The organism is Kosmotoga olearia TBF 19.5.1, from assembly GCF_000023325.1.
Classification (GTDB): domain Bacteria; phylum Thermotogota; class Thermotogae; order Petrotogales; family Kosmotogaceae; genus Kosmotoga; species Kosmotoga olearia.
On the sequence record NC_012785.1, the window covers coordinates 1,384,117 to 1,614,802 of the forward strand.

Consider the following 230,686-nt stretch of genomic DNA (forward strand, 5'->3'; position numbering starts at 1 on the left):
CGTTGTGCGTTGTACGTGACAATCGAGAAACCGAGATCCGAGAGTCCGAGAAAGCTGCTTCGCAACAGATCGAGTAGGAGAGGGGCAATGCCCCTCTCCTACTCGATAACCACTACGTGGTTGATAAAAAACGTTGTGGGTTGTAGGTTGTACGTAAAAAACGAGAATCCGAGAGGGACGCTGTGCGGCAGATACGAATCCCTTCGGGATTGTTACGACCGGCTGCGCCGGTGTTACGAACTCCTGCGGAGTTGACTCGAACTGCAAGCAGTTGTCTCGATCGACTTCGTCGATGATGTTCGCCTGCGGCGTTTTTTTTAGTTTAATACGCATTTTTTATCAATAATCCACCCCTTATCCCGATCTAATTTTACTAGCATTATGTTTTGCATTATTTCTAAATTGTTTTTGAACCCTGTTTTTGAGACTAATATGTAGCACGATGGTTTTACACCGAGTGCCTTTTCTTTTTTATAGAGTGTATTCAAATCGCTTTGGGTGATATTTCTATTTCTCCATTTACATTCACCAATAAACCACTGGTCTCTCTTTTTTCCTATGATATCGATCTCCAGATCGTTCTCCCAAAACCTTCCAATTCTGTCAAATCCCAGTGTGCTTGACAGAAAGATCCTGGCTTCTTTTTCGAATTGGAAGGAGACAAATTGTTCAAAATTCTTTTCAAGTTGTTCGATTACCGGCTCAATCTGCCCGAATTCAAGGTATTGAAGGTAAGGAAAAACAAAGCGATACCAGAACCTGAAAAGCGGATCAGAAATTACGTAAATTCCTTTTCTCGTTCTGATGGGGTTCTTTATGGTAACCGGTATTTCTTTTTGAACTATGTTTAACGTTATGAGGTTATGCAGGTATGGCTGAATCTTTCTTGAATCTGAAAAGCCTATTTTGCTGGCAATATCTCCAGGGCGATTGTAACCAAAGGCGAGCGCTTCAAGTATGCTTTGATATATCTTTGGCTCCCTTAGCTCTTGGGATAGTATGAAAAGGGGTTCTTCTTTGAGTGGTGCACCTGAGCTCAGAAATAGGTCAATGATATTTTTAGAAATGCTCTTTTTTGTGTCGAAAAGGTTCAAATATTGTGGGACCCCACCAGTGATTGCATATGCTTTCATCAGGTTGTGGAAGTCGTAATCAGGCAAGAAATCATTGGAATGCTCAAATTTCACCGGATTGAGTTTCATATATCCGGTTTTTCTGCCGAACACGGGGCTTTTATAAGCAAGCAATTTTTCCATAAAGCTTATGCTTGAACTACAAAGGATCAGCTTTATCTTTGATTCTTCATGATCAACAAGCATTTGAATAATTGAAGGTAATTCGGGGGAGGCTTCAACCAGGTACTGAAATTCGTCAAGAACGAGATAAATATTTTCATCCTTCGCTTTTTGGAAGACAAATCTCAAAGCATCTTCCCAGCTTTTGAATGTAGCACCGTGAAGATTGAACAACCGGGCCACTTCATTTGAAAAAGCATCCAGAAGAGTTGAGCCCGTAACCTGTCTTCCGACAAAGAAAATACCTTTTTTCCCATATACTGCTTTTTTCAAGAGAGCAGTTTTTCCTACTCTTCTTCTGCCATAAAGTATAAAGAATTCAAGATTATCCGAATTGAGGTACTTCTTTAATGTATTGAGTTCCTCTATCCTGTTGTAAAACAATGCCCTCACCTCATGCTAATTATGAATAGACTAATTTAGATTATACTATATAATTTGATTTTTTCAAAGGTTGGGAAAGCCGCTTCGCGGCGACACGAATCCCTTTGGGATTGGGGCGAACTCCTGATAAGAATACGAGAAGGCGAGAGGGCGAGAACCGGTAGCCGCTGCGCGGCGCTCCGAATCCCTTCGGGATTGTTACGACCGGCTGCGCCGGTGTTACGAACTCCTGCGGAGTTGCCTAGAACCACTACGTGGTTGATAAAAAACGTTGTGGGTTGTAGGTTGTACGTAAAAAACGAGAATCCGAGAGAGCCGCTACGCGGCGGAAAGCAGCTACGCTACTGAAGTGCTGAGGTGTGCTAAGGAGGCTGTACGCTGCGGGGCAGCGGATATGAGGAGCTTCGTCCAGGATAATTACGACGTTGGATAAATCTGAAAGCTGATTAGACATGGTTTTTGGTATAATATGGGTGCTAAGTTACTTAACCCCTACTAAGTAACTTAGTACCCATTAAATATAAGGGAGGTCTTGCCAATGCTGTTCTCAATTGAGCCGAAACACTCTTTAAGAGACATATTCAACAGGAAAGAAGAGGTTAGCACATTTCAGAAAGCTTTGCAGAGCGAAAGGTTAATTATTCTCGATGGGTTGAGACGGATTGGAAAAACTTCACTCCTCAAAGCTGTGCTCGAGGAATTTGATGGTTATCATGTTTTTATAGATTGCAGAGCTTATTTCCGTAACAACCTAATTGATGCAGAAGCATTTGATAAGGCACTAATTAAAGGGATCGAAAAGACCCTTAAATTAGGAAAATTGAAGAAGATTTTAAAATCAATATCAGGACTTTCTTTTGGAGGTTTTGGAATATCTATAGAAGATAAAGGGCAGGAAACTAGTTTAGCTGAAGTGTTGAAAAATATAGATGAAGCGCTCAAAGGAAAGAGGTTCATTCTTGCATTTGATGAAGCACAGAATTTGCGCTTTTATAGAAAGGGCGGGAAGGATTTGCTTAATCTTTTTGCCTATACATACGACAATTTGAGGAATTTCGTTATTGTTCTTACAGGTTCTGAAATAGGTTTACTACACGATTTTCTGGGAATAGATGATCCAGATGCACCCTTATTCGGAAGATATTTGAGTGAGATAAGGTTGCAGAGATTTTCTCAAGATAAATCCCTTGAGTTTCTAAGGAAAGGATTTGAAGAATTGGCCATTGATGTCTCTGAAAAAGTGCTGGAAAGAGTAGTTGATGAACTCGATGGCATTGTTGGATATTTATCCATGTACGGTTATATCTACTACAAAGGCAATCAAGTGGATGCCCTGGAAAGAACTAAAGAGCAGGCAAAAAAGCTGGTAGCAAAAGAATTGGGTGCGCTTATTAAAAGGTCAATGAATTATGGTTATGTTCTCAAGGCTGTTTCTTTGCATATAAACAGATTCAGTCAGATAAGAACCTATATTGAGAATAATTTTGGAAGCATTTCAGACCCAACGTTGAGCAAGATTCTGAATACACTCGTCAAACAGAGTTTTTTGGAGCAAGAGTATGTTGATGGAGTAAAACGTTATTCAATTCCAGATCCCGTGGTGGAATATGTTTGCAGAGAGATGAAGGTGAAATGATGATGGCTGGGATTCGTTGATGTGAATGGAATGCTGGACTGCGTCCTGGAGGCTGTACGCTGCTTCGCCAAAGCTGCTCCGCAGCGGGGACGAATCCCTTCGGGATTGATCCGAACTCCTGATAAGAATCCGAGAATCCGAGAGTCCGAGAACCGGTAGCTGCTGTGCAGCGATCCGAATCCCTTCGGGATTGTTACGACCGGCTGCGCCGGTGTTACGAACTCCTGCGGAGTTGCCTAGAACCACTACGTGGTTGATAAAAAACGTTGTGGGTTGTAGGTTGTACGTAAAAAACGAGAATCCGAGAGAGCCGCTGCGCGGCGGAAAGCAGCTACGCTACTGAAGTGCTGAGGTGTGCTAAGGAGGCTCACGACGTTGACGCTCACGAGGTTGAGGCAAGGAGCAAGTGCATCGCTGATGCTGGTGTTAGGAGCGGTCGTGCGTAAATTTTTTTAGCTATTATTTGATGATTTTTATTAGTTGGATCATGTCTTCCGAATCAGGAGTTGATTGGAGGACTTTGAAGTTATGGCGATGGTAAAATTCTAGTAGTTTCTTTTTGTTTTTGCACTCGACTAAGACAACTCTGCCGCCAATTTTCTTCATGCAGTCTTTTATCAACGGAATAGCGTAATCGATTATTTCTGAACCAGTTATTTTGTCTATATAAAGATCGTTTTTTGCTAATTGACCTATCAAGTAGACATTTAGACTTTTTGCATCTTTTGATATTCCATCAAGTTCTCTTCGTTTGCTTTTGGAAATTTCTTCAGCTAGATCTATTGATTTGAGTTCTAAAGAGAAATAGCCAAGGATTACTAGTCTTTGATTGCTTAGCTCTGCTTCATCAACAATCAAATAAGTGCGACTCTTATCTGCATCTTCAAATCTTATCGCATTTTTATGCAAAAAATTCTGAACATCTTGATCTTTCTTACAGAAAAATAGGGTGTCTCAAAAATCAGTAACAGCCAATAATATCAGCCACCTTTCTGTGAGGACGGCTGTTCAAGATATTGAACATAACACAAAGATTGTATGCCAATATGGCCAAACCCAATACCGCATCATAATTCCTGTTTCTCACATACCAAATGTATTCCAGATTGAAATATTCTTGTAGAATGTTAATCGTTCTCTCTATCTCCCAACGGTTTTTATACTTCTCCGCATATATTTGCCTCAATTGAATGCCCAGCCAACGAGCCTGACACTGTTTTTCCAGTGATACACCTTTCCTTTTGTTTGTGTCTATTACTGGTATCATGCTACTACAATCGAATATATAACGGTATATCTGTTGCGAATCATATGCGCTGTCTGCGAGGAAATACTTATATCCCTGGCCAGAATCTATTTGTGCCTTTGCCACCGTCGAATCGTGTACAGCTGCTGGCGTTGTCATCCAATCTTGAATCAATAGGTTCTGTGCATCCAAACTCATATGTACCTTTCTTCCGTATTCCCAGCCTTTTGTCGTCTTTGTCCAACTGGATTGGGGGTCTTTGTATTTCCCTGTCCTTCTTCGTCTTTGTGCTGTATGGGTTTTACAAGTCTTGGTCACGAAAGGAATCCACCACCAACTCAATCCTTTCAAGTCCTTCTATATCCAAAAAGAGGTTTACAACATCTTTGTTTATCCTGTGAAGAGGCAATTCTCTTACTCTCCTGGATATAGTCTGGAATGGTGGTATGTTTTTCAAGTCCAAGAGTTCCATGTATTTGGGATTCTTTTCTAAAAAGTTCTTTGCCCCACGATATGAGACATCGCATAGCTTCAATAAAATGGAAAGTTTCAAGATGCTCTTGTCAGAATAAGCCTTTCTTCTACCTCTGCCTTGTTTGTTAACGAAGTTAGAAGGCAAAAGCTTGTCTAACTGCTCAATAATCTTTACAATATCGCTTTTTGTGAGTTCTTGTGGTACCATTTATTTGGGCCTCCTTTCTTGTTTTGGGCTATTTCAATGGTACCACCATTGGAACTTGGGAGGCCCGCTTTTTTTCGTGACACCCTAACAGAAAAAATTAGACACAAAAAAAGAGGAAAGTTCTTTCCTCAAGTTTGTGGTTCCTTTATTGGCGTTTTCTAGTTTTAACAAATCACTCAGCGCAATGAGAGTTTTACTAATTTAGTTTTACTCCTTTCTAATTCGTCAAGAACCTTACGTACTTTGGAATCATCGACTACTGTAGGATTTTTAAAGCTATCGATAATTACATCAGCAGCTTTTTCGTTTATAACAATTTTTTTATCAAATGTGGAAGTAGCCATATTTATCATCACCTTTTACTTCACTCTTCATTATTTATTGCCTTTGTTATTATAGCACAATCGAGCATTTTCTTGGAGACCTGCAATTTAAGCCTCGAAATTAATACCTAATGCTGTGCCCCTTAATATGTTTTTGCAAAGGGCAGAACATGTTCTGCCCCTACGATAAAAAACAGCATCATTGCCAAAGGCGATTCCAGCATCAGCGCACGTTTTTTGCGCTTCAAACATTTACAACTGTCATTCTGGATGTGATCCGGAATCTGGGAATGTTTTAAGGATGAGATCCTGAATCAAGTTCAGGATGACGAGTTAGCATGGCTGGGGTGTGAATCCTGATTATGCCGGTGGTTGTGGAGTGCACTGAAATATATTGAAAATTTAGATAGTTATTTAGTGTATGCTTAAAGTGTATGCTTAATAGGTGTTGGGCCAAAAACTAGGACAACAAACAAAAAGCGACTGGTTTTCTATACCAGTCGCTGGGCCGCTAAGGGCAATTTCCAATCATTTTTTGACCGCTAAGGGCACAGTTTTCTCTTTCTTGCTTAGAGTATAACTCTTTTATATCTCATATGTCAAGCTTCCCTATTCTGCATCTGTGCTTCTTTGAAATATCTTGCTAAGCTGAATGTCAATTAGGTCTAGTTCCTCATCAGATAATCTTCCAATAATGATTTTATTGTGGCGTACTCGTTTTATTCGCATCTTGCTTATGGATTTAATGTGCTTCAAATCTACATAACTTTGAGCTGAAAGGACAGGATTTGTCCCCACATAAACCAACCCGTCTATTTTTTTCGTGGTTCCCGAAGAATTGTAACTCCTAACAGGTGCTATTATTACGTTTTTCTCTTTCTTTGAGTTATTTTTTTCTAACACAATAGCAGGTCTAAATCCTCCTAGTTCTGAACCAATATTGTATCCAAAATCAACCCACATTATGTGACCTTTCTTAAATCGAGGTAGTTTAGTTGGATCAAATACTGATTCTTGGATTAGGTATTTTATGTATGCTTTCAACCACTTAAAAAGCGAGATATTCTGCTTATCATTATAAACTCCGAATAATATCATTACTTGCTTCCAGAATTCCGCAATTATGGATTTTAGTTCATCGCTTATTTTAACTGGATTCTCCAAGACCAAATGCTCCTCCTTTCATAATGGAGAAATAGATGCCGTTTCATTGTTCTTTTCTTGTAAAACGGAGCCGGGTGAGAGCCTGCTATTTTTCTACATAATATTTCTCTGGTATTAGTTCACCAACTTTCTTTTTGAATCTGTTGAGGTTCTTTCTGGATAGTTTTCCGTAATGCTGCAATATTCCAACAACGAGTGCTGGATGTATTCTTAATTTTTTTGAACAGTGGTTTACCTTTACTTCTGATATGTACCCGTAGCTGCCTTTGAAGTAGTCAAGAATTTGATCTCGTTTTAACCATTCACCGGCAATGTTATTCGCTTCTACTTCAGCTTCGTTGTCGCTTAAATCTGCAAGGTTATCGATGAATGGTTTTTCATCGTCCAGATGATGGTAGAGGATATGTGCGATTTCGTGAGCTACGGTAAACCAGAAGTTGTCAATCCTGTCGTATCTTTTTGTGTAAACGATTACCGGACCATATTCATCTATATAAGAGGCACCGTCAATATAGGTTTTTTGTAAATGGGGAAGGACCATGAACCTAACACCGGTGTTTTCTAATTCTTCTAGAAATCGTTCTATACCTTCGGGATAAAGTGAGTATTCTGCGATCTGGCACGCCAACTCCTCTAGCTTTTCTTTATTATAGGCATAACCAGGATTTTTTTGCTTTGAAAGCTTTTTTGCCATTAAGAACCAGGTATATGCGTAAAAACCGTTGAAGTTTTGATGTGCTTCAGATCTTCTAAATGCGGGGGCAAGATCTTTCTTTTGGAGTTTCTCTTTTAGTTCTTCAAGGTTCTTCACTCCGAAAAATTCCAAGATTGATTTTTTTACTTTTTCGAAGGAACGGGAGTTATCTATCCAACCTCTTTTTTTCATTTCTCTTATTGGCAGGTATTGGTAAAGAATAGATCGGTCTTCGATCGCTTTGTTTTCTTCGGATTCCAGATTTTCGATCCTTGATCTATACATGTTGTATAAATTCAACCAGGTATTCGGAGTACCACCTATGGCTTTGCTTAATTTAACGGCAAGTTCAAAGGTTATGGGTGTTTTATCTTGTATCAATAGGTTTACGGTTTTTAAAGAAACGCCCATGACCTCAGCGAGATCCTGCTGAGTCCAGCCAAGGTATTCAATTTCATCTTTAATGTGTTTTCCAGGACCTATGATTTTTCCTGGTCTAATTTCACCCATGATTCTCACCTTTATTCATAGTGTTTTGAAATTTCGTCGATTCCAAATATTCCGATTGTATGTTTATTGTCTATCCACTCAATCTCAATTTCTAGCCGATATTTTTTGTTGAGCCTTATCGAATATCTGCTATTATAACCAGCGAGTTTCTCGAATTTATAGCTTCTTCTGCTGCGTATAGCTGCTATCGTGTCTGCCGCTTTGATAAAGTCAACTACCTCAATGTATTTGTCTATTAGATATTGAGGTAGAGGGTATTTTTTATTTTTCTTGGCTTCTTTATAGAGTTTTTCAAGGTGTTTTTTCAGGAAAATTGTTTCCAATTGACTGCCTCCTGAGTAATGCACTTATATTTTACACTTATAAGGTAAAAATGTCAAACCTATTGTTACTTACTACGTATAATTATGAAAACAGATAATGCTCATTCATAATCTACATCTATACATTATTATACCATGCTTTTGCTTCGTCTAAGCCGCTGCGCAGCGATTTAAAACGTTGTGGGTTGTGCGTGACAATCGAGAAACCGAGAAGGCGAGAGTCCGGAGGGCCGCTACGCGGCGGAAGAGCTGAGCTGCGCTCAGGAGGCTCACGACGTTGACGCTCACGAGGTTGAGGCTTGCAGAGGCTGATGAAATCCGAGAATCCGAGAGTCCGAGAGTCCGAGAAAAAACAAGACGCTTGCGAGGCTGTCAGCTGGTGGAGCGACGCTCACGAGGTTGAGGCTTGCGGACGCTGATTAAATCCGAGAATCCGAGAATCCGAGAGTCCGAGAAAAAACAAGACGCTCGCGAGGCTGTCAGCTGGTGGAGCGACGCTCGAAGACTGAGGCTTGCGGACGCTGAATAAAAGCCGAGAATCCGAGAATCCGAGATCCGGTAAGCACGCTAGCGCGTGGGTAAGGTGTGCCCGGCATGACATACAACTATAGGGTGAAAGTCCCGAATGTGGGGAGTGAAATAAGCATTAGCTGAGGGCAAGGGTGTCACTGGTAACGGTGAATCTGAAGGAAGCCTAAGGCAAAATCCGGAACTGAACGAAAGTGAACCAGTGTTGGCCGGTAGAGAGGGTAACCTTGCCTTACATGGGGAAGCCCAAGCTCCAACTCTACAGGTTGGGATGGCAGGATTCGGATGAAAGCTGTATGTCTTACCCGGGGAAGTCCTCACTCGTCCCAGAAATGGGTAAGCCGGAACAAGGGGAAACCCAAGGACCGGTAAAGCGGAGGAGGATGGCAGACGAACCCGTAGTAGTGTAGAACCTCTCTGAAAGGAGAAGGGACCATCGCCTTGAGCGATGGGGGTAACAGGAACCGAAAGGGCCTGTTACTTGCGAAGGGGGGAAGGGTTGAGAAAATGGCACAAAGGGAAGTGAGTATAACAGGAGCCCGTAACGGAGGCTGAAATGCTAACGACGGTTGAAAATAACCGGGGCAGGTAAGTAACCATTGCAAAGATAGGAAGATTCCCGGGAGGGTAAAGAATCCAATCTTTGGATGGAAGAAGAAACCGATTCTGTTATATGCGACTTATCTGGAAGGCCATACAGGAGGTAACATGAGGAAGTACTACAGTCTTATTGACAAAGTTTATCTGGAATCGAACCTGGCCAAAGCATATCACAAGGTGCGAAGAAACAACGGAGCACCCGGGATAGATGGAGTAACGGTTCAGGAGTATGGAGAAAACCTTCTGGAAAGGATCAAGAAACTCAGCGAAAAGTTGCGTAAAGGAGAATACCGGCCTTCACCGGTAAAAAGGGTGGAAATCCCGAAAGGAAATGGGAAGACACGTATGCTCGGGATACCAACGGTAGAGGATCGGATAGTACAACAATCGCTGAAAGAAATAATGGAACCAATCTTTGAGGAAGGATTTCATCCTTCAAGTTATGGATACAGGAAAGGAAGGAATCCACACCAAGCAGTAGAAAAAGCCTATGCTTTCGCGTGCAAATACAAAATGAAATACGTGGTCCAGTTAGACCTTAGCCAATGCTTTGACACCTTAGACCACGAAAAGATAATAGACGCAGTAGCGGAAAGAATAAGCGATGGCAAAATATTGAGATTAATAAGAAGTTTCCTCAAAAGTGGAGTCATAACGGACCAATACCAACCCAGTGAGATGGGAAGTCCACAGGGCGGAGTAATAAGCCCCTTGTTAGCCAACATCTATCTGAACAAATTTGACCAGAAAATGATGGCCAGAGGAATAAGGATAGTGAGATATGCAGACGACATACTAATCTTCGCAAAGAGCTACAAAAGCGCGGAAAAATACCTAAAAATAGCTATCCGGATACTGGAAAAAGAGCTGAAATTGAAGGTCAACAAAGAAAAGACGAGAATAACCACGATAGATGATGGAATCGAATTCCTTGGATTTACCATACAAAAAGGCAAAATACGAATCCAGGAAAAGAAAATAAAAAGGTTCAAAGCGAAAGTAAAAACACTCACCCGGAGAAACCAATGTACACCGATTGGAGAGATAATAAAACGGCTAAACCAATTGCTGAGAGGCTTCAGCAATTACTACAAAATAATCGATTGGGTGGGAGTATTCAAAGGCCTCATGGGTTGGATAAGAAGGAGATTGAGAGCCATAATCCTGCGACAATGGAAGACGACAAAGAAACTATGCAGGGTGATGAGACAAAAAGGATACAGAGGCGAAATATCTGGAATAAGGATGAACAAATGGAGAAGCTCTCAATCCCGGTTGGTCAGTAGGCTACTGCCGAACAAGTATTTCCAGAAGATAGGGCTGTATGATATGAAGCTTTCGCATGTACCACTGTCGGAGAATCCGATACTCAATCCATGAGCCGTGTACGTTGGCCCGTACGCACGGTTCTGTGAGAGGACGGGGGGCAATGCCCCTCTCCTACTCGATCTTGGCTGCGCCGGGGGTGAGCCTAGCTTCGCTAGGGGTAAGCCTGACGAAGTCAGGGGGGGACACATTTTCGTTGTCGGTCGTACGCGAGATTGGAAAAATTGAGATTCGGAGACTGAGACAGGGATAAGAGGATTAATACGTTAAAGGAAAACTCTGATGAGTTATGGTGGCGGTGGGCAGGATCAAGCTGTCGACTTTGCGGGTATGATTAGATGTTTTAGGAATATGGCATCGCCACTGCGAATCGAACCCTGACCTTTGGACTGAGAATCCGATTGGGTATAGGACAGATTCTCCTTTTTATGATACGGGTAATTTTTTTAGTCTGCATAGATGACTGAGAACCGAGAATTCGAGAGGACGAGAGGGAAGCCGGTACGCTGATTGAAATGTATGTTATAATGTATGTGAATATGTATGTTGTTATGTAGTAAAAGGTCTCGAGAATGGAGGTGAGTAATGTGAAATTTATTCCCTCGAGGGATTTGAGGAATAATCCTTCAAGGTTATGGAAGATTCTTGAGGATGATGAAATTGTAATAACTTCAAAGGGAAAGCCAAAGGCGATAATGATAAAGGCTGGTGATGATGTAGAAGAGTTGTTGAAATTAATAGACCAGGCTTTGGCTCAATTTGCTGTGGAGAAAATGAGACTCGGTTCCCTGGCATCGGGAAGGTCAAAGTTGAGCGATAAAGAGATTGAAGAAGAAATAAGAAAGGCAAGGCGAGAGCTTTGAAGGTCGTTATTGACACAAATGTACTCGTTTCTGCCTTACTTAAGCCTTACAGTAAGCCTGCCACGATCTTGAATATGATAATTGCCGGTCAAATTGTTCCTTGCTTTGATGCCAGGATATTTAACGAATATGAACATGTGCTTTTGAGAAAAAAGTTTGGTTTTGATCCATCGCTCGTAGAAATATTTCTTCGATATTTGAAACGGCATGGAATTTTCGTTACACCTAAACCCCTAGATCCAGTGCTTCCTGATCCTTACGATCTTCCTTTCTATGAAGTTGCGGCCTCCGCTGGTGCCGTAATCATTACCGGAAATAAAAAACATTTTCCTGTTGATGATGTTGAAGTTTTTTCGCCTGACGAATTTTTGCGCCGGGAGTAAGCACTCCTTCGGAGTGGGGGAATAATAGACGCTTGCGAGGCTGTCAGCTGGTGGAGCGACGCTCACGAGGTTGAGGCTTGCGGACGCTGATAAAAAGCTGAGAATCGAGATCCGAGAACCGAGAGGGCCGCTGTGCGGCAGATACGAATCCCTTCGGGATTGATCCGAACTCTTTCAGAGTTGTCACGAACTCCTGCGGAGTTGATTCGAACCACTTCGTGGTTGGTACGAACTGCTTTGCAGTTGAAAAAGCCGTCATTCTGGAGATGTTTAATCCAGAATCTGGTTTTCTAAAGTACGAGATCCTGAATCAAGTTCATGATGACGAAGCGGCTGGAGTGTAGAAAGTCCAAAAACTATCAACTAACAACTAATAATTGAATTAGATGGGGAAAGGCGAAGCTTCAGGAATTGTGACGATTGTGTAGTAATACGTTTTTTGCTTTCCATATTAATTGGGGTTGTAGGTTGATCCTTTGTATAAGTTTAGTATCTTGAGTTAAGAGTTCAGGTACAATTTTGCCTTCGTTGTTGAGCAGCGATAGAAATTTTTCTTCGTTATCTTTAAGTGGAAAAACGGTCCTGACGATTTCTTTTGATGCGCTTACAATTTCGTTGATTAGTTCATCGAAAGGTATTTTCAATTTGCTTTTGTTCAGTACTGGTAGCAGTTGCTTTTTGATCTCTTTCTTGTCAGGTACGAGATCTTTTTCGGAGATTTCCATTAAATTTTTTCTGTTCAATCCTATGTAAACAACAAACGCGATTTTTACTTTTTCCCAATCGATTTCACGAATATGGTTTTTGAGACTGTATAGGTCATAAAAATCACGAGCTGCTTTTCTTGCAAGCATAGCGACAATTTTAGAAGCTAAAAGTTCGTTTGGGTGGAGAATGGGGACTTTTTGTGCTCTGTATGAGCCGATATTTTTCGAATCCATTATTACCGGGTCAAATATTGGTATTCTGAATTGGTAGTTGATTTCGACCTTAAGATTTCCCCCGGTGCCCATAGCGCTTTCGTACCTTAAGGAATATGAAGTTGCAGCGTCTGTTTTTCGTGAGTTTCGAATTTTGAGTTCCAGGGTTTTGAATGTAGATTCAATGAAATGTTCAAAACCCGGCCGTTCGGCATTAAGTGATTTTCGATCGGGATCTCCTATGAAATTTAGATCAATGTCTACCGACAATCTTGGGATATCGAACAGAAAGAGGTTTAGAGCTGTTCCGCCCTTTAATACGAATTTTCCTTTTAACTCGGGCGTTTTGACAGCTTCATCAAGCCATGATAGAAGTATTAAGACCTTCTCAAGGATTTCAGGACGATATCCTGTATCTTCCGACAGTTTTTGCAGGGTTTCTCTGGAAAGCAAGATTTATTCCTCCCATTCGAGTTCTAACAATGATTCCGGGATTGCCAGGTTCCATTTTTTGGAAACTCGTGTCTTTTCCCTTCTTGAACGATCTAAGTAATGTATTGATTTTGGTTTCAATTTTTCGATTTCATGGAGAAGAGAGCTTTCAACGTTGAATGTTTTGCGATGGGTTTCAAGAAAGAATCCCACTTTTGCTGCTGTTGTGGAATTTTCTAAGAGCTTCAAGTATTCAAGTAGCACTCTCATATCGAGAAATTCGGTCATTTCCAGAGAACGCCATACTTCTTCGATGCCTCCACTAAGGTCCGGTCTATCAAGCATGTCAACGAATGTTCTTTCACGACAGGTAATACGTACCTTTAGTCCCTGGATATCTATCTCCTTTACACCGTAATTAACTTTCTTTTTTTTCAAAAGGGTGGTTGGTGGTTTGACCGGTTTGTAATATATATCCCTGAACTCAAAAGGCTTGATGTTTCTATTTGTAATGAAGGTTCTTACGTTATGTATTGAATAAGCACTCCCATAATATTCTTGGGCAGTGTGATAAGCCAGAATCGAGTCTGAAGTTCGTTTGCCTGCTACCAAAAAAGGGTTGGGAGAGAAGTTTTCTGGATTAGCATTAGCCGGGACACTGGCATAGAGACTTCTACATATTTTGATAATCCTTCCTTGCTTTAAGTGATAGTTTAGAAGAAGGTAATAGTTTTTTTCTGCCTTTGATTTCCAGCTTTTGAGATATTCTTTTAGTTCTGTTGTGGTAAAAACTGGATAGCTAGCGAAAAAGGAATCAAGTTTCATAGACATCACCTTTTTGACAATGTGGAGCGTAATATATAGTATTATTATATATTTTGGTGGTCATTGTCAAGTGGTGCTGGGAACCAGCGGAGCTGTGCGCTGCGAGGCAGTGGCTATGCTGAGCTTCGCTGATGAAGTGCTGGACTACGTCCAGGAGGCTCACGACGTTGACGCTCACGAGGTTGAGGCTTGCGGACGCTGATGAAAAGCCGAGAATCGAGATCCGAGAGTCCGAGAAAAAACAGGACGCTTGCGAGGCTGTCAGCTGATGGAGCGACGCTCGAAGACTGAGGCTTGCGGACGCTGATAAAAAGCTGAGAATCCGAGATCCGAGGAGGAGGCGAAAGAACTGCTGCGCAGTTGACATGCGCCTTTGGCGGATAGAAAATATAGGATTTAGGGTTTAGAAAAAGAGACGAACAACCTACAACCAACGACCTACAACGATGATGGGCACGTTATGCGTTGCGAGCTGGTGTTCGGGCTATACTTGACTTTGAATTGCAGAAAATAGTATACTGAACGGTAAGTTACGGGATAGTATACAAGGGGTGGGATTGTGAGATTTTACGACAGAGTCAAAGAAAGGGAGTTTTTTGAAAAAATAAAAACCACAAAGAAAAAGCAAATGATTGTAATTTTTGGGCGGAGAAGAATAGGGAAAACTACACTGTTGCGAAAGGTGCTTCCTGATGCTGCTTACTTTTTTGTCGATACGCGTTCTTCTGAAACCCTACTTGCAGATTTTTCAAGACAAGTTTTCAATGGTCTGTTTGAAAATTGGGAAAACTTTTTTAGTTACCTCTTCAAGAACTATGAAACCGTTATCTTTGATGAATTTCAAAATTTCTTACGAGTTGATCGTTCGGTTTTTTCAAGTCTTCAAAAAGTCTGGGACGAACTGGATTCGAAAACAATGTTAATACTATGCGGCTCATATGTAGGAATGATGAAGAGAATCTTTTTCGACAGCAAGGAACCCCTTTTTGGTAGAAGCGATTATAAACTTCAACTGAAACCATTCGATTTTATTAGTGCTGCTGAGATGCTCTTGAATTTTGGTTACCCAATTGATGAAGTAATTACCTGGTATTCAATATTGGGTGGTGTTCCTAAATATCTGTGGTATCTCGATAAAAGAAGGCCTTTCAAAGAACTTCTGTACGAACTTTTCTTTGCCGAATTCGCTCCTTTCAGGGAAGAGGGCAAAAACCTGCTTGTAGGGGAGTTTGGCTCTGAACATCCGGGATATTTCGCTGTACTTGAAGCAATAGGAGATCTCGACAGGGAAGCAAAGGAAATCACTGATAGAACCAACATGAATAGAACCAAAGTGATGAAGTACATGAACGAACTGGTGAATTATTATGACATTATCGAGAAAGTGGATAATCGGTTGTCGAAGGCTCAGCGTGGGGCAAGATACAGAATAAAAGATAATTTCCTGAGTTTCTGGTTTAGATATATATATGCTCAACAGGCTGTTGTTGAGTTCAATCCGCAGGCGGCTTTTGAATATACTCTGGAAAATCAGCCGGCATCTACTGGAAGGGCTTTTGAGAAGATTATCTCTTCACTTATTCCGTTGTTTTACAATGAAGGGATAATACCTGTTATGCCCCACAAAGTGGGAAAGCACTGGGGAAAAGTACCGGGAGCAAAGGATAAAAGTTATGAAATAGATCTGGTTGGAGAAGATAAAGCCTCAATATTAGTTTTCGAATGCAAATGGACAAATAAACCAGTTACAAGAAAAACTGCAAATGATTTTCTGAAAAAATGTGACTATATAAAGGATAGTCGAAAGAGGATTCCGGTCATGATAAGCAAATCGGGTTTTGTCGGAAACATAGATGAGAAGATAGTAAAAATAGATCTTGACACAATAGAGAGGTTAGTTAAAAAGCATATAGGGGTTCGGTAAAGCTGATGGAGTGACGGCTGATAAAACGATGCGAACCACTTCGTGGTTGTCTCGAACTCATTCTGAGTTGACTAGAACTGCTGCGCAGTTGTCCCGATCGACTTCGTCGATGACGCATTTTTTAAAAAAGAGAAGAAGTTAATTAATTCGCGTGCTTTAAATACTTTATGAGAGCTGATAATCTGTGTTCTAGAGTCTCACACATTTTGATTATCAAACGAAAGTCTTCTTGACTGAGATAACCGATTTTGTTTGATAGGATGCATTGGGTTTGGAGTTCGTATAATGAGCCTTTGGCTATGTTGAGGAATCTTACGAAATCTTTAGCTGAATCTCTGCCCTTTCCTTCTACTATGTTAGATGGTATTGATACTGCAGCTCTTCTTATTTGGTCTGTTATACCAAAGATTTCTGTTTTTGGGAATTTATCTGTGATTTTATATACTGTTTCAGCTAGATCCATTGCTGATTTCCAGACTTCGAGTTTTTCGATGTCCATGAGTTGTCCTCCTTTTTTGGGTTTCGAGATTAGTATAACATTTTGTTGATGCGACGCTTGCGAGGCTGTCGGCTAATGGAGCGATGTTTGCAGAGGTAGTAAGAGCAAAAAAGTGCGTATAGGGTCTGGGGTATGGATTCGGTTGCTTTTATTTTTTGAGCTTTATATTCTTTAGCACAGCAGAAACTGTGATATTTTCATTTAACCAAAACCCTTTTTGTTTCATTTTAGCAAGGTACAATTCTGCACAACTTTCGGTTATAAGATTTTTAATCACTCCAAGAGCTAGTATATATACACTTCCGTGGACCTCAATTCCAAAATCTTTACAGTATTTTCTGGCGAGTTTATCGTCGGTGAGGATTGTGGAATTTACATACTTTATTGCGGCCAGATAAATACAGGAAATCTCTCCGTCGTGGAGTCCTCTATATGAGCTGGCATAAAAAGATCTTTTGAAAAGCTCAAAATTACTACTTTCGATCTCTTGGAGAGGGAAAGGAAGGGAAACCTCTGAATGCCTTTTCGTCATATAAAATTCATCCCTGACAAAACTAGGCACAATCACGTTATTTTCCAGGATCTTAGAAAGCAAATCTATGTTTTGTATAGTAAAAAAGTTACTAAGAACTGTATTGTCTAGTATAAACATTAATCTCTTCCTTTAAGGTTATCAAGAACTTCATAACCGTCATGACCTATTTCCTCCATCATTTTCAGGAATTTTCCGGTACTGATTTTTCCTTTCTGTAAGGCTTCATATGCGAGTAGTATGTAGCTAGTGCTTGACCAGTATATTTCATTATTACTTTCATAAAGTTCCGGGCTGAGATCGAGAAGTCGCGCTGCTTTTACAGGGGAAGCATTAAGAAGATCTTCTGGAATCTTCTTAATATGTAAGATCTGAGCTAATCTTATAACAGCGGCTTGAAAACTTACCCTGAAAAAGGCAGAAACTTTCATCGCTGTTATAAGATCTAGTTTTTTTGAATTATTATCTTCTACAAATTTTATTACTTCATCGTGAGGCATAAGAAAGCATGAGGCAAAATAATCAGCCTCTTTCTCTTTTTCTTTGTTGATTGGGGTAATTCCATCGATATGATTTTTGATGTTATGAAGTTGAAAATGGGCAAGTTCATGGCAAAGTGTGAAGTTTTGTCTACCAAGTGTATGAGACGAATTGATCACAATGACTTTCACATTGTGATCTTGTAAGGCGGCCCCAGAAAATGAATCATTTCCAAAGGGATAATAAAAAAGGAAATAGCCCTTTCTTTCAAGAACCTTTCTCAATTCTTTTTCATTAACCGCTCCACCTTGAAATCCAAGTTCAGAACGGAGAGTATTTGCGGCTGCTTCTGTTTTAGACATCCTCATCGAGAATCTCCTTTAAAAAGATAATATCTTGCATTACTTTGCTTATTTTGTCTAATACTTGTTTAGCATTTTCATCCAGTTTCTCTGCATCACGAAAAACAAATGCTAATTCTCTCTTTCTTGGCTGAATGCCCATAAGATTTTCGGGTGAAGTGTGGTATAGTTTAGCCATTTTAAACAGTAATATTGGATCAATCTTTCGTTTTCCATTCTCAAGTCGTGAAAGAATGGTTCTATCAATATTTAATAACCTTGCAGCTTCTTGTTGGGAAAGTCCAGCACGTTTACGAAATTCTTTTAATTTCATCATGTTCCTCACCTCTTTTTCTTCTAATTGATATATTAACACATTTAATCCGAAAATATGGTTAATAGTTGTGACAATATAGCACATAAATTTTAAACATGGGTGACTGGAAAAGCAGCTACGCTACTGAAGTGCTGAGCTGCGCTCAGGAGGCTCACGACGTTGAGGCTTGCAACGCTGTAAAACGGAAGAGCGAGACTGGACGCTGGAGAATAGAGAAAACACGAGATTCTCGAATAAGAACCTGGTTGATCGTTTTGATGACTGGAGCAACTATGTTGCTGATGAAGGAATCATCTTGATTTTTTTAATGAAATAGCCTTTCTTGTGGCCTGGTTTTTTAGTTAACAGTGTCCTGAGAACATGAATTTTCAGAAAAATGTGTCTTGCCGTCCAGTGAATTTCAGGAATATATGTAAATGTTTTGTTGTTTTGAGAGTGACGATAGTATTGTACTTTAGTATTAGTCGTTTGTACTAAAGGTGCGATTGATTTATACATGTTCTGTGATTTTAACATTAAAGTGTGCATGAAATACGCTTTATAGTTCTCTTTTTCGCACTAAATTGGTATAATTTAATGAGAATAAAAAAGGAGGTGGAGATATGAAAAAGGTCGGTTTGTTGTTGGTAATCCTTAGCCTGGTTAGCTTTATTTTCGCTGGGGATCTCTTCTTAGGAGTAGGAGCAGATTTATATGGGGTTACTGTCTCTCTTGATGACTTCGAATTAGATGAACTTGAAGTTGATTTTGAGGACTTTTCAGGTGCTAGTGTATTTGCTCAAGTGGATTTGTCAATATTTACTGCGCAGTTTCTCCTTGGTCGTTACGATAACAGTACCGGGGAATTTTACCAGTACGCTAATCCCAAGGCAGCTCTCGGTATAAACCTTAAACTCCCAATCTGGATTTTCTATCTGAGAGGACAGGTTGTTTCTCCATTGTCAATGCTTGAAAATCTCGCTAAGGGTTTCATCAATTACACTGATTTGTACCTCATCACAAGGCTTGGTGTTGGTGCTAGGCTTTCTAACTTCTTTGCTGAAGTAGGAATGAGTGCGGGCTCTTATGTAGCTTATTTAAATACGTTCAATCCTTTCGATGTGCCCTATGTGCTTATTGGTGTTGCATTCTAAGATCGGTTTAAATAACGGGACGCCCCTGAGGGGGCGTTTTTTATTGATGTTGACGCTTGATAATACGACGCTTGCGAGGCTGTCAGCTGGTGGAGCGACGCTCGAAGACTGAGGCTTGCGGACGCTGATGAAATCCGAGAATCCGAGAATCCGAGAGTCCGAGAGTCCGAGAAAAAACAAGACGCTTGCGATAAAAAAACACGAGAATCCGAGAGGGCCGCTGTGCGGCAGATACGAATCCGTTCGGGATTGTTACGACCGGCTGCGCCGGTGTTACGAACTCCTGCGGAGTTGCCTCGAACCACTGCGTGGTTGACTCGCGCCTGCGGCGGGAAGAGCAAAAAGTGAAATTGGATGTTGGAGACTGGATTAGGGATTTGGCTGGCATGTTATTTTGTATAGTTATGTGGTATTTGTTTTTGCGAGAAGAGTTTCTTTGGAATTCTCTGGAATCATAGTTTATAATCCTTATAGTGTGATGGATTTATTGAAAGAGGGTGGATTTTTAATGGTTGAAAAGGAATTTGATATTCAGGGTGAGGTATTGGATCGTTATTCTAACTTTGTACATATATCTTCTTCGTTTTTTGATTTCACATTGAGATTTGGATTGGTTGAGGATTTGAAATCGGAACAGAATAAACTGACGGTTAGCAATGTCACACGAATTTTTTTAAGTCCACAACATGCTAAGGTGCTTTATAAGATACTTAAACAGCAGCTTGATGAATACGAGAAAAGATTCGGTGAAATAAAATTGCCTAAGGAGGAATAATTATGAGACCTGAGGCTTTGCATAAATGGCTTCATAAGAATGATATAACAACTTCCATGTATTATTTGTCTATTTCTACGAAGGGATATTCTAAGGCCATTTCTTCAAGTAATACACGACAAGTTGTTGGTATTCAATATGTGAAATCTTCAAGGCAAAAGCGCGGGTTACTTCAATTACGTGGGCTTGGAAAGCATGTATGGAAAGGTATCAATGCAGATGAGTATGTTCGAGAGCTAAGGGAAGAATGGAAAGAAAGTGAATGAGTCAGTTTGGAGAATGTGTTTGAAAAAGTAACAAGAATAGGTATTGATACTTCCCCTTTTATTTATTTCATAGAAGAGAATGAAAAATACCTCGAGTTTCTTACCTCCCTTTTCAAAAAGATTGACATAGGATCTATAAAGGCTTTTTCGTCAGTCTTAACTCTCGCTGAAGTGCTGGTGAGACCATTTGTTAAAGGAGAACAGTATCTTATCAATGAGTATATTAGTATTCTTACAGGCTGTGAAAACCTTTCTTTGATCCCTGTGGAAAAAGAAATAGCAGTTTTGGCCGCCAAAATTAGAGCTAAGAATGGTTTGAAACTTCCTGATGCTCTCCATTTTGCGACAGCCAAAGTATATAAGTGCGAGTTGTTTATCACAAATGACAAACATTTCAATGGGATCTCAGATTCAGAGATACAGATAGTTTTGCTTGATGATCTTCTTGATAAAAATGCTTGAAATGCTGGACTTCGTCCAGGAGATTTGCGAAACTGTGCGCTGATGGAGCGACGTTCGAAGACAGAGACTTGCAGACGCTGAATAAAAGCCGAGAATCCGAGAGTCCGAGAATCCGAGAACCGAGATAGCCGCTGCGCGGCGGAAGAGCTGAGCTGCGCTCAGGAGGCTCACGACGTTGACGCTCACGAGGTTGAGGCTTGCGGACGCTGATGAAATCCGAGAATCCGAGAGTCCGAGAGTCCGAGAAAAAACAAGACGCTTGCGATAAAAAAACACGAGAATCCGAGAGTCCGAGAACCGAGAGGGCCGCTGTGCGGCAGACACGAATCCCTTCGGGATTGATCCGAACTCTTTCAGAGTTGTCACGGTGTGCCCGGCATGACATACAACTATAGGGTGAAAGTCCCGAATGCGGGGAGCGGAATAAGCATTAGCTGAGGGCAAGGGTGTCACTGGTAACGGTGAATCTGAAGGAAGCCTAAGGCAAAATCCGGAACTGAACGAAAGTGAACCAGTGTTGGCCGGTAGAGTGGGTAACCTTGCCGTGAATGGGTAAGCCCGAGCTCCAACTCTACAGGTTTGGATGGCAGGCTTCGGATGAAAGCTGTATGTCTTACCCGGGGAAGTCCTCACTCGTCCCAAGATGGGTAAGCCGGAACAAGGGGAGACCCAAGGACCGGTGAAGCGGAGGAGGATGGCAGATGAACCCGTAGTAGTGTTGAACCTCTCTGAAAGGAGAAGGGACTATCGCCTTGAGCGATGGGGGTAACAGGAACCGAAAGGGTCTGTTACTTGCGAAGGGGGGAAGGGTTGAGGAAATGGCACAAAGGGAAGCGAATATAACAGGAGCCCGTAACGGAGGCTGAAATGCCGACGGTGGTCTGAAATGGCTGGGGCAGGCAAGTAATCCATTATAGGGTTGGGAATATTCCTCGAAAGGGGTAGAAAACCGATGCTTGTGTGGAAGAAGAAACCGATCCTGTTATATGCGACTTATTCTGAAGGCCATGCGGAGGTAGTATGATGGCACTTAACCACCGTCGGAGAATTCGATACTCAATCCATGAGCCGTGTACGTTGGCCCGTACGCACGGTTCTGTGAGAGGACGGGGGGATTCCCCCCTCCTACTCGATAATTCCTTCGGAGTTGACCCGAATTGCTGCGCAGTTGGAGCGACCGGCTACGTCGGTGATATGCGCCTGCGGCGGGAAGAGCAAAAGAGCGGGAGTGGGTGGAGGAGATTGGAATGAGAGTCTGAAGTGAAGATTTTGGGTTGGCGGTGATATAATTTTTTCATGAATGTGAAGAAGATTTTAATGGGATTTCTGGATGAATTTGGTGGGGTTTTTGTAGAAAGTTTTGAGCTGGAAGAGTTTTTGCGTTCCAGAGACAATTTTGATTATTTTTCTTTTTATGAAGCGATTTCTGAGTTGGTTTTTCTCGGAGTTCTTTCCCCTGTCAGGAATTCTGGTTTCAACGGCAGAAATCCTCCACTGTACAATAAGTATCGTAAGAGGAAACCTGGGCTATCTGCAGAAGATAGGGAGTTTCTTGATTCTCTGGATCCTGCCATAGATACTTCCAGGTATCGGAAGAGTCCCGATTTGCTGAATAGGGATAAAGGTTTTCTTGAGCTGCTGGATAGGTTTTTAAAGGCTTCTGATAGAGAGAGTTTAAGAGTTCCTTCTTCTATAAATGAACGTTCTTTCGAGATTTTCGGAGATGAGAAGTTTCTTTCCAGCGCAGATGGTCATGCGTTTTTGCAGAATGCTTCGATTTCTGAGGATTTTTTGAATGTTTACCGTACCCCTGAACCTTTTTTCTTCTCAAGTGATTCTGCTTATTCTGGAAGTTTGTTTAATGTACTTGTTATTGAGAACAAGGATACTTTTTATACGATAAAGCGCTGTTTTTTTAGCAACGGATGGAGGTTGCTAGGTAAGGTTTTTTCTCATCTTGTTTATGGTGAGGGGAAGAAGATTATCAAGAGTTTTGAATTTGCTCTTGAGATTGGTTTGACTCCTGATAGTTGCAGGGTGTTTTATTTTGGAGATCTTGACCCTGAAGGGATAGGTATCTTCGAGAGTTTCAGAGAGAGGTTTTCTGATTATGATATTTGTCCTTTCGTTGAGCTGTATGAGGAACTCCTCACTGTGAATTTTTCCAGAGCTCCAAAGTTGAGAAGGAAGCAGAGGGTAAGTGCTGAGAGGTTTTCGAGGTTTCTTGAGAATTTTCCCCGGGAGGTTTCTGAAAGGATAATGGAATTGTTTGATTCGGAAAGGTATTTACCCCAGGAGGGGTTGAACTTTCAATTTTTTGATAAGGTGACAGGAAATGGGTGAGTTATCCGGGTTTTCTGACAGAGTTAAGGGTGTTGCTATTTTTCAGCCTTTGCTGGAGCTGAAGAATCTTCGAAAGTATGAGGACTTTGATCTTTTTTCTCTTGGTTTTTCTATCCTCCTCTTTATTATGGAAAGTATGCTGTATAACCGGGAGCGTTGTGGTTATCCCGAGCTTTCGGCCTTTCTCCGGGAACAGGTTTCGATTAATTATCGCAAGATTTTATCTGAAGAAGAAAGCCTGGAACTGGCGAGGTTTCTTATGGATCATCTCAGGAATAGTGGTTCTCCATGGTGCTTTGAATATCTGGATCTGGAGGATGGGAAACCGAAGAAATACAGGTTCCATCTTATTGGTTTAGCTGATTACGACCACGGCCCCCATGGTGACAGGGATATTTATTTTAAGCTCACAGATGAGGGACTTGATCTCATCTTTAAAACGAAAGAGATTTATAAGGAGTTACGGATAAGTATTTCCCAATTGTATTTCAGGCAGCAGATTGAACGAGGTGTTTTTGATAAAGCTCTGGAGACTGTCAGGGAGCTGTTTACCCAGGTCAGAAGCCGTATGGACGAGATGGAGAAATTCAGGCGAAGGATGGTCATGAATATTGGTGGGGTTTTTACAGAGGAGTATCAGAAACAGGTGAAGGAGATATATAACCAGTTGGAAAGGGAACAGGAGGTATTCCAGTCTCTTTCTGAACTGGTCAAAGAAAAGAAGGAAGCTTATTTGTATGAGAGGTTGGAAGAGATTGAGGAGAAGAATCTTGACCAACTCATTGAGATTTCAAATATGCTGGATATTGTGATAAATGAGCATAGCAAGCTGTTTGGGATCAAGCTTCGGACAGATGAACAGTTCAGGAAAGCCCTGGCAGAGAGTATCCAGAATTTTATACAATCGAAGATTGATTTCAGAAAAGAGATACTTGAGAAGGTAATTGCTTCGGAAACCCGGGGTGATGATCTGAGAAGGCTTTTGCAGCCTTTACTGACTCCGGCCAGGTTCTTGGGCTTCAATCCTATGAGGATTTTTATCCCGCAGAGGCTTCAGCAGAAAAGGGAAGGTTTCAGCGAGGAAGAATTGCCCGTGGATCAGAGTTTTGCAATGGAGCTGGAAAGGGAGTTGAAAAGGAAAAGAGAGAGAGACAGGAGATTCAGAGAGTATATTGAGGTTGTTTTTGAGCCTTTGAAGTCCAGGAACAATTATACTCTTAAAGAGGTTTTGGAAGGTCTTTCTCAGCAGAAGAGGGAAGAGTTTAGTAACAGAGCTGAGTTTTACAGTTTTCTTGTTGGTTTGCACCAACTCTCGCCTGTGGAGCTGAGGGTTGATTCTGAAATCAGGGATAAGGTTTTCGATTCTGAAGATAATCTTCCTTTTCTGCTTCTGGAATATCTTGAGAATCAAAAATTGGACAGAGAGAAGAGGTTCCTTGAGGTTCAAGCAACCTGTGAAGAGTTGAGTTTTGAGAACGGTTGTGTGGTTACCAATTATCGTTTTCATGTTATTGAGGAGGATGAATTGAATGTACGATAGTTATACCAGGGAAGAGGTTGAAGCGGCCTTCAGGATTTATCTTTTGCTGCAGAAAAAGGGAGAGTTGAGAAGACGGGATTTTATGGACCTTTTTGAAAAGTACAGCAGTAATCCGAAGGTGAGAGATATTTTTGTTAGTGTATTTGAACCGATGGCAGAGGCGAAGGTGCTGGAATCCGAAGATGTGCTTTATCTTGTCCCGGAACCGGATAGTGATTATCTTAGTTACAATAACGAGCAGTTGAGGGAATTGATGCGGCTGGACAACAATACAGAGCTATACTGTGCCTATTTTGTGATTTTGTGTTTGCTTTCGGAATTTTTTGGTGCCGATTTTCTGGATGAAGTCCTCAGGGAATATATTCTGGTGAAGGATCTTGAAAGGGTTGTTTCGGCTTCTTTTGAAAGTATAGAACCTCATATGGATGAATTGGAAGTTGATTCGGGGTTCAATCTCAGGGCAGCTTATGAACACTGGAAATCTATGGAGGAATACAGGGAACTGGAACGGATGAAGGCGAGCAAGACGAATCGATATAGTTTTATTTTGAGGGTTTGTAGTTTTCTTCAGTCTCAGGGATTGGTGAATCTGGTTCAGGAAAGGGAGATATATATCACCCGGAAAACGGAGCTTATAGTCAGGAATTTTTACGCAGGTAAGGAAACGAAGGAAAAGCTTTTGAAGTTGATCAGCGGGAGGCTTTGAGATGCCGAGAATATGGAGAATGAGACTGGTTAATATACAGTATGATGCCGGGAAGAAGGTTTTCGCGGATGAGCTTTTTAATTTTGGGGGCAAGAACACTCTGTTTAATCTGGCGAATGGAGGAGGAAAGACTCTTCTCGTCCAGCTTATGCTTCAGACAGTCCTTCCCAATGAGAGGCTGAATAAGAGGCGCCTTTCGGATCTGCTTCAGAACAGGAATTTTACAGGGCATATAGCCGTTGAATGGCGTCTGGATTCGGCTGAGGCTGATTTTTTGCTTACGGGTTTTTGTTTCACCAGGGGGAATGATGAGTCGGGAAGGTTGAGATATTTTATGTACACGAGTCATTATAAGGAAGCTAATCCATATGATATAAAACACTTCCCCTATGTAAACGATAAACGTCCCCTCAGCTATGACGAACTGTTGAGGCTGTTGAAGAATTTGAAGGGAAGTTATTTCAAGGTGTTTTACAGTGATTCAAAGAGAAGCGATTATCTTCGGGAATTGAGTACTTATAATCTCTTCGAGAAAGAGTGGAGACGTATTAAGGAGACCAATAACAATGAAGGTGGAATAGATGATTTTTTCAATAGTCTTCAAAGTACGGATCAGCTTCTGGATAATCTTTTGATTCCGGTAGCCGAGGAGTTGTTTTACGATGATCCAAGGGAACAAAAAGAAAATCTGGTGGAGGCTTTCAACAATCTGAAGAATAAGCTTTTGAATATCCCGGAACTGGAGAGAAATCTAAAGGATTTGGCCCTTGTAAGGGAAAAGGGACAGGTACTTCTTGAAGCTTTCAGAGAGCGTGAAGATGCTAGCAGGGAGTTTGAGGAGCGGAAGGTTAATCTGGCAATGTATTCTAACTCTCTTGAACACTGGCATAACTGTGTTGTTGAAGAGCTCAAGGAGATTGATGAGGAATTGAGGAGTATAGAGAGGGAGGAAACGAAGAACAGATATCTCCTTGAGTCGGTGAAGTATTCCAGAGAGTATGCCGCTGTTGAGGAGAAACGACAGGAGCTTTTTGAGATCAGTTCTAAAAAAGAGGAACTCTATGAAGTGATTCAAAAAACCAAAGGGGAATTGGATCTTTCTAAAGCTGTGAATCTTTGGTTTGAAAAGAAGGATCTGGAATCGAAAAATAGAGCTTTGAATGAAAGTATCGGTAATATGTATCTCGGAAAGGAAGAGAAACTAGAAAAGCTGATGATTTACGCGGCAACTGTTTATCAAAGGTTGGGTGAAGAGATAGAGAAATTGGAGCGGAGGCTCAGAGAAGTCGAACAGGAAAGGATTGAGAAAGAGAAAAAAAAGGAAAGTCTTCAGGAAAGGAATCGGGAGCTTAACAGGCAAAAAAGTGGTATTGCGGTGGAAAAGACAAGGCAGCAATTGAAGATTGAGGAAAGGGATAAGTTTTCCACTTCTTTGTTTGAGATTCACAAAAATGAACGCTGGCAATTGTTGCCAGATGTTGGGCTGGAAGAGTCGCGTTCTGAGTTTAGCAGACTGGTTGAGGATCTAAAAAGTCTTGAGGTTCAAAGAGACAACCTTGAAAGGGAAAGAACAAAGATTCTCGAGGAGATGGATGAGTTAAAGATCAGAAAACCCGAGTTGTTAGCGAGGATTGGAGCTATCGACAAGGAGATACAGGGATACAGGAAAAAAAGGCAGCAGGTTAGAGATGTGCTAAGAAGGCATGAAATCAGCTATGTTGATCTTTTTAAGGAGAAGTCTCTGATAGAACTTAAACTTGAGAAGCTCCAGAAAGAGCTGGAAGAGGAGGGCTTCGTCAATAAGTCAAGTCTTCAAGACCTCAGGAATCAACTTCAATTGATTGAGAGATACGATTTTTATGTGCCATCTGAAGAGGTTATAAAACTCAAGAAGTATCTGGAGGATTCCGGGGTTTCCTGTCGAACGGGTCCTGAATGGTTGAAATTACAGGGGTTTTCGGATGAGAAAAGGGTTCAGTATCTGAAAAGATTTCCTCTTTTGCCTTTTTCTTTGGTCGTAATCAAGGAGGAATTGAGCAGGCTGGCGAAGCTTTCGATTGATGTTGAGGAGTTTGCCGGTTCTTATCCGGTTCCTATTATCCTTTTGCCGAAGGGTTCGCTAGACACAAATGATGACAAACAGTTTTTGGAGATATTTGAAGGGCAGTATATCTTCTGGCAAAAGGCTCATGAGTATGCTTCTTCCCGGGCATCTCTGGATTTTGTTGCTGCTGAACTTGAAAGCAAAATTGAAAGGGTCAAGGAAGTACTTAGCAGGATAGAGAATTCAATGGAGAATCTGAGAGGTACCAGGGAGATTGTGTACGCTTTTTTTGCTGATTATGCGGAGGATCTGGAGAGTTTAAGGTTGCCTGAATTGGAGGTTTTGAAGACTGAACTTGAGGCTCTTGAAGATAGGGAACATGAGTTGAAACGAGCTGCGATTTCAGCAGAAGAGCGTTTGTCCGAACTTGCTGACAGGTGGAAAAAATTGAATTCGAGGAAGGCAGATGTCGAGGAACTCATCATTAAGTTCGAAAGGTTAATTGAACTCAACAAACAGGCTTATGAAGCAGATAAGGAATTGCGAAGGCTCAAAGAAATTGAAAATGCGATAGGTAAAGAATTGAAGGACAACGATGACGCCATCTCAAGATGCGATGAAGAACTTAAGAAGATTCACGCGCTTAAGGCTATTCTGGATAAAGATTTGTCTGATCGTCGGAAAGAAAGGGAGTTTTACAGAGAAAAGGGAAAGGGACGTAATCCTGTTTCGCTGTCTTTAACGGAGGCTATAGACTCATACAGAAGGTTGGAATCGGAACTGGGAAGCCATAGTGCAACTATAAAGCACTATGAAGAACAAATAAGGGAGAATATCAAGAGGATAGAGTCTGTGGAAAGGAAACTGTCAAAATTCGGATTTTCGGAGACAGAGTTTGAAGAATTCACTATGAGGGTTTCGGATATTCAGATAGAAGCTCTAGAAAAGAAACTCGATGAATTGGAGAATGAGTATGTCGGATTAAGGGAAAAAGCTTCCGGGATTCGTGGGGAATTGAGGGAAAAAGAGAAGAATATTGAAAACATGAAAAAACGTATCGTTTCTGAGTATTCTAAGGAACCGACATTACTGGAAGAACCTGATGAACAGGAGAAAAGGTCGAATGAGGATTTAATAAGGCTTGATACGGATAAGAAACGGTGGATGGATATAAGAAGTGAATCGGAAGGTTTTGAAAAATTGCTGGGAGAGCTCATTTTGAAAGTAAGCAATAGTATGATGCATTATAAAGTTGACAGGGTGGATGGAGGAATTACAGATCGTAGTTTGAAAGAGGTCAAAGAAAAGATCAGCGACGAGGTTGATGCGGTGATTGATTCTGTTGGAAAGGCTTTTTTGCGTCTGGAAGAATCAAAGGAGAAGGTTCGGAAAGCTGTTGGGAATTATATGGCCGTGTCAGGAGAGGCAAACAGTGATATTGTTGCCGGGTTGCTGAGCAAGATGACGTATGAAGATTATTTTCAGCTTTCCTATTCTGAGGTAAAAGAAGCTTTTGAGTATTTATTCGGACAAATTTCGAAATATGAGAAGCAGATTCATGCTGAGCTTGTTCAAAAAGACAAAGATAAGAAGCTGTTTGTGGAAAGTTGTGTGAGGCAGACAAGGAGACTTGCAGAGGAGATAGAGGCTATTGATTCGTCGTCGTATATAGATTATGCCGGGAAACATTGGAAAGCTGTACAGATAAAGCTGGACAACTGGGATTTGCCGGATATGAGTGCGAAGATGGAAATTTATATAAATCGTTGTATAGAAGAATTGAAGACTATTCCCGATGAGAAAACCCAGCAACTTGATTATATAAAGAACAGACTCTCTTCGAAGAATCTTTTGAATGTTATTACGGATTTGCGTAGATGCAAGGTAAGGGTGTTGAAACCCGAAGCCAGAGCGGAGCATTCGACGTTGCAGCCCTGGGATTCGATACAGAAATGGTCTGGTGGAGAGAAATATGCTGCCTATGCTGCTATGTTCATCGCTGTGATAAGTCATATTAGAAAGAAAAAGAGTAATCTGAGTAAGCCATGGAAGGTGCTGATAGCTGATAATCTATTTGGAAAGGCATCGTCAGCCCACATACTTGAATATGTCTTTCAGATTCTGGAAAGAAATAGGGTTCAGCTCATCGCGCTTACTGATCACACTAAACAAACGATTTATAATTATTTTCCGGTGGTTTATAGCTTGAAACTAAGAAGTTATTTAAACAGAGATTATGTGTCTTCAAATCTGGAGAAGGGATATTATGATATAGCTCCTCTTGAAGAAGAGCTCCGTTCTGAAAGGCAGGAGAGTTTGTGGTGAGCACCTTTGGAGCGGAAGTGCTGGACTGCGTCCACGACGCTTGCGAGGCTGTCAGCTGGTGGAGCGGCGCTCACGAGGTTGAGGCTTGCAGACGCTGATGAAATCCGAGAATCCGAGAGGGCCGCTGTGCGGCAGATACGAATCCCTTCGGGATTGTTACGACCGGCTGCGCCGGTGTTACGAACTCCTGCGGAGTTGCCTCGAACCACTACGTGGTTGATAAAAAACGTTGTGGGTTGTAGGTTGTACGTAAAAAACGAGAATCCGAGAGTGCTGGACTGCGTCCAGGAGGCTTGCAAACGCTGTCAGTTGGTGGAGCGACGCTCGAAGACTGAGGCTTGCGGACGCTGATGAAAAGCTGAGATCCGAGATTCGAGAACCGAGAGTCCGAGAACCGAGAAAGCCGCTGCGCGGCTGGTGAGGTGTGCCCGGCATGACATACAACTATAGGGTGAAAGTCCCGAATGTGGGGAGTGAAATAAGCATTAGCTGAGGGCAAGGGTGTCACTGGTAACGGTGAATCTGAAGGAAGCCTAAGGCAAAATCCGGAACTGAACGAAAGTGAACCAGTGTTGGCCGGTAGAGAGGGTAACCTTGCCTTACATGGGGAAGCCCAAGCTCCAACTCTACAGGTTGGGATGGCAGGATTCGGATGAAAGCTGTATGTCTTACCCGGGGAAGTCCTCACTCGTCCCAGAAATGGGTAAGCCGGAACAAGGGGAAACCCAAGGACCGGTAAAGCGGAGGAGGATGGCAGACGAACCCGTAGTAGTGTAGAACCTCTCTGAAAGGAGAAGGGACCATCGCCTTGAGCGATGGGGGTAACAGGAACCGAAAGGGCCTGTTACTTGCGAAGGGGGGAAGGGTTGAGAAAATGGCACAAAGGGAAGTGAGTATAACAGGAGCCCGTAACGGAGGCTGAAATGCTAACGACGGTTGAAAATAACCGGGGCAGGTAAGTAACCATTGCAAAGATAGGAAGATTCCCGGGAGGGTAAAGAATCCAATCTTTGGATGGAAGAAGAAACCGATTCTGTTATATGCGACTTATCTGGAAGGCCATACAGGAGGTAACATGAGGAAGTACTACAGTCTTATTGACAAAGTTTATCTGGAATCGAACCTGGCCAAAGCATATCACAAGGTGCGAAGAAACAACGGAGCACCCGGGATAGATGGAGTAACGGTTCAGGAGTATGGAGAAAACCTTCTGGAAAGGATCAAGAAACTCAGCGAAAAGTTGCGTAAAGGAGAATACCGGCCTTCACCGGTAAAAAGGGTGGAAATCCCGAAAGGAAATGGGAAGACACGTATGCTCGGGATACCAACGGTAGAGGATCGGATAGTACAACAATCGCTGAAAGAAATAATGGAACCAATCTTTGAGGAAGGATTTCATCCTTCAAGTTATGGATACAGGAAAGGAAGGAATCCACACCAAGCAGTAGAAAAAGCCTATGCTTTCGCGTGCAAATACAAAATGAAATACGTGGTCCAGTTAGACCTTAGCCAATGCTTTGACACCTTAGACCACGAAAAGATAATAGACGCAGTAGCGGAAAGAATAAGCGATGGCAAAATATTGAGATTAATAAGAAGTTTCCTCAAAAGTGGAGTCATAACGGACCAATACCAACCCAGTGAGATGGGAAGTCCACAGGGCGGAGTAATAAGCCCCTTGTTAGCCAACATCTATCTGAACAAATTTGACCAGAAAATGATGGCCAGAGGAATAAGGATAGTGAGATATGCAGACGACATACTAATCTTCGCAAAGAGCTACAAAAGCGCGGAAAAATACCTAAAAATAGCTATCCGGATACTGGAAAAAGAGCTGAAATTGAAGGTCAACAAAGAAAAGACGAGAATAACCACGATAGATGATGGAATCGAATTCCTTGGATTTACCATACAAAAAGGCAAAATACGAATCCAGGAAAAGAAAATAAAAAGGTTCAAAGCGAAAGTAAAAACACTCACCCGGAGAAACCAATGTACACCGATTGGAGAGATAATAAAACGGCTAAACCAATTGCTGAGAGGCTTCAGCAATTACTACAAAATAATCGATTGGGTGGGAGTATTCAAAGGCCTCATGGGTTGGATAAGAAGGAGATTGAGAGCCATAATCCTGCGACAATGGAAGACGACAAAGAAACTATGCAGGGTGATGAGACAAAAAGGATACAGAGGCGAAATATCTGGAATAAGGATGAACAAATGGAGAAGCTCTCAATCCCGGTTGGTCAGTAGGCTACTGCCGAACAAGTATTTCCAGAAGATAGGGCTGTATGATATGAAGCTTTCGCATGTACCACTGTCGGAGAATCCGATACTCAATCCATGAGCCGTGTACGTTGGCCCGTACGCACGGTTCTGTGAGAGGACGGGGGGCAATGCCCCTCTCCTACTCGATCACTCCTTCGGAGTGGGGGAATAATAGACGCTTGCGATAAAAAAACACGAGAGTCCGAGAGGGCGAGAATCCGAAAAATTAAGAACGATAGTTCCTGAATCGACAAAATCAGAAGAAAATACTTGTAATACAAAGGGCAGAACATGTTCTGCCCCTACGATAAAAAACAGTATCATTGCCTTAGGCAATTGCTTTTGCCATATTTTTGCCGAGTAATTTACATTGTTCAAGTTCTTCCTTTTTTGGAGCGTGTTTAGCTTCTATTACAGGTTCTACGAGTTCCCACTTCATTTTTTGTGCGAAATCGTGTAGTTCTTTCAGAGCTCCACCGCTCCAGCTGTAAGAACCGAAGACACCTATGTGCCTGTTTTTCAGCATTCTATTTTCTAAAGCGGTCAGGAGGTTTTTCATTGGTGGGAATAGTTCCATGTTATAGGTACAGCTACCAAGGATAACCCCTTTGAACCGCCATATATCTCTTATTATGAAAGATAAGTGAGTGACGGATATGTTGTGTATTCTTATTTTTTCTACACCTTCTTCAACAAGACCCTGCGCAACCGCTTCCATCATCTTCTGGGTATTGCCGTACATCGAGCCGTAAACAAGAACTACCCCTTTTTCAGCTTCATAACGGCTCCATTTATCGTAAAGCTCAATAATCTGTTTTGGATTGTCCCTCCATACAGGGCCGTGTGTGGCGGCGATGATTTTGATATCCACGTTCTCTAACTTTTTGAACGCTCGTTGAACCATGGGGCTGTATCTTCCAACGATGTTGGAAAAATATCTGAGAACCTCGTCCTCGTAGAATTCTATATCGACTACATCATCAAAAATACCGCCGTTCAGAGCACCGAAACCACCAAAAGCGTCTCCAGAGAAGAGGATACCATCTGTTAAATCGTAAGTCATCATTGTTTCAGGCCAATGGACCATGGGTGTGAGATAGAACTTCAATTTGTGTTTTCCGAGGTCCAATACATCACCATCGTTGATCACCATAAAATTGTCGCTGATTCCATAAAACCCTTCAAGGAAATCCCTGGTCTTCTTGTTACCCACTATCTTGATTTCCGGGAAAGCCTCTACAAGTACTTTTATTGCTCCAGAATGATCAGGTTCCATGTGGTTTATTATGAGATAGTCCACAGGTTTACCATCGGGTAAAAGGGCTTTAACTTTGTCAAGGAAAGTGGCAAAGAAACTGCCTTTTACAGTATCAATGAGTGCTACCTTTTCATCTAATATCATGTAAGCATTGTATGATACCCCCATAGGAAGCGGCCATAAAGATTCAAAGAGATGTGTCTCAAAATCATTAACCCCTATCCAGAAAACATCTTTTGTTACCGGTATACCCTGATCCATACTTTTACACCTCGCCTTTTCATTTATAAGAACCAAAACTTATGTTGTGGGTACCTTTCAGAAATCCGAATCCCGAACTAACATTTTCTATGAATGCAATTCCTAGGTTTCCTCTTCAAAATCAAAATATTCTTTAAGAAGCTCCTTCGCTTCTTCAATACACTTATCCTCAATATACACAGATTTTGCTCTTCTTGAACCGGAAATATAACCCTTTTCTGTCAAATCATTCAGAACATCAAAATTATACCCTTTCCAGGCTCTAAGTGGAGACGGTCCCCGGGAAGTTAATTCCCGCCACGAGGTTAAGTACAGAAGCATTATCGTCAGTTTCTCGATAATCTCTTCCCTTTCCAATTTGCACACCTCCTTTATGTGCTCACATCAATTATAAAACAAAGTTGCGATTGGCTAACGTCGAAGCCGCTACGCGGTGGATAAGCCCGGCTGCGCCGGGGGTGAGCCTAGCTGCGCTGTGAAGCTGAGCTGCGCTCAGGAGGCTCACGACGTTGACGCTCACGAGGTTGAGGCTTGCGGACGCTGATGAAAAGCTGAGAATCCGAGATCCGAGAATCCGAGAGTCCGAGAGTCCGAGAAAAAACATGACGCTTGCGACAAAAAAACACGAGAATCCGAGAGGGCGAGAAAAAACAAGACGCTTGCGAGGCTATGCGCTGCTTCGTAGCGGCTATGCTGAGCTAAAGCTCAGGCTATGCGTGACTTCGTCACGGCTATGCGCAACTTCGTTGCGGCTAAGTATCTTTTAGAGAGCAATGACGAGATCCTGAATCGAGTTCAGGATGACAATCAAAATAAAGAGCACAGCATGCTGTGCCCTGTTTTTTATGTCAGCGACGCAGTCGCTTGATAAAAACACAAGAATCGGAGAAGCGAGAAGGTGAAAAACAGGACGCTTGTAAGACAGAGACTTGCGATGTCGAAGTGCTGGCTTACCCTATACCCTCTTTTTTCAAAAAGGTGTTAGAGGTTTCATATTTTTTGCAGTGTGATATGATATAACTTTAATATAGTGTATGAAACTTAATAAGAGGGGGATTATTTTGAGCCGGAGAATTGTTCTTTTTCTTTTGATTTTTCTCCTGGGGGTAACGGTCATTGGAAGAACCATAAAGGTGGGTATATATGAAAATAAGCCTCTTGTTTTTGTTGAAAATGGCGTTGCTAAAGGGGTATATATTGATATCCTTCAGGAGATTGCCCGTAAAGAAAACTGGGAGCTTAGTTTTGTTCGAGGAAACTGGATAGAGTGTCTGGATAAGCTAAGAAACGGCGATATAGATATACTTGTCGCAATAGCCCATACTCCCGAAAGGGAAGCGATCTATGATTTTAATAAAGAGGCCGTGTTTACTAATTGGGGACAGATATACTGTAGAAAGGGTTTTTCTCCAGAATCTGTTATTGATCTTGAAGGTAAGATGATCGCAGGGGTTAGTGGAGACATTTATTACCAGCATTTCTACGAGCTTCTTAAAAATTTCAACATTTCTGCTGATTTGGTGACTGTTGAGGAATATCATGAAGTCCTCTCGCTACTTGACCTTGGAGAAGTTGATGCTGGGGTTATTTCCAGGCTTTATGCTCAATTGAACGCTTCAAATTACAGGGTTAAAGAGACGGGCATTATTTTTTCACCTGTGGTGCTCAAGTTTGCTTTTACAAAGCATAAGCATAGAGACTTAATAATAACTATAGACAAATATCTGAAGGAGTTCAAAGAAGACCCTGAATCAGTTTACTATGAATCTTTAGACAGGTGGTTGAACATAGATGTTGTCGAAAGCACTTTTGTTATTCCACAGTGGTTAGTTGTTGCTCTTATTGTTTCTTCTATATTTATCACAATTTTTGCTGGAACTGCTTTTTTGCTCCAGAAGCGCGTGGATTTGAAAACGCGTGAATTGAGAGAGAGAAACATGGAATTGGAAGAGTTATCTAAGAAATTGAAGAAGAGTGAGGAAAAATTCAGACAATTAATTCAATCAATGGACGATGTTGTTTTTGTTCTTGATGTTAACAAGAGGTTTGTTGAATTCTACGGCGAATGGTTCGAGAAATATGGGTTGGACCCCGAAAAACTTGTAGGGAAAAAACCGTCAGCTGTGCTGGACAAGATCAATGGCGAGAGTATAGAAAAGGCCGCAGAGGTAGCTTTAGAGAGTGGAAGTGCAACGGTAGAATGGATCGTAAAACGTGACGATGACAATAAAGACAACAAAAAAGATGAAGGTTCCAAAATTTATTTGGGTGTTTCTCTTTCAGCTCTTCGTAATGGCAATGGTAAAGTGGTTGGAATAGTCGGTGTAGCGCGGGATATAACGGAGAAGGTGAAGAACAACGAGAAAATGCGGTACCTTAGTTTTCACGATGTTCTTACGGGTTTATACAATCGTGCCTTCTTTGAAGAGGAGTTGAAGAGACTTGATTCCCACAGGCAGTTGCCCATAAGCCTGATTATGATAGATATAAATTGTCTCAAGTTGACCAACGATATTTTTGGCCATCTTGAAGGAGATAGGGTAATAAAGGAAGTTGCCCAAGCTTTGAGAAGTTCGTGTAGAAAGGAAGACATAATTGCTCGTTGGGGAGGGGATGAGTTTGTTATCCTCTTACCAAAGACCCCCTTTGAAGAGGTGAAAGAGGTGGGCGAAAGAATAAGGCGAACGTGTAGGATTAAGATTGTCGATGATATTGAGTTAAATGTATCTCAGGGCATCGCAACAAAGGAAAAGTTTTCTCAAGATATGATGGATGTCTTGAGAGAAGCAGAGATGAGGATGTATGAGGAAAAGGTTGCTCTTGATGTTCAGATAAAGAAAGCATTGTTGAGATACTTTAGAGAAAAGATAGCCCAAGGGCAAGGGGCAGTTAGCAGTGTTGAATGCCTGGAGAAGATGAAAGAGATCGCAGAAAGGTTCGGTTACGCCGTTGGACTGGATAATGCAGAGATGAATAAATTACTTCTTCTGGTAGAGTACCATGATATAGGGATTGTTGCGCTGAAGAATCATTCTGAAAAAGGGTTGAATTACGAAAAGCATCCGGAGGTAGGGTACAAGATCGCTTTGAACTTCCCTGAGATTGCTCCGATAGCTGAGTACATACTTTATCATCATGAACGCTGGGATGGACAGGGTTATCCTAAGAAATTGCGTGGTAATGAAATCCCATTGCTTTCGAGGTTAGTATCTATACTCGACTTTTATGCGAAGGAAAAATGCAAAGATGGTGAACCCAAACAATCCGATGAGCGGATTATTTTAGAATTGGGAAAACGCGCAGGTTCCGAATTTGATCCTGATTTGGTGAAACTCTTCACGAAGTTACTTCTTTTGTAGTGGAATTCGAAAAAAAGGAGTGATATTGTGTCAGCTGAAGTAGTATTGGGAGTTAAAAACCTACGCAAGTATTATGGACAAGTGAAAGCAGTTAACGGGATTTCGTTCGAAGTAAAAAGAGGAGAATGTCTTGCCATCCTTGGTCCTAATGGCGCGGGGAAAACAACCACAGTTGAAATCCTCGAGGGGTTGAGAAAACCTGACGCTGGTGAGATATATTATTTTGGAAAGGTTGTTAAAAGAATAGATGATTCGATTAAGGAAAGAATAGGCGTTCAGCTGCAAAGTTCTGCTTTTCTGGAGCATTTAACGGTTAAGGAAACGCTGGATTTTTTTGGCGGCCTCTACAGCAAAAGGCTTCCTTCGAAAGAATTGATAAGACTGCTTTCTCTTGAGGAGAAGGTGAATGCCCGTGTTAAAGGTCTTTCTGGCGGTCAGCTTCAGCGTCTGGCTGTTGCTGTTGCGTTGATCAATGATCCTGAAATTGTCTATTTAGATGAGCCTACTACCGGCATGGATCCACAGGCTAGAAGAATGCTCTGGAGCACGGTTGAGGATTTGAAGAAACGCGGAAAAACAGTGATATTAACCACGCACTACATGGAAGAAGCGGAGTATCTTGCTGACAGGGTGTTGATTATAGACCACGGGAAAGTCATAGCGGAAGGTACCGTAGAGGAACTTATTCGTTCGATAGGTGAGCAGAGTATCATAGAGTTCAGTCTTGCTGGTATAGAAACGATATCTATTGAAAACCTGAAGAAATTGCTTCCAGATATTGAAGCCCTCGAAGAAGGGCGGTGCATGATTACTACCAATAAAGTCGAGGAAAGCCTTTCTCAATTGTTTGAGAAAACAAAGAACACTGGAATTATTATTGACGATGTTATTATAAGAAGACCAAATCTTGAGGATGTTTTCCTGAAACTTACAGGTCGTTCTTTGAGGGATTGAGTATGGAGAGAAGATTCTATACTCTGTTCAAAGGGCTTTTCCTCGATGAAATTCGCGAATTTCAGAGAGTTTTCTGGATGATGATTTTCCCTCTAATCCTTTATTTTATACTGGTTTCCGCCCTTGGGAACATGGGGAATGAGGGAGTGAGTTTTAAACTCGGGATTGTGAAAGAAGAGAATCTGTCCGGTTTTGGAAAGATAATCGATGAGGTTTTGAAAGGTATAACCTCCGAAGGAGGTCCTTTCATCGCCATTGAATTTGTGGACAGAGGGTCAGGATTAGAAGCGCTCAGGAAGAATAAAATAGACGCTTTGCTTGTTGTTCCCAAGGGTATTAATGCCGGGTTGGCGAGGGCTTTCATCGTTCGTGGTAAGGTGGAGCCTCCGAATTTGGAAGTTTATTACGCTGAGGGGAGACAGGCATCTGAAATTTCCGCCGATGTTTTATCGCAAATACTAGAGCAGGTTAACCTTGAAATTGCCAGACAGCAAAAAAAAGATTATAGAACGTTTGAAGTGAAAGAGAATATTGTTTCCTCTCCTGATAAAAAGACTTTCGATTATGCGGAGTATCTCTTCCCGGGAATTGTGTTGATGATGATCCTTTCTGTTTCTTTGTTCAGCGCTCCTATCAGATTGATGGTTTTTAGAAATTCCGGAGTGCACAAGAAGCTATACACTACTCCTATAAAGCCGCTGGAGTATTTCGCTGCTTATTTGCTAAAGTTGTTTGTTGTGATAATACTCTCTTTTATCTCTATTTTGTTTGTGGCGCTTTTTGTTTACAGAGTGGAGATTCCTGTTTTTAGTTGTGCGTTTCTCTTTTCGTTCCTGTATTCTATTTTGGTTTTGCTATCGATGGGTTTGATGTTCGCTTCATTTATTAAAAAGCTTTCAACGGCCAATGTTGTTGGGCAGATAGCTAATCAATTAATGATGTTCCTTGGTGGGCTTTATTTTCCTGTGTTTAATATCCCCTGGACAATGAGATGGCTGGTTTACGCGATCCCAACAACATATCTGGCTGAGTTAACAAGAAGGAGCCTTGGATATCGGATCGCTCCCATACCTGATCACTTTTTGATAATTGTGCCGGCGATATGGCTTGTAACCTCTGTGGTGATTTTCTCTTTGAATTTCAAGAAGGTGATGGGATATGAGTAATATGAAGCAGCTTCGTTCGCTTTTTGTCGCATTTACAAAGGAATCTTTGAGAAATCGTATGGAGGTTTTTTTCAATATTCTTTTTCCTCTTATTCTTCTTATCCTTTTTGGGACTTTTTTTGGTACTCCTGAGGTTAATCGCTTGAGAGTGGGAATTTATATAGAGCAGTCCGGAGGTTTATCTATTGATAATTTTGCGGAATTTGGGTTTGAGGCTGAGTTTTTTGATTCTCGAACAAATCTTTTGGAGTCAATGGATGCACGTAGATTGGACCTCGCTATAGAAGTTAAAAACGATGAGATTATTTTCAGCTATCTTGAGGGAAATATTTCAAAAACGAGTCAGATAAAGATGTTAGAGCATGCTATAAAGGCGGTGCTGGAGAAGAAGGTAAACGGTGTTGAAGATGTAATTTCTTTGAACAAGATACCTGTGAGTGTTGGAAGGGTAAAATCAGACCACTTAAATTATCTTATGGCAGGAATTATCGCCATCTCTTTGCTGTCTTCTGGGATGTTTTCGGTTATAAATCTTTTTGGTCGTTATCAGGAGCAGGGGGTATTGAAAAGGATTGTGGTGGCACCGATAAATCCCTTCAACTTTGTAATAGGCAGCACGCTGACGAGATTCTTGATAAGCTTTTTATCTGTTCTGATTATAATGTTTTCTAACAATCTTATATTCCATTCGCAGTTCGATGTGTACTGGCCAGCCTTCATTGTTACGGTAATCAGTTCTACCCTCGGGATGATGGCTCTCGGTGTTTTGTTGGTGATAATCTTCAAGTCCTCTGGAGCCGCTGAAAGTGCCGGAGTATTGATGGTTTTCATGGTCTTCCTTGCCGGGGTTTATTTCCCCGTGAGTTTCCTTCCAAAATATTTACAGTATATTTCCGCTGTTCTTCCTATCAAATATGTCGCTGACCTCATGAGGTTTGTTGTTGGTGTGGAAAGCATGAGCATGTCGTGGTTTATCGTTACGAATCTCGTGCTCGCCGGTGCCGGAATAGTCCTTTTGTATCTAGCTGGAAAGAAGTTTTTGGGGCAGGTGCGTTGAAGAAAATGGGGACTGTCCCGTAGTGGACTGTCCCCATTTTCTTCAGATTCAAGAACAATTATTGTAGGGGCACAGCAAGCAAATAAAAACCGAGAGCCGAGAGCGCCGCTGCGCGGCGGACACGAATCCCTTCGGGATTGACCCGAACTCCTGCGGAGTTGTTGCGAACCACTTCGTGGTTGTTACGAACTGCTTTGCAGTTGAAAAAGCTGTCATTCTGGAGATGTTTTATCCAGAATCTTATTTTCTTAAGTACGAGATCCTGAGTCAAGCTCGGGATGACGGCCTTGCAAGCGGCGCCTCATCAGCTGACAACGTCGTGAGCCTCCGGGGCGAAGCCCCGCACTTCATTACCGAAGGCAATCTAAGCGTCAATCGGTGATTATGCCGCTGCTAAGGTAGCGTTCAAGATGATCCGGCGCTATTGTTACCACTCTACGGAATCCTTCTTTAGACAAACGCAGCGCTGCAGCCACATTTGCACCGGAAGAGATACCAACCAGCAATCCTTCTTTTCTTTGAAGATATTTTGTCATCTCTATAGCTTCTTCATCGGTGACCGTTAAGACACCGTCCAGTAATTTGAGATCAAGGATATCGGGTATGAAACCAGCACCAATTCCCTGTATTTTGTGTTTTCCGCTCCTGTTTTCTGTTATAACCGGTGAACCTGCCGGTTCGACACCGTAGATTTTTACGTTTGGAAGCACTTTCTTCAGAGCACGGCCAACACCGGTAACAGTTCCACCTGTACCTATTCCACAAACAAATGCATCAATATCAAATTCAGCCTGCACAAGTATTTCAGGTCCGGTGGTTAACTCATGAATCAAAGGATTCGCCGGATTTGAGAACTGATTGAGCATCACTGCTGAAGGCTCGTTTTTAACTATTTCCAGAGCTTTCTGTCTGGAACCGTTCATACCCAAATCTGCGGGTGTCAATATAACCTCAGCACCAAAGGCCTTTAAAACCTTGATTCTTTCCTGACTCATGCTTTCCGGCATTACCATTACCGCTCTGTATCCTCGAACGGCCGACAACATTGCGATCGCTATCCCGGTGTTTCCACTTGTAGGTTCGACTATCGTAGCTCCTGGAGAAAGGATTCCCCTCTTTTCTGCATCGATAATCATCCCGAGCACTGTTCTATCCTTAATGCTCCCACCTGGGTTGTTCTTCTCAAGTTTTAAAAGAATCTCCCTATCATCGTTTCCAAGGGATTTCAGCAAAATCATAGGGGTATTTCCTATAAGTTCACGCAATCTCATCCTCTTGCACCTCACATTTACAAAATTTACTAACAGGACGTGCTGGAATACCAACCACAGTGGTATTGGGTTGGACATGTTCCAGAACAACGCTATTAGCACCGATTTTCGCATTGTCGCCAATAACAAGTGGCCCAAGAATCTTAGCTCCAGCACCTATAACAACATTTCTTCCTACGTCCGGATGCCTCTTGCCTTCCACCAATTTGCGAGTTCCCAGGGTTACTCCATGATATATCAGAGTTCCACTACCTATGGAAGTGGTAGACCCTATAACAGTTCCAATGCCGTGATCAATTACTACACCAGGTTCAATCTTTGCGGCCGGATGTATATCAACGGAAAAAAGTATCCTCGCCGCGTAATGAATAAACTCCGCAAGCCATTTCATTCTATGACACCAGAAGAAATGAGAGATTCTATAGAATAATAACGCATGGAACCCGATTGATGTAAATGCAACATGAGTTTCAGAACGTGCAGAAGGATCCTTTAGAAAATACTCTTTGAGATCAGCCCGCACAGCTCTGAGCATTTCAAGAAAATCATATAATAATTTCATGGTCTCACCTCCAAAGAGGTTTGTGATAATTTTACCAGCTAAGTACAAATTTAATTATAAACTTTTAATGCAATTCCGATTAAATTTCTCGGAATGATCCTGCTTCGCAGGGGGAATAACGTGAAACGAACCGCAAGCGGTTGTTGCGAACCACTTCGTGGTTGTTATGAACTGCTTTGCAGTTGAAAAAATTGATACTTAAAACGATTGAATAATTTTCAAAATGCCGTATCTGATTATTCACCAAAAAATGATGGTCTGATACGTTGCTTCAACATTCCGGCATTCGGTACCGGTGAAATACGCGTTAATTCACAATATGTGAGCGCTACCTTGAGAATAGATATGAAGCAAGATTTCTCAGCGTTCATGATGGGTAGAGGTTGGAGCAATTTACCAATGCAGCTCTATAATTTCACACCATTCACGGATGCCAATTTTCCTCAAATAGCTCTTGCACAGTACTACAAAGGACCTCTTTTGTTTTCTGTCAGCACAGGGTGAAGTGACGCTCAACACGCCTTATTTGAACATGGATGAACCAAGCGATGATCCGACGACTTTACCGATCTCGAAGACTGGAAAGGACCTGTTGGGGAGGTAAGAACCGTAAATATCCTGAAACTGGAGGCTAAATTATCCATACAAGAGCTGGATCTTTAGCGATTTATCCTTATTATTTCGGAGACTATTTTGGAAGGTTTATCTATGAAATACGCCTATATTTAATAAGATACTTTTAAATTACGCCGATTAAAAACAGCAAAAGAAGAGCTGTCGCAAATCCTGTTATAAAACCAAAGATAAAGGATCTAGAACTCCCTTTAGGAATTTTTCTGGGGAGTTCTAGCTTTTTTTGTTCTTCCTTATACCAGTCTCTATCGTAGATCCCCATGTTCTTACCTCCCGGGTTTTAATCGGTGTTCGAGAATAGAGATTCGAGATCCGCTGTGCGCTGCGAAGCAGCGGCAGTGCTGGGCTTTGCCCAGGCCATGCGTGACTTCGTTACGGCTTTGCGCAACTACGTTGCGGCTAAGTGCTCTAGAAACGTTGTCGGTTGTGGGTTGTACGTCTCTTTTTTTAAACTCTAGACACGATTTCTCTGTTGTCAGTTGATAGTTGTTAGTTTTTGAACTTTCTATATCCTAGATCCCAGACACTATACCCGATCTTTATCTAAACTCCAGTCTCCTACATCTATCCTCGCTTTTAATTTCTAATCCCAGATCTCGGTCACCGGTTCTCGGTTTTCTAGTCTTTCAAAACAAACATATTCCAGAATCTTCTTATGAAAACAATAGTGGGTACGGTAAGTATAATTCCAAAAGCTCCAAACAGTTCGCTGAATGCAAGAAGCGCTATGAGAACAACGAACCAGTTAAACTTTAATTGATTCGAGACGATCTTTGGCGATAGGAACCACATTTCCATCTGGTTTGCCGCTACAAGTATGATCAAAGCAATACCAACCCCCAGCAACCCTCTGCTGGTATAACCAAATACCATCATTGGAATAGCTGTTATTATGACTCCCAAAAAAGGTATAAGGTTGGTGATACCAGCAAGCAGACCGAGAAAATAAGAACCTTGAATTCCAAAAATCGCTGTAGAGATACCTATAAACACGCCGATACACAAAGCCACAATCAACTGTCCACCAATATATGTCTCAAGATCATCTAAGAATCCCTTCCAGAATTCCATTATTTTCTTGGTATTACACTTCGGAAACAGCTTTGGGATAATCCTATCAACATTCTTTCCTCTGGAAAGAATGTAAATGGCAGCGACTATAAGAAGCACGACAAAGGTTATCCAGTTTGCTATGTGAGTGCTTATATAGGTAACTATACTGACCAACACATTCGACATCAAACTCCCAAAATTCCCAAAGAAATCGTTTATAGATCCCTGTATAAAATCGGGTAAATCTGCCATGATAGATTCCAACGGGTTATCGATGATGAGTTTGTTGAAACTTTCCTTAAACTGATCAACACTCATAGAAATCATTGAAGGGAAGGTGTAAAACAGGTACGCAAACAATACAACTAATCCAAGGCTTACCATTACAACGGTTAGCCTTTTCAAAGTCTTCTTTTGGAAAAATCTTGAAGGATAATTTAGCAAAAGAGCTATTAAAAAAGCCATGCTTAGAACCCTTGATGTGTTCGGAAAAATAAAAAGACTCAAAAAATAGATTCCAGCATAGGAAAGTATCCATATCGCATTTCTGTCCATTGTCTTCTATCCTTTCTGATTTATATCAGGAGTTATATGATAATGCTTCTACCTGTGACCTTGTTAGACTTTTTCGCTTTCTTCAGTGCGCTTCATCAACCCTATAAACCGCTTTCTTAACATCGTGGGAGTACCAGAATCCGGGAAAGCTGTTTGAATAGGCTCGTTTTTCATTCCAAAATTATGACAAACGACCGGCTAATTCGTTCAATTCTTTTTGAGGAGGTCTCTCATTGGTAATCAGGGCATCCATTAACATCCCAATTAATATACTCAAAGTGCGCGAAATAACCTTCTTAGCCCTCTTTGTGGACATATTTTCCTCAAGGACATCTATACATTTTTCCATAAATTCCTGTTTTCCCGTTACCAGAATATCCTTTATCCTTCTGTTCTTTGTGCCGTGCAACCATAAATAAACGAGTGTTCTAACAACATCCGGGCGTTTTTCAAATAACTGAAACGCTTTCTCAAAGAGGTTCATCACAAATTCTTTGGGTTCTCTAGGATTTTTGTAGAGATCTTCGAATGTTGGAAATACGTATTTGATGATTATATATCTCGACAGATCGATTAACATTCCTTCCTTTGATCGATGGTGATAATGAATAGCGGCGAGGTTTACCTTCGCTTCTGATGAAACTTTCCTCGTGCTCAACCCCTCGATTGTTTCATTCGATATAACTTTTATAGCTGCTTCCATGATCTTTTCACGGGTTTTTTGGCCTCGCATAATATCACTCCTTTCAGTCGTTTGTATCATTTGCGATTATATCATAACCAATGATATATCAAAGAAGAAGGGAGAGTTACAACGTGCTGAGAGCTAAGAAAGCTGCTACGCGCTGCGGGGCAGCGGATTCGAATCCCTTCGGGATTGTCACGAACTGCTTCGCAGTTGAAAAAACATTGGGCGCTTGCGAGGCTGTCAGCTGATGAAGCAACGCTTGCGAGGTTGAGGCTTGCGGACGCTGATAAAAGCCGAGAATCCGAGAATCCGAGAATTCGAGAGTCCGAGAAAAAACATGACGCTTGCGATAAAAAACACGAGAGTCAGAGAGGGCCGCTACGCGGCGGAAGTACTGAGCAGCGCTCAGGAGGCTCACGACGTTGACGCTCACGAGGTTGAGGCTTGCGGACGCTGATGAAAGCCGAGAAACCGAGAGTCCAAGACGCTTGCGGGGCTATGCGCTGCTTCGCAGCGGCTATGCGCAACTTCGTTGCGGCTAAGTATCTTTTAGAGAGCAATGACGAGATCCTGAATCGAGTTCAGAATGATAATCAAAAAACAGGGCACAGCATGCTGTGCCCTGTTTTTTATGTCAGCGACGTTGAAAATGGGGACTGTCCCATTGTGGACTGTCCCCATTTTCACCTTTTCTTCTGTTGTTGAAAAGTATAGTTATTTGACTTTGATTACACCTCGATATTGGTATCTTAGTCCGTCGAACCAGTATGGTTGAATCCTTCCATCAAGGTATTTGAGTTTTTCAAGTGGGATATCATGTATTACTACGTCGTAAGTGCCGTCAATGTAAACATCATAGCCATCTGGCGGGAGTTCGTTGTCGAATTTCACGTTGACGATTTCAACAGGTGCCCATTCGGGTTTTTCTTTGTCCTCGAGTTGCTCGTATTGTTCCTGTAATGGTTGGGGTAGGTCTACGTTTTGAATGTATATTCCATCCTGCCTGCAATTTTTTATCTCAGAGTCTGCGATAAGAGCACCGCTGTTAGAAATCAAAATCCCTATGTAGGGTTCTCCGTTCTCTACGTCTCCGGAAACAACAATATTTTTTAAGAGGATGAAGACAGATTTTCCGATGACTATGGCAAAGTTCCTGGCATTTAGTTTTCCATTGTTGATTACCGCGCTGCTTACTTTTTCCAATTCTAATGCGATGTCACCTGTAGAGATTTCGATATTTTCTAAGCTACATGGTATGTCTAATGCGTTCTTAAGCTTTATGGCGGTACCCCTTATTCTGTCTGTGGCTTTAAAGTTAACGATTTCGAGACTTTCGGTGGGTTGGTTTATGATGACACCGTTTTCGGCGTTTATGATTTCTATATCGCGTAGTGCGACTTTACGAGGTTTTTCAAGATATATGGCGGTTCTCAGGTCTTTGAATTTGACGTTCTTCAACGTTAAATCGCTTCCAGCCGCCATGGAAATTGGTACGACGCCATGCTCAAAAGCGGCATTTTCAATGGTTACATTGCTGCCAAGTCCGTATAGCCTAACGGTTTCCCCATTGAAGTATATGTTACTGGCTTTGAACGTACTTCCGGGGAGAAGCAGCACTTCGCCTGTTGAAAGGTTTTCGAATTTAAGTCCGTCTGTTGTTCCTGCAATTTCCAGAGAACCCCTTACTTCAATCGAAGCTCCGTCTTGAATCAGGATTTCCCCGTTTCCTCGGATTTTAATTGAACCGGTTGGTAGGATCTGAACGAAGCCTGTGAAAAGAATTGGCATGGCATTGGAATCATAAACGAATTCTTTGTCGAATTTACCTGTAACAATCGTTGCACCCTTAAAGAGAGGGATATCCTTTTTGGTGAATTTAGTTTCGAAGTCTTTTCCGGTAACTATGACCTCAACGTTTATCAAGAGAGTGGAGTCGTCTGTATATTCGAATGGGGAATCAAAATCAACTTTCAATGTTGGTAAGGGTTCCCCTTCTTTAAGTGGTATGGGTTCCACAGTTCTTATATCTTGATAGTATCTTGTATTTGTAATCTTTCTCTTTATAACATAACGGATCTCAGGATCAGGGAGCTGGACAAATTCGACACGGAAGTTGCCATCTTCGGTTGTTTGGAAAGCTCTGAAATTCTTTAATTCCTTCAGCGTGACTTCTGTCTCGGTTGCAAGAATGGTTGGAGATTTGACGCCAGCAACGTTCAACTGGTAACTCAGTTGCATTTTTCCAAAGTAGACACCTTCGACCTTTTCCTCAACCCTCAGTTCTTCTGCAAGAGGATATTCAAAGATGAAAGATCCTTTTGGACTGTCGAGGTAAACGGTTAAGGTGGCATTGGGTGAAACAAAGTGAGTTTTGATCTGTACGTTAACAGGTTCGTAGTCTTTCTGATTTATGGAGAATTCAATCTTTTTAAACAGTTCTTCGAAATCGACGATACTCACTTTCTGTACGTTCACCTGAGAAACATTGCCAGCGAAGTCCTCGGCTAGCAGGGAAACTTCGAGAATTCCATCGAATCCTTCTATATTTTCGGGAACAGGTATCGTAATAACAGATGGTGTTTCAGTAAAAACCTCCAATTCAACCTCATGAATGAGTTCATCGGTTACTTTTACATAACCTGTGATTTTGGAAACGTCTGAGGAAAGGGGACCAAGAATAAGCGTGATCACACCTTTTCCCAGCTTAACATCCACTACTTCGGGTTCATTAGGTGGAATCGTATCAACGATAAAACTGGTTGTGGCTATGAGGCTTTCTCCATAAATACCAACAGCTTTTAATTCAACTTCATGTAGGCCTTCATCGAGACCAACAAATTTTACGAATCCACTGGTAGGTTCTAGTTGGGTTTTTTCACTGTTGTCCAGTTTCATACTCAGGGTCTCAACATTCTTAGCTATGTAAGGGATAGTTACTTCGGTGGCTGTGGAGTATTTTGAAATTGTTTTAATTTCCAACCTGGGCTTACCACGAACCGTGATTTCCTGTGTTTTTCCGAAGACAACTCCAAAGTAGCACGGTGAGATACTCAAAATAGAATCTTCTGCCGGTATTTCAATGACCATTTCCGTGGTGGTTGTTACTTCGGTGATATCAGCTATTTTAACTTTGTAAGAAATGTTGGCAGCATCAAAATCTTCGAAGGTGCTGCTCCACGATACTTTTAGTTTTTCCCCTTTAAGTTTTTCCACGATAGGTTTGGTTATTGAAATTACAGGCAAGGAATAGTTCATGAGATAAGGGAGTCCGTTATTCCAATCAAATACGGCTTCCTGTTTCAAAAGTTCGACTTTCCCGTAGCTCAAAGTGATGGAATGTTTTCCTTGAGAGACGCTCTTGAAAACAACTGTATTGTCTTCTCCAGGAGAGAGTTCCATATCATCCAGACTAACCTTTACCATATCCCTGGAGAGTCCCTGTGGAATTTTCAGCATAATTCTTACTTCAACCGGGTATTTTGGTACATCAATGGTGACAACTTTGGAAACGTCTATGCTGACTGGACCGTATTCAAACTCTGCGATCAGCTGGTATGAGACGTTCTTTCCTTGAAAATCGGCTACCTTATCTACAAATGGGCGATTTTCACGGGAAATCGTTATGCCATTTCTTTCAAGGGAAATCCCTCTGATGTTGTACGGTCCTTTATCAAGGCTCCAGTGCAGGGTTACCTCAGGAGCTTCTTCAGATAATTTGTATGTAAATTCGGATATCTTTGGTTCAGGGAAGGTGTATGTTAATTCTTTCATCCCTTTCTCAAAGTCTTTTCTTTGAAGAACTACTCCCTCAAGAGTGGAAAATTTTATTGTATCCTTTCCCTTTACACGTATGGATGCGCTGGGTGAGTTCTTGCTGAGTTGAATCTCTTCTATCGAAGAGCTAACTTTAATAGTTGGGTTTCCCTTAGCGGCATTGGGAAAAATGACGCTGACGTTTATAGTGATGGGTTTAATTGCTAAGAAGTAAATAAGGACTATAACTACCGCAATGAGTCCGATAAATAGCATGATCTTAGAACTTCGTTTCATTTTTTCACCTCCTTTAAGAAAAGTAGCCCGCCTTTGTGGGCGGGCCACTTTGGAGACGAATCACATTATTCGGCGTATATTCTTATAAAGTGGTCAGGTATGTTTTCGTCATCTTCGTGTTTTTCGAGGAGAACAATGTAATTCCCTGAAAGCTTGGAATAAGGAATTTCAATTCCATTGACTGTAACGCTGGTAAGGATAAGCTCTTTCAAACCTTTATTGATAACGGTACCTGTATCAGAACCAACTATTGTGGCGTAGATGTTGCCCTTCACCATTTCTTTTTCTGGAATGATCTCGGTCAGGAATTCGAAGAAGAATACTTTGTCTTTTTCATAGAATTTAGCTGATACGAGTCTTCCAAGCATTTTGTAGCTTATCTCAGCATTTTCAATGGAGATAACTGGAACGGGGACTTCAGGATTGTTCGTGAATTCGGCTTTTGCTGCGAAGACAGCATCTTCGGGAACACCCGCTTCGTCGAATACTTCGAGGAATCCTTTGAGCATGTTTATTACTTCAACTATTTTGACATCTGGTGACATGAGCTGTTCGCCAAAGGTTCCGACAAATTCTCTGAGTTTGCCAAGAGTCATTGGTTCCTGGGAGTAAAGAATTCTCGCAGCGACTGGATAGAAAACACTCTTAGCGCCTACAAAAGTGGCTTTGTCCATAGCTACCTTTGTAACCATCTTGATTTCTTCAACGTAAGTAAATCTGACGAGTTCTTTCGGGTATACCTTATTGACTTTGTTTTCTATTACATCGCCATTTACGGTGTAAATCTTCATGGTGAACTCTGGAATCTTGGATATGTCTATGTCTTTGTCAAGTTTGTCTGAGTAAACGGTGTAATCATCTTTGACACGGTTAACAACATCAGCTACAACTCTCTTTGTGATCTCTTCGCTTCTTGATTCATCCGGGAGTGCGAGATAGTGTTCGGCAAATTCATTTCCTTCGGCTACAAAAGCGGGTTTGGGGTCGTTTTTGAAATCATAACTGAAAATCGATTCATTGAGAAGGATGTAAACCTTTCCGCTTTCAGTCTTAACAAGAGTGAAGGATTTGAGTTCAGCGAGTTTCTTCTCGAACTCTTCTTTCATTGTTTCGAAGTTCTCGATGTTCTTGTGTTTTTCTTCCCACATTTTAAGGAGATCGTCAGCTGTATAGGCCTTTACTTCAACTACGACGTCTTTTGGAAGTTTAAGATCGCAGAATACCAGCTGACCATCGTATTTTGCTTTGTAATTGACAACGTTCTGGAATTCCCTGACAGGAACGAGAAGGCCAAGGTCCTCAGCTTTCTTCACATCGGCAAGAGCGATTCTGGCAAAGAGTGCGAAGGCTTCGTCTCTTGCAACATAGTCTTCGTAAGTTCTGCCGAAGAAATCAGCGGATTTGTAGAGTTCTTTATCTGCAAGTAAAGGAATAGCTTTACCCTTGTTGTTTTTATCTTCAACGAGGAAATAATTCTCAAATACGTAAATGTAAGCAGCATCCTCGGCGCTTGTTGTGAGGCTTCTGCTGTAAAGGGTCTTGAGTTTGTTGATTTTATCCTTGAGGTATTTGTATTCTGGATGCTTGATAACAAAAGCATCAACGAGATATTTAATGAGTTCTACTCTTTTAACATTTTTATCGAGATCTGTTATTGAAATACCTGCTTTCTTGAGCTCTTCCAGATAACCCCAGATTCTGGTTGTATCGAAAGTACCATTTTTGTAGCCAGCAGCTTCATATTTTGTCTTAATGCTGGGGTCATATGGAGCATTGATCGGGTAGTCGATAGCATCCAATTCAAGACCAAGATATTTAACAAGGATAGCAGCGATTTCGCCCTTGGTAACAGGATCAGTGAATTTGATAGTATTGAACGCTTGACTATTTGTCCAGATTTCATACTCTGTAAAATTGATTACAGGGTCCAGGTTGTGGTAAATGAGAAGTCTTATCAGATCAGCCCTACCAACTGGTTCTACGTTGGCTAATTGATCTTCAATGTTATACCAGAGCACGGGCTGAATGGGAACATTAACTGCAGCAACAATAACAGCTAACATAAGTAAGAGAGCTAACATAAGTTTCTTCATACATTTTCCCCCCTCTTTTGGATTTATGGATTATTTTGTGAGTAAACTTCTGATATTCACATTTCAGGCCAATTATACACCAAAAAACTATTCAAATGCAATGACGAAATACACAAAATCAAAAATTTATTACCACCAAGGAACCGTTGGTTGAATTGAATTTGAAATCTTCAAACAATAAAATCGCGACCTGTGAATCGTTGAAAATTAAGTCTATCGGGTATCCTTTTAAGTCTAAAGACTGAATCGTACTACCGTTAAGGTTTTTTAATTCTAATTCTCCGCTGATAGCGTTTAATACGAAAAGATTATCATTTATTCTGACACATTTTATTGGTCCCCGTCCTTCCACCGGATAGGATTCCATCGTGAGTTTTTTAATATTAAGCTGGTAAATTCGATCTTCGCCCGTTGAGGATATCCATACAATGTCACCTGAGATTACCGGGAAATTAGGGTATTTTCCAACGTTGAAGGTTTTAATCTTTCTGAATGTTTTTGTTGATATGATGTCTACGGTGGAGCTGAGATAATTCACCACACCAAGGTAATCATTTACGATGAACATATAAGACGGCCTTTTTCCGAGCTTCAATGTTTTTACGAGTTGTCCTTTTTTGTCGATGACGTAGAGACCGTGTTCGGTGTCATATTCGTTGGTGAGGAGGTTGTAATTGTAAAAGAGTGATACGAAGAAGTATTTGTCTTTAGCTACCATAGACAGAGCTGTTACGGGTAATTTCAGCGTTTTTACGGTTTTTCCTTTTTTTATGTCAACCATGAGAAATTTGTTATCGTAAGAAAGCACACCCAGTGTGTTTTCTAAAAATACACCTGTGATTAGCCGTTCGCCTGTAGATATGCGCTGCTTTATTTTCCATTCTCCGGGTTTTCCAGAGATGTCGATTATGATAATGCGGCCGCTATGAAAACCAAAGCAATACAGAGATTTGTTGTGATATATGATATCCTGGATTTTGTCTCTTTTTAGGTCGTCTATGTAGCGTATTGGTTCGAATTTTTCGTTCAGGACAAGAATTTCAGAGTCTCCCTTTACAAGAACAAGAAAATATTTTCCCGTTCTGTTTTCTACCTCCAATAATTTCATGGGAGCTGTTCCGATCGGGTAACGTTGAGTAACCTTTAATCCCAGAATAATGGGAGAGAGCATCAATAAAAAGGCAAAGAGAACAAAGATCGATTTTCTCATGGTTTTTTCACCAGGTATACCAGTAGTTTTTCTTTGAAAGTACCTGCCAATTTTAGGTCGGGTGTGTAAATGTCCAACCTTCTTCCGATCACCGAGCTTCCGGTGTCCTCAACAATGAAAAAGCCTTTGTTTGGTGCGTTGGCGAAGAACGGTATGTATATTATGGAACCGAGCGGAAGAATGTTTGGATCAGCGGCAACTGTACGATAAGCTTTTGCAAAGCTTCCGGTAGCTGTCATTTTGAAAGCCGGCGACGTTGGATTTCTGCCGTCATCCCATTCGGAATACATTGTGGCATCGAATTCACCAAGGTTTTTGAATATTAACTCAATGGGATTTATCGGGATGTCTTCTCTCCAGAATTCAAAGTGGAAGTTTCCGGGGCCTTCGGAGACAATTCCTATCTCCTGGCCTATCTTCACATGATCTCCCTTTGAAACATTTCTTTTTTTCAGGCGTGCGTAAACCGACTTTAATCCGTTGCCATGTTCTATAATCACCGTTTCACCGTAGAGTTCGTTAATTTTTCCAGCCATAAGGACTCGCCCCGGCAGAATAGCAGTAACCACGGTGTTTTCCGGAATGGTCAGATCTATTCCTGGATTGGCGTATCCCTTTTTATAACTGCCGAAAGGTGATTCAATTGCGTCCACAAGAATGGTGAAATCTCCCTCGAGGCCAAAGTGTGAGAGGAGTTTTTCACCTTCAAGAAGATTTTCCAGAGAAAGCGGAATCTTTATTTCATCTCCTACATGAATGATATTATTCTCTTTTATTTCCGGATTTGCGGCTTTGAGTTCCTCAACAGATAAATTATATGTCCTCGCAATATCCCAGAGCGTGTCCCCGGGCTTTACTATATAAACAATCTCCTTTGAAGGTTCACTATCTATATATTGCTGCTGGCCGATTCTGCTTCTTATGTCTGCCATTTCGGCCATGAAAAGTTCTAAGCTGACAACAGAGGTGGCTGTATTACTTTCTTGCTGTGAAAGCTGCTGAATTCTTTCCATGATATCTTTGTAAACAGTATTTTGTGTCTCTTCGAGGTTGGAAAGTCTATCTTTGATCTCCTTAATCTCTCTCTCATAAAACAAAGCTTGAATGGAACGATTTATAATCGAATCGAATTTTTTGTAGATATCTTTAATAACCATGGTTGTTTGCGTAGAATCACTTCCGGTGTTTTCTATCAGAAAACGTAGTTCTGCGAGTTCTTTTTGAATTTCTTGCAACTCGGTTGTACTGCCTATGCTTCCCAGACCTGACATGTACTGAAGCTGTTCGTTCAAGTTCTGAAGTTCTTTTTCAATGTTTGCGAGGCGTTTTTGCTCGTTTTCGATATTGTCCAGTTTCTTTTCAATGTAGGTCATTTCATCTACAAAATCACTTCTGGTGACCCACCAGAAGGAACAACCTGAAAGAAGGAAACTGATTATCAATAGAGCAAAGGGAAAAATAAGCATTCTTCGTATTTTCTTCATATCACACCCCCGGAATTTCAACTTCTTCGAGGGAGAGGATTTCAAAGATAATTCCTCTCTTTTCGAAATAATCCTGGAGTAAGGAAAGCCCTGAAGAGATATACTCATAATCACCGATTACTTCAATCACGAGTGGTGATATTCTGGTCGGTTTACCGTTGATAATCAACGAGGGCCCCACACATCGAATATAGCTAAAAGGAGTAATCCTCATCCCGTTGATAGCAATCTCGGTCAGGTTTAGAGCGTAAAGTTCATTGAGAACAGAAAGTATATCTTTATCGTGGAGTATTTCGCTTCCTCTTATTCCTGATTCGATTCTTATTCGTACACCCCTACCACTAGTTTTCTCGAAACGATTGTTTATACCAGGAGTATTTATTTTATTATAAATTTCTGTCATCTGATTATGCAGGAGCACCATCCCGATTAATATCAGAAGTTCTAAAATTACAAGAAGATAAAGAAAAATATTCCTCGGACTTTTCACAATTCAGCACCCAAATAGAAAAATAACGGCGGCAAAACGCCGCCGCGTTTCATTTAACCTTATCTTTCAGTTCTTTTCCAGGAATGAACTTTGGAACTTTGCCTCCGGGAATTTTAATCGGTTCCTTGGTTCTTGGATTTACTCCCTTCCTTGGTTTTCTTTTGACAACAGAGAACGTACCAAACCCGACGAGTCTCACAACTTCTCCACCTGCGAGTTTTTCCTCAATTATGTCTATGATTGCGTCGAGGATTTTGCCGGCGTCTTTCTTGGTCATATGGGTTCTCTCTGCAATGGCAGCAACAAGTTCCTTTTTGTTCATATAACCCCCCCTTAATCAGGATTCGCTCATATTCTATCACTTAGAGATTAAAATTCAAAATTAAATAGAGACACGGTTTTGATACGAGAGTCCGAGAATTCGAGAGGGCCGCTACGCGGTGGAAGTGCTGAGCTGCGCTCAGGAGGCTCACGACGTTGACGCTCACGAGGTTGAGGCTTGCAGACGCTGATAAAAGCCGAGAATCCGAGATCCGAGAATCCGAGAGTCCGATGTAGGAGTAAAATAAAGGAGGCAGTCAGGAGGAAGAGAGGAACAGAGAGTCCATTCGCCATGAGAGCGACTGCTTCTCACACTCCCTCTTCCATCCTGGGAGTACTAGAGGATCAATAGTAGGATATCCGGGGAAACCCAGGAACGCTACATCGATTAACCTGTACTCATTGACTGCACAATGTTTTTTGGAGGAATCAGTATGGATGTTGTGGGAATTGACTGGTCGTGGAATTTTCACACCTGCTATTCTATCGAACAGGATAAGGTTTTTAAGATCAAAGATGGTATAGCGGGGTATGAGAAGCTTCTGAAAACGGTATCAAAAGACGCTGTTTTCGTTATTGAGGAGAGTTTCAATCGTCTGGGAGATTTCTTGTTGTCCAGAGGGAAAGAGGTTTATCTCCTGCCACCGAAAAGGTCAAAGGAAGCCAGAGGCTATCATTCGAACGGCGTGAAGACAGATTCAACAGATGCCAGGTGTATCGCCCTTACCTACAAAGAACACCCGGAATATTGTATTAAGGCGACACATGACGAACTGGGTATGCTTTTCAGGGAATTGTTGAGGCATTACAGGTACTATACCGACATGGTTGCAAGACTTAAGAACAAACTTCAAAACGAACTTCATAATTATTTTCCTGAATATGCTAGGGTGATGGGTAGTTCTTGGACAGATTGTGACGGGAAGATATTCCTGCTCACCATATGCCCGGATATAACCATGCTCAGGAAGATATCTGACAAGGAGATAAATAGACATTTCCAAGCGAATCATCTACGCTACACATCCTCATTGAAAAGAAAGGTCAAAGAACTCAGGGAAAAAGCCGTTGATTGGGGCATGTCAAAATACACCAGGGACATGATCGCGAATGTTGCCACACAACTTCTGGAAGCAAAAAGAGAGAAAAAGAAAATAACAAAAGAGATGGAGAAAGAACTACGTAAATCGAAATACAACATAATACTGACGCTCCCGGGTGTTGGAGTAGCTACAGGAGTAGCATTAGTAACAGCATTTCTTACACACGAATTCAAAAATTACAGGGATTTCCAGAAGTATTGTGGAACTATGCCAATAGTATCCCAGAGTGGTAATTTTAGCGTGTGCAGGATGAGGAAAAACTGTGACAAGAAACTCAGAGGCATTCTCCATATGATGGCGATAAACGCGAAGAAATGCGGAGCATGGATGAAAGGCTACTATGACAAGAAGATAAATAAAGAGGGCAAGAAACCATCTCTTGCCCTCAGAGCATTGGCAAACATCCTCGTCAAGATAGCCTTCGCCATGCTAAGAAACCTAAAAGCCTACGATGAGGAACTCTTCCTTTCCTCGCGTGGGAATAGGAGTCCTCGGTTAAATTATACAACAAGAAATAGCATACCGGGGACTAAAAAAATGAAGAAAGAAAAGTTATCCCTGCCTGTCTCTGTTGCTCAAACCAACTGCCATTTGGGAGCAGTTTCAGGTAGTCTGTCTCCTTGACTTGACATAGTAGGTGAGAAAAAACATGACGCTTGCGACAAAAAAACACGAGAATCCGAGATCTGAGAACCGAGAGAGCTGCCTTTGCAGCGGGTAAGCACGCTTCGCGTGGCTACACTACGAAAGCAGGGATTCTCGAATTCTAGGGTCTCGGTTATTGATCGCGTCAGGAATAACGGTCTTTTGTCTGTGGGCTCTTATTTTAAGCAATGTCAACTGCGAAGCAGTTCGAAACAACTCCGAAGGAGTTCGTATCACCGGTGAAGCCGGTCGTAACAATCCCGAAGGGATTCGTATCCGCTGCAAAGCAGCCCTTTCGCTTTTTGATTTTTACGTACAACGCACAACGTACAACCAACAACGGGTTTTATCGCCGCGCAGCGGTTCGCGTCGCTCCATCAGCTGACAGCGTTGCAAGCCTCAGTTGTGCATTGGTTACCGGTTCTCGGATCTCGAACACCGGATCTCGGATTCTCGGTTTTTAAATCATCAATGAAAGAATTATCACCACTATACCGATGAGTTTGAAAGCGCCGATTTCTTCAGACAGGAATATGAAAGCGAGAAGAGTTGCAACCACCGGTTTGAGGTAAAACACTCTGCTTGCTGTTGAGGCTCCAATACGCTTGGCGGCGGCAAAAAATGTAAAGTATGCGATGCCGGTAACACCGATTCCAAGATACAGAAGAATCAGCCAGCTCGAAAGATTTAGGGATGTAATTTTGAACTGGCCGAATAACATAAGGGTCGCTGAATACACAACACCGGAAAAAAAGGAAGAATAGGCGGTTGCTGTCAGCGCCCCGTGTTTTAACACATGAGGTTTAAGCAATAGGGTGTAAAGTGCGAAAGATATGGCGGAACCTATTCCGAAGAGAAAACCAGTAATTGTGTCTCCTTCAAGCATGCCGCTGATAAAAATCAGTATTCCTACAAATCCAAGAAATGTCCCGATGAATTTCCTTTTTGAAGGTTTTTCAGAGCCAAAAAAGGGAGCAAAAATGGTTACAAACAAAGGGTTAGTGGCTATTAATGTAGCCGCGGTAGAGGCGTTTCCAAATTTAACAGATAACTGAAGAAAGGTCATAGATACAATTGTGTTCAATGAACCTATCATTGTGAGTAAAATGATTTCTCTTGGCGGGAGTTTTTTTTCAATGAGGGGCATTAAAAATAATCCTCCAATGAAGAAACGAAAAGCTGTCATAAAGAACGGATCGATTTGTCCCATAAGCGGTTTTGAGACGATTTCCATGCTGGAGAAGAAAAGGAGTGTTATAGCAAGATATAGGGTTGACAAAATAGACACCATCCTGTCTTTTGTAGTCTGCTCTTTAAGTCAAATTATACCTGAATTTTATTGGAGTGTTTTTTTACCTGGTGAACTATTTTTTCTCAAAAGGAAATAAAAATTAGCTAATTTTTGTATAAAAATAGAAGTGTACGAATTTAGTGATATCAAGAAGAATTGCCAGCTGATATTCTGCAGAAAATTGGTAATCTGTATTACTAATAGCCCATAAATACCGGTAGTTGTTATGAGATATTCTGTAATAAAACTATGCGATAGTGGTATACTTTTAATGCCACATTCATTAAAAGGGGGTTTGTTTATGCGAAGGTTTTTGCTTGTCTTTGTTCTTTTGCTTATAGTTTCATTGCTCGTTGCTTCTGGTGTTAAGAACGTTATCTACATGATTGGTGACGGTATGGGAATTAACCATGTCCTTTTGACAAGTTATCTTGAGGGTAGGGAACTTTACATGCTTCAGGCTCCCTACACAGGGTTTGTCCTGACTTTTTCAGCAAACAGCAATGTTCCAGATTCAGCGTCTGCTGGAACAGCGCTAGCATCTGGCTACAAAACCAACAACGGAATGATCGGCATGCTTCCAGACGGAACAGTAATCACCAACATCGCTGAGATCGCGGCTCAGTATGGTATCAAGACAGGAATTGTTGCCACCTGCCGTATAACTCACGCAACTCCAGCTGCTTTCTACGGTCACGTAAGTTCAAGAAGAGATGAAAATACGCTAGCTGAGCAGCTCGTAGACAGTTCTTTGACCGTTGCTTTTGGTGGCGGTTGGAGACATTTTGTCCCAACGGGTGGCAAAAGGAAAGACGGGAAAGATCTTATAGCAATAGCTAAAGCCAATGGTTTCGACTACATCACGACAAAAACAGAGTTGTTGAATTACGATGGTGACAGAGTCCTCGGACTCTTCAGCTACAGTCATCTCAAAGCCGCTTCCGAAAGAACTGGAGAAGAACCAATGCTTCCGGAAATGGTTGAGAAAGCTCTCGAGATACTTTCAAAAGACGATTCTCCATTCTTCCTGATGGTCGAAGGTTCTCAGATTGACTGGGAAGCCCACGGAAACGATGTTTACGGTCTATGGAAAGAAATCGTCGAATTCGACAATGCTGTGAAAGTCGCTCTTGATTTTGCAAAGGAACACCCGAATACACTCATCGTTATTACTGCAGACCATGAAACAGGCGGTCTCGGACTCTCCACAGGCGGATACACAATGAATCTCGAAAAGATAAGGAAGGATTACACAAAAACCGCTGATTGGATAGTTTCTAATTTCGGTGATTCCGATGAGGAACTCAAGGAAGCTGTCAAGACATACTTCAATGTTGAGCTCACCGATGAAGACCTTGCATATTACCATGAAGAAAAAGCCAAATCTTTCAACGGTGCAGGAAATGCTATCGGGAGAATCCTCAGCAACAAAGCCCAGATAGGCTGGACAACACATGACCACACAGGAGGAGCTGTCCCGATATTTGCCTTCGGTCCAGGTGCTGAACTCTTTAGTGGCGTTCATGACAACACCGAGATTCCAAATTTGATTGCTTATCTCCTTGGAATCGGTAAGGTCAGTGATGTTGAGTATGGTATTGAAGATGTCCCGTTGGTTGGTGGACATTGAAAATAATTGAAAGATTTTAGGGATTTAGCGCCCCGAGAAGGGGCGCTTTGTTTTGTATGTAATATATAATTGTTTTTAGGAATCATTCTCAGCTTTTCTAACAAAATGCAGAAAATTTTGGTGGTTTCCAAGGGGGATTTAAAATGAAAAAAACGCTTTCTCTATTTTTTTGTCTGTTTGTGTTTTCGCAGTTGTTCGGTGTTTTCTATGATATCGATGCTGTTTTTGAGCCCGAGGCACTTAGTATTTCGGGGACAGTAACGGTAGATACTGATGGAATAGAAACAAGGTTTTTGCTGCTTCCAAATCTTTCTTCAGAAGACAATCCTTTTATACACAGTTTGTTCGAGCAGGGAAAAAATAAGATGGAGATCCTTGGAGTTTATAACCCGGCTGGAGAACCTCTGAATTACAAACTGGAAACCTATCCGGCCACTCTTGTGGGAGCGGAGGAATTGAGGCGGAATTCGTTGCTAAAGGTTTTTACAAAGGAAAAAAGGATAATTATTTCGTTTAAAACGGTCTTTACTGAGAGTTTTCAGCCGGAAGAAGCAATGCTTGATGGTTTCTTTTTATGGCGGTTTGGCTGGTATCCGCTGCTTGTTGAAGATGTGACAGGATTTGCATTGCTGCCCCACTCATGGGATTTGAAGCTATCCCTCCCAAAAGGGTGGACGGCTGTTACCGGTGGAGAATACATAGAAGAGGGTCGTTGGAAGTCAAATGGGGATTATTTCTCCTGTCCTATTGCATTCGTTAATTCGGAAGATTACACTTCCATGACTGTTGATGGAAATGGTTTTACTGTGGAGGTTTATTATCGGAAAGGGCAGTTGGGAACGGCATCAACAATCGCGTTGAATGCCATAAGGGTTTTGCAACATCACATACCTCTTCTCGGGGATTTGAAGTACTCGACGATTCGTATTCTTCAGGATCCATACCCTGGGCTCTATGGAATCACCGCCGATGGGCTCGTTGTACTGGGGGATGGTTTTTTCACTACAGCTAATTTATGGGCCGATGGTTTGCTGGATCCAGTAGCTTTTTATGTTGTTGCACACGAGTTGACCCATCTCTGGTTTGGAATAGGTGCTGGCGTGGATTTTTTGAAGAGCAACTTTTTGAGCGAAGGTATGACGGATTACGTTGCCCATAGAACAATGTTTGATTTGTGTGAGAGGGACGATTATTTGAATTGGGATGCTCCAGATTTTATGTTGATTTTACTTTCTGAACTTGGAGTTCCCGATACTTTTTCGGAAGCTGACCAACTTTCGTTCCTGGATATGAAAAGAGCAGGGGTTAAGGCAAAAATAGCTGCAGCGGTTGACGAGATTCCGCTGAATTACCAGAGCTATGTTTATTATCAGAAGGCTAAAAGAGCCTTTTTTATGCTTGAGGATTATCTGGGAAAAGAAAAGCTTCTTGAGATTCTCAAAGATTATTACGAAAAATTCTCTGGAAAAACGGTTTATTCGGAACAATTTCTTAGTTATTTTTCTAACTATGTAGATCGGGAAATTCTTGAGGATCTCTTCTTAAATCCAGAAAATTTCGATCCGAAGGTTTATCCTGTCAGCGACGGGATACGGGTAGATCTTCAGGATAGGAAAGTTCCTGTAGAAATCCTTGTGGAAACTAATAATGGAAGCGAAAGTTTTATCACCACAGAATCAACTACTATAAAAGTTGGAAATCTGAAAGCCGTACACGTCGATCCCCATATGCACACTTTCGATATTGAAAGACACAACAATCACTGGCCACCTATTTTGAAGATGCCTGGTGAAAAAGAACCGAGTAACCTCGATGCTTATGAATTCAAAACAGATTCGAGTATAATGTTTCAATCAGATGGGCTCGAGGTGAGTTCAAACTTCATTTTTACCATGTTCCCTTATGTGAAAGTCGGACTGACTGCTGATTCAATTTACCTGTACGACGGTTCTATAGATAATCGTTACGGTGCTTTTCTGCAGTTCTCACCGAATAATTATGTTGCATTAGCTCTCTCCTATGACGAGTTAAATGGCTTTGGTGGCGAGTTGAGATTGGCTCTTCCTGAAAAACTCAATATAGGTGCTTCTGCACCCCTTTTGTCCCCGCGGCATAATCTGGTCGTTCAAGGGGGCTATGTTGATTCTGACAGTCATTATATAGATGTGTTGTATGATTTCAACAATGTTATAAAAAATGGCTTTGAAGTATCGTCTGAGTATTTTGCAGCTGTTCTATCAGGCGACTTCATCGATATACTGGGGATTTATGGTGGGTACGTTCCTGAGGTTGATTGGACTTTCACCCCGATCTTGTCTGTGATTTATCTTAAGGAACTTAACGAGAATGATTTCATAGATCCTTTTTATGATTTAGTTACGATGGAAGCAACATCAAACGAGGAGGATCCGTTATTTTCCCTGGTAGGTGGTACGGATGAGTTTTTAGAACTTTCGTTGGGGGTGTCGGTGGATCTTTTCAGTACGAGGAGAATGAATTTTTTAAACTTGTTCTCCATTGGTGGTGTGGGGATTTCGCTGGAAGCAGATTACAGGCGCTTTGAAGAGTATAGAACTATTGGTTTGCATGCGAGTTTTGTCCCGCTTTTGTACATTGTAGCTGATACACCTGTGAGGATACCGATAACTTTTTCGATACTTTATGAACCAAGTGAGGACATTTCTACTTTAGCTTTTAAAATAGGGATTTCTCCTGGAAACTCAATTTTCTATGGTCAGGTGATTGGCTGGTTGGCTTCTCCATTAATGATACAATATGACAAAATGATGAAATATTGAGCTCTAGGGGGGAACTCGGTTGAAAAAAATAGCGCTGGTTTTTGGTACGCGGCCTGAGGCGATAAAAATGGCACCGGTTTATCTTGCTTTGAATGGTTCTCCATTGCAACCTGTAGTTATCGCCACGGCCCAGCACAGAGAAATGCTCGATCAGGTGCTCGAATTGTTTGGTATAACACCGGATTACGATCTGAATATCATGAAAGAAAGGCAGAGCCTTTCAGATTTGACATCGAGACTTACTAAAGCTCTGGAAGATATATATAAGAATGAGAAATTTGCTGCCACGCTCGTTCAGGGAGACACAACCACTACCTTTGTGGGTGCTCTGGTATCCTTTTATCACAAAGTCCCTGTGGGGCATGTGGAAGCCGGATTAAGAACCAATGATATTTACAATCCTTTCCCTGAAGAGGTAAACAGAAGACTTGTTAGCGTTATAGCCACCTATCATTATCCTCCCACCGAACAAGCGAGGAAGAATCTTCTAGCAGCCGGGATTTCGGAGAAAAACATGCTGGTCACTGGTAACACAGTGATAGATGCCCTTTTATGGACTACAAAAAATAAGAGCCTTGAAGCCAGGAGAATTCGTGAATCTCTTGGTTTGGAAGATGAGAGTTATATACTCATGACCATGCACAGGCGTGAAAATTGGGGAGAACCTATGAGGGAGGTTATGAAAGCCATCAAAAAGATTCTTTCTGAGAAGAAGGACCTGAAGCTCGTTTTTCCAGTCCATTTGAACCCGGTTGTTAGAGAAGTAGTTTATGAAGAATTGGGAGAGTATCCCCGGGTTTTACTTACAGAACCACTTGATTATTTGCCTTTTGTTTCCTTGATGGAAAAAGCTAAGCTTATTCTTACCGATTCTGGAGGGATACAGGAAGAGGCTCCTGCTCTTGGAAAACCCACATTGGTTTTGAGAAGCGAAACGGAAAGACCGGAAGCTTTAGAAGCCGGAACAGCAAAACTTGTGGGTACATCAGCGGAGAAAATAGTCGAAGAAACGCTCAAGCTTCTGAATTCGACTGAAGAATACGAGAAAATGGCGAAATCTGTGAATCCTTTTGGCGATGGGAAGGCTTCCGAGAGAATAGTTACACACCTTATCGAGGCTTTCGGAGCGTGATATAGTGTCAGGTGAAATAATGGTGGAAACAATTGTTTTGATCATTCTTATTGTACAAGCAGTGCTGATGATTCCTATCAGTATCCTTTTTGTCGTGTTCAACAGACGCTCTAAAGATATAATACCAGCCTGGGATTTCTTCTGGATTTCTTACGCTGCGAATCGTATTATCGCCATCTATAAGTATTTGAAAGGCTACAATATAATAATAGCGCTGTCGGAGAGTATTTCGTATAGCCTTCAAATTTGGGCTTTACTCGTGGTTATAAAATTTTACTCAGATGATACGAAGAAATATAATACTTTCTTCTATCTACCGATTCCAGCAATGGTTATTCTGAAATTTCTTGGTGTTTACAATTGGTATTATCAGGCTTTGGGGTTTGTATTGCTGGGAATTGTTATGGCCTGGGTTGGATTGGTTCTAATAAAATCGAAAAAAATGCAAACAAAATTTGGTCGAATCTTAAGCTGGGTTGTTTTCTTTTCAGGGATTCAAACTGCTCTGTACATTTTCTCAAGAAATACAGTATTTGCCCTGATAAGATACCCAATAAACATTCTATTGGCGTTCTTGATCTTTATTTACTATCTTCTATACAGAATCGATGATGAAGTAAATAAACGTGTTAGTACCGAGCAGATGCTGAACAACATGGCTGAAAATATCTCAGACCACCTTGCATTGAGAATAAACGAACGCGGAGAAATTCTTTACTCTACCCCCTCTATGAATAACTTTGTGAGTTCAACGAAGGAACTTTCCAGGTTTCTAAGGGGCTTTGATGAGGATGACAGGAAAAAGTTTCTTACAACCTTTGAAGATTCCTTGTTTTTTGGAAGACAAGGTGAATTAGATCTTTCCATAAAACCGGAAGGGAGCTCTTTTGAGAAGAGATTCCTGGTTAAGTTTTATCCTACAAAGTATCTCGGAACAAAGGTTGTAGATGTATTTTTTCTGGATATAACAGAACAGTTAAGACGAGAGAATTTTTTGAAGAAGCAAAAGGAAGAAGCTGAATTACTCAATAAATCACAAGCGGCTTTCTTTTCCAATATATCTCACGAACTTCGAACGCCGCTTACGATTATTCTTGGTTATTCAGAAATGCTCTATGAGATAGTTGGACCTGCGGAAAGAAGAATGGTTTCTATGATCGCTGATTCGGCGAATTACCTTCTCAAACTGGTAAACGATATACTGGATATCTCAAAAATCACTTCCCGCGCTGTAAAGGTTGAACCTGAAAGTGTGAACATAAAGCTTCTCGTAAACAATATTCTCGAACAATTTAATAGTCTGGTGGAGAAAAAGGGTATCAAATTAGAATCTAAATTGATGATTTGCAGGGAAAACTTTGTAACAGACAAAACAAAGTTGCAGAGGATTCTCACAAATCTTATAGGTAACGCTATAAAATTCACTAATGAAGGAGTCGTCAGGGTCCTGGTCAAAGAAGAGGGAAGTAATGTGTTCCTTTTTGCCGTAGAGGATACTGGAATAGGTATAAAGAAAGAATATCAGGATAAGGTATTCGAACGCTTTGTCCAAATTAAAGATGATAGGTCCCGTGTAAAGTTCAAAAAAGGTACCGGGCTCGGATTACCTCTAACCAAGGAGTTAGTGCAGTTGCTCGGCGGGAGGATCTGGCTGCAATCTGAATATGGGAAAGGAACCACAGTATATTTTACTCTTAAAGAGTTGAACCACTCCGAAGAGAAGCAAAAAGGTGATAAAAATGGATGATGAATTTGAGGCGCTTTTTCAGGAACTGCAGAATGAGAGGGCATGTCCTGAATGTGTTAAGTGTGGATATTGCTGTAAAAACACTCCCTGTTATTGTGGAGAGTGGGATGGGAGTAACAGTCAATGTAAATACCTTACGGAAGATAATCTGTGTTCTAAATATCAAGAAATAGTGGAATACGAAGAAAGCTTGAATCTGAGGGTGAGATTGTTCGGGTCAGGATGTTGCCTGAATTTCCTGAATCCTGACAGGTTGAGAATACTGAATGGTTCGAAGCATTGAATTGGTCTTAGAATAATATCGAAAAACAATAGATACTCGCGAGGCGGAAGTGCTGGACTACGTCCAGGAGGCTCACGACGTTGACGCTCACGAGGTTGAGGCTTGCGGACGCTGATAAAAGCCGAGAATCCGAGATCCGAGAATCCGAGAATTCGAGAGTCCGAGAAAAAACATGACGCTTGCGATAAAAAACACGAGAATCCGAGAGGGCCGCTACGCGGCGGAAGTGCTGAGCTGCGCTCAGGAGGCTCACGACGTTGACGCTTGCAGACGCTGATAAAAAGCCGAGAACCGAGAACCGGGATTCGAGATCCGGGATTAGAAATTAAATGCGAGATTGGATGTTGGAGACTGGATTTTAGATAAAGATCTGGTCTAGGGTTTAGAAAAAGAGACGTACAACGTACAACCAAAACGAGAATAGGTGTTTGAGATCCAAGAAAGCTTCAAAGATGGAACGTATGCCAAATAAGCCGGAGAAGAGTACGAAAAAGGACTTGAAAAGTCCACTATAAAGGCAGAGTAGAACTAATTGTTGAAAAAGACAAGAAAGCAGGGGAAATCTTATGATAAAGTTTGGTACAGGCGGTTGGAGAGGGATTATAGCCGAAGATTTTACCTTCGATAATGTCAGAAAAGTGGCGAAAGCCCTGAGCATCTATTACAAAAAGAATTTTAAGAGTCTAAAACCTGTGATTGTTGGGCACGATTTGAGATTTTTATCCGGGAGGTTTTCCCGAGCTTTTTCAGAAATTCTTGCAGAAGAAGGTATAAAAGTATATTTTGTTGAGGATGCCTCTCCAACTCCGATGATAATGTATGGAGTTGAAAAATTATCTCTGGATTTTGGTGTGATGATCACCGCTTCGCACAATCCGCACGAATACAATGGAATCAAAATCATCGTGGAAAAGGGGAAGGATGCCCCAGTGACTGTTACTGATGAACTTGAAAGAATCGCCAATAGCATAGATGGTAAATTGGCGCGTAGAAACTTCTTCGAATATATAAATGAAGAAAAAATCGTTTACTATGAAAATAAAAATGAGTATATAGATTCTTTGTTAGCTTTTATCGATACGGGATGTATAAAAAACAGGTCTTTCAAAATACTTTTTAACCCGATGTACGGTGTTTCCAAAGATATAATGCTTATGTGCTTAGCTTCGTTAAGATGTTATGTTGATCTGATGAACGCTTATAGAGACACCATGTTTGGTCTCAAATTACCATCTCCTGAAAGAAAAAGCCTTCTGGATATGGAATACAAAATGAAGGAAAAAAAGTATGATATGGGTATAGCGACAGACGGTGATTCTGACAGGATAGGAATTTACGATGAGAACGGTAATTATATAGACGCGAACAAGATACTGGTATTGCTGTACTATTATCTGTTGAAGTACAAAGGAATGAAGGGAGGAGTTGTTAGAAATCTCACCACGACACACACTCTCGACAAGATTGCAGAAAAATTCGGTGAGAGAGCCTTTGAAGTACCCGTTGGGTTCAAGTATATATCCGAGAAGATGGAAGAATACGATCTCTTGCTTGGTGGGGAGAGCAGTGGTGGCTTAAAGATAAGAGGTCATGTGAACGGAAAAGATGGAATACTTGCAGCTCTTTTGATGGTAGAAATGGTGTGCAAAACCGGGAAAACAATAGGAGCGCTATTGAAAGAGATCGAGGATGAGTTCGGAAAGAAATACTTTAAGATGGAAAATATAAAGATAACTAACAAGGAACTACTGAAAAAGCGGTTTTTCGAAGATAAATATGTACCTGAAATAGGAAAGAAAGTAAAGAGGATCTCCTATATGGATGGGTTGAAGATATACTATGATGACGATACATGGCTCTCAATAAGATTTTCAGGAACTGAACCTGTGCTTAGAATAACCTGTGAAATGAATTCGGAAGATGAAGCAGCGAATGTGATAGAACGTATTATTTCTGTCATGAGGTGATTTGATGATCGAGTATCTCGTAATTCTCGCCGCCGGGAAAGGGACCCGCTTAAAGGCATCGACTTCAAAACCCCTTGTGAAAATCAACGATAAGAGTTTGATTGAATATGTTATTGGTAACGCAAAGGAGTTCGTGGACAGGATTTATATAGTTGCCGGTAACCACAATAAAGATGAATTAAGAGAGCACCTGGGAGATGGGTATGAATACTGTCTTCAGAAGGAACAGCTTGGAACTGCCCATGCCTTTAAGTGCGCGCTTAACAGCATAAAGAGCGATTCTGGAAATGTCATGCTTTTGTATGCTGATACGCCTTTAATAAATAAAGAAACGATAAAGAACATCGCCGATGTTCACCTGGTTCAAAAAAATGACATTACCTTTCTCACTGCTGAAACGAATACCTGGTTCCCGTACGCGAGTGTGTTGAGAGACGAGAGAGGGAACTTAATAAAAATAGACGAGACTTATGATTCGTCAAAATTGAAAACAAAAGAATATGCGATAGGCGCATACGTTTTCGGTTTGAGGTATGCGAAGAAGTATTCAGAAAATTTGCACCTTTATGGCAGGAAGGAATTTTATATAGATCAGGTAATAAATGAAGCCATAAAAAATGGTGACAAAGTGGGTGCCTATAAGATTAAAGACGATACCCAGATAAGAGGAATAAACACCCCTGAAGATCTTGAATTTGCTAGAAGGCTGTTGGGCAAAGCAGACTGATAGTCATTGATCCTTGAATAAAAAAGGGAGCTATCGTGAATGACAGATAACTCCCTTTCTTATTTTTGAGGGAAATTATTCGAGTACTACCATCACCTGTCCCGCTTCTACGTTGTCACCTTTGTTTACTTTTACCTCTTTAACGACGCCATCGAATTCAGACAGGATGTTATTCTCCATTTTCATAGCTTCCATTACGACCACAGTGTCTCCAGCTTTAACATGGGTTCCCGGTGATACGAGTATTTCGAGTATTACTCCGGACATTGGGGCGATTATGCTATGGCCTTCGGATTGAGCCGGTTGTGGTTTGGTTTCTTTTTGAGGTTTGGGCTTAGTTTCTTCTTTTCTGAGAGGCTGAGATACAACCTTAGATGGTGCTGGTGACGGCGCAGAAGTTTGAACCTTTGTGGCTTCTGAAGACAGTTCTTCGACTTCAACGATGTATTCTTTCCCGTTAACTTTTACCCTGAATTTTCTCAGCATTTCTTGCTCCTCCTTGGTTTCCATTGTGTCATTGGTTTTCTGCTTTTCCAGCTGGACCGGAGTTTCCTTGATGGTTTAATGGATCTAATAATGAATCTGTCGCTTTCGATGATAGTAGTGATTGCAGCTGTGATGGCAGCAACAAGCTCTTCTGGCTGTTCTGATTTCATGATTCTTTCTCTTTCATACTTCATTTCTTCTGGACTAACCTTGTAGCTTTCCCTGAGCATAGGCCTGGATTTTTTTGCCGGGGAAAGAATCTTGCCCATGCTAACAAAAAAGACGTACAGTATTACAAAGGTTAGGAAAACTACCGAGAGGCCTATCAGGGTAACCTGACCTACTGTCAAATCCACAAAATGTCACTCCTCACAGGGGAATGTTTCCATGCTTTTTCGTTGGCCTTCCTTCAACCTTGCTATCTAAAATCTCCAGTGCTCTGGCAATTTTTAGTCTTGTATCCGCTGGATCTATTACTTCTTCTATGTATCCCCTCGCAGCAGCCGTATAGGGATTTGCAAACATTTCTTTGTATTCTTCTATCCTTTCTTTACGTACTTTTTCGGAATCTTCGGCTGCCTGGATCTCTTTTCTGAATATGATGTTTGCCGCACCCTCCGGTCCCATGACCGCTATCTCAGCTCCGGGCCAGGCAAAGACCATATCGGCTCCAAGATGCTGACTTCCCATTGCTATATAAGCGCCGCCATAAGCCTTTCTGATGATGGTTGTAATTTTCGGGACGGTTGCTTCACTGTAAGCGTAAAGAAGCTTGGCACCGTGTCTGATGATGCCGCCGTGTTCCTGGGAAATGCCGGGAAGGAATCCTGGAGTGTCAACGAATGTGATTATTGGGATGTTGAAAGCATCGAGGAATCGTATAAATCTTGCTGCTTTATCGGAAGAGTCGATGTCCAGCACGCCAGCATAAACAGAAGGTTGATTGGCGATAATTCCGACAGAACGGCCAGCGATCCTGGCAAATCCTATCACTATATTTTTTGCGTAGTGTTTGTGGACTTCAAGGAATTCGCCGTTATCTACAACGAGTTCTATTACTTTTTTTACATCGTAAGCTTGTTTTGGATTCTCTGGCACGATTTCTCTTAGTTCCGGTACTTGCGAGACTGACATTGGTTCGGTAATTTCAGGTTCTTCTGAATTGTTCTGCGGAATGTAGGAAATAAGTTTCCTGACGAGCTGCATGGCGTCGCTATCGGTCTCAGTTATGAAGTGAGCAACACCGCTTTTGCTGTTGTGGATCATGGCACCACCGAGTCCATTTTTGTCTATATCTTCGCCGGTAACCGCTTTGATAACCTGTGGACCGGTGATAAACATCTGGGATATCTGATTAACCATTATTATGAAATCTGTGATTGCAGGAGAGTAAACCGCTCCACCGGCGCAGGGACCGGCAATTACGGTTATCTGTGGTATGACACCAGAAGCAAGGGTGTTTCGATAGAATATACCGCCGTAACCATACAGGGAATCGACGCCTTCCTGAATACGGGCACCACCAGAATCGTTTATCCCGATTATCGGGATTCCCAGCTTAATGGCGAGATCCTGGATCTTCATGATTTTTTTCGCATGCATTTCACCAAGAGAACCACCTTGAACTGTGAAATCCTGTGAAAAAACAGCGACTTTTCTGCCGTTTATTTCACCAATTCCGGTAACAACACCATCTGCCGGGAAATCTTTTTTATCAAGTCCAAAGAAGGTTGAACGGTGTTTGACGAATTTATCGATTTCTTCAAAGCTTCCAGGATCGCACAGCAATTCTATTCGTTCCCTGGCGGTAAGTTTTCCCTGAGCATGCTGTTTCTCTATTCTCTCTTTTCCACCGCCAAGGGTTATTTTTTCATCTAGCTTTTTGAACTTCTCGAGTTTTTCGTTCAACTCATCACCCCCCATTAGTGTTGACCTTCTACCATTTCTATGAGAACACCGCCGGTGGTTTTTGGGTGCAGGAAGATCACTTTTGTTCCACCGGCACCCGGCTGAGGTTCATCGCTGAGAGGTTTAAAACCACCGTTTTTAGCCTTTTCGAGTGCTTCATTGATGTTATCGACGTGATAAGCTATATGATGGATGCCTTCACCCTTTTTTTCAAGGAATTTCGATATTTGACTTTTCTCATTCAAAGGTTCTAGTAATTCTATTCTCGTGGTTCCAACTTTTAAGAATGCAACCTTTAGCCCCCTTTCCGGTAGTTCTTCTATTCCTCCAAATTCCAATCCGAGGAAGTCCCTGTAAAGCGGAAGTTTTTCGTCTATTGAGCGAACAACGATACCGATATGGTCGATACGATCGATTTTCAAGCTTCTTCCCCCCTATCGAAGTTTTTGATGAATTCCAACAAAGTGTCCAGTTTTTCATCTTCCAGGAATCTTTCCTGTATGATTTCACAGATACTGTTGAGTTTATGAAAAAGCTCTCTGTGTGCACGTTTTTTGTGTATCAAACCGGTTTCAATGAGTTTGGACAGTTCCTTTTCCACCAGTGCACACAATTTGTCAACATTCTTGCCGCTAACCGCGTTTGTGAGGATGACCTCTTTTTTTCTGTCGGAAAATGCTAGCATCGCCTTTATTTTGTTTACAAGACTCGCGGCGCCGTCAACGTCCATTTTGTTGACGACGTAGATGTCACCGATTTCCATTATACCTGCTTTTAGCATTTGTATCTCGTCGCCGATTCCGGGTGCGAGTATCAACAAAACTATATCGGCTAGGTTGACAATATCGGTTTCTGATTGGCCGGCTCCAACGGTCTCAACGATTATCTTTTCAAAGCCGCATTTTCCCAGCAATTTTACAGCATCGTATATGGCAGGGCTCAACCCTCCGACTTTTCCTCTACTCGCCATGGAGCGCACAAAGATTTTATCATTTTCCAGGGCATGCCTCATTCGTATCCGGTCGCCCAGAATGGCACCCCCGGTGAACGGGCTGGAAGGGTCGATGGCTATTATGGCCACCGAATGATCGCTGGAAAGTTCTGTGGCTAATCTATCTACCAGAGTGGATTTCCCTGCACCTGGACTGCCAGTAACCCCTATAACATGATATTCTCTTTCAGGAAGAGAATCTATCAGTTCCTTTCCAGCTATTGGATCCCTTTCGACGGTGGTAAGTGCTTTAGAGATCCAGAGTGGGTCTTTCGACAGCAATTTCTCTATCTTCATTTTTTCACCGCAGCCTTAATTCTTTCTATGATATTTGCTAATGGGGTACCGGGACCAAAGACCTCGTATATGCCCATTTTTTTGAGTTCTTTTGCATCATCTTCCGGTATTATTCCACCGACGAAGATTGGTTTGGATTCTATCCCGGCTTCTTTCATCAATTTCAGGACTTTTTCGCAAAGCCGCATATGGGCTCCTGAAAGTATAGATAATCCTATGATATCAACATCCTCCTGCAACGCGTCTTTGACGATTTTCTCTGGTGATTGCCTGAGGCCTGTATAAATAACCTCCATTCCGGCATCTCTCAAAGCCATAGCAACAACTTTCGCACCTCTATCATGTCCATCGAGTCCCGGTTTTGCTATTAACACTTTTATCTTCTTATCCATTTCTACCACCTCGCAATTTGAATAAGTTTCAGAGGATAACAGCTTCCGTGTATTCGCCGAAGACATCTCTCAAAACATTCGAAATTTCACCGATGGTCGCGTAGGCTTTTACGGCATTAAGAATATAAGGCATCAGGTTTTCGTTACCCATGGCCGCGTTTTTCAATTCTTTCAGGGTTTTCTCCACCTTTATGTTATCACGCTTTTCCCTGAGAGCACGTACTCTTGCTTTCTGTTTTTCTTCAAGTTCTTCATCGACTTTGAGAATCTTCTTTGGTGTGGTTTCTTCTCCGGTAAATTTGTTGACTCCAACGATCACTTTCGATCCTTCTTCAATTTCTAGCTGATATTTGTACGCTGTATTCAATATTTCTTTTTGGATGTAACCTTCTTCGATCGCTCTAACCATTCCACCGAGTTCATCTATCCTTTTTATGTATTCGGTAGCTCTCTTTTCAATTTCGCTCGTCAAATGCTCTATGTAATATGAACCGCCAAGCGGGTCGACAACATCAGCGACACCTGTTTCATGGGCTATTATCTGCTGTGTTCTAAGAGCTATCGTAACAGATTCTTCAGTTGGAAGCCCCAGAGCTTCGTCGTAAGAATTCGTATGGAGTGACTGGGTGCCTCCGAGAACCGCGGCAAGTGCCTGGAAAGCGACCCTGACAATATTGTTCATCGGCTGTTGAGCGGTTAACGTTGACCCTCCCGTTTGAGTATGGAACCTCAACATGAGGGCCTTTTTATCGGTTACACCAAAGCGTTCCCGCATGATCTTACTCCAGAGTTTTCGCGCGGCTCTGAACTTCGCTATTTCTTCCAGGAAGTTGTTGTGAGCGTTGAAGAAGAAGGACAATCTCTTACCGAAGACATTGGGATCAAGGCCGGCTTTCACGGCAGCTTCAACGTAGGCTATACCATCTGCTAGTGTGAAAGCAACCTCCTGGACGGCATCTGCGCCGGCTTCACGTATGTGGTAACCGCTGATACTGATTGTGTTGAATTTGGGTAGGTGTTTCGAACAGTATTCGAAGATGTTTGTGATTATTCTCATCGAAGGTTCTGGCGGGAAAATGTACGTCCCTCTGGCGATGTATTCTTTTAGGATGTCGTTTTGTATCGTTCCTCGCAGTTTATCGGAGGAGACGCCCTGTTTTTCGGCAACTGCTATGTACATTGCGAGTAAAATGGCAGCCGTTGAGTTTATCGTCATGGAGGTACTTACCTGATCCAGAGGAATTCCGTCAAAAAGGACCTCCATGTCTTCCAGTGAATCTATTGCAACTCCGACTTTTCCTATTTCGCCCTCTGCCATGGGATCATCTGAGTCGTATCCTATCTGAGTTGGGAGATCGAAGGCAACTGAAAGCCCCGTTTGTCCCTGTGATAGAAGGTATTTGTAACGTTTGTTGGATTCTTCGGCAGTTCCAAAACCGGCGTACTGTCTCATCGTCCAGAAACGACCGCGGTACATGGTTGGTTGTACTCCTCTTGTGAAGGGGTATTCGCCGGGGAATCCAAGATCATGTTCGTAATCCAGTTCAGCGATATCTAACGGCGTATAAAGCCTTTCAATCTCTTCACCAAAGGAGGTTTCGAATCGTTCTTTTCTCTCCGGGTATTTCTGAATAACTTTTTCAACGGTTGTCTTTTCCCAGTTTTCTTTCAAGGTTTCAAGGTGCTTTTTCTCTTCAGGATTCAAGGACATCATCATCCCCCCAATTTTTTTCGGAGTTTCTCACTTCAAAACTAAATCAAAAAAGCTATTTAGTCAACAGCTATTGGGAAAAGATAGGAACGGATAGATGATTTTAGAGTGTTTTTCTTTCGAGAACGGAGAATCCGAGAACTGAGAGGGCCGCTACGCGGCGGAAGTGCTGGACTACGTCCAGGAGGCTCACGACGTTGACGCTCACGAGGTTGAGGCTTGCAGACGCTGATTAGAAGCCGAGAATCGAGATAGCCGCTGCGCGGCGCTCCGAATCCCTTCGGGATTGTTACGACCGGCTGCGCCGGTGTTACGAACTCCTGTGGAGTTGCCTCCGTAATCACCCCCTAAAGAAATAGGACAAGAGATAACGAAGTGATAGTATGAAAGAAAAGGGGGCGAAGGGATGAGAGGCAGAGCACAATATTCAATGGAATTGAAGCTAAAAGTGGTAAAGGAATACGAAGAGGGTCACAAAAACACAAGAGAAATCAGGGAAGAATACGGGATACCGGATTCTACATTATGGGGTTGGATAAACAAATACAGAGCGGAGGGAGAAAGTGCTTTTGAACCGAAACTCAGAGCTGGAGATTTCATTGTTGATCCAACGAAGATACCACCTGTTCTGTACAAAGAGATAGGGCTCGGCAAGATAAAGAAAGACCCAAAAGAGCTAAAAGGGGTTCTCAACGAAATCGAGAAATACAAACTCATAATAGCAGAGAAAGAATTGGAAATAAGGTTGCTAAAAGAAGCTCTAAAAAAAACTGGAAAAGGCTAGCAGTTGAACTTTTCGCTGAAACATATATGGGTTATGGTTTTTCAACCTCTTATCTTTTGAGAATCTTTGGAATAACCAGAAGCAGTTACTATCGCAGGAAGAAACCCTTGTTCTTTCTCAAAAAGGCGAAGACAGGTAGAAGGCGCAATTACTGTCTAAAGACAAACGGTGAAAAGTTCGAAGATAAAGAGCTTGAAAAACTACTCAAAGGCATATACAGCAGAGTGAATCCATATGAACCTGAGTATTATCTGAAAGTGCTAGGAAGCAAGAAGCTCAGCAAGTATTTTCTGAATGAATTTGGGATAATAGTGAACCACAAGAAAGTACACAGAATGAGAAAGAAGCTGGGATATGTCAGGAAATACTGGCCGAAACAGCACCATCCTGTTAGGCGCTCAACCCAGCATGAGATAGACAGGACAGGAATACTGTGGGAAGCAGATATTAAGTACATAACCACAATACAGGAAGGGAATATAGCCTTATTGGACATAATAGATGTATATTCAAGGGAAATAGTGGGTTCATATCTTGGGAAGAGTTGCAAGTGCAAAGATTTTACTCGAACACTGGGAAGGGCAATGCTTTACCAGGAAACGGTACCTCAGTTGGTCCGTACGGATAATGGAAGCCTGTTTACAGGGGTCTGTTAGCAATTTTGTGTAAACTCCCTCCGAAATATGAGAAAATAACAAAAAGCTAAGGAGGGAGAACAGTGGGAAACTTTGACAAAGAAGCAATGAAGAGATTGGTACGAGAGAGGAAATTAAAGACAACAGAAGACGCGGAAAATCTTGTAAAAGAATTATTTGGAGACATCATTAAAGAGATGCTGGAAACGGAACTTGAAGAAGAACTGGGCTATTCCAAGCATGACTATAGGAACAAAGAAACGGATAACTCCCGAAACGGTTATTCGAAAAAAACAGTGAATACCTCATATGGCAAAATAGAGCTTTCAATTCCCAGGGATCGAAAAGGTGAATTCGAACCAATAGTGGTTAAAAAGCACCAGCGAAGCATAGCTTCCATAGAGGACCAGATATTGTCTATGTATGCCCGGGGAATGACATACAGGGACATACAGGCACATCTTAAGGACATATACGGCTCTGAATTGTCAACTGAAAGCATAAGCAGGATAACAGACAAGATAATACCCATCGTTTCCGAATGGAGAAACAGACCCCTTGAAGAGGTATATACCATAATCTACATGGATGCTATCTTTTTCAAAGTCTCTGAGAACAACCAGATAAGAAATAAGGCTTTGTATATAGCCTTTGGGATAAATCTGGAAGGAATGAAAGATGTCCTAGGAATGTGGATAGCTCAGAGTGAAGGTTCAAAATACTGGCTTGGTGTGCTAAATGAGCTGAAAAACCGAGGTGTCAAAGGAGTGATGTTCTTTTCAATAGACGGATTAAAGGGAATGGAAGAGGCAATAGAAGCGGTATATCCCCAGGCTAAAATCCAGAGATGCGTAGTACACCAGATAAGATATTCCATGAAATTTGTATCCTGGAAAGACAAAAAGAAATTCGCTGCTGACCTGAAATCGGTATACACAGCAGACACAAGAGAAGCAGCATGGAACGCCCTTATGGCTTTTGAAGAGAAATGGGGAGAAAAGTATCCTTTCAGCATTAAAAGCTGGAAAGACAACTGGGAATCCCTCACGACCTATTTCGAATATCCCAAAGAGATTAGAAAATTGATTTACACAACCAATCCAATAGAATCCCTGAACAGCCAACTCAGGAAGGTAACAAAGAACAGAGGTGTTTTTCCCAATGACATGGCTCTCATGAAACTGGCATATCTCGCCATTAACAATATAACTAGAAAATGGACCGTGAGAATAAATGAATGGGATAAAATCCTTGCCACTTTGATGATAGAATTTGATTGGGTGAAATCCTATGTCTGATCTTTTCCGGAGTTTGGGGTTTACACAAAATATGTGACACGCCCGTTTACAGCTAATTACACCCGGGAATATTTTGAAAAGAACGAGATAATCCAGGAATTTGGGATAAAGCACCACCCTGATTCCCAGGCCTTTATTGAATCACAGCATTCGAATGTGCAAAGGGAATTTGTGGCTATGAATGTGTTTGAGAGAGCGGAAGACGTTCACCGAAAATACCAGGTGTACATGGATTTCTATCATAATCTCAGACCACATGGTTCTTTGAAATACATGACACCACAAGCCTTTAAGAAACACTGTAGCATTTCCATGATTCAGTCTGTTAAAGCTTGATCTCGTTAACCCGTGTCTCATTATTGGGGGTCAGACCGCGTTGTAGGTTGTACGTAAAAATCGAGAACCGAGAGCCGATAGCTGCTGCGCAGCCGAGGCTTGCAACGCTGTCAGCTGGTAGAGCGACGCTTGCGAGGCTGAGGCTTGCTACGCTGTCAAATAAAGTAACGCGAACCGCTGCACGATTCAAAAAACCGTCATTATGGAAATGTTTTATCGAGAATCTGGTCTTCTTAAGTACGAGATCCTGAATCAAGTTCAGGATGACAGTCCCTGTTTTCAAGGTGTGCTTACCGGTTCTCGGACTCTTGGTTTGGACTCTCGACTTTTTTCGAGTAACTTACAACTCACAACCGACAACGTCCCTTACATCTGCCGCAGGCACGTATCACCAACGTAGTTGGTCGAGCAACTGCGCAGCAGTTCGCAGCAACCACGAAGTGGTTCGCAACAACTCCGCAGGAGTTCGCAACACTGGCGAATCCAGTCGTACCTGTTCTCGCCTTCTCGAATCTCGGATCTCGATTGGGGTTGTGCCATGCATAATTGAGAGATGTAAGATAAAATAGGAGAAGTAATCAGGAAAAAGAAAGGAATGGAGAGGTGAAATGGAGGTAAAAGATGGATATTTATAGATGGCTTGTTAGTTCTGGCGTTCTTTCAACTGTCAAAAAGCCTTCCAGATACATAGGAAAAGAATTGAATATAGTAAAAAAAGACCCAAGAAATAAGCTGCGATTTCTTTTAGCATTTCCGGATGCCTATGAGATCGGTATGTCGCATTTAGGTCTGAAATTGCTCTATAAATATCTTAATGAAGATCCGGAGATATACGCTGAGAGAACTTATCTTCCATGGAAAGATATGATGGCAAAGATGAAAGAGAATAACGTCCCTCTTTATTCTCTGGAAACCTATACTCCGGCCAAGGAGTTTCATATCTTTGGAATAACCTTGCAGTACGAATTGAGCTTCACCAACGTGATAGCACTTTTGGATCTGGCTGAGATCTCGATCTGGCAGAAAGACAGAACCACAGAGCCGCTCGTCATTGGCGGGGGACCGTGTACGGCAAATCCTGAACCAATAGCGGATTTCTTTGATGCTTTTGTAATCGGCGATGGAGAATCCATTACTCTCCAGCTGGCAAGGATTGTTAAAGAAAATCTAGACTTGCTGAAAAAAGGCAAGAGACGCGAGCTTTTGGAAATGCTTAAAGAACTACCAGGAATGTACGTTCCCTCTCTAAATGATGGTAAAGTCGTCAAAGCTGTAATTTCCGACATAAATGATTACAGAATAGATACCAAGCCTGTCGTTCCTTTCATGGGGGTCGTTCATGACAGAGCAGTAGTAGAGGTTATGCGAGGTTGCGATCGCGGTTGTAGATTTTGTCAGGCAGGAATGTTTTACAGACCTGTGAGGGAGAGAAACCATAAGGCCATTCTGGAAGATATAAAGGAGCTAATTGATAACACAGGATATGAAGAGCTTTCGTTCCTTTCTCTAAGCACCATGGACTATACGGCAATTCAGGAACTTACGAACAGCATATTACCGTACCTTGGTGAGAGAAAAGTTGCGTTATCTTTGCCTTCAACGAGAGTGGACAGCTTTGGAATTGAGATTGCTTCAAAGATTGCTTCTGTACGAAAAACAGGCCTTACTTTCGCTCCCGAAGCGGGTACACAGCGATTGAGGGACGTAATAAATAAAAACATATCAGAAGAGGATCTTATGAATTCCGTTAATTCCGCAATCAAGCATGGTTGGAGAAGATTGAAATTGTACTTCATGATAGGTCTTCCAACGGAAACTGAGGAAGATATAAATGGAATTGTTGAACTTGCACGTAAAGCCAAGAAAGCCGGTTTGAAAGATGTGACGGTTTCTGTGTCGATCTTTGTTCCAAAACCTCACACTCCTTTTCAATTTGCAAAGCAGATTGACCCGACTGAAGCAAGGAAGAAAATGAAAATACTCAGGGCGATAAAGAAGTTCGGAAAACTACAGGTTCACGATCCGGGAAAGAGTTATGTTGAGGGCGTGTTGAGTCGAGGAGATAGAAAGGTAGCTAAAGCGATATATAGAGCTTACACCCTTGGTGCCCTGTTTGATGAATGGGGTGAAGAGTTTTCTTTTTCAAGATGGTTGAAGGCTTTTGAAGAAAGCGGGATCAAACCCGAAGAATATACGAGAGAACGTTCAATATCAGAACCACTACCGTGGGACCATGTCTCCCTTGGAATAAGAAAAGAATTCCTGATTCAGGAATATAAAAAAGCACTTAGGGGGGAAACAACCCCTGATTGCAGATGGGATATTTGCAGTCTTTGTGGAGTATGCCCGGATTTGAAGGTCGCTAACAGACTTATCCGAATTTTAAAGCACTGAGTTTTGAAGCTTCTGTTATATCGCCGGCTCCAAGAAAGAGAACCACAGCGTCACGTTTGCTGTCCAGCCAGTTGAGGATGTCGTTGTAGTCGTCGGCGTGGTAGGATTCTACGCCGTAATTCTTCAGGCCTTCCAAAACTTCAACTTCGCTGACAGCGTATCTTCCTTTTTCGTAGGCGTCATAAAGCTTGTAAACGCACACAGCGTCGGCGCTTTTTAAGGATGCTGCAAACCGTCCATTTTCCCTGGCAAGCCTCGAGTATCTGTGGGGTTGAAATACAACAATGATCTTTCTATCTGGATAACTTTCTTTTGCTCCCCTTATTGTGTTTCTTATTTCGTCAGGTGTGTGGGCATAATCGTCTATGAAGTAAAGATTTTTCTCTTCACTAAAGCCTCTAAAAGTGAAGCGCCTGTCTACGCTCTTGAACGTTGCCAATGAGTTTTTTACAATGTCCATTGGAATTCCAAGTTCGGCAGCCATAGCGATTACGGCTGTTGCATTATAAACGTTGTGTATTCCGGGAAGGTTCAGCGTGAAACGCCCGAGGGAATGTTTACCATGATAAACTTCGAAACTCTGTTTTGTCCTATCACAGGTTCTTTTGGTAAATCTGTAATCACCATCATTTTCACCAAAGGTGATTCCCATCCCGCCAAAGAGCCTTTTTGAAGCCTCATCATCGGCGTTGTATATGAAGATGCCGGTTATTCTTTTGGCGAAGTAGTGAAAATGAGCTTGTAGGTTTTTTAGAGAATTGTTGTAGTGTTCTAAATGATCTCCGCGAACGTTAGTCACTATAGCGTGAAGTGAAGAAAATGAAGCAAAGAAACCATCGCTTTCATCAACCTCGGCGACAATAGGTCCTTCACCATTTCTGTAATTTCCATGTTCCAGATGTGGAGATTTTCCTCCAAGAAAGACAACAGGGTCTTTTCCTGCGTCTATCATTACTTTGGAAAGCATAGCGGTTGTCGTTGTTTTGCCATCCGTACCGGTAACGCTGAGTGAGTTTCGGGAAGCTATTACTTTTCTGAGAAGTTCCATACGATAAAGAAGGGGAACACCTTCGGAAATACTGCGTTCAAGCTCGGGATTTCCTCTACTGACAGCGGTTGTATGGACAACCACATCGGGGTTTTCCCAGTTCTCGCGGGCATGTCCAATATAAATGCGCATACCAACGCGCCTCAGGTATTCAACCCGCTCATTTTCTTCGAAATTTGAGCCATAAACCTCATTACCCTCAGCCGCTAAATGAAGAGCGAGACCACTCATTCCGATCCCGCCAATACCAATAAAATGATATTTCAACTTCTATTCCTCCCGAACTACATGTTCTACTATAACCCTTGCGGGATTTCTGAAAACCTCATTGTTTTTGAAGCTCATCCTTTTTAGGGTTGTAACGAGTGTGGAATAAATTTTTTCTGGAGTTGCTGCGCTTTCAAGTATAACACAACCCTGCCCCTGTTTTTCCAGTGAAACAGCGTTGTAATATTGATGATTTTCTGCGGCGCCTTCCCACGGTATTATTATACCAAAGCTCTTGTAATTAAGGATTTCGGCTATCGTTGTTGCGCCACCACGCGCTATAACTGCATCAGCTATATTTATGTATTCGTGAAGTTCTGGTTCATAAGCTTTCTCAATAACAAAGGGGAATTCATTCAGTTTAGCAGAGATATTTTCATTTCCAGTAATGTGAAGGAAATTTATGTTAGGGCCGTGTTCAAGTATCTTTGAGTAAAGCGAAAGTGCCAATTTATTCAGCAAATCCGATCCAAGGCTTCCCCCGGTTATGACCACAAAGGGAGTTTTTGGGTCGAACCCTAGTTGATTGAGAAGTTCTTCGCGATTTTTAACGGGTTTTCTGACAGGGTTTCCGCTTACGATTATTTTATCTTTTGGTACAGGGAAATAATCCGCACTTTCTGAAAAGGAAACGAATACTTTTCGTGCGAAGACAGAAAGTTTTTTGTTGGCAATCCCTGGAATGGAATTTTGTTCGTGAATGTAGATGGGGATTCCAAGCGTGTGTGCAGCTTTAACAACGGGATATGAAATGTACCCTCCCGTCGAAAAAACGAGATCAGGATTGAAATCTTTCAGGATTTTTTTTACTTTTGAAGAGGTGCGAAGATGTGACAAAACCCGGAAAAAATTCTCAGGATGGGCCAGGGGCCTTCGCAATCCCTTCACTTTGAGAGGAATTCTTTTTACTCGTGGTATGTCCTGTTCTACGTTTTTATCATCAAGCCTCCCGGCTATGGTGAAATACAACGCTTCGATGTCGAACCTTTTTGAGAGTTCCTGGTACACGGCGATGGCAGGATAGTAGTGGCCGCCCGTTCCGCCACCGCAGAATGCTACTTTAAGGTTTTTACGCATGATCTTCTTCCTTTTCTAAAATGATGCTGAAAACGAAAGCAAAGCCTATAAGCAGGGATATCAAAGATGAACCCCCGTAACTGACAAAAGGCAATGTTACACCCGTCGGTGGAAATAGGCCGAGATTAACCGCGATGTTTATCGTAGCCTGTATCATCACATAAAAGGCAAAACCAATGATGTACAATTTTCCTTCCTTTTTCTTTGGGACTTTCAAACCTATCAGCACCAGCTTTTGGACAAATCCTATATAAGAAATCATCAGCAGGAAAATCCCTACAAGTCCGAGTTCTTCGCCTATTGTGGCAAAGATAAAGTCAGAGTAACTTACCGGAAGGTAATACTTCACTGTTCCCATTCCGAGCCCTGTTCCAAATAAACCGCCAGCTGAAATAGCTTTGAGACTGTACGAAATCTGCTCATGTTCCTGTCCTCTGAAGGATGAGATAAAGGTTATGAACCTTTCTATCTGGTAAGATTTCAATAATTCTAATCGGTATGCGGCGAAGATCAGAACAATGGTGAGTGCTACTGCAAGGAGAATATGCCTTATTTTTATTCCACCGAGGAACATCATCACCAGGGTTATCAAAATGAGGAGACCGGTAGTGGACAGGTCTGGTTCAATGAACACCAGGAAAATGAATGGAGCGGCAATCAGCAATGGTATTATAAAGGTTCTCAAAAAATTCAGGTTTTTTTCTTCTATCCATCCGAAATATTTTGCTAAAGCCATTATCAAAACGACTTTTGCAAATTCTGAAACCTGAAGTGAGAAACCTCCGAGTTCTATCCACCTGTGAGAACCACCCCTGCTTGGAAAGAGGAGGACTGTGACAAGAAGAAAGATTATCGCTGGATAATATACGTAAAAGACGTTTTTGAAATGGGTGGAACTTTTTATGTGCACGGTTATCACTGCGGCGATCAGACCTATAACGAAAGCAATGAGCTGCTTGGTGAGAAAATCGCGAGCAGAAAGATAGGGAAGTCTTGCTTCCATGCTGATCCCTGCGCTGTATATAAACACAAAGCCAAGAACCAAAAGAACACTGGTAAAAAGGGTTAGGAGAAGATAAGACCGTTTCATCAGATCACTTCTTCCCTTTTTATCAGGTTGTTAAAGGCTTTGACGAAATCTTTTCCGCGTTCTTTGTAATTCTTATACAGATCGAAACTCGATCCACCGGGACTGAACAAGACAATGTCACCTGCTTTTGATAGCTCCACGGCTTTTTTGAGAGCCTCATCTATTGTGTGAACCACATCATAGGTGATTCCTTTCTTTTTCAATCTTTCTATAAGGCTTTTTAAGGAATCACCAAGAAAAATTATATGCTTTACTCTGGATATTTTTTTGATCAACGGGGTGTAATCTTCACGTTTTTCTTTTCCTGATAGGATGATTATAACTTTTTCAAGGTCGAAATTTTCCAAAGCATTGATAACGGCGTGGGCATTAGTCGCTTTTGAGTCGTTGATAAATGTTACGCCGTTTATTTGCCCGCATTTTTGCATTCTGTGGTCGAGAAATGCGTAATCCTGGAGTTTTTCCAGAGCGTCGTGGACATGGATCCCCAGAAATTGTGCGAGTCCGAGGGTTATCGCGGCGTTTTCTTGATTATGAATTCCTGGAAAGTTCAGACTATCCAGAGATATGGATAATTTGTGAAGTCTCATTATACCGTCTTTCAGGCAGAAGAAGCTATCTTTTCTGGTTGAAAAAGGAATAATTTGTTTTTTGGTTTTATCTACCAGTAGGTCTCCAAAATTTTCGAGTATTTCGGAGTTTATTATGGAAGACCCGGAGGTCAGCTCTATTATTTTGAGTTTGGCGAGAGCATACTCCCGCATGTCCCTATGGTAGTCGAGGTGGTCCTGGGCGATGTTCAGTATTGAAGATAGATGGAAGTATTTTTCTTTTTTGCCGAACCACGTGAGTTGGAAGGAACTCACTTCAACTACGTAAACATCAAAACGTTCATTGATAGAGCTTATTAGTGGAGTTCCCAGGTTTCCTCCGATAAAGGTTTTCAACCCACTTTTTTTTGCGATATGTCCAACCATGGTGGTAACTGTTGATTTTCCATTGGTACCGGTTATTCCAACGATTACACCGTGCTCGAGTTTTTTGAGTTTATCGAGGGCGAATTCCAGTTCTGTTGTAAAGGGTTTTCCCGAAGAGAGAATTCTCTCGCCGACTTCTGAGTGTGGAGAAATTCCCGGGCTCAGGATGAACCAATCACAATCGTAGAGTTTCTCAGTATGACCGCTTTCTTCAAACTCTATATTATTTGTCTTTAGAAATTCTTTTTTTTCGAGATCAAGTTTCCCTTTTTCTGAAACAAAGATTTCTGAGTGTGAATTTTGTAGAAGATACTCCACAAGTCGATAATTCGACTCGCCAAGGCCGATTATCCCTGCTTTTCCGGAGTACATTATAATTCCCTCCAGCCGATTATTCCGAGTAAAGAAACTAATAAAGCGAGTGTTGAGAAACGGAACGCAATTTTTTCTTCTTTCCAGCCAAGAAGTTCGAAATGATGATGAATAGGGGACATCCTGAAAACCCGTTTTCCCCTGAACTTGAATGAGGTAACCTGTATAATAACACTCAGGGTCTCCAGTAGAAAGATAAAACCAAAGAATATCAAGAAAAGCTCCAGACCGTTCAGAGCGAAAGAGGTTGCAAGAATCCCTCCGAGTGCCAGTGAACCGGCATCCCCCATGAAGATACTTGCTGGATGCCAGTTATGCCATAAAAATCCCATCAGCAGGCCAATCAGGGAAAGATATACAACGGATTGGTATCCTACAATGAGCAAAGGTACAATTGAACCGATAAAAACGAATCCCGCAAGGCCGTCAACACCGTCTGTAAGATTCACAGCGTTGCTGACCCCAACGATAACCACTGATGAAAGGAGATAATAGAACCATCCCAAATCCAGTTTATAACCGCTGAAAGGAACGATCAGATACGTATGGGGGTTTATTTGCTGAATGAAATAAACGATAATGAAAGCTGCCGTAAATTGCATGAACAATTTTTGAACGGCTGTTATCCCCGAGGCGTTTTTTCGCTTTATTTTCATGAAGTCATCGATGGCTCCGATTAACCCATAGGAAAGAGCAGAGAATGCGATAAGAAAACTTTCCGGGCCTCTGTTGAAATTCAGAAGTACCGCAATGAAAATCGGGATGAAAACGAGACCCGCTGCTGTAGGGGTTCCGGTTTTGTAGTTATGAAGATCGGGGCCTTCTTCGCGAATGTATTGTCCGATTCGAAGTTTTTTCTGGAAACGTTTGAATCCCTCAATAAATACGACACTACTTAAAAAGGAAAGAAAAAAAACAATTACGTTATTCTCCACTCTGCAACCTCCTACGAAAACTCAGGATAGCTTCTTCGAGTGCAACACCTCTTGATGCTTTGAAATAAACCAGATCGCCATAGCGGCAGTTTTTTTTCAGCCATTCGGCGACTTCTTCCGGATTCGAACTTTTGAAATCAATGTTTGCGGTATTTTGTACTGCCTCAACCTGGGTGTCCTTTGTGTAAAGAACTATGTGGTCAAAAAAGTTCAATAGTCTTCCGAGTTCTTCATGGGTTTTTTTTGAATATTTTCCCTGTTCAAGTATAGAGCCTACAACAGCAAAAGTTCTCTCTTTTTTTAGCTTGGCTATACTTTTTATGGCAGACTCTACAGATTCTAAACTGCTGTTGTAACAGTCATTTATCAGGATTATTCCCGCAATGTTCTCCACTGAGAAGCGATTGTTGAAAGGTAAGATAATTCTGTTGATATTGAGGAGCGGTTCTTCAATTTTTAAAGAAAGAGCTGTTAGATAAGCGGCACCAAAGTCCAGTAATTGACCGGAATTCCAGATCCCTTTGAGCTTTGCCATCTTCATTTCTCCGAAAGCTTTGAAAGCGACAAAGGTATTGTTTTTGGAATAGTCAAATTTCATTATCTTCAAATCTCCGTTGCGCTGTCCAAAAAACAACTTTTTGCAACTGAGCTCCGAAATCATTGACCTGATTCTTTTATCATCACCGTTTGTGATTGCTGTTGAATCTTTCTGAAGAGTTTCGAATATCGAGCACTTTTCCTGAAGTAATTCGGTTTCGTCATTGAAGTTCCCCCGGTGAGCCGTGCCCACGTTCAAGAGAACGGCAATATCTGGATTTACAAGGTCTGTCAAAAAAGAGATATCCCCTTTTTTGCTCGTTCCGAATTCAAAGATGGCATAATCGCATTCTGCCAGCTGTGAACGGTTTTCGAGAATAGCTATGGGAATACCTATTTCAGTGTTGAGGTTACCTGGTGTTTTGAACACCTTACCATAGTCAGAAAGTATGGAAGCAAGAATTTCTTTGGTCGTTGTTTTTCCGTTAGATCCGGTTATCGCGATTTTGTGCTTGATTTTTGAGTGCTTCAGAATAAAAGCAGCTGCTTCAATGAGCAGTTTCTTCGGGTCTGGATGAAAGAAAACAGCAGGATTGTCTGAACTTCGGTTTGAGACGCCAAAAATTGCTCCACGTTTGAGAGCGTCGTCTATGAAATCATTTCCGTCAACCCTCGTGCCCTTCAAGGCTATGAATACGTCCCCGATTTTAACCACTCGCGAGTCGATTCTGATTTTTCTTCCGTCAGTAAGTTTCAGAAAACGTTTCACGTCAAGTTGTTTAGATGAGCTCACCTTTTAGCATGCCTCCGAAATTTTGTATCCAGAATCTCTTTAACGACTCTTTTATCATTAAAAGCTACAACATAATCCGCAAAGGCCTGATAATCTTCATGTCCTCTTCCCGCTATTAAAACGGTGTCCTGTCGATTTGCCAGCGTAAGAGCTACAGATATAGCCTCTCTTCTATCCGGAATGACAAGGTACGGCTTTGTTTTGCTTATTCCTGCTTCTATGTCATTCAGGATTTCTTCGGGATCTTCTTTTTTGGGATCATCAGACGTTAAGATAACAACATCAGCGAATCTGGAGGCGATTTCTCCCATTAACGGTCTTTTACCTTTATCGGCGTCTCCACCGGCGCCAAAGACAATAATGATTCTTCCCTCTGAGAGTTTTTTTGCAGTTTTCAGAAGTTTTTCCAGAGCGTCTGGAGTATGAGCAAAATCTACAAGGACATCGAAGCCGTATTTTGTAGCTTCCTCAACGAATTCGAATCTTCCCGGGACACCACTGAAAGTGGAAATTGCTTCCAGGATGTGTTCGGTGTCGTAATTCAAAGATTCCATTGTAGCGATTGTGGCGGTTACGTTATAAGCATTGTGTTCGCCAACGAGGCGCGTGTAAACTTTATGTTTGGAACCAAACGGTGTCTCAACGGTGAAATACATACCTGTTCTGGAGATCTCCAGGTTTTCCATGCGAAAGTCAGATTCGTTTCCAAAGCCATAGGTTATTATTTTATCCCTCGGGAGCTTTATATCTCCAATATTTACGTTATCCGAATTCACCACAGCTTTTCCGACAGGTTTGAGTAAATTAAAGATCCGCAACTTAGTCCTGTAATAATCTTCAAAAGAAGCGTGAAAATCGAGGTGATCACGTGTTACGTTTGTAAGCACAGCAACATCAAAGCGCATTCCATCGACTCTGTGCATTGCAAGACCGTGAGAAGAAACTTCCATAACGAAGTATTCTAGATTTTTCTCTACAGCCATCTTCATGTATTTCGCCAGAGTAGCTGGTCCGGGAGTGGTGTTTTTGGGATTTGTCGAGACATAGTCACCGATCACGTTCTTTACGGTTCCCACGAGAGCAGATTTTCTTTGAAAGGTTTCGAGAATGTGGTTTATCAGAGTGGTTACCGTGGTCTTTCCGTTCGTTCCAGTAACTCCGATTGTCGTGAGTTTTTTGTAGGGATGGTCGTTGATTTCCATGTACAAATGTGCTTCTGCAAGCCTGCTGCTTTTAACGTATATAATAGGAATATCAAGATCAACATCGATTTTTTTCTCAGCAATTAAAGCAGCTGCACCTCTTTCTTGAAGTTCAGGAGCGAGCAAATGGGAGTCAAAAGAAGTACCTTGAAGACAGATAAAGAGGTTTCCGGGCTTGAGAAGGCGGGAGTTACTCACCACATCATTGACCTCGGGGTCTTTCCCGTTGAGGTTGGTAACCTCAACGAGGTTATTACCGAGAAGCTCGATGAGATGGGAAAGTTTCACATGCCTCCCCCCCTTTCGCTGAAACTATTGTATCATCGCAATTTCGACTTGACAACAGGTATACTACATGCTAATATTAAATTAGCAGTCTCCAGGGAGGAGTGCTAATATGCCGGCGAGAAGAAAAACTGATGGTCCAAAACTCAACGATAGACAGGTAAGGGTCTTATATTGTATAACAAGGGAATATATAACTCACGGGAAACCTGTAAGTTCAAAGCAGGTATTGGAACGTTCTGACCTGATGTATAGTTCGGCAACTATTAGAAATGATATGAGAAAGCTGGAGTTCCTCGGTTATATCTATCAACCTCATACATCAGCGGGGCGGATCCCCACTGACAAGGGGCTCCGTTTCTATCTCGAATCTATAAAGGAGTTGAATGATGAGCTCAAAGAAAGCTCCGCGGCGATATCGCTACGGCAGGTTTCGGTAATAGGTGATATAGAACATCTCTTGATGGGGATGGCCAGAATCATAGCAAAGGTTTCTTCGGCTTTTGTTATGGTAGAGCGTCCTGACATAGATAAGCTTGTAGTCAAGCATGTAGCTATATCACCGGTAACGGAAGGCTATTTGAATGTGACAGTCGTTACAGATCTTGGAGTTACAGTCAATTCAACGGTTTTTGCCGGTTATGAATATCACAATTATCTGGACCTTCAAAAACGCGTAAACAGCGTCGTAGCGGGAAAAACTATCGGTGAGATCAGAGAAGGGCTAAGGAATTTTAAGCTTGTTCAGGAACAGTGGTATAGCAAAGAAATCGAAGAGCTGTTCTATTTTCTCGGAGGTGTTTTTGAAAACGATGGTGGTGAAAGGTATTATAAATATGGTCTGGAATATCTCGTTACTAATAAGAATCTCGGCTGGCAGGATATCTCCGGGCTGGTAAAGTACATTGAAAATCCCAGAAAGCTTGAGATACTTATGAGCAAATTTTCGGAAGTATCGACAGAGAAGGTTCTTATTGGTAATGAGATAGAAATTCCAGAATTGAAGAACTTTGCTCTGTTTGTTGCACCTTATAAACGATTCAGTGAGAAACTGGGGATGATAGTGATTATGGCGTCGAAAATAAACCTTTATGAAACAACGTACGCGTATTTGCGATTCGCTTCGAATAGGCTTTCGGAAGCGTTTAGCAAGAGGTAGTGAGTCAGGAGGTGATAATATGTCAGAAGAAGCCAGAAAGAATTTGAAAAAGAGTGTTGAGAATAAAGGAGAGTTTGAAAAAAAGATAAAGAAGGAAGCCTCGGAAAAGGAAGTTGAAAGGCTTAGGAAAACGCTTGAGGAAAAAGAGAAAGAGATAAAAACATTGAAAGATGATATATCCCGTTTGCGTTCAGAGTTTCACAATTTTAAACTCGCTCTGGAGAGGGAAACCAATCGACTCGTTTTGAAGCAAAAGGAAAATATGATTTTCAAGTTGTTGGATCTGAAGGAAGATTTTGAGAGGGCTATGAATCATTTTAGTGAAGAAGCCAGCCCATTGATTAAGGGTGTTAGGATGATTTACAAGAAGTTGGAAAGTATCCTCAAAGAGGAGGGAGTAGAAGAAATCGTTCCAACGGTTGGCGAGCTTTTCGATCCGTTCAGGGATGAGGTTGCCGAAACCGTTGAATCTGATGTTGTTGAAGATATGTCTATTCTGGAAGTAGCTGAGAAAGGCTATAAATTTTCCGGTAAGATTATAAAACCCCCGCGTGTTATTGTTGCTATGAAGCCCAAAAAAGCTGATAGTAAAAAGGAAAACCCTGAAGACGAGGGAGGAAAAGAGTCGAAGAAACGGTAGGTGATGTAAATGGCTGCTGCGAAAAAGGATTATTATGAGGTTCTGGGTGTGTCCCGTGGGGCATCCCAGGAAGAAATAAAAAAGGCATACAGAAAATTGGTAAAACAATGGCATCCTGATACATACAAAGGTTCCGATAAGAAGTATGCTGAAGAAAAGTTCAAAGAAATTCAGGAGGCTTACGAGGTTCTCATTGATCCACAAAAAAGAGGTATGTACGATCGGTTTGGATATGTTGGAGAACCTTCATACACCGGTTCTGGCCAAACTGCTGGACCGGGTGGAGGCTTTTTTGATGATATTTTCAGTGATTTTCAGGATGTTTTTGATGTTTTCTTCGGAGGTAGCCGTACAAGAAGCAGGAAAGAAAGAACCGCAAGGCCCGTGAAAGGTGACGATATATACGCTAATGTTTCAGTTGATTTGAAGGATGCGATTACCGGTAAGTCTGTCTTTCTGGAGTACGATAGAAAGGTAACGTGTAATGCCTGTAATGGTACCGGAGCCGAAGGCGGAACGAGTTTCCGCACGTGTCCGCGCTGCGGTGGTAGCGGTATGATTACGGAAGAACATCGTTCACTCTTTGGAATATTCAGTAATACTCATACCTGTGAGGTATGTAATGGTACTGGAAGGATAGTAGACCAACGTTGTAGCACCTGTGGTGGTTCAGGATACACTCGAGAAAAGCACAGAGTGAAGATAAACATACCACCCGGGGTTGAAGATAGAGCCACAATAAGAATCAGCGGCCATGGTCATGCAGGAAAGAATGGAGGACCGAACGGTGACCTTTACGTGACCGTTCGTGTTAAGATGCCTCCGGAGTTCAAGCGAAGCGGGAATGATCTTTTGTACAGCGTTGAGATAGATTACACTCAGGCGGCACTCGGTACAACAGTTCAAATACCCCTTCCAGAGGGTGGAACAGAGAATCTAAGAATACCTGCCGGTACAAATCCCGGAACGATTTTCCGCCTCAAGGGTTTTGGAGCCCCCTCCGTTACAAGCGGAAAAAGAGGAGATATAATAGTGACCGTTAAGGTTTCTATTCCCAAACCATCTCGAAAAGAGAAAAAGCTGCTTGAAGAAATAGCAAAACTGAAAGGGCTCGGGTGAAAAGATGAACAGTAGAAAGGTAATTCTCGATTATACACTTGTAACGCTCGGTTCTCTTTTAACGGCGATTGCGCTGGTTTCTTTCATGATACCCAACAATATTATAGCGGGCGGGGTTAGCGGCCTCGCCATAATTTTTTACCGCCTTTTTGGTTGGTGGGTTGGGGTACAGATGTTTGTATACAACGCTGTGTTGTTTGTTCTCGCTTTTGCTTTGCTCGGTATAGGTTTTGGAATAAAATCCATATACTCGGCAATAATGCTTTCTTTTCTCGTAGACTTTCTGCAACAGCTCAATTTTCCGGTATTTCAGGCTTCTACCGTTCAGGATGGTGGTCTCCTTGTTGCGATATATGGTGGTGTCATTGCGGGTGTTGGAATGGGATTGGTTCTCTGGCGTGGTGCGTCAACTGGTGGTACGGATATAATCGCTATGATCTTGAACAAGTATTTTCATATAAGTACGGGTTCAGGATTGCTTATTGCCGATACGTTGATAACCATATTTGCCATAATTGTGTTTGGCCCTATTGTGGCTATGTACGGAATTATAACGATTTTCACCACCAGTAAAACCATTGACGGTTTGATAGAAGGTGTTGGGAACACGAGGACGGCTTTCATAATAAGCGAGCGTCATGAAGATATAAAGAAGAAAATCCTGAGGGACATGGAGCGTGGGGTAACGCTTATCCATGCCGAGGGTGGTTTTACAGGTGTTAAGAGACCGGTTATCATGGTATCCATCAGGCGTCGTGAAATCGGGCAGCTCAGAAGGATTATAAGAGAGATCGATCCGAAGTCCTTTACGATAATAGTGAATAACGCGGAGGTTTTTGGAGAAGGATTTAAGAACATCAATTAAAACATTGAGGTGAGGCGATGAAGTATCTTTCCATAGACAGTTCGTCGAGACGATTGTTGTTGCTTGGAGTTAATGAAGATAAAACCATGGGGGTTACGCTTCATAATGTTGGAAGACATGGCACTTATCTCGCTCCGGCCGTAAAGGATCTGCTTGAATATCTTCAGATGTCGGTAAAGGAGCTGGATTTTATCGGTTGCGGTATAGGACCGGGTTCTTTAACAGGCCTGAGAGTGGGGATTTCCACCGTTAAAGGTCTTGCGTATCCCTTCGATATTCCCGTGATTTCCTTCTGTTCTTTGGATCTTCTTGCATACAATAACTATTTGAGCAGTGCTGTGGTTATGAGGCGGGGAAGAGAAGGGTATTATTACTGGCGAAAATATAGGTTTGAAGGTTATAAACCTGTTCCGGTGGAAGAGCCCGGATTCGATAGTGTAGATAAGCTGAAAAGCGGGATTCTTACGAAAAACGAAGTGTTGATATTCGAAAACGAACAGGAGAAAGAACAGTTCGAGGGGTATGACTCATTGATTGCCCTTCCACCTTCTCCCGAGATAATGAAGCAAATCATTGTGAAAGCCTTCGAAGCAGGAGAAACCATTGATGTGAGAGAACTAAAACCATATTACCTTCAAAAATCTGTTGCTGAATTGAACTGGGAGAGAAAGCATGGGAAATCGACTTGAGGAGATTTACTGCCTCCTTTATGATGTTTATGGCCCGCAGGGTTGGTGGCCTGCGGATACTCAGTTTGAAGTGATAGTGGGAGCAGTGCTGACGCAGAATGTAGCGTGGAAGAATGTGGAACGTGCAATTGAAAATTTGAAGAACGCTGATGCTTTAGAGCCTGAGAAATTAATCGGGTTAGAAAAGGAGAAACTTGCCCTTTTGATAAAACCAACCGGTTTTTATAATGCCAAAAGCGAAACGCTTTTGAGAGTAACAAAGGCGTATCTTTCTGAGCGTTGGGAAGATCTATCCACGAAAGAACTGCGAAAGAGGCTTCTCAAGATAAAGGGAATCGGTAAGGAAACTGCCGACTCGATTATTCTTTATGCTTTCGATAGGGCGATATTCGTTGTGGACAAATACACCGTACGTTTCGTCACTCGACTGGGTATAACCACTCATGAGACGTATGATGAAGTTCAAAGAATCTTTCATGAACAGCTTAAACCCGATGTTGAGCTTTATAAGGAATATCACGCTCTTATAGTGGAACATGCAAAAAAATACTGTAAAAAACAGCCGGACTGTGCCGGCTGCTTTATAGGTGACTGTAAATTCAGAAAGGAATCTCAGATATGAATGGGATTTCCCTCAAGACCCTCCGCTGCATCACGAATAATTTCTGACAGGGTTGGATGGGGGTGAATGGATTTCAGTAATTCTTCTACCGTGAGCTGTTCGTTTATTACCACAACACCTTCCATAAGAAGTTCAACGGCATTAGGACCGACAATAGTTATTCCGACGATTTTGTGATCACTCTTGTTTGCTATCAATTTTACGAAACCGTCGCGTTCTGCCAGTATGTTAGCTCTGGGGTTGGCGCTCATGGGAAAGAGGAATTTGTCGTAGTCATCACTCAAACCATCTTCTGTTTCTTTGATACCAGTGGAACCAATTTCCGGTTCACAGAATATTACTGCAGGAACAGTTTCACTATAATAGTCGTAGTCTTTTCCTGAAAGTTTTTCTGCGAGAGCGATGCCTTCAGCACTGGCAACGTGGGCGAGCATGATGGCCCCTCTTACGTCTCCTATCGCGTAAACGTTTGGCCATTTTGTTTCAAAATCTTTATTTGTAGTGATTTTGCCGTTTTCCACCAGTTCAGTGTCTTCCAATCCCTCCGGATAGACTGGTGCCCTGCCTATGGCAACGAGAACCTTTTCGGTTTCGAGCTGTTCGCCGTCAGAAAGGGCTGTCAGGAATCCATTATCGAGCTTTTCTATTTTTTCTACCGCTACACCCGTTTTTACTTTCACACCGCGTTTTTTAAGGGATTTTTCAAGTACTATGGAAGCGTCAATGTCTTCGAAAGGGATTATGCGTGGCTGCAGTTCAACAAGAATGACCTTTGTTCCAAAAGCATTGAATATAGTGGCCATTTCTACTCCGATGTAACCAGCTCCTATTATGAGAATACTTTCCGGAAATTCGGACATGGAAAAGACCTCATTGGAGGTCCAGATGCCTTCAACGGCAAGGGTTTTGGGGATTTTTGGCTTCGATCCTGTTGCGAGGACGATCTTTTCTGTATCGAGTATTTCATTTGCGTTTTCAAGGTAAAAGCTGCCGTTTTTGTAGACCACGTTGTCTTTTATTATTTCCACGCCGTATTTTTTCAGGAGGGTTTCTGTTCCCTTCCTTGACATGAGGATAGAACGGTTCATATGTTTCATAACGGTCTTTAAGTCTATGTCAACCTGTGCTAACACACCGAGTCTTTTTCCTTTTTCCTTGATATCTGAATAGAGCTTTGCGACAGTAAGAAGGGCTTTCGTTGGAATGCAGCCAACATTCGTACACGTACCTCCGAATTCTTTTCTTTCAACTATCGCAACTTTCTTTCCTCTCTGTGACAGCCTTATCGCACAGTCACTGCCGCCAGGGCCTCCACCAACAACAATAACATCATACTTTGGCAACGTTTATCCCTCCCATCAATCACTTTCGCAAAAAAATCAAAGGAACGAACATCTCGTCATCCGTTAATCCACCATGTCTGCCCTTCATGGAATGTTCCTGACCGGTGTATTTAAAACAAAAGGCATAATCATCACGAGGAATTACGATAAGTTCCCCTACTCTTGATTTTAGGTCTTTTTTAAGATGGCCGCCGAATAGATTCAGTTCTTCGGCATCTTCGAGGTTCAACACCATGAGTTGTTCGTTCCAATTATTGAGTATAACCGATTTCAGCTCTTCAGGGTAGTGGGTGTATAGGTACATGGCTCTGTGTTCACCCCCTGGAAGGGCGTAAAGGTAGTCGTAGATCTTTTCTCTTTTCGTCCACCATATCTCTTTTTCCCATGGTGTTTCTATCTGTCCGTGATCTGCAACAATGAAAAAAGCGGTTTTTTTGCTGCGTAGTTTTCCGAAAAAATCATCCAGTGCACGTAAGAGCCAATAGGATTCTTCCATATAAGCTTCAGACTTTGGACCATAACGGTGTCCGTAGGAATCTATCAGTCCCCAATAAACGTATGTGAGGCTTTTCTTTGGCCCTGAGGAGATGATGTGATGTACTTCCTCGATCATATCCCCAAGACCGTAGACACCTTTTATGTGGGCATCAATGCTGTGCATTCTCGATAGTCCCGTGTTTACAAAGCTTTTGGATGTTATATGGTAACCGGTTATGCCTGCTTCATGGAGTTGTTGGAAAATTGTTGGCAACGGCAGGAATTTCATGGGGTCAAACCCCACCTTTGTCAGTCCATCGCGTTCCTGGGCCATTGGTGTGAGTTCTATCATGTTAGAAAGCCCACCGAATTCTTTGAGATATAGAGTGTATCCAAGCATTCCGTGCTGTGCAGGGGGAACGCCTGTGAAAAAGCTTGTGAGTGCCGCTGTTGTAGTGGAAGGGAAAACCGATGTCATTTTCTTCAAGGTATCCGGCTTTATATGTTCAAAGCCGCCTTTTCCAAGCAGTTTTAGGACAGCATTATAGCTGAGAGCGTCGATGATGAAGATGATGATTTTGTCTATGCCCTTGAGATTAATATCTTCAAGTGCGAGTGGAAAAGGCTCAAAAGGAGGTTCGACGCCGAAATGCTGCAGTATGGCTGAAGAAAAGTTTGGAATGGTTTTTTTGTTGCTGTAATCTGGCAGTACCAGTTTTTTCTCTAACAAGCTCATCACCTCAAGAAAAAGGAGCATGGATTTCCCATGCTCCATATTGCTTGCTTAACCTTTCACGGCACCTTTTGTTAGGCCACCAACGATGTAGTCCTGAAGGATAAGGAAAAAGGTTACCATCGGAATTGCACCTATGAGAGCAGCGGCAGTGAATGGACCCCAGCTTGTTTCAAAACGTCCAGAGAATTGTTGCAATCCGACAGCGTACGTCCATTTGTTTATATCCTGCAGGAGAATTCTGGCCATTATGAACTCGTTGAATATTCCCATGAACGTCAATATGGCTATAACAGCGAGTATGGGTCGTGCCAAAGGAATTACTATCTTCCAGAAGGTCTGGAGTCTTGTTGCGCCATCAATCATAGCTGACTCCTCAAGAGAGTCTGGAATGGTATCGAAGTAACCTTTGATCAACCACGTGTTGAAAGCGATCCCTCCAGAATATACGAATATCAAACCACCAAGGCTATCCAGGCCAAGCCATGATACATAATTGCCCATGAATTGCAACAGGGCATAGACGGCGACCATGAACATTATTGATGGGAACATCTGTATCAAGAGCAAAAACAGAAGCCCCTGGGATCTACCCGGGAACCGCATCCTGCTGAAAGGATAGGCGGCGAGGGCCGCAACCGTGACACTTATCAAGGATACCATGAGTGCTACAAGAACAGAATTCCCTATCCAGCGAACGAAATAGAAGTAGGTAGTCTCTTTTTGCGCCCATATCTGATTGACCCTGAAGAGAGCTTTGTCAAGAGCTTTCAGCTTGTGGCTGTACTGTGCTGCATAGTTTGCCGGATAATCCAGAAGATCCGAAACAAGGCGAGAAGCCCTCTGGTATCTGGCGTTGAATATCTGGAAGCTTTTATTGTAGGAATCGACCATGTTTGTGAAGGTTTCCAGGGTTATCTGGGTACCAAGGAAGCGTAGGTGGATATAATCGTAAATCTTGCTTTCAAGATTTTCTTTCATCTTCGAAAGTGTTGTTATGGCGGAAGATAGTACCCTGGACCCTTCAAGAGCTTCCTGATAAGCCCGCTGGAAATCTTCATACCAGGTATAAGCACGGTATCTCAGGTTCTTTTTCTTGTCAAAATAGGTTTCGATGATATCGGCAGCATTCTCAAAGTATGTGGCTGCGTCATCTATGCTGTTTATAGGTTTGTTTGCTAGTTTTTTGACAAAACCAAGCTCTATTCCTTGTTTGCAGTTTTCAAGTTTTTGAAGTGCAGTCAAGTAGCCTTCCTGAAGTTCTGAGATCTTCTGCTGCAATACGCCGCTTTCTTTGGAGAGAGTTATCAAATTATTCTTCATTGCCATTACTTTTTCGTTTATTTCTTTGGCTTCATTCAGTGTAAATATGAGATCTGGAAGAGCACGCTCAATATTTGCTCTGCTCACTTCGAATATATCGATAGCTCTCTTGACATCCGGATCGTCCGAAAATGCGGAGATTTTGGTTTCGTTGCTTAAGAACCAGTTCAATTCTGTGTACAGGTCAGCTACACCAGCGTAAAGAGTAGAATCTTTAAGGTTTAATTTTTCTATACTATCTTTCACTGTTTCGACCCGGGAGTAAAGCTCCCGGAGTTTCTCGAAAAAGTCGGAGAGAGTTGAACTGGGGGATTCCGGTGCGGTTTCTTTAAGTGACTTTTCAATGGTGGTTCTGAGTATTTTTAATCTTTCCGCTTCAGGGACGATTATGGGTGTAACGGTTTCTAATGCATCTTCGATTTCTTTTATTGCCAATTCGTCTTTTTCCAGTGTTTTTTCTATTGCACTTTTTTTTGCAGCAATTTCATCGAGTCTTTGAGTGGTTTCTTCATACTCGACAAATCTTGGCCCGAGTGCCTTTTCTTTTAAGTCAAGGAGTCCATTTACCAGAGCATTGTGGGCTTCAGCAAAGTCATCCCACAGAGAATTCGCAGCTTTGAAGCTGTTGTACATGGCTTTTCTTGTTGCGTTTATTATGTTTGCTCTTTCTTCAGGTATTTCTTTTTCCAGGGTTCGCAGATATTTGTTGATAACCTTGAACCATTCTGTTTTTCTCCAGCTCGAATATTCAACACCCTTTTCACTCAGATATTTTTCTGTTCTTTTCAAACTTTCGATGACAAGAGGCTTTTCATCAAAGTTTTCTGTCTCGAGAAGGGTTAAAAGTTCGTCTCTTTTGTTGAGAATTTCGCCGTAGGTTTTCTTTAGTTCTTCAGCGAGTGTTAGAACTTCCTTACCGTATTCGCCGGAATTGCTCACATAGAACAGGTATTTGTCTTTGATCGATGGTTTCGTTTTGTTTAGGATGTTTCCCAGGGCGTAGAGATAAAGTTCGGAATTCTTGTCGAGCTTCAACTCGAGTAATCTTTGCTCTACCAATTCGAGATCATCTTTTCTTATTGCGTTTATTGTGGAAATAGCTTCTGACAGGCCGGAGTTATTGAGTTCTTCGCTCAGAGAGGAGAAGCTATCATCTATTGTGGAGACCAATCCTTCTGATTCAGCCATCAATTTATCGAATTTGTTCATATATCTTTCGACGGTACTTATAATTTTTTCCTCGGATTTATCACGAAATCTTCCAAGGAGATATGTTGCTTCCTGGACATCCAGGATGAGTCTGGGAATGCTTCTTTCAGGAAAGAGCAGGTTTCTGTAATGTTGCAAAGTGATACGGGATGAAAATAGTTTTGGAGAAAACGCGGCCTGGTCTCTTCGAATGGAGGTGCTTATCAGCCATACCATGGGGAACAGCACGATTGCAACAATAATCACCAGAATTATATGTCTCAACCAGTAATTTTTCTTTTCTACGGCCATTATCTGCTCACCTCTTCGAATGCGCCTGAAAGTTTGAAATTCAACCAGCTGAAACTACCTACTATGATGAATATCAGGATAGAGATAGCGCTGGCGAAACCAAAGTCCTGGCCCCTACCTTCGAAAGCGAGTTTGTAGGTATAGGATATCAGGATGTCGGTAGCACCGGCTGGGGTAGAGCTTCCTGGAATCGCGGGACCGCCACCGGTCAATAGGTATATACCAACGAAGTTATTGAAGTTAAAGGAAAAACTTCCAACGAGCAAGGGGGCAACAGATACCATCAACAATGGAAAGGTTATTTTCCAGAAGCGTTGTCTTCCATTTGCTCCGTCGATAGCGGCAGCTTCGTAAAGCTCGCCGGGAATGCTCTGTAAGGCGCCGAGAGATACGGTCATCATGTAAGGGAATCCAAGCCATGTGTTGACGATTAGAACGGCGGCCTTCGCCCAGAGAGGATCACTAAGCCATTTGATAGGTTTTTCAGCGCCAAACAATCCCTGAACTATGAAACGGTTTATTATTCCGTAGGTTTCGTTAAACATGCCGTTTTTCCACACAAGAACGGATATAAAAGCTGGAATCGCCCACGGAATTATGAGAAGTGTTCTGTATATCTTTTTCCCTTTCATGCCTGGATCGTTCAGTACCAAAGCAAGTGCCAATCCTATTGTAAATGTGAACAGAACGCTCAAAGCAGCCCATGTGAATGTCCAGGTGAATACTTGAAGGAAGGGTTTGTTTATCCTTGGATCCTTTATCATCTTTATAAAGTTGGAGAACCCAACATTAGATACGTATCCATCGACGATGTATTGTTGCCCGTTTTCATCTATATCGTAAAAATAACCGTCCTTTTCTACGAGTGTCTTCCCTGTTTGTTTGTTGTAAACGACATCTTTCTGCACAGCTCTTCCATTCTCAAGGATGGTGATGGTTTTCAGCCCGTATTTTCTTTCAGTTGTTGCGAAGTTCCTGTAGAGCGTCATTGGATTTAGCCTGACCTGTAAACCTTCAGGGTTGGAAAACTCTGCGCCCTTCAGCCAGACACCACGGATATCCCTTAGATAGAAGGGGGCGTTTGGTTTGGTCGTTTCATCTTTAGGAGAGTAGAAATACAGATATTTCTTTCCGGAATCAGTTGTTATCGAAATGATCTGGTCTGTGGCAGAGCGTACAAGCCTATATAAAGTACCGTCAATGGAGGCCAGATTCCTTTCGACAATAAACATTTTCCCTCTTGCTTGAAGAATATTTCCTTCGCTGTCTTTCTGGATTGAAACGGGTCGAGGGGCAATGTATTGTTTACCGGTTTCGGTATCGGTAAAAAGAATCACAAAGTCGTCTGTAGGGCGGTAGTCTTTTAGGTTCACGAAGATGGAAAAATCATATTCTTTTGGATTTTCAGGAGTATAAAAATACTCGGTTAGAAGCTTTTGTACCACCTGTTGACGGGTAAACAAATGACCTGTTCCGAAATTTGTGAAGGCCGTTCTCAGCGTGTAGTACATTGGATAGATGGTTAGAATGAATAACAGTATCATCGCAGGGATCATGTATCGATAGGGATAAGCTTTGGGATTTAAGACAACAAAATCAATTGCCACCGTTAAAATGGCCATTATGATACCAAGACCGTAATTTCCACTCGATAGGAGAACCATTATGCTCCAGACCGCGAAAGAATTAAAAACAGCTAAGATCAACAGGATAAGAACAAACCCAACGAGTTTTTTTCCGCTCACCGCGATTACCTCCAGAGTTAAGTCAACTTTTTAGACAAACGCGGGGTGTATAGAACACCCCGCTAGTCAATAAGCAAATACAGAAGATAATTATTCCTCAATGGCAGTTTTTATCTTTTCAACCGCTGAATTAAGAGCGTTTTCTATGGTATACTGACCGTTGATGATTATGCTGAGGGCATCTCCCATGGCTCCCCAGACGGATGCCATCTCAGGAACGTTGGGCATCGGTGTTCCAACAGAAGCGCTCTTGGAGAACTGAAGAACGTCGTAGAGTTCAGGGCCAGCGTCTTTGGCTACATAGTCAAAAACATCGGATCTTGCCGTTCCTCTTCTTTCGCCGAGGAACATGCCAAGCTGTCCCTGGAAGCTGCCGATGTAGTTAACGGCAAATTCAATAGCCTCAAGTTTATTCCTGGACTTGGCGTTGATCATGAAACCCTGAACACCGACGAATGGTTTCGGAGTAACACCGGGTTCGAGTTCGATATCGCTGAACGGAATGATGCCATAATCGATACCGGCATCTCTGTACCACGGAGTTGCCCATGGACCATTGATAATGAAAGCGGCAAGGCCATCTTTAAAGAGGGAATCCATAAGGTTGTAGTTAGCACCCTGTGGAATGAGCCCTTCATCGAACCATTTCTTGATAAGAGATGCACCCTTTATGGCGCCTTCATTGTTGAGTCCGATGTCGTTAACATCGAGACCATTTTCTGTTTCCTTGAAGATGTACCCACCGTAACCAGCGATGAATGGGAAGGAGAAGTAGAAGTTTCCGGCGTCGTAAACAAAGCCAACGATTTCGTCGTCGGAAATTTCCTTGGCCATTTCTTCGAGTTCAGCGATGGTTGTTGGTACTTCTTCAACAAGGTCCTTGTTGTAAATTATACCGATGGATTCGATTGTGTAAGGAACGCCGTAGAGTTTTCCGCCGTAGCTGAAAGCGCTGAGAGCAACGGGATAGTATTTATCGGCATCTGGTAAATATGGAATGGGTTCGAGAAGCCCATTCTTTGCGAGTTCCCCTACCCAGTCATGAGCACCAACGATAATATCTGGACCTTCACCAGCAGGAGCAGCTGTGAGGAATTTGGATTTGATGTCACCAAAGTTAACCTGCTGGATCTCAACTTTAATACCATAGTCTTTTTCGAAATCTGCAGCTAATTTCTGAAGTGCAGGGATCTGATTTTCGGAGGACCAAATCACGATCTTAGCACTGAGCACTGTAACCAGAACAAGTACAATAAAAAGAACAAGAGAGAGCTTTCTCATTCTCTTTGACCCCCTTTACTCATAGTTTGGGCATATCGCCACAAACCAATTCTATCAGTTTTACTCAAAACAGATTAGGTTGAGAGTACATAGCTATTTCCAATTATCTGGCGTTAACGACGTTCAGAATTGATTAACGGTTGTTTTTTGTCATTTCCTATTTATAAGACTCTCTAACGTCTTCAGATAACTTAAATTGGGTAAACTGCAGTGGTATCTGAGTACTCATCGGCTGTACTGAAATCCACTGCGAGTTCTTTTTCATATTTTTTCAATAGGTATTTCTTTCCTACTTCTCCAAGGAGAATATACGTGAGCAGATCTTCATCAGTTTTAGCGAGAATTCCTATTTTTTCCCGGGCTTTATCCAGCTCTGGTTCCAGCAGATCAGCAGGACGGCAAGTTATCGCTTTTTCATCCTTTAGAATTCTTTCTTTGAGTTCGGGTGAGATTTCTGCTGGTGGTTTTCCATAATATCCTCTGACATACCTTTCCACTTCTTTGGTTATCAGCTTATACCTCTCTCCTGAGAGGACGTTCAGCACCGCCTGAACACCAACAATCTGGGATGTGGGTGTCACCAGCGGTGGATAACCAAGGTCTTTTCTGACTCTTGGAACTTCTTCGAGAACGTCGTTTAAGAGATGTAGCGCGTTTTGTCCTTTAAGCTGATTGATCAGGTTGGAATACATTCCACCCGGGATCTGGTTCACGAGAATCGCTGGTTTTGTTGTGGTGAGTTTCACATCCGTATCCGAATGCCGTTTTCTCACTTCTTCAAAATAGTTTGCTATTCTTTCAAGAAGCTTTAGATCAGGTTCGTACGCATTTCCCAGGTCGTGCAGAGCAATCCAGAGGCTTTCAACCGCTGGCTGTGAAGTGCCGTAAGCCAGGGGACTTATGGCTGTATCCAGGATATCCGCCCCGGCTTCGACCGCTTTGATATACGACATATCCGCAACCCCCGTGGTGAAGTGTGCATGAATTTCCAGTGGAAGGTCGAATCTTTCTTTGATTGCTTTAACAAGTTCATAGGCTTTGCCGGGTGTTAAAAGGCCTGCCATATCTTTTATGCAAAGGGAATCTGCGTTGAGATTAACAGCTTTTTCGGCTAAAGAAACAAAATATTCCACGTTATGAACGGGACTGATGGTGTAAGCTAACGCCACCTGCAGGTGCATTCCATTTTTCTTTACTTCTTTACAGGTCTTCTCGATATTTCTAAAGTCGTTTAATGCGTCGAAGATTCTGACTATGTCCATGCCGTGATCTGCCATCTTTTTTACGAACAACTCAACGACATCATCTGCATAATGTTTATATCCCAGAAGATTTTGACCTCTAAGAAGCATCTGTATTTTCGTTTTTTTGAAGCGTTTACGAAGTTCATCAAGTCTTTCCCAGGGATCTTCGAAAAGGTACCTAACGCACGCGTCATAGGTGGCACCGCCCCAGATTTCAACAGCGTGGTAACCTACCTCATCAACCAAGGGGGCAATTTCTTTTAGTTCGTTTGTTGAAACTCTTGTAGCAAGCAACGATTGATGGGCATCTCGAAAAGTTGTATCTGTGAAAGTAACTTTTTCCACGCTAACTCCTCCCCTCTGTTGTACAATTAATAAGAATAAAGGAGGGATGTTATGTCCAAAACAATTAATGATTACAACTTTGATATAGTGGTTATTGGTGCGGGGCATGCCGGCATTGAAGCTGGACTCGCCGCTGCAAAGATGGGGTTGAAAACACTTGTTTTAGCAATAAATCTCGATACTGTTGGCTGGGCTCCTTGCAACCCAGCTGTTGGTGGGCCAGCCAAAGGGATTGTAGCTAGAGAGGTGGACGCTCTCGGGGGACAGATCGCAAAAACCACTGACGCCACGATGATAAACGTTAGAATGCTGAATACAAGCAAAGGACCAGCTGTTAGAGCTCTGAGAGCTCAGATCGATAAACATGAATACAGCATGGAAATGAAGAGAATACTGGAATCTCAAGAAAATCTTTTCATAAGGAGTGGAATAGCTTCAGAAATTCTCGTGGAAAATGGGAAGGTTACAGGTGTTGTCACACATTTCGGTGTCGTGTACCGTTGCAGGGCGGCTGTTGTTACCTCCGGGACCTTTCTCAGGGGAAAGATATTTGTAGGTCAAAAGGTTTTTGAGGCTGGAAGGCTCGGTGAATTTCCAGCGAAAGCATTGAGTCAATCCCTTGAGACTCTTGGGTTTACGCTTTCGAGGTTCAAGACAGGAACTCCCGCAAGAATACAAGGGAAGAGCATAGATTTTTCAAAAATGGAGAGACAGGACACTTCTGATGAACCGCTGGCTTTTTCATATTTTGATGAACCCAGGGTTCTTCCCAAAGATTACCCCTGCTGGTTGACCCACACAAATCCTTCTACTCATGCTGTCATAAGGCGTGATTTGAAATTTTCTCCCCTTTACGGTGATGTGAAGCTGATCCAATCGATTGGGCCGCGTTATTGTCCTTCAATAGAAGACAAGGTTGTTAAATTCTCTTCAAAAGAGAGCCATCAAGTCTTTGTTGAACCTGAAGGAAAGAATACAGATGAGTACTATTTGAACGGTCTTTCAACGAGTCTTCCCTTTGAAACACAGGTGGAGATGATCCGTACTGTTCCCGGATTGGAGAATGCGGTTATTGTGAGGCCGGCTTACGCTGTTGAATACGATTATGTCACTCCCGACCAGCTTTATCCGACTTTAGAATCAAAATTGGTGGAGAATCTGTATTTTGCCGGTCAGGTTATCGGCACCAGCGGGTATGAAGAGGCCGCAGGCCTCGGGATCGTTGCGGGTATCAATGCGGCGGCAAAGCTTCTTGGTATGGAGCAGTTTGTTCCAAAACGTTCGGAGTCGTACATAGGTGTGATGATAGATGATCTGGTTACAAAGGGAGTCGATGAGCCTTATCGTTTGTTAACCTCCAGGGCGGAGTATAGGCTGTTGATAAGGCACGACAATGCTCACATCAGACTCAGCAAGTATGGATACAAATACGGGTTGATTCCAAAATGGTTCTACGAAAAGGTTCTCGATTTAGAAAGACAGATAGAGGGAGAGATAGAGAGATTAAACAATGTAGTCGTAAAGCCTTTGAGTACGCTCAATAATAAACTTGTGGCAGCTGGAACATCGCCGATATACCAATCGACGCGTTTGTCTCAGTTGCTCAAAAGGCCCCAGGTGAGCTATGAAATACTCAAAGAGTTCGATCCTGAACCGATAGAGGATCTTTTACTGAGGGAGCAAGTAGAAATACAGCTAAAATATGAAGGATATATATTAAGAATGGAGCAGGAACTTAAACGCTTCGAAAGGTTGGAAATGGAGATAATTCCGCCAAAGGTCAATTATGATGAGGTGCCGAATCTCTCCACTGAGAGCCGTGAAAAGCTGAAAAAATTGAGGCCACGGTCCATTGGACAGGCCATGAGAATTCCGGGGATTACACCGGCAGACATAATGAACCTGTCAGTTTATCTAAAATCTTTGAGGAATATTGGCGAGGGGCAAAAAGATTGAGGAACGGTTTTCACCGTTCCTCAATTCTTTAGAAGCTTTTCCAAAAAGATTTCCAATTCTTTCAGGCTTAAGCGCTTCCCGTCTTTGAGCATTCTGAATGCGGCTTTCAGCACAAGAACTCTTGGGTAACGACAGGTTAGACTTTTGATCGGGTCAGGCTTTGCCCTCTTTGCTAATCGTTTGGCAGGCAAATCTACCATCTCCTAAACCTCTTGACAGAAGCTTATAAGCATATTATAATCTCTCTGACTGAGGGCTCGTAGCTCAGTTTGGTTAGAGCTTCCGGCTCATAACCGGGCGGTCGGTGGTTCGAATCCACCCGAGCCCACCAGAGCGGCAAAGGCCGCTCTTTTGTTGTACTAATTTAATTTTAACATATTTCACGGTTTTTAGCAATTTGTAATGGTATCGATTGAGGTGATCGTCTTGTTTGCTTTTTTTAGTTCCCTTCCGAATGAACTACTATGGTTTATCTTCATGATGGTGGATTTATCCGTTGCAGTTGTGCTTTTTAAGTTTTTCAAGCGGGACGGCCTTTATATGCTAATTGTGGGCAATATCATTCTGGCAAATATACAGGTTGTAAAACTTGTCGAACTTTTTGGTTTCACCGCGACTCTTGGAAATATTTTGTATGGTTCAATTTTCTTTGCCACTGACATTCTCAGTGAAATCTATGGCAAGAAGGAAGCGAGAAGGGGTGTAATCCTTGGATTCGCATCACTTCTCATGATGACGCTGTACATGCAATTTGCACTTTACATAAAGCCAATTGAGGAGGCTAATGCGGTTCAAAATGCTCTCCAGACGATCTTCGGCATCATGCCGAGAATTGCTCTGGGAAGTCTCACAGCTTACCTTATATCTCAGTTTCATGATGTCTGGGCCTTTCATTTCTGGAAAAAGATTACTTCCGGGAAGCATTTGTGGTTGAGAAACAACCTTTCGACAATGGTCAGTCAGTTTATCGATTCTTTTGTGTTCGTTTTCATAGCTTTCTGGGGCGTTTTCGATTTCTCGATCTGGTGGCAGGTGCTATGGACAACATATATCTTCAAATGGATCGTTGCTGCTATCGATACGCCTTTCATATACCTTGCGAAATGGCTCTGGGAGAAAGAAGTTAAGGCTTAAAGGTACTAAAAAGGCTATTCAGAGCGCGCGTAAACAATCTCGCCATTTACCACGGTCATGTAAACAGACAATTTTGAGAGTTCTTCCTTTGGAAGAGTAAAAATGTCTTGTTCTGTAACAAAGAAATCTGCTTTTTCTCCCGGTATTAGTCTCCCGCTTTCGTTAGAAAAAGCCTGACGTCTTCCAGATTCGGTATAAAGCTTAAAAGCCGTCTTTCTGTCGAAAAAGCTCTCGGCAGCAATCAGGTTTTTGAAAGGGTTCGAGCTCTCAACAGGTGAATCTGTAGAAAGCGAGACGCCTATTCCTTTTTCAAAAAGTTTTTTGAATGGATAAGCTTGCTTGAACCTTCTATCTCCAAGCCTGGAAATAGCCATTTCACGGTCTGATGGATAAAATATGGGTTGAACCGAGACTTTAAGGTTAAGTTCTTTTATCTTTTCGATCTGCTCGTTTGAGGCAATTTGAACATGGATAAGCCGGTGTTTTAAAGGATTGCCTTTTTTTATTCCTTCAAAAGCCGCCAGCGCTTCTTCCAGTGCTCTGTCACCTATGACATGAACGGTTAGTTGAATGCCCCTTTCTTCACAAGCTTTAACGTATTCCTTCAGCTGGTAACGATCCATATAGAGAATACCTTTATCTTCGGGATCATCAGCATAGGGTTCTATCAAAGCAGCGGTTCTTGCCCCAAAAGAACCGTCCAAATAGACTTTAGCGGCTTTTAGATCGAGGAAAGCATTCTGGTAATTTTTGATTTTATCGAAAAACTTAATCTGACTGGCATCCTCGAGGTACAGCTTTTCAAAAATCCTTATCAATTGCTGAACAGATAAAATCTCCAGAAGGTCATCGAGATCTGAGTCATGATAGTCGTCGGAATGCACAGCGGTTACTCCGTACTTCAAAAATTCTTCTGCTCCACTTTTCAGGAAAGCCTTTATTTCAGCTTTTGTCAGTTTCACTCTTTTTCGGAATTCGTCCAGAGCACGTTCTTTCAAGAAACCCTTGCTTATATCAGAGCCATCCATACCATCGAGTTCCTCAAGATTGAATTTTTCTATCATTTTGCTGTTTACCGTGGCGACGTGTCCACACCTTCTTACGAGTATGGTCGGTATTTCGGTGATGCTATCAATGAAACTCCTATTGGGTATAAATCCGAGTGTTTCCTGATTCCATCCTCTGCCACGAATTATTTCGGAATATTTTTGAGCTTTTTTGATAGCATCTTTGAGTTCTTCAGCCGTTTTTACATCTGTGATATCGAGGGTATGTCTGGACTTCCCCGTTGCAATAAGATGGGCGTGTGAATCTACAAATCCAGTATAGACATATTTATCGTTAAGGTCTATGTTTACAAAAGGCTTAGAGATTTCTTCGACGATAACTCCGTCTACAACGAGTAAATCCCTTTTGATATATGAATCAATTTTTGGGTCATAAAGTTTTGCGTTTCGGAAGCATACTTTTTTAATCTCTACCACCCCTGCTAAGAGCCACCGCTATCTCTCCGGCAAGTGAGGCGTTATTTTTGAGTAAAGCAATGTTTGCGGTGAGCGTTTTGCCACCTGAGAGTTCTGTCAATCTGCTTAGAAGGAAAGGTGTCAGGGATTTTCCTGAAATACCATTTTCCTTTGCTTGAGCGACAGCTTTTTTTATGTATTCTTCCAATTCTTCTCTTGGGATCTCGGATTGTTCTGGTATGGGGTTGGCAACGAGAATAGCTCCTTCAATTCCAAGTTTTTCTTTTTCGTTGAATATAGCCACGATCTCTTCGGGGGAATCAGCACGTATGTTGACTTTGTATTCGCTTTCTTTTGTGTGGAATAAGGGCATATAGTCCGTTTGATATCCGACAACGGTCACCTGAAAGGTTTCGAGAAATTCTATAGTTCTTTCTACGTCTAAAATGCTCTTGAAACCGGCACAAACCACAATCATTCGTGTTTTGGAGAGTTCCATTATGTCCTGTGAAACATCCCAGGGAACGTTCCGATGTACCCCGCCTATGCCACCGGTAGCAAAAACGTCTATCCCTGCGTTTTTCGCCAGGCGCATCGTGGCACTGACGGTGGTTGCTGCATTTCTCCTTAAGGCAATGGCTGCCGCGATTTCAGCCGTACCGATCTTCATAACATTCTTTGCTTTTGCCAGATGTTCTATTTCTTTTTCTGTCAAGCCTATCTTTATCTCGCCGTTTATTATGCCCAATGTCTTTGGTATGGCACCTTTTTCTTTTACTTTGTTTTCCATGGAAACCGCTGTTTCAAAATTAGTTGGCCATGGTAAGCCATGAGCTATTACCGTTGATTCTAGAGCTACAATGGGTTGTTTCTTCATTTTTCAATCCCTCCAGCTTAAATTATCTATACCAGTATCCTGGATATTTTGTCTCAAATCGTTTGGCCATGTAAAGACCCACAAGGAAGCCTCCAATGTGTGCCCACCATGCAACTCCAGAGAAGTTAGCACCGACTATTGATAGGGTCCCGTTGAAAAACTGTATTGTAAACCATATGATTAGGAAGATGAATGCCGGTATTTCGATTATGAAAGGGATTATGAAGATAGGAATAAAGGTGAGGATCCTGCTCCATGGGAAAAAGAACAGATAAGCTCCCATAACACCAGCGATTGCGCCTGAAGCGCCGATGATGGGGGTAGATGATATGGGCGCCACCAGAAATTGAAACAGGTTGGCAGCGATTCCCCATGAGAGGTAGTAGAGTAGAAATCTGAAGTGTCCTAATCTATCTTCCACATTATCTCCGAAGACCCACAGTGTCCACATATTTCCGATTATATGGGTCCAACCTCCGTGTAAAAAAATCGAGGTAACGAAGGGAAAAAGGTTAAATCGATTTAGCTTTAAGACATATGTGTAATAAGGCTCCAAAGTAGCGTAACCTTTGGTGTATCTTGAAGGAACGAGACCGTGTCTGTACATAAAGAGAAGAAGTTCACCGTCTGAAAGGAGTAACTCGTATAGAAAAACCCCAACATTTATCAGAATAATCGTCCACATCACATAAGGTTTTTTCTCACTGGGAATTGTGTCTCTTAAAGGGAACATCTACTATCGCCTCCAACTGAGTTATCAATAGATTCTACCAAATTGACAGTTGAAATGCGAAGGGGGTAATGATATAATTACCAGCGGTTGTGCCCCCGTAGTTCAACGGATAGAACGGCGGATTCCTAATCCGTAAATGAAGGTTCGATTCCTTCCGGGGGTACCATTGCGGGGGAAGTCCCCGCGTTTTTCTTTAGAGAGCTACAAAATGTGAGTTGAGAATGTATCAATGGTTTCGCATACTCAAAGAGATTGGTGCAATAGAGACATAGAGCATTCTAATTGAAAATAACGCCTTTCCTTTATGATTTTGTGGAGTTGTTCACAAATAAAGGCGAGGAATAAAATCAACGTGGAAAACCACTTTTTCTTGAGGAGGGTTACAAGTGTCCGACATCAGTCTTTTTGAAAATGCTTTAAAGCAATTTCGCAAGGCTGCGGAAGTTATGGAACTCGATCCCTGTATAGCCGAGGTTCTTTCGCACCCTAAAAGGGAGCTTACAGTCCATTTCCCAGTAAGAATGGATGATGGAAGCATTAAAGTATTCACCGGACACAGGGTCCAGCATAACATTGCAAGAGGACCAGCTAAAGGTGGTATCCGTTATCACCCAAGCGTTACTCTTGATGAAGTCAAAGCTCTCGCTTTCTGGATGACATGGAAATGTGCCGTTGTTGGGATTCCCTATGGCGGTGGTAAGGGTGGAGTTGCTGTTGATCCAGCAGAACTTTCACCAGCTGAATTAGAAAGACTCTCTCGAAGGTTCTTCTCCGAAATTCAGGTAATAATCGGTGAGGATAAAGATATACCTGCTCCAGATGTTAATACGAACCCCCAGGTCATGGCATGGTATATGGATACGTATTCCATGAATGTTGGCCATTCGGTTTTAGGAATCGTTACCGGTAAGCCGTTAGATGTTGGCGGTTCTGCTGGTAGAACAGAAGCAACTGGTAGAGGTGTCAGGGTAGTCACTGAAGAGGCTATAAACTACAACGGCCTTGATCCCAAGAACTGTACAGTTGCCGTTCAGGGATTCGGAAATGTTGGTTCTTACGCCGCAAAGCTCATAAAGGAAGAAGTTGGAAGCAAAATCATTGCTGTTAGCGATGTTTCTGGTGCTATTTATAATCCGGATGGCCTGGATATAGATGATGTTGTAGCCTACCGCGATCAAAACAATGGACTCATTAAAGGATATCCAAAGGCAACTGCAATGACAAACGAGGAACTGCTGACAATGGACGTTGACATCCTTATTCCCGCTGCTCTCGAAAACGCGATCACAATGAACAACGTTGAAGACGTTAAGGCAAAAATAATTGTTGAAGGTGCAAACGGACCTGTAACCCCAGAAGCTGAAGAGGTTCTCCTTAAAAAAGGTGTCTTCATAGTTCCGGACTTCCTGGCCAACGCTGGAGGTGTTACTGTTTCATATTTCGAATGGGTACAGGGTCTTCAGTGGTACTTCTGGGACATCGAAGATGTTAGGAAGGCACTTCATAAAATAATGCGCGATTCCTTCTACAGTGTTATCAACACGATGAGAAAGTATGACACAGATATGAGAACGGCAGCTTACATCGTTGCCATCGATAGGGTAGCAACTGCGACGAAGCTTAGAGGTATTTATCCATAAGAAAAACGAGAATCCGAGAAAACTGCTTCGCAGCGAAGATACGAATCCCTTCGGGATTGTTGCGAACTCCTTCGGAGTTGTTTCGAACCATTTCGTGGCTGTCACGAACTGCTGAGCAGTTGTCTAAATCGGCTTCGCCGATGATGCGCATCTTCGGCGGGAGGAGCAAATATCAGGTCTAGGGTTTGGAAAAACCTGAGATTAGGGAAAAAGGGGACAGTCCTCTGTTGGACAGTCCCCATTTTCTATTTCTAGGCTCTCGGCTCTCGGACTCTCGGTTCTCGTTATTTAGCTATCCGAAGAGCTTTCGTTGAAGTCTAATGTTCTCTTCACTTTCCTCTTTACATGGAACTCTAACTGATCACCTTCTTGAATATCGTCAAAGTTCAGGAATTTGATTCCGCATTCTTTGGGTGCGTCTATTCTGGAGACTTCATCTTTGTAATGTTTAAGCGACTCAATTTCACCATCGAATATCTCTTGATTGTTCCTGTATATTCTGACGAAACCTTTTTTTGTTACATAGCCATCGAGTAATTGTACACCGGCTATGCTACCAACTTTCTTTATCTTAAACACTTTTCTGATTTCGCCATGGCCAACGGTTTCATCAATTTCTTCGGGTTCCAGAAGACCTTCAAGGGCTTTTTTGAGGTCATCGATGAGATCGAAGATTACCTGATAAACGCGGATCTGAACGCCTTCCTCTTCTGCTTGTCTTCGAGCCTGGCTGTCTGGCTTTACTTTGTAACCTATAATTACGGCATCAGAAGCTGCTGCAAGCATAACGTCACTTGCGTTTATCGTACCTATTCCAAAATGAACTACCTCGATATGAACTTCTTCTGTTTCCAGTTTGGCTATCGTTTGTCTCAAAGCTTCGACAGAACCAAAGGAGTCGGACTTAAGTATGAGGTTCAGGACTTTTGTTTCGTCTTTACCACCGATACGCATGAATTCTTCCAATCTCACGTGACGCTTGCCTTTCAGTAGCTTTTCTTTCTTTTGTTTTTCCTGAGCAAAGGCCGCTACTTCTCTCGCTTGATCGAGAGAATCTACCACGTAGAGTATGGCGTGAACATCCGGTACCTCATTGAACCCTATTATCTGAACAGGGTCGCCCGGGACAGCTTTTTTAACACGCTTACCCTTTTCATCTCTCAAAGCGCGAACTTTACCGTATGTAGCTCCTGCAACGATATAGTCGCCGGCTTCCAATATCCCATCCTTAACTATAACTGTCGCAAGTGGACCAACACCTTTATCAAGCTCAGACTCGATAATAATTCCTCTAGCATTTCCTGTGGGAATACACTTTATTTCCGACATCTCGGCCACAAGCAGAATCATTTCCAGAAGTTCGTCGATACCCTGGCCTGTTTTTGCCGATATGGGAACAACTATCGTATCTCCGCCCCAATCTTCGGGAACGAGCCCGAGTTTTGAAGCAAGCTGCTGTTTGGTTGCTTCGATACTTGCATTTGGTTTGTCGATTTTATTTATGGCGACTATTATAGGAACCTGAGCGGTTTTTGCGTGGTTGTAAGCTTCAACGGTTTGAGGCATGACACCATCATCGGCCGCAACCACAAGGATGACTATATCCGTTGCTTGAGCACCTCTTGCTCTCATTTCTGTGAATGCTTCGTGGCCGGGAGTGTCTATAAAGGTTATTTTTTTTCCGTTTACCTCTACATGGTACGCACCGATTGATTGTGTGATGCCACCAACTTCTTTTTCTGCTATACTGGTTTTTCTTATTCTATCGAGAAGCGTTGTTTTTCCATGGTCAACATGACCCATAACCGTTACTACCGGGGGACGTTGTACAAGTCTGGATTCATCTTTGTATAGTTCTTCATATTTCTTCTTGAGTGCTTCCAGCGGGTCAGCCATCTCTTCTTTTTCTATTTCAAGCTTCCAACCGTATTGAGCGGCAATTTGATTAGCGTCTTCAAGTGATAATGACTGTGCGGGGCGTAATATGATCCCTTTCATAAAATGATCTTTCACGATTTTTGAAACAGGTACCCTCATTTTCTCGGCGAGTAAGTCAAGCTTCAATTCATCGGGGGTGATACGAAGGACTTTTTCCTCACCAGGGATTTTCTCCTCCTGTTTCTTTTTCTTTTTGGGAGTTTCAATTTCTTCTTCCTCTACTTCTTTTTCGGTTTTCTTCTTGGAAGAAGCTGACTTCTTAATTTTTGCTGCTTTTTCTTCTTCCTCATACAGGCCGACGATTATATTGACAATTTCATCATCTAAAACGGACATGTGACTTTTAACAGAGACTCCCAGCTCCTCCAATTCGTCTATAAGTTCCCTGGTAGTGATTTTCAATCTTTTAGCGAGTTCATAAACTCGGGTCTTCGCCATTTTTTTCACCTCCTGCTTCGGCTAATCTTACGATCTCAGCTGCGAGTTCTTCATCGGTAACTCCAACGGCTGAAAAGCTGACTTTGCCTAACGCTTTTGCCAAACTTATGCGATCAGTATTTTTCAGCAAAACAAAAGGAACCTTTTGGCTCTCACAACGCTTCAGCCAGTCTTTTTTTATAGATTCACTGGCATCGCTTGCCAGAACGAGAACTTTTTTCTTTTGTCTTCTGTTTCTGAGATACGCTCTGATTTGATCTTTACCAAAAACAATTTTTCTTGCTTTTGCCGCAAAGCCAAGCATCGCAAGAATTTTCTGTTCGTTTATTATAGAGCACCTCCAGATCTATTCGTAGTCTAAAACAATTACTTTCAAATGGAGATTTTCGACTTCTTTCCTGGAATTAAGGTTGAGCTCCTTCATTTTTTCAACATTTTCGAATTTACTTGTGAAATTCTCCAGTTCCTTTAGCTCGAATTTTAGGTTTTTTGTTTTGAAATGCATCGGAATTACAATTGATGGTTTCAACTCGTTTGCCAGATTATGGGCCTCTTTTGGTCCTATTGTGTAAATTCCTCCAACGGGAATCATAAGAATATCAGGGTGCATTAGCTTCTGTTCCAGCTCCCTGCTTAGAGATTCTCCCAGATCTCCAAGATGAACGATTCTAAACCCGTCAGGAGTTATGATTTCATAGATGATATTTGTGCCGCGTTTTTTGCCTTTGAACTCATCATGATAGGTTAGAAATCCGTTAATTCTGTATCCTTCAACGAAAAAGTGCCCCGTTTCTTTGATTAGGTTAAAATTGCCTTTTAGTAAATGATGAGCGTTGTGATCAAAGTGTTGATGGCTTTCTGTGACTATATCTGGTTCAATATCTGGAATAGCGTACCCGACACTTGAATCAAAAGGATCGGTGAGAAGTGTTTTACCTGCACTTTCTATCGTAAAACAAGCGTGACCGTGCCAGCGTATCAACATTTTCACCACCCCCACCGTAATTATAGCACGCTTCTCAAATACGGTATTGTACCAACCGTTATGAAAATTAAATGAGCTACCTTTGAAATTTGTAGCTTATTTAAATCACGAATATTTCGGGAGTTAAAGCAAAAGCGAACCAGCTATTCTCTAAAAAAGCTACCCTTTCTATCTGGTAGTTGTTCTTCATTGGATTAGTTCCAATTCTTTTAACAGGTTGCCGTGAATGTCAAACAAATTGAGCCTTATAATATCAAAGATTTCAATTAAGGCGTAAGTGCCATCTGTAGAATCTTTAGGAAGAGCTACACTTCCCGGATTCAAATAGATAGTATCTCCGATCATTTTTAGTTGCGAGATATGGGTGTGACCCGAGATAATGATCCTCGATGAATCAGGAATCTTTAGATCCCGATGGCCGTGGTAAAGAAAAGTTTCCATCCCTCTTAATGAGAAGATCTTGCTTTGCGGTAAATCATCGATTTTCATAACCATAAGGTCTACGTCGGCATCGCAATTCCCGCGAACTCCTACGAGTTTTGTTCCCAGACTCTGGAAAAGTTCAGATAGTCCAATGGGATCATAACCCTTGGGAATTCTATTTCTGGGTCCATGGTAAAGGTAATCTCCAGCATGGAGAAGAACATCAAAATCTTTGACTCTATCCAAAACTTTCTGAACGGCTGTCAATGAACCGTGGGTATCTGATATAACTAACAATCTTCTCGCTTCAACCATCTGTAATAAATCACCGCCCCTCTGCTGGTTTTTATAGATACTGAAGACGAGATGGAAATGTTGGAAACACCATAGGGTTTATCAAATGGCATTTCCTTTTCAGTAATGGAGTATTTGAATCCTTTCAATGTTACCACGGGTATTTGACTGCCAATAGGAAATATAGACCAGACCTCTTTTGTTGAAACCACGAAGGATTTTTCTTCATTATGAACTACACCGATTTCCAATTCTTCAGTTAAGATTTTCAGCTCTAGTTTTTTTGAAAAGGCATAAAGAAGCATGAGTATAGCGTAAAAATGATCAGGGCGCTCACCAGTAGCCGTTAAAAGAAGAGCGTCTTTAATCCCGCGCTTGACCAATTCATCAATGGCAAGCTCTGTGTCGGTTTCATCCTTTTCAGAAAGGAATTTCTTTATCTCAGTACCCATACTGGAACACCAGGAAAGGGTTTCTGGAGAAATGGAGTCCATATCACCAATAAGGAGATGCGGTACGATGTTCAGTCGTCTAAGGACCTCAGCTCCGGAATCGACAGCGACGATCAAATCTGCTGAATTTGCTTTTTCTCTATAAAATTTGTCGGAATGTCCATCATTCCCGCCAAGAAAAACTGCCGCTAAATTCATAGTTCACCTTTTTTGAGAAGAACGTTACGGTATTTATTAACCGTTCTTCGGGCTATTTTTATACCTATTTCATTTAGTTTTTTTGCTATCGCTGAATCGCTCAACTTTGGATTCTCTTTCAAAAGCTTGGCTATGATTTCCATGGCCTGTTCGCGTGTTTGTTCGCTACCAAAAAAGTATCTGAGCGGGAAGGTCCCTATGGGAGTCTGTACGAATTTTCCTTTCACCGCCCTGCTAATGGTTGAAACAACAACATCGAGCTTTTCAGCAATGTCTGTCATTTTTAAAGGTCTGAGGGTTTTGCAGTAACCGAGTAGAAAATCAGGATTAGTTCTAACCAGTTCTTCACCTATTGTGATCAATGTACTGCGTCTTTTTTCAAGGGCATTTACGTAAAACTCCGCCTCCTGGAATTTTTCCTTAAGGAATTTCCCTGCTTCATCCTTTTCGTTTTTTAGAAGTTCCCGATATACTTCGTCCACCCGTATGGCCAATCCGTAATCCTTTGCAGTAACAATGAATCTATTATCCACGAAATCAATGTAAAGTTCAGGCTCTATGTACATGATAGGATTTCCATCGTTGTAACCGGATGAGGGAAGTACGATTCCTTCACCGAGTTCCTTCAATTCTTCGAGCTTTTCGGCGAACAGACCGTCAAATCCGGAATCTCTGAGCTTTTTTATAACTTTTCTTATGTCGCGTTCATTCACCGCAACTTCTCTTGAAATCTCTTCGATTGACCTTTTTAACAGACCAAACTCGTTCATGTTGTCCATAAGAATTTCGAATATTTTGAATTCATCGTCCTCTAAAATGTAAAAAGCGAAATTGCGAAGCATTTCTTCAAAAGAAGGCTGCGGCCCTTCAAGACGTTCAAAGTCCCAACCGTCGAAATCGGGGTTGTAGTGCTTCGGAAAGTAAGGGGAATCACTTTTGGACTCGTAATTTTCTTCTTCGGGTGTTTCAATATCGTTTTCGTCGATTAATTTGTAATCCTCTCCCTCCAGTTCAAGTAGGGGGTTGCCATCAACAATTTCTCTGAGCTCTGTCATGAGCTCTAGTGAATTTAGTTGTAATAGTTTCAACACGTGCTGCACTTTCAAAGATAGGTGCAACTTTTGTTCGAGCTTTTGCGAAAGTTTGTGTTCAAGTTTCATGATTGCCCCCGATTTTTCCTGTAGAAGCCCTAATTGTATTAAGGTGTTTAAATATTTTAGAATAAACAGAACTCACCTGTGACGCGCTCATAGAGGCTTCATATATCTCGCACATCTCCGCAGCTTTTCCCATGAAATAGGCCCCAAGTATTGTGGCAGCTTTCATATCTATCCCCTGAGCGATAAATCCAGCAATTGTTCCTGTTAGGAGGTCTCCACTTCCCGCCTTTGCCAGACCGGTGTTTCCGGTCGTATTTAGCCAGATTTCCCCTGTATACGAACTAAAAATAGAGGTTGCTCCCTTGAGAAGAACGTTTATTTTGTTTTTCTTTGAGAACTCTTTTACAAGATCTATATTGTTTATCACTTCCTCGATTTTTCGCTCTGTGATAGATGAGAATTCACCGGGGTGGGGTGTGATGACGATATTTTCCCAGTTAATCTGATCATGGTTGAGACTTTTAAGAGCATGTATGGCATCCGCATCCACGATGACCGGGATTTTTCGTGCTGAAGATTCGATCAACAGCTCTTTAATAAGCTCAAAGGTTTCTTCTTTTCTTCCTATTCCCGGACCTATTATAACCACGTTTACCTTTGAAAGTGTAGACAGAATGCTTTCAAGATCTGTGATAGCCAGATGAGGTTTGTTACCGGCAAGGGCTATTACTTCTGGTATATTGTTTCTGACCACGCTCTGAACCTTTTCTGGAGTGAAGGTAAAAACCATACCCGCTCCCACTTTTATTGCTCCGAGGGCGGCTAATACAACTGAACCACTGTAATCCTCGCTTCCCCCTATGGTCAAGACCTTACCGAAGGTTCCCTTGTGTCCGTAAGGTGGGCGTGATGGAAGTAATTCAGAGGCTTCTTTATCGGTAAGTAGATTCAAAGAAGCCTCTTCGGTCATAAATTTCTCAGGAAAACCTATATTGATGATTTTCAATTTGCCGACAAAAGCTCTTCCGGGATAGAAGAAATGTCCGGGTTTAGCAAGACCGAACGTTACGGTAAGGTTGGCTTTAAAAGCGGTAGGACGGACCTCACCGTTTTTCCCGTCAACTCCGGAAGGAATGTCCACAGCAACCCGAAAAGCGTGAATTTTATTGACCGCCTCAAGCAACTCGACGATTTCCGATGATAAATCTCCTTTAAATCCCGTCCCATAAATCCCATCTACAAACACATCAGATTCTTTGATTTTATTCCAGTGTTTCTTCAGGTCACAGAATTTAATAACGTTTCCACCGAATCTACGAAAGAGCCGATAATTCTTTCTACAATCCTTTGTGGAAGGTTCAGCTAACATTACGGCGAAAACTTCTACACCGTTCGCTAATAAGTGCCTCCCCACAGCGTAAGCGTCACCGGCGTTGTTTCCTCTACCACACAGCAGAGTCACCTTTTTTGGCATTTTTTTCATTATTTCGTTGGCGACCGCAATCGCCGCACTTTCCATAAGCACTATTGAGGGAACACCTATTTCGATGGTCCGGCGATCTATTTTCTTCATTTCATCGGGATAAGCTATTTTCACTTTCCACACCCCCACTTAATATTAGCATTAACCCCGGCATATTTCATTTTTTGTTTCAGAGTTTTTAGGAACATGGAGATGTTATAATCGTTTGTGAGGTGTTTATAATGCGAAAAGCCTTTATATTTTTGGTTTTTTTTGTTTTTGCTACTTTGGTCTCTGTTTTTTCAGTGGAATCTGAACCGATAACGTTGTTAATAAGCGAACTCAATAGAACCCGTTCCTTTTCTACAGATGTGTCAGTTAATTTCCATATATTTGACGAAAAGGCTGCTACGCCTTCTTATTTTGATTTTAGTTTTGCTTTTAAATTTGAGACAAACGAGAATTCCGATTGGTTGATCTCCGTAACTGGTCCTGAAGAGTTGGCCGGCATTGAATTTGTTTATTTAGAAAAGGAAGAGATTTTGTTCAGCGTGATCGATGGGAACCCATGGAAACAGTACCGCACGAAGGACGATCTGTATGTTCTCGGAGGATTCCTATCAACCTTCTTCAAGGGATTGCTGGATGAAAGGAATTTTTCCTGGGTAAAGGAGAAAAAAGAAGATCTTTATCTTTACAAACTGGAACCCAACGAAGCAAAATTGAGGTTTCTTGGATTGATTGGGGGCGGGGGATATATTCCAAACATTATGAGTCTTGAACTTGCTTTGGAAGGCAAAGAAGGAAGGTTCCCTATTCCACTCTATCTAAAGATTAGCGATCGGTTGAAAAGAGAATCAATAACCATAACCTTCAAAACTTTTGATTTCGAAACGCATACGGGTATTTTTGAGAACTTGAGAAAGATTTATTATCAATCCTTTGGTGATTGACGTGGGGTTGCGCCCCGGGGGTTCACGACGTTGTCAGCAGGTAAGCACGCCAGCGCGTGGGTAAGCCTGACTTCATCAGGGTAAGCGCCTGCGGCCGGGCACGCACGCTTCGCGTGGTTGCGACTGGCTTCGCCAGTGTTACGAACTCCTGCGGAGTTGTCCCGACCGGCTCCGCCGGTGACTAGTACTTTGGAAATGCCGCACAGCGGCTCTCTCGGATTCTCGGACTCTCGGATTCTAGTGTTTTTTGTCGCAAGCGTCTATTATTCCCCCACTCCGAAGGAGTGCCTACCCCTGACTTCGTCAGGCTCACCCCCGGCGCAGCCGGGTTACCCACGCGTCAGCGTGCTTACCGGCTCCCAGACTCTCGGTTCTCGTTTTTTTGCGTACAACGCACAACGTACAACCGACAACGGTCTTTATCGCTGCGTAGCAGCCTTTCGGAATGATGAAATTAAAAAATCCCCTCCAGTTGGAGGGGATTTTTTTGGTTGGTGGCGGCGGACAGACTCGAACTGTCGACTCTGCGGGTATGAACCGCATGCTCTAGCCAGCTGAGCTACACCGCCACACAAAAAATGGTAGCGGGGGCAGGATTTGAACCTGCGACCTTTGGGTTATGAGCCCAACGAGCTGCCTGACTGCTCCACCCCGCACCGCATATCTATATTACAAAGGCCATTGGCATCATTCTCTCCCAGTGGTGCCGGGGATGGGAGTCGAACCCACACGGAGCCTTCGCTCCAACGGATTTTAAGTCCGTTGCGTCTGCCAATTCCGCCACCCCGGCGCCGTTTATTATCATAACACCTACAAAAAAGGTTGTCAAGATCCTTAGAGCTTTGTATCCACTAAAGAAGTACCGTTTCGAGGTTCGATGGCACGGATATGTCAAATTCATATTCCAGCTCTTTTGAAAGGTTCAAAAGTGCCTCTTCATCTCCGTGTACGTATACAAGTTTTGAAGGTTGGAGTTCTCTGGGAAGTGAAATCAGTTCTTCGTAGCTAGCGTGGCCAGAAAAGTTGAATTTTTTAACTGTACATCTGAGCTGAATCCTTTCCTCACCATATGAAATTTCTTCTTCTCTGCTTCTGGCGGCTTCAAGTATGGAGTAACCAATGGATTCCGGGCTCTGGTAGCCCATGAAAAAGATAGCGCTCAGGTTGTCTTGAAGGATTTCCTTTGCGAATAAATAAGATAAAGTATCTTCTATGAGCATTCCTGAGCTGAGAATGAGTATCATGGGTCTTTTGTCGTATAGAAGTGTTTTGTAATTTTTTGGAACGGTTCGGACCCTTCTTAAGATGGCATTATTAAACCACTTTTTCTTTTCCGGTGGCATGCCGGCGTATTCCTGAAGGTAGAGGTTTGTTATGATGGAAACCATGCCGTTTGTATAAACTGGAACATCCGGGATCTTTTCTTCATCCAGCATTTTTAGGATCATGTAAAGAACTTCCTGGCCTCTCCCAAGTGCAAAAACTGGCAAGAGTACGCGGCCTTTGTTTTTTAGAACTTTTTTTATTGAGAGCTCCAGCCGACGTATTTCAGAATGCCGTGTGTCGGTCGCTTCTTCCTTAAGTCCATAGGTCCCTTCAGAGATTAAAACGTCGACTTTGTCGGGCAAAACAGCAGAAGGAATTGTTAATTGGTCAGAAAGAGAGATGTCACCTGTATAGAAAATCTTCTTTCCTTTATATTCGAGCAATATAGAACTGGCCCCCATTACATGCCCGGCTGGATAAAAGGTTACGAACAGCTTTTTAGAAATCTTGAATGGTTCGTAATATTCCACTCCTATCATTCTCTTTTTAGCTTTCTTCACATCTGAATGGTTGTAAAGTATCGGCTCGCCATCTTTTTCGTTTTTCTTCTTCATTACCTCTACTGAATTGCGGAGAATCCTTACCGAAAGCTTTTTGTTTTCTCTTGAGGTTAAAACACGAACATTTGGAAAAAATTTCACAAGATGTGGTAATGATGAAAGATGATCGTAGTGAGAGTGAGATATGAAAACATAATCGAGCTTGTCTATTTCATCGATAGCTGGTAACGATTCGTAACCCTCTTTAATCGGGTGCCGACCGCAATCTATCAGGATATTCTTTCCATCAACCTGCAACAGATAACTGTTTGCTCCTATTTCTTTTCCACCACCTAATGGTACAAAACGCATACATTTCCTCCTATTTTTCGCTATGATCGAGAACCAAGAGCCGGAAATCGAGATCCGAGAATCCGAGAAAGCCGCTGCGCGGCAATTGTACGTTGTTGGTTGTACGAAAAACACAAGAGTCTCGGCTTTTATCCGCCGAAGGCGCACAGCCGTGACGAAGTCACGCACAGCGTCTGCAAGCCTCTTGTTTTTCCCCACTCCAAAGGAGTGCTTACCCCTGGCATAACCGGGCTTACCCCCAGCGTAGTTGTGCTTACCCACGCGAAGCGTGCTTACCAGCTAACAGCCTCGCAAGCGTCAATGGCGTAGCCATTCCAAGCATCAGTCAGCGAAGCTGATTCCCAGCCTCCGGAGTTTTGCTCCGCACTCATTATAACAGTTATTTGCATAACTTGAGAGAACTTTTCAAAAACCTGAGTAAGAGTGCTTTTTAAATGTTAAGGACATTATTATAATAGTATAGGTTCATGGTATCACGAAACCGGGAAAGATCAATCTGTATAAATCAATTTGAGGTTGCACCTGATAGGGGGGTAACAAAGCATGGATGGAAGCTGGGATCTTGTTATGGATTTCATGTATCTTTCTTTTCTTCTTGGTCTTTCTGCTGTCATTAAACGGAGCATTCCGGGAATGAGAAAATTACTCATTCCAAATTCAATCATCGCTGGCTTTTTAGCGGTGTTGTTTGGCCCTGATGTTCTTGGGATTTTCAACTTCAATAGCGATAATCTTGGGTTCATGATATACCATATGCTCGCAATAGGTTTTATAGCAGTTGCCTTGAAGAAAAGTAATTCAAAACTTTCCAAAACCGGGTTCAATACCGGGTTGATAATTACGATGTCTTTGACGATTCAAGCTATCGCTGGCTTTGCTGTAAGTCTATTTCTCTATTATCTTATTACAAAGGATGTATTCCCGTTAATGGGGCTTTTGTTGCCTCTTGCATTTGACCAGGGACCCGGCCAGGCCTTTTCGATAGGGTCACAATGGGAAGCACTTGGTTTTCGTTCGGGTGGGGCAATAGGGCTTGTGATGGCTACCATAGGATTTCTCTGGGCTACCATCGGAGGAATATTTCTTTTGAATATCATTGTTTTCTTTAAGAAAAAGAGCAAGCTCGTATCTGAAAAAAAGTTTATCAAAAAAAGTGTTGTTTCAACAGTAAGGGATTACGAGTTTTCGGACATAGACGGTATGACTATTCAGTTACTGGCAATTGGTATCGTTTACCTGGTTACCTTTGGTTTTATAAAATGGATAACAGCAGTTCTTGGTATCGGCGGCAACTCTTATGGCGAGACGTTTGCCCGGGTTCTCTGGGGATTACACTTTGTCGTGGGCGTGCTGTTCGCGTTTTTATTCAGGAAAGTCTACGATTTTCTAAGAAGAGATGAGAAATACACAACACAGTATCTGAATGACTTTCTTCTTCAAAGAATTGCCGGTGCGGTGTTCGACTATATGGTTGCTGCATCGATTGCAGCCATACCGCTTAAAATGGTGAAAGAGAATTTTGTTCCAATTCTTCTGATAACCACCATTGGAGGGGTTCTTACTGTTTTTTACACAATCTGGTTCAGTAAAAGAACGTACAGGGAATCGGTACTGGAAAACACCCTCGCGCTTTTTGGAATGGAAACCGGTACAATATCTACGGGTATGGCACTTCTCAGGGAGATAGACCCAAACTTTGAAAGCGGTGCGGCTGAAAATATGGTTCTTGGCAGCGGGGTGGCCTTGATTTTCGGGATTCCATTGTTGGTGATCATTAATATTCCGATTATCGGGATAAAGACGAATAATCCAACATATTTCTTCTATACTCTTCTTGCCCTTGGTGTGTATCTTTTAGCGATCTTTTTTACTTGGTATTTAAGCGTTAGGAGAAAATAAAAAACCGGGCTCTAAAGCCCGGTTTTTTATTCCATGTCTATTATATCAGTAAGTTACTCCCGCCAGGTGAAGTTCTCCACGTTTACCATCGGGTCCTTCAAAGTAAACATCTACATTATGAGTAGTGGCTGGTGAATCGCTTTCAAAGATGATAAGCCACGAAGAGGCTATATATTCAGTGATTCCGATGGCGGACAGATCGGGTTCTCCGTAAGGATCCTGATAAATGATCAAACCACCGGTTAAAAGCGCGATTTCTCTGGGATCGCCGGGGTGAGAGAAATCAGTATCAGTGGTATTGTAGTACCCGCCGGTAGATGCGACGATGTGAAGGGTAGCAAAGCCATAAAGGGCATTTATAACTTCATCTTTTGTGTATTTTGGGTCGAAGTCGTTTGAGGGGCCCCAACCACTCGGCCATTCGAGACCATCAGCGATATCACCAGTATAATGACTAAAAGCATCGGTAATAAGGATGAAAATCCTCTGAGTTCCTCTTCGCCAGGCCATATTGTTCCATGCGTACATTATGGCTCCATAGGCATTTTCAGGGCCATCAGCTCCATAACCAACACCGAGGCCATTAGCGTAACCCTCTGCTACGGTAGGATCCGACAGATTTAGAAATGCCGGGTCAAAACCTATATTATCCGAAGTATCGGCTCTTGCTGGTGCGTAATCACCGTAAGGAACGATACCAACCCTTACATCGAGACCTCCAGCCTCAAGGGCCTGAATGAAGTTAACCATGCTGTTCTTTACACCAGCTATTTCTGTGCCCATACTTCCTGTTACATCGACAATAAAGACAATGTCGGCGCCTCTTCTTTCTTCAGCTTCCTTAACCAGAGCGAATCCTTGAGCCCGATCGTCTTCAAAAACGAGGAAATTATCTGGAGTTAATCCTTCTGCGTATCCAGGTATGCTGACACGGATTTTAACCGCAAGAGGCAGATCAATAGGTGTTAAAATAGGTGCTTTATCAACACTTCCATAAATTGGAACTTCGTCACCCCAAAAATCAGGTTTTGATACCCCAAATGGATCTGGCGGAATAAGGCCAGGAAGCGTTGGAACGATGCCACAGGCTGCAAGAATTATGACTCCCAGTATTATTAAAGCCAGTTTTGTTCTCGTTTTCATTCCCATCACCTCCTCAGAACACCAGTCCGGCACCAACGTGGATGCTGTAAATGCCGGACCAACCAAAACCTATAGGACCACCGATAAGGCCTATTGAGGTCATTGCTTCAGCGAAAATGCGTATGCTACCTAACATTAAACTTGCTCCACCTTTTACGTGGAAAATCCTGTCTGAGTAAATTATGAAAGCAGGAGCCTTTATATCTGCGAGTATGATGGGACCGCCTCCAAGGTAAATTGCAAGGCCTTTGGCTAATCTAATGTTTAAAAGTAACATTGGATCAATTTCTAAAACGCTGATCTCTTTCCAGTCAAGATCCGGTACATCCGATAATGAAGATACCGGGAGAAATGCATTTACTTCGAGTCTCAGTAGACCGTTACCAAGGCCTACGCCAGCTCCTATGAACTGCCTGTTCAAACCACCAAACTCGCTTCCTGCAAGTCCGTGAAAACTGAGAGAAAAAGCATATGTGATCAAAAGAAGAACAGAAAATGTGATCAAAAGCTTTTTCATAACTTACACCTCCCTTCGAGTATGTTTGTATTTTATCAATATGCAAATATTTGACAAAGATTTTTATACACTCGAATTTGTATAAACTGTCAAGAATTGTTAACAGTTCCAAACAACAGTTGTAATTCGTAAAGAAATATTTCCAGAGGCCTTTAACGTTTTCTGTGATGATAGTACTTAAGAGTTTGTAACATGATGTTTGAATTTTTCTGCGAATTATTTTGAAATTGCCACATTTAACCTGAAAGAAATAAATATATTTATTATTTGACTTTATACAAAGCAAACTTTCAGGTAACTAAATTATTATTTCTTACGCAAGGGGAGAATAAAAAGCGCTGCTTTAATTTTGTTGATTGAAGATTAAAGTGAAGGATTGGAATGAAATGAATTGTTGACTCATCCTGACATGATACTCATGAAACTGGCATTAATATAACCAAAGAAAGGACCAGAAGAATAAATGAATGGGATAAAATCCTTGCCACTTTGATGATAGAATTTGATTGGGTGAAATCCTATGTCTGATCTTTTCCGGAGTTTGGGGTTTACACAAAATATGTGACACACCCATTCAGTCAGAAGGATTTAATCTTGATAAAAAAGCACCGAGGATGTCCTATTCCTCGGTGCTTTTTTATATTTGGCCTTTTAGCTTTGAACGTACAGACGCCTTAAAACTTCAATCTTTATCTTTTCTAATTGGTTGTCTATTTCTTTGTAATGAATCTTTTTTTCCTTGTCCATAGTTGTGCTCCCCCTTTCTGCCTGCCCGCTTTCAGAATGCACGGGGCTCGGAATACAACCTCTGTAATGCTTCGATCTTTCTTTCCTCGATCTGTCTTTCAATCTTTCTTTCAACGATTCTCTTTTTCATTTTTATCCCTCCTATGTGAGGATTTTTATCTTTGACATCAATAATATACCATCAATAATTAAAAATGTCAAGCATAACATTATAAATTTTATGATTGGCTTCCAAATTTTTTTGAGAGAGGAATGGACATACTAATTGGTATTGAATAAAAGTGGCTTTAATAGCCGAGTTGTGTTTATGAGGGGAGAATGGTCATGTACAAAAAATTATAGTGCACTTTAAAATTTTATGGAATATCCAACAAATTTATTCGAGGTGATCGGATAAATTCCAAAGATGGTGGTATTATATTGATGGGTAAAGAAGAAATTTTTGTTGTTGTGAAAGAGGTGCTGAGGGATGAAACTGATCAGGAAAAACATGAAGATTTTCGAAATTACTGAAAGCGGAAAAATCACTGCCAGACTTATTAATTTCAGAACAGAACCAGAACTTTTCACTGCCAGGCTTGTTATGGATGAGAAAATACACAAAGAGGTTTTTTCTAATTATCTGGACAAATTGGCGGAACTTCTAAAAAGGACCTTTCCTGATAAAACTATTGTTTTGAACATAGGAAGGGTAGACAAAGAAATCAACGGGCCCCATTTTGAGGTAATTAAAAGGGTCCAGATGGAGTTAGAGATCGATAAGTTTGGCCCTTACCCTGAAAATGAAAAGGTTGAGGCTTTAACCTTTGAAGATATTGTAGAAAACATTGATAAAATCTACGATGCGTTTTCTCCAGTTGATAAGAAAGCTTTTGGCATAAAGATGAGAGATCAGCTGTTACGCATGTTCGAAGATCTCATGATAAATGAAAAATTCGGGCATTGGCTTCCGGAACTGTCCATTAAAATAGGAACCCCATTAAAAGGATTTGTGACCTGCGCCAAGATGGACGGCCCATCAACGAACGGGGCTTTCTTGATAGCAGATCTTCTTGTGTTCGAAAAATTCAGAAGGCAGGGGATTGCAACCTCTTTGATGAGAGAGGTCCTCAGGCGTGGAAAAACCAAGGGCTTTTCTAGGGCGATATTATCAGTGGCGGTTAAGAATCCTGCAATGCATCTTTATGAAAGGCTCGGTTTTACGATTACTGATTGGAGTTGTTTTATGGTGGTAGATAATTGAAATGCGGAACTTCGTTCCGGATACTGGAATTGCCTTCGACAATGTTGCTATTTTTTATCATAGGGGTAGAACATGTTCTGCCCTTTATAAAAACCTATTACAGGGCACAGCATGCTATGCCCCTACAATAATGGTTCTCGGTTATCGGTTTTTCAATTCTCTAGTACCTAACATCCAATCTCGCTCTTTTAGCAGGCGCTCCCAGCATAATTACCGTAAACAAACCCAAACATCAACGGTGTTAGCCGTTCTCGAATCTTGAATATCGCTTCTCCTTAAATTGCTTCTAACCGCAATTTCATAAAAAAACTGTAAAATTCAAAAAATTCCAAGATCTCGTATTGATTAAACAGTTGATAAATCCCGAGAATGGGATAAAGGGGGATGAAAAAATGGAAGAATTAATCCAAAAAGCACGTTCGGTGAAAAAAGCCAGCATAAAACTTCAATCCGTTTCAACCGTCCAGAAGAATGAAGCGTTACTTCAGATTGGGGCTGCGCTCAAAAGAAAGGAAGATGCCATTCTTAAAGCCAACAAAATGGACGTAAAGGAAGCACGAGATAAGGGAATCAGAGATTCCTTAATTGACCGTCTCGCTTTGAATCAAAAACGAATCGATGACATGATTCAATCATGTCACCGTGTTGCAGGTCTTAAAGATCCCGTAGGTGAGGTTATCGCTTCCTGGGTGCAAAGTGATGGTTTACGTATAAGTAAGGTCAGGGTTCCCATCGGGGCGATTGGAATAATATATGAATCCAGGCCAAATGTTACCGTAGAAGCTTCTATCCTGGCCCTAAAAACAGGTAATTCAATCCTTTTGCGTGGTGGCTCGGACGCATTTCACTCCAATATGGCTATCGTAAAAGCGATCAAAGAGGGACTTTCTCGCAGTTCTCTTCCCGTGGAATCAATTGAAATTGTTGAAAGCACAGACAGAAAACTGGTAGAACAGATGTTGAAACTTCGGGAGTATCTTTCGCTTATCGTTCCCCGCGGTAGTAACAGGTTGATTCAATACGTCGTTGAAAATTCCTCCATACCGGTACTTGAAACGGGTGTTGGTAACTGCCACATATTCGTAGACGATTCTGCGGATCTTGAAAAAGCCTTAGAAATTGTGGACAATGCAAAAACCCAGCGCCCGGGAACTTGCAATGCTGTTGAGACACTTCTGGTGCACCAAAGTATTGCAGCAGCCTTCCTCCCTATGATGGCAGATCGCCTTTCAAAGAAAGGTGTCGAAATTAGGGGATGTAGCCAGACACAGAAATTTATAAAAGTTAAACCCGCAACCGATTCTGATTGGGAAACCGAATTTCTCGACCTCATTTTGGCCGTTCGCGTGGTCAATTCACTGGATGAAGCGATAGCCCATATACAGAAATATTCAAGCGGTCACTCTGAGGCGATCCTTACGGAGAACTATTTCAACGCAAAAAAATTCGTTGAGAATATCGATGCCGCTGCGGTTTACGTGAACGCATCCACCAGATTCACTGACGGTGGGCAGTTTGGCTTCGGCGGTGAAATCGGAATCAGTACGCAGAGACTCCACGCAAGAGGGCCTGTAGGACTCGAAGGCTTGACCACTTATAAATACGTGATTCTTGGTGATTACAACGTGAGGAGATAATTATGGCAAAGATAACCATAAAAGTTGGTAGCAACCTGTTAGTGCAACAAGACGGTCAGCTAGATAAACGATATATAGTAGAACTCTGTCGTGAAATCGGTAATTTAATGTCTGAAGGACATCAGGTAGTTCTAGTGTCTTCAGGTGCACGTGCCGCAGGGTATGGGTATCTCAACAAGAGCAATGCACAGGAAGCGGATCTCTACATGAAGCAAGCCTTGTGCGCTGTTGGACAGGTGCAGCTTATGAAACTCTATGAAAGTGCTATGAGCTTTTACGGGATCAAAGTAGCCCAAATCCTGCTTACACGCGAAGACTTCAGTCATCGCAAACGTTTTTTGAATCTTCGCAACACGTTAATCGGTCTCACAGAAATGGGAATTCTGCCCATAGTAAATGAGAACGACTCTGTGGCAACCGAGGAAATCATGTTCGGGGATAACGATGTTCTTGCCTCAATGTTTGCAATTGGATGGAATGCCGATTATCTCTTATTGATGACCTCCGTAGATGGAGTTATAGACCAAAATGGGAAAGTAATACCTTTTTACCGTGAGGATACTACAAACATGGCGATTGCCAAAAACGCCTCTTCACGCTGGGGATCTGGGGGAATCACTTCCAAAATCCGTGCAGCCAGAGCTGCAGCCGCAGCGGGGATACAAACTTCTATTTGTAATGGGAAAAAACTAGAAAATATTGCACAATTCGTCCTCACCGGCCAAACTGGAACCGTATTCGAAAGGGTTGGGCCTATAAAAGCCAAAAAAGCGTGGATTGGATTCCTTTCAAAACCAAAAGGCAGTATCTTCATCAATGAAGGAGCAAAAATAGCAATCGAAAACAACCGCAGCCTCCTTCCCGTTGGTGTTGTTCACATAGAAGGGGACTTTCAAGCCGGGGATGTTGTAGAAATCAGATTAGATGATGGTACGTTCCTCGGAAAAGGAATTATAAATTTCTCATCCGCAGAAGCAAAAAAAATAGTTGGTCTAAAGAGCGACCAACTGGAAGATGTGCTCGGATATTCTTGCAGTAAGGTTCTTATACATATCGATAACCTATGGAAACGGGATAATTGATAATTGCGATGTTGGAATCCAGTAGAGCTGACCGATGCTAGGATTGCCTTCGACAATGATGTTACTTCTCGCTTCGCTCATCATCGTTGTCGGTTGTGGGTTGTACGAAAAAGCATCCGGTCTGACCCCCAATAATGAGACAAGGATTAACCCTTGATTCCAGATCTTACGAGACTCTTCACAAAGACACTCTGTAATAGGAAAAACATAAGAAGTGTCGGAAACACCGCACTAACCGTTCCAGCCATGATAATTCCCCAGTTGTTGGCGCCTTCGGCGTCTATTAGCATCTTTACGCCAATTTGAACGGTCTTCATTCTATCTTCCATAGTAACTATCAATGGCCATAAATACAAATTCCAAGCATATACAAAATTTATAATAGCAGCTCCACCTATCATTGATTTGGAAAGCGGGAGCAGAATCTTCACAAAATACGTCATTGGTCCAGCGCCGTCTATCTTCGCAGAATCCTCGAGTTCTTTGGGGATTGTTAAAAAATGCTGTCGCATCAAAAAAGTGTTGGTTGCGCTTGCCATAAAAGGTATTGTTAAAGCCCAATAAGTATTCACCCAACCAAATTTTTTCATTATAGAGAAGAGAGGAACAATCATGAGCGTTTCAGCAGGTAAAAACAGTGTGGCAAAAAGAAATGCGAAGGCAAAGTTTTTTCCAAAGAATTTGAAACTACTAAAAGCATAGCCTGCCAGCGTTCCTGTAATTAATTTTCCAACCGTGATCATAATAGCAACCAATGTACTGTTTAAAAGTAACCTTCCAAACGGAACCGTTTTGAAAGCATCAACATAATTTTGCCAGTGAAACCCCGTGGGATAGAATTTGGGTGGAAATGAAAAAACACTCTGAGGCGGTTGTATACTCATGATCACTGCCAATATTAAAGGCAATATAAAGATAAAGGATACTATTATAAGAACAGTCTCACTTAAAATCGTGTTCATTCGTTTTCTAGAAGAGATCCTCATAGGCCTCACCTCATTGATAATGGACACGGCGTTCGCCAAAAGTAAAATATACTATGGTAACCACTATCATTATCGCCATCAAAATGATGCTTTGTGCGGAAGCAACTCCGGCTTTCTGAAAGTAAAAAGCATCAAGGTATAACCTGTAAATCATATTTGTTGTGTAATTTCCGGGTCCCCCCTTCGTCATGACATCGATTATCGCAAAAGACGAAAACATCGTCGTCACAACATTCATTATTACGAGGTAAAAGGTTATCGGGGAAACTAAAGGAAAAATAATTTTCCATACTCTGGTCATGGTTTTGGCTCCATCAAGAGTGGCAGACTCAAGTAATTCTCCGGGCACATCTTGGATACTTGCGATGTAGAAAAGCATATCAAAAGGAAGCATTTTCCATACTGTTGCAAATATCAAAGCATAGAAAGCATAAGGCTTGGTGGTCAACCACTCGACTTGAAGTCCGAAAACCTTTTGGAAAAAGTAGCTCACATGTCCCACAACAGGATTCAGTAAAAATGTCCATAAGGTTCCTGCGATAGCTGGGGAAATCGCATAAGGTGCAAAAAGAAGAGTTCTATAAACTCTTGTTCCAGGTAGCTTTTGACTCAACAATAAAGCGATTATGAATGCAAGGAAAATAGTAATCGTGACGGAAACAACTACATAGATCAGCGTAAAAACAACCGAATGTATATAATCCGGATTTTCAAAAAGCCTTTGAAAGTTCCTCCATCCAACGTAGCGCATCCCTCTACCAAATGGAAGAACTTTGTAAAAGCTATTTTTCAAAGAATATCCGGCTGGTATATAAATAAATAGCACGATGATCAAAAATGTAGGAATGAGAAGGAGGTATGGTACCCATCTCCGCATCTTTGCACCCCCAATACGACACACAAAAATTTGAAATAGAACTATAATCGGGGCGGATATATCCGCCCCGAACGGACTAAATCAAATTTTATCAATAACCTTCGTATTCTCTTATTGCTTTAGTAGCTTCCCTTTCTGCAGCCGCCAATGCCTCTTCAGGTGTCATATCACCGTTGAGCATCTTCTGTACATAGTTCTCTACAATTGATCTAACTTCAGCAAAAGCACCGATTATAGCACCATTTGTGTTGTAATTTTGAGTCGAAAGGAGAAGTTGCAGGATTGCGGTGAGATTGTGAGGATTTTCACTGTAGTATCCGCTGGCTAATAAAGTCTCTATAGCGTCTTTCCGAACCGGGAAGTAACCGGTACCTTTGTGCCATTTTATTTGTTGTTCCGGTTCAGCCATGAACTTGACAAAACGCCAGGCAGCGTCAATTTCTTCTTTGGGATGTCCAGCAATGATCCATAGGCTCCCTCCACCTATGGCTACACCACCTGATTCGGCATCTTTTGGTCTCGGGAGGAAAGCAGTACCAAGTTCGAAACCATTTTCCTTTGAGGAATCTACCATCAACCTAACGTCAGAAGTGGAACTTATCAACATGGCAACTTTCTGTGATATGAAGAGATTCCTGGCGCCGGTCCAATCGTGAACCTTCGTATTGATCATGTATCCATTCTTCGTCAGATCATACCACAACTTAAAGAACCTTAAACCTGCTTCAGAATTAAAAACAGCCTTCGTGGGCCTTCCGGTTCTACCATTGTTGTTATCAACAAGTGGAGCATTCTGAACAGCCATAAATTGTTCAAAGAACCAACTGTGGAGGTTCCATGTGATCCCAGCCTGGATTATGTTTCCTTTTTCATCCCTAATAGTTAATTTCTTGGCGTATTCAATCAGTTCTTCGAAGGTTCTTGGAGGTTTGTTTGGATCTAGCCCAGCTTTTTTAAAGAGGGTTTTATTATAGTAGAGAATGGGGTTCGAAGAATTAAATGGCATACAATAGAGTTTTCCATTTACTTTATAGTAGTTAAGTACCTGTGGTAAGAAAGTGTTGATATCGAAGTCAGGATCCTTGTCTATAAGGTCCTGCATCGGGACAGCAATCTGTCCATCGATGAGCATTTGTGTAGCGATATCATAACCCTGAACGACATGTGGTGCTGTGTTCGACTGCACGGCGACATTCAGCTTGTTGATTGTATCACCGTAACCCCCTGTATACTGTACTTCAACTTCGATGTCTGGATTTTGAGCCATGAATTCTTCTGCCATTTCCTGGAGGAGCGCTATCCTCCAGCCTCCCATTGCATGCCAGAACTGGATTTTTACCTTGGCAAGCCCAAGAGTTGCTAAAAGGGCTACCAACAATACAATCAGAAAAAACTTTCTCATACAAACACCTCCCCCAAAATTAGGCGCACGAAAGACGCCCCACTCAAGAACAAAATATATTAACAGATTTATAGATGTTTTTGCTACTCCAAAAAAACAAGATATCAACGTTTTGGTATATCAGTTAAAAGAAAAACCACCGCAACAAATTAGTGCGGTGGTTTTCTCTTTGGTCTCTACCACTGCTCTTAGTATAGCAAAATGTGATGTACAAAGTCAAGATTTCGAATTGCTTCAAAAAAAATCTACTCGAAAAGGGAACGTTGCGTCAAAAATAAATCTACTCAAAAAAGAGGGATAATCTTCTCGAATACCCGGGAAGGTAGGCGAGAAGATGAAGAGGTTAGATATGAAAAATGTGGTGGAAGATTATTCAAAAAGGTACAGGAAAGCTCGCAAAAAGGAAAAATCCGAAATTCTAGAAGAGTTCACCCGAGTTACCAAATATAATCGTAGTTATGCATCGTTTTTACTACGAGGAGCTTCAAAAAAGCGAAAGACAACCTCACCCAGCCAGAAAAAGGGTCGAAAGAAAAAATATGATCACAAAGTCTTCGTGAAACTCGTGAAGATATGGGAGATAATGGATTTTCCATGTGGTAAAAGGCTCGAAGCAGTGATGGACGAAGTAATAGATAATCTTGTTCGTAATGGGCATCTAACATTGACTGAAGAAACAAAGAGGAAGCTTCTTAATATAAGTGCTTCCACTATCGATAGATTGTTATCCAGCGAGAGGAAAAAGATGGAACTCAAAGGACGATCTCATACAAAACCCGGAACACTTCTGAAAAAGCACATACGAATAAAAACACATTACGAGTGGGACGATACAAGACCAGGCTTTGTTGAGATTGACCTCGTTGGGCATGATGGCGGGAGTGTAAGTGGTGATTTTTGCTACAGCCTCAACATGGTAGATGTAGCAAGTGGTTGGAGTGTAGTGGCACCAATAAGAAACAAAGCGCAAATTTGGACATTAAAAGCTATAATTCAGTTGAGGAAAACGCTTCCCTTCACTTTATTAGGTATTCACTCAGATAACGGATCAGAATTTATTAATAGACACATATACCGTTATTGTGAAGATGAAGGGCTTCTATTCACCAGAACCCGGAGTTACAACAAGAATGATAATTGTCATGTCGAACAAAAGAACTGGTCTGTTGTAAGAAGAGCCGTTGGATATTACAGATACGACACAGAGGAAGAATTCCAAATACTAAAGGAGTTGTATGCGTCTCTGAATCTGTACAATAATCATTTTCAGCCAAATCAGAAAATCATTGAGAAAATTAGAAAAGGAAACAAGGTAAGCAAGAAATACGACCGCCCTACTACACCATACGAAAGGATCATGCAATCACCCTGGGTTGACCAAAATACAAAAGACAGGCTTCGCAAACAACACGAAGCCCTAGACATTTACAAACTCAAGAGTATAATAACTCATTTCCAAGAACAATTAGTGAACATCCAGATTGATAAATCGAAAGGAGGGATCCTCAACTATGTCCCTCTCAATTTCAAGTAGATTCTATTTTGAGGCGTCCATCCTATTTCAAGTAGATTTATTTTTGAGGCATTACGGATTTCGAGTTACCCGAAAAAATCTTAGCAGTAGGATATTCGAAGACCGCGATCTAGGAAAAAACCAAGCCCTTCCCGAGGTAGTAAGAGCAAAGAGCGAAGCAGGATATTGAAGAGTGGGTTTGGGGGTAGAAAATCCAAGAATTACAGACTAACAACTATCAACTGGCAACCAGCAACCAAAGCTTTTTTCTACCCGAAGGAATCAGCGCTCCTTATGGGGTCAGGCTTATCCCTCAAAAAAAGGGCAGTACCGTGTGTCCAGAAAAGGCAAGTGCATTCAGTGGGAGATAAACCCACCAAGGCAAAAGCCAGAACCTTGTAGCTTGGTCAGCAAGGGGGAAGGAAACTGAACTCTTGAAGCCTGACGACAAAGCCATCGGAAGGATGGTGAGGGAGTATCCGGGCCGTAACGAAAGTGAACGCACAGGTAGCCTCGAAACCCTTATTCCCGGAAGCCGAATCCATGGTACAGGGATGAAGGCAACATGAATTCACGAAAACTGGATGAAACGTGGATTCATTCTGGCGGGGTGATAGCGACGGCACGAATACAAGGGTGCACAATGCAACTGGAGAAGCCCTCCTCATCCCTGGGAGAAATCCCTTGAGAAAGGTAGGCCATATAACCAGAATGGGAAATTGGCTGAAAGATGAGAGGGTGGCGGATGGGTTCGTAGTAGCGATGAAGGAGGGTAATGCCTCTAGAGCGAAGGAACCCTGCTGTTTGTAGTTTCTCTAACAAAAAGGAGGCAGAGGCGAAAATGAGGAAAACGCCTATCACCCTGCAGGAATTGAGGCAGAGGATATATGCCAAGGCGAAGGCTGAACCGGACTGGCGTTTCTGGGGTTTGTACGTTCATGTATGCAAAATGGAAACCCTCAAACAGGCGTACAAAATGGCTAAAAGAAACAACGGAGCGCCAGGCGTGGATGGAATGACCTTTGAAGAGATAGAAGAACTTGGAGTAGAAGAATATCTTCAAGGGTTAAGAGGGGAACTCCTCAATGGAAATTATTTTCCGTTGAAATACCGAGAAGTTAGAATTCCAAAAGGCAACGGAAAAGAAAGGATATTGAGGATACCTGCGATTAGAGACCGGATAGTACAGGGAGCATTAAAACTCATTGTCAACATCGACCAAAAAAGCATAAAAACATCGAACAAAATTGCGTAGTTTCATCGATCAGATTTGCGTAGTTTGTCACTTCTATCAATCGTCGTCTGTATACCAACAAGCCCCGTTTTCTGTTTTTCTTTCAGTCTGTAGCTTTTTCCACGAATGTTGACAATTGTACAATGATGTAAGAGTCTATCTAATACCGCTGTTGCTAATACTTCGTCTTCGAATATCTTGTCCCATTCGGTAAAGCTTCTGTTGGATGTCAGGATTATGCTTCCTTGTTCGTATTTCTGGCTTACTAGTTCAAAGAATAGCTTCGCTCCTTCTGTATCCAGTGGCAGGTATCCCAGTTCGTCTATTATTAGGAGGTCAAGGGATTTGTAGAATCTAATGGTTTTTTCCAGATGTCTTTCAATAAAAGCTTTCTTTAATCGATCCACCAATGTTATTGCGTTAACAAAGTATATTTTCTTTCCTTCCCTTAGGGCTTCCATTCCAAGACCTACCGCCAGGTGTGTTTTCCCTACTCCAGGAGGTCCAAGGAATACCACGTTCTCTTTTTCGTACATGAATCTCAGGGTCTTCAATTCCATTATCTGTTTTCTGTCTATACTGGGTTGGAAACTGAAATCGAATTCTTCCAGGGTTTTGTGGAAAGGTAATCCGCTGTATCTGAGAGCCGTTATGTATTTCTTGTTCTCGTTTTCTTTCTTCTGGGCTATTAGTAGTTCTTCAATCAATTCGAGAACGTCTTTATCCCCTTTACTCCAGTTTTGAAGAGAAGAATCCAGTACCCTGGAGATTCCTTCCAGTTTCAGTTCTTTCAACAGGCTGTGTACGTTTTCGTAGCTCATACCGCATCACCCACAAGAGCCTGGTATTCTCTCAAAGACCTTTTTTCTACCTGGTCTTTCAAGGGATGTACTGTAATGAGTTCATCGCCATCGTATATCTTCAGTAGTGAACCTTCCACCTGGAGATTGACTCTTTCCCCTGTGTATTTTTTACCAACATGGTATGCCCTTTCTTTGTAGACTATCTGGCCTTTGTCTCTTACGAGTCTTGTATTTAATCTGCGAATCGGATACGATTTACTTAGTTTGTTTAGGTGATTCTTTTCCCTCTCGAATCTTTCGAGAGGGGTTTCTTTTAATTCGGAATGGAGTCGCTGGTTTGCTATTGCTAACCAATCTCTTAATACGTTCTTCAATTCCGTTAGGCTCGAATAACTCTGGCCGTAAAGAATATTCTCCCTTACGTAAGGAACCAACCTCTCGACCTTTCCTTTGGCTTTTGGATTATATGGCCTGTGAGTAATCACTTTAAAGCCGTAGAAGTTTGCAAAATCCATGAATCTGGCGTTGTATTCCTTCTGTTTCTGAAGCTTCTTTACAACGGTTTTCATGTTGTCGTACAGACCTTCTGAGGGATAACCACCAAAGTACTCAAAGGCATGCAGATGAGCTTGGATCAAGGTCTCAAGCTTTTCATCTGGTACTATCTCCGCGTACAGCATCCGTGAATAGCTCAACACCATAATGAAGAACTTAACGGTCGTCTTTTCGCCTGCAATAACCGTTGTACCCGTTCCCCAATCAACCTGAAATTGTCTACCAGGTTCTGTTTCGAATCTGACAACAATTTCAGGTTTCCCCTTGGGTCTTATTGAGGACACATACATCCGGAGTATTGTCAGTTTACCGGTATAACCTCTCTCCACCAATTCCTTAAACAACACTGTCGCTGTAAGTTCGGGATACTCCTGGAGCCTTTTCTCGATGTAATCCTTGAAAGGATCCAGTTTCGAACCTCTTTTTGCCATTTGACACCACTCCTTTTCAAGATATTTCTTTACGGTGTTGGGAGCAATGCCAAGGCGCCTGGCTATTGCTAGCTTGCTTAACCCCTCTCTGTACAATATTCTGATTTCAAAGACCTGCTTTTCCGTTAACATCTGAATACCTCCTTTTCTATCTGAGATATTCAGATGTTACTACTCAATTCTTACCGATGTTTTTGCTCATTTTTGACCGACGTTTTTACTATTTTATAATCGATGTCGACACTCATCCTCGAACCAATCTTCGAAGCAGACTTCCAGGAAGGTTCCTTTGGATTCAGACCGAAAAGAAAAGCACATGATGCCATACACGCGGTGGCAAGGGCGATAACTGAAAACAAAACAACGGTAATAGATTTAGACCTCAGTGAGTTCTTCGACAACGTGAGACACCATATACTTTTCGAAAAAGTAGCGAAGAGGGTCAACGATCCAAAGGTCATGCATTTATTGAAGCTCATCTGCAAAACGGCGGGAAAGAAAGGAATCCCTCAAGGCGGGGTAATCTCGCCACTGCTGGCCAACATATACCTCAACGATGTGGATAAAATGCTGGAAAAAGCCAAAACAGTAACAGGAGACAAAATAGCATACGCCAGATATGCAGATGACCTGGTTGTCTTAGTCAATCCAACTAACAATAGTCTGACAGAAAAGGTTCACAAAAGACTGCTGGAAGAATTCGACAAATTGCAGGTCTAAAGTAAATGAAGAGAAAAGCAAAATTGTTGACCTGGCAAGAGGCGGAAGCTTCACCTTTCTCGGGTTTGAGTTCAGACGGGTCAAAAGCAAGAATGGAAAATGGAGACCCGATTACAAACCGAACCGAAAGGCAAGAAGGAGATTGCTGACAAAACTGAAGCACGAATTCCGAAAGAATCGGTCACAATCTGTCGAAAAGGTGGTTGAAAAAGTAAATCCAATACTCAGAGGATGGTTGAACTACTTCCGGATAGGTCATTCCTCCAAATGCTTCGGATATGTAAGACAGAGAGTGGAAATGAAACTCAGAAGGCATATGATGAGGTCCCGAGGCAGGGAAGGATTCGGCTGGAAAAGGTGGAGTAGGGAAGAGATACAGAAAATCACCGGAATATACAACGACTACGAAATACGATATTACATCCCGAAAGCACTTCCAGACCGATAGGTCACATAACCCTTGGCACGAAGCAGACAGGAAAGCCGTATGCGGGAAAACCGCACGTACGGTTTGATGTGGCAGGAGATGGAAACCTGGGTACGGCAATACTAGTGAGGCACTCCCGAAGGAAACGGGGAGAAACCGGATAGGTGTTGCCTAAACCTAAGGCGCCATCTCTTGACCCTGCTGTTTTTCGAGGTTCACCCCCGGCGAAGCCGGGCTTACCGGCTTTTAACTGATTCTCGGAAGGTAGATCGCAAAACAGTTTAGACCATTTTTGTAGTTGTAAATTACATCGCCACCGTGTAATTTTGCAACAGCCCGGGCAACCGACAGGCCAAGCCCGTAACCTTCTATTTTATCCACGTTCTTTCTCCTGTAGAAGTTCTCGAAGATTCTTTCAAGCTCTTGAGGAGGAATCTCTTCACCGGGATTAATAATTTCAATAATGATAGATTTGTCATCGCATTTGAGTTTTATTTCAATTGTGCCTTCCCTGGAGTATTTGACGGCATTTTCTATGAGATTGGCAACGGCACGTGCGAGCAGAGTTTCTACCCCGTTGAACGTTACAGCTGGTGGAACGTTTATGTGGAATTGTTTATCGGGATTAAGGACCATTTGATTTTCTATCACATCCAGAACTGTCTGCGAAAGGTCGAAAGGTTTAAACCTATTTACGATCCCTTTTTCGATGTTGGAGATTAGTAATAGATCGTTTGAGGTTTGAATAAGGTTATCTAATTCGCGGAGGCTTTCTTTGAGTGAGCGTTTCATGGAGTCAACTGAATCATTGCGGGCTAAGGCTAATTGGAGAGTTGATTTTAGAACTGAAAGAGGGGTTCTCAATTCGTGTGCGATTTTAGCGGACAAAGCTTTGGCGTCTTTGATGAGTAGTTCAAGCCTTTTAAGTGATTTGTTAACCTCGCTTTGAAGCCTCGCAATTTCTGAACCGGTGATTTTTACATTCACCCTTCTCCCGTCTATTTCTGTGTGGCTGATCTCTTCAAGCTGTTTTCCGATTTCTCCAATCGGATTGAGTAGCTTTCTGGTTATGAATATTCCTATAAGTGTTATCAATATCACGACAAAAAGGGAACCTGCAATCAACGCAATCAGGAGATTCTTGAGGAAATTCCTAATGGGTGCCAGGTTGTGAGCAACCACGAACTTGTATTGAGCACCGTTGACCGATTCTTCTGAGATATAGTAGCGATAATTTCCGTAATTACCGAATCCAGTACCTGGGGCTTCCACGTTTTTGAATAAACCACCTTTAATGCGAAAAGAAGCAATTAGCCTATCGTTCTTGTAGATTTCAAATCCCAGGTCTTCACTACCCGGTAGATTTAACAGCCCTGTACGGGGTGCATTTCCTATTGTATATGCTCTAACGATATTTCCATAAAAAGCCAGCAATCTATTGTCGACTTCTCGATATTTCAGATCGTATACGATAGCGTAGAGAAAGGCGGCTAAAAAAAGCAAAGATGAACCGTACGCAATAAGGTACAGCAGAGAGATCTTTGCTTTTAAAGTCACGTTTTATCATCTTCTTTCTTGAGTCTATACCCGATGTTATGAACTGTCTCTATTTTTTCGTCGTAACCAAAAGGTTTGAGCTTTTTTCTCAGGTAGAGCACATAAACGTCAACGATATTACTGCGCGGTTCGAACCCGCTTTCCCATAACTTATCAAGAATTTGTTCTCTGCTAAATACGACACCAGGATTACGCATGAAAAGCTCAAGGAGTGAAAATTCTTTACTGCTGAGATTCAGAGGTTCCCCTTTACAGCTGACTTCCCTGGTTTGCAGGTTCATTACAAGGTCGCCGTATTTGAGAGTTTCCTGACGAACAACCTGATTTCTCCTGATGAGTGCACGGACTCTTGCCACAAGTTCTCTAAGGTCAAAGGGTTTTGGCATGTAATCATCAGCACCGACATTAAGTCCTTCCACCCGATTTTCCACACTGCCCAGTGCCGTGAGCATCAGTATCGGTACCTGGCTCTTTTCTTCATCTCTCAAAAAACGACAAATTTCAATGCCTGACATACCGGGCAAGATTATGTCCAGTATTATACAGTCGTAGTTATAGGAAAGCGCGAGATCCAGACCTTCGTTTCCGTCATATGCCAGGTCAACGATGAAACCTTCGAGTTCAAGATATTTTTTTATATTTTCTGCAAGTTTTTTGTTGTCCTCAACAACCAGTATTTTCACCGGGTCTCACCTACCGTCCTTTTTCCCGCCGGGCGGTTTGGGTTTTGGTTTTTCGTGGTCATCTGACGGTTTGGTTGGGTGATCTGGTTTTGGTACTACAATTGGTGGTTCTGGTTTCTTTTCTTTTTCAATCATTACTTTGAGTTCTTTGATTCTTTCGTTTGGTGTGATGACATCGAGCACCATAGGGATTTCAGAATCTATTGTTATTACAGCATCACGGGTAAATATCTCCCATCGGAGTTCTTTGCCTTTTTTTACGAGCAAACCGGCAATTGGTTCTACACCTGTCTGTAAATACGCCAGGGCAAAGGCATCTTCAAGGGAAACAGCAGGCGCACCAAGATCAAGGTCACAATTTTTCTCCTCTATTGTAATAATTTTTCCAGAATCCCCGGAAATCGTTATGGAGGCTGTTGGAGTTATGACTCTCCATAACTGATTCTCGGAAGAAAGCGGATAGATAGCGAGAACATTCTCGCCTGTTAGTTCCTGTACTTTAAAGATTAGTTCAAGAGAGATGTTGCCAATATTCTCGGAAGACAGGATAGTGTTCAGCACGCCGAACTCAAACTCAGGGTCGAACAACCCTGAAGCTGCCAGCAAGGATCCTGATAATACTGCCAATATTGTTAATGCTATAGATATAATGCGAACAGCTATCACTCCCTCCTAAAAAGTATAACACCTAAAAAGGGCCCACCGAACGGAGGTGGGCCCGGTAAAACTCTTATCTATTATTCCGCGTTAATTTCTCCGAGATCGATATCTTCGCCATTAACTTCGATAATCTCCGGATACACAAAGATGGCTTCAGTTGTGCTTGCAGCAACATCAAAGTCTTCCTGAGAGTACACGGAGTAATCGTATACGTAGAGCATGTATTTTCCGTCTTCTACTTTCTTGAACTTGAATTCGCCTTCTTCCCACTTAGTGCACTCTTTGTGAGTGAATGTTGCGAGGACTTCGTTTTCATCTTCATCTTCACCTGGCATCGACAACAAAGCAGTTGCTTCTTCCGTATCATCAACAGGGTTTAGTGTTACGAGGAATGGTGTGGCAGAGGGGGTAGTGATTATACCAGTGACATCGTAGAGGTCATCACCGTGTCTTGAGTGGATAACAGGTGTCATATGAACATTGTCGACATTTTCTGGATCCCAGCGTCCCTGAACTATCAGAGATCTGGAGAGATCGAAATCAAGTAGAAGAACGTCGGTTTCTGAGATATCAAGTCCTTCTAATGGGCATATTAACTTACCTGCTACGACTTCTATTGGGTATTCCACGCCCAAAACGGTGATAGTTGCAACGTCGCCTACATAGAAACGTAGCTGGTCATAGGTGCCGGTTCCTTCAACGGTTCCAAGATCAATGTCTTCTCCGACGAGATCAAGGAGATTAACAACGGTGGATTCGTCGCTTATTACAAGTTCTGTAGGACTTGCATCTGAACCAATCAAGACTATCTCGTCTATCTGGACTTCAAGTCTCTCGATGTCATTGATCGGTACGACAGCATCAGTCAGGAAGACCTGCAAAGTCCCAACCTCTTCCTCGTCTTCAAAATCATTGATCCAATTAACACAACCTGTGATTGCAAACAACGTAGTAATAGCAACAAGCAGTAATACAGTGATCTTTTTCATGAAACTCACCTCCCCAAAATAATTTCTCCTTCATTCTTGTTGATACACACACATTTAGAATCCATTATTAGAATACACATTTGAGATTAAAAGGAAATTAAAAGACTTATAGAACCGAGATCCGAGAACCGAGAATCCGAGAAAGCTGCTGCGCAGCGGGCACGAATCCTTTCCGGATTGATGCGACCGGCTTCGCCGGGGCTATGGTGTGCCCGGCATGACATACAACTATAGGGTGAAAGTCCCGAATGCGGGGAGCGAGATAAGCATTAGCTGAGGGCAAGGGTGTCACTGGTAACGGTGAATCTGAAGGAAGCCTAAGGCAAAATCTGGAACTGAACGAAAGTGACCAGTGTTGGCCGGTAGAGTGGGTAACCTTGCCGTGTATGGGGAAGCCCGAGCTCCAACTCTACAGGTTTGGATGGCAGACGAACCCGTAGTAGTGTTGAACCTCTCTGAAAGGAGAAGGGACTATCGCCTTGAGCGATGGGGGTAACAGGAACCGAAAGGGTCTGTTACTTGCGAAGGGGTGAAGGGTTGAGGAAATGGCACAAAGGGAAGCGAGTATAACAGGAGCCCGTAATGGAGGCTGAAATGCCGACGGTGGTCTGAAATGGCTGGGGCAGGCAAGTAATCCATTATAGGGTTGGGTATATTCCTCGAAAGGGGTAGAAAACCGATCCTGTTATATGCGACTTATTCTGAAGGCCATGCGGAGGTCGTATAATGGTACTCAACCACCGTCGGAGAATCCGATACTCAATCCATGAGCCGTGTACGTTGGCCCGTATGCACGGTTCTGTGAGAGGACGGGGGGTTCTCCCCCCTCCTACTCGATAACTGCTTCGCAGTTGAAAAAATTAGATGTTTGCAAGGTTGTCAGCTGATAGAGCAAGGCTTACAAAGGCTGACTTGTCATCAATTAAAAGGCCTTCCAGCTTTTACTATAAGAAAAAGAAAGCTGGAAGGCCTTTTCGTTATTTGAATTACAATTACTTAGTTATATGTGTTCCAGATTTTCCCTGAATTGCTTCTTTGACTTTTTCCAGGGAGGTGATGATCGCCTCTTTTCCGGTGGATTCCACGAAATCAATGGCGGATTCTATTTTTGGATACATACTGCCCTTTGCAAAGTGACCCTCATCCATCAATTTTTTGGCTTCGTTGACTGATATGCGTTCGAGAGCTTTTTGATCAGGTTTGCCGAAGTTGATGTAAGCGTGGTCTACGGCTGTGAGAATCAGGAAGAGATCAGCATCTAGGAGTCTTGCCAGTAAAGCGGAAGCGCGATCTTTATCGATGACGGCTTCTACACCTTCAAGTGTTCCGTCATCTTTCTTTACAACGGGTATTCCACCGCCACCGCCGGCTACGAGGATGAAATCATTTCCTGTAAGAGCCTTGATTGCTTCAATCTCAACTACATCCAGAGGTTTTGGGGAAGGGACAACTCTCCTCCAGCCACGTCCGGCATCCTCTTTCATTATCCAGCCTTTTTCTGCTTGAAGTTTTTTCGCGGTTTCTTCATCGTAGAATGGTCCTACTGGTTTTGTGGGGTTTTCAAAACCCGGATCGTTTCTATCAACGATTATCTGGGTTAGAACACAGGCTATTTGTCTTTCTGTTCCCCGGCTTTTCAGTTCGTTGCCGAGAGTTTGGGTTATCAGATAACCTATTGATCCTTGAGTCATAGCATCATTTACGTCGATCGGGAATGGTGGTAATGTGTCCTTGGCAATTTCCTGCTGGACAAGGAGATTTCCAACCTGTGGGCCATTACCGTGTGTTATTACCAGATCATAGCCGTCTTCAATAAGATCTGCAAGATGTTTGACGGTACCAAGCAGATTTTTCTTCATTGCCTCTGCGCTTGGCTTTTCGCCGGGCTTGTTCAGTGCGTTGCCGCCGATAGCTACGACTGCTTTTTTCATGCTCCAAACCTCCCATTACAACAAAGTTGCTATCATAACAGCTTTAATAGTATGCTTTCTGTTTTCGGCTTCTTCGAATACCCTTGACTGTGGTCCTTCTATAACATCTCTCGTTACCTCGTTGCCTTTAACAGCAGGCAAACAATGGAGGAATATGGTATCTTTTCTGTCTGTTAGTTCCATCAATTCCTGGTTTACCTGATAAGGTCTGAGTAAAGCAATTCTTTCTTTAAGTTTGTCTTCTTCACCCATTGAGGCCCAGACATCTGTATAGATAGCGTCAGCGTTCTTTACCGCTTCAGCTGGATCGTCGGTTATTTCGATAACAGCGTTGGTACTTTCGGAAATCTCCCTGCATTTTTTTACCAATTCCTCAGAAGGCCAGAGATCCTTTGGACCACAAGCAACAAAATGCAGTCCCATTTTAGCAGAACCAATCATAAGGGAATTTGCCACATTGTTTCTGGCATCTCCCATAAAGACAAGTTTTCTTCCTCTGAGGCTTCCGAAATATTCCTCTATTGTCATGAAGTCGGCGAGTATCTGGGTGGGGTGGTAGAGATCTGTGAGACCGTTGTAAACAGGTATTCCAGACCATTTTGCAAGGCCTTCAACAGTTTTCTGTTTAAATCCTCTGAATGCTATTGCATCGAACATTCTTCCGAGAACCCTTGCGGTGTCTTCGAGATCTTCCTTGACACCGAGGTGGATATCGTCTTTTGATAGAAACACCGGGTGCCCGCCTTCTTCACCGAAAGCCGTTTCGAAAGCAGTTCGCGTTCTTGTTGATCTTTTCTCGAAGATTATGGCAAGTGTTTTCCCGAGAAATCTTTGTGTTGTTAAACCTGCTCTTTTTTCTGCTTTTACTTCTCTGGCTATATCGAGGAGATAGCGTATTTCATCCGGTTTAAAATCCAAGAGAGTGAGAAAGCTTTTTCCTTTAAGATTTACTCCCACACAAACTCCCTCCTTTAGTAAAGTGGTATTCTTCTTATATGATACCCATTAAAAAAAATGCTTTCAATCATGTTAACCTCTTTCTGTAAACTTAGATTAAATTATATTGTCGCAATACAATGTTATGCTTCAGTATGCAAGAGTATGCGAGGTTATGCGAGTATATTCATATGGAGGTGTGATCGTGATAAAAGAACTTCTTAAGAACGATATAAAGCGAGTTGTCTCCGATCTTGGAATTGATGAAGTACCAGATTTCAAGGTCGAAATACCGCCGGAGGAATTTGGAGATTATTCTACGAATGTTGCTTTTCTTCTGACAAAAAAACTCAGGAAAAGCCCGAAGATGATCGCCGAGGAACTTTCTGGACGTTTTTCAGAATTAGAGTATGTCTTGAAAGTCACTGTTGCCGGTCCGGGATTTATAAACTTTGTTTTGAACGATTCGATATACAGAAAGAGCCTTTTTCATATTGTAGATAATCCTCGATTCTGGGAAAAAGAAGGAGATACGCTTATTCAATTTGAATTTGGCAGTGCTAATCCCACGGGTCCGTACACCATTGGCCACGGAAGGCAGTTGATATTCGGTGATGTGCTTTGCAATGTTTTTCAGGCGAGAGGTTATCGCGTACACCGTGAGATGTATATAAATGATGCTGGACGGCAGATAAAGCTTCTGGGAAGATCTTTGTGGGTTAGATATAACGAGCTTTTTGGGAAGGAATACGAGCTTCCAGAGGATGGTTATCGCGGTGAATACCTGATCGATCTTGCCGAAGAATTGAAAATCAGTTATGGTGATAGGTTTGTAGATCGTTGGGACTCTGAGATCGAGGAGTTCTTTAAGAGTTATGCTGTTGGGAAGATAATGGAAGGAATGAAAGAATCCCTTGAACGCCTTGGGATGTCCTTTGATAATTATTTCAGTGAGAAGTCGCTCGTAGATGATGGAAGTGTTGAAGAGATACTCCGAAAGTTCGATGAAATGGGTTTGACATATAGAAAGGATGGAGCTCTCTGGTTCGCCGTTTCAAAGTTTGTCGATGATGACGATAAGGTTCTTGTACGTTCTGATGGAACATACACCTATTTTCTGACTGATATAGCCTATCACTACAACAAGTACAAAAGAGGTTATAGAAGGGCTTACGACATATGGGGCGCTGATCACATGGGACATATTCCACGAATGAGAGCAGCTATGAAAGCGTTGGGAATTGCCGATGATTTCCTTTATTTTATAATTCACCAATACGTCAATATAAAACGCGGCGGAGAAGTGATTAAGATGTCAACAAGGAAAGGGCAATTCTCCACTCTCGATGAGCTCGTCGAGTCCGTTGGTAAGGATGCCACGAGATACTTTTTCGCTATGTTTGACCCTGATACCCACATGCTTTTTGATATAGATCTTGCAAAGAAGAAAAACAACGAAAATCCTGTATTTTACGTTCAATATGCCCACGCCAGGATAGCAAGTATCTTTCGAACGGCTTCACAACGCGGGATGAAATTAGATACCAGGATTCCTGAAGTTCTTATGAATGAAGAAGAAAAGCGTTTAATAAAGCAACTCGGGAACTTCCCTGAGATACTGGATCAGATTACTGAGGATTATAAAACAAACCGGCTCACGAATTACCTTGAAAGCCTTGCGGGAGCTTTTCATGCTTTTTACAATAAACACGTTGTTGTGGATGCGGATTCGCCGGAGCTAAGTATGTTCAGGCTTACACTTTGTAAAGCTGTTAAGAATGTTCTTAGTGATGGGCTGAGCCTTATCGGGGTTTCGGCGCCTGAAAGTATGTAGGTGGCTTGTATGAAGCAATTTACAGTTGAGAAGCTGATTTCTGACGGATACAGTTTTGCCAGAGATGAAAATGGAAAGGTTGTGCTGTTAACAGAGGGGCTTCCGGGAGAGACCGTTGAAGCTGTTAAGCTGAAAGGAAAGGAAAGTGTAGAATTCTGGAAGACAGTCAGAGTGGTTCAGTCCTCACCGGATAGAAAAATTAAAGGATGCAAGGGTTTTCCCGACTGTGGGGGTTGCGACTGGGGAGGTCTTCAATATAGTAACCAGCTTCTCTGGAAAAAGAGAATAGTTCAGGAACAATTTCGAAGGGTCGGTAAATTCTATGAACTACCGGATTTTGAGATGATACCATCTAAAAAAACCAACCATTACAGGAACAGGATGGAATATGTGGCTTACCAGAAAGGTAAAAAGATCGGGTTTGGGATGTATAAAAGGTTTAGTAATGAAGTTGTGGATGTAGAGGATTGCGATCTGGGTTATGAGGGATTTGGGAAGGTTAGAAGGACGTTTGAGGAAATCCTTTCCAGATTTGGTGTAAAGCCTTACAATAGAGAATCAAAGAGAGGTTTTTTGAAGCATCTGGTTCTCAGGGGTAACCGTAATGGTGATATTGTTGCTTTGCTAATAACGAAAAGGGAATCTTTTCCCGAAATAGATAAAATAAGTCGGGAAGTCAAAGAGCAATTGCCTGAAGTTACTTCACTGGTACATGTATTTAATTCCCGTGATGATGTTGTGCTTCGTGGACCCTACCGTGTTATATATGGAGAAGGGATTATCACGGAAACCCTCGGGGATGCTGTGTTTCAGGTTCCACCGGTTTCTTTTTTTCAAGCGAATGTTTTTGTTATGGAGGAACTTTTGAAGTACGTTCAACAGGAATTAAATCCATCGCCATCGGAGACCTTTCTGGACCTTTATAGCGGAATAGGAACTTTCGCATTTTACTTTGCAAGGATGTTTAAGAAAGTCGTAGCAGTGGAGGGAATAAAAATCTCTTCCAGAGCCATGCTTTCAAATGCAAGGATAAATATGATAAGTAATCTTGAGGCTGTTAACATGGATACCAGAGATTTTCTTGAAAAGAATGAAGAAAAATTTGATAAAGTGATCCTCGATCCTCCAAGAGCTGGTATCGGTAAAGATATCGAACTGATTGGGAAAGCTTTACCAAAGAGAATTGTTTACATCTCCTGTAATCCAACTACTCTTGCCAGAGATTCCAGATACTTGAGCAACAAAGGCTTTTCTCTCAAGGCTCTGAGAGCGTTCGATATGTTTCCAGATACTCACCACGTTGAGGTTGTAGCAATCTTCAATCGAGTTTGATACTTGAAAGTATTTTTGACAGTGGCTCAAGGATTTTACCGTTGGTGAAGAGCATTTCATTTGTCTGGTGGACTTCTACGTCTTCACCATACCAGTTTGTTACCCTTCCACCGGCCTCTTTTACTATCAAGTAAGCGGCCGCAATATCCCAGATTTTCATTTTGTATCCTATAAAGGCTTCGGATACTCCCCAACCAACGTATGCTCCTTGAATGGCCGCGCTTCCAAGGAGTCTGACGCGTCTGACCTTTCGATGCAGGTGCTTTAAAAGTTCTGAGGCACCAAGTACGGAAGTGCCGAGCGTAACGAGAGATTCATTGAGGTTCATGGTGTTCGATACGTGTATTCTTTCCCCGTTTAGAAAAGCTCCTTTGCCTTCAAGTGCATGGAAAAGAGTGTTGTTGCGGGGTTCATAAATGAGGCCAAACTTTTCTTCTTTTCCGTAAAAGGCTAGAGAGATGCAAAAGATAGGGAATCGATGAATGAAATTGACGGTTCCATCTATTGGATCTATTATCCACTGGTTCTCCTGAAATGTGTTTTGCGAGGCTTCGCCTTCTTCTGCCAGTATTTTATCTTCAGGAAATTGTTTTTGGATCTCGTTTGTTAGCATTTTTTGAATGCTAAGGTCAAACTGAGTTACCAGATCGAATTGATCACTTTTATGAGCAATCTTTCTAACTTTTGTGAAGTTTTCGTTTAGTTCAATGCCGGCTTTTTCAATTATTTTAAGAGCTAATTCCAGACGATCCGTTTGAATCACCCCCAGAGATATTTTCGATGTTATTATAAAACCTCAACCTCATGCGAAAAAGCACTTCCTTCAAGAATTTGGTGAAATGTCAGTCACAGTATAGCTCTTTCAATTTACAAAAGCACTGTGATAAAATTAAAGTCGAAAAGTTGTATAGTATCTTAAGGGGGGGACACCAATGAGAAAAAAGTTCATGTTTCTTTTGGTTGTACTTTTTTCGTTAATTGGTTTTGCTTTTAATATTATCGAAGTAGAACCGATAGTGATTGTTTATAATGATTCCTTTGGTAAATTTGAATTAGCAGATGAAGATGTTGCCAAAACTATAGTTAGTTCAAACCCTTTAGTTTCATTTTATGAGGTTCAGGTTGATCGAGAGGAACTACCTTCTTTAAAGGAGAATTCAGAGTTCTACCGGCTTATATTCATTAAGTATACAGATGGTAGAGCTGTTCCCGTTATAATAGACTCTTCTGGAATGGTGATCAAGGATAAGGGAGCTCTTTTTCGGATTTATATAGCTTTATCAAAATGGGATATTTCTCCTGATACAGTTCAGAGGTATTATAACTTCGCTAAGAAAAACGCTGAATATCTTGAAAGCTTATTTCGAAGACCAGGTAGAAACAGAAAATGGCTTTATAATAAAGCAAAAGAATATGTTGAAAAAATATCCTTTGATAGAACTAAAGATTTCCTAGACAACGCTTACAGCTTCACAGGAGATTACCGGGAATTTATCGGGTACGAAACGGCTATTATACTTCTTGACAGAATTACAGAACTTAAGAATTCAATAGAACAGCGCTATCGTTTGTATCGTGAAGAGCGCGGGACGCTGCGTTCTTTTGAAAGTGTTCGGGAAATAATTAAGGCTGCCGCTGAAATCGATAGTTATTATAATGCTTTTAAAGGGATTTCAAAAACCAGCATAGAAGAAACACTGGCGAGAAAACACAGAGAATCAGTGGAAAAAAGGTTAGAAGAGTTTGATAATGTGGGCAAAGCCGAACTTCTAGAAATATTACTTGTTATTGACAAAGAAGCTTTTTTGGACACTCTCCGGTCTGATGAAGTGCTCAAAGGATTCCGTGAGCTTGAGTTCTTAAAAAATATCGAAAAAATCGTAACTGAAAGTAGTTCTACCGTATTCAGTGTTCTGCCAAAGTTCGTAACAGATCCTGCCGATGGAAATGTTGTCCCCGTTAGTTCAGGTATGTCCTATGTTAAATTAAGATGGGCTTATTTGTATCCATATGGAGAAAAGGGTACTTTTACAGTTCGTTATGGGGAAGAAGGAGATGCCAGGTTTGTTGAAAGGGTTTTTACATTTTCTTCCAATTCTATAAGCATACCGGTTGTTCCATTCAAAAATTATGTGTGGATGATAGCAATTACAGGCCAGGAATTCCAGAAACAACGTTTCTCAACGGTTTCAAAGGAGGTAACCGCACCTGCAGTTGAGGTAGACAGCGAAAGAAATCCGGTAAAGATTTTTATCAGCCCGGATCCACTTATTGAAGGTACTCGCATCACTTACGACTACTACGTTAAAAAAGCGGGACTCCCGTTTACCACCTCTGATATAAAACGAAGCGCTAAAAACGAGATAATGATCTATTTAGATGAGTATGAGCGATATGAATTAGGTGTAAAGATTTCTACTGTGGATGGGAAAGAGGTTACCGGTGATTGGGTAAAGAAAAGTGTATGGGTTGGCATCTCTCCCAGAATATCCAAATTGGATCACAACTTGTTCCGTTTCGAGTGGGCTAAGCCTTTTAGAAAAGATGTCACCAAGTATAGGTTGAAGATCAAAAAAGCCAATGGCGAACTTGAAACGTATTTAACAACAAAAGAGTTCTTTGAAATTTCTCTTGAGCCTGATACTGTGTATAAATGGACTGTTTCGTTGATACTTGATGATGGAAAAGAATTGAAATGTCTTGATAAAAATGGCCAGGAGATCTATTGGACTCTTAATACTCGCGTGAATTCCACACCCGAGGTTGATCTTAAATTCCGCAGAATCTGGGACGAGACACGTGGTGATTCGATATTCCTTTTGACTCTTACGGCAACTGATATCGATGATGATGAGATAACTCTTGGACTGGAATCCTCAGAAGATCCTGAATTCACCGTTATTACAGAACTTGCTTCTTCTACAAGTACCTATTCTGGTAGATTAGAACGTCATTTGCATCTAAAACCCGGCGAAAAGCGCTACCTGAGAGCTTATGCAGATGATGGAATAAGCCCGAGAACGTATTCGACGACCTTATTCCTGCAACGACATTCGTGGGTGGCTGTAGAACCTGCGCACAAAGCAATAGACGTTGGATTGAATCCTATGTTAAGATGGAAACTTGAAGATGTTCCCAATGCGAAGGGTTTTATACTCTGGATATCAGACCCGAATGCACCAGAAAGTGAACCATTCGAGGTTGAGGACAATTTCTATGTTCTATCGTCACTCAAACCCCATACTGAATACTCGTGGCATGTTACTTACAAGGCAGATGGAAGTACCAGCCCTTCCTGGCGCTTCGTAACGTTGAATAGAAACCCATCTGTATATAATCTAAAACCAGCGGACAAAGCTATCATTTCTCCTGCAGAAACCGAGTTATCCTGGGAAGTGAAGGATCTTGATGAAGATACGGTGACTCCGGTGGTTGAGATTGTAGATGCTGATTACAACCCTGTCTATAAAAAGGTTCTTGACCCTGACGCCACCAATATATCTCTTGATGGTATACCGTTGAAAGGTAATTGTCGTTATTATTGGCGTGTCAGTGTTACCGATGGATTTGGTGGCAAAGGGATTTCTGACTGGTTGGAATTTGTGGTTAAGAACACACCACCTCATCTTGAAATCATTTTGCCTGAAAAAGATTCCGTTGTAAACCCGGATGAGGTCGCTTTTGCGTGTGAAACAAAGGATGTTGACGATGGAAGGGTTGCTTTGAAACTCTATATTAATGGCAAGTATCTTATGACGGTGAATGCTACCTCTTTTGTTCTTTCTGATGCTTATGAGTTTATCGGTCACAGTAAATACGAATTGAAGGTTCTGGCCCAGGATAATCATGGTGGTATGGTCGAGAAGCGTGTGGTCTTCTATACGAGCAATAGAAATCCGGAAAAACCTGTGGTTGTTTATCCAGTTAATGGTGGTTCTCTTAGCTATGTCCAAGGTATAAAATGGTCCTGTGTGGACGAAGATGGTGATGTTCTCAGTTACAAAGTAATCGTGAAGGATGCAATCACTGAAAAGGCTTTGACTTTTGATACTACGATGACGCGTCTCGTTTTGAAGAAAGAGCTTCCTGGAAACAAAAATTATCAGCTCAAGATCATTGCAGAAGACGCTAATGGTGGTAAGGCTGAAAGTGATGAAGTAGTTTTCTACGCTCCCAATCATGAACCAGAAATCCCGGTGTTTGAGCTAGAGCCTCTGCCCTATCCTACCCTTGGGGCAAGTCTAACATGGAAAGCGATGGATTATGATCATGAACCGCTTTCCACTATTTTGATGTTTAAACTTAAGCAGGGTGAGTTTAGCAAGTTTGAGGATCTTGAACCGGAAGTCGCTCCAACAACCTCAAAACAGTATAAAGTTCTATTGCCCATTCGCGGATGGTACGATGTGATACTTTCTGTGAAAGACGAAAAAGCGGAAACGAAGAAAGTAGCGACTTTGTTCCTTGATAATAGAGCACCTACTATTGATGAGGTAGAAATTGTCACTTCACAGTTACCATTGCTAGAGGTGAACCCGAATGGTTATGAGACAGTTGTTACTGTTAAGGGATCCGACCTTGATGGCGATGATATAAACTTCAACATTAAGTTAAAAGATTCCTTTGGAAATGTACTTGACCCAGCGAGCATTGAGAGAAGTAAGGTAGAGCAGGAAGTAGTTGCAACTGCTACATTCTATGGATTGAGGGGACACACGAAATATGAAGTGGCCATAGATATTGTTGATGTTCCTTACGCAGCATTTAAGCCAAAAAGCGATAGTTACGTTGAGCGTTTTGAAACTCCAAATACTCCACCGAATCTTACGGTAATAGGGCCTGAAGATCGTATTGTGGATTATAAAAACGTCAGGTTTGAGTGGACTGGTTCTGATTTTGAAGGGGATGTTCTCACTTATGAACTTCATTACAGATTGGTTAGTGAAGAAGCTACCGAAACTATTTCTACTGACAGAGGATTTGTAGAAATACCTTCTCTTAAACCTCATGCGAAATATGTATGGCAGGTGGTTGCATGGGATGGACATCGGGGTTCTTCACGAACGGAACGGAGAACTTTCTGGACGAAAAACTACGCCCCTGTTGTTGAAATTGAAAAGCCGACATACTATGTAGACGAGATTTATCCGAAGATAAGCTGGACAGCGATAGATCCGGATGGGGACTCCCTTACCTTTGAAGTTAAGGTGTTCGATAGCGAAGGGATGTTGATTTTCCAGGCTACCACCGATGCAACTTTTGTACAGTTAACAAAAAACAACACAAAGTTTGAGATGATGGGTAACAGAGAATATACAATTGAGATTACAGCAAGAGAAGGAAAAGAGGTGCCATCGCACGTGACAGAACCGATAACGAAGGTTTTAACCTTTGTTACTCCGAATAGAAAGCCTTTGGTTTCAATTAAGGAGATTCAGGATGAATATGGGAGCCGTGTGTTAGATCTTACCCGGGTTCCCAAGAGCGGGCTCGGATTCTTCTGGGAAGCTACTGATCCTGATGATGATCCTCTAGTATATAATGTTGTTCTCAAGGAGATTAAAGGTGCAGATACCACAACGGTACTTGAAGTAGGTTCATACATGAAGAATTATTACCAACTTCCAGAGGATGTGAAGCTTAATGGTCATAGCACCTATGTTTTGATTGTCGAAGCTGCGGACAAATATGGAGGCAGAACATCTGATTCTTTGAGGTTCGTTACTGTGAATATAGCGCCAAAGATAGTGAAAATATTGTCACCTAAAAATGATCAAGAAGTCGAGGCAGAAAATGTTGTCTTTTCCTGGCTTGCCTATGACGATGATGATGACATTCTCACTTACTATCTTTATCTTAAGAAAAAAGGAGAAGATTACCCGACTGAGCCAATCATTGTCAAAAAGAATACCAGCATAGAGCTTGAAAAAAACCTTGCTGGCCATACCAAATATAAGTGGAAACTGGTGGCTTTCGATGGAAGGGTATACAGTGATGTAGTAGAAGCAGAATTTACAACAGCGAACCATCCGCCGGTTTTCGAGGGAACAGAGAATATTTTCCCGAAAAACAATCAAGAAAACGTTCCGTTATCGGTGATGTTGAGCTGGGAATTCAGCGATGTTGATGGAGATCCTCTGGTTTATGAGGTGAGGGTTAACTTTGGAAAGGCCACATATTCTGCAACAACATCAAACAATTATCTGTTGCTAACAGAACTTCCAGGTAATAGTACCATTAATTGGAAGGTTATCGCGAAAGATCCTTATGGTGGTTTGACCGAAATGGATCAAATGTCATTTGTCACGAGAAATCATGATCCTGTGGCGAAGTTGTTGCTCGAACCGAACGCCGTTGTGGATCCAGAAAAAGCGATTATTTATTGGAAGGCTTTTGATATGGATGGAGATTCTCTTAAGAGTATAGTAGAAATCAAAGAAATTAACACAACGGAGAAACCATTTACAGCTGTTTATAGAACAACGGATACTAAATGGAGAGTTGAAGGACTTAAAGGCAATAGAAAGTACAGGATAATCTTGAAAGTCATGGAGGCATTCAAAAAAGGTTATGATACTGATGAGGTCGTTATAACAACCGCAAATAGACCTCCGTTAAAGCCAAATGCATTGGTACCCGCGAATGGTGAAATTGTTCCCGCTGATTCTTTTGAGTTCAGCTGGAAAGGGGAAGATCCGGATGGCGATTCATTGGTGTATAGCCTCGTAATTGAAAATATCTTGGTGGATCAGTTCCTGAAGGTGGAAAAGCTGATTTCTAATAAAGTAGAGATGAAACCCTTGATGCCTTATTCAATATATAGGTGGAAAGTTGTTGCTGAGGATTTCCATGGAGGGAATACCGAAAGCGATTACTGGTACTTTATGACAGGGCCTGGAGAACGTTTGGATGACGGGATACGATTTACTGCTTTCATGATATATCGTATCTTTGGCGAGGAAGTTGTGGTAGCCGGAACAGTAGATGGAAAGATCATGGTATTCAAAGATAAAGAACCAATCGGTGAGTTAGAAATCTCAAGCGAATCCGTTTCAAAGATTTATGCTGATGATCTTGGAATCATTCACTGCGAAGATGTTTCTGGAAACAAGTACAAAATAATTCTTACATCAGAGTCGGGTGAAGCTGAAGATAGTTGCCGATTGAAGATCGAGTATTTTGAAGAGAACAGGAATATGTTCAAGTATTCACATCACTAAGATGTTTAAGCCCGTTACCCCAGGAGGTGTCATGCTTGTTCAGAACCCTTGATGAAGTGATTGAAAAAGCCAGAAGTGTTAAAGGCAAGAAAGCCGTTCTTGTTGGAGCTGAGGATAGAGAAGGGTTGATTGCCCTTAAAACCGCGGCTGGAGAGGGTGTTGTAGAGCCAATTCTTGTTGGGGATAAAAATAAAGTTGACGTGCTTCTTGATGAATTCGGGCTTCAGTGCGAAGTTGTTGATGCCAAAACGCCGGATGAAGCTGCTGAAAAAGGGGTAAAGTTGGTTCGCAATGGTAAAGCTGATATCCTTATGAAGGGACTTGTAAAGACAGCCATATTGCTCAAAGCAGTTCTCAACAAGGAGTGGGGGTTGAGAAGTGGGAGTTTATTGAGTCATATCGCCGTTCTTGATGTTCCCGCGCTCGATAGGCTTGTTTACGTTTCTGATGGGGGTATGGTAATTCGGCCGGACCTTTCTCAAAAGAAGGCTATTATCGAAAACGCTGTCAAATTCCTTCACAGTTTGGGTTACGAAAGGCCCAGAGTAGCTTTGTTAGCAGCTGTTGAAGTGGTTAATCCTGACATGCCTGAAACCCTTGAAGCTGCTGTGATCGCTAAAATGGCTGAACGCGGCCAGCTTCCTGCGTGTGAGGTAGATGGGCCCCTAGGACTGGACAATGCCCTGAACATGACCGCAGCGAAGATAAAGAAAGTTAAAGGAAATGTTGCAGGACTAGCTGAACTGTTGATAGTACCTGATATACACTCAGGTAATTTTCTCGGAAAATCGGCGGTGTATCTCGCCGGTGGAACAATTGCCGGTTTGGTTCTTGGTGCTACTGCGCCTGTTGTGATTGTCTCAAGGGCAGACAACGCGAAGTCAAAACTTGCATCTCTGGCGCTTGCTGTTCTTAGTGTGGCAGGTGATATGAAATGATTGTAAAATTCGACGATAAAACTTACCAGTTCGATAAACGCATGACGGTGAGGAGGCTTTTGGAGGAACTTAGACTGAATCCCGAAGCCCATATTGTGATCGTAGATGGCCAGATCAAAACGCCAGATATCGTAATCAGCGAAACTTCCGAAGTGAGGATCGTTAGAGCTGTTTCTGGAGGCTAATACTTAATCACGTTATCGTAAAACCACGTCAAATAGCTGCTAAAAATAGTCTTAACGAACCAATGCCAAAGTATATCTCCATCATAGATGGAAATATTAAGTTTTGGTACGTTATTGTGTGTATAATATTGGCATGCTAGTAGTTGCCAATTAGTAAGTCGCTCGGAGTTGTGTGATGTAGACAATTTGATATTGCTGTAATCTATACTAAAAATCTATACTAAAATGATAAAGTAATTGAAATTTAAAGACTCAAAAAAGGAGGGACTAAAATAGAATATCTTCCTTACGGAACGCTTCTTAAAAAAAGATACCGCATAGTTTTTTTTCTCGGACGCGGTGGGTTTGGTATAACGTATCTTTGTGTTGACAATGCTAAAAGCAAAAATACAGCCGTTAAGGAGTTCTTTCCAAAGGGTGCCAGGCGCGAAGGACTAAACGTCTTGCCACCGGAGGGTATAGAACCTGAGCAATACTATGAAAAAGTCAAGCGCTTTCTTGTTGAAGCTGAAATACTGGAGAAGGTTAATGATCACAGAGTGGTGAGACTTCTTGACTCTTTTGAAGAAAATAACACCGCGTATTATGTTATGGAGTATGTTGAAGGACCAACATTACAACAATTTATAAGAGACCGGGGGCCTCTTGGGACCAAAGAGGCTCTTGACCTCATAAGAGAAATAGCATTGGGATTGAAAGCTATTCATGAGTATGGGTTTGTACATGGTGACTTGAAGCCCTCTAATATCCTTTTGAAAAGCGGAATGTTTGTCAGAATAGCAGATTTTGGAGCTTCCGGGATAAAAGACAGCTTTTTCAGATTAGGAGAACATAATGTGGTTTCCTTGAATTATTCTGCTCCTGAACTTTTTACCAGCCAGGCAGTTCCAAACGTTCAGACTGATATATACTCCCTGGGCGGTGTCCTCTATTTCCTGGTTACCGGAGAAAGTCCGGTGCCCGCTACCCAAAGAGCTAAAGGGAAAGAACTAATGATTCCTGATGTTGGAAGGAAAATAAAGAAGCTTATCCTTAAGGCGATGGCATTAAGCCCCGAAAAAAGATTTTACAGCGTGGACAGTTTCTTAAAAGCATTGGACTCCTTCTTTTTTTGAATCAAGCCTTCACGATGAGTTTCCACAGCTTTTTAAGACCTTCGCAAACCTCTGGATATTCTATATTTTCCAGAAGTGTTTTGAAGTCTTTTTCAGAGGTGTTCAGAGCTTCTTCGGGAGACATGAATCGCAGAATTGACGGACGATTAAGCTTTTCATCTTTGCCCGGTGTTTTTCCAAGAATTTCTATAGGTTGAAGCTTGTCTTTGATATCGTCAAGGACCTGAAAGATGTGCCCGAAGCGTAATCCTGTTTCTTTCATCTTCTTTGCTTCTTCCATTCGGTCGGCGCAGATGAATGGTGATGAGAAACAAAAGCCAAAAAGCTCGGCTGTTTTCAATCTATGAATCCTGTTAACATCTTTCGTGTTTGAAGATGGTTCGTACGTTACGTCGAGATATTCACCTTCAATAATTGATAACGCTGTACGAATCCATTCATTTATCAGAAGGAATTTTAAGTGTTCGTTTATTGTCAGTTCCTGAAGCACTTTTACAGGGTACAGCATTAGAAAGTCCCCGGCAAGAATGGCACTGGCTTCATCGAAAGCCTTATGAAGTGAGGGCTTTCCCCTTCTGAAATCGTCGTTGTCTATCGCTGGAAGGTCATCGTGTATGAGACTGCCACTATGAAAGAGTTCGACAGCTACTCCGAGCTTCATATAAAGTTCTGAAGGCAAACCGATAGCTTGCGAGAAGAGAGCTATTAAATAGGGTCTTAACCTTTTGCCCCCTGTTAATGGGGTGTAGTTGATTATACTGGAAAAAGATGAACATACCATCAGTCTTTCGAGATGATCTCGAAGAAACTTATCGAATTCTTTTCTAAAATCATTTATCTTCAGCGTCTTCGTCTTCATCGTTTTCCTGCTGCCTTCTTTCAAAATATTCTCTTAAATCTTCAATATCGAACCGTTTTACGAATTCTTTAAACTCCTGATCTTCGTCTTTATCAGTTTTTTCATCTTCTCCACTTTCGTAAGCACCCTGAAGTTTGCTGAGGTCGATAGCACTTTCGGTGAATACCGATTCTTCAACAAAGACCGGAAACCCACACTTCGCAGCAAGAACAAGACAATCGGAGGGTCTCGCATCTAGAGATTTCGTGTTTCCTGTTGAATCGGTTACATAAAGCGAAGCATAGTAAACATTGTCTCTAACGGAATGTATAACTGCTTTCTCAAACTTTCCGCCAAGAGATTTTATCGATTCGATGAAAAGATCGTAGGTCAAGGGTCTTTGGAAGCTTTCACCGCTTACAGCAAGCGCCAGCGACTCTGCTTCAAAGGGACCAATCCAGATCGCAAATCCCATATTAGATTCATCTACTTCTAAAATAACAACAGGAGAGCTTGATTGATCCAAAGCCAAACCTCTAATTCTAATTTGAAGCATATTCTTCACCCCGATTTCGCATTTGCACGATTGCTTCTGAAATCATTTTCCTGATTTCTTCCCTCAATTCATCTTCTGTATTGAATTTACCCGGATATACAGGTTTCAGGATTCTAATTTTCACGATAGCCGGATGTATTAAAAGTTCTCCTTTTTTCATTATGTCTTTGGTTCCATCAATAGCAACGGGAAGTATTGGAATGTTAAGTTTGTGAGGTATCGAAAGGGACCCTTTCTTGAATTTCTTAATACTACCGTCCAGACTTCTGGTGCCTTCCGGGAACAACATGATTGTACCACCGTTGCGCAGTATATTGAAAATCCTCTTTATTGCTGCCGCTGTTTGAATTTTATTTCCTCGATCAATGAAGACACCATCTAATCTCTTCACAAACCACGAGAAGCCTGGTATCTTTGAGACTTCTATTTTTGCTATAAACGATATTCTACCTTTAACATATCCAACTATTAATGGAATATCGAAAGCGCTTTGATGGTTTGATACTATGACCAGAGGTCCTTTTGGAGGAATGTTTTCGGCACCTTCCACGCTCACTTTTGAACCTATGACGAAAAACGCCACCCTACCAAACCTTCCAACCTCTTGCGCAACATAGTCTTTTGCTGCTTCAATGCCTCGAAACTTTTCAATGAACCAGCTGATGAGAAGAACGAAAGCACCATATACCAACACATAACCTGTAACGGCTATCGCTACCCAGATTGTCAGAAAAAAATCACGAATTTGTTTTATCCATTCCCGGCTTTTCAATTTCTATCACCTTTCCTTGCCTTAGTTTATAAATTTCTACCATCTTCATTGTTTCATCCAATAATGGAGCTAAATCGAGTTTCGACTCTTCGATTTCAACGTCAACGATTCTTGCTTTTGTGGCTGGTTGTTGTGGAACGAAAACGGTGCAGCAGTCTTCGTATGGTTGTATCGAGATTTCAAAAGTCTCGATTTTTTTCGCAATCTGTATTGTTTCGATCTTATCGAATCCTGTTAAAGGCCTTAAAACAAGTATATCAGTTGCGCTTCCGATAGTGTGAAGATTTTCTATTGTTTGGCTGGCTACCTGTCCAAGATTCTCACCCGTAACTATCGCTTTGTAACCATGTTCTTTTGCTATTTTTGTGGCAATCCTCATCATAGCGCGTCGTTGTATAACGAGACTAAGGCTTTCTCGGACGTTGCGGTGAATAGCCAGCTGTAATTTTGTAAAATGGACCCGGTACAGCAACATGTCCCTACCGCCATTGTATTTTGTCAACGCTTTTGCGAGATCAAGGACTTTTTCAAAGGCTTTTTCACCGGTGTAAGGTGGACTTGCGAAATGAATGGCGTGAAGGGTGATCCCTCTCTTTAGGGCATACCATCCAGCAACGGGACTGTCAATACCTCCCGAAAGCAGCAGTAATGCTGATCCGCTGACTCCGACAGGAAGACCACCGGGACCAGGAATCTTGTCCCCAAAAACAAGAACTCCTTCGTTTCTAACTTCAACACCTATTTTGAAATCCGGAGTATGGACATCTACCTTCAATTCCGGAAAAGCATCCAGTATCTTTTCACCGAGATACGCATTCAACTCCTGGCTTGTCATCGGGAAACGTTTATTGGCACGGCGGGTCTCTACTTTGAAGGTCCTTTTTCCAGTGTTTACCTCCATGGAAACAAGCTCTCTGGCAACTTTTTCGATTTCAGAGATTTCAAAGTTGGTTTGAACACCAAGACTGTAATTTTGAACACCAAATGTCCTGGAAACAATTTCCATAGCTTCAGATATGAATTCCTCAGGAATATCGATCAGGAATCTTTTCTTCTTGTTATAAACTTTTGCACCGGGAATCTGGGATTTTAAGTTTCTGATGAGCGCTTTTTCGAAATAGCTTCTGTTTTTGCCTTTTAATCCTATTTCACCGTATCGTATGATGATGATTTTTTTCATTTCTTAGGCCTCCTGGATAGTACAATGATATAATTATTTTAACTCAACTTACGAAGTAGGGGGGATGAAAATGAAAAAGATTCTTTTAATGGGAATACTTTTGATGGGATTGATGGTAGTAGCAGCAAGTTTCGATGAATTGTGGGAGAGGTTTGTCGAGATCAGATCGTATCAGGATACTGAAGCTATGAAAACGTTTATAGAAGAGTTAGAAAACGATCCACAGACTTTTGAAGATGTCAGGATCCTTGCACTGTATGCTGATTGTCTCAGAGAATATGCGAACTGGATAGAAGGGGATGCGAAAAAAGAATACTATGAAAAAGCCAGAAAGTATGCAGAAGAAGCTATCGAAATGGATCCAAATTATGGATATTCTTATTATGTTGCAGGTGCCGCAATAGGTCAACTTGCTCAATATGAAGGCATAGTTAAATCTCTTTTTATGCTCGGTGATTTTGATAAATACATTAAAAAGGCTATGGAATTAATGCCTGATAACCCGTTCCCGATTATAGCGATGGCAATGAGATATCGAGATACACCATGGCCTTTCAAAGATTTCGAGAAATCTGAAGAGCTTTTCATGAAAGCCATTAGACTCGATCCGAAATATGTGAACGCATATCTTGAACTTGCCATCCTTTATGATAAGTGGAAGAAATACGATAATGCAGCCAGATATTACAGGAAAGTAGTAACAATGCCCCTGCATCCGAATTTCATAAAGGCTGGAGAAAAATCTAAAGAGGAAGCAAAAGAATGGCTTGAGGAGCACGGTTACGGGTGGTAAGATGGTCTACAGAATAGTTTTTTCTATTCTTCCAATTCTGTTTATGCCCAAAATAGGCTATTCTCTTGGTTATAGTGTTTTTTTGGCGGGGTTATTGTTCTTTGGGACAGTTATTTCAAAGGATGTTGAATGGATCCCTCAGCTTCAGGGGATTACCCTGGTTTTGCTTTATGCTTTACTCTTGTTGGGATATGCCAAAGGTGCTTCGCCTTCAGATTATTATATGGTGTTGCCGTTAATAAGCATTGGTTATTTGTTTTCAGGTTTTGAAGGATTGCTATTGAGCAAAAAAACGGCAGCGATATTATTTTCTGCTCTGTTCTGGAGCGCTGTTGCTATCGGGCTTTCGTTTATAGCCTATAAGAAACTTGGAAGCCCTGGAATCGTAATGGCGGTAGTTTTATTCTTTTTTATCGCTATGCAAGATATCAAAAAGATACTCAAGAAAGGAGAAGACAGTCCAATTTGAAGTTAGTGTTTGTGTTATCAAAAACAAACAGATACAGTATTGCTGCGTTGTTTGGAGCCATTGAAGACCTTGAAGTTGATGTCGAAGTAATCGGTGAATCTGAGTTTATAAATGCTAATTACATTGGGAGCGATGATGCTATCATCGCTCTATCTTTTATGTCTCCAGAGGCAAAAAAGAATGAGAAGTTAATACGAAAGTTAAGTTCCGCTGGAAACAGGGTGATCGTTGGAGGTCCGCATGCTTCAGCAAAACCTGAGGAAATTCTGGGGATGGGAGCATATGCCGTTTTTGTCGGTGAAGGAGAAAGGACTTTAAGGAAGTTCCTTTTGAATCCTACTCCTGGTATTTGGTATGGTGAAAAGTTACAGCAACTCGACACATTTCCGCCGTTTTCATTGAAACATGAGTTCTTTTCACCAATGGAAATCTCCAGAGGTTGTCCTTTTGGTTGTAACTACTGTCAGACACCTAGAATTTTCGGAAGACGTGTTCGGCACAGGAGTGTGGAAAATATCCTTCATTTTGCAAGAGAAAGTGTTGAGCGTGGAAGAAAAGTGGCACGTTTTATAACTCCGAATGCTTTTGGATATGGTTCTAAAAATGGGGTTACTCCCAATACGAAAGTTATTTACGAACTCCTATCCGGGATGAGAAAGATCGGTATGCGCGAGGTTTATTTTGGTTCTTTTCCATCAGATGTGAGGCCGGAATCCGTAAGCGATGATGTTCTTGCTATTGTTCAGGAGTTTTGTGATAATAAGGTTATTGTTGTCGGCTTGCAGAGCGGCAGTGATCGGATCTTGAAACAGCTGAACCGCGGTCATGACGTTCAAACGGCTATTAACACTATCAGGAAAATTTCAAGATACGGGTTCACACCTTATGTGGACATGATCTTTGGATTTCCCTTTGAAGAGGACAGTGATATCGAAAAATCCTTTGAAGTAGCGTATTACCTTTACGAAAAATACGGTGCGGTAATCCACGGCCATACTTTTATGCCGCTTCCAGGTACACCCTTTGAGAACTTAAAATCAAAACTCAGTTCCAAAACTTTGAGGGAACTTGGAAGACTTTCCGCAAAAGGTATAATGAAGGGACAATGGCAGAATCAAATAACGATTTCCCAGGAAATTTCGCACAGTGAACCAAAAGGAGAGTGAGTGATCAATGGGAAAAACGACAAAGATAACAATAGGAAGTGTTCAATTCAATCCTCTACAAAAAAACGGCGGCGAGAATCTGGAAAGAGCTGTAAACTATATAGAACTTCTTGTAGAAAAAGGAGTAGATTTAGTGCTCTTGCCGGAGATGTTCAATACGGGTTATGGAACAGACGATGAGACCCTGCAACTTGCAACCGAACTGTACGAAGAAACGCTGGAAACTCTATCGGCTATTGCCGATTACAATGATGTCGCTATTATAGGAGGAATGATTCGTAAAAAGACCGATAGATATTTCAATTCAACGGTGATTGTGCTTCCATATCGTGAACCGGTTTTTTACGACAAAACGCACCTTTTCCGAGATGAAAAGGGGGTATTTTCACCGGGAGAAAAATTTGTGACTTTTGTGTATCTCGATGTTACTTTTGGAGTAGTCATGTGTTATGAAATTGGATTTCCCGAGATCTCAAGAATTCTCTGCAAACAAAGTGGTGCACAAGTTTTGCTGGCTCCTTTTGCTTTTGGAGCGGAAAGGCACAGAATATACGACGTTGCGACGAGATCAAGAGCGATGGAGAACGGAGCATTTTTGGTTACTTCCAGCCAAAACGGAAATTCAGGGAAAATGAATTTTATTGGAAAAAGCCGTATTGTTTCTCCTTCAGGCGAAATAATAACAGAAGCCGGCAATGCTGAAGGCATCATCTTAGGAAAACTTGATTTGGGACTGGTGGAAAAGTATAGGTACAGGGAGGTTGATGATTCCCACGCTTATTATGCCAACTTTAGAAATGACCTCTACAAGTGATTTGGGTATTGACAGTTAGGAATTTATGAGATACAATAGCATTCGGAAACTGCGGAAGGGCCGTTAGCTCAACAGGCAGAGCGGCTGATTCTTAATCAGTAGGCTGCAGGTTCGATTCCTGCACGGCCCACCAGAGTAAAAGTAAGAGGAGCTGTGCTCCCACCCCCGCCAGAAAAGCCAAGGGGTCAATACTCGGTTTCAGTACCAGGCGGGTGTTTTGCCGCCTGTTTTTTTTGAGAGGTGATGGATATCGGTAGCAAAAAGGGTTCTTCATATGCCCCGAGAAACAGTGAGATAAGAGTTGCAAAGGTCAGGGTAATCGATGAAAATGGTCAACAACTAGGAATAATGCCAACTCCACAGGCACTCGACGTTGCGAGAGAAAAAGGCTTGGATCTTGTTCTGGTATCGCCAAATGCGAATCCGCCTGTAGCCAGAATAATGGATTATGGGAAGTACAAGTACGAAAAGGAAAAGCGTGCCAAGGAAGCAAAGAAAAAAGCAAAGCAGGTTCAGCTCAAGCAGATGAAATTCCGTTTGCGTATTGAAGACCATGATTTTCACACAAAGGTTAACAGAATAAGGCAATTTCTCTCCAAGGGTAACAAAGTGCGAGTGGTGATTATGTTCAGGGGAAGAGAAATGGCTTTCACAGATCAAGGTAAACAGCTTCTTGATAGAGTAGCTGAAGAACTCAAGGAGATAGCAGAGATCGATAAAAGTGCGAAGCTTGAAGGAAGAGATATGTGGATGATTTTAAGACCAAAATCACCTCAAGGAGGTAAGTCTGATGGCTAAGACGAAAATGAAGACACACAAGGCAACTGCTAAACGTTTTAAGATAACCGGTAGCGGCAAGGTAATGCGCCAGCACTCCGGGAAAAACCATAATACTGGAAAAAAGAAAGAAAACAACAGAAGAGAAGTTAAAAAGTGGGAACAGGTGAAAAACAGCCCGTTAGCAAAGAGAATAAAAAACAACATAGCAAGATAAGATCAAAAACGATTTGAAGAGGTGATACAGGATGCGCGTCAAAGGTGGTGTCAATTCCAAGAAAAAGAAAAGAAAATATTTGAAGGCTGCGAAGGGTTACAGAGGAGCTCTTAGCAGAAGGTATCGTCTTGCAAAGCAGTACTACATCCGCTCGGGCGTTTACGCTTATGTTGGCAGAAAACAGAAGAAGAGAGATTTCCGCAAGTTGTGGATTACAAGGATCAACGCTGCTGCGAGAATGGAAGGCATAAAATATAGCGAACTTATCCACGGTTTGAAGCTTTCAGGTGTGAACATCAACAGAAAGATGCTCGCTGATCTTGCGGTTAATGATTTTGAGGCTTTTAAGGAGTACGTGGCTTTGGCCAAAGAGGCGCTAGGGAAGTAAGATATGAATAACAGGGGCTTGGAAAGCCCCTTTTTTTTGGGAGTTAGTCAGGCATTTCGATAAAGAGAGGCCGAAAATAAGGAGGAATGTTTATGGAAATCACAATGAAACAGGTTGGAAGTATGGCTTTTTACACTAAGACACCATCTGGACATGATGTCCACGTGGATGCGAGCCCTAAGGTTGGTGGAATGGATTCTGCTCCGAGGCCAACGGAACTGGTATTGATTGGTCTTGCCGGATGTACATCGATGGATGTTGTTTCCATATTGAGAAAAATGAAAGTTGAAAATTATACTTATGAGATTGTCGTTTCAGCAGAAAGGGCTGAAGAATATCCAAAGGTTTTCACAGCCATCCATCTTAAATATATATTCAAGGGTAAGGAACTTCCGCATGATAAGATAGAAAAAGCGGTAAGGCTTTCACAGGAGAGATATTGTTCGGTTTCAGCAATGCTGGGGCAGGTTGCTAAGTTGACTTACGAAGTCGTATACGAGGAGGAATAATACATGGCAACTGCGAGAAATTTGGCAGAGACGATGAAGAAAGTGCGCGAGAACATGTCACATATAAAGCATAAGATACTCGTTATGTCAGGAAAAGGCGGAGTTGGAAAATCCACTGTAGCCGTTAATCTGGCTGTGGCTCTTGCAGATGAAGGATTTAAAACAGGGTTGATAGATATTGATCTTCATGGTCCAAATGTCGCAAAAATGGTTGGTTTAAACAAAAAGCCGGTTGTTGTGGAAGATCAGATAATTCCCCAAGAGCTGCTCCCGAATTTGAAGGTTGTATCGTTGGCGAGTTTTGTTGAAGAAGATACGCCTGTCATCTGGCGAGGTCCCATGAAAACATCTGCGATATATCAGTTTCTTGGTGACGTAGCCTGGGGTGAACTTGATTTCCTGATTATTGATGCACCTCCCGGTACAGGTGATGAACCGTTAACGATCCTTCAAACTGTTCCGGATATTCGACCTCTTGTGGTCACGACCCCACAAGAGGTTTCCGTTCTGGATGTTGGAAGAGCATTAAAGTTCGTAGAGTCAATGAAAAAAAAGCTGTTAGGAATAGTGGAAAATATGTCTTACATGGTATGTCCGCATTGTGGTGGAAAAATAGAACTTTTCGGAAAGGGTGGAGGTGAAAAACTGGCCAAAGAGTTCTCTGCCACGCTTCTTGGACAGATTCCTTTCGATCCAAAAGTTGTTTCAAATTCTGATAGAGGGGAAACAATAATCACTCATATGCGTGGTTCAATAGTGGAAAAATCTTTTAGGGATTTAGTAAAAAAGATAGTTGAAGAGGTGGAGAGGTAAAATGTCGAAGTTAAAAACTATGACGTTGGAATGGACAGGTGAATCCGTTATTTTTATCGACCAGCGCAAACTCCCAACCCAGGAAATTTACGTTGAATGCGAAACGTACGAAGATGTTTACGTGGCTATAAAGGATATGATCGTTCGCGGAGCTCCTGCTATCGGTGCAAGTGCTGCCTTCGGTTATGTTTTGGGAGCCCAAAAATTCAATGGGGCCTTCGATTCAGCTGAAGGGTTAGCCTATATGGAAAAGGTCAAAGAAAAACTAGCATCGAGCCGCCCAACGGCCGTTAATCTTTTCTGGGCTTTAGACAGAATGCATAGAACCTTTGAAAGTTTTAGAAATGAACCTGATGTAGTGAAGCTTTTAGAAGAAGAAGCTTTGAAAATTGCCTATGAAGATATAGAGGTTAACCGTGCCATCGGAAAGCATGGTGCTGAGGTCTTAAGAGACGGTGATACTGTTTTAACCCACTGTAATGCTGGAGCTCTTGCAACGGTAGATTATGGAACGGCCCTTGGTGTTATAAGAGCAGCGGTAGAACAAGGAAAGAAGATAAAGGTGTTCGCTGATGAGACAAGACCTTATCTTCAGGGTGCCAGGCTAACCGCATGGGAACTAATGAAGGATGGCATAGATGTTACTTTGATTTCTGATAATATGGCTGGCTGGGTAATGAAAAAAGGATGGATTAATGCTGTTGTTGTCGGCGCTGACAGGATTGCAGCCAATGGAGATGTTGCAAATAAAATCGGGACGTACTCCGTTGCCATCCTCGCACAGAAACATGGTATTCCTTTTTATGTGGCGGCACCTTTATCAACGATTGATTTGAACACACCAACAGGTGATGAAATACCGATAGAGGAACGAAGTCATAGAGAGATCACCCACGTTCAGGGAGTCCAGATTGCTCCCGATAATATCAAATGTTATAATCCTGCTTTCGATGTTACACCCTCACACCTGATAACAGGTATAATAACAGAGAAGGGGATCGTTAGACCTCCATACGATGTGGAATTAAAAAAACTTTTTGAATGAGTGTTGGGATTTGATGTTCAATGTTATCTGACCCCCGTAAAGGGGGTCAGTTTTAGGAGGAATTCTGTGGCGGACTTTGCGGTAATAAATTCACGTAGAGAAATACGCCTTTTTTCTTCTTCGATACCTTCTATTCTTCTGATAAACGGCAGGAGAGCTTCTTTCATTATTGATGAGTTTAATGGAGTGAAATTGATAAAAGTCGATTTTGATCTCTCCGTTTATGACGAAGTTATCATCGAACTGTCCAATGGTTTATCGGTACCAGCTTATCCTGTTGGGTTAATTGATGAATCCGAAATTACTTATGATGATTGGCTCGGTTATAAAATTGAGGATGACAGCATTGTTTTAAAGGTCTGGGCACCGGGACCCCAGAGGCTTTTTATCGAAATTTTCGAATCTGAGAGTAGCGCAGATTTGCCAGTTGTTGTTCCTATGGAACTCGATAAAGAAACTGGTGTCTGGTCTGTGAAAATCAGTAAAAAATTTCTTAATTCCGCTTATCGTTATAGGATAGAGCGTTTTGGAAAAATCCTTTACTCTCCGGATCCATATGCCCCAGCTGCTACGGTTAACGGTAAACTTTCCTATATCCTCAAATTTGATGAATTTGTTCCGGAAGGTTGGGAAAGTGATGAAGGTCCGAAATTGGATTCTCCTGTCGATGCAATTATCTATGAAGCTCATGTCAAAGACCTTTCGACTTCCTGGACCGCTAACTTTCAAGACCGTGGAAAATTTGTGTCTCTGTTAGAAGCTGACGCTTCCACTGTTTTGGGTGATAAAGCAGGTATAGCTCACATTCGCGAACTTGGTGCGACCCATATCCAGTTTCTGCCTCTTCAGGACTTTGGAAGTGTTGATGAGGTTGATGACAACGCTTATAACTGGGGTTATGACCCAATGCTTTATAACGTTCCAGAAGGTTCGTATTCAACCGATCCATGCTCTCCTGAAAGAAGAATCCTGGAATTTAGAAAACTGGTAAGTGCAGTACACAAAAACGGTCTAGGTGTAATACTCGACGTGGTTTACAACCACACTTATGTTATTGATACTCCTTTCAACAGACTTGTTCCCTATTACTATTACAGACTCAAGGAAAATGGCGAGTTTTCGAATGGTTCTGGTTGTGGCAATGAACTTGCGACAGAAAGAACTATGGTCAGAAAATTCATAATCGATTCATTGAAGCACTGGGTAAGGAATTATCATGTAGATGGTTTTCGTTTTGATCTAATGGCCCTTCTGGGAAAAAGTACTGTACTAGAAATTGAGCGAGAATTGAGACAGGTAAAAGAAGATCTTCTTCTTTACGGTGAACCATGGTCAGCTGCTTCGAGTTCTATAAAAGATGTGTGTCTCACAAAGGGTGAGCAAAGAAATATCAACATTGCGGTTTTCAACGATGATCTAAGAAATGCTCTCAAAGGCTATCCTGATGATGAATCAAAAGGATTTGTTTCCGGCGAACGCGGTTGGGAAACGGGCATTGTGATAGGTATGCTGGGGGAGATCGATTACTCGCATGTTTTCAAGGGGTTTACTGCACACCCCACAGAAACCATTAATTATGCTTCTGCTCATGATAACCTCACCCTTTACGATAAACTTATCAAAAGCGTTCCAAAAATATCTTTCGAAGAAAGAAAAAGAATGGCAGCTCTGGCCCTCAGTATAATACTCACTTCTCAGGGAATAGCATTCATACATGCAGGTTCTGAGATGCTCAGAACAAAGTTTTTAGAAGAAAACAGTTATCGCTCTGGTAGCTTGATCAACGAACTGAATTATCTTCAAAAACGGATATACAGGGATTTTCACGAATATATACGGGGGTTGATTCTGCTCAGGAAGAACCATCTTCTTTTCAGACTTCGTACTGCAGATGAGGTAAGAAGACATGTTGAAGTACTCCACATTGCCGATGGTTTTGTTTCAGTAAGATTGAAAGATGATCAAGAAGAGATTTTAGTAGCGCACAACGCTAGAAATGAAGCGGTTTCTTTAAACATTAGCGGGACTTGGAAGTTGCTGGTGTACGATTGTAAAATTGATCTGGATGGACAAAGAAAGGTACTGGATACCATTAAGGTGGAGAGATTGTCTACGACAGTGGCGATCAGGATGAAAGATGAGAGATGAGAGGCCGAGAACCGAGAGGGTGAGAAGGCGAGAGAGCGAGATCCGAGAATCCGAGAATCGGTATGCTTGCAAGTGCGTATCAACTGCGAAGCAGTTCGAATCAACTCCGAAGGAGTTCGTGACAACTCAGAATGAGTTCGCTCCAATTCCGAAGGAATTCGTATCTGCCGTAAAGCGGCACTCGAACACCGGTTCTCGACGTTTTTTCTCACAACGTACAACCAACAACGTTTTTCACGCGCTAGCGTGCATACCGGATCTCGGATTCTCGGATCTCGGACTCTCGGTGTTTTTCCGCACAACCTACAACCAATTTTAAATAAGGAGGTAATACCCGTGTGGGAATTGCTTGCAAAGGGCGATCCCGAGGTTTATGAGATCGTTATGAAGGAGCTTGGCAGGCAGGAGGAGGGTTTAGAGCTCATTGCTTCGGAGAATTTTGTTTCTCCTGCAGTTATGGAGGCAATGGGTTCGACTTTAACGAACAAATACGCTGAGGGATACCCAAGGAGGCGTTATTATGGAGGTTGTAAGTTTGTTGACGAAGCTGAACAACTTGCCAGAGAACGTGTGAAGAAACTTTTTAATTGTAAATACGCGAATGTTCAGCCTCACTCAGGTTCTCAAGCAAACATGGCAGCGTATCTTGCTGTGGCGAATCCCGGTGATACTATTATGGGAATGTCGTTGAGCCATGGCGGACATCTAACCCACGGTTCACCGGTAAATTTTTCAGGGAAGCTTTTCAATATAGTATCCTATGGGGTTGATCTCGAAACAGAGGTTCTCGATTATGATGAGATAGAGAGACTGGCGCTTGAACATAAACCAAAGATCATTATTGCCGGTGGAAGTGCTTATTCAAGGATTATTGATTTTAAGCGCTTCAGGGAAATAGCTGATAAAGTCGGAGCTTATCTTATCGTTGATATGGCCCATTTTGCTGGGTTGGTTGCAGCCGGTCTTTATCCCAATCCAGTGGATCATGCTCATATAGTTACTTCTACCACGCATAAGACCTTAAGGGGACCTCGAGGTGGTTTGATACTTACCAATGACGAGGAACTTTATAAAGCGATAAACAAAGCGGTATTTCCGGGAATTCAAGGGGGACCGTTAATGCATGTGATAGCGGCCAAAGCGGTTGCTTTTGGTGAAGCTTTAAAGGATGAATTCAAAGAGTATCAAATGAGAATTATTACAAACGCCAAAGCCCTGGCAAAAGAGCTGGAAAACCTTGGATTGAGAATCGTTTCCGGTGGAACAGATACCCATCTGTTCCTTGTTGATCTTAATCCGAAGAATGTAACCGGTAAAGCAGCCGAAAAAGCTCTTGAAAGTGCGGATATAACTGTCAACAAGAATACTATCCCGAAGGAAACGCGTTCCCCGTTTGTTACGAGCGGTATCAGAATTGGAACGCCTGCTGTTACTACCCGAGGCATGGGTGAAAGTGAGATGAAGGTTATTGCGGAGCTCATAGTGAAGGTTATAGATAATATTCAGGATGAAAAGGGAACAATACCGGAAGAAATAAGAGAAGAGGTAAAAAAAGCTGTCCATGAACTCACTGAAAAGTTCCCGTTGTACAAAGATCTTACGTGAATTGAGGCGAGAGTATGAGAAACCTTATGGTTGTTAATCATCCTTTGATTCAGCATAAACTTTCTATTCTAAGGAACAAGGATACAGGACCGAAGGAGTTTAGAGAACTCACCAGGGAGATAACCTTACTTCTTACCTACGAAGCTACAAGACATTTACCAACTTACGAAACCAAAATTGAAACGCCCCTTTGTGCAACAACAGGAAAAATGATAGAGGATAAGAAAGTGACAGTTGTTCCCATCCTACGAGCAGGTCTCGGAATGGTTGAAGGAGTGCTTTCGTTGATGCCCAATGCTTCCGTGGGGTTCGTAGGGCTTTATAGAGATCCTCAAACCATCAGGCCGGTGGAATATTACTGCAAGCTTCCAAAACTCAATGACAACGAGATTTTCGTTTTGGATCCTATGTTAGCAACAGGTTTTTCGTCTGCGGTGGCTATCGATATGGTAAAAAAAGCTGGAGGTAAAAGAATAAGCCTGATGTGTCTGATTGCAGCTCCTGAAGGGGTTAAAGAGATTGTCAATACACATCCCGATGTTAGAATATTCACAGCATCCCTTGATGAACGATTGAACGATCACGCTTATATACTTCCGGGACTTGGAGACGCTGGAGATCGACTCTATCGTACAAAGTAAATATATATGTGTGTTTTTAACAAGGAGGGGAAAGTATGAAAAAATTTTTGTGGGTAGGTTTGTTGATTTTTATTCTTGTACTCAGTGCATGTTCCGTACAGGAGAAGGGAGTTGTAAAGGTCCCTGGACCTTCTCCTAAGGGTACGACGCTCGTAACGTTCAATGTTACCCTGCCGGATAACACACCTGCCAGCGACAGGATATATCTTGCAGGTAACTTCAATGGCTGGGATCCCTCTTCTCCGAAATTCATTATGGAAAGAACGGGGAATACAGCTGTTTTGGTAGTTGAGATGCCGATTGGTATGGAGATAGAGTACAAATACACCAGGGGTGGATGGAACCGGGTTGAGAAAGGTCCTGAAGGTGAAGAGATATCTAACAGAAAAGCCACCGTCACCGAAAATCTTGTATTGAATGACGTTGTTGCTTCCTGGGCAGATATACCACCAGCAGAGAAAGCAGAGGAACAACCTGAAGAACAAGCTGTGGAACCCGCTCAACCTGGAGAGGAAGTTCCCGTCACTTTTGTGGTTACCGTTCCTGAAAACACTCCCGAGGGACCTATCTATATGGTCGGTAGTTTCAATGAATGGGTTCCGGGTGATCCAGCATATGAAATGAAACGCACGGGAAACGTTGCGAAGATAACATTGAAATTACCAGCTGGTTCCACAATTGAATACAAATACGTAAGAGGTGACTGGGGAACCGTTGAAAAGGGACCCGAGGGAGAAGAGATACCGAATAGAACGGTCAAGGTTTCTCCTGGTTTGACAGTAGAAGATGTTGTAGCTTCCTGGGCTGATGTAGCGATAGAAGTGAAAACAGAGGTCCCGACTGGTACCCCAGCCAGGGTGATTTTTAAGGTTAAACTTCCGTGGAATACTCCACCGTTCGATGATATATACATAACGGGAACCTTCAACGGATGGAAGACGGGTGATCCCGATACCATACTTGAACGCAAGGGAGAAACGGCAACAATAACTCTTGATGCTAAGGTAGGAGACAGAATAGAGTACAAATACAATCGTGGTAGCTGGGAAACCGTTGAAAAGGACAAAGAAGGAAACGAGATTCCAAATAGAGTAGTTATCGTTGACAAAACAGAAGTAATTGTCGAAGATACCATTGAGTCATGGATTGACGTCCCTTACGAGGAAAAAACCGGTGAATCCGTCAAGACATCAAAACTTGCTGATCCTGAAAAACTCCTCGATGAAGTAACACCGGCTGATCCGAGTAAGGAGCCTTTGAAAGTAGTTTTGATATGGCATCAGCACCAGCCTCTTTACAAGATTCCAGGAACCCTTGATTATGAAATGCCGTGGGTTAGAGCCCATGCTGTTAACGATTATCCTTACATGGCGGATCTTATCGATCAGTATCTGACTAAAGGTAGCGTAACGATAAATCTCGTTCCAAGTTTGCTTCTTCAGATAAAAGAATACATCGAAGACGGCGCCATGGATAAATACCTGAGACTCTCGCTGAGTGAAGAGCTCTCACCTGAGGACAAACAGTTCATCATCGATCACTTTTTCGATATAAACCCGAGGTTCGTTTCCAAGAGCCAGCGTTACTCCGAGCTCATGAAAAAGAAAAACAGAGGCGAAGAATTTACGGATCAAGACATTATGGACCTTAAAGTCCTCTGGAATCTTTACTGGATAAATATAGAATATATTGAGGCTGACGATGGGTTAAAAGCTCTTCTTGAAAAAGATGGAAATTACACTATGGACGATCTTCTCTACGTCATCAATAAACAAATGGAAATAATGGGTACTGTGATAGAGAAACACAAGAAACTCTGGGAATCCGGGAAAGCCGAGATCATTACATCTCCTTTCTATCATCCAATCCTTCCGATACTTATCGATAAGGGTTGGAAAGAAGATGCCTACAATCAAATCAAACGCGGGCTCGATTATTTTGAGGGAATCTTTGGAAAACGTCCGAAAGGTCTCTGGCCGTCTGAACAGGCGGTTCATAATGATTTGATCCCCATGCTTGATGAACTTGGTATAGACTGGATCGTTACAGACAAGGCAATTTTGCAGATGGCCGGTGTGGATACAGGAAATTATGCCAATCTCATGAAACCCTATAAGTTTGTCAATGGAGACAGTAAAATTATTGTTTTCTTCAGAGATACAGATCTTTCAGATAGGATAGGGTTCAGATACTCCCAGATGAATGCTGAAAACGCTGTAAAAGATTTCATATCCAGGCTCCATGAACTTCAGAGACTAAATAAAGATGGAAAAGCCGTCATAACGATCGCTCTGGATGGTGAGAACGCCTGGGAGCACTATCCAAACAACGGTAACGACTTCAGGAAACTCTTCTACATGACCCTATCGAAAGATGATGCGATAGAACTCCTGACACCGAGTCAGTACATAGAAAAGTATGGCGTAGAAGAAACTCTCAATTTCCTTCCTACCGGATCCTGGGTTGGTGGTTCCCTCGATACCTGGATAGGCGAGAAAGAAGAAAATGAGGCCTGGGATAGAGTTGCTGCAGCGAGAGAACTTCTCATGTCTAAGAAGGACGAGCTTACTCCTGAGCAATTTGAGAAAGCACTCGATGCTCTTTACACAGCAGAAGGTTCGGATTGGTTCTGGTGGTACGGACTCGATCAGGATGCCGGGAATAACGAATCCCTTTTCGATATGGCTTTCAAGAAGAGTTTGATACAGCTATATAAAACCATAGGAATCCCGGAAGAAGATATACCATCTTATCTCTTTGTGGTCAATAAAAAACCGGCTGTTTCAACATCAGGAGCAATCGGGATTGTTAAGCCAACACTCGATGGTTATATAGAAGAAGGTGAATGGGAGAAAGCCGCTTATTACAAAGATAATGGGCTTTCTACCATGGCTGCCGGTGACGATATGATAGCCGGCTTTTACGTTGGTCGCGATGCTGCCAACATTTATCTGGCAGTGCAGTTAAAGCGTGATCCAAAGTCCCTTATAGGCGAACCACTCTATCTGGAGATATACACCGATAGACCCAATGTCAGTGTTGTAAATGTTGAACCGAAATATCCTTTCAAAGATGACAAGGATTCTTTTGGCTTCGCACTTGCTAAGAGATTGTATGTAAGCTTTAAGAGTTGGAATAGACTTCCTGGAAGGATAGCGGTTTACAACGCTACAGGAGACGGAAAATGGTCTGTTGATCCTGATAAGCCTTATGTTGAAAATGCGGTTGCTATAGGTGATGTAGTCGAGATAAAAATACCGCTTGACGCCCTTGGAGTGAAAACTGGTGAAGAGTTCAATTTCATAGTTTCTATAAGCAACTCTAAAGCAAAATATCTACTTGACTACTGTCCAAAGATGGGACCCGTGCATGTACAGATACCTCAGGCTGTTACCGGAAGAGTCGTCGCTTTCTTTGAAGATCCTAAGGGAGATGACTATGGATTTGGAAGTTATGTGTATCCTTTAAACGCGGCCTTTGATCCTTTCAAAGGACTGTGGGATATTGAAAGTGTGAAGGTTCTTGAGAACGATCAATCTGTTGTGTTCCAGTTCAAATTTGGAGAAATGACAAATCCGTGGAATGCTCCGAAAGGGTTCTCGCACCAGCTCATAAATATTTACATCGATGCTGTGGAAGGCGGAAGGACGGATACCTACAAAGCTGGTGCACGTGTTGCATTTTCACCTGAATATCCGTGGGATTATTTCATCAAGGTTGCCGGTTGGCCTTCCTACGGTCAGCTTTTTGCTACCGCTGAAGGTGATGAGATACCGGATGCTGTTCAGGTAGAAGCTGATCCAGGTGAAAAACTCATAAACGTCATAATCAGCAAGGATGTTCTTGGGAATCCTGAGACCATGGCGGTTTATATCCTTTCTGGCAGTCAGGATGGTTACGGGCCCGATCACTTCAGGGCTGTCACTCCGGAACCTTCTGATTGGACACTGGGAGGCTATCCGCTTGATGCTGGAGAGTTTGCGCCGTTTGTTCTGGATATAGTTGTTCCAGAAGGTTATTCTCAGGAGGAGATCCTTTCATCTTATGACAAAGAGCAGCAGAAATATGCAACGCTCGTTCCGGTTATCATAGAATTCTGAGTTTGTTTCCAAAAATTTGGAGCGCGGGGCATCTGCGCCCCGCGTTTTCTTGATTGTTAATTATGATATTTGGTGGCATCGGAGGTGCAAAATGATAGGGAAGCTCACTTTGATCGTAGGGCCGATGTATTCCGGAAAAACTTCTGAATTGTTGTCACTAGTTGAAATATACTCTCTTGGAAAAAAGAAATACCTGGTTTTCAAGCCTGAAATCGATACTAGATATTCTGTCGATCATGTTGTAAGCCATACCGGGCAAAAAGTTCCAGCAATAACTATTCCAAGTGCCAGCAAATTGTTAGAAAAATTCGACGACATAAATGAAAAACTCGACGCAATTTTCATTGATGAGGTCCATTTCTTTGATATCGACATTATTGATGTCATCAAAAAAATTATCCTTAAAGGTGTCGATGTCTTTTGTGTTGGACTTGACATGAGCTATAAGCACAGACCGTTCCAGACCACTGCATCTCTTATGGCAATAGCAGATGAGGTTATAAAGAAAAAGGCCGTTTGCCATGTCTGTGGGGAGTATAAAGCAGTTGTTTCTCATAAAACGGTCAACAATTCTGGAAGCGAAATTGATGTTGGCGGAATGGAAAAATACATTGCTGTATGCAGGGAATGTTATCTTAAGCTTAATGGTTCGTTGTAGTAGCATATATCTTTAAGAGTTTTAGCAGTTGTGTAAACGTTATACGTGAAGTTTTTCGGTTAATTAAGTTTATTAACCGCGTTTTCGCAACAGAATCTTAACCTAAGTAAGAGATAATCTCAAGCGTTGTTAGAAAAAGCTTCACCAAAAGGTATTTTGGTCTGGTGTATACTATTCCGGCATGCCGGAGGTGTTTTGATGTTTGAATCGCTACAGGAGAAACTAAGCAGAGCATTCAAGACGTTAAGCGGTAAAGGGAGAATAACAGAAAGTAATATAAAAGAGGCTGTTAAGCAGATAAAACTTTCTTTGCTGGAAGCTGATGTTAATTATAAAGTTGTCAAGGAATTTATCAAATCAGTTCAGGAAAAAGCTCTGGGCGAAGAAGTTCTGAAGAGTTTTACGCCTGATCAGCAGTTTATAAAAATAGTACGTGATGAACTGATAAAGGTTCTTGGTGAAAAGAAAGTCGGGTTGAATTTATCCGGAAGCCCGGCGAAGATAATGCTGGTGGGTCTTCAGGGAAGCGGAAAGACTACTACCAGTGCAAAGCTTGCGTTAATGCTGAAAAAAGAAGGAAAACATCCGTTGCTCGTTGCTGCCGATGTCTACAGACCGGCCGCTGTTGACCAGCTCATCCAGCTGGGAAAACAGATAGAGGTTCCCGTTTATACGGGAGACAGAAAGGATCCGTTGAAGATTGTGCAGGAAGCTTTGGATGAGGCTGTAAAAAATGTTCATGATGTGATTATTTTTGATACGGCGGGTCGATTGCATGTTGACGAAAAGATGATGGAAGAAGTCAGGAGGATCGCTGAAATTGTTAAGCCTGACGAAATTTTGATGGTTATCGATGCAATGACTGGTCAGGATGCGGTCAATTCCGCTAAGAAGTTCAATGATGAACTTGAGTTGACAGGATTTGTAGTTACGAAAATTGACGGTGACGCCAGGGGTGGAGTGATACTTTCTGTAAGGCATGTTACCGGGAAACCTGTAAAATTTGTTGGTATTTCCGAAAAGATGGATGGGCTTGAATACTTCTATCCCGATAGAATAGCTGGCAGGATACTCGGGATGGGAGATGTCTTGAGTTTGATCGATAAATTGCAGGCATCGGTGGATCAGGAAAAAGCAAAAAAACTCGAGGAGAAGTTCGCTAAGAACAAATTTGATCTGGAAGACTTTTTGGAACAGTTGAGAGAAATAAAAAAGCTTGGTTCAATTGGTGAGATCCTGGAAATGATTCCAGGTGCCCCGAAGAATGTTGACTTTTCTGCGGGTGAGAAAAGTCTTAAGCAAACAGAAGCGATCATATCGTCCATGACTCGAGAGGAACGACGAAATCCGAAAATCATTAACTACAGTCGTAAACAGAGAATTGCGCGTGGAAGCGGGACATCTGTAACAGAGGTAAATAAAGTGCTTCGTTCTTACGATCAGATGAAGCAGATGATGAAGAAGCTGAATAAGGCACCAAAGTTTATGAAAAAATTCAAAGGATTTCCATTCTAAATATATATATGTTCAGGAGGTGTGTTCTAGATGGTAAAAATTCGTCTAACAAGGATGGGAAGAAGAAACAGGCCTTTCTACCGAATCGTTGTTGTGGACTCCAGAAAAAGGCGTGACGGTGCTTACATTGATTCACTGGGTTTCTATGATCCTGTTAAGGATCCTGCTGTTATGTCTGTTGATGTCGAAAAAGCGGTTGAGTGGATTCTTAAAGGTGCTCAGCCAACAGACACAGCTAGATCTATTCTTTCCAAATTTGGCGTCATGAAGAAAGTACACGAAATTAAGTACGGGAAAAAAACTGAAGAAGAAGGGAACGAGTAATGAAGGAAGTTCTTGAGTATATCCTCAAGGGTATCGTGAAGGATCCTTCCTCCGTGGAAGTGGTGGAGACCGTTGATGAGAATGGTACTAAGGTTTACGAAATCCATGCTTCGGAGGAGGACATAGGGCAGATAATAGGAAAAGATGGTAGAACCATCAAGTCGATAAACATCCTGGTGAATGCCCTTGCGGGAGCTTCCAGGGAAAACTTCACGTTAAAGGTGATTAGATGATTAAAGAATTTCGGGATCTGATAGATAGTATGATCCCGGTGGGCAAGGTTGTTAAACCCCACGGACTTCGCGGGGAAGTGAAAATGAAATCTTTAACCAATCAGCTCAAGGTCTTTGAGACTTTGAAGAAGGTTTTGTTGTATGATGAAAAAGCGGGAACAGTTGTGAGAGCTGAAATCGATACTATCAGGCGTGCTGGTAAAGGGTATATAGTGCATTTTAAGGGTTTTAAGAGCGTGGAAGCTGCGGAACGTATTCGGGGTTTTTACGTTTACGCACCGCTCAATGTTTTACCTCCGCTTAAAGAAGGGGAGTATTACTTTTACCAGCTTCTAGACTGTGAGGTCTATGATCCAGAGGGAGAATATATTGGAAAGGTTACGGATATAATCGAAACCGGAGCCAACGATGTTATTGTGGTCACGAAGGAACTTCCGGATTTTACTGTCGAAGAAGAGTTGATACCTGTGATCAAGGATTACATAGTAGAATTTCGTTTTAAGGATAAGAAGATTGTAGCGAAACGCCTTGAATACCTTACTCTGGAAGGTAAAGAGGATAACGACGATGAAAATCAGCGTATTGACGATATTTCCTAAAATGTTTTCGGTAATAACGGATTGGGGCGTTATATCCCGGGCAATAAAAGAAGGGAAAATAGTTTTTGAAGCCATCGATCTCAGGGATTTCACTACTGATAAACACCGTACAACCGATGATTATCCTTACGGTGGTGGTAGTGGATTGGTGATGAAGGTCGATCCTTTTTTCAAAGCTTATGATCACATTGTGGAGGTTAATGAGGCGAAACCCTATGTTGTTTTAACTTCTCCTCAGGGAAGGGTCTTTAACAACAACATTGCTAAAGAACTTTCTACCCATGATCACATCCTTTTTTTGTGTGGTAGATATGAAGGTATTGATGAAAGAATCACGACCATTGTGGATGATGAACTATCCATTGGAGATTTTGTCCTGAGTGGTGGTGAATTGGCTGCAATGGTAATGATAGAAGCAATTTCGCGATTTATTCCGGGTGTTGTGGGAGACACAGATTCTGTTGTGAATGATTCCTTCTATAACGATTTGCTGGATTATCCGCATTACACACGCCCCAGAACAATCCGTGGATTGGATGTACCGGAGGTTCTTCTTAGTGGAGATCATGAGAGGATAGAACTATACAGAAAGAAAGAAAGTCTCAGGAGAACAATGGAAAGGCGTCCGGACCTGTTTTTGAAGCATGAATTTGACGAAATGGATAAAAAGGCACTCCTATTGTTGTTTAAGGAGTTGATGTCTGGTGTTGAATAACATATACGTTGCGCTCGTACACTATCCCGTTTTGGGAAGAAATGGTAGGATAGTTTCCAGTGCAGTGACAAATCTGGACGTTCATGATATAGCCAGAACCTGTCGCACATATCATATTAAAGGTTATTATGTTGTCTCAAACTTGCCAGCGCAAAGAGAAATAGTTGAAAATGTTCTCAATTACTGGCTGAAGGATTTCGGTAAGGAATATAATCCCAACAGGAGCGAAGCGCTGACGGTTGTCAGAACGGCAAGCTATCTCGAAGATGCTCTTGAAGATATTGAGAAAATTGAAGGTGTGAAACCTAAGCTAATTTTCACTTCAGCCAGGAAGGGTCCGGACAGGATTAGCTATGAAGCTATGTCGAAGATCGTAAAGACTTCAAAAGAGCCGTTCCTATTTCTTTTTGGTACCAGTTGGGGATTACCAAAAGAAATATTGGACCTTTGTGATTATGCTTTAGAACCCATTAGAGGAAATGCAAGTTTTAATCATCTGTCGGTTAGGGCCGCTGTGGCCATAATTCTAGATAGAATAATTGGTGAAGATATATAAGTTAGGAGGGATTGAGATGGATCAGTACATCAGAGCGATTGAGAGTCAGTACATAAGAAAAGATTTTCCAGAATTTAGACCGGGAGATACTGTCAGGGTTTACGTTAAGGTCAGAGAAGGCAACAGGGAAAGGACACAGGCCTTTGAAGGTATTGTTATCAAGATCAGAGGCGGCGGTGTTGGCAAGACTTTTACTGTTAGAAGAATTGGTGCTGGTGGTATAGGAGTAGAAAGAATCTTCCCATTTGCAAGCCCCGCTGTTGAGAAAGTTCAGGTTTTGAGGAAAGGGAAAGTTAGAAGGGCCAAGCTTTATTACGTGAGAAACATTAGAGGAAAAATAAGAATCAAGGAGCGAAGGGATTGAGTCCGGTGGCTAAAACTGCGCCGGCAACTAATGAATCAAGAGTCGTTCGTGAAATCAAAGAATGGGGAAAGGCCCTTCTTTACGCTATCATTTTCGGAACAATAATCAGGCTCTTTATGTTTGAAACAATGATGGTCCCCACCGAATCAATGGTGCCCACGATTGATCCGGGGGACCGTCTTTTTGTTGAAAAAATAACCTATCAACTAAGAGAGCCTGATTATGGGGATATTGTTGTTTTCTGGGTTCCCTTTGTTGATAAGGAATCTCTCAAGATGTTGAGGGCTTTTGATAAATTTATGGATCTGTTTTCTCCGAAAGAATTCAAAGGACATGTGAAATATGTTAAAAGACTTGTAGGAAAACCCGGAGATGTTTTGGAGCTTAGAGTTGCACCAGAATACAAGCATCTCGAATACGAACTTCAAAAATATCCTCTGGATAGAAATCCGAGATACCAGCTCTATGTGAATGGCAAACCTTTACCGGAAGTTGCAGATATAAGATACTCAAAAGAAGGTATATTTGCAGACAAGGATTTTTATCTTGGCCTTGCTCATCCGGAAAGGGTTGGATACTCTTTCTATAAAGATTTCTTTAGGGCTTACAGCAATGTGATCGATTATCGTGGTTATTACGATGATGTTCTGGCACGGTTGCCTCTACAAGACTATATCATCTACGATCCTGTGACGAAGAATATCAAGATAAAGATACCCGATGGTTTTTATTTCTTCATGGGTGATAATACGCTCAACAGTTTCGATAGCAGATATTTTGGTTTTGTTCCTTACAAGAATATCGTTGGAGAACCTATGTTGAGGATATGGAAATTGTCGAGATTTGGACCGTTGAATGAGTAGTTATAAAGAAGAAAACCGGGGATTTTCCCCGGTTTTTTGGCGGAGGCGGTGGGACTCGAACCCACACGGGGCGTTCACCCCACCGGTTTTCAAGACCGGCTCCTTAGCCAATTAGGATACGCCTCCACGCCATCATGTGTCATTATAACTCAAAAAGATAACGGTATCAAGGGGTAATAATTATGAGAGATGTACAGAGCGAAAAGGATCACAGAAATATTCCAATAAATATGGTTGGGATAAAAGGATTGAAATACCCCATCATTGTTATGGATAGAACCAATAAAAGGCAACATACCATAGGCACTTTCAATCTTTTTGTTGATCTGCCCAAGGATTTTCGCGGTACCCATATGTCAAGGTTCGTTGAGGTTCTGGACAGGCATAACATGAAAGTGACACCAAAAAACATGGAATCTATCCTTGATGACATGCGAGAAGCTCTGAAGGCCACGGTTGCACATGTTACTGTAGATTTTCCGTATTTCATAAGAAAGAACGCACCTATAAGTGGAATAGGAAGCTACAGCAGTTATAATTGCGGTTTTATTTCCACGAAAAACAAAGAATTCGATTTTATCCTGAAAGTAGAGGTTCCTGTGCTCACGGTATGCCCCTGTTCTAAAGAGATTAGCGATCGAGGAGCGCATAATCAAAGGGCTATGGTGAATGTGCAGGTAAGAATGAATTCCCTCGTGTGGATAGAAGAAATAATAGAAATGGTGGAAGATGCTGCCAGCGCTCCCATTTTTACTCTTCTCAAAAGGGAAGATGAAAAATTCATTACAGAAGTTTCTTACGATAATCCAAGATTTGTTGAGGATGTTTCTCGAGAGGTTGTTCTAAGGTTCATGAATGATCCCAGAATAAGCTGGTATAGAGTGGAGGTTTCAAGTCAGGAATCGATTCATAATCATGAGGCGTATGCCTGCATCGAAAAGGGTAAATCGTTATGATCGAACTCGACGAAAAAAAGGAAGAGCTTCTCACACGATTCTTAAAAGAGATTATTTCTTCAAAACACAATCTTACAGCTATAAAAGACTTTAAACAGGCTTACATTAAACATGTGGAAGATGTACTGTTAGCGGTACGGAAGCTGAATCTTTGCGGGAGATATATAGATATAGGCACAGGTGGCGGTGTTCCCGGAATCGTTTGTGCTGTACTTTTCCCTGAAGCGGAATGGTACCTTCTCGATTCCGTAGGGAAAAAAGTACAGGAAATCGAAAGAATATCACTGCTCCTGGGATTGAGTAACGTTCATTTCATAGTCGGGAGAGCGGAAGAGGTTGCGAAAGGTTATGCGGAATTTTTTGACGGAGCTTTTTTAAGGGCTGTTGGAAGAGCCGATATTTCTTTGGAATATGGTACTCCTTTTGTCTGTAGAACAGGGATAGTATATCTTTTCAAAGGGCCGTTGTGGAGAGAAGAAAAGGAGTATGCCGAAAGAGCCGCGAAAATTCTTAACCTACAGTTGAAATTCGAAAAATCCTACTATTTGAGTGATGGTGCAGAAAGATTTTTAGTGGGTTACGAAAGAACCGGAGAACTTCCGGCGGGAATTCCGCGAAGACCAGGAATCCCTAAAAAGAGGCCTCTTGGGGGAAAGTGGAATGGAAAATAAGGGTAAACTATGGATCGTTTCAACACCAATAGGCAATCTTGAGGACATAACCTTCAGGGCTGTAAAAATCCTTCAATCAGTGAATTTGATACTCGCAGAAGACACAAGAAGGACAAAAGGGCTTTTGACCCATCTCGGCATAACGGAAAAGAAACTGATATCGCTCAATGAACACAACCAGGAAAAACGGATCGCTCGGGTGCTTGAAGGGTTGGAAAATGGTGAGGCTGTTGCATTAGTCAGCGATGCAGGGATGCCTGTAATTTCGGACCCCGGATACAAGCTGGTAAACGCATGTATCGATCATGGATTTGAGGTGGATTCAGCTCCCGGTCCAAGCGCTGTTACAACAGCCGTTGCTTTGAGTGGTTTCCCTGGGTCAAAATTTACCTTTTTAGGATTCTTACCTCGCGGGAAAAAGCGTAGAAGAATCTTCCGAAAGATTGCCGAGGGGCTTTATGAGGATTCTTTAATTGTGTTTTTTGAATCTCCATATAGGCTTCTGGAAAGCCTTAAGGATTGGTTAGAGATCGTTGGTGATAGAAGGGGCTTCGTTGGAAGGGAATTGACGAAGATACATCAGGAACTGGTGTATGGGACCCTGTCAGAGATTCTTGAGCATTTCAGCAAAGAGAAGGTTCTCGGAGAGATCACGGTGGTAATTTCCAGCAAAGGGGAAAGTGGTGGTTTTTGATATGATACGTAATTTCATTTCTTTAACCCCTGCGGTTATTTCTGTTATCTTTATTCGTGAATATGCCCGCTATCTTTTGGGAAAGGCCTTCAGCGGGAATTCTAAGCTCGAAAAGCCTGGGTTCGTAAAACGAATAGATCCATTGGGTATGCTGATGCTGTATTTCTTTCATTTTGGTTGGTCCAGGCCTTATCCGTTGAACTACTGGAAAATCAAGAAAAGAGGCACATGGAAGGCTTTACTAACAGCCACATCAGGTTCCATTGCAAATTTTTTATTTGGATTAACGGTAGGGTTGGTATTTTATCTAACGGGTGCTCACAATTACTCGTCGTTTTTTGCTGATCCGGTGTATAACCCGGGGTCACCACTTCTTAATTATTTTTCCGATGTTCTTTACTGGACAATGATCACGCACCTGAACACCTCTCTCTTCAATCTGCTACCTTTTCCACCTCTTGATGGGTCGAATGTATTTACCATATTGCTTCCAGAAAGATACCTCATATGGCTGGCCAAATATGAGATTTATGGGGTTTTGACTTTGATAGTACTATCGCTTCTGGGAGTCATTCAGATGATAATGTGGCCGGTAACCCGGTTTGTTGAGTTTTTAGCGCATCTGGCGGCGTTTTGAAATGAGAATCATTGAAGTTTTACCCGATGGTGTTTATGCCTTCTTCTGGAGTAAGCTACTCCAAATCTGATACCTATCCAGAAGGCAATGAAAGCAACTATAAAAATTAGAAATGCAGGTGAAAGATACCAGGGATAGACTTTGATTTTCAAGGAATAAACGTTTCCGCCAGTATCTTCAACGGTAATTGTCATGGTTCTTTTTTCCTTAAAGGGAATCAGTATTTTCGTTATAGTTCCTTCGAGTGAAGTTATTTCACCGTTGTATGAGATTTTTTTCAAGCCGAAATCATCTTTAATCTCTATTTCACGTGTAGTGAAGTACCCATCGTTCACATTTATAGTTGGAGGTTCGACATCGTACACTACTTCAATAAAGGTTTGCGCCATATTGCCAGCAAGGTCAATCGCTTTTATGGAAAGGAGCTTTCTTGCTCCTGGTTCAAGTTGAGGGATCTTGGCAAAGAAGTGTTCTCCTTTTTTAAAGATCCGTTTGTCGTCAACCATCACGGAATCAACACCGAAGTTATCCCAAACATCGAACTCGATTTCCTTTGCGGTTCTATCGTTAAACACAAATCTCTCTGGAGCTTTTATCACAGGTGGTTCGTTGTCTTTCACTATCACAATCTTTTGCATAGCGATATTTCCAGCTAGATCAACTATCGATACATTTACAATATTTTCCCCATTTTTCAAGAGTTTGATGGGTATGAACTTCATTGAAGGATCGAAGGGTTGATTATCAATAGTTATTTCATTGATTCCGGTATTATCGGTTGCGTTTACAGTAAGTATTATTTCAGATTCTTTGGTAAAGTGTGGATAATTAAGAGATTGGATGTTAGGAGAATCAAAGTCCCCATAGATCTCAATCGTTTCAACGGTAGTGTTGCCGGCAAGGTCCTCCGTTCTTACAACGAAAACATTTTTCCCCTTTTTGATTTCCAATTCAGTTTCAAAGTTATAAGTGTCGTCTTCTATTCTGAAAAGTTTGTCTCCAACCTGTACGCTCAAAAGTTGCAAATTATCCTGTGCGTATCCACTCAGGATAATTTTACGTTTGTTGGTGTATTTTGGTGTCTCTGAAAGCTCCAGGCTTGGTGGAAGGCTGTCAAGAAAGATGCTTTTGGTTATGGGCCCGAATATTCTTCCAAAATAATCTATATATTCAAGAACAAGCTCGTTATAACCGTCTTTCAAGGTAAGTGGCACGGTTAGGTCAGGGTCAGCCATTTTGAAGGTATTTCCGTTGACTTTAACATATCTGAGAGGGACTCCTCCTTTGTGGGCGAAACTTACAGTGATGTTCGTTTTGTTTGTCAACGAAGGAAGCTTTGTTTCAATTAAAGGTCCAGGTAGCTTTGAAAAAACCACATACCCGGAAATCAATTCGGAGAATTCCGGGGAAGTGACTACAAAGAGCCATACCCCCTTTTCCAGCATGCGGGGTTGTATTGGAAGAGGGCCCACTCTGTATTTTGCGCTCCACGAATCGTAGAAGCCATTGGATGATATCAGCTCTATCCTGAGCTTTGTTCCGATTCTGAGTCTTTCTTCGCCTGATAGGTCGAAATCAAGTTCGAGCTGGCCGTCGCTAATGGGATTTTTCCGCAGGTACCAATGAACGTTCATTTTGGGAGCAAAAAAGTCATAAACCTCCGGGGGATCATTTTCGTACCTGAACTCGATGAGATTTTCATTGAAATTCCCGAGTCCCTGAAAGTTTATAATCTTGGACTGACGTATAAGCTGGAATATTTCAGCTGTTACTTTGTGCAGGTCTTTTTTCTGGCTGGAAAAAAGGAGTCCATAATTCGTAGAATGTAAGATTTTTTTCGGCGTTTGGGTAGATTTCCAGTTCCCGATAAAGAAAGGGATCGTTCCACTTTCATGTATCAAAGAAATCGCATAATCTTCATTGAAAAAACTCCCACTATTGGAACCATCGCCTATGATGAGGAGAATCTTGATCCCCTCCTGGTATTTCAGGTATGAAGATACGGTGCATACCGCGTCGGTAAGCCTTGTGCTTTCGTTATTGTAAGTTCTGTGTGTAAGGAGGGGAATGCTCCTGGTGGCAAGTTCAAATTCTACGGGCGGGGTTATGAAATCTATTGAAGTAGCGTAGCTCCATAAAGTGAAAACGGGAGGAACGAGGAAATCCTTTGAAAATTCTTTTAGAATGTTTTCAAGGAAATCTGCCTCAATTTCCTCCTGAATCAAGATTCCTACGACCAATCTGGTTTTTGATCTTAGAAGTTCTTCGGTAAATATGTTACTTTTAATACCGTCGATATAGACTTCACTAACCTCGCCTTCTACGGGGGTTAATAAAGCCCTGACTCTCGGATATTCAGTAAAATCCAATCCCAACAAACTAACCTCTTCTCCAGAAAGTACGGAGAAGAAGGTTAGAAAGAAAAGGAAAAAAAGAAAATGCTTAGTTCTCACTATCACGCAACCTTTCTTCAATGAATTCAATAACCTCCTTGATAGCTTTTAAAAGTTCTCCCTCGTATTTTAAGGTAAATCCTGCGGCTCTTTCATGCCCGCCACCGCCAAAAGCAAGAGCCACCTCACTCACATCAAAATAGCATTTTGATCTTAAGCTCACATGAGCCTCCCCTTTGGAAGCTTCCGAGGCGAACATAGCGACCTCAACCGTATTTATGGAACGCAATTCCCCAACGAACCCTATGAAATCGTTGGTGGTCATTCCATATTTATCGAAGCTCTCTTTTTCTAAGTATGAATAGGCAAATTTCCCATCGCAACATAGTTTAAGTTTCGCCAATGCCTCTCTTTCCAGATAAAACTCTTCGATTCTTCTGCTATCGAGGATTATTCTTGATACTACGTCAGGCCTGGCGCCCTGCCTTACCAGATCAGCAGCGTCTTCGAAAACAGAGGCATCAACACTGGAGTATCTGAAAAAACCTGTGTCTGTGGCTATACCGAGATAATTCAAGAGAGCAAGCTCTTCGTCGTAGTTCACGTCCAGCAATTTCAAAAGGTGATAGACCATCTGGGCTGTGCTGGAGTATTTCGGATCGACCCAACATACGTTCCCAAAATAAGTGTTTGTTTTGTGATGGTCGATAACGATGGTTCTTATACCGCTCTTCATCAGGGATTGAAACCCACCTATTCTGTCAGGAGAAGAAGCATCAACCACTATCAAAAGATCTGAAAGCTGAAGTTCTTCGGAGTAAGGGATTATCTTATCAACGTGTGGAAATTCATAAAATTTAGATGGAATTTCCCAATCAATGGCAGGTGTAACCTTTTTTCCCAGTTTTTCTAATCCAAGGCTCAGCGACATGACCGAAGATATACAATCACCATCAGGCATGATATGACCGCATACAACGATTTTTTTTGCTTGTTCGATTTCAGACATGAGTGAATTCATTGTTCGCATTATTCATCCTCCTTTAAACTTCTAAAGCTATGCCTACGACTTTGCTGAAAGCGCTTTTGACTCTTTGAGCTGTCTGGACAACCTCTTCATGGACGAGTTTTTTGTCTAATATACCTGAAGCCATGTTCGTTATGCAAGAAAAAGCTATGAGATTTATACCGCAATGTCTCGCGGCAATTATCTCAGGAACTGTTGACATTCCAACCATGTCAGCTCCCGAAAATTCGTAAGCCTTTATCTCGGCTGGTGTTTCGTAGGATGGACCGGTAACCCACACATATGTTCCGCGTTTTAGTTTTATTCCCCTGGATTCAGCAGTTTTTTCGACTTTTTCAAGCCAATCGAAGTCGATTGTTTTCGACATATCAGGAAATCTGACACCGTATCTTTCGTCATTAGGGCCGATGAGTGGATTTCTGAAAGCGAAATTTATAATATCTGTTATTGCCACTATATCTCCGGGTTCGAAGGAACGATTTATACCACCTGCGGCATTGGTTATTATGAGACGCGAAATTCCCATTTCTTTGAAAACATAGATCGGTGTCACAACATCTTTTATTTCGTGGCCTTCATAATAGTGGAAACGACCGTCCATGGCTATAACGTTTTTTCCATGGAATTTTCCGAGAACGAATCTTCCTGCGTGTCCTTCAACAGTACTTTGAGGAAAACCTTCCAGTTCGGAATATGAAATAGCATGGGAATCTTCAAAATATTTTGTTAGATATCCCAATCCAGATCCAAGAATCAGAGCGAATTCAGGCTTTACGTTTGTGCGTTCAAGAAGGTGTTTTGCAAGTTTTTTGTAGTCTTTCATACTCATTCCTCCATATTAAAAAATCTTTAATCATAAGTATATACCCAAACATAAGTTTTTTGGTAGGCATTATTGATTATATAACAAGCCGTGGTAGAATACTCAGAGTCAGTTGACTTTAATGATAGCTATGCCTATAATTGTGGCGAAGATTTATCAAAAGTTGAATTGAAGGGAGGAGTAAAAATGAGCTCTGAAGAAATATTTGAAAAAGTGAGGGAAATCATTTCTGACAAACTGGGAGTAGAAATTGACGATATCGATCTCAGTTCCGATCTTACTGAGGATCTTGGAGCTGACTCCCTGGATCTGGTAGATCTTGTTATGGCTTTTGAAGACGAGTTTGGCATTAAAGTGGATGATGAGCAAATCGAAGGAATATCAGTGGTTGGAGACATTGTTAATTACATCGCGAAGGTTTTAGGAGCGGAAGACGAGGAATGATGTTAGGTAGCATTAAAAAACGGGGAGTTTTACTCCCCGTTTTTGAAAGGAACGAAAGAAATGAAGTACTTTGAAAAACAGTTCAAGGTGGATGAAAAAACTTTCTACAGAAGACTCGATAAATTTTTGAGGCATGTCTTGCCGGATTTGAAATTGTCATCCATTTATAAGCTTCTGAGAAAGGGAAACGTGAGGGTAAATGGAAAAAGAATAAAGGCCCCTTCTTATGAACTTTCGTTGGGGGATGTTGTCGCCGTGAATTATCGGGGTAACATTGAATACTTGAAACGTTTGAAAGAATCTCGTGAGCTCATTCCACATAATTTGCCTATAAAAATATTGTATGAAGATGAAAGTTTTTTAGCAGTGGACAAACCTGCAGGGCTTGCTGTACACCCCGGTAAAGGAGTGCAGATAGTTACCCTTATTGAAGGACTACTTGCGTATGGAAAAAGAAATGGGTTCAAACCTTTTTTGGTACATAGATTGGATAAACATACGTCGGGGGTGCTGCTGGTTGCAAAGTCGCCGCAGGCTGCACGAGAATTAACAGCTATGTTTAGAGAGAAGAGAATTGATAAGAGATACGTTACTCTTGTCAAAGGTCTTCCCGAAAAATCCCGGGCGTATCTGAAAGATGTAATTGATGGTTTGAGAGAAGAGTCAGAGTATATTGTTAAGAAAGCGTATTCAGGATGTTCTTTTCTTGAGGTGAGGTTATTTACCGGGAAAAAGCATCAAATAAGGCGGCAAATGGCAAAAATTGGGCACCCTGTCGTAGGAGACGATGTTTATGGCGATAGGGAGTTCAACAGAAATTTTAAGAAGCGCTATGAACTGAAGCGTTATTTTCTCCATTGTATGAAAATGGGATTCATTCACCCTAAAACAGGGCATTACGTTGAGGTTCTTTCTGAACTTCCCGATGACCTGAAAAAGGTTCTTGAAAAACTGTCATGAAAAAAAGGTTTTTGATCCTTATTTTTATTTGTATTGCCATTATCTCATTCCCGGCGTTGAGGATTGACGAGAACTTTCAGAATGCATATAGAGAATTGCAGGAACTTTTCAAGATCGCACCACGGTATTATCTTAGAATTGATGAAAACCAGGCTCAACCGATGACCGTTGACAATGATAGGTTTTACATGATTATACTTCCCGGAAGCATTTCTATGGAAACGGCCAGGCACGAGATGGCACATGTTTTCTTCTTCGAATTGTGCAAACTGAACGGCCTTTCACCAGAAGACTTTCCGATATGGTATCATGAACTTGTAGCAAGCTGGTTCCAGGTGCTTGGTGGTAGAGACATCAAATTATTGCCTTTGAAAAGCATTTTTTTTGATTTTTTTGCTTGTGTCGACGAATATCCTTCATTAGAGGATACTAAAGCTTTTTATTTGTCGATAAGAAGTTTTGCCTTATTTCTTGATAAACGTTTCGATTTCAAGAATTTTGTACTAAACACCTTGAACGTGGCGAAAAGGACAGGCTTCTCAGGTGTTAAACTATTTAATGAAGACCCGAAAATACTTCTGAGAAAATGGCGTTTTTGGAAGTTACTTCCATATTTGTTGTATACATTGCTCGTGATCTTACTGGTTTACATCGTGTCGGGAAGGAGAGATGACCGTTGGCGGGGTTCAGAGTTAGGGGAAACCGGAGAAAAAGAAGTAATCGAAAACAAAGAATTCCAGGACTACGATCACCCAGAAGATTGATTTTCTTTCTTTTTTTGATATTCGCGGCTCTTCTTTTTGTTGATTATGTCCCTGAAAGAATAGATTCTGACAGAAGAACTGCGGAAGCAGCTTTGATTCTTGAAGAACCTGTTGATGGCGTTGAGGGTTATACACTGTTTTCTTCTGTAGATTTAGCAGACGCTGATTTTCAGAAAAGTGAACGCAGAGTACTTCTTATAGATCTTAAGAAAGACTGGAAAGAACTGGAACGACTTGTTAAGGAAAACCAGGTGGTAATTCTTACAGGTATTCCTCCGAAAACCCCTGAAGAAGTGGCGCAGTTACTCGATGAGAATCAGGTACTGTCTGGATATATTGAATTCGATGAACGCGGCGCCTTTGTTCAGGAAGTGATGAAGCACCGTAAATACCCTTCCCTGGTGTTTCGGGTTCATCTGTTGAAACCAAAGGAATATCCCAATTATGATCTGGATTCAGCGGTTATCAGATACATCAGGGCTGTGCGGGAACGAAAAGTAGACGCTTTGCTTTTCATGGAAGGGAAGTCAGAAACACTGGATTACAGTCAGCTTGTGAAATCTGTAAAAGCGGAACTTGAAAAAGAGAAGTTGCTTGGCGAAGAAATAGTCCCTGTTCTTTACGATGTTGCCAATTCAAAAATTCTGGCAAGGACAACGGGATTTTTCGCTATAGCATCCTGGAATCCCTTCCTTGCTATTGGTTATCTGATAGTTCTTTTGATATCTTCCACATTATCTCTAACCTATCTGGCTGTTGTAGGAGAAATCGCACTTTTTGTTGTAATAATACGGCTCTCGAGTAGAATACGCAGCGTGTTTATCACTGTTCTTTTGTTTTTCCTGGCCTCGTTGGGATTGGGTCTGGCAATAAATGCCCAGATGACTTCTCCTGCTTATCAGAACGGTATTGAACTGTTCAGAGGCGTTAAATTATCACTTATAGCGTTACCTGCTATAATATTTTTCCTTGGCTTTTTCAGAAGAAGAGAGAAAAAACTCAACATCACAGACATGCTGCTGCTTGTGCTTGCTGTTCTTGCAGGGATATATTATCTTTTGAGAAGTGGAAATTATTCTTTTGTCCTTTCAGTTGAAAGAACTCTGAGAGATATCCTGGACAAATATCTCGTGGTAAGGCCAAGGTTTAAAGAACTGATTGGATATCCTTTCCTGATATTTGCGGCGAATACAGGGTTTACCAATACAGGTAAACTCGGGGCTGTGCTGCCAACCCTTGGAAGTGTGGCTTTTGTTTCTGTTGTGAATACATTTTGTCACGCTACAGCACCGTTGTGGACCATTTTGCTTAGAAGTGTTTATGGCTTTATTTTTGGAAGTGCTATAGGATTTGTATTTCTTTTCATATCAAAGTTTTCGAAGAAAAGACTTTCTGAGAGTAGCGAAGAAATCGAAGATGAATTGAACGAAGTCCCCTCAAAAAAGTCTAAAAAAACGTGAAAGGAGGGGTTTTATGAGTCGTAAGGTTTTAATCGCTGGTATTCTCGTTTTTATATTTGCGGCCATAGGATTTGCTGTCAACTACGATATTCAAAAGGTTATCATCGTTCCGGTGCCGGAGAGCGAACTGCAGGTTTCTATCTGGTTGGATAAAGATCCTGGAGCAGTCTACAAAAAGGGCGAAGAGGTTAAGGTGTACTTTAAAGTCAATAAAGATGCCTATGTAGCTATATACGATATAATGCCAGATGGAAGCATCCAGCTAATATTCCCAAACAGGTACGATGCCAGCAATTATCTTAAAGCCGGGAAAGTTTACAGCTTGCCAACCGAAAAAGCTTCGAAGGTTTATCGCTTGATAGTTTCGGGTGATCCTGGAAAAGAGATATTCCAGATTGTTGCTTCTACTTCACCATTGACTTTCATCGAAGATATGGTAAAACGATTCAGCAAGGAAATTTTTCCGAAGTCTAGATTTAAAGCCGAAAAGTTTGTTGAAGAACTTGTGAGACCTTTCATATCTGAGACGGAATACGCCGTCAACAGCACGTTCTTTTATGTAGATCGAAGCCCGGATATAGGTACTCTTAAAGTATCAACCTATCCTTCGAATGCTTCTATTTACATCGATGGTAGCTATTTTGGGAAAACACCTCTTGAGATACGGGTTGAAGAAGGGCTTCATGTTGTTAGTGTTTATAAACCAGGTTATAAGATGAATACCGTGAAAGTGAACGTTTACTCCGGGAGAACGACGAATGTTTCTTTGAAACTCATACCTGATCGTAAAACCTATTCTTTATCCCTTTCAACTGTTCCCGCGGATGCCCGGGTATACCTCGATGGAACTTACGTGGGTAACAGCCCCATAACACTTTCTGTGAGTAAAGGGTTACATTCTCTGAAAATTGAAAAAGAAGGATATCAAACCTATATAGAAACGATTCAAATAAGCGGCAACACCAGTAAACGAATAGTGCTCAATGAACTCGCCCGGAAATATAGCCTCACCATTAAGAGTTCGCCTTCCGGGGCTTCTCTGTACATTGACGGTGCTTATGTTGGCCAAACACCGATAACATTGAACCTGGAATCGGGGAGACACAAAATTCTTTTGCGTGCAGAGGGTTATGAGGATTACACAGACACGATTTACCTTTATTCCAACAAAACAGTTAACGTATCGCTTGTGGCTAAGAACGCTTACCTGACGGTGAAAAGCGATCCTAGAGATGCCTCTGTTTATATTGACGGTGTTTATGTTGGCCAAACTCCGTTAAGCCTTACGCTTCTTTCCGGAAAGCACAGTGTAAAGATAATTAGGGAAGGTTATCTGACCGTTGAAAAGGAGATTGTTCTGTCAGCGGGTGAAAAATCTGTGTTAAATGTTACCCTTCAACCGGAAGGTGCAAGGGTCTACGTTGAAACGAATCCGACCGGGGCCAGGATCTTTGTGGATGGTTATGACCTTGGCTATTCCAACAAATGGTTGACACTTGAACCTGGTTATCACGAGATCCTTTTGGTAAAAGAAGGATATCATTTCGTATATCTGATAAAATATTTTGAAAGAAGGGTTTATACTCTGAGTTTTGATTTGTACCCTATTGAATAGATTAGGTAGATTCTATAAAGCTGTCACCGGAGAATCTTTCCGGTGGCAGCTTTTATTTCTTCTTCAGTTAGAATTCTCCATTCTCCTTCATGCAGGTCCCCGGGTAAATGATAGCCACCTATTCGGATCCTTTTTAGATCGACCACATTATTTTTCAGTGCGCTTTTCACCATACGGCGTATCTCGTGATATTTTCCTTCTGTGAGGACAATTGAAAATGTTACAATATCTATAAATTGTACTGATTCAGCTCTTGCGTACTCTCCCTTTCCGATGTCAACATGCTGGAGAAGAATCTGAAGCTGCTCAGGCAAAATTTTCTCCTCTACTTTCACAATGTATTCCTTTTCTATCTTTTTCCTTGGTGAAATAATCTCATGCACGAAATTACCATCGTTGCTCAGTAACAAAAGCCCTCTTGAATTTTTGTCCAATCTTCCTGCAATAGATAGTTTGGAGGAGAAGACCTCATTGATCAGATCGTAAACACTTAATCCTTCCGTCCTGCTTTTGGAGCAAACATACCCTACAGGTTTGTTCATGGCAATGTAGAGTTTACCATAAGGGACTATCCGGTTCCCATCAAGGAATATTGATGAATTTTCCGGGATTTTGAACTCCGGGTTCCTGATCTTAGCTCCATTAACTTCTACCCTTCCCGTCTTTATTAATTTTCGGCTCTGTCTTCGAGAAATTCCACCGAATCTGGATAAAAAAGTATCAAGCCTCATTTTCCCCACCTTTTCCCTGGATTATATTATTGTACATCATACATTTTGTGTTGACTTCCATATCTGAGTTGAGATGGTATAATTGTTACAAAAGAAAAAAGGGAGAAGGTGAAATAAAATGAGAAAGGAGTGGGTGCTCCTTAACGCTGATGGTACCCAGGTGAATCACCTTGTGGAGTATCTAGGCATTGAGGCTTTTCTTGCAAAACTTCTTGTGAACAGAGGAATAACGGATGTAACTGAGGCGTTGAAGTACTTAAACCCCGATCGAACACTCCTTCACGATCCTTTCCTTATGAAAGACATGAAGAAAGCTGTAAAAACTATAATAGAAGCTGGTGAACGCGGTGATTCCATCGTCGTGTTTGGAGACTATGATGTTGATGGTGTCACCAGTACCGCATTACTGTATCTAGCCATGAAAAAGATGGGATTCAACGTAAGCTATTATATCCCTTTAAGGCTTGAAGAAGGTTATGGATTGAGCCGGGCAGCTATCGAGGAGCTCTATTCGCAGGGACATCGTTTGTTGATAACCGTTGACTGTGGTGTCACATCTTTCGATGAAATTGAATTCGCCAAAAAACTGGGGCTTAAAGTCGTTGTCACAGACCATCACGAAGTGAAGGATAAACTTCCACTGGCTGAAGCTATTGTTAATCCCAAACGTCCTGATGACAATTATCCTTTTAAAGGGCTGGCTGGTGTCGGTGTGGCCTTCAAACTTCTCAGTGCTTTGAATGAGACCCTTAGAATGCCATTGAATCCTGAAGATTATCTGGATATAGTTGCTCTGGGCACAATAGCGGATATCGTCCCGTTGAGGGACGAGAACAGATTTATCGTTCGGGAAGGTACCAAGAAAATCCAGAAGGAACCATTGCTAGGATTGAAGATCTTATTGAGTTATCTGAGGATAAATCCTGATAATCTAACGGCTCAGGATATAGCATTCAAGATCGCGCCAAAACTCAATGCTGCCGGAAGAATGGATTCTGCAGTTGTAGCACTGGAACTATTGATAAGCGAGGACAAAGCTCAGGCAATGCGTACAGCTTCAAGACTCCTTCAGCACAATCAAAATCGTCAGATGATCGAGGCCAAAATTTTTGAACAAGCGACAAAAGAAATTGAATCCAATGTCTCGATGAAGGATAATTTCGTGGTTGTCTTGTCAGGTGAAAACTGGCATCTAGGTGTTTTAGGGATCGTTGCATCTCGCCTTGTCGCTCAATATAATCGGCCGGTTTTTCTGATTTCTACTTCCGATGGTGAGGGGAAAGGTTCTGCCCGAAGTCCATCTGGAATAAGTATAATCTCGCTTTTGAATAAAACTGCGGATATTCTGGACGAGTACGGTGGCCACGAAATGGCTGCTGGGTTTAGTATAAAAAAAGAAAAGATCCCGGAGTTCAGAAAACGTCTTAACGAAGCTTACATGGACATCTACGGGGAAGAATTGCCAACGTATAAGATAGAGGTTGACGATGTTCTAACCCTGGAATCCATATCACCGGAAACTCTTAAAAAAATTGATATGCTCAGACCTTTTGGTCATTCCAATCCTGAACCAAAGTTTCTTTTCAAAGGATTGAATATCGAAAGAACGAAAAGTTTTGGTTCTGGCGGTGGGCATATAAAAATGATTCTTCGCTCTGGAGAACGGAAGACGCTTGCGGTTGGATTCGGAATGAACGGACTTTTTGATGAATTCAAATATGTCAAACCCAACTTACTGAAGCTCGATGCGGTTGCCAGTATAAAGCAGGACAATGGATATGGAATTCAGGGTATGAAACTTTCCCTTGTAGATGCGAGGATTTACATAGATCATGTGTTTGAAGAAGAGGTCAGAGACAAGAATTTTGTTTTTGAATTCATAAGGGATTGGAAGAATCAGAAACCATACTCTTCGCAGAGCACAGATGTGTCATCTGTTGTAGCTGATCTGGAAAAAAAGCTTTCTCATAAGGCTCCTGATTTTCTGAACGTAAGTACCAGATTTCCATGGGGAATATTTGGAAGTATAAGGTTGAAGCACCCTTTCCTTGCCTGGAGGATCTTAAAAAATTATCAGAAAGGTCTCAAAACAGTAATTGTTTCAAGTGTAAACACTACACTAGCACATACATTTTACTCTCTCCAGCATTATCTTGATCCCATAAACCCGGTTTATGCCAATTCCCTATACAGGGGAAAGATCGATGAACCTGTGATGTTTGTGACCCTACCACTACTGATGGAGCATTTTGATGTGTTCAAAGACTCTTTCGATGAGATAATTTTTGATGAACCAACTTACATCATATCCGGTATATACAAAGAGCATCCAGATTTAGAGGCTTTTCTGGAGGTACTTCCAAAGATTCTCGATAAAGCTGGATTTACCGGAAGTGTTCTCACAGATAATTTGAAGAGTTTCCTCTCTTCTTTGAGGGTTTCTTACGTGTATCGTCCTGCTGTCATAAAAAGGGTGGGAATAATAGACAATCGCGGAACTAGAAAGAAAGTGGAACAGGTTTTGTCACTTGTGAGGCATGGGGAGAATGTGGCGGTTGTCGTTGATACGCCTCATAAAACGGTTACTCTTGCGCGAACCCTTGGTTCAAGGTTGTCTCATACCCTTCAAAACGGTGAGTTGATTTTTTACAACTACCTCTTGAAAGATTTTCAGAGGGCGAGCATATATTCTCTTGTTGAACGTCAGAAGATAAAGGTCTTGATATCCACTCCATCTAACGATGGGTTAGGAGTCATGCTTGGTAATTCTAACATCGTTTTTTACAACGCACCGAGGAGTTTTCTCGAGATACTTGATGCTGTTACTATGAAACCTGGTGAAGAGTCTGATTTGTTCTTAAACCTCGCTTTCAATAAAAATGATCTGTTGTCAAACACCAATGAAATTGATCGATTGTTTCCCACTGTTGAAGAACTGCAGGCCATATACCAGGATTTAAAGGACGTTCTTCCTGCTTCTGAAAAAGATGTGAAGCGCGCTCTCGGATTCGAAGATGGAATCTCAAGGGTTTATCTCTCGATGCTTGAGGATATGGGGCTCGTTGCCTATGATGCCGACATCTGGCACATCGTTAAAAACAAAGAACTATCAAGGGACTCCGTTGTCAAAACCCTGAGATACAGGGAAGGTATAGCAGAAAAACGTATGGCCAGATGGTTTGCGTCCAGATTATCTACCACCACTACTCGCGCTCTTTTAAGAAGTCTTATGAACGGAGGAGAGGTGTTAAAGATTGGATGACGTTCTCGATTTAGATGCTGTTATCGTTGTTGCACAATCTGAGGCATATAACTGTGCTAAACTTTTGAGAAACAATGATATCTTTTGTAAGTTGTTCCCAACTCCACCATCAGTATTTCCGGGTTGTTCTTTGGCTTTGGCTGTGAGTTCATTGAAGTTGCAAAAAGCTATGCAAATCCTAAGAAACGAAGACATGAAGGTCATCAAATACTCATATCTGGAAGGGAATATAATTGAAAGCTTTTACGAAAGTTCTTGGTATTGATTATGGTACGAAGAATATAGGACTTGCCATCGCAGTAAGCTTTGTGGCGATTCCCATGGAACCAATAAAACAAGAGGGATATAAAAAATCTCTCAAGAAAATCGTACAGGAAAAAGCTGTGGAAGCCATAGTGATTGGGCTCCCTCTTTCTATGTCCGGGAGATTTAGCGAGAGTACTTTGAAAGCTATTTCTTTTGCTGTCAAACTGAAGAAACACTTCAAGCTACCGATTTTTATGGTAGATGAGAGATTGAGTACGGTGTCTGCAAGGAAGGTTAGCGAGCTCGATGGTAAAGAATTCAGACGATATAAAGATTCTCTCAGTGCGTTGGAGATTTTAAACCGTTATCTCGAAAATCCAATGCAGGCATACGAGATAAGAGATAATTTTCCAGAGTGCAGAATTGTTTTGGAAGAAAGGATCGATTTAAAGGGGAAAAAAGTGCTCCTTTTCGATCCACCGACCGTTAATATCGAAAATCTGGAGGAATTTTCCGTAGCGTCTGTGGATATTTATACGTCTGATCCAGCTCTGTATTTGTTCTTTCGGCGTAAAGGTTTTTTTCCAAAGAATTTAATGGATGATATTGAATTTATGAGTTACGATATAATTGTTCTCGAAACTTCGCGAGATCTTGTTTCTGGTTTCCGGGGAAAGATTCTGGAATTCTTGTGCTCGTAGCTCAATGGATAGAGCGCTGGACTCCGGATCCAGAGGCTGTGGGTTCGAATCCCACCGAGCACGCCAATTATTGAAATTGAAATCGAATAGGAGGTAGCCAGATGAGGAAGGGAGATCTTGGAATCGATCTTGGAACATCAAGTTTGCTGGTTTACCAGAAAGACAAAGGGATAGTTATAGATGAACCTTCAGTGATAGCTGTTGACAGAAAAACAAAGAAAATCATAGCCATAGGATTGCAAGCTAAGGAAATGATCGGTAAAACCCCAAAAGATATCATGGCTGTACGTCCTGTCAGGGATGGTGTTATAGCCGACTATCACATAATCGAACAGGCTTTGAAAGAACTTTTAGGAAGAACGAAACCGCGTTTTTCTTTTTACCGCCCTTCTGTAATTGTTGGAGTGCCAGCCAAGGTAACCAGTGTCGAAAGGCGGGCGGTTATCGAAGCTGCGACTAGCGCCGGAGCAGGACGTGTTTACCTGGTTCTGGAACCGGTAGCGGCTGCCATCGGTGCGGGGCTGGATATATTTGATTCCACGGGAAATCTTGTGGTGGACATCGGTGGTGGGACCAGCGACATTGCTGTTATAAGTCTGGGCGGGATAGTTGTATCTCGTTCTTTAAGAGTTGCTGGTGACGCTATGAACGAAGCAATAATAAAATATGTCAAAAGAAAATACAAATTCCACATCGGTGAGACCACAGCTGAAGAGGTAAAAATCAGGATAGGTAAAGCTTTCCCAACATTGGAAAATTACGAGCTTGAAGTGAAAGGTAGAGATGCCGTTAACGGCTTGCCCGGGAATTTGAGGCTAACTTCTGAAGATGTTCTTGAAGCGATTACACCTATACTTCAGGAGCTTATCGTAAATCTAAGACAGGCCCTTGAAGAGACACCCCCAGAGATAGCTTCGGATATCATTGATGGAGGAATTGTTCTTGCTGGTGGTGGTTCAATGATTCGGGGACTGCCCGAGCTTTTTATTCAAGAAACCGGTATATCAACCATAGTAGCTCCTGATCCTCGAACATGTGTTGCTTATGGTCTTGGAAAACTATTGGATGAAGAAAAAAATCTCGAACGTGTTGCCGTGAAAGCAGGCAGATAGATTCAGGTGTTGCTTTCTATCTTCTTGCCTTCCAATTTGCTAATAGCGATGGAAAGCATTGCTCCCAGAACCAAACCTACAGATATCTCAAAGAATCTTGTTTCTTTCCCCGGCCTCGACAGGAGATCGGGGAAGGAACCTAGCATTAGTCCCATAAGAAAACTGAAAGTCTTTCCTGGCATCTTTTTAAGTAGCATTCTTATGATTCTCGTTATGAATATCGTTCCTATGACTATTCCAACTGCTACAAAGAGAAGGATCAACAGGTCAAGGTCGTTAATAGCGGAAATGATCCTTTCATATTCTCCCATTATCAGCAGCACAAAAGAGCCACTGAGTCCTGGTAAAATCATCGATGCGGCCCCCACAAACCCTGCCAGCCAATCGTAAAGTAAAAGAGAGATTGAATGGTTTGAATGAGCAGGATAGCCCGCATTTGGAACGTTTCCCCAGAGCGACAACAAAAGCACTAAAAGTACTCCAGCAACAAGGGAAATAATCTTTTTTGGAGTAAACTTTCCGATTCTTATGTATACGCTTGGAATTCCTCCAGCAACAAGCCCGGCGAAAAAACCATATGTTAATGATGGAAAAGTGTCAATGGAGTACTCAACCAGGCGGGAAAATGCAAATATCCCGACCGCTATTCCTGCAACAAGTTGAAAGAGAAACAGAAGATCTTTCTTCTTAAATTTCAGTTCAGTCAGAGTTGCAATTGAATTCATAAGCCTTCCGTATATTCCACTAACGAGTGCAATTGTTCCACCACTGACACCTGGAATGAGGTTTGCTATCCCCATCAATAAGCCTATCAAAGAGTTAATCAAAAAGGCACCTCCTTCTTGCATATTTTAACAAAACTACCAGTTTTTGTAAAACCTACTAATAAAGTCGGTATTATGATACAATTAGTAAGGCAAATATCGAGATCCGAGAACCGAGAGACCGAGAGGGCGAGAATCGGTAGTCGCTGCGCGACCGAGGCTCACGACGTTGTCAATTAGCGAAGCGACACGAACCGCAAGCGGTTGTAACGAACTCCTGCGGAGTTGACTCGAACCACTACGTGGTTGTTCCGAACTGCTTCGCAGTTGATAAGCGCTGAGATGAAAAGAGAGAATAAAAGAACGAAGTTGGATGTTGGAGATCGGAGATTAGATAAAGAGCGGGTATAGGGTCTAGAGTATAGAAAGTTCAAAAACTAACAACTATCAACTGACAACTGGCAACTGAGAAATCGGGTGTAGGGTTTAGAAAAAAAGACGTACAGCGCACAACGTATAACCAACAACGTTTTCACGCGCTAGCGGGCATACCGGATCTCGGTTCTCGAATTCTTGGATCTCGAAAGTATTGGAGGGATTATGATGAGTTTACTCGAGATAAGGAATCTTCGTGCTGGTCTTGTTGAAGAAAACAAGGAGATTTTGAAAGGTGTAAATTTGAGCGTAAAACAGGGAGAAATCCACGCAATAATGGGACCCAACGGCAGCGGGAAATCCACGCTTGCCAATGTAATAATGGGAAATCCAAAGTATAAGGTTATAGATGGAGAGATTCTTTTCGAGGGAGAAAGTATTCTGGATCTTCCCGTAGACGAAAGAGCTAGAAGAGGTATTTTCCTTTCTTTCCAGTACCCACAGGAGATTCCCGGTATCAGAACGAGAAACTTTCTTATTTCTGTTAAGCAGTTCATGGGTTCTAAAGAACCGATGCTGAGGTTAAGTAGAGAGATTGAACGTTTCTCAGCAGAAGTGGCTCTTGATAAAGCTTTTCTGGACAGGTACCTGAACGTTGGGTTTTCTGGCGGGGAGAAAAAGAAGAGCGAAATCCTTCAGATGGCTTTTCTAAAGCCTAAGCTGGCGATCCTGGATGAAATTGATTCAGGGCTTGATGTTGATGCTTTAAAGACAGTGGCAGAAGCGATAATGAGGTTTAAAACAGAGGATATGGCAATTATTCTCATAACCCATTATGAAAGGCTTCTTGAATACATAAAGCCCGATGTTGTGCACGTTTATGTGGATGGGCGGGTTATTATTAGTGACGGTGCGGAACTTGCCAGAAAAGTGGAAGAAAAGGGATATGGTTTTCTAACGGAAAGGGTTTAGAGGTGGTAGTATGAGCGAGAAAATTCATATAGATGATTCGCGATTTAATTTTCGAACTGATACGAGTTATCAATATAAGAGCGCCCCGGGTTTGAACAAAGAAATTATTCGTGATATTTCCCGACATAAAGATGAGCCACACTGGATGTTAGAGAAACGTCTCGAATCGTTGAGAATATTCGAGGAACTTCACGATCCAAATTTCGGTGTCGATACCAGTTCTCTCGATATCGGGGAAATAATTCCCTATTTGAAACCTGATGCTGGAAAAGAGACCTCATGGGAAGAGGTGCCTGATGAAATAAAAGAGACCTTCGAAAAGCTTGGTATTCCTCAGGCCGAAAGGAAAGCCCTTGCTGGAGTTGGAGCCCAGTATGATTCTGAGGTCGTGTATCAGCATATAAAGAATGAACTCGAGGAAATCGGTGTCATCTTTCTTGATATGGAAACGGCGGTAAAAAAATATCCTGAGCTGGTGAAAAAGTATTTCATGAGGCTGGTCCCGGCGACAGACCATAAATATGCGGCTTTACACGGAGCTATCTGGAGCGGTGGCTCTTTTGTTTATGTTCCGGAAAATGTCAGAGTTCCGCTCCCTCTACAGGCGTATTTCAGAATGAATATGGCGGGGACCGGGCAGTTTGAGCACACGCTCATAATCGCTGACAGGGGAAGCGAGTTACACTTCATTGAAGGATGTTCAGCGCCGCGATACAATGTTCATAATCTTCACGCAGGAATGGTGGAGATATATGTTATGGAGGGTGCCAAGGTCAGATACTCAACAATACAGAACTGGTCGAAAAACACCTACAACCTCAATACAAAGCGGGCTCTCGTTGAAAAAGATGGCGTGATGGAATGGGTATCCGGTTCTATGGGAAGTATGAAGACCATGCTTTATCCGACGACGATACTTAATGGTGAAGGTGCCAGAGCCCAGCATCTTGCTATAACATATGCCGGACCCGGCCAACATATGGATACGGGCTCCAAGGTTGTTCACCTTGCCCCCAATACCAGTTCAACTGTTGATGCGAGAAGTATAAGTATCGGAGGAGGCTGGGCTTTCTATCGAGGACTCTTATATGTTTCGGAGAATGCGGAAAGTACCAAAGCCTCCGTACAGTGTACAGCTCTTATGATGGACAATGATTCAAAATCAGATACTGTTCCTATAATAGATGTAAGGACGGATAAGGCCGATATCGGTCACGAGGCACGGATTGGAAGAATCAGTGAAGATCAGATTTATTACCTGATGACAAGGGGACTTTCTGAGGCCGAAGCGAGAGCCATGATCGTTCGAGGGTTTATGGAACCGATTACGAGAGAGCTGCCCATTGAATACGCTGTTGAATTGAATCGGCTCATAAATCTTGAAATTGAGAGCAGCATAGGTTAGGAGTGGTGTGCAGTGGAAAAGACATTGAACCTCGTCCATAATGAGTTCAAAATGGTCGAACCTGTAATAGAAAGGAAAAGCTTACCAGATTATGACTTGAGCGTGTTTGAGGTTTCGATAAAAAACACGTCGGAGTATGCGGAGGTTTTTAAACGTAAGAGTTTTGATAAATACCGTAAACTTAAATTTCCCGTATGGAAGCGTGCTAAGTTAGATGGGTTTAAGCTTCCGGAGTACCCTGAAATGACCGAGCTTGAAATAAATGGTCCGAAGATCTGGAAACCTTTTAACCTCATGGGTGCTGAGGATTATGAACTTCTGGAAAAGCTAGAATTCCAGGGTTCAGACGAGAAGTTTGTGCTCCTTTCAGATACCTTTTCTTCGTCAGGTGTCATAGTCAGAACAGAACCCGGAAAATACTACGAGACCCCGCTTGAGGTAAAGCGTTATGGTAAAGCTTCGATAGCTTCCAGCCTTTTTTATGTTTCGAGAGGTTCTTTTCTGACACTCATAATAAACAATTCTGAAGAAGCGGAATTCGTATCTGAAGCCAGCAGATTTTATATCGAAGATAACGCAAACCTGAACATACTTTTCCTTCAGAATGATTCTTTAAGGGGATACAACTTCAGTAATAATTTTTATATTTTGGGGGAAAACGCAAAACTCAGGATCTACGATGTTTTGCTTGATGGCAATGTATCTGCACCATATCATCTGGTGAAGGTCATCGGGAAAAGGACAGAGGTCAATATTCTGTCAGCATTTTTTGCTTCCGGGGGTATGGTAATCGATGCGCTGTACACGACGAGGCTTGTCGCCCCGGAATCCACTGCTAAAATTAAGGGTATAGGTGCTGTTGCCGGTGGATCGAAGGTCGTTTTCAGGGGAACGGTTGACATAAAAAAAGGTGCGAAGAATTCTTCGGGTGATGAGCACAGTGATGTTATCATTCTTTCAAAAGAAGCGATAGTTCAGGCGATTCCCAGTTTGCTCGTTGATGAAAATGAAGTCAATGCATCGCACGCAGCCAGTGTTGGAACCATCGATGCAGAAAAGATGTATTATTTGATGTCGAGAGGATTACCAGAAGAGGAGGCCCTTAAACTCATAGTTATGGGAAGTTTTAATCCTGTCTTAGAAAAGATAGCAGATGAATTTGGTAAAGATTATGCAAGGAGGGTTTACGATGTTATCCAGGAACGAATTGAATGATCTTGCGAAAAGCATAAAAAGAGATTTTCCTATATTTGAAATCCATCCGGGGCTTGTATATCTAGATAACGCTGCGACAACTCAAAAACCAGCCTCTGTAATAGAAAGACAAAGCAGGTTTTATGATCATTCTAACGCTAACGTGCACAGAGCTGTTCATTCCCTGGCCGAGGAGGCAACAGACCTGTATGAGCAAGCCAGACAAAGGATAGCCAGCTTCATAAATTCCAGGTCCGAAGAGGTTATCTTCACTCGAGGAACCACGGAATCTATTAATCTTCTTGCTTATTCTTTTGCTAAATCCGGGATGGTGAAGAGCTTTGTGGTTCCAACATTTGAACATCACAGTAATTATGTTCCATGGCAGCAGATCTCCAAGATATTTGGTATCAAGTTTTTACCCTTAAGATTGGATGGATTGGAAGTTCCGTTAGAAAAGATCAAAGAATCGCTAGAAACGTTGAAGGACCCTTTTGTCTTTTCTATGACGGGGTTAACGAATGCATTGGGCAAAAGGACCCCTTTCGAGGAAATCGTAAAACTCGTACATGAGCATGGCGGTTATTTTATTCTTGATGGTGCTCAGTTGATTCCACATGAGCCTTTTGATTTTGCCGGAACCGGGGTTGACTTTTTGGCTTTCTCCGGGCACAAGATGCTTGGGCCGATGGGGATTGGAGTCCTTGTGGGGAAAGAAGAGATACTCAAGCGATTGCCTCCATTTCTTTATGGTGGAGAAATGATCGATAGGGTAGGTATGGAAGATACCAGTTTCGCTCCTTTGCCGTACAAATTTGAGGCTGGTACGCAGAACGTTGCTGGCGCTATAGTTTTAGCAACAGCAATTGACTATCTTGAAAAATTTGATAGAGAAGAATTAAAGAACCACATTCAGAACCTTACCGATTATGCCAGAGAAAAAATCTCCTCTATAGACGGCCTCAGGATTTACAGTCCTTCTGATTCACATGGGATCATTAGTTTCGCTCATGATAATATCCATTCTCATGATCTCGCCGAACTTTTGAGCAGACTTTCCGGGGTTGCCGTAAGAAGTGGGCATCATTGTGCCCAACTTCAATTAAAGGAACTTGGGGTTGTCTCCCTTTGTAGAGCTTCTTTCTACATTTACAATGTTTTTGAAGATGTTGATAGGCTTGCGGAAGGGATAAGGAAAGCTTTGAGGTGGTTTGCATGAGTGTAGAGGATCTTTATTCTGAATTTATTTTATATCATTACAAGAACTCACCTTACAAAGGTGTACTGGAAGACGCAACCAATGATGAAGAAGGGAAGAACCTTTCCTGTGGTGATCAGATACATGTTTATGTGAAGTTTAATGACAACAAAATTGAGACAATATCCTTTGATGGGCATGGTTGCGCCATAAGTATGGCATCGGCTTCAATAATGGCAGAAACCCTTTCGGGAAAATCAGTAGAAGAGGCCAGACTGATCATGGAGGAATTTTTTAAAATGCTGAAGGGAGAGAATCACAATTTAGATATTCTAGGAGATGCTGCTATCTTTGACAACGTGAAGAGGTTTCCAATGAGAGTTAAATGTGCTTCACTTGCCTGGAGAACATTAGAGAGAATAATTGACGAAAGGGAACAAAAAAAGGCCGGTGAATAACACCGGCTTAATGTCCTTTTTTCCTGCTGAAGTAACCCCTGCCGTAATTATACATTTTTTTTACCGGTAATTTCAACATTTAGTAGAATAATGAAGGAGTTCGATCCCTGTAGAATGAAGTGTTTCATCTGAAATCCTTGACTTAAAACAATATTTTTAGTATAGTTGAATAGTCCGTAAGGACGTAATGCAAGCCCCACAAAAGGGGTGTAACTGAGGAGGAGTAAAATGAAAGGTACAGTCAAGTGGTTCAGCGGTAAGAAGGGCTACGGCTTTATCACTATGGACGATGGTGGGGATATTTTCGTTCATTTCAGTGCCATTGAAATGGATGGTTACAAGACGCTTAACGAAGGTCAGAGAGTTGAATTTGAGATTGAAGAAGGCCCGAAAGGTCGTCCACAAGCCGCAAAGGTTAGAGTCATAGAATGAAACAAAAATCATAAAATAAGGCGCCTGTTTCGGCGCCTTTCTTTTTTTTGTCTCTCTTTTATCTGGTGAATCTTTACAAACTGCCCAGGTATTTTTCAAGGCCTAACCTGATTATCTCACAGGCTTTTCGAAGGTTTTCTGCGGAGAGGACGTAAGCGATTCTTATTTCAGATGCTCCCATTCCCGGAGTCGCGTAAAAGCCTTGTAAAGGAGCGACCATAGTGGTTTCTCCACCAACATCAAAATCGGTTAACATCCAGCGCACGAAATCTTCCGAGTTTTTCACGGGTAGTTTTACGGAGATATAAAAAGCTCCTTCTGGTTTTTGCATTATCACTCCATCTATCTTCGAGAGTTCTTCAAAAACAATATCCCTTCGTTTCTGGTATTCTTCCCTTATGTTGTCGGTGTAATCTTTACCGAGGTTGAGAAGTCCTATTGTCCCCACCTGTGCCATTGTCGGGGGTGAAAGCCTTGCCTGAGCGAATTTCATGACGGTATTGTACAGTTCTTTGTTTTTGGTAAGAAAAGTTCCTACACGTGCACCGCAGGCACTGTATCTTTTCGAAATGCTGTCCACAATGATGATTCTTTCGCTCTCATCCAGCGACAAAACAGGAACGGTGTTTTTCCCATCAAAAACGAATTCCCTGTACACCTCATCTGTTATAACAAAAAGATCGTGAGCTCTGGCAAAGTCAAGCAGAGCTTCTAGCTCTTCTCTGGTGTAAACCACACCTGTGGGGTTGGAAGGGTTGGAAAATATTATTCCCCGGGTTTTATTACTCAGAGCTTTTTCGAAGAGCTCTATAGGTGGTAATCTGTAACCGTCGGTTACGTTGGCACTTACGGGAACAAGTTTTACATTGAGCATACTGGCAAAACCTTTGTAATTGGCGTAGAAAGGCTCTATGACAATCAGCTCATCACCTGGATCAGCTATACTTCCTATAGCAAATATAATTGCTTCGCTTCCGCCATTGGTGACTATAATCTCATCCGGGCTGACGTCGATTCCCCAGGAACGGTAGTATTTTGAGAAAGCTTCTCTGAGGTTGTAGATGCCAGCTGAATGTGAATAGGCGACAACCTCTTCAGAGTGATTGCGAATAGCATTGAAGAAAACTTCTGGGGTTGGAATGTCCGGTTGCCCGATGTTGAGATGGTAAACCTTTATTCCTCGCTTTTTTGCGATTTCGGCATAAGGCACAAGCTTCCTTATGGGCGATGCTGGCATGTTCACACCGCGAGAAGAGATTTTCATTACTTTCCCTCCATTCAATATTTAATTATTTAATTATTTTACCGACATTTCGTACACATCCATCCAGTCACTTCCAGTACCTTCGGGATCGTTGTTTTCTTCGTTAGATAATGAAAGTGTGAACTCCTTTTCCAGGATTTTCCTTTCTTCCAGAAAAATGGTGACACGAAATGATACAGGTTGTTCTCCTCTACAATAATGAACGCGTATCTTATAATTTCCGGGAACCACCGCATCTGCAGCCAGGGTGTATATCTCTTTGCCCGGACCTTTTTGGGAATCTTCGGTCAAAGTTCCAAGATTCTTTGGGTTTAAAAAATACACGTATTCATCGGGTTCAAAGACGTAGAGATCCAGATCTGCATCCTGTTTTTCCCATTCCAGGCACACTTTAAAAAAAATCTTTGTGCTTCTTTCACAGATTATGCGTATGTTTTTTTCATCTTCTCCCCAGATAGATGAGGCCGCTATTTTCAGGTTGTGGATTCCCGGGGTCGGAAAGAGAGAGAGGCTAAAAGAACTTCCATCAACGGTAATCTCTATGGGTTCAGCACCAAGGTACGCTGAAAGTCTATCGAAGGGGCCGATAATTGTTCCGGAAATTGCCAATTCTTCTCCTTCTGGAATCACCAGTTCGTTATCAGGAACTTCTAACTGAATTTTCGGAGGGTTTTTATACGCAGCGAAAAAATCGGCTTTTGTTTTTCCGATCTTCACCTCATGAAATCCGGTGAAAAGATCATGTGAGTTAAAGGTTACTTGGTAATATACCTCATGCAACTCTTCGAGTGTGTCTGCTAAGAATACGGCATTTTCGTAATCAAACAAACCGCCTCCAGTTTCTCTGGCAATTGATAGCAGAGAAACGATATTTTCAGACAGACCGCCGCTGGTTATTAGAAATAGTGGAATTCCTTTGGAGAGCAAAACGGATTCCAATGAATCCAGTAGATCAATTTCAATATGGATTTCTTCATCGGTAATCAGAAAAAGGATGGAAGGGTTATTTTCCATTTCGAGAATATTTAAGATAATCGTAATCGGTCTTTCGAAACTTTCGCCAACATTCTCGAAGGTTTTTCTCACGAGGGGGAGGAGCTCTTCGTGGTTTTGTGTAACGGATAGGTAATTCATGCTGTCGGCAAAACCGACAATGTGATAGACAAGATCGCCGCTAAAAAGCTGAGAGACCACGTTGGATACGGTTATTATCGAATTTTTGACATCTTCAATATAAGGATTCATCGAACCGGAATTGTCGATAATGAAATAAACATTCAGTTGGTCCAATGGCGAAGATGAGACAATTTCCCATTTAGCACCTACTATTTCACCGTCATCTTCTATCACAGGATAAGATCCCGTTGGAAAGCCTTTGAAATGCACAAACAAGCTAATTGCAGGATAAGCACTGGCATCGACCGATTCAAGATGCCAGCCTCCCAACACGATTTCTGATAGTATTAAAAAGATTAAAAGAAACTTCTTGATCATTTTCCTTCACCAATTTGTAGTTCTATTTTTTCTCCTGATTCAAAGCGTAATTCAATCAGACCGTTGGCTTTCGGTGTTGTTCCGATGATTGATTTTACACCGGGGAAGTAGTCGTAGTAAATACCTTTTCTTTCCTCAAAATATCTTCCACTGCCAGGTGGGGTTTGAGCGTAGAAATTTTTGGTTGGCATTATGATGACATCTGCAGCATTTAGAGGGATGTTGTATCCGGTGAGGAGTAATTCAGTATCTCCGTCAGCATTGTAATCAAAAAATTCCATACTGTTGAAGGAGCCTGGATGCCAGAGCTCAGCTTTGAGCTCCCCGCGTCTTGTTAAACAGGTTACTACTGAATAGGTCGGTTCTCCCGAATCTTCATCGAATGAATTAAAGAAAATTGCTATGGTTAACCCTTCTGAATCAGTGAAGATTGAAACATTCTTCCCACATTCATTCGTTTTGTTTTTTGAATCTTTTTCAAAGTCATAGTTTGGCAGGAATCCAAAGACATTTTTTTCTCCAAAGTTGTATTCCCATAGAATTCTATTATCAGAACTGAGAGCTGTGATGACGATATTACTTTTAGCAGGATCAGATCTCACTTTTAGTTTTCTAAAAAGGAGTACATCATCTACGCTGTCATTGTTCAGATCTACCCGTTTAAATTTAATTTCCTCAGTGTTTTCAAACTCCCGGAGCCATACTTTGTTGCGTTTTAAGTTGTCTGAGAAAGCCTCGACAATGTTACCTGATACGTTGAAATAAACCTGCTCAGGAACTTTTGGTTTTTTCCACTCAGAAAGTCTGGAATAATTGAACCCTTTCAATTGTCTTACGGCAAACATCTCGTAGTTCTTGTCTGGTAGTATTTTTATAACTCCCGTCGAATAAACAGTTGCTATATGCTCGACCTTTCCCGAGGAATCTTTACCCCATACTTCGTAGAAGGCTTTCTCCAGCGGGAAGAGGGTCAGAATGATATAGTCATCTTTTAAATAAGCGGATTCAATTGCAGGAGAATCAACGATCCTTTCCTGAAGTTCCAGCAATGTTTTTAAGAATTTACCAAACAATTTTTTCCCGGTATTTCCGATGTAAACATCAGAAGTGAATAGATCGCCGATGTACGCAATTATTGAATTCTTTATATTCCAGACCAATGGAACATAATAAGGAATAAGTTCAGTTTTTCTGGTTTTTTCTGAGACGATGGCAGAATCCATAAGGATCAAAGGAAGGTTGTATTCAGTAAATCCAGCGACGCTGAGGGTACTGACGCCATCAGGATAATTGACCAGGGAAAGGTCCAGCAAATTTTCAGTAGAAAGCTCTGCATCGTGAATCATAGCCAATGTTGGAAGAGCTACGTTGTCGAAAAGAGCGTCGGGATCATAATAGATGTTGGTGGGGATAACATAGCTTTTAGCAGGAATGGCTACATCGTAGGTTGTGATCATTCCGATACCTTCCAGTACGTACAGTGCCCCGCCGGAAAGCAAGATTTTCACGCCATTGTCTATAGCAACATTTATGACGTTCTTGAGGTAGTCGTTAAACAGTTTTTGAATCTCAAGTCTGCTGAGATTCGAGAATCCAATGAACAATATTCTGGAGTTCTTGATTATTTCTGGATTTCTTTTCAGTTTTTCCAGAGAGACCGGTTTGCTTTCAATTCCGAAGGAGTTGAAAAATTGCCTGACTTCATCGGTGGAACTTTTTACATTATTGACTATGAGGGCATCCTTGATTTCAGAGAACCTACGAACGATGAATATCGGAGAGGAAACTCTGAATTTCTTTGTGGTGTCAAAATCCTGCAAATCAACGCCATTAACGATCCATCCATCAAACAACATGGGTTCGGGTTCCCGGGCATCGAGAGTCAAAAGCCTGCCAGCCTCAACCCAATAGATCTTTTCTTTTCCAATGTAGTTGCCATTTTCATCGACATCTCTAACAACCACTTTCACAAACTTTTTGAAAAGAGCTGAAACGGTTGTGGGTTCATTCAGGGTAACGGTAATGGTAGGATCCTGACAGTTGTCGTCCCACTGGAAGAATTCATACTTCGTATCATATCCCTCTATCAGGTCGCTTTCATCTGTTTCAAAAATCAGCCGATTGACAGTGATTGTTACTTTTGAACCGATCCCAAAAGCACCAATAAATCCAGCTTTTCTTTCAACCCCACTTACGTTGAACGTGACGAGGTCCTCAATTTCATCTGGTAAATTCGTTTTTAGCTTCAGAGAAACATCTGGAAGTTTGATTTCAACAGGGGCAAAGTCTCTCCAATCATTGCCTGTGGCATCCGGTGCTGCGTTTTCAGGGTTAGCCTGGCTCTTTTCAAAGGAAAAATCCTTTTCGTAGATAACGTTATTTGAAAGTTTGCCGCTCATTTTAACGATGATCTTACCTTCGATTGTTCCTTCAGCGCCGTTGTTTGCGTAATAGTGGACTCGAGGGATATACAAACCCGGAAGCATTTCTTCGAAGGGAAGTTCATAACTCTCCATTCTTTCTTTTGTTGTGGCATACAATTTTCCCGGAGATTCGGGGTCCATAAAATATATGGTTCTTCCATCCGGGAGAGTGACATAAAGATCCAGGTCAGCTCCTGGATCATTCCATTGGAGAATGAAAAGTAAGGAGTTGCCTTCTGGATACGTTACTCTCGTTTCAACCACGGTTTTTCCGCTGGCATTCTCTGCAACCACAGAGATAATATTCTCACCCGGGAAGAGAAGCAGATTTTCATGAAACTCTCCGTCTGTCAGATTTACCACGTGTTTTTCCACAAATATTTTTTCTCCGGTGGTGCCGATTCTTTCGTGAACAATGGAGACTTCATCTAAATCTTCACCTTCAACGATTCCTGACACCAGAGTATATGGTTTTGAAACCACAGTGTTGTGTTCGGGAGTTAAAAGTGTTATTTTCGGTGGTTTTTGATAGGTTAACTTTGCGACCTTCAGATCGAGAAGTTCAAAAATACTTTTATCCATCTGTTTTGGCGCGTCGTTATCTATTATTTTCAATGAAAAGTCAAATACATCCGGTAATTTGCCAAAGGGGAGAGCGAATTCATAGAAGTAGTAACCATTTTGGAGTTTGGAAACTATTTTGAAATCCTGTCTGCTTCCATTCAGGATGATATGAGGATCAACATTCATAAAGTTTCCAGGGAGAATGCGGATCTTCTGGTCGTTTATTATGATTTCAACGGCATCGCCATAATCGATAGTGCTTATGTCATAGGCTGGAAGAGGTACATCGTCCCTAATCAATAGGAGGCCGTATAAAACCCCGTCATGATAGGCTAGCTTAAAAGCACCACTTAGGTCGACATCGCCGGCAACCGCTTTTCCATGTACCTTTCCGTCGTCGTAGAGGAAACGTATTCCGGGTATGCGATTCCAATCTGTAATATTGCCATCTATTACGGGAATGTCTGAAATTGGTGGTACGTAAACATGGACAGAATTATCTGCAAAAGTTGGGGGTACGTACGTTTTATCATCTCCGGCTGCATTTATCTTAACACTATCTCTGAAATGCGACGTAACATTACTCAGGAACCAAATTTTTTGTAAAGAGCCGTTCTGTTGGGAATAAAGGATGTCCACATCCTTACCATTTTCTTTGACCTCAGAAATTTCTGTCGAAGTAACCGTTAGACATATGACAGGAAATCCAGAAAGGTCTATTTCGAGGATTTGCCCCAATCCTATACCAACTAACAGAAGAATGAAAAAAAGAATTGGCCAGCGTTTGTTCATAGGATTCATACCCCCTACCAAATGTTTTCTATCGGAAATTTCTTACCTGATTCATCGATGAAAACAATTGTTTTCTCCTTTATTTCAAGGTTCTGGAACCCCTTAGCTTTTTCAAATACTTTGTAAAAAATCTCTTCAGCTTTTCGTTGGCCCAGCCCATAGTATGGTATTGCCTGGCCAGAAACCTTCCGACCATCTAAAATGCCAACAACTGTCTGGTAATCAAACTCAGCGTTCTCTCCGGCAAAGACGATTTCGCTAATACCGTCGCCGTTTAGATCGATAACGTAAAGCTCTTTTAGATGCCCAGGGTGATAGTATCTACCTTCTACAATGCCCTCGAGAGATACCACTGCTAATATGGAAGGGAACCACGGAACATGGTTCAACACGACAACAATCTCCGATCGGCCGTCGTCATTTACATCGCCGATTCGAATTCTGGTGATTTCAAAAGAATCGTCAGGCCAGAAAACGGAGTCATCACTTAATTTTACCTTCCACAATAGTTCGCCTTTTTCATTGAATAGGTAGAGGGTTCCCTTATCTGTAGCACCGGTTCCTGCAATTATTTCCCTTGTCCCGTCTCCATCGATATCTTCTACGAGTTTTGTTTTTATGGTGATTCCAAATCTTTCTTGAAGTTCTGTTATATCGATTGCTGCTTGTTGTTGTACCTGAGGCTGCACGATCTTTTTAACGGTTTTTTCGATAATCACCGATTTGGGTTTATCTATGACCCTGAAACTCACCTTTGAGTCATTAGAAAGCCTTCCATCACTGACATGACACTCCATTACATACACTCCGGTGGCTTCCGGTGTTATTAAAAGTTCGGTGGAGGTTGCATTGAGCAATTCACCATTTAATTTCCAATTGTAGTTCAATGCGTCACCATCAGGATCGTGGGCGTCAACGGATAATCTTACGTTTTCACCTGGATACACGATGGGAGGAATCGCTGAAAAGCTATCTATGACCGGCGGGGAGTTAAGTCTTTCCGGAGAAGTATAACTGGCTGTAAGTATCTTATCACCTGCAGAGACTTCTATAAAGTGCTTTCTGTCGAAATCGAAGTTAGGTGTTCGGAATTCAACGAGTCTCGTTCTGAAATTAAGGTTTGCCAGCTCTTCGAAAGCTTTGTTCGGACCAGCTATCTTGAAAATGTTGAAGAACTTTCCACCTAAACTTTCAGAAATTTTCACGTATTCGGGTTCTGGTGGGACGAGTAATAACAGTTCCACCCCTTTTCCGTTCAGTTCGTCAATCAACCCATTGACCGAAACATTCGAGTAAGCAGTTCCGTCTTCAACAAAGTGTGCAGGAGCGTTGGTGATCAGCACAATTACTTTTTTCGCTTTGACATCGAAAGGAAGATTAGAGGCCATAGAAAGGGCATCCAGAGATATCTCGGGATCATCTCCGCCACCAAAAGGCACAACATCTCTAAGCCAGCTAATAAACACATCGTCGCGGGAAGTAAAACCTTTCAGCTCTCTTATCTCATCTCCGAAGGTAACTAACGCATAGCGTAGTCGAAGCCCTTCTTCTTTTAATTTCTTGATGGCCTTTTCCATGAGATCATCCATAATTCCAATTACATTTCTCATGCTTCCTGAAGAATCCAGAACGATAACAATATCCATATCGGAGATAAAAGCTTTGTCCGGTGTTTTAAACCAGAAGTCAACTTCTATTCCGTCCTCTTTAACACAATCTATGGTTGCGTCGGAAGAGATGTAAAAAGAAACTAGAGGATAATGTTTCAGGTCAATCCCGGATATCTGTCCAGAGAACGAACTGGTGAATAGAGCCAGAAATAAAATTAACGCTGACAGGTTAACGATTTTCATGTCTATCACCATCCGATCGTCTTTTGTGAGAGGTTTCCTGCAAGATCTCTGGCTACTACCTTAAGCTTTGAAACATCGTTCATGGAGAAGGTCTTTATTATTTCAAAATGATTCTCCCTGTTATGAATGTCTCCTATACTGTATGTGGTATCACCAATGGAAACGGATTTGATAACGAAGTTGTCAGATACGGTGATTTTTACCATCACTTCGTTCCCTTGTGTGGAGAGTATGGTGGTTTCAATGAGAGGAGGGGCTGAATCAACAAAAATTTCATGTGTTTTTGTGTCTGTAAGACCGTGGATGTCTTCAACCATAACGAAGAAAACCGAATGACCATCAGGGAAGTAACGGGTTTCTTTGAAGGAAAGGTTCTTCCTTCCATAGCACTGCACGACTTTGCTGGAGATATTCCAGTAATCAGCACTTGTTACCACAACGTTAAGTCCCTTGTTGTCTGTCGCGGTGATTGTTATTTCAACGTGATTTCGCTGTGTAACCAGTATTTCAGGAATGTTTGTTTCAACCACAGGACGTTCTTTATCCGGGAGCAAGAGCTCAACAGTGCTAGCATCGTACCAATCGCTGCCATTTGCGGAAGGGCGAGTATTATCTGGATCGAAGTAAGTCAATGTCGCTTCTTTTTCAAAATGTATGCCGAATCCGTTTGCCTTTATCTTGAATTTTACCGGATTAGGTATTTTTTCTGAATGATAGTAATGTACTCTGATTTTGTAGGTTCCTTCGGCTGGAACCTTGTTCTTGCCATAGGAAAGAACATAACGTTCTACCTTTTGTTTACCACCAATGTACTCTCTCTCATCCATGGTTAGATTTCCGCATTCGGAACCTCTGTTAGCGAAATAGACAATATTCTCTCCGGGTTCATACACGTACAGATCGAGATCGGCATCTTCATTATCCCAGCTTAGTTCCACGGTAAGTGCTTCAGTACCATGGAAATAATTCATATGAAGACTTTTTCCACCGATCCCGGTTCTTGATTTTGCAATGACATGGATGGTGTTTTTGCCAGGTTGTAGAGTAATGGGTATTGCAAAGGTTCCACCTTCAATGGTTTTTGGAGGATTCTCGCTGCCGTTAACACTTACCCGGATACTTCCGGTTTCATTCTCGGGTTTTGAGACTTTTCCAGATAATTCAAGGCTTGAGGTTGCTATGGCACCACCGTAATCCTGGTCGAAAATAATTTCTATCCAGTTTAAAGTACCAGCGGTTCTCTTGCCAGCCATATCTATGACAGCGTAATTCAACCCCTTTTTGACTTCTTCAACCGGTATCGAAAACTCCCGGTTTCTTTCGCCATTCAGTTTGAATATCTTTTTTCCGATCTGGAGATATTTGATCCCGGAGTCATCACTGAAGATGAGCTTGACTTTTGTTTCTTCACCTAATATAAGGTCATAGTCGACAACCGGGGCACTTTTATCCACGTACACATACCTGTATGTTATTGTGGTATTTCCAGAACCATCCGTTACTTCTATTTTCAATTCTTTGGATTTTGCAATTTCGACTTCAAATCTATCTGAAACCGTTTGTGGGAGATCGTAATTTTTTGAAAGCCCTTCAACGGTTATCGTTGCGATACCGCTTATATCAGTGGCTGAAACGGTCATTTTTACTTTGCCTGATACGATAGTGCTTTCGAGTTTAACGGATACTTCGGGGCCGTCACTATCACGTTCAACAGTAAAACTTTTCGATGACGAATTTCCGGCCGCATCAATCGCCTCTACTACGATCGTTTTCATGGGTTTATCGTCGAGGAATATTTCATGGATGGCTTCGTAGATTTTCGAGGCGCCCACGTTAACAGGGGTTCCATCTATTAGCACTTTTGAAAGCCGGGTATTGTCGGTGACATGGATATTTAACTTCGCAAAATCTGAACCGGACGTTCTTCGACCGGTAATTGTAATTTCTGGCGCTTTGGTGTCATAAATAACATAGAATTTCTTTTGAGTGATCTTTCCCGAAACGTCAATGACGGTTGCTATGACAGATTTTGTTTTTCTGTCAGTGGTGTATTCAACTCTCTGCAGCTCGTTATCAGGGTCAAAGGCAACTTCTTTGCCGTCAAGCAATACTTTCTCTATCCTGGTATCATCCTTCATTTTGAAGGAGATTATAACGGTATTCTTTGAAGTGAAGAAATAGTCTGCAATGATCAGGGTTGGTGGTTCTAAATCACACACTAGATTGAGTTTTACGCTACCAAGTTTGTTCATTCCTAAATCGAGCATTTTGATTTCCAGTTCGTTCATCCCTTTGATAGACGAATAGACCGTAACTCCGCGGATTGAGGGGCTCATCAGATCAATGTAAAGCGCGAAGGGAATATTGTTTACATTAAAGATAGCGCCGTAAGGTGTAGAGGTAGAAACCCTGATTGGGGTTTTAGTGTTTTCACCCACTGTGAGATTCTTTTGTAATGGTTTTTCCAGGTTCAATAAGCCGTTTATCTTTGCACCGGTAAGTGGATAAAGGAATCTGGTGTCTTCTGGATCGATGCTTTTTAAGGCTATCAGGTTTTTTTGCAATTTATCACGATTTTTACGGGAAGCTTCCAGTAAAATCATGGTTTTCAGAAGGACCTCGTTTTTAGAAGGTTTCAGTGTTTTTCTGGCTAAATAAGACAATGCGTTTTTTATGCCTTCTTCATTCCACACTTTGGTTATTTCCCATGAATACCGCAATTCATCTAAACCGGGGTATTTTTCTGCTGTGGCGATCGCTTCTTTCATTAGTTCTGTATTGGAGGTTGCGAACCCAACCGCAAACAGTGTCCCAAGGGTGATCGGATCACCATACTTTTCGTTTACAATCCTTTCAGCGAGTTTCAGGGCTTTGTCATCCATGGAGTTTCTCAGGTAGGCTTCAGCGATCGCTCTTATTAGATAAGGGTCACGGGCGTTTTCCAGGAATTTATCTGCAATCGCAAGGGTCAATGCGGGTTCATTTAAAAGCGAATAGAATATTTTAAGCGCTGCAACCTTTTCTTCGAAGGCGTGTGGCGAGGAAACAGCTTTGAGCGCCTGCTGACTCAAATCGTATTTTCCGGCAAAAAGATATGCGAGAGATTCGGCTACGAGGATTTCATCGCTGCGGTTTTCTTTCGGTATCGTTTCTATAAATCGTGTAAGATCGATCAACTTAGTTATAGAATTATTGACATATGCGGCTTTAAGAGTTATTTCGACGTACAGTTCTGAAAGTTTTTGTCTCTCGTTTTCATCAATTTTTGCTTTATCCAGGAACGCTTTCAATACTTTGCTGGCTTCTGTATAGTAGCCCCTGGCCAGGTATTCATCAACGATTTCAATAATTGATACAGCTTTCACTGCTTTTCGGGTGAAATAATCAAGTGCCCGGATTTCAACAAAGTAGTTTCCGGCTTCCGGCGGGAGAAGCTCTACGTTAGCAGTGCCTTCAAAGGTAACAGTTTTTTTATCGATGATGTTTTCTGTTTCATCCAGCAATATAATGTCTGTTTTCAGGGGTTCGGTCATTGTTGCCAGTGAAGTTATTCCGATTTCAAATGGAATACCAGCGGTAACAGTGGAAGGAACCGTCATTGAAAGGGAGATCTCAGGCAATGGAATAACAAACACACCTTCTATTGAAGTATCAGGAGTATCCAGTCGTAGTTTGGCCAATCTCGCACCCTGAGTTTTGTATTTTAGTAAATAAATATTCTCAAAGGTTTCGAGAAGACTATTAAAAGCAGTTTTTAGATTATCTATCGTTGGAGATTTCAGGAACATTCCACCGGTAGATCTTGCAAGCGTACCAAGGCTGAACTCGTCTATTCTGGTTCCGAGACCAATTGCAAAAATAACAACATTATTTTCTCTGGCCAGACGGATTACTTCAGATAACGTCTTTTCACTTCCGGGGGCGGTATCTCCATAGTTGGCATCGACTCCGTCAGTAACGAGTATCAAAAATCGTGGACCTGAACGTTCTGAGAGTAGTTCTATGCCTTTTGCAACGGTGTCATAAAGAGGTGTTGCACCTCTTGCTTTTATAATAGCAAGGGCTCTTTTCAGCTGTTCTCTATCGCGGGTGAAGTTTTTTAAAACCTCTATTTCAGTATCGAAAGCGATCAAGGCAAGCTCACTGTTTTCGGGAAGCAGGTCAAGGAAATATGAAGCAGCATCCTTGGCTTTTTCCATAACGGGTTTCATACTTCCACTTCTATCAACTTCAAGGACGAAGTTCAACGAAGGTTCCTTTTTCAACGCTTCCAGACTCTGGAGATCTATCCTTCCTGAAGGTTCAAGAATGTAAGCGTCGCTGTGTAGAAGTACTTCTTCGCTGATAGGTTTATTTATATCTGTGTAAGCTCTGAATAATATCTTTATTTCCGGGTAGTCTTCTATGTTGATATTTAAAAACTCTATTTTTCCTGTTCTCTCACTATAAACCCGATTGAGCAATTGGTATCTTATTTCGCCCAGGTGAGACAGAAAGGTCACCATGAAATCCTGTGAAAAATTTTCTCTTAACCCTTCCACATTAACCTTTGAGCTTCTTGAATAAATGGGGGTATCTGGATCAACGAAGCTGTAAAGCTTTGTGGAGATCTCAAACACATGCACGGTATCTTCATCTTCAGAAGAGATCCGGGTAACCTCCAGTTTAATGTACCAATCGTATCCGACTATTTCGGAGACTTTTTCAGGCGAAAGAGAACCTTCTGATAATTCCACGGAAAGGTTACAGTTTTGTAAAATATTCTCCAGGCTGTTTTTGATTTCTCTGTAAAGCCATTCCCTTGGTTCGAATCTCATTACATCATAACTTAAAAGTATCCTTCCAATCTTTAGTGTGAAATCCTGCCTTATCTTCAGATTGAATGAAAGCTGAACTTTTTGATTTTCCGCTATATAAACATATTTTTCTGAGGGTTCAAATCCTTTAAGTTGCACAGCTACACGGTGGTAACCGGGCACAACCCAGAATTCAAAGGGTGTGTATCCAAGATGAGTACCATCAATATAAACCTTCGCGTCGGATGGATAGGTTTCAACCTGAAGAAGACCGTAAGAAAAAGAGACGACAGAAAATAATACAAACAACGTGAGAAATAATTTTCTCATTGAACCTTCCCCCTTATCTTTCTTTTCTCCATTATATGATAACTTTGATTCATTTCAAAAGATTAAATGAACGGAACGCATCGGGGATATCAGGATCCTAATTCCAGTATGTGCAGGATCTTATAGTATCCATCCTCTATCTTTGCTGCTTCAGGAAGTCCGCCTTTTTCCAGTAACGAAAAAAGCTTAAGTAAAAACTCTTTTGGATTTGTAGGGATTATTTCTAAAGCGGAATCTACGTCAAGCAATCTATTGTCCTGAGCTCTGGAAAGAAAAAGGGCGGTTTCAAAGTGGAACTCTTTTATTTCATCAATAACTTCTTCCAGGAACCATTCGCTATTAAAATTCAATCCGCCGAGATACCATAGGTAAACCCGGTAAAGTATTCTAAACAAGGCAGTAGCCGAACCGTTTCCGGAAACAAGGAAAGGAAAACGATAAGAAAGGAGCATTGCTTCTGGAATATTTTCCCTTAGTGATACGAGCAGCCCAAAGAATAATTCAACCATTGAGAGGTCCGGTTCTATTGATTCCGGGATTTCGCCGGTAAGAAGTCTTATTGCTCTATTAGAGAGTTCAGGATTATTTGATTTGGATAAATAATTCAGCAGATGTCTATAATCAACTTTGCCGAAATTAACAAACTCCTGGTTTTTCATATCTGTAGCGTCTATCAGTTTATCAAACAAAAGTTCTAACTCGCCGGAATTGTACTTTTTTGCCAGGCTCCTCATGACAGGGTTTTCAAATTCTGTATTAACCTGTGAGTGTCTTTGGACCATTCCTTCATACAATGCAATTTCTTTTTTTAGTTCGTAAATGCTCTCATCCGGAAGTTCATCTATCAATTTCCGGGCTTGCTTAAAATCACCTAAAAGTGTAAAAGATCTTGAAAGGACCACGGTGGCTTTGTAGTCTTTTGTTTCATTATAGTATTTTTCGAGATGTTCTACGGCGTCTTCTACCAGTCCCATATTTCGTTCCAGTAATCCTAGTTCGTACAAAATCTCCACTGCTTGCGTCATCTCGTATGCCTTTTTTAAGTCGTTATAAGCGCCTAAAAAATCTCCCAATCTTGTTTTGGAGAAAGCTCTGTTATAGTAGAATTCCCACCGCTCTTCTTTTTTTAGCCCTTCGCTGAACGCTTGTTCTGCAAGTGCATAATTTTGTTTTTCGTTGTATATAACCCCTTTTCTCAGGTACAAATCTGCCGAAAGCGGGAATTTCTTTGAAGTGTTCTCGATTATCTTCAAGGCAGAATCTAGCATTCCGGAGACAATATAGGTGTCTATAATCCCGAGAAGGGGGAGAGAGAATTCCCCCTGTGCCCTTTCCAGGGATAGTATGTAGAATTTAACAGCATCGTCATATTCGCCTTTTTTCTGCATAAGCCGCCCTAGCTCGTAATAGCCCAGATAAAAATCTTCTTTAAGCTCAACGGATTTTCTCAACTCAATTTCCGCTAAACCTAATTCGCCTTTTTTCCTCAGTAAAAGCCCTTTGTAAAAGTGATATCTGTAATCTTCTTTGATTTTTTTTGCTTTTTCCAGCCATTTTTCGGCTTCTCCAAGATTGTTTGTGTTTAATGCTTTCTTGAATTTCTCATAGCAGAAATAAACGAGATATGACCCATAATAATCGTCCTTTGAAACGGAATATTGGGCATCTAAACCTTTTATTATCACGTCCAGGTCAATTTTCTCTTCATCTATGATTTTTGGTAAATCTTCCAGAAGTACTGGAAGTTTTACTGGAAGGTTCTGGCGTTTTGCTGCATCTGGTTTAAGAGGCATGTAAACAATAACCTTTTTTGGTTTGTTCACCCTGCACCTCCGGGAGTATTATTTTTTTCACCTTTCCACACTTTATAGTATAATACTAACTGAACATCATAATATTACAGGAGGTATAGAGATGATAGCACTCTCATATGTTTTGATAGGTGTCCACGTAGTGTTGAGTGTACTCCTAACCTTTTTCGTGTTGAGTCAAATGTCGAAGAGTTCTGAATTAGGTGCGGCTTTTGGCAGTGGTGCTTCTCATACGATGTTTGGAAGGAAAAAGGGTCTGGACACCGCCGGGAAGATCACCCTCGGCCTTTCCATCGCTTTTATGGTGAACAGCGTTATTTTGACATTTGTTATCTCAAAAGCATTCCCGTCGTAAGGTGATAATCTTGGAAGTACCGGAAAAACAATTGCAGATACTTAAAAGGAACTCCGTTTCCTTGATTTCGGAGGAAGAATTAATTGAAAGATTGAAGCTCGGAAGGCCGCTTCGAGTCAAGCTTGGAGTTGATCCTTCAAGACCGGATCTTCATCTTGGCCATGCAGTTGTTCTCAGGAAACTCCGGGAATTTCAGGACCTCGGCCATCACGTTATTTTGATAATAGGTGATTTTACGGCTCGAATTGGCGACCCTTCCGGTCGCTCGAAAACCCGCCCGATGCTCTCAAAAGAAGAAGCGAAACAGAATGCCATCACCTACAGTCAGCAAGCCTTTAAAATCCTCGATCGAGATAAAACAGAGATAAAGTTTAATTCTGAATGGCTGGATGGTATGAGTTTTGAAGATGTGATACGGCTTTCGGCTAAGTATACCGTTGCGAGGATGCTTGAAAGAAATGATTTCGAGAAGCGGTATAAGAATAACGAACCTATAAGCATAGCAGAGTTTCTTTACCCGCTTGCCCAGGCTTATGATTCGGTGGTGGTCAAAGCGGATGTGGAGATCGGCGGTGACGACCAGTTCTTCAATTTTGTTGTTGCGCGTAAGATTCAGGAAGAATATGGTTTGCAACCCCAGGTCATTCTCACCATGCCTCTCATAGAGGGAACCGACGGCAATTTGAAAATGTCCAAGAGCTATGGCAATTATGTTGCCTTTGAAGACCCTCCAGAGGAAATGTTTGGAAAACTCATGTCGATTCCCGATACCTTAATAATTAAATATATGAGGTTGCTCACAGACATTCCTGAAGAGCGGATTCTCCAATACGAAAGGGATATAAAATCAAGGAAAATCAATCCACGGGATGTAAAAATGTTGCTGGCTTTTGAGATAACAAGATTTTTCCACGGTGAAGAAGCTGCGGTGCGTGCAAGGGAGAATTTCATAAAAGTTTTCAGAAAAAAGGAACTTCCCAGTGAAATACCTGAAATTAAAGTAAAAGAATCCGAACTATCTCTTGTAGATCTGATGGTTAAATATGCTAATATTTCATCAAAAAGCGAGGCCAGACGGTTGATTTCTCAAGGCGGTGTTCGGCTGAACAACACGGTGATAAAAGATATTCATGCTAAGGTCGCAGTATCCAATGGGGACATACTACGTATCGGTAAACGTAGATTCTTCAAGATTTCGTGCTAAACTTATAGAAATCAAAACTTGAACAAGTTGGCCTGCATACTGTATAATAAATTCGTGCTTTAGGCAGATTTACAACTTTCCGAAAGGGGGTAGGTTCCATGAAAAAACTTTCCTTGGTATTGGTCCTTGCCCTTGTTGGCGTGGTGTTCGCCTTTGCGGTAGACTATACGGACGTTCCAGAGGGGCACTGGGCTTACAATGCGGTAATGAAAGCAACAGCTGCGGGATTACTTCAGGGATTCCCGGATGGTACATTCAGAGGAACGGATAGTGTAACGAGGTATCAGTTAGCGGAAGCTATGGCAAAGCTCCTCGAGTACTCCGATGCAGGAGACGCTAAGCTTCAGGAACTCGTTTTTGCTTTGACGAAAAAGGTAGCCGGTCTTTCCCTTGATATTTCTGAGGTTGTAAAGGGAATTGAGGGAACTTCAAAGAGCCTTTCTGATGCCGTTGCATTGCTCAATGCACATGACGCAGATATAACCGCTCTGAAGAAGAAGCTTACCGATACCGAAATTACGGTCAAGCTCCTCGGTCAGGCTATCGCAAAGTTGAGGAAGGATCTTAAAGATGAAGCTGCGGCCATTGAAGAAATCAAGGCCCAGAATTTTGTAACATCCGAGCAACTGGATGAAAAGCTCTCCATGCTTTACACGAAAGTTCTAATGCTTCAGAAAGAAGAGAGCAAGAATAACGCCGCGATAATGGCTGAGGTAGGTAAACTCAACGAGAACGTTGAGGTTATCTTTGATCAGGTTGACTCCAACGTGTTTTCCATAATGGGGCTTGAAAAAGAACTCGCTGGTGTTAAAGCCTCTCTGGACAATTACGTTACCAAGGACGACTTCGAATACGTAGTGAACGTTACAAACAAACTCAGCGCGGATATGTTTACAATGCAAAGAAACTATGGCAAGAGAATTGGTAAGCTCGAAGAAGCTGCTTCCGATTACGCTTTGAAAGCTGATCTTGATGCCTTGAAGAGCTCGGTGAATCAAGATATCGAGGTCATCTTTGATCAGATCGATTCCAATGTCTTCGATATCATGGATCTCGAGAAGAAGGTAGGGAATCTTGAGGCTGCTCTGAATGCTACAAACGAAGAGCTTGCCGCTTTGAAGGCCGAAGTTGTGACACCTGATCAGCTCTCAGAGAAACTCAACTTCCTCTACAAAAAGATAAATATCGTTGAAGCCAATGCCAAAGATGACGTTGAGACTCTCAAAGCAACCATTGCCGATCTTGAGGCCAAGCTTGAAGCAAGCGATAAGAAAGCAAACTTTGCAACGATCCTTTCAATTGTTTCAGCTGCAATAACAGCTATCGTACTTATGACCCAGTAAACGATTGATTGATTTGTGGCCTGCTGCAAAGGAAGCGGGCCACGATTTGATTCAACGTATTGGTTTGTGTTAAAATACGAGTGCGCATATCATTCTTTAAAAGGGGGTAAGTGTGCATGAAGAAACTTCTGGTTATTCTAACTCTGGTTGTCGCTATGACAGCTTTCGCTGGCTCAGCATCTGTCAGCCTTGGTGGTTCAACATTGTTTGAAGTTAAGCTTGACAAAGACGGCTTACACACCAATATGTTCATGTGGGATCAATGGGCAGCCTTTGGCGTTGACGCTGGAAATGTCAGTGTAAGCCTCGACTTTGACGGTAATCTCACATTGAACGGCATTTCTCTTTCCAACGATCACTTTGCTGCCGACTGGTACTCCTCAATGGCATTCCAGGGTGACTACAGTAAATGGTGGTTCGTTGAAGTCGATGATGGCGCTTGGGAACCAACAGCTATCTTTGAATTGAAAGACCTTGGCCTTTCCGTTGCTACTCAGGAAGGCGACAAGGTTCTTGCGAAGTTTGCTGTTGATCCTGTAAACGTTGCCGCTCAGATCAGCCTCGATGCAAGTGGATTTGCTGGTGCTGCTGCTGAGGTTAGCTCCGAAAATGTTTTTGCCGGCCTTGGCTTCAGAGTTGGTTTCAAAACCGGTGGCGATTACACTGTAAACGCCTGGTACAAAAACGCTTTTGGTCCTGTTGATGTCGATGCTTACATGAGATACTCCAACTTCAACGGTCAGTATGTTGGTATCATTGGTCACTACACACACGATCTCGGCAAAATTGGTGCAAAGGTTGAATATGACATTGAAAATTCTGAACCTCTGTTCGCGGCAAGGTTCGATGGCACTTACGAATTTGATCCTGTGACTCTCACCGTCAGAGTCGGTTCTGGTAGCTACGCAGATTGGGATGCTATATACTGGGAAGAATTCCATGGTGATCTCACAGCTGCTGCTACCGATGTTTCCGTAAGAGGCATCGTGAGTGTTGGGCTTCCACTTGGAATTGATGGAATCCTTGCAGCCCCAACCCTTACGGTTCAGGCAGATTACTACCTTGGCGATGGCAGCATGCAGATTCCTGTAAGCATTTCTTCGAAGCTTTACGACCTTCTCAGCGTAAAAGCTGGTGTGGATCTTCTTGATCTTACAGGCTGGTATGCATACGTAGGTTACTACGCTGCGTTCTGATATTTAGGTTATAGATACGCTGTGAAAAACCCCCGACCAATGTACGGCCGGGGGTTTATTTATGTATAGTATAGATGATGGCAAAATAGAAAGATGAGGTGGCAAATGTCTTTCACAGAATTAAAGAGAAAACTGAGCACCATTGAATTTATGTTGTTTCATTAATAGCATTTTCGTTTGTTTGGGAGTGAAAGCATGAGACTTTTGAGTTTGATCGTCGGGGATTTATTGCTTCTTTTGGCGCTGGTATTTCTGGGAATCCTTTTTACGGCGCTTGTGTACGAGATAATTTTTCCAAACGAAGCCAGGGAGTTGTCGCTGAATACTGGAATTCATTTTTTGATGATAGTGACGCTTTTGACTCAGGGGATAATCTTTCAAATTGGTTCTATCAATCCAGAAAAAAGTATTTTGAAGCTTTTTACCGTTTTTAGTTCTATTGCGAGTCTGTTTTTATTTTTGATCGGTGTAGTTACCGTAAACCTTAATTGGTGGATCAAACCGGTTGAATCTCTTCTGGACATCCATCTTCATTTTGCTACGCCTCTGAGCATTTTACTCCTGGTTGTTCTGGTGTTCCTTGTCCCTTTTTCTTTGCTTTCATTTTCTTCTGATGATAAAAAGTGAGATTTCCTTATTACCATCCTCTTTATTGTAGTAATTTCTAGTTGTTTACTGTTTTATTATGATCCGGATCATATCTTTTTGAATTAGGGTGTCTCAAAAATCAGTAACAGCCAATAATATCAGCCACCTTTCTGTGAGGACGGCTGTTCAAGATATTGAACATAACACAAAGATTGTATGCCAATATGGCCAAACCCAATACCGCATCATAATTCCTGTTTCTCACATACCAAATGTATTCCAGATTGAAATATTCTTGTAGAATGTTAATCGTTCTCTCTATCTCCCAACGGTTTTTATACTTCTCCGCATATATTTGCCTCAATTGAATGCCCAGCCAACGAGCCTGACACTGTTTTTCCAGTGATACACCTTTCCTTTTGTTTGTGTCTATTACTGGTATCATGCTACTACAATCGAATATATAACGGTATATCTGTTGCGAATCATATGCGCTGTCTGCGAGGAAATATGTGTATGGCAAAATAAAAATACAGCAAGTGGCAGGATAAAAATCCAGCGGTAAGGGAAAGAAAAAGATCATTGCCAGCACCCGGAAAATCAATTACCCTTTAATTGCACACCAAAACAGTTAAAGGGGGTTAGAAAGGAGTGCTGACAATGATCCAGGTACATCATATCAAATATCTACGTGAATTTAAAGGGAAGTCGCTAAGAAATATAGCCAACGAAACTGGCCACGATTTCAGAACGGTGAAGAAATATGACGAAATGGATGATTTCAACGAGTATGTTCAACGTAGAAAGAGGACTTCCAAGCTCGATCCGTACAAGCCCAAAATAGATGAATGGCTGGAAGAAGATAAAAAGGTAAAGGCAAAACAACGTCATACTGCTAGAAGGATTTACAAGAGACTATGTGAGGAATATCCGAATTTTCCGCTCAGCGAACGTACGGTAAGAGCATATGTGAGAAAGAAAAAGAAGGAATTGTATTCCAACGAAGGTTATTTACCTCTTGACCATCCTGGTGGTGAAGCTCAAGCAGATTTTGGACAGGCTGAGTTCATTGAAAAGGGTAAGGGAACGACGCTGCATTATCTGAATCTTTCTTTTCCATACAGCAACGGGGGATACTTTCAACTGTTTAGAGGGGAAAACCTTGAATGTTTGCTCGAGGGGCTGAAGAACATATTCGAACATATTGGAAAGGTTCCTCGGCGTATATGGTTCGACAACCTATCTCCCGTGGTGAAAAAAATTCTGGATGGAGGGGAAAGGGAGGTAACGGAGAAGTTTTACAGATTCTGTCAACATTATGGTTTTGAACCTGTGTTTTGTAATCCTGGTTGTGGCAATGAAAAAGGCAATGTGGAAAACAAGGTTGGATATAACAGGCGGAACTTCTTTGTTCCCATACCCAGGATAGAGAATCTTGAAGATTACAACAAAGAGCTCTTAATCCTCTCGGAGAAAGATATGGAAAGACCCCATTACCGAAAGGAAAAGAGCATTAAAGAACTGTTTTTAGAAGAAAAGAAAAAGATGCTCCTACTCAACGAAAAACCTCTGGATATTTCCAGGGTACAGAAAGCAAAGACAGACAAGTATGGGATGCTTCGTTTTGAAAACAACAGATACTCCGTGTCACCAAAACATACTGAAACAGAAGTGTGGTTGAAGATAGGGGCATCGGAAATAGAGATACTGGATGAAGACTACAAAGTGCTCGTAAAACATCCCAGGTTATACGGACACAACCTCCAATCTCTGAATTGGTATCCATACCTTGAGACCTTGAGCAGGAGGCCACGTGCATTGAAATATACAGGATTTTACAGGGAATTATCTCCTATTTGGCAAGAATACTTTGAATCCTGTGATTACCAGGAAAAGAAAAACAGCTTGAAGTTGTTGGTCAAAATGCTACGTGAAACAGATATGGTGTCGACATCGATTATAAAATAGTAAAAACGTCGGTCAAAAATGAGCAAAAACATCGGTAAGAATTGAGTAGTAACATCTGAATATCTCAGATAGAAAAGGAGGTATTCAGATGTTAACGGAAAAGCAGGTCTTTGAAATCAGAATATTGTACAGAGAGGGGTTAAGCAAGCTAGCAATAGCCAGGCGCCTTGGCATTGCTCCCAACACCGTAAAGAAATATCTTGAAAAGGAGTGGTGTCAAATGGCAAAAAGAGGTTCGAAACTGGATCCTTTCAAGGATTACATCGAGAAAAGGCTCCAGGAGTATCCCGAACTTACAGCGACAGTGTTGTTTAAGGAATTGGTGGAGAGAGGTTATACCGGTAAACTGACAATACTCCGGATGTATGTGTCCTCAATAAGACCCAAGGGGAAACCTGAAATTGTTGTCAGATTCGAAACAGAACCTGGTAGACAATTTCAGGTTGATTGGGGAACGGGTACAACGGTTATTGCAGGCGAAAAGACGACCGTTAAGTTCTTCATTATGGTGTTGAGCTATTCACGGATGCTGTACGCGGAGATAGTACCAGATGAAAAGCTTGAGACCTTGATCCAAGCTCATCTGCATGCCTTTGAGTACTTTGGTGGTTATCCCTCAGAAGGTCTGTACGACAACATGAAAACCGTTGTAAAGAAGCTTCAGAAACAGAAGGAATACAACGCCAGATTCATGGATTTTGCAAACTTCTACGGCTTTAAAGTGATTACTCACAGGCCATATAATCCAAAAGCCAAAGGAAAGGTCGAGAGGTTGGTTCCTTACGTAAGGGAAAATATTCTTTACGGCCAGAGTTATTCGAGTCTAACGGAACTGAAGAATGTATTAAAAGATTGGTTAGCAGTAGCGAACCAGCGGCTTCATTCAGAATTAAAAGAAACCCCTCTCGAAAGATTCGAGAGGGAAAAGAATCACCTAAACAAACTAAGTAAATCGTATCCGATTCGCAGATTAAATACAAGACTCGTAAGAGACAAAGGCCAGATAGTCTACAAAGAAAGGGCATACCATGTTGGTAAAAAATACACAGGGGAAAGAGTCAATCTCCAGGTGGAAGGTTCACTACTGAAGATATACGATGGCGATGAACTCATTACAGTACATCCCTTGAAAGACCA

Annotated in this window: 190 protein-coding genes, 8 tRNA genes and 4 pseudogenes (1 of these 202 cut by a window edge); 108 read left to right on the plus strand and 94 right to left on the minus strand. The window is 41.9% G+C overall.

Annotated elements, in window-relative coordinates; translation table 11 throughout:
• Positions 1-317: 317 nt before the first annotated feature.
• Positions 318-1,679 carry an ATP-binding protein gene (locus KOLE_RS06550; RefSeq protein ID WP_015868649.1) on the minus strand — a complete coding sequence of 454 codons (1,362 nt, stop codon included), beginning with the start codon at positions 1,677-1,679 and terminating at the stop codon, positions 318-320.
• A gap of 538 nt (positions 1,680-2,217) precedes the next feature.
• On the opposite strand from KOLE_RS06550, the gene KOLE_RS06555 reads away from it, so the two are divergent.
• Positions 2,218-3,315: an AAA family ATPase gene (locus tag KOLE_RS06555; protein ID WP_015868650.1), complete on the plus strand. Its 1,098-nt coding sequence runs from the start codon at positions 2,218-2,220 to the stop codon at positions 3,313-3,315.
• A 459-nt stretch (positions 3,316-3,774) separates the two neighbouring features.
• On the opposite strand, the gene KOLE_RS06560 is transcribed toward KOLE_RS06555, so the two are convergent.
• The 7 genes from KOLE_RS06560 to KOLE_RS06585 all read right to left on the minus strand — a co-directional run bounded on the left by KOLE_RS06560 (position 3,775) and on the right by KOLE_RS06585 (position 8,257).
• Positions 3,775-4,224, minus strand: a complete 450-nt coding sequence (locus KOLE_RS06560; RefSeq protein WP_015868651.1) for a hypothetical protein — start codon at positions 4,222-4,224, stop codon at positions 3,775-3,777.
• A gap of 52 nt (positions 4,225-4,276) precedes the next feature.
• The gene (locus KOLE_RS06565; protein ID WP_012744960.1) at positions 4,277-4,879 is read right to left on the minus strand and encodes a transposase; all 603 of its coding nucleotides are present in this window, start codon (positions 4,877-4,879) and stop codon (positions 4,277-4,279) included.
• On the minus strand, positions 4,863-5,243 hold the full coding sequence (locus KOLE_RS06570) for a hypothetical protein (RefSeq protein WP_012744961.1): 381 nt from the start codon (positions 5,241-5,243) through the stop codon (positions 4,863-4,865). The genes KOLE_RS06565 and KOLE_RS06570 overlap by 17 nt, the downstream gene beginning before the upstream one ends.
• 176 nt (positions 5,244-5,419) lie before the next feature.
• Positions 5,420-5,596 (minus strand): hypothetical protein, encoded by a 177-nt coding sequence (locus KOLE_RS11580; protein WP_158303014.1) that lies wholly within the window; start codon positions 5,594-5,596, stop codon positions 5,420-5,422.
• Positions 5,597-6,175: 579 nt separating this feature from the next.
• Positions 6,176-6,730: a type II toxin-antitoxin system PemK/MazF family toxin gene (locus tag KOLE_RS06575; RefSeq protein ID WP_041288952.1), complete on the minus strand. Its 555-nt coding sequence runs from the start codon at positions 6,728-6,730 to the stop codon at positions 6,176-6,178.
• Between the two features lie 85 nt (positions 6,731-6,815).
• Complete coding sequence (locus tag KOLE_RS06580) at positions 6,816-7,934, minus strand: HigA family addiction module antitoxin (RefSeq protein WP_015868654.1); 1,119 nt, start codon at positions 7,932-7,934, stop codon at positions 6,816-6,818.
• 11 nt (positions 7,935-7,945) lie between these two features.
• Positions 7,946-8,257 (minus strand): type II toxin-antitoxin system RelE/ParE family toxin, encoded by a 312-nt coding sequence (locus KOLE_RS06585; RefSeq protein ID WP_015868655.1) that lies wholly within the window; start codon positions 8,255-8,257, stop codon positions 7,946-7,948.
• Between the two features lie 1,236 nt (positions 8,258-9,493).
• Between KOLE_RS06585 and ltrA (KOLE_RS06595) the strand changes: the two genes are divergently transcribed.
• From ltrA (KOLE_RS06595) to KOLE_RS06605, 3 genes are all read left to right on the plus strand, one after another.
• Positions 9,494-10,765: a group II intron reverse transcriptase/maturase gene (gene ltrA, locus KOLE_RS06595; protein WP_015868658.1), complete on the plus strand. Its 1,272-nt coding sequence runs from the start codon at positions 9,494-9,496 to the stop codon at positions 10,763-10,765.
• Between the two features lie 533 nt (positions 10,766-11,298).
• A complete protein-coding gene (locus KOLE_RS06600) occupies positions 11,299-11,574 on the plus strand; it encodes a type II toxin-antitoxin system prevent-host-death family antitoxin (RefSeq protein ID WP_015868659.1) in 276 nt (91 codons plus the stop codon).
• Positions 11,571-11,957 (plus strand): putative toxin-antitoxin system toxin component, PIN family, encoded by a 387-nt coding sequence (locus KOLE_RS06605; protein ID WP_015868660.1) that lies wholly within the window; start codon positions 11,571-11,573, stop codon positions 11,955-11,957. Before KOLE_RS06600 ends, KOLE_RS06605 begins: the two co-directional genes overlap by 4 nt.
• 404 nt (positions 11,958-12,361) lie before the next feature.
• On the opposite strand, the gene KOLE_RS06610 is transcribed toward KOLE_RS06605, so the two are convergent.
• Together KOLE_RS06610 and KOLE_RS06615 are read right to left on the minus strand one after the other, a co-directional pair.
• Positions 12,362-13,330, minus strand: a complete 969-nt coding sequence (locus tag KOLE_RS06610) for a nucleotidyl transferase AbiEii/AbiGii toxin family protein (RefSeq protein WP_015868661.1) — start codon at positions 13,328-13,330, stop codon at positions 12,362-12,364.
• Positions 13,331-13,333: 3 nt separating this feature from the next.
• Positions 13,334-14,134 carry a type IV toxin-antitoxin system AbiEi family antitoxin domain-containing protein gene (locus tag KOLE_RS06615; protein WP_015868662.1) on the minus strand — a complete coding sequence of 267 codons (801 nt, stop codon included), beginning with the start codon at positions 14,132-14,134 and terminating at the stop codon, positions 13,334-13,336.
• A 559-nt stretch (positions 14,135-14,693) separates the two neighbouring features.
• On the opposite strand from KOLE_RS06615, the gene KOLE_RS06620 reads away from it, so the two are divergent.
• A complete protein-coding gene (locus tag KOLE_RS06620) occupies positions 14,694-16,058 on the plus strand; it encodes an ATP-binding protein (RefSeq protein WP_015868664.1) in 1,365 nt (454 codons plus the stop codon).
• A gap of 142 nt (positions 16,059-16,200) precedes the next feature.
• On the opposite strand, the gene KOLE_RS06625 is transcribed toward KOLE_RS06620, so the two are convergent.
• The 4 genes from KOLE_RS06625 to KOLE_RS06640 all read right to left on the minus strand — a co-directional run bounded on the left by KOLE_RS06625 (position 16,201) and on the right by KOLE_RS06640 (position 18,247).
• Complete coding sequence (locus tag KOLE_RS06625; RefSeq protein ID WP_015868665.1) at positions 16,201-16,557, minus strand: four helix bundle protein; 357 nt, start codon at positions 16,555-16,557, stop codon at positions 16,201-16,203.
• 148 nt (positions 16,558-16,705) lie between these two features.
• Positions 16,706-17,209 carry a PIN domain-containing protein gene (locus tag KOLE_RS06630; RefSeq protein WP_015868666.1) on the minus strand — a complete coding sequence of 168 codons (504 nt, stop codon included), beginning with the start codon at positions 17,207-17,209 and terminating at the stop codon, positions 16,706-16,708.
• A complete protein-coding gene (locus KOLE_RS06635) occupies positions 17,209-17,937 on the minus strand; it encodes an ImmA/IrrE family metallo-endopeptidase (RefSeq protein ID WP_015868667.1) in 729 nt (242 codons plus the stop codon). Before KOLE_RS06635 ends, KOLE_RS06630 begins: the two co-directional genes overlap by 1 nt.
• The gene (locus tag KOLE_RS06640) at positions 17,924-18,247 is read right to left on the minus strand and encodes a helix-turn-helix domain-containing protein (RefSeq protein ID WP_015868668.1); all 324 of its coding nucleotides are present in this window, start codon (positions 18,245-18,247) and stop codon (positions 17,924-17,926) included. Before KOLE_RS06640 ends, KOLE_RS06635 begins: the two co-directional genes overlap by 14 nt.
• A 602-nt stretch (positions 18,248-18,849) precedes the next feature.
• Between KOLE_RS06640 and KOLE_RS06645 the strand changes: the two genes are divergently transcribed.
• The 9 genes from KOLE_RS06645 (at position 18,850) to ltrA (KOLE_RS06695) (ending at position 32,188) form a co-directional block, all read left to right on the plus strand.
• Entirely contained in the window at positions 18,850-19,380 is a 531-nt protein-coding gene (locus tag KOLE_RS06645; protein WP_015868669.1) for a hypothetical protein, read from the plus strand.
• Between the two features lie 508 nt (positions 19,381-19,888).
• Entirely contained in the window at positions 19,889-20,155 is a 267-nt protein-coding gene (locus KOLE_RS11190; protein WP_015868670.1) for a DUF3467 domain-containing protein, read from the plus strand.
• 2 nt (positions 20,156-20,157) lie between these two features.
• On the plus strand, positions 20,158-20,421 hold the full coding sequence (locus tag KOLE_RS06655; protein WP_015868671.1) for a hypothetical protein: 264 nt from the start codon (positions 20,158-20,160) through the stop codon (positions 20,419-20,421).
• A gap of 15 nt (positions 20,422-20,436) precedes the next feature.
• Positions 20,437-20,883 carry a type II toxin-antitoxin system VapC family toxin gene (locus KOLE_RS06660; protein WP_041288696.1) on the plus strand — a complete coding sequence of 149 codons (447 nt, stop codon included), beginning with the start codon at positions 20,437-20,439 and terminating at the stop codon, positions 20,881-20,883.
• Positions 20,884-22,179: 1,296 nt separating this feature from the next.
• Positions 22,180-23,226, plus strand: a complete 1,047-nt coding sequence (locus KOLE_RS06670) for a Wadjet anti-phage system protein JetD domain-containing protein (protein ID WP_015868675.1) — start codon at positions 22,180-22,182, stop codon at positions 23,224-23,226.
• On the plus strand, positions 23,219-24,766 hold the full coding sequence (locus KOLE_RS06675) for a hypothetical protein (RefSeq protein ID WP_015868676.1): 1,548 nt from the start codon (positions 23,219-23,221) through the stop codon (positions 24,764-24,766). Before KOLE_RS06670 ends, KOLE_RS06675 begins: the two co-directional genes overlap by 8 nt.
• Positions 24,756-25,472: a DUF6063 family protein gene (locus tag KOLE_RS06680; protein ID WP_015868677.1), complete on the plus strand. Its 717-nt coding sequence runs from the start codon at positions 24,756-24,758 to the stop codon at positions 25,470-25,472. The genes KOLE_RS06675 and KOLE_RS06680 overlap by 11 nt, the downstream gene beginning before the upstream one ends.
• A 1-nt stretch (position 25,473) precedes the next feature.
• A complete protein-coding gene (locus KOLE_RS06685; protein WP_015868678.1) occupies positions 25,474-29,841 on the plus strand; it encodes a coiled-coil domain-containing protein in 4,368 nt (1,455 codons plus the stop codon).
• Positions 29,842-30,916: 1,075 nt separating this feature from the next.
• Complete coding sequence (gene ltrA / locus KOLE_RS06695; RefSeq protein WP_015868658.1) at positions 30,917-32,188, plus strand: group II intron reverse transcriptase/maturase; 1,272 nt, start codon at positions 30,917-30,919, stop codon at positions 32,186-32,188.
• Positions 32,189-32,437: 249 nt separating this feature from the next.
• Here ltrA (KOLE_RS06695) and KOLE_RS06700 read toward each other — a convergent pair whose 3' ends face one another.
• Positions 32,438-33,628, minus strand: coding sequence for an FprA family A-type flavoprotein (locus KOLE_RS06700; protein ID WP_015868680.1), 1,191 nt, complete (start codon positions 33,626-33,628; stop codon positions 32,438-32,440).
• 102 nt (positions 33,629-33,730) lie between these two features.
• Positions 33,731-33,985, minus strand: a complete 255-nt coding sequence (locus KOLE_RS06705; protein WP_015868681.1) for a DUF6429 family protein — start codon at positions 33,983-33,985, stop codon at positions 33,731-33,733.
• 704 nt (positions 33,986-34,689) lie between these two features.
• Here KOLE_RS06705 and KOLE_RS11195 point away from each other — a divergent pair.
• From KOLE_RS11195 to KOLE_RS06725, 4 genes are read left to right on the plus strand one after another with little or no spacing between them, the layout of a single operon-like run.
• Positions 34,690-36,987 carry a diguanylate cyclase domain-containing protein gene (locus KOLE_RS11195; protein WP_015868683.1) on the plus strand — a complete coding sequence of 766 codons (2,298 nt, stop codon included), beginning with the start codon at positions 34,690-34,692 and terminating at the stop codon, positions 36,985-36,987.
• Positions 36,988-37,014: 27 nt separating this feature from the next.
• The gene (locus tag KOLE_RS06715) at positions 37,015-37,941 is read left to right on the plus strand and encodes an ABC transporter ATP-binding protein (protein ID WP_015868684.1); all 927 of its coding nucleotides are present in this window, start codon (positions 37,015-37,017) and stop codon (positions 37,939-37,941) included.
• Positions 37,942-37,943: 2 nt separating this feature from the next.
• Positions 37,944-39,107 carry an ABC transporter permease gene (locus tag KOLE_RS06720; RefSeq protein WP_015868685.1) on the plus strand — a complete coding sequence of 388 codons (1,164 nt, stop codon included), beginning with the start codon at positions 37,944-37,946 and terminating at the stop codon, positions 39,105-39,107.
• The gene (locus tag KOLE_RS06725) at positions 39,100-40,164 is read left to right on the plus strand and encodes an ABC transporter permease (protein ID WP_015868686.1); all 1,065 of its coding nucleotides are present in this window, start codon (positions 39,100-39,102) and stop codon (positions 40,162-40,164) included. The genes KOLE_RS06720 and KOLE_RS06725 overlap by 8 nt, the downstream gene beginning before the upstream one ends.
• 371 nt (positions 40,165-40,535) lie before the next feature.
• Here KOLE_RS06725 and cysK read toward each other — a convergent pair whose 3' ends face one another.
• Together cysK and cysE are read right to left on the minus strand one after the other, a co-directional pair.
• Complete coding sequence (gene cysK, locus KOLE_RS06735) at positions 40,536-41,435, minus strand: cysteine synthase A (RefSeq protein ID WP_015868687.1); 900 nt, start codon at positions 41,433-41,435, stop codon at positions 40,536-40,538.
• A complete protein-coding gene (gene cysE, locus KOLE_RS06740; protein WP_015868688.1) occupies positions 41,422-41,997 on the minus strand; it encodes a serine O-acetyltransferase in 576 nt (191 codons plus the stop codon). Before cysE ends, cysK begins: the two co-directional genes overlap by 14 nt.
• 345 nt (positions 41,998-42,342) lie before the next feature.
• Here cysE and KOLE_RS11585 point away from each other — a divergent pair, with 345 nt between their 5' ends.
• Positions 42,343-42,501, plus strand: a complete 159-nt coding sequence (locus KOLE_RS11585) for a hypothetical protein (protein WP_158303015.1) — start codon at positions 42,343-42,345, stop codon at positions 42,499-42,501.
• 235 nt (positions 42,502-42,736) lie between these two features.
• Here KOLE_RS11585 and KOLE_RS11590 read toward each other — a convergent pair whose 3' ends face one another.
• From KOLE_RS11590 to KOLE_RS06790, 9 genes are all read right to left on the minus strand, one after another.
• The gene (locus KOLE_RS11590) at positions 42,737-42,892 is read right to left on the minus strand and encodes a hypothetical protein (protein WP_015868689.1); all 156 of its coding nucleotides are present in this window, start codon (positions 42,890-42,892) and stop codon (positions 42,737-42,739) included.
• A 356-nt stretch (positions 42,893-43,248) separates the two neighbouring features.
• Positions 43,249-44,238: an AI-2E family transporter gene (locus KOLE_RS06745; RefSeq protein WP_015868690.1), complete on the minus strand. Its 990-nt coding sequence runs from the start codon at positions 44,236-44,238 to the stop codon at positions 43,249-43,251.
• A gap of 181 nt (positions 44,239-44,419) precedes the next feature.
• Positions 44,420-44,971, minus strand: a complete 552-nt coding sequence (locus KOLE_RS06750) for a TetR/AcrR family transcriptional regulator (RefSeq protein ID WP_015868691.1) — start codon at positions 44,969-44,971, stop codon at positions 44,420-44,422.
• Between the two features lie 669 nt (positions 44,972-45,640).
• Positions 45,641-48,976, minus strand: coding sequence for a hypothetical protein (locus tag KOLE_RS06765; RefSeq protein ID WP_015868694.1), 3,336 nt, complete (start codon positions 48,974-48,976; stop codon positions 45,641-45,643).
• Positions 48,977-49,041: 65 nt separating this feature from the next.
• Positions 49,042-51,069: a hypothetical protein gene (locus tag KOLE_RS06770; RefSeq protein ID WP_015868695.1), complete on the minus strand. Its 2,028-nt coding sequence runs from the start codon at positions 51,067-51,069 to the stop codon at positions 49,042-49,044.
• A 118-nt stretch (positions 51,070-51,187) separates the two neighbouring features.
• Positions 51,188-52,279: a YncE family protein gene (locus KOLE_RS06775; protein WP_015868696.1), complete on the minus strand. Its 1,092-nt coding sequence runs from the start codon at positions 52,277-52,279 to the stop codon at positions 51,188-51,190.
• Positions 52,276-53,763 carry a peptidoglycan DD-metalloendopeptidase family protein gene (locus KOLE_RS06780; protein ID WP_015868697.1) on the minus strand — a complete coding sequence of 496 codons (1,488 nt, stop codon included), beginning with the start codon at positions 53,761-53,763 and terminating at the stop codon, positions 52,276-52,278. The genes KOLE_RS06775 and KOLE_RS06780 overlap by 4 nt, the downstream gene beginning before the upstream one ends.
• A gap of 1 nt (position 53,764) precedes the next feature.
• Positions 53,765-54,166 carry a DUF881 domain-containing protein gene (locus KOLE_RS06785; RefSeq protein ID WP_237697518.1) on the minus strand — a complete coding sequence of 134 codons (402 nt, stop codon included), beginning with the start codon at positions 54,164-54,166 and terminating at the stop codon, positions 53,765-53,767.
• 136 nt (positions 54,167-54,302) lie between these two features.
• Positions 54,303-54,575 carry an HU family DNA-binding protein gene (locus KOLE_RS06790; RefSeq protein WP_015868699.1) on the minus strand — a complete coding sequence of 91 codons (273 nt, stop codon included), beginning with the start codon at positions 54,573-54,575 and terminating at the stop codon, positions 54,303-54,305.
• A 433-nt stretch (positions 54,576-55,008) separates the two neighbouring features.
• On the opposite strand from KOLE_RS06790, the gene KOLE_RS06795 reads away from it, so the two are divergent.
• Positions 55,009-56,301 (plus strand): IS110 family RNA-guided transposase, encoded by a 1,293-nt coding sequence (locus KOLE_RS06795; RefSeq protein ID WP_015868700.1) that lies wholly within the window; start codon positions 55,009-55,011, stop codon positions 56,299-56,301.
• A 481-nt stretch (positions 56,302-56,782) separates the two neighbouring features.
• Here KOLE_RS06795 and KOLE_RS06800 read toward each other — a convergent pair whose 3' ends face one another.
• Positions 56,783-57,556 (minus strand): DMT family transporter, encoded by a 774-nt coding sequence (locus KOLE_RS06800; RefSeq protein ID WP_337442338.1) that lies wholly within the window; start codon positions 57,554-57,556, stop codon positions 56,783-56,785.
• Between KOLE_RS06800 and KOLE_RS11755 the strand changes: the two genes are divergently transcribed.
• From KOLE_RS11755 to KOLE_RS06830, 7 genes are all read left to right on the plus strand, one after another.
• Positions 57,459-57,710: a hypothetical protein gene (locus tag KOLE_RS11755; protein WP_237697564.1), complete on the plus strand. Its 252-nt coding sequence runs from the start codon at positions 57,459-57,461 to the stop codon at positions 57,708-57,710. The genes KOLE_RS06800 and KOLE_RS11755 overlap by 98 nt on opposite strands.
• Positions 57,711-57,914: 204 nt before the next feature.
• Positions 57,915-59,243, plus strand: a complete 1,329-nt coding sequence (locus KOLE_RS06805) for an alkaline phosphatase (protein WP_015868702.1) — start codon at positions 57,915-57,917, stop codon at positions 59,241-59,243.
• 143 nt (positions 59,244-59,386) lie between these two features.
• Positions 59,387-62,041: a M1 family aminopeptidase gene (locus KOLE_RS06810; protein ID WP_015868703.1), complete on the plus strand. Its 2,655-nt coding sequence runs from the start codon at positions 59,387-59,389 to the stop codon at positions 62,039-62,041.
• Between the two features lie 19 nt (positions 62,042-62,060).
• Entirely contained in the window at positions 62,061-63,173 is a 1,113-nt protein-coding gene (gene wecB, locus KOLE_RS06815; RefSeq protein ID WP_015868704.1) for a non-hydrolyzing UDP-N-acetylglucosamine 2-epimerase, read from the plus strand.
• Positions 63,174-63,177: 4 nt separating this feature from the next.
• Positions 63,178-64,920, plus strand: a complete 1,743-nt coding sequence (locus KOLE_RS11200) for a sensor histidine kinase (RefSeq protein ID WP_015868705.1) — start codon at positions 63,178-63,180, stop codon at positions 64,918-64,920.
• Between the two features lie 849 nt (positions 64,921-65,769).
• On the plus strand, positions 65,770-67,170 hold the full coding sequence (locus tag KOLE_RS06825) for a phosphohexomutase domain-containing protein (RefSeq protein WP_015868707.1): 1,401 nt from the start codon (positions 65,770-65,772) through the stop codon (positions 67,168-67,170).
• A gap of 4 nt (positions 67,171-67,174) precedes the next feature.
• Entirely contained in the window at positions 67,175-67,897 is a 723-nt protein-coding gene (locus KOLE_RS06830; RefSeq protein WP_015868708.1) for an NTP transferase domain-containing protein, read from the plus strand.
• 75 nt (positions 67,898-67,972) lie between these two features.
• On the opposite strand, the gene KOLE_RS06835 is transcribed toward KOLE_RS06830, so the two are convergent.
• From KOLE_RS06835 to KOLE_RS06865, 7 genes are read right to left on the minus strand one after another with little or no spacing between them, the layout of a single operon-like run.
• The gene (locus KOLE_RS06835; RefSeq protein ID WP_015868709.1) at positions 67,973-68,383 is read right to left on the minus strand and encodes a biotin/lipoyl-containing protein; all 411 of its coding nucleotides are present in this window, start codon (positions 68,381-68,383) and stop codon (positions 67,973-67,975) included.
• Positions 68,377-68,739: an OadG family protein gene (locus KOLE_RS06840; RefSeq protein WP_015868710.1), complete on the minus strand. Its 363-nt coding sequence runs from the start codon at positions 68,737-68,739 to the stop codon at positions 68,377-68,379. Before KOLE_RS06840 ends, KOLE_RS06835 begins: the two co-directional genes overlap by 7 nt.
• A 13-nt stretch (positions 68,740-68,752) precedes the next feature.
• Positions 68,753-70,306 carry an acyl-CoA carboxylase subunit beta gene (locus KOLE_RS06845; protein ID WP_015868711.1) on the minus strand — a complete coding sequence of 518 codons (1,554 nt, stop codon included), beginning with the start codon at positions 70,304-70,306 and terminating at the stop codon, positions 68,753-68,755.
• A complete protein-coding gene (gene mce / locus KOLE_RS06850; protein WP_015868712.1) occupies positions 70,306-70,713 on the minus strand; it encodes a methylmalonyl-CoA epimerase in 408 nt (135 codons plus the stop codon). The genes KOLE_RS06845 and mce overlap by 1 nt, the downstream gene beginning before the upstream one ends.
• On the minus strand, positions 70,710-71,579 hold the full coding sequence (meaB, locus tag KOLE_RS06855) for a methylmalonyl Co-A mutase-associated GTPase MeaB (RefSeq protein WP_015868713.1): 870 nt from the start codon (positions 71,577-71,579) through the stop codon (positions 70,710-70,712). Before meaB ends, mce begins: the two co-directional genes overlap by 4 nt.
• Positions 71,576-71,971: a cobalamin B12-binding domain-containing protein gene (locus KOLE_RS06860; RefSeq protein WP_015868714.1), complete on the minus strand. Its 396-nt coding sequence runs from the start codon at positions 71,969-71,971 to the stop codon at positions 71,576-71,578. Before KOLE_RS06860 ends, meaB begins: the two co-directional genes overlap by 4 nt.
• Before the next feature lie 28 nt (positions 71,972-71,999).
• Positions 72,000-73,682: an acyl-CoA mutase large subunit family protein gene (locus KOLE_RS06865; RefSeq protein WP_015868715.1), complete on the minus strand. Its 1,683-nt coding sequence runs from the start codon at positions 73,680-73,682 to the stop codon at positions 72,000-72,002.
• A gap of 406 nt (positions 73,683-74,088) precedes the next feature.
• On the opposite strand from KOLE_RS06865, the pseudogene KOLE_RS11400 reads away from it, so the two are divergent.
• The 4 genes and pseudogenes from KOLE_RS11400 to KOLE_RS06890 form a co-directional block, all read left to right on the plus strand.
• Positions 74,089-75,110, plus strand: a pseudogene (locus KOLE_RS11400) (IS3-like element ISKol9 family transposase); the annotation flags it as partial.
• A gap of 74 nt (positions 75,111-75,184) precedes the next feature.
• Complete coding sequence (locus tag KOLE_RS06880) at positions 75,185-76,399, plus strand: IS256 family transposase (protein WP_015868410.1); 1,215 nt, start codon at positions 75,185-75,187, stop codon at positions 76,397-76,399.
• Between the two features lie 45 nt (positions 76,400-76,444).
• A pseudogene (locus KOLE_RS11205) lies at positions 76,445-76,735 on the plus strand (integrase core domain-containing protein); the annotation flags it as partial.
• 621 nt (positions 76,736-77,356) lie between these two features.
• Positions 77,357-79,129 carry a TIGR03960 family B12-binding radical SAM protein gene (locus KOLE_RS06890; RefSeq protein ID WP_015868716.1) on the plus strand — a complete coding sequence of 591 codons (1,773 nt, stop codon included), beginning with the start codon at positions 77,357-77,359 and terminating at the stop codon, positions 79,127-79,129.
• On the opposite strand, the gene murC is transcribed toward KOLE_RS06890, so the two are convergent.
• From murC to KOLE_RS06925, 7 genes are read right to left on the minus strand one after another with little or no spacing between them, the layout of a single operon-like run.
• On the minus strand, positions 79,107-80,444 hold the full coding sequence (murC, locus tag KOLE_RS06895) for a UDP-N-acetylmuramate--L-alanine ligase (protein ID WP_015868717.1): 1,338 nt from the start codon (positions 80,442-80,444) through the stop codon (positions 79,107-79,109). The two genes, KOLE_RS06890 and murC, sit on opposite strands and share 23 nt — an antisense overlap.
• Before the next feature lie 3 nt (positions 80,445-80,447).
• Positions 80,448-81,521, minus strand: coding sequence for a UDP-N-acetylglucosamine--N-acetylmuramyl-(pentapeptide) pyrophosphoryl-undecaprenol N-acetylglucosamine transferase (locus tag KOLE_RS06900; RefSeq protein ID WP_015868718.1), 1,074 nt, complete (start codon positions 81,519-81,521; stop codon positions 80,448-80,450).
• Positions 81,514-82,611 (minus strand): FtsW/RodA/SpoVE family cell cycle protein, encoded by a 1,098-nt coding sequence (locus tag KOLE_RS06905; RefSeq protein WP_015868719.1) that lies wholly within the window; start codon positions 82,609-82,611, stop codon positions 81,514-81,516. Before KOLE_RS06905 ends, KOLE_RS06900 begins: the two co-directional genes overlap by 8 nt.
• Entirely contained in the window at positions 82,611-83,960 is a 1,350-nt protein-coding gene (murD, locus tag KOLE_RS06910) for a UDP-N-acetylmuramoyl-L-alanine--D-glutamate ligase (RefSeq protein ID WP_015868720.1), read from the minus strand. Before murD ends, KOLE_RS06905 begins: the two co-directional genes overlap by 1 nt.
• Complete coding sequence (gene mraY / locus KOLE_RS06915) at positions 83,960-84,895, minus strand: phospho-N-acetylmuramoyl-pentapeptide-transferase (protein WP_015868721.1); 936 nt, start codon at positions 84,893-84,895, stop codon at positions 83,960-83,962. The genes murD and mraY overlap by 1 nt, the downstream gene beginning before the upstream one ends.
• A complete protein-coding gene (locus KOLE_RS06920) occupies positions 84,885-86,225 on the minus strand; it encodes a UDP-N-acetylmuramoyl-tripeptide--D-alanyl-D-alanine ligase (protein WP_015868722.1) in 1,341 nt (446 codons plus the stop codon). Before KOLE_RS06920 ends, mraY begins: the two co-directional genes overlap by 11 nt.
• Entirely contained in the window at positions 86,222-87,715 is a 1,494-nt protein-coding gene (locus KOLE_RS06925) for a UDP-N-acetylmuramoyl-L-alanyl-D-glutamate--2,6-diaminopimelate ligase (protein ID WP_015868723.1), read from the minus strand. The genes KOLE_RS06920 and KOLE_RS06925 overlap by 4 nt, the downstream gene beginning before the upstream one ends.
• Before the next feature lie 109 nt (positions 87,716-87,824).
• On the opposite strand from KOLE_RS06925, the gene hrcA reads away from it, so the two are divergent.
• Genes hrcA through KOLE_RS06955 form a run of 6 tightly spaced genes read left to right on the plus strand, consistent with a single transcriptional unit; the run spans position 87,825 to position 92,806 of the window.
• Positions 87,825-88,871 carry a heat-inducible transcriptional repressor HrcA gene (hrcA, locus tag KOLE_RS06930; protein WP_015868724.1) on the plus strand — a complete coding sequence of 349 codons (1,047 nt, stop codon included), beginning with the start codon at positions 87,825-87,827 and terminating at the stop codon, positions 88,869-88,871.
• A 19-nt stretch (positions 88,872-88,890) separates the two neighbouring features.
• Complete coding sequence (locus KOLE_RS06935; protein ID WP_015868725.1) at positions 88,891-89,511, plus strand: nucleotide exchange factor GrpE; 621 nt, start codon at positions 88,891-88,893, stop codon at positions 89,509-89,511.
• A gap of 9 nt (positions 89,512-89,520) precedes the next feature.
• Entirely contained in the window at positions 89,521-90,630 is a 1,110-nt protein-coding gene (gene dnaJ / locus KOLE_RS06940) for a molecular chaperone DnaJ (RefSeq protein WP_015868726.1), read from the plus strand.
• A gap of 4 nt (positions 90,631-90,634) precedes the next feature.
• Positions 90,635-91,495, plus strand: coding sequence for a YitT family protein (locus tag KOLE_RS06945; protein ID WP_015868727.1), 861 nt, complete (start codon positions 90,635-90,637; stop codon positions 91,493-91,495).
• A gap of 17 nt (positions 91,496-91,512) precedes the next feature.
• Positions 91,513-92,184 (plus strand): tRNA (adenosine(37)-N6)-threonylcarbamoyltransferase complex dimerization subunit type 1 TsaB, encoded by a 672-nt coding sequence (tsaB, locus tag KOLE_RS06950; RefSeq protein WP_015868728.1) that lies wholly within the window; start codon positions 91,513-91,515, stop codon positions 92,182-92,184.
• Positions 92,168-92,806, plus strand: a complete 639-nt coding sequence (locus KOLE_RS06955) for an endonuclease III domain-containing protein (protein ID WP_015868729.1) — start codon at positions 92,168-92,170, stop codon at positions 92,804-92,806. The genes tsaB and KOLE_RS06955 overlap by 17 nt, the downstream gene beginning before the upstream one ends.
• Here KOLE_RS06955 and lpdA read toward each other — a convergent pair.
• The 6 genes from lpdA to KOLE_RS06985 all read right to left on the minus strand — a co-directional run bounded on the left by lpdA (position 92,797) and on the right by KOLE_RS06985 (position 102,797).
• Positions 92,797-94,149, minus strand: coding sequence for a dihydrolipoyl dehydrogenase (gene lpdA, locus KOLE_RS06960; RefSeq protein ID WP_015868730.1), 1,353 nt, complete (start codon positions 94,147-94,149; stop codon positions 92,797-92,799). The genes KOLE_RS06955 and lpdA overlap by 10 nt on opposite strands.
• Before the next feature lie 19 nt (positions 94,150-94,168).
• Positions 94,169-95,362, minus strand: a complete 1,194-nt coding sequence (locus tag KOLE_RS06965; protein WP_049753302.1) for an alkaline phosphatase family protein — start codon at positions 95,360-95,362, stop codon at positions 94,169-94,171.
• Positions 95,363-95,410: 48 nt separating this feature from the next.
• Positions 95,411-98,182 (minus strand): ABC transporter permease subunit, encoded by a 2,772-nt coding sequence (locus KOLE_RS06970; RefSeq protein WP_015868732.1) that lies wholly within the window; start codon positions 98,180-98,182, stop codon positions 95,411-95,413.
• Positions 98,182-99,927 carry a DUF4896 domain-containing protein gene (locus KOLE_RS06975; protein WP_015868733.1) on the minus strand — a complete coding sequence of 582 codons (1,746 nt, stop codon included), beginning with the start codon at positions 99,925-99,927 and terminating at the stop codon, positions 98,182-98,184. Before KOLE_RS06975 ends, KOLE_RS06970 begins: the two co-directional genes overlap by 1 nt.
• 90 nt (positions 99,928-100,017) lie before the next feature.
• On the minus strand, positions 100,018-101,208 hold the full coding sequence (locus tag KOLE_RS06980; RefSeq protein ID WP_015868734.1) for a sugar ABC transporter substrate-binding protein: 1,191 nt from the start codon (positions 101,206-101,208) through the stop codon (positions 100,018-100,020).
• 191 nt (positions 101,209-101,399) lie between these two features.
• A complete protein-coding gene (locus tag KOLE_RS06985) occupies positions 101,400-102,797 on the minus strand; it encodes a pyruvate carboxylase subunit B (protein ID WP_015868735.1) in 1,398 nt (465 codons plus the stop codon).
• A 51-nt stretch (positions 102,798-102,848) separates the two neighbouring features.
• Between KOLE_RS06985 and mnmG the strand changes: the two genes are divergently transcribed.
• Positions 102,849-104,753 (plus strand): tRNA uridine-5-carboxymethylaminomethyl(34) synthesis enzyme MnmG, encoded by a 1,905-nt coding sequence (gene mnmG, locus KOLE_RS06990; protein ID WP_015868736.1) that lies wholly within the window; start codon positions 102,849-102,851, stop codon positions 104,751-104,753.
• A 20-nt stretch (positions 104,754-104,773) separates the two neighbouring features.
• On the opposite strand, the gene KOLE_RS06995 is transcribed toward mnmG, so the two are convergent.
• The gene (locus KOLE_RS06995) at positions 104,774-104,953 is read right to left on the minus strand and encodes a hypothetical protein (protein WP_015868737.1); all 180 of its coding nucleotides are present in this window, start codon (positions 104,951-104,953) and stop codon (positions 104,774-104,776) included.
• Between the two features lie 53 nt (positions 104,954-105,006).
• Between KOLE_RS06995 and KOLE_RS07000 the strand changes: the two genes are divergently transcribed.
• Both KOLE_RS07000 and KOLE_RS07005 read left to right on the plus strand, forming a co-directional pair.
• Positions 105,007-105,084 (plus strand) — tRNA-Ile (locus tag KOLE_RS07000).
• A gap of 95 nt (positions 105,085-105,179) precedes the next feature.
• Positions 105,180-105,887 (plus strand): queuosine precursor transporter, encoded by a 708-nt coding sequence (locus KOLE_RS07005; RefSeq protein ID WP_015868738.1) that lies wholly within the window; start codon positions 105,180-105,182, stop codon positions 105,885-105,887.
• A 14-nt stretch (positions 105,888-105,901) separates the two neighbouring features.
• Here KOLE_RS07005 and KOLE_RS07010 read toward each other — a convergent pair whose 3' ends face one another.
• Genes KOLE_RS07010 through KOLE_RS07020 form a run of 3 tightly spaced genes read right to left on the minus strand, consistent with a single transcriptional unit; the run spans position 105,902 to position 108,960 of the window.
• The gene (locus KOLE_RS07010; protein WP_015868739.1) at positions 105,902-107,371 is read right to left on the minus strand and encodes an amidohydrolase; all 1,470 of its coding nucleotides are present in this window, start codon (positions 107,369-107,371) and stop codon (positions 105,902-105,904) included.
• A complete protein-coding gene (locus KOLE_RS07015; protein ID WP_015868740.1) occupies positions 107,358-108,227 on the minus strand; it encodes a pseudouridine-5'-phosphate glycosidase in 870 nt (289 codons plus the stop codon). The genes KOLE_RS07010 and KOLE_RS07015 overlap by 14 nt, the downstream gene beginning before the upstream one ends.
• A 22-nt stretch (positions 108,228-108,249) precedes the next feature.
• Entirely contained in the window at positions 108,250-108,960 is a 711-nt protein-coding gene (locus KOLE_RS07020) for a rhomboid family intramembrane serine protease (RefSeq protein ID WP_015868741.1), read from the minus strand.
• Between the two features lie 91 nt (positions 108,961-109,051).
• Between KOLE_RS07020 and KOLE_RS07025 the strand changes: the two genes are divergently transcribed.
• Positions 109,052-109,126: transfer RNA gene (locus KOLE_RS07025), tRNA-Arg, on the plus strand.
• A 220-nt stretch (positions 109,127-109,346) separates the two neighbouring features.
• A complete protein-coding gene (locus KOLE_RS07030) occupies positions 109,347-110,600 on the plus strand; it encodes a Glu/Leu/Phe/Val family dehydrogenase (RefSeq protein WP_015868742.1) in 1,254 nt (417 codons plus the stop codon).
• A 288-nt stretch (positions 110,601-110,888) separates the two neighbouring features.
• On the opposite strand, the gene infB is transcribed toward KOLE_RS07030, so the two are convergent.
• The 7 genes from infB to KOLE_RS07065 form a co-directional block, all read right to left on the minus strand.
• Positions 110,889-112,976: a translation initiation factor IF-2 gene (gene infB, locus KOLE_RS07035; RefSeq protein WP_015868743.1), complete on the minus strand. Its 2,088-nt coding sequence runs from the start codon at positions 112,974-112,976 to the stop codon at positions 110,889-110,891.
• Entirely contained in the window at positions 112,954-113,280 is a 327-nt protein-coding gene (locus tag KOLE_RS07040) for a L7Ae/L30e/S12e/Gadd45 family ribosomal protein (protein ID WP_015868744.1), read from the minus strand. Before KOLE_RS07040 ends, infB begins: the two co-directional genes overlap by 23 nt.
• A 42-nt stretch (positions 113,281-113,322) precedes the next feature.
• The gene (locus KOLE_RS07045) at positions 113,323-113,961 is read right to left on the minus strand and encodes an MBL fold metallo-hydrolase (RefSeq protein ID WP_015868745.1); all 639 of its coding nucleotides are present in this window, start codon (positions 113,959-113,961) and stop codon (positions 113,323-113,325) included.
• A 186-nt stretch (positions 113,962-114,147) separates the two neighbouring features.
• The gene (gene yfcE, locus KOLE_RS07050; protein ID WP_015868746.1) at positions 114,148-114,699 is read right to left on the minus strand and encodes a phosphodiesterase; all 552 of its coding nucleotides are present in this window, start codon (positions 114,697-114,699) and stop codon (positions 114,148-114,150) included.
• Entirely contained in the window at positions 114,675-115,328 is a 654-nt protein-coding gene (locus tag KOLE_RS07055) for a thiamine diphosphokinase (protein ID WP_015868747.1), read from the minus strand. The genes yfcE and KOLE_RS07055 overlap by 25 nt, the downstream gene beginning before the upstream one ends.
• Positions 115,325-116,488: an RNA polymerase factor sigma-54 gene (locus KOLE_RS07060; RefSeq protein ID WP_015868748.1), complete on the minus strand. Its 1,164-nt coding sequence runs from the start codon at positions 116,486-116,488 to the stop codon at positions 115,325-115,327. Before KOLE_RS07060 ends, KOLE_RS07055 begins: the two co-directional genes overlap by 4 nt.
• A complete protein-coding gene (locus KOLE_RS07065) occupies positions 116,478-118,025 on the minus strand; it encodes an NAD(P)H-hydrate dehydratase (protein WP_015868749.1) in 1,548 nt (515 codons plus the stop codon). The genes KOLE_RS07060 and KOLE_RS07065 overlap by 11 nt, the downstream gene beginning before the upstream one ends.
• A gap of 107 nt (positions 118,026-118,132) precedes the next feature.
• On the opposite strand from KOLE_RS07065, the gene KOLE_RS07070 reads away from it, so the two are divergent.
• On the plus strand, positions 118,133-118,843 hold the full coding sequence (locus tag KOLE_RS07070; protein ID WP_015868750.1) for a hypothetical protein: 711 nt from the start codon (positions 118,133-118,135) through the stop codon (positions 118,841-118,843).
• Between the two features lie 492 nt (positions 118,844-119,335).
• Here the strand turns inward: KOLE_RS07070 and KOLE_RS07080 are convergent.
• From KOLE_RS07080 to KOLE_RS07095, 4 genes are all read right to left on the minus strand, one after another.
• Positions 119,336-119,412, minus strand: a tRNA-Met gene (locus KOLE_RS07080).
• A 10-nt stretch (positions 119,413-119,422) separates the two neighbouring features.
• A tRNA-Met gene (locus KOLE_RS07085) sits at positions 119,423-119,499 on the minus strand.
• A gap of 45 nt (positions 119,500-119,544) precedes the next feature.
• A tRNA-Leu gene (locus tag KOLE_RS07090) sits at positions 119,545-119,633 on the minus strand.
• A 61-nt stretch (positions 119,634-119,694) separates the two neighbouring features.
• Positions 119,695-121,020: an MBL fold metallo-hydrolase gene (locus tag KOLE_RS07095; protein WP_015868751.1), complete on the minus strand. Its 1,326-nt coding sequence runs from the start codon at positions 121,018-121,020 to the stop codon at positions 119,695-119,697.
• A gap of 543 nt (positions 121,021-121,563) precedes the next feature.
• Here KOLE_RS07095 and KOLE_RS07100 point away from each other — a divergent pair.
• On the plus strand, positions 121,564-122,919 hold the full coding sequence (locus tag KOLE_RS07100) for a sodium/glutamate symporter family protein (RefSeq protein ID WP_015868752.1): 1,356 nt from the start codon (positions 121,564-121,566) through the stop codon (positions 122,917-122,919).
• Between the two features lie 45 nt (positions 122,920-122,964).
• Here KOLE_RS07100 and KOLE_RS07105 read toward each other — a convergent pair whose 3' ends face one another.
• Entirely contained in the window at positions 122,965-124,062 is a 1,098-nt protein-coding gene (locus KOLE_RS07105) for a VWA domain-containing protein (RefSeq protein ID WP_015868753.1), read from the minus strand.
• Positions 124,063-124,075: 13 nt separating this feature from the next.
• On the minus strand, positions 124,076-124,579 hold the full coding sequence (locus KOLE_RS07110; RefSeq protein WP_015868754.1) for a hypothetical protein: 504 nt from the start codon (positions 124,577-124,579) through the stop codon (positions 124,076-124,078).
• A gap of 1,216 nt (positions 124,580-125,795) precedes the next feature.
• Here KOLE_RS07110 and KOLE_RS07115 point away from each other — a divergent pair.
• The 3 genes from KOLE_RS07115 to proB all read left to right on the plus strand — a co-directional run bounded on the left by KOLE_RS07115 (position 125,796) and on the right by proB (position 129,288).
• A complete protein-coding gene (locus KOLE_RS07115; RefSeq protein ID WP_015868757.1) occupies positions 125,796-126,569 on the plus strand; it encodes a GNAT family N-acetyltransferase in 774 nt (257 codons plus the stop codon).
• A 392-nt stretch (positions 126,570-126,961) separates the two neighbouring features.
• On the plus strand, positions 126,962-128,206 hold the full coding sequence (locus tag KOLE_RS07120) for a glutamate-5-semialdehyde dehydrogenase (protein ID WP_015868758.1): 1,245 nt from the start codon (positions 126,962-126,964) through the stop codon (positions 128,204-128,206).
• Positions 128,207-128,208: 2 nt separating this feature from the next.
• Positions 128,209-129,288 (plus strand): glutamate 5-kinase, encoded by a 1,080-nt coding sequence (proB, locus tag KOLE_RS07125; RefSeq protein WP_015868759.1) that lies wholly within the window; start codon positions 128,209-128,211, stop codon positions 129,286-129,288.
• A gap of 146 nt (positions 129,289-129,434) precedes the next feature.
• On the opposite strand, the gene KOLE_RS07130 is transcribed toward proB, so the two are convergent.
• The 3 genes from KOLE_RS07130 to KOLE_RS07140 form a co-directional block, all read right to left on the minus strand.
• Positions 129,435-130,274, minus strand: coding sequence for a carbohydrate ABC transporter permease (locus KOLE_RS07130; RefSeq protein WP_015868760.1), 840 nt, complete (start codon positions 130,272-130,274; stop codon positions 129,435-129,437).
• Between the two features lie 10 nt (positions 130,275-130,284).
• The gene (locus KOLE_RS07135; protein WP_015868761.1) at positions 130,285-131,151 is read right to left on the minus strand and encodes a carbohydrate ABC transporter permease; all 867 of its coding nucleotides are present in this window, start codon (positions 131,149-131,151) and stop codon (positions 130,285-130,287) included.
• A 91-nt stretch (positions 131,152-131,242) separates the two neighbouring features.
• Complete coding sequence (locus tag KOLE_RS07140) at positions 131,243-132,553, minus strand: ABC transporter substrate-binding protein (RefSeq protein WP_015868762.1); 1,311 nt, start codon at positions 132,551-132,553, stop codon at positions 131,243-131,245.
• Between the two features lie 349 nt (positions 132,554-132,902).
• Between KOLE_RS07140 and KOLE_RS07145 the strand changes: the two genes are divergently transcribed.
• Both KOLE_RS07145 and KOLE_RS07160 read left to right on the plus strand, forming a co-directional pair.
• Entirely contained in the window at positions 132,903-134,087 is a 1,185-nt protein-coding gene (locus tag KOLE_RS07145; RefSeq protein ID WP_015868763.1) for an ISNCY family transposase, read from the plus strand.
• 820 nt (positions 134,088-134,907) lie between these two features.
• A pseudogene (locus KOLE_RS07160) lies at positions 134,908-135,276 on the plus strand (group II intron reverse transcriptase/maturase); the annotation flags it as partial.
• A 47-nt stretch (positions 135,277-135,323) separates the two neighbouring features.
• Here the strand turns inward: KOLE_RS07160 and istB are convergent.
• Positions 135,324-136,121, minus strand: a complete 798-nt coding sequence (gene istB / locus KOLE_RS07165; protein ID WP_015868765.1) for an IS21-like element ISKol10 family helper ATPase IstB — start codon at positions 136,119-136,121, stop codon at positions 135,324-135,326.
• Positions 136,118-137,221, minus strand: coding sequence for an IS21 family transposase (gene istA, locus KOLE_RS07170; RefSeq protein ID WP_015868766.1), 1,104 nt, complete (start codon positions 137,219-137,221; stop codon positions 136,118-136,120). Before istA (KOLE_RS07170) ends, istB begins: the two co-directional genes overlap by 4 nt.
• 102 nt (positions 137,222-137,323) lie before the next feature.
• Between istA (KOLE_RS07170) and KOLE_RS11765 the strand changes: the two genes are divergently transcribed.
• The gene (locus tag KOLE_RS11765) at positions 137,324-137,809 is read left to right on the plus strand and encodes a reverse transcriptase domain-containing protein (protein ID WP_049753266.1); all 486 of its coding nucleotides are present in this window, start codon (positions 137,324-137,326) and stop codon (positions 137,807-137,809) included.
• A 142-nt stretch (positions 137,810-137,951) separates the two neighbouring features.
• Positions 137,952-138,257, plus strand: a complete 306-nt coding sequence (locus KOLE_RS11770) for a group II intron maturase-specific domain-containing protein (protein WP_049753267.1) — start codon at positions 137,952-137,954, stop codon at positions 138,255-138,257.
• A gap of 225 nt (positions 138,258-138,482) precedes the next feature.
• On the opposite strand, the gene KOLE_RS07180 is transcribed toward KOLE_RS11770, so the two are convergent.
• The 6 genes from KOLE_RS07180 to argF all read right to left on the minus strand — a co-directional run bounded on the left by KOLE_RS07180 (position 138,483) and on the right by argF (position 145,013).
• The gene (locus KOLE_RS07180; protein ID WP_015868767.1) at positions 138,483-139,793 is read right to left on the minus strand and encodes a HAMP domain-containing sensor histidine kinase; all 1,311 of its coding nucleotides are present in this window, start codon (positions 139,791-139,793) and stop codon (positions 138,483-138,485) included.
• Positions 139,790-140,476 (minus strand): response regulator transcription factor, encoded by a 687-nt coding sequence (locus KOLE_RS07185; RefSeq protein WP_015868768.1) that lies wholly within the window; start codon positions 140,474-140,476, stop codon positions 139,790-139,792. The genes KOLE_RS07180 and KOLE_RS07185 overlap by 4 nt, the downstream gene beginning before the upstream one ends.
• Positions 140,477-140,482: 6 nt before the next feature.
• Positions 140,483-141,142: a hypothetical protein gene (locus KOLE_RS07190; RefSeq protein WP_015868769.1), complete on the minus strand. Its 660-nt coding sequence runs from the start codon at positions 141,140-141,142 to the stop codon at positions 140,483-140,485.
• A 71-nt stretch (positions 141,143-141,213) separates the two neighbouring features.
• The gene (locus KOLE_RS07195) at positions 141,214-142,125 is read right to left on the minus strand and encodes a DUF4382 domain-containing protein (RefSeq protein ID WP_015868770.1); all 912 of its coding nucleotides are present in this window, start codon (positions 142,123-142,125) and stop codon (positions 141,214-141,216) included.
• Between the two features lie 992 nt (positions 142,126-143,117).
• On the minus strand, positions 143,118-144,056 hold the full coding sequence (gene arcC, locus KOLE_RS07200; RefSeq protein WP_015868771.1) for a carbamate kinase: 939 nt from the start codon (positions 144,054-144,056) through the stop codon (positions 143,118-143,120).
• A 15-nt stretch (positions 144,057-144,071) separates the two neighbouring features.
• Positions 144,072-145,013, minus strand: a complete 942-nt coding sequence (argF, locus tag KOLE_RS07205; RefSeq protein WP_015868772.1) for an ornithine carbamoyltransferase — start codon at positions 145,011-145,013, stop codon at positions 144,072-144,074.
• A 184-nt stretch (positions 145,014-145,197) separates the two neighbouring features.
• On the opposite strand from argF, the gene argS reads away from it, so the two are divergent.
• Positions 145,198-146,826, plus strand: coding sequence for an arginine--tRNA ligase (argS, locus tag KOLE_RS07210; RefSeq protein ID WP_015868773.1), 1,629 nt, complete (start codon positions 145,198-145,200; stop codon positions 146,824-146,826).
• A gap of 9 nt (positions 146,827-146,835) precedes the next feature.
• Entirely contained in the window at positions 146,836-148,158 is a 1,323-nt protein-coding gene (gene rlmD / locus KOLE_RS07215) for a 23S rRNA (uracil(1939)-C(5))-methyltransferase RlmD (protein WP_015868774.1), read from the plus strand.
• Here rlmD and KOLE_RS07220 read toward each other — a convergent pair.
• Entirely contained in the window at positions 148,145-148,921 is a 777-nt protein-coding gene (locus KOLE_RS07220) for an inositol monophosphatase family protein (RefSeq protein ID WP_015868775.1), read from the minus strand. The two genes, rlmD and KOLE_RS07220, sit on opposite strands and share 14 nt — an antisense overlap.
• Positions 148,922-149,090: 169 nt before the next feature.
• On the opposite strand from KOLE_RS07220, the gene KOLE_RS07225 reads away from it, so the two are divergent.
• From KOLE_RS07225 to KOLE_RS07240, 4 genes are all read left to right on the plus strand, one after another.
• Positions 149,091-155,378 (plus strand): fibronectin type III domain-containing protein, encoded by a 6,288-nt coding sequence (locus KOLE_RS07225; protein WP_015868776.1) that lies wholly within the window; start codon positions 149,091-149,093, stop codon positions 155,376-155,378.
• Between the two features lie 35 nt (positions 155,379-155,413).
• Positions 155,414-156,316: a bifunctional enoyl-CoA hydratase/phosphate acetyltransferase gene (locus KOLE_RS07230; RefSeq protein ID WP_015868777.1), complete on the plus strand. Its 903-nt coding sequence runs from the start codon at positions 155,414-155,416 to the stop codon at positions 156,314-156,316.
• A complete protein-coding gene (locus tag KOLE_RS07235) occupies positions 156,313-156,501 on the plus strand; it encodes a MoaD/ThiS family protein (RefSeq protein ID WP_015868778.1) in 189 nt (62 codons plus the stop codon). The genes KOLE_RS07230 and KOLE_RS07235 overlap by 4 nt, the downstream gene beginning before the upstream one ends.
• 317 nt (positions 156,502-156,818) lie before the next feature.
• On the plus strand, positions 156,819-157,616 hold the full coding sequence (locus KOLE_RS07240) for a serine/threonine protein kinase (protein WP_255358898.1): 798 nt from the start codon (positions 156,819-156,821) through the stop codon (positions 157,614-157,616).
• Position 157,617: 1 nt separating this feature from the next.
• Here KOLE_RS07240 and KOLE_RS07245 read toward each other — a convergent pair whose 3' ends face one another.
• From KOLE_RS07245 to thiI, 4 genes are read right to left on the minus strand one after another with little or no spacing between them, the layout of a single operon-like run.
• Positions 157,618-158,475: a polyprenyl synthetase family protein gene (locus KOLE_RS07245; protein WP_015868780.1), complete on the minus strand. Its 858-nt coding sequence runs from the start codon at positions 158,473-158,475 to the stop codon at positions 157,618-157,620.
• Positions 158,447-158,980 (minus strand): bifunctional nuclease family protein, encoded by a 534-nt coding sequence (locus tag KOLE_RS07250; protein WP_015868781.1) that lies wholly within the window; start codon positions 158,978-158,980, stop codon positions 158,447-158,449. Before KOLE_RS07250 ends, KOLE_RS07245 begins: the two co-directional genes overlap by 29 nt.
• Positions 158,981-158,996: 16 nt before the next feature.
• On the minus strand, positions 158,997-159,782 hold the full coding sequence (locus KOLE_RS07255; protein ID WP_015868782.1) for a lysophospholipid acyltransferase family protein: 786 nt from the start codon (positions 159,780-159,782) through the stop codon (positions 158,997-158,999).
• Positions 159,748-160,962 (minus strand): tRNA uracil 4-sulfurtransferase ThiI, encoded by a 1,215-nt coding sequence (gene thiI / locus KOLE_RS07260; protein ID WP_015868783.1) that lies wholly within the window; start codon positions 160,960-160,962, stop codon positions 159,748-159,750. Before thiI ends, KOLE_RS07255 begins: the two co-directional genes overlap by 35 nt.
• A gap of 70 nt (positions 160,963-161,032) precedes the next feature.
• Here thiI and KOLE_RS07265 point away from each other — a divergent pair, with 70 nt between their 5' ends.
• The 24 genes from KOLE_RS07265 to lepB all read left to right on the plus strand — a co-directional run bounded on the left by KOLE_RS07265 (position 161,033) and on the right by lepB (position 182,274).
• Positions 161,033-161,755, plus strand: a complete 723-nt coding sequence (locus KOLE_RS07265; protein WP_015868784.1) for a tetratricopeptide repeat protein — start codon at positions 161,033-161,035, stop codon at positions 161,753-161,755.
• A 1-nt stretch (position 161,756) separates the two neighbouring features.
• Positions 161,757-162,224: a hypothetical protein gene (locus KOLE_RS07270; protein WP_015868785.1), complete on the plus strand. Its 468-nt coding sequence runs from the start codon at positions 161,757-161,759 to the stop codon at positions 162,222-162,224.
• Between the two features lie 5 nt (positions 162,225-162,229).
• On the plus strand, positions 162,230-163,390 hold the full coding sequence (locus tag KOLE_RS07275) for a TIGR04013 family B12-binding domain/radical SAM domain-containing protein (RefSeq protein WP_235599759.1): 1,161 nt from the start codon (positions 162,230-162,232) through the stop codon (positions 163,388-163,390).
• A gap of 7 nt (positions 163,391-163,397) precedes the next feature.
• On the plus strand, positions 163,398-164,204 hold the full coding sequence (locus tag KOLE_RS07280) for a carbon-nitrogen hydrolase family protein (RefSeq protein WP_015868787.1): 807 nt from the start codon (positions 163,398-163,400) through the stop codon (positions 164,202-164,204).
• Between the two features lie 57 nt (positions 164,205-164,261).
• Positions 164,262-164,337, plus strand: a tRNA-Lys gene (locus KOLE_RS07285).
• Positions 164,338-164,447: 110 nt separating this feature from the next.
• On the plus strand, positions 164,448-165,002 hold the full coding sequence (gene infC, locus KOLE_RS07290; protein ID WP_015868788.1) for a translation initiation factor IF-3: 555 nt from the start codon (positions 164,448-164,450) through the stop codon (positions 165,000-165,002).
• Entirely contained in the window at positions 164,995-165,198 is a 204-nt protein-coding gene (gene rpmI / locus KOLE_RS07295; protein WP_015868789.1) for a 50S ribosomal protein L35, read from the plus strand. The genes infC and rpmI overlap by 8 nt, the downstream gene beginning before the upstream one ends.
• 31 nt (positions 165,199-165,229) lie before the next feature.
• The gene (gene rplT, locus KOLE_RS07300; protein WP_015868790.1) at positions 165,230-165,586 is read left to right on the plus strand and encodes a 50S ribosomal protein L20; all 357 of its coding nucleotides are present in this window, start codon (positions 165,230-165,232) and stop codon (positions 165,584-165,586) included.
• Positions 165,587-165,678: 92 nt separating this feature from the next.
• Positions 165,679-166,095 carry an OsmC family protein gene (locus tag KOLE_RS07305; RefSeq protein ID WP_015868791.1) on the plus strand — a complete coding sequence of 139 codons (417 nt, stop codon included), beginning with the start codon at positions 165,679-165,681 and terminating at the stop codon, positions 166,093-166,095.
• A gap of 3 nt (positions 166,096-166,098) precedes the next feature.
• On the plus strand, positions 166,099-166,908 hold the full coding sequence (locus KOLE_RS07310) for an Mrp/NBP35 family ATP-binding protein (RefSeq protein WP_015868792.1): 810 nt from the start codon (positions 166,099-166,101) through the stop codon (positions 166,906-166,908).
• 1 nt (position 166,909) lies between these two features.
• The gene (mtnA, locus tag KOLE_RS07315) at positions 166,910-167,953 is read left to right on the plus strand and encodes an S-methyl-5-thioribose-1-phosphate isomerase (protein ID WP_015868793.1); all 1,044 of its coding nucleotides are present in this window, start codon (positions 166,910-166,912) and stop codon (positions 167,951-167,953) included.
• Between the two features lie 66 nt (positions 167,954-168,019).
• Positions 168,020-170,101 carry a type I pullulanase gene (gene pulA / locus KOLE_RS07320; RefSeq protein ID WP_015868794.1) on the plus strand — a complete coding sequence of 694 codons (2,082 nt, stop codon included), beginning with the start codon at positions 168,020-168,022 and terminating at the stop codon, positions 170,099-170,101.
• Positions 170,102-170,437: 336 nt separating this feature from the next.
• Positions 170,438-171,706, plus strand: a complete 1,269-nt coding sequence (gene glyA / locus KOLE_RS07325) for a serine hydroxymethyltransferase (RefSeq protein WP_015868795.1) — start codon at positions 170,438-170,440, stop codon at positions 171,704-171,706.
• Positions 171,707-171,720: 14 nt separating this feature from the next.
• Complete coding sequence (gene upp / locus KOLE_RS07330) at positions 171,721-172,347, plus strand: uracil phosphoribosyltransferase (RefSeq protein ID WP_015868796.1); 627 nt, start codon at positions 171,721-171,723, stop codon at positions 172,345-172,347.
• A gap of 35 nt (positions 172,348-172,382) precedes the next feature.
• Positions 172,383-176,447 carry a glucodextranase DOMON-like domain-containing protein gene (locus KOLE_RS07335; protein ID WP_015868797.1) on the plus strand — a complete coding sequence of 1,355 codons (4,065 nt, stop codon included), beginning with the start codon at positions 172,383-172,385 and terminating at the stop codon, positions 176,445-176,447.
• Positions 176,448-176,538: 91 nt separating this feature from the next.
• A complete protein-coding gene (locus tag KOLE_RS07340; RefSeq protein ID WP_015868798.1) occupies positions 176,539-177,105 on the plus strand; it encodes a thymidine kinase in 567 nt (188 codons plus the stop codon).
• A gap of 198 nt (positions 177,106-177,303) precedes the next feature.
• Complete coding sequence (ffh, locus tag KOLE_RS07345; protein WP_015868799.1) at positions 177,304-178,620, plus strand: signal recognition particle protein; 1,317 nt, start codon at positions 177,304-177,306, stop codon at positions 178,618-178,620.
• A gap of 30 nt (positions 178,621-178,650) precedes the next feature.
• The gene (gene rpsP / locus KOLE_RS07350) at positions 178,651-178,944 is read left to right on the plus strand and encodes a 30S ribosomal protein S16 (protein WP_015868800.1); all 294 of its coding nucleotides are present in this window, start codon (positions 178,651-178,653) and stop codon (positions 178,942-178,944) included.
• A complete protein-coding gene (locus tag KOLE_RS07355) occupies positions 178,944-179,177 on the plus strand; it encodes a KH domain-containing protein (RefSeq protein ID WP_015868801.1) in 234 nt (77 codons plus the stop codon). Before rpsP ends, KOLE_RS07355 begins: the two co-directional genes overlap by 1 nt.
• Entirely contained in the window at positions 179,174-179,776 is a 603-nt protein-coding gene (gene rimM / locus KOLE_RS07360) for a ribosome maturation factor RimM (RefSeq protein WP_015868802.1), read from the plus strand. Before KOLE_RS07355 ends, rimM begins: the two co-directional genes overlap by 4 nt.
• Complete coding sequence (gene trmD, locus KOLE_RS07365) at positions 179,745-180,491, plus strand: tRNA (guanosine(37)-N1)-methyltransferase TrmD (protein WP_015868803.1); 747 nt, start codon at positions 179,745-179,747, stop codon at positions 180,489-180,491. Before rimM ends, trmD begins: the two co-directional genes overlap by 32 nt.
• Complete coding sequence (locus tag KOLE_RS07370; RefSeq protein WP_015868804.1) at positions 180,481-181,047, plus strand: RNA methyltransferase; 567 nt, start codon at positions 180,481-180,483, stop codon at positions 181,045-181,047. Before trmD ends, KOLE_RS07370 begins: the two co-directional genes overlap by 11 nt.
• Positions 181,048-181,063: 16 nt before the next feature.
• Complete coding sequence (rplS, locus tag KOLE_RS07375; RefSeq protein ID WP_015868805.1) at positions 181,064-181,411, plus strand: 50S ribosomal protein L19; 348 nt, start codon at positions 181,064-181,066, stop codon at positions 181,409-181,411.
• Positions 181,408-182,274 carry a signal peptidase I gene (gene lepB / locus KOLE_RS07380; RefSeq protein WP_015868806.1) on the plus strand — a complete coding sequence of 289 codons (867 nt, stop codon included), beginning with the start codon at positions 181,408-181,410 and terminating at the stop codon, positions 182,272-182,274. The genes rplS and lepB overlap by 4 nt, the downstream gene beginning before the upstream one ends.
• Positions 182,275-182,311: 37 nt before the next feature.
• Here the strand turns inward: lepB and KOLE_RS07385 are convergent.
• Positions 182,312-182,400: transfer RNA gene (locus KOLE_RS07385), tRNA-Ser, on the minus strand.
• Between the two features lie 56 nt (positions 182,401-182,456).
• Here KOLE_RS07385 and folE2 point away from each other — a divergent pair.
• The 4 genes from folE2 to KOLE_RS07405 are packed head-to-tail and all read left to right on the plus strand — an operon-like array spanning position 182,457 to position 185,232.
• Positions 182,457-183,230 carry a GTP cyclohydrolase FolE2 gene (gene folE2, locus KOLE_RS07390; protein ID WP_015868807.1) on the plus strand — a complete coding sequence of 258 codons (774 nt, stop codon included), beginning with the start codon at positions 182,457-182,459 and terminating at the stop codon, positions 183,228-183,230.
• The gene (locus KOLE_RS07395) at positions 183,227-183,901 is read left to right on the plus strand and encodes a 16S rRNA (guanine(527)-N(7))-methyltransferase RsmG (protein ID WP_015868808.1); all 675 of its coding nucleotides are present in this window, start codon (positions 183,227-183,229) and stop codon (positions 183,899-183,901) included. The genes folE2 and KOLE_RS07395 overlap by 4 nt, the downstream gene beginning before the upstream one ends.
• Positions 183,891-184,595 (plus strand): 16S rRNA (cytidine(1402)-2'-O)-methyltransferase, encoded by a 705-nt coding sequence (gene rsmI / locus KOLE_RS07400; RefSeq protein ID WP_015868809.1) that lies wholly within the window; start codon positions 183,891-183,893, stop codon positions 184,593-184,595. The genes KOLE_RS07395 and rsmI overlap by 11 nt, the downstream gene beginning before the upstream one ends.
• Position 184,596: 1 nt before the next feature.
• Entirely contained in the window at positions 184,597-185,232 is a 636-nt protein-coding gene (locus KOLE_RS07405; RefSeq protein WP_015868810.1) for a site-2 protease family protein, read from the plus strand.
• Positions 185,233-185,240: 8 nt separating this feature from the next.
• Here KOLE_RS07405 and KOLE_RS07410 read toward each other — a convergent pair whose 3' ends face one another.
• The 3 genes from KOLE_RS07410 to KOLE_RS07420 are packed head-to-tail and all read right to left on the minus strand — an operon-like array spanning position 185,241 to position 189,481.
• Positions 185,241-187,706, minus strand: coding sequence for a hypothetical protein (locus KOLE_RS07410; protein WP_015868811.1), 2,466 nt, complete (start codon positions 187,704-187,706; stop codon positions 185,241-185,243).
• Positions 187,675-188,646 carry a DHH family phosphoesterase gene (locus KOLE_RS07415; RefSeq protein WP_041288978.1) on the minus strand — a complete coding sequence of 324 codons (972 nt, stop codon included), beginning with the start codon at positions 188,644-188,646 and terminating at the stop codon, positions 187,675-187,677. The genes KOLE_RS07410 and KOLE_RS07415 overlap by 32 nt, the downstream gene beginning before the upstream one ends.
• 22 nt (positions 188,647-188,668) lie before the next feature.
• Positions 188,669-189,481, minus strand: coding sequence for a purine-nucleoside phosphorylase (locus KOLE_RS07420; protein WP_041288709.1), 813 nt, complete (start codon positions 189,479-189,481; stop codon positions 188,669-188,671).
• A gap of 180 nt (positions 189,482-189,661) precedes the next feature.
• Between KOLE_RS07420 and acpP the strand changes: the two genes are divergently transcribed.
• Genes acpP through KOLE_RS07445 form a run of 5 tightly spaced genes read left to right on the plus strand, consistent with a single transcriptional unit; the run spans position 189,662 to position 194,718 of the window.
• Positions 189,662-189,919 carry an acyl carrier protein gene (acpP, locus tag KOLE_RS07425; protein ID WP_015868814.1) on the plus strand — a complete coding sequence of 86 codons (258 nt, stop codon included), beginning with the start codon at positions 189,662-189,664 and terminating at the stop codon, positions 189,917-189,919.
• A gap of 42 nt (positions 189,920-189,961) precedes the next feature.
• A complete protein-coding gene (locus KOLE_RS07430; RefSeq protein WP_235599756.1) occupies positions 189,962-190,879 on the plus strand; it encodes an RluA family pseudouridine synthase in 918 nt (305 codons plus the stop codon).
• Entirely contained in the window at positions 190,876-191,643 is a 768-nt protein-coding gene (locus KOLE_RS07435; protein ID WP_015868816.1) for a hypothetical protein, read from the plus strand. Before KOLE_RS07430 ends, KOLE_RS07435 begins: the two co-directional genes overlap by 4 nt.
• Entirely contained in the window at positions 191,640-193,103 is a 1,464-nt protein-coding gene (locus KOLE_RS07440) for a DUF5693 family protein (protein ID WP_015868817.1), read from the plus strand. The genes KOLE_RS07435 and KOLE_RS07440 overlap by 4 nt, the downstream gene beginning before the upstream one ends.
• A 13-nt stretch (positions 193,104-193,116) precedes the next feature.
• Positions 193,117-194,718, plus strand: coding sequence for a PEGA domain-containing protein (locus KOLE_RS07445; protein WP_015868818.1), 1,602 nt, complete (start codon positions 193,117-193,119; stop codon positions 194,716-194,718).
• 23 nt (positions 194,719-194,741) lie between these two features.
• Here KOLE_RS07445 and KOLE_RS07450 read toward each other — a convergent pair whose 3' ends face one another.
• On the minus strand, positions 194,742-195,449 hold the full coding sequence (locus KOLE_RS07450; protein WP_015868819.1) for a pseudouridine synthase: 708 nt from the start codon (positions 195,447-195,449) through the stop codon (positions 194,742-194,744).
• Positions 195,450-195,567: 118 nt separating this feature from the next.
• Between KOLE_RS07450 and recJ the strand changes: the two genes are divergently transcribed.
• The 5 genes from recJ to mreB all read left to right on the plus strand — a co-directional run bounded on the left by recJ (position 195,568) and on the right by mreB (position 200,770).
• Positions 195,568-198,711, plus strand: a complete 3,144-nt coding sequence (gene recJ / locus KOLE_RS07455; RefSeq protein WP_015868820.1) for a single-stranded-DNA-specific exonuclease RecJ — start codon at positions 195,568-195,570, stop codon at positions 198,709-198,711.
• Positions 198,704-198,976, plus strand: a complete 273-nt coding sequence (locus KOLE_RS07460; protein WP_015868821.1) for a putative Se/S carrier-like protein — start codon at positions 198,704-198,706, stop codon at positions 198,974-198,976. Before recJ ends, KOLE_RS07460 begins: the two co-directional genes overlap by 8 nt.
• Positions 198,945-199,658 carry a Holliday junction resolvase RuvX gene (gene ruvX, locus KOLE_RS11410; protein ID WP_063728304.1) on the plus strand — a complete coding sequence of 238 codons (714 nt, stop codon included), beginning with the start codon at positions 198,945-198,947 and terminating at the stop codon, positions 199,656-199,658. Before KOLE_RS07460 ends, ruvX begins: the two co-directional genes overlap by 32 nt.
• Positions 199,649-199,724, plus strand: a tRNA-Arg gene (locus KOLE_RS07470). Before ruvX ends, KOLE_RS07470 begins: the two co-directional genes overlap by 10 nt.
• Before the next feature lie 35 nt (positions 199,725-199,759).
• Positions 199,760-200,770, plus strand: coding sequence for a rod shape-determining protein (mreB, locus tag KOLE_RS07475; protein ID WP_015868822.1), 1,011 nt, complete (start codon positions 199,760-199,762; stop codon positions 200,768-200,770).
• Between the two features lie 2 nt (positions 200,771-200,772).
• On the opposite strand, the gene KOLE_RS07480 is transcribed toward mreB, so the two are convergent.
• Positions 200,773-201,597 (minus strand): DUF368 domain-containing protein, encoded by an 825-nt coding sequence (locus KOLE_RS07480; RefSeq protein ID WP_015868823.1) that lies wholly within the window; start codon positions 201,595-201,597, stop codon positions 200,773-200,775.
• Between the two features lie 540 nt (positions 201,598-202,137).
• Here KOLE_RS07480 and sufC point away from each other — a divergent pair.
• The 6 genes from sufC (at position 202,138) to KOLE_RS07510 (ending at position 207,568) form a co-directional block, all read left to right on the plus strand.
• Entirely contained in the window at positions 202,138-202,881 is a 744-nt protein-coding gene (sufC, locus tag KOLE_RS07485) for a Fe-S cluster assembly ATPase SufC (RefSeq protein WP_015868824.1), read from the plus strand.
• Between the two features lie 10 nt (positions 202,882-202,891).
• Entirely contained in the window at positions 202,892-204,286 is a 1,395-nt protein-coding gene (gene sufB, locus KOLE_RS07490; RefSeq protein WP_015868825.1) for a Fe-S cluster assembly protein SufB, read from the plus strand.
• Positions 204,287-204,298: 12 nt separating this feature from the next.
• Positions 204,299-205,501 (plus strand): SufD family Fe-S cluster assembly protein, encoded by a 1,203-nt coding sequence (locus tag KOLE_RS07495; RefSeq protein ID WP_015868826.1) that lies wholly within the window; start codon positions 204,299-204,301, stop codon positions 205,499-205,501.
• Positions 205,476-206,699 carry an aminotransferase class V-fold PLP-dependent enzyme gene (locus tag KOLE_RS07500; protein WP_015868827.1) on the plus strand — a complete coding sequence of 408 codons (1,224 nt, stop codon included), beginning with the start codon at positions 205,476-205,478 and terminating at the stop codon, positions 206,697-206,699. Before KOLE_RS07495 ends, KOLE_RS07500 begins: the two co-directional genes overlap by 26 nt.
• Positions 206,696-207,136, plus strand: coding sequence for a Fe-S cluster assembly sulfur transfer protein SufU (sufU, locus tag KOLE_RS07505; protein WP_015868828.1), 441 nt, complete (start codon positions 206,696-206,698; stop codon positions 207,134-207,136). The genes KOLE_RS07500 and sufU overlap by 4 nt, the downstream gene beginning before the upstream one ends.
• Positions 207,137-207,364: 228 nt before the next feature.
• The gene (locus tag KOLE_RS07510; protein WP_015868829.1) at positions 207,365-207,568 is read left to right on the plus strand and encodes a cold-shock protein; all 204 of its coding nucleotides are present in this window, start codon (positions 207,365-207,367) and stop codon (positions 207,566-207,568) included.
• Between the two features lie 73 nt (positions 207,569-207,641).
• Here KOLE_RS07510 and KOLE_RS07515 read toward each other — a convergent pair whose 3' ends face one another.
• The 6 genes from KOLE_RS07515 to KOLE_RS11225 form a co-directional block, all read right to left on the minus strand.
• Positions 207,642-208,832, minus strand: coding sequence for a pyridoxal phosphate-dependent aminotransferase (locus tag KOLE_RS07515; protein WP_015868830.1), 1,191 nt, complete (start codon positions 208,830-208,832; stop codon positions 207,642-207,644).
• Positions 208,833-208,865: 33 nt separating this feature from the next.
• The gene (locus KOLE_RS07520; RefSeq protein ID WP_015868831.1) at positions 208,866-210,326 is read right to left on the minus strand and encodes a vWA domain-containing protein; all 1,461 of its coding nucleotides are present in this window, start codon (positions 210,324-210,326) and stop codon (positions 208,866-208,868) included.
• Entirely contained in the window at positions 210,323-214,114 is a 3,792-nt protein-coding gene (locus KOLE_RS07525; protein WP_158303016.1) for a hypothetical protein, read from the minus strand. The genes KOLE_RS07520 and KOLE_RS07525 overlap by 4 nt, the downstream gene beginning before the upstream one ends.
• Positions 214,115-214,119: 5 nt before the next feature.
• A complete protein-coding gene (locus tag KOLE_RS11220; RefSeq protein ID WP_015868833.1) occupies positions 214,120-215,958 on the minus strand; it encodes a VWA domain-containing protein in 1,839 nt (612 codons plus the stop codon).
• Between the two features lie 5 nt (positions 215,959-215,963).
• Positions 215,964-221,084 (minus strand): VWA domain-containing protein, encoded by a 5,121-nt coding sequence (locus KOLE_RS07535; protein WP_015868834.1) that lies wholly within the window; start codon positions 221,082-221,084, stop codon positions 215,964-215,966.
• Between the two features lie 89 nt (positions 221,085-221,173).
• Entirely contained in the window at positions 221,174-222,907 is a 1,734-nt protein-coding gene (locus KOLE_RS11225; RefSeq protein WP_015868835.1) for a tetratricopeptide repeat protein, read from the minus strand.
• A 91-nt stretch (positions 222,908-222,998) separates the two neighbouring features.
• On the opposite strand from KOLE_RS11225, the gene secG reads away from it, so the two are divergent.
• From secG to KOLE_RS07565, 5 genes are all read left to right on the plus strand, one after another.
• A complete protein-coding gene (gene secG, locus KOLE_RS07545) occupies positions 222,999-223,250 on the plus strand; it encodes a preprotein translocase subunit SecG (protein ID WP_015868836.1) in 252 nt (83 codons plus the stop codon).
• A gap of 10 nt (positions 223,251-223,260) precedes the next feature.
• Complete coding sequence (gene tyrS / locus KOLE_RS07550) at positions 223,261-224,454, plus strand: tyrosine--tRNA ligase (protein WP_015868837.1); 1,194 nt, start codon at positions 223,261-223,263, stop codon at positions 224,452-224,454.
• Between the two features lie 98 nt (positions 224,455-224,552).
• Positions 224,553-225,797 carry an S-layer homology domain-containing protein gene (locus KOLE_RS07555; RefSeq protein ID WP_015868838.1) on the plus strand — a complete coding sequence of 415 codons (1,245 nt, stop codon included), beginning with the start codon at positions 224,553-224,555 and terminating at the stop codon, positions 225,795-225,797.
• A gap of 116 nt (positions 225,798-225,913) precedes the next feature.
• Positions 225,914-226,993, plus strand: coding sequence for a hypothetical protein (locus KOLE_RS07560; RefSeq protein ID WP_015868839.1), 1,080 nt, complete (start codon positions 225,914-225,916; stop codon positions 226,991-226,993).
• Between the two features lie 195 nt (positions 226,994-227,188).
• Entirely contained in the window at positions 227,189-227,620 is a 432-nt protein-coding gene (locus tag KOLE_RS07565) for a hypothetical protein (protein WP_015868840.1), read from the plus strand.
• A 100-nt stretch (positions 227,621-227,720) separates the two neighbouring features.
• On the opposite strand, the gene KOLE_RS07570 is transcribed toward KOLE_RS07565, so the two are convergent.
• Complete coding sequence (locus tag KOLE_RS07570) at positions 227,721-228,104, minus strand: transposase (RefSeq protein WP_237697520.1); 384 nt, start codon at positions 228,102-228,104, stop codon at positions 227,721-227,723.
• Positions 228,105-228,241: 137 nt separating this feature from the next.
• Here KOLE_RS07570 and istA (KOLE_RS07575) point away from each other — a divergent pair.
• Together istA (KOLE_RS07575) and istA (KOLE_RS07580) are read left to right on the plus strand one after the other, a co-directional pair.
• Positions 228,242-229,525 (plus strand): annotated as a pseudogene (gene istA / locus KOLE_RS07575) (IS21-like element ISKol3 family transposase); the annotation flags it as partial.
• A 112-nt stretch (positions 229,526-229,637) separates the two neighbouring features.
• Positions 229,638-230,686, plus strand: partial view of an IS21 family transposase gene (istA, locus tag KOLE_RS07580; RefSeq protein ID WP_015868842.1) — the 5' portion only. The gene runs 55 nt beyond the window's last position; the window shows 1,049 of its 1,104 coding nt (coding positions 1-1,049); it begins with the start codon at positions 229,638-229,640; its stop codon lies beyond the right edge, outside the window.

Excerpts from the sequence above, each read along its gene's own strand:
- KOLE_RS06555 (WP_015868650.1), top strand. The coding sequence starts at position 2,218 with ATGCTGTTCTCAATTGAGCCGAAACACTCTTTAAGAGACATATTCAAC.
- KOLE_RS06570 (WP_012744961.1), bottom strand. The coding sequence starts at position 5,243 with ATGGTACCACAAGAACTCACAAAAAGCGATATTGTAAAGATTATTGAG.
- KOLE_RS11580 (WP_158303014.1), bottom strand. The coding sequence starts at position 5,596 with ATGATAAATATGGCTACTTCCACATTTGATAAAAAAATTGTTATAAAC.
- KOLE_RS06580 (WP_015868654.1), bottom strand. The coding sequence starts at position 7,934 with ATGGGTGAAATTAGACCAGGAAAAATCATAGGTCCTGGAAAACACATT.
- ltrA (WP_015868658.1), top strand. The coding sequence starts at position 9,494 with ATGAGGAAGTACTACAGTCTTATTGACAAAGTTTATCTGGAATCGAAC.
- KOLE_RS06615 (WP_015868662.1), bottom strand. The coding sequence starts at position 14,134 with ATGAAACTTGATTCCTTTTTCGCTAGCTATCCAGTTTTTACCACAACA.
- KOLE_RS06625 (WP_015868665.1), bottom strand. The coding sequence starts at position 16,557 with ATGGACATCGAAAAACTCGAAGTCTGGAAATCAGCAATGGATCTAGCT.
- KOLE_RS06630 (WP_015868666.1), bottom strand. The coding sequence starts at position 17,209 with ATGTTTATACTAGACAATACAGTTCTTAGTAACTTTTTTACTATACAA.
- KOLE_RS06635 (WP_015868667.1), bottom strand. The coding sequence starts at position 17,937 with ATGAGGATGTCTAAAACAGAAGCAGCCGCAAATACTCTCCGTTCTGAA.
- KOLE_RS06640 (WP_015868668.1), bottom strand. The coding sequence starts at position 18,247 with ATGATGAAATTAAAAGAATTTCGTAAACGTGCTGGACTTTCCCAACAA.
- KOLE_RS06645 (WP_015868669.1), top strand. The coding sequence starts at position 18,850 with ATGAAAAAGGTCGGTTTGTTGTTGGTAATCCTTAGCCTGGTTAGCTTT.
- KOLE_RS11190 (WP_015868670.1), top strand. The coding sequence starts at position 19,889 with ATGGTTGAAAAGGAATTTGATATTCAGGGTGAGGTATTGGATCGTTAT.
- KOLE_RS06655 (WP_015868671.1), top strand. The coding sequence starts at position 20,158 with ATGAGACCTGAGGCTTTGCATAAATGGCTTCATAAGAATGATATAACA.
- KOLE_RS06670 (WP_015868675.1), top strand. The coding sequence starts at position 22,180 with ATGAATGTGAAGAAGATTTTAATGGGATTTCTGGATGAATTTGGTGGG.
- KOLE_RS06675 (WP_015868676.1), top strand. The coding sequence starts at position 23,219 with ATGGGTGAGTTATCCGGGTTTTCTGACAGAGTTAAGGGTGTTGCTATT.
- KOLE_RS06680 (WP_015868677.1), top strand. The coding sequence starts at position 24,756 with ATGTACGATAGTTATACCAGGGAAGAGGTTGAAGCGGCCTTCAGGATT.
- KOLE_RS06685 (WP_015868678.1), top strand. The coding sequence starts at position 25,474 with ATGCCGAGAATATGGAGAATGAGACTGGTTAATATACAGTATGATGCC.
- ltrA (WP_015868658.1), top strand. The coding sequence starts at position 30,917 with ATGAGGAAGTACTACAGTCTTATTGACAAAGTTTATCTGGAATCGAAC.
- KOLE_RS06700 (WP_015868680.1), bottom strand. The coding sequence starts at position 33,628 with ATGGATCAGGGTATACCGGTAACAAAAGATGTTTTCTGGATAGGGGTT.
- KOLE_RS06720 (WP_015868685.1), top strand. The coding sequence starts at position 37,944 with ATGGAGAGAAGATTCTATACTCTGTTCAAAGGGCTTTTCCTCGATGAA.
- KOLE_RS06725 (WP_015868686.1), top strand. The coding sequence starts at position 39,100 with ATGAGTAATATGAAGCAGCTTCGTTCGCTTTTTGTCGCATTTACAAAG.
- cysK (WP_015868687.1), bottom strand. The coding sequence starts at position 41,435 with ATGAGATTGCGTGAACTTATAGGAAATACCCCTATGATTTTGCTGAAA.
- cysE (WP_015868688.1), bottom strand. The coding sequence starts at position 41,997 with ATGAAATTATTATATGATTTTCTTGAAATGCTCAGAGCTGTGCGGGCT.
- KOLE_RS11585 (WP_158303015.1), top strand. The coding sequence starts at position 42,343 with ATGAAGCAAGATTTCTCAGCGTTCATGATGGGTAGAGGTTGGAGCAAT.
- KOLE_RS11590 (WP_015868689.1), bottom strand. The coding sequence starts at position 42,892 with ATGGGGATCTACGATAGAGACTGGTATAAGGAAGAACAAAAAAAGCTA.
- KOLE_RS06745 (WP_015868690.1), bottom strand. The coding sequence starts at position 44,238 with ATGGACAGAAATGCGATATGGATACTTTCCTATGCTGGAATCTATTTT.
- KOLE_RS06750 (WP_015868691.1), bottom strand. The coding sequence starts at position 44,971 with ATGCGAGGCCAAAAAACCCGTGAAAAGATCATGGAAGCAGCTATAAAA.
- KOLE_RS06765 (WP_015868694.1), bottom strand. The coding sequence starts at position 48,976 with ATGAAACGAAGTTCTAAGATCATGCTATTTATCGGACTCATTGCGGTA.
- KOLE_RS06770 (WP_015868695.1), bottom strand. The coding sequence starts at position 51,069 with ATGAAGAAACTTATGTTAGCTCTCTTACTTATGTTAGCTGTTATTGTT.
- KOLE_RS06775 (WP_015868696.1), bottom strand. The coding sequence starts at position 52,279 with ATGAGAAAATCGATCTTTGTTCTCTTTGCCTTTTTATTGATGCTCTCT.
- KOLE_RS06780 (WP_015868697.1), bottom strand. The coding sequence starts at position 53,763 with ATGAAGAAAATACGAAGAATGCTTATTTTTCCCTTTGCTCTATTGATA.
- KOLE_RS06785 (WP_237697518.1), bottom strand. The coding sequence starts at position 54,166 with ATGACAGAAATTTATAATAAAATAAATACTCCTGGTATAAACAATCGT.
- KOLE_RS06790 (WP_015868699.1), bottom strand. The coding sequence starts at position 54,575 with ATGAACAAAAAGGAACTTGTTGCTGCCATTGCAGAGAGAACCCATATG.
- KOLE_RS06795 (WP_015868700.1), top strand. The coding sequence starts at position 55,009 with ATGGATGTTGTGGGAATTGACTGGTCGTGGAATTTTCACACCTGCTAT.
- KOLE_RS11755 (WP_237697564.1), top strand. The coding sequence starts at position 57,459 with ATGAGGGGCATTAAAAATAATCCTCCAATGAAGAAACGAAAAGCTGTC.
- KOLE_RS06800 (WP_337442338.1), bottom strand. The coding sequence starts at position 57,556 with ATGGAAATCGTCTCAAAACCGCTTATGGGACAAATCGATCCGTTCTTT.
- KOLE_RS06805 (WP_015868702.1), top strand. The coding sequence starts at position 57,915 with ATGCGAAGGTTTTTGCTTGTCTTTGTTCTTTTGCTTATAGTTTCATTG.
- KOLE_RS06810 (WP_015868703.1), top strand. The coding sequence starts at position 59,387 with ATGAAAAAAACGCTTTCTCTATTTTTTTGTCTGTTTGTGTTTTCGCAG.
- KOLE_RS06825 (WP_015868707.1), top strand. The coding sequence starts at position 65,770 with ATGATAAAGTTTGGTACAGGCGGTTGGAGAGGGATTATAGCCGAAGAT.
- KOLE_RS06830 (WP_015868708.1), top strand. The coding sequence starts at position 67,175 with ATGATCGAGTATCTCGTAATTCTCGCCGCCGGGAAAGGGACCCGCTTA.
- KOLE_RS06835 (WP_015868709.1), bottom strand. The coding sequence starts at position 68,383 with ATGCTGAGAAAATTCAGGGTAAAAGTTAACGGGAAAGAATACATCGTT.
- KOLE_RS06845 (WP_015868711.1), bottom strand. The coding sequence starts at position 70,306 with ATGGGGGGTGATGAGTTGAACGAAAAACTCGAGAAGTTCAAAAAGCTA.
- meaB (WP_015868713.1), bottom strand. The coding sequence starts at position 71,579 with ATGAAGATAGAGAAATTGCTGTCGAAAGACCCACTCTGGATCTCTAAA.
- KOLE_RS06860 (WP_015868714.1), bottom strand. The coding sequence starts at position 71,971 with ATGGATAAGAAGATAAAAGTGTTAATAGCAAAACCGGGACTCGATGGA.
- KOLE_RS06865 (WP_015868715.1), bottom strand. The coding sequence starts at position 73,682 with ATGTCCTTGAATCCTGAAGAGAAAAAGCACCTTGAAACCTTGAAAGAA.
- KOLE_RS06890 (WP_015868716.1), top strand. The coding sequence starts at position 77,357 with ATGGATATTTATAGATGGCTTGTTAGTTCTGGCGTTCTTTCAACTGTC.
- KOLE_RS06900 (WP_015868718.1), bottom strand. The coding sequence starts at position 81,521 with ATGCGTAAAAACCTTAAAGTAGCATTCTGCGGTGGCGGAACGGGCGGC.
- KOLE_RS06905 (WP_015868719.1), bottom strand. The coding sequence starts at position 82,611 with ATGAAACGGTCTTATCTTCTCCTAACCCTTTTTACCAGTGTTCTTTTG.
- murD (WP_015868720.1), bottom strand. The coding sequence starts at position 83,960 with ATGTACTCCGGAAAAGCAGGGATAATCGGCCTTGGCGAGTCGAATTAT.
- hrcA (WP_015868724.1), top strand. The coding sequence starts at position 87,825 with ATGCCGGCGAGAAGAAAAACTGATGGTCCAAAACTCAACGATAGACAG.
- KOLE_RS06935 (WP_015868725.1), top strand. The coding sequence starts at position 88,891 with ATGTCAGAAGAAGCCAGAAAGAATTTGAAAAAGAGTGTTGAGAATAAA.
- dnaJ (WP_015868726.1), top strand. The coding sequence starts at position 89,521 with ATGGCTGCTGCGAAAAAGGATTATTATGAGGTTCTGGGTGTGTCCCGT.
- KOLE_RS06945 (WP_015868727.1), top strand. The coding sequence starts at position 90,635 with ATGAACAGTAGAAAGGTAATTCTCGATTATACACTTGTAACGCTCGGT.
- tsaB (WP_015868728.1), top strand. The coding sequence starts at position 91,513 with ATGAAGTATCTTTCCATAGACAGTTCGTCGAGACGATTGTTGTTGCTT.
- KOLE_RS06955 (WP_015868729.1), top strand. The coding sequence starts at position 92,168 with ATGGGAAATCGACTTGAGGAGATTTACTGCCTCCTTTATGATGTTTAT.
- KOLE_RS06965 (WP_049753302.1), bottom strand. The coding sequence starts at position 95,362 with ATGAGCTTGTTAGAGAAAAAACTGGTACTGCCAGATTACAGCAACAAA.
- KOLE_RS06970 (WP_015868732.1), bottom strand. The coding sequence starts at position 98,182 with ATGGCCGTAGAAAAGAAAAATTACTGGTTGAGACATATAATTCTGGTG.
- KOLE_RS06980 (WP_015868734.1), bottom strand. The coding sequence starts at position 101,208 with ATGAGAAAGCTCTCTCTTGTTCTTTTTATTGTACTTGTTCTGGTTACA.
- mnmG (WP_015868736.1), top strand. The coding sequence starts at position 102,849 with ATGTCCAAAACAATTAATGATTACAACTTTGATATAGTGGTTATTGGT.
- KOLE_RS06995 (WP_015868737.1), bottom strand. The coding sequence starts at position 104,953 with ATGGTAGATTTGCCTGCCAAACGATTAGCAAAGAGGGCAAAGCCTGAC.
- KOLE_RS07015 (WP_015868740.1), bottom strand. The coding sequence starts at position 108,227 with ATGAAGAAACAACCCATTGTAGCTCTAGAATCAACGGTAATAGCTCAT.
- KOLE_RS07020 (WP_015868741.1), bottom strand. The coding sequence starts at position 108,960 with ATGTTCCCTTTAAGAGACACAATTCCCAGTGAGAAAAAACCTTATGTG.
- infB (WP_015868743.1), bottom strand. The coding sequence starts at position 112,976 with ATGGCGAAGACCCGAGTTTATGAACTCGCTAAAAGATTGAAAATCACT.
- KOLE_RS07040 (WP_015868744.1), bottom strand. The coding sequence starts at position 113,280 with ATGCTTGGCTTTGCGGCAAAAGCAAGAAAAATTGTTTTTGGTAAAGAT.
- KOLE_RS07045 (WP_015868745.1), bottom strand. The coding sequence starts at position 113,961 with ATGTTGATACGCTGGCACGGTCACGCTTGTTTTACGATAGAAAGTGCA.
- yfcE (WP_015868746.1), bottom strand. The coding sequence starts at position 114,699 with ATGGTTGAAGCGAGAAGATTGTTAGTTATATCAGATACCCACGGTTCA.
- KOLE_RS07055 (WP_015868747.1), bottom strand. The coding sequence starts at position 115,328 with ATGAATTTAGCGGCAGTTTTTCTTGGCGGGAATGATGGACATTCCGAC.
- KOLE_RS07060 (WP_015868748.1), bottom strand. The coding sequence starts at position 116,488 with ATGAAACTTGAACACAAACTTTCGCAAAAGCTCGAACAAAAGTTGCAC.
- KOLE_RS07070 (WP_015868750.1), top strand. The coding sequence starts at position 118,133 with ATGCGAAAAGCCTTTATATTTTTGGTTTTTTTTGTTTTTGCTACTTTG.
- KOLE_RS07095 (WP_015868751.1), bottom strand. The coding sequence starts at position 121,020 with ATGCGTTTTGTACCATTAGGTGGTGGAAAAGAAATAGGAGCAAACAGT.
- KOLE_RS07100 (WP_015868752.1), top strand. The coding sequence starts at position 121,564 with ATGGATGGAAGCTGGGATCTTGTTATGGATTTCATGTATCTTTCTTTT.
- KOLE_RS07105 (WP_015868753.1), bottom strand. The coding sequence starts at position 124,062 with ATGAAAACGAGAACAAAACTGGCTTTAATAATACTGGGAGTCATAATT.
- KOLE_RS07110 (WP_015868754.1), bottom strand. The coding sequence starts at position 124,579 with ATGAAAAAGCTTTTGATCACATTTTCTGTTCTTCTTTTGATCACATAT.
- KOLE_RS07115 (WP_015868757.1), top strand. The coding sequence starts at position 125,796 with ATGAAACTGATCAGGAAAAACATGAAGATTTTCGAAATTACTGAAAGC.
- KOLE_RS07120 (WP_015868758.1), top strand. The coding sequence starts at position 126,962 with ATGGAAGAATTAATCCAAAAAGCACGTTCGGTGAAAAAAGCCAGCATA.
- proB (WP_015868759.1), top strand. The coding sequence starts at position 128,209 with ATGGCAAAGATAACCATAAAAGTTGGTAGCAACCTGTTAGTGCAACAA.
- KOLE_RS07130 (WP_015868760.1), bottom strand. The coding sequence starts at position 130,274 with ATGAGGATCTCTTCTAGAAAACGAATGAACACGATTTTAAGTGAGACT.
- KOLE_RS07135 (WP_015868761.1), bottom strand. The coding sequence starts at position 131,151 with ATGCGGAGATGGGTACCATACCTCCTTCTCATTCCTACATTTTTGATC.
- KOLE_RS07140 (WP_015868762.1), bottom strand. The coding sequence starts at position 132,553 with ATGAGAAAGTTTTTTCTGATTGTATTGTTGGTAGCCCTTTTAGCAACT.
- KOLE_RS07145 (WP_015868763.1), top strand. The coding sequence starts at position 132,903 with ATGAAAAATGTGGTGGAAGATTATTCAAAAAGGTACAGGAAAGCTCGC.
- istB (WP_015868765.1), bottom strand. The coding sequence starts at position 136,121 with ATGAGCTACGAAAACGTACACAGCCTGTTGAAAGAACTGAAACTGGAA.
- istA (WP_015868766.1), bottom strand. The coding sequence starts at position 137,221 with ATGTTAACGGAAAAGCAGGTCTTTGAAATCAGAATATTGTACAGAGAG.
- KOLE_RS11765 (WP_049753266.1), top strand. The coding sequence starts at position 137,324 with ATGTCGACACTCATCCTCGAACCAATCTTCGAAGCAGACTTCCAGGAA.
- KOLE_RS07195 (WP_015868770.1), bottom strand. The coding sequence starts at position 142,125 with ATGAAAAAGATCACTGTATTACTGCTTGTTGCTATTACTACGTTGTTT.
- arcC (WP_015868771.1), bottom strand. The coding sequence starts at position 144,056 with ATGAAAAAAGCAGTCGTAGCTATCGGCGGCAACGCACTGAACAAGCCC.
- rlmD (WP_015868774.1), top strand. The coding sequence starts at position 146,836 with ATGAAGCAATTTACAGTTGAGAAGCTGATTTCTGACGGATACAGTTTT.
- KOLE_RS07225 (WP_015868776.1), top strand. The coding sequence starts at position 149,091 with ATGAGAAAAAAGTTCATGTTTCTTTTGGTTGTACTTTTTTCGTTAATT.
- KOLE_RS07235 (WP_015868778.1), top strand. The coding sequence starts at position 156,313 with ATGATTGTAAAATTCGACGATAAAACTTACCAGTTCGATAAACGCATG.
- KOLE_RS07245 (WP_015868780.1), bottom strand. The coding sequence starts at position 158,475 with ATGAAGACGAAGACGCTGAAGATAAATGATTTTAGAAAAGAATTCGAT.
- thiI (WP_015868783.1), bottom strand. The coding sequence starts at position 160,962 with ATGAAAAAAATCATCATCATACGATACGGTGAAATAGGATTAAAAGGC.
- KOLE_RS07265 (WP_015868784.1), top strand. The coding sequence starts at position 161,033 with ATGAAAAAGATTCTTTTAATGGGAATACTTTTGATGGGATTGATGGTA.
- KOLE_RS07270 (WP_015868785.1), top strand. The coding sequence starts at position 161,757 with ATGGTCTACAGAATAGTTTTTTCTATTCTTCCAATTCTGTTTATGCCC.
- KOLE_RS07280 (WP_015868787.1), top strand. The coding sequence starts at position 163,398 with ATGGGAAAAACGACAAAGATAACAATAGGAAGTGTTCAATTCAATCCT.
- infC (WP_015868788.1), top strand. The coding sequence starts at position 164,448 with ATGGATATCGGTAGCAAAAAGGGTTCTTCATATGCCCCGAGAAACAGT.
- rpmI (WP_015868789.1), top strand. The coding sequence starts at position 164,995 with ATGGCTAAGACGAAAATGAAGACACACAAGGCAACTGCTAAACGTTTT.
- rplT (WP_015868790.1), top strand. The coding sequence starts at position 165,230 with ATGCGCGTCAAAGGTGGTGTCAATTCCAAGAAAAAGAAAAGAAAATAT.
- KOLE_RS07305 (WP_015868791.1), top strand. The coding sequence starts at position 165,679 with ATGGAAATCACAATGAAACAGGTTGGAAGTATGGCTTTTTACACTAAG.
- KOLE_RS07310 (WP_015868792.1), top strand. The coding sequence starts at position 166,099 with ATGGCAACTGCGAGAAATTTGGCAGAGACGATGAAGAAAGTGCGCGAG.
- mtnA (WP_015868793.1), top strand. The coding sequence starts at position 166,910 with ATGTCGAAGTTAAAAACTATGACGTTGGAATGGACAGGTGAATCCGTT.
- upp (WP_015868796.1), top strand. The coding sequence starts at position 171,721 with ATGAGAAACCTTATGGTTGTTAATCATCCTTTGATTCAGCATAAACTT.
- KOLE_RS07335 (WP_015868797.1), top strand. The coding sequence starts at position 172,383 with ATGAAAAAATTTTTGTGGGTAGGTTTGTTGATTTTTATTCTTGTACTC.
- KOLE_RS07340 (WP_015868798.1), top strand. The coding sequence starts at position 176,539 with ATGATAGGGAAGCTCACTTTGATCGTAGGGCCGATGTATTCCGGAAAA.
- ffh (WP_015868799.1), top strand. The coding sequence starts at position 177,304 with ATGTTTGAATCGCTACAGGAGAAACTAAGCAGAGCATTCAAGACGTTA.
- rpsP (WP_015868800.1), top strand. The coding sequence starts at position 178,651 with ATGGTAAAAATTCGTCTAACAAGGATGGGAAGAAGAAACAGGCCTTTC.
- KOLE_RS07355 (WP_015868801.1), top strand. The coding sequence starts at position 178,944 with ATGAAGGAAGTTCTTGAGTATATCCTCAAGGGTATCGTGAAGGATCCT.
- rimM (WP_015868802.1), top strand. The coding sequence starts at position 179,174 with ATGATTAAAGAATTTCGGGATCTGATAGATAGTATGATCCCGGTGGGC.
- trmD (WP_015868803.1), top strand. The coding sequence starts at position 179,745 with ATGAAAATCAGCGTATTGACGATATTTCCTAAAATGTTTTCGGTAATA.
- rplS (WP_015868805.1), top strand. The coding sequence starts at position 181,064 with ATGGATCAGTACATCAGAGCGATTGAGAGTCAGTACATAAGAAAAGAT.
- folE2 (WP_015868807.1), top strand. The coding sequence starts at position 182,457 with ATGAGAGATGTACAGAGCGAAAAGGATCACAGAAATATTCCAATAAAT.
- KOLE_RS07395 (WP_015868808.1), top strand. The coding sequence starts at position 183,227 with ATGATCGAACTCGACGAAAAAAAGGAAGAGCTTCTCACACGATTCTTA.
- rsmI (WP_015868809.1), top strand. The coding sequence starts at position 183,891 with ATGGAAAATAAGGGTAAACTATGGATCGTTTCAACACCAATAGGCAAT.
- KOLE_RS07405 (WP_015868810.1), top strand. The coding sequence starts at position 184,597 with ATGATACGTAATTTCATTTCTTTAACCCCTGCGGTTATTTCTGTTATC.
- KOLE_RS07415 (WP_041288978.1), bottom strand. The coding sequence starts at position 188,646 with ATGAATTCACTCATGTCTGAAATCGAACAAGCAAAAAAAATCGTTGTA.
- KOLE_RS07420 (WP_041288709.1), bottom strand. The coding sequence starts at position 189,481 with ATGAGTATGAAAGACTACAAAAAACTTGCAAAACACCTTCTTGAACGC.
- acpP (WP_015868814.1), top strand. The coding sequence starts at position 189,662 with ATGAGCTCTGAAGAAATATTTGAAAAAGTGAGGGAAATCATTTCTGAC.
- KOLE_RS07435 (WP_015868816.1), top strand. The coding sequence starts at position 190,876 with ATGAAAAAAAGGTTTTTGATCCTTATTTTTATTTGTATTGCCATTATC.
- KOLE_RS07445 (WP_015868818.1), top strand. The coding sequence starts at position 193,117 with ATGAGTCGTAAGGTTTTAATCGCTGGTATTCTCGTTTTTATATTTGCG.
- KOLE_RS07450 (WP_015868819.1), bottom strand. The coding sequence starts at position 195,449 with ATGAGGCTTGATACTTTTTTATCCAGATTCGGTGGAATTTCTCGAAGA.
- recJ (WP_015868820.1), top strand. The coding sequence starts at position 195,568 with ATGAGAAAGGAGTGGGTGCTCCTTAACGCTGATGGTACCCAGGTGAAT.
- mreB (WP_015868822.1), top strand. The coding sequence starts at position 199,760 with ATGAGGAAGGGAGATCTTGGAATCGATCTTGGAACATCAAGTTTGCTG.
- sufC (WP_015868824.1), top strand. The coding sequence starts at position 202,138 with ATGAGTTTACTCGAGATAAGGAATCTTCGTGCTGGTCTTGTTGAAGAA.
- sufB (WP_015868825.1), top strand. The coding sequence starts at position 202,892 with ATGAGCGAGAAAATTCATATAGATGATTCGCGATTTAATTTTCGAACT.
- KOLE_RS07500 (WP_015868827.1), top strand. The coding sequence starts at position 205,476 with ATGTTATCCAGGAACGAATTGAATGATCTTGCGAAAAGCATAAAAAGA.
- sufU (WP_015868828.1), top strand. The coding sequence starts at position 206,696 with ATGAGTGTAGAGGATCTTTATTCTGAATTTATTTTATATCATTACAAG.
- KOLE_RS07510 (WP_015868829.1), top strand. The coding sequence starts at position 207,365 with ATGAAAGGTACAGTCAAGTGGTTCAGCGGTAAGAAGGGCTACGGCTTT.
- KOLE_RS07515 (WP_015868830.1), bottom strand. The coding sequence starts at position 208,832 with ATGAAAATCTCTTCTCGCGGTGTGAACATGCCAGCATCGCCCATAAGG.
- KOLE_RS07520 (WP_015868831.1), bottom strand. The coding sequence starts at position 210,326 with ATGATCAAGAAGTTTCTTTTAATCTTTTTAATACTATCAGAAATCGTG.
- KOLE_RS07525 (WP_158303016.1), bottom strand. The coding sequence starts at position 214,114 with ATGAATCCTATGAACAAACGCTGGCCAATTCTTTTTTTCATTCTTCTG.
- KOLE_RS11220 (WP_015868833.1), bottom strand. The coding sequence starts at position 215,958 with ATGAAAATCGTTAACCTGTCAGCGTTAATTTTATTTCTGGCTCTATTC.
- KOLE_RS07535 (WP_015868834.1), bottom strand. The coding sequence starts at position 221,084 with ATGAGAAAATTATTTCTCACGTTGTTTGTATTATTTTCTGTCGTCTCT.
- secG (WP_015868836.1), top strand. The coding sequence starts at position 222,999 with ATGATAGCACTCTCATATGTTTTGATAGGTGTCCACGTAGTGTTGAGT.
- KOLE_RS07555 (WP_015868838.1), top strand. The coding sequence starts at position 224,553 with ATGAAAAAACTTTCCTTGGTATTGGTCCTTGCCCTTGTTGGCGTGGTG.
- KOLE_RS07560 (WP_015868839.1), top strand. The coding sequence starts at position 225,914 with ATGAAGAAACTTCTGGTTATTCTAACTCTGGTTGTCGCTATGACAGCT.
- KOLE_RS07565 (WP_015868840.1), top strand. The coding sequence starts at position 227,189 with ATGAGACTTTTGAGTTTGATCGTCGGGGATTTATTGCTTCTTTTGGCG.